This is a genomic window from Caballeronia sp. AZ7_KS35 (assembly GCF_023631045.1).
Classification (GTDB): domain Bacteria; phylum Pseudomonadota; class Gammaproteobacteria; order Burkholderiales; family Burkholderiaceae; genus Caballeronia; species Caballeronia zhejiangensis.
Map to the genome: position 1 here is coordinate 112855 of NZ_JALQDV010000003.1, position 223468 is coordinate 336322.

The 223468-nt window shown below is 63.3% G+C and carries 229 protein-coding genes, 4 tRNA genes and 4 pseudogenes (2 of these 237 running past the window's edge); 149 read left to right on the top strand and 88 right to left on the bottom strand.

Going from position 1 to position 223468, the window contains the following annotated elements; genetic code table 11:
• The 10 genes from NCT05_RS06575 to NCT05_RS06620 all read left to right on the top strand — a co-directional run.
• Positions 1 to 333: the end of a RelA/SpoT family protein gene (locus NCT05_RS06575; RefSeq protein ID WP_034472050.1), read on the top strand. 1890 nt of this gene lie to the left of the window's left edge; 333 of the gene's 2223 nt are visible here — the last part of the coding sequence; the start codon falls outside the window, past its left edge; its stop codon occupies positions 331 to 333.
• Positions 334 to 432: 99 nt separating this feature from the next.
• Positions 433 to 509: transfer RNA gene (locus tag NCT05_RS06580), tRNA-Val, on the top strand.
• A gap of 293 nt (positions 510 to 802) precedes the next feature.
• On the top strand, positions 803 to 2710 hold the full coding sequence (thrS, locus tag NCT05_RS06585) for a threonine--tRNA ligase (protein WP_008350308.1): 1908 nt from the start codon (positions 803 to 805) through the stop codon (positions 2708 to 2710).
• A 47-nt stretch (positions 2711 to 2757) separates the two neighbouring features.
• Positions 2758 to 3285, top strand: coding sequence for a translation initiation factor IF-3 (gene infC, locus NCT05_RS06590; RefSeq protein ID WP_075583511.1), 528 nt, complete (start codon positions 2758 to 2760; stop codon positions 3283 to 3285).
• Between the two features lie 234 nt (positions 3286 to 3519).
• The gene (rpmI, locus tag NCT05_RS06595; protein ID WP_004191477.1) at positions 3520 to 3717 is read left to right on the top strand and encodes a 50S ribosomal protein L35; all 198 of its coding nucleotides are present in this window, start codon (positions 3520 to 3522) and stop codon (positions 3715 to 3717) included.
• Positions 3718 to 3742: 25 nt separating this feature from the next.
• On the top strand, positions 3743 to 4102 hold the full coding sequence (gene rplT / locus NCT05_RS06600; protein ID WP_008350196.1) for a 50S ribosomal protein L20: 360 nt from the start codon (positions 3743 to 3745) through the stop codon (positions 4100 to 4102).
• Positions 4103 to 4305: 203 nt separating this feature from the next.
• Complete coding sequence (gene pheS / locus NCT05_RS06605; RefSeq protein ID WP_034472047.1) at positions 4306 to 5319, top strand: phenylalanine--tRNA ligase subunit alpha; 1014 nt, start codon at positions 4306 to 4308, stop codon at positions 5317 to 5319.
• 77 nt (positions 5320 to 5396) lie between these two features.
• On the top strand, positions 5397 to 7829 hold the full coding sequence (pheT, locus tag NCT05_RS06610; protein WP_250501929.1) for a phenylalanine--tRNA ligase subunit beta: 2433 nt from the start codon (positions 5397 to 5399) through the stop codon (positions 7827 to 7829).
• Positions 7830 to 7894: 65 nt separating this feature from the next.
• Positions 7895 to 8299, top strand: a complete 405-nt coding sequence (locus NCT05_RS06615) for an integration host factor subunit alpha (RefSeq protein WP_008350190.1) — start codon at positions 7895 to 7897, stop codon at positions 8297 to 8299.
• A gap of 89 nt (positions 8300 to 8388) precedes the next feature.
• Complete coding sequence (locus NCT05_RS06620) at positions 8389 to 8769, top strand: MerR family transcriptional regulator (protein ID WP_250501930.1); 381 nt, start codon at positions 8389 to 8391, stop codon at positions 8767 to 8769.
• A 1020-nt stretch (positions 8770 to 9789) separates the two neighbouring features.
• On the opposite strand, the gene NCT05_RS06625 is transcribed toward NCT05_RS06620, so the two are convergent.
• The 15 genes from NCT05_RS06625 to NCT05_RS06695 form a co-directional block, all read right to left on the bottom strand.
• Positions 9790 to 10917, bottom strand: coding sequence for a tyrosine-type recombinase/integrase (locus NCT05_RS06625; protein WP_250501931.1), 1128 nt, complete (start codon positions 10915 to 10917; stop codon positions 9790 to 9792).
• The gene (locus NCT05_RS06630) at positions 10914 to 11144 is read right to left on the bottom strand and encodes a DUF4224 domain-containing protein (protein WP_250502039.1); all 231 of its coding nucleotides are present in this window, start codon (positions 11142 to 11144) and stop codon (positions 10914 to 10916) included. Before NCT05_RS06630 ends, NCT05_RS06625 begins: the two co-directional genes overlap by 4 nt.
• A gap of 309 nt (positions 11145 to 11453) precedes the next feature.
• Positions 11454 to 11843, bottom strand: coding sequence for a hypothetical protein (locus NCT05_RS06635; RefSeq protein ID WP_250501932.1), 390 nt, complete (start codon positions 11841 to 11843; stop codon positions 11454 to 11456).
• On the bottom strand, positions 11837 to 12310 hold the full coding sequence (locus NCT05_RS06640) for a hypothetical protein (protein WP_250501933.1): 474 nt from the start codon (positions 12308 to 12310) through the stop codon (positions 11837 to 11839). The genes NCT05_RS06635 and NCT05_RS06640 overlap by 7 nt, the downstream gene beginning before the upstream one ends.
• The gene (locus tag NCT05_RS06645) at positions 12303 to 12896 is read right to left on the bottom strand and encodes a hypothetical protein (RefSeq protein ID WP_250501934.1); all 594 of its coding nucleotides are present in this window, start codon (positions 12894 to 12896) and stop codon (positions 12303 to 12305) included. Before NCT05_RS06645 ends, NCT05_RS06640 begins: the two co-directional genes overlap by 8 nt.
• On the bottom strand, positions 12889 to 13284 hold the full coding sequence (locus NCT05_RS06650; RefSeq protein ID WP_250501935.1) for a hypothetical protein: 396 nt from the start codon (positions 13282 to 13284) through the stop codon (positions 12889 to 12891). Before NCT05_RS06650 ends, NCT05_RS06645 begins: the two co-directional genes overlap by 8 nt.
• 28 nt (positions 13285 to 13312) lie before the next feature.
• A complete protein-coding gene (locus NCT05_RS06655) occupies positions 13313 to 15814 on the bottom strand; it encodes a DNA methyltransferase (protein ID WP_250501936.1) in 2502 nt (833 codons plus the stop codon).
• 13 nt (positions 15815 to 15827) lie between these two features.
• The gene (locus NCT05_RS06660) at positions 15828 to 16697 is read right to left on the bottom strand and encodes a hypothetical protein (protein ID WP_250501937.1); all 870 of its coding nucleotides are present in this window, start codon (positions 16695 to 16697) and stop codon (positions 15828 to 15830) included.
• A 59-nt stretch (positions 16698 to 16756) separates the two neighbouring features.
• Positions 16757 to 17143 (bottom strand): hypothetical protein, encoded by a 387-nt coding sequence (locus tag NCT05_RS06665; RefSeq protein ID WP_250501938.1) that lies wholly within the window; start codon positions 17141 to 17143, stop codon positions 16757 to 16759.
• Between the two features lie 7 nt (positions 17144 to 17150).
• Positions 17151 to 17585 carry a hypothetical protein gene (locus NCT05_RS06670; protein WP_250501939.1) on the bottom strand — a complete coding sequence of 145 codons (435 nt, stop codon included), beginning with the start codon at positions 17583 to 17585 and terminating at the stop codon, positions 17151 to 17153.
• On the bottom strand, positions 17582 to 18037 hold the full coding sequence (locus NCT05_RS06675) for a hypothetical protein (RefSeq protein ID WP_250501940.1): 456 nt from the start codon (positions 18035 to 18037) through the stop codon (positions 17582 to 17584). Before NCT05_RS06675 ends, NCT05_RS06670 begins: the two co-directional genes overlap by 4 nt.
• A complete protein-coding gene (locus NCT05_RS06680; RefSeq protein ID WP_250501941.1) occupies positions 18034 to 18783 on the bottom strand; it encodes a hypothetical protein in 750 nt (249 codons plus the stop codon). Before NCT05_RS06680 ends, NCT05_RS06675 begins: the two co-directional genes overlap by 4 nt.
• Positions 18784 to 19215: 432 nt before the next feature.
• Positions 19216 to 19380: a hypothetical protein gene (locus NCT05_RS06685; protein ID WP_250501942.1), complete on the bottom strand. Its 165-nt coding sequence runs from the start codon at positions 19378 to 19380 to the stop codon at positions 19216 to 19218.
• A gap of 537 nt (positions 19381 to 19917) precedes the next feature.
• A complete protein-coding gene (locus NCT05_RS06690; protein WP_250501943.1) occupies positions 19918 to 20325 on the bottom strand; it encodes an SHOCT domain-containing protein in 408 nt (135 codons plus the stop codon).
• 53 nt (positions 20326 to 20378) lie between these two features.
• Complete coding sequence (locus tag NCT05_RS06695; protein WP_250501944.1) at positions 20379 to 21113, bottom strand: XRE family transcriptional regulator; 735 nt, start codon at positions 21111 to 21113, stop codon at positions 20379 to 20381.
• A gap of 94 nt (positions 21114 to 21207) precedes the next feature.
• On the opposite strand from NCT05_RS06695, the gene NCT05_RS06700 reads away from it, so the two are divergent.
• The 38 genes and pseudogenes from NCT05_RS06700 to NCT05_RS06880 all read left to right on the top strand — a co-directional run bounded on the left by NCT05_RS06700 (position 21208) and on the right by NCT05_RS06880 (position 50427).
• Complete coding sequence (locus NCT05_RS06700; RefSeq protein WP_250501945.1) at positions 21208 to 21429, top strand: helix-turn-helix domain-containing protein; 222 nt, start codon at positions 21208 to 21210, stop codon at positions 21427 to 21429.
• On the top strand, positions 21429 to 21623 hold the full coding sequence (locus NCT05_RS06705) for a hypothetical protein (protein WP_250501946.1): 195 nt from the start codon (positions 21429 to 21431) through the stop codon (positions 21621 to 21623). The genes NCT05_RS06700 and NCT05_RS06705 overlap by 1 nt, the downstream gene beginning before the upstream one ends.
• Positions 21624 to 21783: 160 nt before the next feature.
• The gene (locus tag NCT05_RS06710) at positions 21784 to 22380 is read left to right on the top strand and encodes a toxin YdaT family protein (RefSeq protein ID WP_250501947.1); all 597 of its coding nucleotides are present in this window, start codon (positions 21784 to 21786) and stop codon (positions 22378 to 22380) included.
• Positions 22380 to 22559, top strand: a complete 180-nt coding sequence (locus NCT05_RS06715) for a hypothetical protein (RefSeq protein WP_250501948.1) — start codon at positions 22380 to 22382, stop codon at positions 22557 to 22559. Before NCT05_RS06710 ends, NCT05_RS06715 begins: the two co-directional genes overlap by 1 nt.
• Positions 22560 to 22567: 8 nt before the next feature.
• The gene (locus NCT05_RS06720) at positions 22568 to 22837 is read left to right on the top strand and encodes a hypothetical protein (RefSeq protein WP_250501949.1); all 270 of its coding nucleotides are present in this window, start codon (positions 22568 to 22570) and stop codon (positions 22835 to 22837) included.
• Position 22838: 1 nt separating this feature from the next.
• Entirely contained in the window at positions 22839 to 24098 is a 1260-nt protein-coding gene (locus NCT05_RS06725) for a replication protein (RefSeq protein ID WP_250501950.1), read from the top strand.
• Entirely contained in the window at positions 24091 to 24666 is a 576-nt protein-coding gene (locus NCT05_RS06730; RefSeq protein WP_250501951.1) for a DUF1064 domain-containing protein, read from the top strand. The genes NCT05_RS06725 and NCT05_RS06730 overlap by 8 nt, the downstream gene beginning before the upstream one ends.
• Complete coding sequence (locus NCT05_RS06735) at positions 24666 to 25136, top strand: hypothetical protein (protein ID WP_250501952.1); 471 nt, start codon at positions 24666 to 24668, stop codon at positions 25134 to 25136. The genes NCT05_RS06730 and NCT05_RS06735 overlap by 1 nt, the downstream gene beginning before the upstream one ends.
• Positions 25136 to 25792 carry a hypothetical protein gene (locus tag NCT05_RS06740; protein WP_250501953.1) on the top strand — a complete coding sequence of 219 codons (657 nt, stop codon included), beginning with the start codon at positions 25136 to 25138 and terminating at the stop codon, positions 25790 to 25792. The genes NCT05_RS06735 and NCT05_RS06740 overlap by 1 nt, the downstream gene beginning before the upstream one ends.
• Positions 25789 to 26256 carry a hypothetical protein gene (locus NCT05_RS06745; protein WP_250501954.1) on the top strand — a complete coding sequence of 156 codons (468 nt, stop codon included), beginning with the start codon at positions 25789 to 25791 and terminating at the stop codon, positions 26254 to 26256. The genes NCT05_RS06740 and NCT05_RS06745 overlap by 4 nt, the downstream gene beginning before the upstream one ends.
• Complete coding sequence (locus NCT05_RS06750; RefSeq protein WP_250501955.1) at positions 26253 to 26516, top strand: hypothetical protein; 264 nt, start codon at positions 26253 to 26255, stop codon at positions 26514 to 26516. Before NCT05_RS06745 ends, NCT05_RS06750 begins: the two co-directional genes overlap by 4 nt.
• Positions 26513 to 26914 (top strand): annotated as a pseudogene (locus NCT05_RS06755) (hypothetical protein); the annotation flags it as partial. The gene NCT05_RS06750 and the pseudogene NCT05_RS06755, both read left to right, overlap by 4 nt.
• A gap of 351 nt (positions 26915 to 27265) precedes the next feature.
• The gene (locus NCT05_RS06760) at positions 27266 to 27523 is read left to right on the top strand and encodes a hypothetical protein (protein WP_250501956.1); all 258 of its coding nucleotides are present in this window, start codon (positions 27266 to 27268) and stop codon (positions 27521 to 27523) included.
• Positions 27524 to 27614: 91 nt separating this feature from the next.
• Positions 27615 to 27848 carry a hypothetical protein gene (locus tag NCT05_RS06765; protein WP_250501957.1) on the top strand — a complete coding sequence of 78 codons (234 nt, stop codon included), beginning with the start codon at positions 27615 to 27617 and terminating at the stop codon, positions 27846 to 27848.
• Complete coding sequence (locus NCT05_RS06770) at positions 27845 to 28471, top strand: DNA-binding protein (protein WP_250501958.1); 627 nt, start codon at positions 27845 to 27847, stop codon at positions 28469 to 28471. The genes NCT05_RS06765 and NCT05_RS06770 overlap by 4 nt, the downstream gene beginning before the upstream one ends.
• Positions 28472 to 28651: 180 nt before the next feature.
• On the top strand, positions 28652 to 28924 hold the full coding sequence (locus tag NCT05_RS06775; protein WP_250501959.1) for a helix-turn-helix domain-containing protein: 273 nt from the start codon (positions 28652 to 28654) through the stop codon (positions 28922 to 28924).
• Between the two features lie 193 nt (positions 28925 to 29117).
• Positions 29118 to 29261, top strand: a complete 144-nt coding sequence (locus tag NCT05_RS06780; protein WP_250501960.1) for a hypothetical protein — start codon at positions 29118 to 29120, stop codon at positions 29259 to 29261.
• A 110-nt stretch (positions 29262 to 29371) separates the two neighbouring features.
• Positions 29372 to 29593 carry an HNH endonuclease gene (locus tag NCT05_RS06785; RefSeq protein WP_250502040.1) on the top strand — a complete coding sequence of 74 codons (222 nt, stop codon included), beginning with the start codon at positions 29372 to 29374 and terminating at the stop codon, positions 29591 to 29593.
• Between the two features lie 128 nt (positions 29594 to 29721).
• On the top strand, positions 29722 to 30264 hold the full coding sequence (locus tag NCT05_RS06790) for a terminase small subunit (protein ID WP_250501961.1): 543 nt from the start codon (positions 29722 to 29724) through the stop codon (positions 30262 to 30264).
• 3 nt (positions 30265 to 30267) lie between these two features.
• On the top strand, positions 30268 to 31926 hold the full coding sequence (locus tag NCT05_RS06795; RefSeq protein WP_250501962.1) for a terminase large subunit: 1659 nt from the start codon (positions 30268 to 30270) through the stop codon (positions 31924 to 31926).
• Positions 31923 to 33272, top strand: a complete 1350-nt coding sequence (locus NCT05_RS06800; protein WP_250501963.1) for a phage portal protein — start codon at positions 31923 to 31925, stop codon at positions 33270 to 33272. The genes NCT05_RS06795 and NCT05_RS06800 overlap by 4 nt, the downstream gene beginning before the upstream one ends.
• A complete protein-coding gene (locus tag NCT05_RS06805; protein WP_250501964.1) occupies positions 33269 to 34015 on the top strand; it encodes a head maturation protease, ClpP-related in 747 nt (248 codons plus the stop codon). The genes NCT05_RS06800 and NCT05_RS06805 overlap by 4 nt, the downstream gene beginning before the upstream one ends.
• 90 nt (positions 34016 to 34105) lie before the next feature.
• Positions 34106 to 35362: a phage major capsid protein gene (locus tag NCT05_RS06810; protein WP_250501965.1), complete on the top strand. Its 1257-nt coding sequence runs from the start codon at positions 34106 to 34108 to the stop codon at positions 35360 to 35362.
• A gap of 63 nt (positions 35363 to 35425) precedes the next feature.
• Positions 35426 to 35698 (top strand): hypothetical protein, encoded by a 273-nt coding sequence (locus NCT05_RS06815; RefSeq protein WP_250501966.1) that lies wholly within the window; start codon positions 35426 to 35428, stop codon positions 35696 to 35698.
• A gap of 3 nt (positions 35699 to 35701) precedes the next feature.
• Positions 35702 to 36382: a head-tail connector protein gene (locus NCT05_RS06820; RefSeq protein WP_250501967.1), complete on the top strand. Its 681-nt coding sequence runs from the start codon at positions 35702 to 35704 to the stop codon at positions 36380 to 36382.
• Positions 36382 to 36702, top strand: a complete 321-nt coding sequence (locus NCT05_RS06825; protein ID WP_250501968.1) for a phage head closure protein — start codon at positions 36382 to 36384, stop codon at positions 36700 to 36702. The genes NCT05_RS06820 and NCT05_RS06825 overlap by 1 nt, the downstream gene beginning before the upstream one ends.
• On the top strand, positions 36699 to 37169 hold the full coding sequence (locus NCT05_RS06830) for an HK97 gp10 family phage protein (protein ID WP_250501969.1): 471 nt from the start codon (positions 36699 to 36701) through the stop codon (positions 37167 to 37169). The genes NCT05_RS06825 and NCT05_RS06830 overlap by 4 nt, the downstream gene beginning before the upstream one ends.
• On the top strand, positions 37166 to 37522 hold the full coding sequence (locus NCT05_RS06835) for a DUF3168 domain-containing protein (RefSeq protein WP_250501970.1): 357 nt from the start codon (positions 37166 to 37168) through the stop codon (positions 37520 to 37522). The genes NCT05_RS06830 and NCT05_RS06835 overlap by 4 nt, the downstream gene beginning before the upstream one ends.
• A gap of 99 nt (positions 37523 to 37621) precedes the next feature.
• Positions 37622 to 38269, top strand: coding sequence for a phage tail tube protein (locus tag NCT05_RS06840; RefSeq protein WP_250501971.1), 648 nt, complete (start codon positions 37622 to 37624; stop codon positions 38267 to 38269).
• Between the two features lie 84 nt (positions 38270 to 38353).
• A complete protein-coding gene (locus tag NCT05_RS06845; protein WP_250501972.1) occupies positions 38354 to 38734 on the top strand; it encodes a phage tail assembly chaperone in 381 nt (126 codons plus the stop codon).
• A gap of 71 nt (positions 38735 to 38805) precedes the next feature.
• The gene (locus NCT05_RS06850) at positions 38806 to 39042 is read left to right on the top strand and encodes a DUF1799 domain-containing protein (protein ID WP_284507486.1); all 237 of its coding nucleotides are present in this window, start codon (positions 38806 to 38808) and stop codon (positions 39040 to 39042) included.
• A gap of 67 nt (positions 39043 to 39109) precedes the next feature.
• The gene (locus NCT05_RS06855; RefSeq protein ID WP_250501974.1) at positions 39110 to 44617 is read left to right on the top strand and encodes a phage tail length tape measure family protein; all 5508 of its coding nucleotides are present in this window, start codon (positions 39110 to 39112) and stop codon (positions 44615 to 44617) included.
• Positions 44614 to 46095, top strand: coding sequence for a hypothetical protein (locus NCT05_RS06860; protein WP_250501975.1), 1482 nt, complete (start codon positions 44614 to 44616; stop codon positions 46093 to 46095). The genes NCT05_RS06855 and NCT05_RS06860 overlap by 4 nt, the downstream gene beginning before the upstream one ends.
• 3 nt (positions 46096 to 46098) lie before the next feature.
• Entirely contained in the window at positions 46099 to 46977 is an 879-nt protein-coding gene (locus NCT05_RS06865) for a hypothetical protein (protein ID WP_250501976.1), read from the top strand.
• Positions 46974 to 49217: a putative phage tail protein gene (locus NCT05_RS06870; protein ID WP_250501977.1), complete on the top strand. Its 2244-nt coding sequence runs from the start codon at positions 46974 to 46976 to the stop codon at positions 49215 to 49217. Before NCT05_RS06865 ends, NCT05_RS06870 begins: the two co-directional genes overlap by 4 nt.
• Positions 49218 to 49277: 60 nt before the next feature.
• Positions 49278 to 49442: a hypothetical protein gene (locus NCT05_RS36960; protein WP_350030075.1), complete on the top strand. Its 165-nt coding sequence runs from the start codon at positions 49278 to 49280 to the stop codon at positions 49440 to 49442.
• Entirely contained in the window at positions 49439 to 49885 is a 447-nt protein-coding gene (locus NCT05_RS06875) for a glycoside hydrolase family protein (RefSeq protein ID WP_250501978.1), read from the top strand. Before NCT05_RS36960 ends, NCT05_RS06875 begins: the two co-directional genes overlap by 4 nt.
• Complete coding sequence (locus NCT05_RS06880; protein WP_250501979.1) at positions 49885 to 50427, top strand: 3TM-type holin; 543 nt, start codon at positions 49885 to 49887, stop codon at positions 50425 to 50427. Before NCT05_RS06875 ends, NCT05_RS06880 begins: the two co-directional genes overlap by 1 nt.
• Here NCT05_RS06880 and NCT05_RS06885 read toward each other — a convergent pair.
• Entirely contained in the window at positions 50424 to 51179 is a 756-nt protein-coding gene (locus NCT05_RS06885; protein WP_250501980.1) for a DUF6270 domain-containing protein, read from the bottom strand. The genes NCT05_RS06880 and NCT05_RS06885 overlap by 4 nt on opposite strands.
• 110 nt (positions 51180 to 51289) lie before the next feature.
• Between NCT05_RS06885 and NCT05_RS06890 the strand changes: the two genes are divergently transcribed.
• Positions 51290 to 51637, top strand: a complete 348-nt coding sequence (locus tag NCT05_RS06890) for a hypothetical protein (RefSeq protein WP_250501981.1) — start codon at positions 51290 to 51292, stop codon at positions 51635 to 51637.
• Between the two features lie 212 nt (positions 51638 to 51849).
• On the opposite strand, the gene NCT05_RS06895 is transcribed toward NCT05_RS06890, so the two are convergent.
• The 4 genes from NCT05_RS06895 to NCT05_RS06910 all read right to left on the bottom strand — a co-directional run bounded on the left by NCT05_RS06895 (position 51850) and on the right by NCT05_RS06910 (position 54230).
• Entirely contained in the window at positions 51850 to 52470 is a 621-nt protein-coding gene (locus NCT05_RS06895; protein WP_250501982.1) for an SEC-C metal-binding domain-containing protein, read from the bottom strand.
• Between the two features lie 151 nt (positions 52471 to 52621).
• Positions 52622 to 52698 (bottom strand) — tRNA-Pro (locus NCT05_RS06900).
• Positions 52699 to 52787: 89 nt separating this feature from the next.
• Positions 52788 to 53198 (bottom strand): hypothetical protein, encoded by a 411-nt coding sequence (locus tag NCT05_RS06905; RefSeq protein ID WP_175979959.1) that lies wholly within the window; start codon positions 53196 to 53198, stop codon positions 52788 to 52790.
• Between the two features lie 141 nt (positions 53199 to 53339).
• Positions 53340 to 54230, bottom strand: coding sequence for a LysR family transcriptional regulator (locus NCT05_RS06910; protein WP_250501983.1), 891 nt, complete (start codon positions 54228 to 54230; stop codon positions 53340 to 53342).
• A 103-nt stretch (positions 54231 to 54333) separates the two neighbouring features.
• Between NCT05_RS06910 and NCT05_RS06915 the strand changes: the two genes are divergently transcribed.
• Complete coding sequence (locus NCT05_RS06915; RefSeq protein WP_034472040.1) at positions 54334 to 54774, top strand: DoxX family protein; 441 nt, start codon at positions 54334 to 54336, stop codon at positions 54772 to 54774.
• Here the strand turns inward: NCT05_RS06915 and NCT05_RS06920 are convergent.
• Both NCT05_RS06920 and NCT05_RS06925 read right to left on the bottom strand, forming a co-directional pair.
• On the bottom strand, positions 54754 to 55677 hold the full coding sequence (locus NCT05_RS06920; RefSeq protein ID WP_250456421.1) for a LysR family transcriptional regulator: 924 nt from the start codon (positions 55675 to 55677) through the stop codon (positions 54754 to 54756). The genes NCT05_RS06915 and NCT05_RS06920 overlap by 21 nt on opposite strands.
• Positions 55678 to 55711: 34 nt before the next feature.
• Positions 55712 to 56530 (bottom strand): IclR family transcriptional regulator, encoded by an 819-nt coding sequence (locus NCT05_RS06925; RefSeq protein WP_008350176.1) that lies wholly within the window; start codon positions 56528 to 56530, stop codon positions 55712 to 55714.
• 211 nt (positions 56531 to 56741) lie between these two features.
• On the opposite strand from NCT05_RS06925, the gene NCT05_RS06930 reads away from it, so the two are divergent.
• From NCT05_RS06930 to pcaC, 6 genes are read left to right on the top strand one after another with little or no spacing between them, the layout of a single operon-like run.
• Entirely contained in the window at positions 56742 to 57434 is a 693-nt protein-coding gene (locus NCT05_RS06930; protein ID WP_008350174.1) for a 3-oxoacid CoA-transferase subunit A, read from the top strand.
• 16 nt (positions 57435 to 57450) lie between these two features.
• Positions 57451 to 58107, top strand: coding sequence for a 3-oxoacid CoA-transferase subunit B (locus NCT05_RS06935; RefSeq protein WP_250501984.1), 657 nt, complete (start codon positions 57451 to 57453; stop codon positions 58105 to 58107).
• Positions 58108 to 58129: 22 nt separating this feature from the next.
• Complete coding sequence (pcaF, locus tag NCT05_RS06940; protein WP_250434536.1) at positions 58130 to 59332, top strand: 3-oxoadipyl-CoA thiolase; 1203 nt, start codon at positions 58130 to 58132, stop codon at positions 59330 to 59332.
• A 4-nt stretch (positions 59333 to 59336) separates the two neighbouring features.
• Entirely contained in the window at positions 59337 to 60692 is a 1356-nt protein-coding gene (locus NCT05_RS06945) for a 3-carboxy-cis,cis-muconate cycloisomerase (RefSeq protein WP_250501985.1), read from the top strand.
• Positions 60693 to 60719: 27 nt separating this feature from the next.
• The gene (pcaD, locus tag NCT05_RS06950; RefSeq protein ID WP_250501986.1) at positions 60720 to 61508 is read left to right on the top strand and encodes a 3-oxoadipate enol-lactonase; all 789 of its coding nucleotides are present in this window, start codon (positions 60720 to 60722) and stop codon (positions 61506 to 61508) included.
• Between the two features lie 2 nt (positions 61509 to 61510).
• Positions 61511 to 61894: a 4-carboxymuconolactone decarboxylase gene (gene pcaC, locus NCT05_RS06955; RefSeq protein ID WP_008350165.1), complete on the top strand. Its 384-nt coding sequence runs from the start codon at positions 61511 to 61513 to the stop codon at positions 61892 to 61894.
• Between the two features lie 64 nt (positions 61895 to 61958).
• Here pcaC and NCT05_RS06960 read toward each other — a convergent pair whose 3' ends face one another.
• Both NCT05_RS06960 and NCT05_RS06965 read right to left on the bottom strand, forming a co-directional pair.
• A complete protein-coding gene (locus tag NCT05_RS06960) occupies positions 61959 to 63245 on the bottom strand; it encodes a DUF3443 domain-containing protein (protein WP_250501987.1) in 1287 nt (428 codons plus the stop codon).
• 10 nt (positions 63246 to 63255) lie between these two features.
• Positions 63256 to 63717: a DUF2844 domain-containing protein gene (locus tag NCT05_RS06965; protein WP_008350161.1), complete on the bottom strand. Its 462-nt coding sequence runs from the start codon at positions 63715 to 63717 to the stop codon at positions 63256 to 63258.
• A gap of 415 nt (positions 63718 to 64132) precedes the next feature.
• Here NCT05_RS06965 and bamC point away from each other — a divergent pair, with 415 nt between their 5' ends.
• A complete protein-coding gene (bamC, locus tag NCT05_RS06970; RefSeq protein WP_034472024.1) occupies positions 64133 to 65341 on the top strand; it encodes an NlpB/DapX family lipoprotein in 1209 nt (402 codons plus the stop codon).
• A gap of 460 nt (positions 65342 to 65801) precedes the next feature.
• A complete protein-coding gene (locus tag NCT05_RS06975; RefSeq protein ID WP_008350158.1) occupies positions 65802 to 66092 on the top strand; it encodes a putative quinol monooxygenase in 291 nt (96 codons plus the stop codon).
• A 17-nt stretch (positions 66093 to 66109) separates the two neighbouring features.
• On the opposite strand, the gene NCT05_RS06980 is transcribed toward NCT05_RS06975, so the two are convergent.
• The 3 genes from NCT05_RS06980 to NCT05_RS06990 form a co-directional block, all read right to left on the bottom strand.
• Positions 66110 to 66370, bottom strand: a complete 261-nt coding sequence (locus tag NCT05_RS06980; RefSeq protein ID WP_008350156.1) for a hypothetical protein — start codon at positions 66368 to 66370, stop codon at positions 66110 to 66112.
• A gap of 153 nt (positions 66371 to 66523) precedes the next feature.
• On the bottom strand, positions 66524 to 68134 hold the full coding sequence (aceB, locus tag NCT05_RS06985) for a malate synthase A (RefSeq protein WP_175979967.1): 1611 nt from the start codon (positions 68132 to 68134) through the stop codon (positions 66524 to 66526).
• An 18-nt stretch (positions 68135 to 68152) separates the two neighbouring features.
• The gene (locus tag NCT05_RS06990) at positions 68153 to 68992 is read right to left on the bottom strand and encodes a haloacid dehalogenase type II (RefSeq protein WP_008350152.1); all 840 of its coding nucleotides are present in this window, start codon (positions 68990 to 68992) and stop codon (positions 68153 to 68155) included.
• 138 nt (positions 68993 to 69130) lie between these two features.
• Between NCT05_RS06990 and NCT05_RS06995 the strand changes: the two genes are divergently transcribed.
• Together NCT05_RS06995 and NCT05_RS07000 are read left to right on the top strand one after the other, a co-directional pair.
• Entirely contained in the window at positions 69131 to 70033 is a 903-nt protein-coding gene (locus NCT05_RS06995; RefSeq protein ID WP_034472020.1) for a LysR family transcriptional regulator, read from the top strand.
• 132 nt (positions 70034 to 70165) lie between these two features.
• Positions 70166 to 70600, top strand: a complete 435-nt coding sequence (locus tag NCT05_RS07000) for a universal stress protein (RefSeq protein ID WP_008350148.1) — start codon at positions 70166 to 70168, stop codon at positions 70598 to 70600.
• 86 nt (positions 70601 to 70686) lie between these two features.
• Here NCT05_RS07000 and aceA read toward each other — a convergent pair whose 3' ends face one another.
• The 3 genes from aceA to NCT05_RS07015 form a co-directional block, all read right to left on the bottom strand.
• The gene (gene aceA / locus NCT05_RS07005; RefSeq protein WP_034472017.1) at positions 70687 to 71994 is read right to left on the bottom strand and encodes an isocitrate lyase; all 1308 of its coding nucleotides are present in this window, start codon (positions 71992 to 71994) and stop codon (positions 70687 to 70689) included.
• A 374-nt stretch (positions 71995 to 72368) separates the two neighbouring features.
• The gene (locus NCT05_RS07010) at positions 72369 to 74015 is read right to left on the bottom strand and encodes a DEAD/DEAH box helicase (protein ID WP_244808013.1); all 1647 of its coding nucleotides are present in this window, start codon (positions 74013 to 74015) and stop codon (positions 72369 to 72371) included.
• 474 nt (positions 74016 to 74489) lie between these two features.
• Positions 74490 to 74759, bottom strand: a complete 270-nt coding sequence (locus tag NCT05_RS07015; RefSeq protein ID WP_008350142.1) for an acyl-CoA-binding protein — start codon at positions 74757 to 74759, stop codon at positions 74490 to 74492.
• 178 nt (positions 74760 to 74937) lie between these two features.
• On the opposite strand from NCT05_RS07015, the gene tsaB reads away from it, so the two are divergent.
• The 4 genes from tsaB to NCT05_RS07035 are packed head-to-tail and all read left to right on the top strand — an operon-like array spanning position 74938 to position 78071.
• A complete protein-coding gene (gene tsaB / locus NCT05_RS07020; protein WP_174447729.1) occupies positions 74938 to 75717 on the top strand; it encodes a tRNA (adenosine(37)-N6)-threonylcarbamoyltransferase complex dimerization subunit type 1 TsaB in 780 nt (259 codons plus the stop codon).
• Positions 75714 to 76208 carry a ribosomal protein S18-alanine N-acetyltransferase gene (rimI, locus tag NCT05_RS07025; RefSeq protein WP_008350138.1) on the top strand — a complete coding sequence of 165 codons (495 nt, stop codon included), beginning with the start codon at positions 75714 to 75716 and terminating at the stop codon, positions 76206 to 76208. The genes tsaB and rimI overlap by 4 nt, the downstream gene beginning before the upstream one ends.
• Positions 76195 to 77088 carry a uracil-DNA glycosylase gene (locus NCT05_RS07030; protein ID WP_008350137.1) on the top strand — a complete coding sequence of 298 codons (894 nt, stop codon included), beginning with the start codon at positions 76195 to 76197 and terminating at the stop codon, positions 77086 to 77088. The genes rimI and NCT05_RS07030 overlap by 14 nt, the downstream gene beginning before the upstream one ends.
• Positions 77088 to 78071, top strand: coding sequence for a DUF1853 family protein (locus NCT05_RS07035; protein WP_250496808.1), 984 nt, complete (start codon positions 77088 to 77090; stop codon positions 78069 to 78071). The genes NCT05_RS07030 and NCT05_RS07035 overlap by 1 nt, the downstream gene beginning before the upstream one ends.
• An 11-nt stretch (positions 78072 to 78082) precedes the next feature.
• Here the strand turns inward: NCT05_RS07035 and thiD are convergent, their stop codons facing one another.
• Genes thiD through lplT form a run of 4 tightly spaced genes read right to left on the bottom strand, consistent with a single transcriptional unit; the run spans position 78083 to position 81685 of the window.
• Positions 78083 to 78889 (bottom strand): bifunctional hydroxymethylpyrimidine kinase/phosphomethylpyrimidine kinase, encoded by an 807-nt coding sequence (gene thiD / locus NCT05_RS07040; RefSeq protein ID WP_309792133.1) that lies wholly within the window; start codon positions 78887 to 78889, stop codon positions 78083 to 78085.
• 10 nt (positions 78890 to 78899) lie between these two features.
• Positions 78900 to 79547, bottom strand: a complete 648-nt coding sequence (gene thiE, locus NCT05_RS07045) for a thiamine phosphate synthase (protein ID WP_250501988.1) — start codon at positions 79545 to 79547, stop codon at positions 78900 to 78902.
• A gap of 1 nt (position 79548) precedes the next feature.
• Positions 79549 to 80364, bottom strand: coding sequence for a hydroxyethylthiazole kinase (gene thiM / locus NCT05_RS07050; RefSeq protein ID WP_034472006.1), 816 nt, complete (start codon positions 80362 to 80364; stop codon positions 79549 to 79551).
• 13 nt (positions 80365 to 80377) lie between these two features.
• Entirely contained in the window at positions 80378 to 81685 is a 1308-nt protein-coding gene (lplT, locus tag NCT05_RS07055; RefSeq protein WP_008350127.1) for a lysophospholipid transporter LplT, read from the bottom strand.
• A 281-nt stretch (positions 81686 to 81966) separates the two neighbouring features.
• Here lplT and alr point away from each other — a divergent pair, with 281 nt between their 5' ends.
• The 3 genes from alr (at position 81967) to NCT05_RS07070 (ending at position 84888) form a co-directional block, all read left to right on the top strand.
• On the top strand, positions 81967 to 83037 hold the full coding sequence (gene alr, locus NCT05_RS07060) for an alanine racemase (protein ID WP_250434561.1): 1071 nt from the start codon (positions 81967 to 81969) through the stop codon (positions 83035 to 83037).
• 39 nt (positions 83038 to 83076) lie between these two features.
• The gene (radA, locus tag NCT05_RS07065) at positions 83077 to 84462 is read left to right on the top strand and encodes a DNA repair protein RadA (RefSeq protein ID WP_175979974.1); all 1386 of its coding nucleotides are present in this window, start codon (positions 83077 to 83079) and stop codon (positions 84460 to 84462) included.
• Positions 84463 to 84624: 162 nt separating this feature from the next.
• Entirely contained in the window at positions 84625 to 84888 is a 264-nt protein-coding gene (locus NCT05_RS07070) for a DUF2866 domain-containing protein (RefSeq protein WP_008350121.1), read from the top strand.
• Here NCT05_RS07070 and NCT05_RS07075 read toward each other — a convergent pair.
• Together NCT05_RS07075 and NCT05_RS07080 are read right to left on the bottom strand one after the other, a co-directional pair.
• Complete coding sequence (locus tag NCT05_RS07075; RefSeq protein WP_034471999.1) at positions 84885 to 85907, bottom strand: CaiB/BaiF CoA transferase family protein; 1023 nt, start codon at positions 85905 to 85907, stop codon at positions 84885 to 84887. The genes NCT05_RS07070 and NCT05_RS07075 overlap by 4 nt on opposite strands.
• A 15-nt stretch (positions 85908 to 85922) precedes the next feature.
• Complete coding sequence (locus NCT05_RS07080; RefSeq protein ID WP_250501989.1) at positions 85923 to 87863, bottom strand: ATP-binding cassette domain-containing protein; 1941 nt, start codon at positions 87861 to 87863, stop codon at positions 85923 to 85925.
• Between the two features lie 155 nt (positions 87864 to 88018).
• Here NCT05_RS07080 and NCT05_RS07085 point away from each other — a divergent pair, with 155 nt between their 5' ends.
• Entirely contained in the window at positions 88019 to 88510 is a 492-nt protein-coding gene (locus tag NCT05_RS07085; RefSeq protein ID WP_008350115.1) for a glutathione peroxidase, read from the top strand.
• Positions 88511 to 88516: 6 nt separating this feature from the next.
• Here the strand turns inward: NCT05_RS07085 and cls are convergent, their stop codons facing one another.
• The 6 genes from cls to dapC all read right to left on the bottom strand — a co-directional run bounded on the left by cls (position 88517) and on the right by dapC (position 94766).
• Complete coding sequence (cls, locus tag NCT05_RS07090) at positions 88517 to 90007, bottom strand: cardiolipin synthase (RefSeq protein WP_033537247.1); 1491 nt, start codon at positions 90005 to 90007, stop codon at positions 88517 to 88519.
• A 129-nt stretch (positions 90008 to 90136) separates the two neighbouring features.
• A complete protein-coding gene (gene prmB, locus NCT05_RS07095; protein ID WP_250501990.1) occupies positions 90137 to 91021 on the bottom strand; it encodes a 50S ribosomal protein L3 N(5)-glutamine methyltransferase in 885 nt (294 codons plus the stop codon).
• Positions 91022 to 91051: 30 nt separating this feature from the next.
• A complete protein-coding gene (dapE, locus tag NCT05_RS07100) occupies positions 91052 to 92188 on the bottom strand; it encodes a succinyl-diaminopimelate desuccinylase (RefSeq protein WP_175979977.1) in 1137 nt (378 codons plus the stop codon).
• 95 nt (positions 92189 to 92283) lie between these two features.
• Positions 92284 to 92655 carry an ArsC family reductase gene (locus NCT05_RS07105; RefSeq protein WP_008350107.1) on the bottom strand — a complete coding sequence of 124 codons (372 nt, stop codon included), beginning with the start codon at positions 92653 to 92655 and terminating at the stop codon, positions 92284 to 92286.
• A gap of 2 nt (positions 92656 to 92657) precedes the next feature.
• Positions 92658 to 93497, bottom strand: a complete 840-nt coding sequence (gene dapD / locus NCT05_RS07110; protein WP_175979978.1) for a 2,3,4,5-tetrahydropyridine-2,6-dicarboxylate N-succinyltransferase — start codon at positions 93495 to 93497, stop codon at positions 92658 to 92660.
• Positions 93498 to 93548: 51 nt separating this feature from the next.
• Positions 93549 to 94766 (bottom strand): succinyldiaminopimelate transaminase, encoded by a 1218-nt coding sequence (gene dapC, locus NCT05_RS07115; RefSeq protein WP_250501991.1) that lies wholly within the window; start codon positions 94764 to 94766, stop codon positions 93549 to 93551.
• 193 nt (positions 94767 to 94959) lie between these two features.
• Between dapC and NCT05_RS07120 the strand changes: the two genes are divergently transcribed.
• The 5 genes from NCT05_RS07120 (at position 94960) to def (ending at position 103810) form a co-directional block, all read left to right on the top strand.
• Positions 94960 to 95934, top strand: coding sequence for a DMT family transporter (locus NCT05_RS07120; RefSeq protein WP_034472151.1), 975 nt, complete (start codon positions 94960 to 94962; stop codon positions 95932 to 95934).
• A 124-nt stretch (positions 95935 to 96058) separates the two neighbouring features.
• Positions 96059 to 99574, top strand: a complete 3516-nt coding sequence (gene smc / locus NCT05_RS07125; RefSeq protein ID WP_250456411.1) for a chromosome segregation protein SMC — start codon at positions 96059 to 96061, stop codon at positions 99572 to 99574.
• 175 nt (positions 99575 to 99749) lie between these two features.
• A complete protein-coding gene (locus NCT05_RS07130) occupies positions 99750 to 101009 on the top strand; it encodes a cell division protein ZipA C-terminal FtsZ-binding domain-containing protein (RefSeq protein WP_008350095.1) in 1260 nt (419 codons plus the stop codon).
• A gap of 192 nt (positions 101010 to 101201) precedes the next feature.
• Positions 101202 to 103280: an NAD-dependent DNA ligase LigA gene (gene ligA, locus NCT05_RS07135; RefSeq protein WP_008350094.1), complete on the top strand. Its 2079-nt coding sequence runs from the start codon at positions 101202 to 101204 to the stop codon at positions 103278 to 103280.
• On the top strand, positions 103277 to 103810 hold the full coding sequence (gene def, locus NCT05_RS07140) for a peptide deformylase (RefSeq protein WP_008350093.1): 534 nt from the start codon (positions 103277 to 103279) through the stop codon (positions 103808 to 103810). Before ligA ends, def begins: the two co-directional genes overlap by 4 nt.
• Before the next feature lie 72 nt (positions 103811 to 103882).
• Here def and NCT05_RS07145 read toward each other — a convergent pair whose 3' ends face one another.
• From NCT05_RS07145 to map, 4 genes are all read right to left on the bottom strand, one after another.
• On the bottom strand, positions 103883 to 104119 hold the full coding sequence (locus tag NCT05_RS07145; protein ID WP_008350092.1) for a hypothetical protein: 237 nt from the start codon (positions 104117 to 104119) through the stop codon (positions 103883 to 103885).
• 216 nt (positions 104120 to 104335) lie between these two features.
• Positions 104336 to 106210, bottom strand: a complete 1875-nt coding sequence (locus tag NCT05_RS07150; RefSeq protein WP_250501992.1) for a pseudouridine synthase — start codon at positions 106208 to 106210, stop codon at positions 104336 to 104338.
• Between the two features lie 6 nt (positions 106211 to 106216).
• Positions 106217 to 108802 carry a [protein-PII] uridylyltransferase gene (locus tag NCT05_RS07155; RefSeq protein ID WP_250434579.1) on the bottom strand — a complete coding sequence of 862 codons (2586 nt, stop codon included), beginning with the start codon at positions 108800 to 108802 and terminating at the stop codon, positions 106217 to 106219.
• Positions 108803 to 108866: 64 nt separating this feature from the next.
• The gene (gene map, locus NCT05_RS07160; protein ID WP_175979985.1) at positions 108867 to 109676 is read right to left on the bottom strand and encodes a type I methionyl aminopeptidase; all 810 of its coding nucleotides are present in this window, start codon (positions 109674 to 109676) and stop codon (positions 108867 to 108869) included.
• A gap of 384 nt (positions 109677 to 110060) precedes the next feature.
• Between map and rpsB the strand changes: the two genes are divergently transcribed.
• The 16 genes from rpsB to NCT05_RS07240 all read left to right on the top strand — a co-directional run bounded on the left by rpsB (position 110061) and on the right by NCT05_RS07240 (position 126011).
• Positions 110061 to 110813: a 30S ribosomal protein S2 gene (rpsB, locus tag NCT05_RS07165; RefSeq protein ID WP_008350088.1), complete on the top strand. Its 753-nt coding sequence runs from the start codon at positions 110061 to 110063 to the stop codon at positions 110811 to 110813.
• A gap of 140 nt (positions 110814 to 110953) precedes the next feature.
• A complete protein-coding gene (gene tsf / locus NCT05_RS07170; RefSeq protein ID WP_008350087.1) occupies positions 110954 to 111835 on the top strand; it encodes a translation elongation factor Ts in 882 nt (293 codons plus the stop codon).
• Positions 111836 to 112086: 251 nt separating this feature from the next.
• A complete protein-coding gene (gene pyrH, locus NCT05_RS07175; RefSeq protein ID WP_008350086.1) occupies positions 112087 to 112800 on the top strand; it encodes a UMP kinase in 714 nt (237 codons plus the stop codon).
• 94 nt (positions 112801 to 112894) lie between these two features.
• On the top strand, positions 112895 to 113455 hold the full coding sequence (gene frr / locus NCT05_RS07180; protein WP_008350085.1) for a ribosome recycling factor: 561 nt from the start codon (positions 112895 to 112897) through the stop codon (positions 113453 to 113455).
• An 83-nt stretch (positions 113456 to 113538) separates the two neighbouring features.
• Positions 113539 to 114321 carry a polyprenyl diphosphate synthase gene (gene uppS, locus NCT05_RS07185; RefSeq protein WP_034471985.1) on the top strand — a complete coding sequence of 261 codons (783 nt, stop codon included), beginning with the start codon at positions 113539 to 113541 and terminating at the stop codon, positions 114319 to 114321.
• On the top strand, positions 114315 to 115127 hold the full coding sequence (locus NCT05_RS07190) for a phosphatidate cytidylyltransferase (protein ID WP_008350082.1): 813 nt from the start codon (positions 114315 to 114317) through the stop codon (positions 115125 to 115127). Before uppS ends, NCT05_RS07190 begins: the two co-directional genes overlap by 7 nt.
• Positions 115128 to 115145: 18 nt before the next feature.
• A complete protein-coding gene (locus tag NCT05_RS07195; protein WP_175979986.1) occupies positions 115146 to 116363 on the top strand; it encodes a 1-deoxy-D-xylulose-5-phosphate reductoisomerase in 1218 nt (405 codons plus the stop codon).
• 7 nt (positions 116364 to 116370) lie between these two features.
• Entirely contained in the window at positions 116371 to 117753 is a 1383-nt protein-coding gene (gene rseP / locus NCT05_RS07200) for an RIP metalloprotease RseP (RefSeq protein WP_008350079.1), read from the top strand.
• Between the two features lie 77 nt (positions 117754 to 117830).
• Entirely contained in the window at positions 117831 to 120143 is a 2313-nt protein-coding gene (gene bamA / locus NCT05_RS07205; protein ID WP_008350077.1) for an outer membrane protein assembly factor BamA, read from the top strand.
• Positions 120144 to 120249: 106 nt separating this feature from the next.
• On the top strand, positions 120250 to 120756 hold the full coding sequence (locus tag NCT05_RS07210; protein WP_008350075.1) for an OmpH/Skp family outer membrane protein: 507 nt from the start codon (positions 120250 to 120252) through the stop codon (positions 120754 to 120756).
• 28 nt (positions 120757 to 120784) lie between these two features.
• Positions 120785 to 121876, top strand: a complete 1092-nt coding sequence (gene lpxD / locus NCT05_RS07215) for a UDP-3-O-(3-hydroxymyristoyl)glucosamine N-acyltransferase (protein WP_250456404.1) — start codon at positions 120785 to 120787, stop codon at positions 121874 to 121876.
• A 147-nt stretch (positions 121877 to 122023) separates the two neighbouring features.
• Positions 122024 to 122482 carry a 3-hydroxyacyl-ACP dehydratase FabZ gene (gene fabZ, locus NCT05_RS07220; RefSeq protein ID WP_250501993.1) on the top strand — a complete coding sequence of 153 codons (459 nt, stop codon included), beginning with the start codon at positions 122024 to 122026 and terminating at the stop codon, positions 122480 to 122482.
• A 64-nt stretch (positions 122483 to 122546) separates the two neighbouring features.
• Complete coding sequence (lpxA, locus tag NCT05_RS07225) at positions 122547 to 123335, top strand: acyl-ACP--UDP-N-acetylglucosamine O-acyltransferase (RefSeq protein ID WP_008350069.1); 789 nt, start codon at positions 122547 to 122549, stop codon at positions 123333 to 123335.
• Between the two features lie 11 nt (positions 123336 to 123346).
• Positions 123347 to 124513, top strand: coding sequence for a lipid-A-disaccharide synthase (gene lpxB, locus NCT05_RS07230; protein ID WP_250501994.1), 1167 nt, complete (start codon positions 123347 to 123349; stop codon positions 124511 to 124513).
• Positions 124513 to 125217, top strand: coding sequence for a ribonuclease HII (rnhB, locus tag NCT05_RS07235; protein ID WP_008350066.1), 705 nt, complete (start codon positions 124513 to 124515; stop codon positions 125215 to 125217). The genes lpxB and rnhB overlap by 1 nt, the downstream gene beginning before the upstream one ends.
• Before the next feature lie 17 nt (positions 125218 to 125234).
• Positions 125235 to 126011, top strand: a complete 777-nt coding sequence (locus tag NCT05_RS07240) for a TrmH family RNA methyltransferase (RefSeq protein WP_008350064.1) — start codon at positions 125235 to 125237, stop codon at positions 126009 to 126011.
• A 6-nt stretch (positions 126012 to 126017) separates the two neighbouring features.
• On the opposite strand, the gene ppsR is transcribed toward NCT05_RS07240, so the two are convergent.
• The gene (ppsR, locus tag NCT05_RS07245; RefSeq protein ID WP_008350062.1) at positions 126018 to 126836 is read right to left on the bottom strand and encodes a posphoenolpyruvate synthetase regulatory kinase/phosphorylase PpsR; all 819 of its coding nucleotides are present in this window, start codon (positions 126834 to 126836) and stop codon (positions 126018 to 126020) included.
• A gap of 504 nt (positions 126837 to 127340) precedes the next feature.
• On the opposite strand from ppsR, the gene ppsA reads away from it, so the two are divergent.
• The 3 genes from ppsA (at position 127341) to NCT05_RS07260 (ending at position 131238) form a co-directional block, all read left to right on the top strand.
• A complete protein-coding gene (gene ppsA / locus NCT05_RS07250; RefSeq protein ID WP_033537249.1) occupies positions 127341 to 129758 on the top strand; it encodes a phosphoenolpyruvate synthase in 2418 nt (805 codons plus the stop codon).
• Positions 129759 to 129854: 96 nt separating this feature from the next.
• Entirely contained in the window at positions 129855 to 130286 is a 432-nt protein-coding gene (locus tag NCT05_RS07255) for an NfeD family protein (protein ID WP_008350058.1), read from the top strand.
• A 25-nt stretch (positions 130287 to 130311) separates the two neighbouring features.
• Entirely contained in the window at positions 130312 to 131238 is a 927-nt protein-coding gene (locus tag NCT05_RS07260; protein WP_008350056.1) for an SPFH domain-containing protein, read from the top strand.
• 44 nt (positions 131239 to 131282) lie between these two features.
• Here NCT05_RS07260 and smpB read toward each other — a convergent pair whose 3' ends face one another.
• Positions 131283 to 131732 carry an SsrA-binding protein SmpB gene (gene smpB, locus NCT05_RS07265; protein ID WP_008350055.1) on the bottom strand — a complete coding sequence of 150 codons (450 nt, stop codon included), beginning with the start codon at positions 131730 to 131732 and terminating at the stop codon, positions 131283 to 131285.
• Positions 131733 to 131851: 119 nt separating this feature from the next.
• On the opposite strand from smpB, the gene NCT05_RS07270 reads away from it, so the two are divergent.
• Both NCT05_RS07270 and NCT05_RS07275 read left to right on the top strand, forming a co-directional pair.
• On the top strand, positions 131852 to 132289 hold the full coding sequence (locus tag NCT05_RS07270) for a type II toxin-antitoxin system RatA family toxin (RefSeq protein ID WP_008350053.1): 438 nt from the start codon (positions 131852 to 131854) through the stop codon (positions 132287 to 132289).
• On the top strand, positions 132286 to 132609 hold the full coding sequence (locus NCT05_RS07275; protein ID WP_008350051.1) for an RnfH family protein: 324 nt from the start codon (positions 132286 to 132288) through the stop codon (positions 132607 to 132609). The genes NCT05_RS07270 and NCT05_RS07275 overlap by 4 nt, the downstream gene beginning before the upstream one ends.
• A 6-nt stretch (positions 132610 to 132615) precedes the next feature.
• On the opposite strand, the gene NCT05_RS07280 is transcribed toward NCT05_RS07275, so the two are convergent.
• The gene (locus tag NCT05_RS07280) at positions 132616 to 133575 is read right to left on the bottom strand and encodes a DMT family transporter (RefSeq protein ID WP_034471975.1); all 960 of its coding nucleotides are present in this window, start codon (positions 133573 to 133575) and stop codon (positions 132616 to 132618) included.
• Positions 133576 to 133787: 212 nt separating this feature from the next.
• Here NCT05_RS07280 and guaB point away from each other — a divergent pair, with 212 nt between their 5' ends.
• The 23 genes from guaB to ltaE all read left to right on the top strand — a co-directional run bounded on the left by guaB (position 133788) and on the right by ltaE (position 158258).
• Positions 133788 to 135248, top strand: coding sequence for an IMP dehydrogenase (guaB, locus tag NCT05_RS07285; RefSeq protein ID WP_008350049.1), 1461 nt, complete (start codon positions 133788 to 133790; stop codon positions 135246 to 135248).
• Positions 135249 to 135263: 15 nt separating this feature from the next.
• A complete protein-coding gene (locus tag NCT05_RS07290; protein WP_250434599.1) occupies positions 135264 to 136064 on the top strand; it encodes a hypothetical protein in 801 nt (266 codons plus the stop codon).
• Positions 136065 to 136229: 165 nt separating this feature from the next.
• Entirely contained in the window at positions 136230 to 137813 is a 1584-nt protein-coding gene (gene guaA, locus NCT05_RS07295; protein WP_250501995.1) for a glutamine-hydrolyzing GMP synthase, read from the top strand.
• 23 nt (positions 137814 to 137836) lie between these two features.
• Positions 137837 to 138397, top strand: coding sequence for an RNA 2',3'-cyclic phosphodiesterase (gene thpR / locus NCT05_RS07300; RefSeq protein ID WP_250434600.1), 561 nt, complete (start codon positions 137837 to 137839; stop codon positions 138395 to 138397).
• A gap of 91 nt (positions 138398 to 138488) precedes the next feature.
• Positions 138489 to 139052 carry a D-alanyl-D-alanine dipeptidase gene (gene ddpX / locus NCT05_RS07305; RefSeq protein WP_034473567.1) on the top strand — a complete coding sequence of 188 codons (564 nt, stop codon included), beginning with the start codon at positions 138489 to 138491 and terminating at the stop codon, positions 139050 to 139052.
• A gap of 13 nt (positions 139053 to 139065) precedes the next feature.
• The gene (locus NCT05_RS07310) at positions 139066 to 140649 is read left to right on the top strand and encodes an ABC transporter substrate-binding protein (protein WP_008350038.1); all 1584 of its coding nucleotides are present in this window, start codon (positions 139066 to 139068) and stop codon (positions 140647 to 140649) included.
• Between the two features lie 71 nt (positions 140650 to 140720).
• Positions 140721 to 141695, top strand: a complete 975-nt coding sequence (locus NCT05_RS07315) for an ABC transporter permease (protein ID WP_250502041.1) — start codon at positions 140721 to 140723, stop codon at positions 141693 to 141695.
• A 19-nt stretch (positions 141696 to 141714) separates the two neighbouring features.
• Positions 141715 to 142626, top strand: a complete 912-nt coding sequence (gene nikC / locus NCT05_RS07320; protein WP_008350036.1) for a nickel transporter permease — start codon at positions 141715 to 141717, stop codon at positions 142624 to 142626.
• Position 142627: 1 nt separating this feature from the next.
• Positions 142628 to 143488: an ABC transporter ATP-binding protein gene (locus NCT05_RS07325; RefSeq protein ID WP_250434602.1), complete on the top strand. Its 861-nt coding sequence runs from the start codon at positions 142628 to 142630 to the stop codon at positions 143486 to 143488.
• Positions 143485 to 144216 (top strand): ABC transporter ATP-binding protein, encoded by a 732-nt coding sequence (locus tag NCT05_RS07330; protein WP_250501996.1) that lies wholly within the window; start codon positions 143485 to 143487, stop codon positions 144214 to 144216. Before NCT05_RS07325 ends, NCT05_RS07330 begins: the two co-directional genes overlap by 4 nt.
• 277 nt (positions 144217 to 144493) lie before the next feature.
• Positions 144494 to 144886 (top strand): DnaJ family domain-containing protein, encoded by a 393-nt coding sequence (locus tag NCT05_RS07335; protein ID WP_033537251.1) that lies wholly within the window; start codon positions 144494 to 144496, stop codon positions 144884 to 144886.
• Positions 144883 to 145479, top strand: a complete 597-nt coding sequence (gene tadA, locus NCT05_RS07340) for a tRNA adenosine(34) deaminase TadA (RefSeq protein WP_502801776.1) — start codon at positions 144883 to 144885, stop codon at positions 145477 to 145479. Before NCT05_RS07335 ends, tadA begins: the two co-directional genes overlap by 4 nt.
• Positions 145473 to 146396 carry a muramoyltetrapeptide carboxypeptidase gene (gene ldcA / locus NCT05_RS07345; RefSeq protein WP_174447754.1) on the top strand — a complete coding sequence of 308 codons (924 nt, stop codon included), beginning with the start codon at positions 145473 to 145475 and terminating at the stop codon, positions 146394 to 146396. Before tadA ends, ldcA begins: the two co-directional genes overlap by 7 nt.
• Before the next feature lie 296 nt (positions 146397 to 146692).
• Positions 146693 to 147439 carry a GntR family transcriptional regulator gene (locus NCT05_RS07350; protein ID WP_244808032.1) on the top strand — a complete coding sequence of 249 codons (747 nt, stop codon included), beginning with the start codon at positions 146693 to 146695 and terminating at the stop codon, positions 147437 to 147439.
• 364 nt (positions 147440 to 147803) lie between these two features.
• Complete coding sequence (locus tag NCT05_RS07355) at positions 147804 to 149291, top strand: NCS1 family nucleobase:cation symporter-1 (RefSeq protein ID WP_175979998.1); 1488 nt, start codon at positions 147804 to 147806, stop codon at positions 149289 to 149291.
• A 50-nt stretch (positions 149292 to 149341) separates the two neighbouring features.
• Positions 149342 to 150079, top strand: a complete 738-nt coding sequence (locus NCT05_RS07360) for an aspartate/glutamate racemase family protein (RefSeq protein WP_008350020.1) — start codon at positions 149342 to 149344, stop codon at positions 150077 to 150079.
• A gap of 131 nt (positions 150080 to 150210) precedes the next feature.
• The gene (gene puuE / locus NCT05_RS07365) at positions 150211 to 151161 is read left to right on the top strand and encodes an allantoinase PuuE (RefSeq protein ID WP_250501997.1); all 951 of its coding nucleotides are present in this window, start codon (positions 150211 to 150213) and stop codon (positions 151159 to 151161) included.
• The gene (uraD, locus tag NCT05_RS07370; RefSeq protein ID WP_250496825.1) at positions 151158 to 151682 is read left to right on the top strand and encodes a 2-oxo-4-hydroxy-4-carboxy-5-ureidoimidazoline decarboxylase; all 525 of its coding nucleotides are present in this window, start codon (positions 151158 to 151160) and stop codon (positions 151680 to 151682) included. Before puuE ends, uraD begins: the two co-directional genes overlap by 4 nt.
• 43 nt (positions 151683 to 151725) lie before the next feature.
• Positions 151726 to 152736 (top strand): allantoicase, encoded by a 1011-nt coding sequence (alc, locus tag NCT05_RS07375; RefSeq protein ID WP_008350015.1) that lies wholly within the window; start codon positions 151726 to 151728, stop codon positions 152734 to 152736.
• The gene (locus tag NCT05_RS07380; RefSeq protein WP_033537260.1) at positions 152736 to 153239 is read left to right on the top strand and encodes an ureidoglycolate lyase; all 504 of its coding nucleotides are present in this window, start codon (positions 152736 to 152738) and stop codon (positions 153237 to 153239) included. Before alc ends, NCT05_RS07380 begins: the two co-directional genes overlap by 1 nt.
• Before the next feature lie 222 nt (positions 153240 to 153461).
• The gene (locus NCT05_RS07385; RefSeq protein WP_250434606.1) at positions 153462 to 155174 is read left to right on the top strand and encodes a GMC family oxidoreductase; all 1713 of its coding nucleotides are present in this window, start codon (positions 153462 to 153464) and stop codon (positions 155172 to 155174) included.
• Positions 155175 to 155192: 18 nt separating this feature from the next.
• On the top strand, positions 155193 to 157127 hold the full coding sequence (locus NCT05_RS07390; protein WP_250501998.1) for an alkyl/aryl-sulfatase: 1935 nt from the start codon (positions 155193 to 155195) through the stop codon (positions 157125 to 157127).
• A 126-nt stretch (positions 157128 to 157253) separates the two neighbouring features.
• Positions 157254 to 158258 (top strand): low-specificity L-threonine aldolase, encoded by a 1005-nt coding sequence (gene ltaE, locus NCT05_RS07395; protein WP_008350005.1) that lies wholly within the window; start codon positions 157254 to 157256, stop codon positions 158256 to 158258.
• Positions 158259 to 158323: 65 nt separating this feature from the next.
• Here the strand turns inward: ltaE and NCT05_RS07400 are convergent, their stop codons facing one another.
• Together NCT05_RS07400 and uraH are read right to left on the bottom strand one after the other, a co-directional pair.
• Positions 158324 to 159517: a urate hydroxylase PuuD gene (locus NCT05_RS07400; protein WP_008350004.1), complete on the bottom strand. Its 1194-nt coding sequence runs from the start codon at positions 159515 to 159517 to the stop codon at positions 158324 to 158326.
• Positions 159518 to 159579: 62 nt separating this feature from the next.
• Positions 159580 to 159933 (bottom strand): hydroxyisourate hydrolase, encoded by a 354-nt coding sequence (gene uraH / locus NCT05_RS07405; protein ID WP_008350002.1) that lies wholly within the window; start codon positions 159931 to 159933, stop codon positions 159580 to 159582.
• A 463-nt stretch (positions 159934 to 160396) separates the two neighbouring features.
• Here uraH and NCT05_RS07410 point away from each other — a divergent pair, with 463 nt between their 5' ends.
• Complete coding sequence (locus NCT05_RS07410; protein WP_033537253.1) at positions 160397 to 161767, top strand: 8-oxoguanine deaminase; 1371 nt, start codon at positions 160397 to 160399, stop codon at positions 161765 to 161767.
• A gap of 110 nt (positions 161768 to 161877) precedes the next feature.
• On the opposite strand, the gene NCT05_RS07415 is transcribed toward NCT05_RS07410, so the two are convergent.
• Complete coding sequence (locus NCT05_RS07415) at positions 161878 to 162810, bottom strand: LysR substrate-binding domain-containing protein (RefSeq protein ID WP_008349998.1); 933 nt, start codon at positions 162808 to 162810, stop codon at positions 161878 to 161880.
• A gap of 271 nt (positions 162811 to 163081) precedes the next feature.
• Here NCT05_RS07415 and NCT05_RS07420 point away from each other — a divergent pair, with 271 nt between their 5' ends.
• From NCT05_RS07420 to NCT05_RS07435, 4 genes are all read left to right on the top strand, one after another.
• Positions 163082 to 164656 (top strand): ABC transporter ATP-binding protein, encoded by a 1575-nt coding sequence (locus NCT05_RS07420; protein ID WP_250501999.1) that lies wholly within the window; start codon positions 163082 to 163084, stop codon positions 164654 to 164656.
• Positions 164657 to 164663: 7 nt separating this feature from the next.
• Entirely contained in the window at positions 164664 to 165770 is a 1107-nt protein-coding gene (locus tag NCT05_RS07425) for an ABC transporter permease (protein ID WP_008349994.1), read from the top strand.
• 16 nt (positions 165771 to 165786) lie between these two features.
• Complete coding sequence (locus tag NCT05_RS07430) at positions 165787 to 166716, top strand: ABC transporter permease (RefSeq protein WP_008349992.1); 930 nt, start codon at positions 165787 to 165789, stop codon at positions 166714 to 166716.
• A 112-nt stretch (positions 166717 to 166828) separates the two neighbouring features.
• Positions 166829 to 167914, top strand: a complete 1086-nt coding sequence (locus NCT05_RS07435) for a BMP family ABC transporter substrate-binding protein (protein WP_008349990.1) — start codon at positions 166829 to 166831, stop codon at positions 167912 to 167914.
• An 85-nt stretch (positions 167915 to 167999) separates the two neighbouring features.
• Here the strand turns inward: NCT05_RS07435 and NCT05_RS07440 are convergent, their stop codons facing one another.
• The 4 genes from NCT05_RS07440 to NCT05_RS07455 form a co-directional block, all read right to left on the bottom strand.
• On the bottom strand, positions 168000 to 168206 hold the full coding sequence (locus NCT05_RS07440) for a dodecin (protein ID WP_008349988.1): 207 nt from the start codon (positions 168204 to 168206) through the stop codon (positions 168000 to 168002).
• Between the two features lie 235 nt (positions 168207 to 168441).
• Positions 168442 to 168933: a hypothetical protein gene (locus NCT05_RS07445; protein ID WP_008349986.1), complete on the bottom strand. Its 492-nt coding sequence runs from the start codon at positions 168931 to 168933 to the stop codon at positions 168442 to 168444.
• A 322-nt stretch (positions 168934 to 169255) separates the two neighbouring features.
• A complete protein-coding gene (gene mscL / locus NCT05_RS07450) occupies positions 169256 to 169699 on the bottom strand; it encodes a large conductance mechanosensitive channel protein MscL (RefSeq protein ID WP_008349984.1) in 444 nt (147 codons plus the stop codon).
• Positions 169700 to 169863: 164 nt separating this feature from the next.
• Positions 169864 to 171249: a DUF2252 domain-containing protein gene (locus NCT05_RS07455; RefSeq protein ID WP_175980003.1), complete on the bottom strand. Its 1386-nt coding sequence runs from the start codon at positions 171247 to 171249 to the stop codon at positions 169864 to 169866.
• 257 nt (positions 171250 to 171506) lie between these two features.
• Between NCT05_RS07455 and glgX the strand changes: the two genes are divergently transcribed.
• A complete protein-coding gene (gene glgX / locus NCT05_RS07460; RefSeq protein WP_175980004.1) occupies positions 171507 to 173705 on the top strand; it encodes a glycogen debranching protein GlgX in 2199 nt (732 codons plus the stop codon).
• Between the two features lie 344 nt (positions 173706 to 174049).
• Here the strand turns inward: glgX and NCT05_RS07465 are convergent, their stop codons facing one another.
• From NCT05_RS07465 to NCT05_RS07475, 3 genes are all read right to left on the bottom strand, one after another.
• On the bottom strand, positions 174050 to 175252 hold the full coding sequence (locus NCT05_RS07465) for a tetratricopeptide repeat protein (RefSeq protein WP_250502000.1): 1203 nt from the start codon (positions 175250 to 175252) through the stop codon (positions 174050 to 174052).
• 124 nt (positions 175253 to 175376) lie between these two features.
• Positions 175377 to 176057 (bottom strand): PspA/IM30 family protein, encoded by a 681-nt coding sequence (locus tag NCT05_RS07470; protein WP_008349976.1) that lies wholly within the window; start codon positions 176055 to 176057, stop codon positions 175377 to 175379.
• A 219-nt stretch (positions 176058 to 176276) separates the two neighbouring features.
• Entirely contained in the window at positions 176277 to 176684 is a 408-nt protein-coding gene (locus NCT05_RS07475) for a plasmid mobilization protein (protein WP_008349975.1), read from the bottom strand.
• Positions 176685 to 177179: 495 nt separating this feature from the next.
• Between NCT05_RS07475 and NCT05_RS07480 the strand changes: the two genes are divergently transcribed.
• On the top strand, positions 177180 to 179729 hold the full coding sequence (locus tag NCT05_RS07480) for a penicillin-binding protein 1A (protein WP_244808038.1): 2550 nt from the start codon (positions 177180 to 177182) through the stop codon (positions 179727 to 179729).
• Between the two features lie 60 nt (positions 179730 to 179789).
• Here NCT05_RS07480 and NCT05_RS07485 read toward each other — a convergent pair whose 3' ends face one another.
• The 3 genes from NCT05_RS07485 to NCT05_RS07495 form a co-directional block, all read right to left on the bottom strand.
• Entirely contained in the window at positions 179790 to 180221 is a 432-nt protein-coding gene (locus tag NCT05_RS07485; RefSeq protein WP_008349971.1) for a copper chaperone PCu(A)C, read from the bottom strand.
• A gap of 7 nt (positions 180222 to 180228) precedes the next feature.
• The gene (locus NCT05_RS07490; protein ID WP_250502001.1) at positions 180229 to 180591 is read right to left on the bottom strand and encodes a copper resistance CopC family protein; all 363 of its coding nucleotides are present in this window, start codon (positions 180589 to 180591) and stop codon (positions 180229 to 180231) included.
• A gap of 71 nt (positions 180592 to 180662) precedes the next feature.
• Positions 180663 to 181043 (bottom strand): DUF2946 domain-containing protein, encoded by a 381-nt coding sequence (locus NCT05_RS07495; protein WP_008349967.1) that lies wholly within the window; start codon positions 181041 to 181043, stop codon positions 180663 to 180665.
• A 147-nt stretch (positions 181044 to 181190) separates the two neighbouring features.
• Here NCT05_RS07495 and NCT05_RS07500 point away from each other — a divergent pair.
• Positions 181191 to 181267: transfer RNA gene (locus tag NCT05_RS07500), tRNA-Met, on the top strand.
• 271 nt (positions 181268 to 181538) lie between these two features.
• On the opposite strand, the gene tssE is transcribed toward NCT05_RS07500, so the two are convergent.
• The 4 genes from tssE to tssC all read right to left on the bottom strand — a co-directional run bounded on the left by tssE (position 181539) and on the right by tssC (position 185468).
• Positions 181539 to 181967 (bottom strand): type VI secretion system baseplate subunit TssE, encoded by a 429-nt coding sequence (gene tssE, locus NCT05_RS07505; RefSeq protein WP_244808114.1) that lies wholly within the window; start codon positions 181965 to 181967, stop codon positions 181539 to 181541.
• A gap of 36 nt (positions 181968 to 182003) precedes the next feature.
• Entirely contained in the window at positions 182004 to 182663 is a 660-nt protein-coding gene (locus NCT05_RS07510; RefSeq protein WP_244808039.1) for a DotU/TssL family secretion system protein, read from the bottom strand.
• A 5-nt stretch (positions 182664 to 182668) separates the two neighbouring features.
• A complete protein-coding gene (gene tssK / locus NCT05_RS07515; protein ID WP_250502002.1) occupies positions 182669 to 184015 on the bottom strand; it encodes a type VI secretion system baseplate subunit TssK in 1347 nt (448 codons plus the stop codon).
• 64 nt (positions 184016 to 184079) lie between these two features.
• Complete coding sequence (tssC, locus tag NCT05_RS07520; protein ID WP_284507482.1) at positions 184080 to 185468, bottom strand: type VI secretion system contractile sheath large subunit; 1389 nt, start codon at positions 185466 to 185468, stop codon at positions 184080 to 184082.
• A 278-nt stretch (positions 185469 to 185746) separates the two neighbouring features.
• Here tssC and NCT05_RS07525 point away from each other — a divergent pair, with 278 nt between their 5' ends.
• Together NCT05_RS07525 and NCT05_RS07530 are read left to right on the top strand one after the other, a co-directional pair.
• A complete protein-coding gene (locus NCT05_RS07525) occupies positions 185747 to 186046 on the top strand; it encodes a phage late control D family protein (protein WP_250502004.1) in 300 nt (99 codons plus the stop codon).
• 1247 nt (positions 186047 to 187293) lie between these two features.
• Positions 187294 to 187512, top strand: a pseudogene (locus tag NCT05_RS07530) (ImcF-related family protein); the annotation flags it as partial.
• 59 nt (positions 187513 to 187571) lie between these two features.
• On the opposite strand, the pseudogene NCT05_RS07535 reads toward NCT05_RS07530, so the two are convergent.
• Both NCT05_RS07535 and NCT05_RS07540 read right to left on the bottom strand, forming a co-directional pair.
• Positions 187572 to 187730 (bottom strand): annotated as a pseudogene (locus NCT05_RS07535) (type VI secretion lipoprotein TssJ); the annotation flags it as partial.
• Positions 187727 to 188755, bottom strand: a pseudogene (locus NCT05_RS07540) (ImcF-related family protein); the annotation flags it as partial. The pseudogenes NCT05_RS07540 and NCT05_RS07535, both read right to left, overlap by 4 nt.
• 899 nt (positions 188756 to 189654) lie before the next feature.
• On the opposite strand from NCT05_RS07540, the gene NCT05_RS07545 reads away from it, so the two are divergent.
• Both NCT05_RS07545 and NCT05_RS07550 read left to right on the top strand, forming a co-directional pair.
• Positions 189655 to 190152 (top strand): heme-degrading domain-containing protein, encoded by a 498-nt coding sequence (locus NCT05_RS07545; RefSeq protein ID WP_034473617.1) that lies wholly within the window; start codon positions 189655 to 189657, stop codon positions 190150 to 190152.
• 18 nt (positions 190153 to 190170) lie between these two features.
• Positions 190171 to 190509, top strand: coding sequence for a DMT family transporter (locus NCT05_RS07550; RefSeq protein ID WP_008349954.1), 339 nt, complete (start codon positions 190171 to 190173; stop codon positions 190507 to 190509).
• 6 nt (positions 190510 to 190515) lie between these two features.
• Here the strand turns inward: NCT05_RS07550 and NCT05_RS07555 are convergent, their stop codons facing one another.
• Complete coding sequence (locus tag NCT05_RS07555; RefSeq protein ID WP_008349952.1) at positions 190516 to 190854, bottom strand: hypothetical protein; 339 nt, start codon at positions 190852 to 190854, stop codon at positions 190516 to 190518.
• A 303-nt stretch (positions 190855 to 191157) separates the two neighbouring features.
• Between NCT05_RS07555 and NCT05_RS07560 the strand changes: the two genes are divergently transcribed.
• The 6 genes from NCT05_RS07560 to NCT05_RS07585 all read left to right on the top strand — a co-directional run bounded on the left by NCT05_RS07560 (position 191158) and on the right by NCT05_RS07585 (position 194459).
• Positions 191158 to 191424 carry a hypothetical protein gene (locus NCT05_RS07560; protein ID WP_033535792.1) on the top strand — a complete coding sequence of 89 codons (267 nt, stop codon included), beginning with the start codon at positions 191158 to 191160 and terminating at the stop codon, positions 191422 to 191424.
• A complete protein-coding gene (locus NCT05_RS07565) occupies positions 191424 to 191777 on the top strand; it encodes a hypothetical protein (protein ID WP_008349948.1) in 354 nt (117 codons plus the stop codon). The genes NCT05_RS07560 and NCT05_RS07565 overlap by 1 nt, the downstream gene beginning before the upstream one ends.
• 152 nt (positions 191778 to 191929) lie before the next feature.
• Positions 191930 to 192214 (top strand): DUF1488 family protein, encoded by a 285-nt coding sequence (locus NCT05_RS07570; RefSeq protein ID WP_008349946.1) that lies wholly within the window; start codon positions 191930 to 191932, stop codon positions 192212 to 192214.
• A gap of 211 nt (positions 192215 to 192425) precedes the next feature.
• Entirely contained in the window at positions 192426 to 192608 is a 183-nt protein-coding gene (locus NCT05_RS07575; protein ID WP_008349944.1) for a hypothetical protein, read from the top strand.
• A 49-nt stretch (positions 192609 to 192657) separates the two neighbouring features.
• Positions 192658 to 193353 carry a TetR/AcrR family transcriptional regulator gene (locus NCT05_RS07580; protein WP_239294967.1) on the top strand — a complete coding sequence of 232 codons (696 nt, stop codon included), beginning with the start codon at positions 192658 to 192660 and terminating at the stop codon, positions 193351 to 193353.
• Positions 193350 to 194459 (top strand): enoyl-CoA hydratase/isomerase family protein, encoded by a 1110-nt coding sequence (locus NCT05_RS07585; RefSeq protein ID WP_034473621.1) that lies wholly within the window; start codon positions 193350 to 193352, stop codon positions 194457 to 194459. Before NCT05_RS07580 ends, NCT05_RS07585 begins: the two co-directional genes overlap by 4 nt.
• A 48-nt stretch (positions 194460 to 194507) precedes the next feature.
• Here the strand turns inward: NCT05_RS07585 and NCT05_RS07590 are convergent, their stop codons facing one another.
• From NCT05_RS07590 to dusA, 4 genes are all read right to left on the bottom strand, one after another.
• The gene (locus NCT05_RS07590; RefSeq protein WP_008349938.1) at positions 194508 to 194933 is read right to left on the bottom strand and encodes a hypothetical protein; all 426 of its coding nucleotides are present in this window, start codon (positions 194931 to 194933) and stop codon (positions 194508 to 194510) included.
• A gap of 109 nt (positions 194934 to 195042) precedes the next feature.
• Entirely contained in the window at positions 195043 to 195288 is a 246-nt protein-coding gene (locus NCT05_RS07595) for a hypothetical protein (RefSeq protein WP_033535750.1), read from the bottom strand.
• A 122-nt stretch (positions 195289 to 195410) separates the two neighbouring features.
• A tRNA-His gene (locus tag NCT05_RS07600) sits at positions 195411 to 195486 on the bottom strand.
• A gap of 118 nt (positions 195487 to 195604) precedes the next feature.
• A complete protein-coding gene (dusA, locus tag NCT05_RS07605) occupies positions 195605 to 196609 on the bottom strand; it encodes a tRNA dihydrouridine(20/20a) synthase DusA (RefSeq protein WP_250434634.1) in 1005 nt (334 codons plus the stop codon).
• A 180-nt stretch (positions 196610 to 196789) separates the two neighbouring features.
• Here dusA and NCT05_RS07610 point away from each other — a divergent pair, with 180 nt between their 5' ends.
• From NCT05_RS07610 to NCT05_RS07620, 3 genes are all read left to right on the top strand, one after another.
• Complete coding sequence (locus NCT05_RS07610; RefSeq protein WP_008349936.1) at positions 196790 to 197092, top strand: hypothetical protein; 303 nt, start codon at positions 196790 to 196792, stop codon at positions 197090 to 197092.
• Positions 197093 to 197132: 40 nt separating this feature from the next.
• The gene (locus NCT05_RS07615) at positions 197133 to 197528 is read left to right on the top strand and encodes a DUF5594 family protein (protein WP_008349935.1); all 396 of its coding nucleotides are present in this window, start codon (positions 197133 to 197135) and stop codon (positions 197526 to 197528) included.
• Positions 197529 to 197639: 111 nt separating this feature from the next.
• Complete coding sequence (locus NCT05_RS07620) at positions 197640 to 197843, top strand: hypothetical protein (RefSeq protein ID WP_008349934.1); 204 nt, start codon at positions 197640 to 197642, stop codon at positions 197841 to 197843.
• A gap of 25 nt (positions 197844 to 197868) precedes the next feature.
• Here the strand turns inward: NCT05_RS07620 and NCT05_RS07625 are convergent, their stop codons facing one another.
• The gene (locus tag NCT05_RS07625) at positions 197869 to 198894 is read right to left on the bottom strand and encodes a methyltransferase (RefSeq protein WP_250502005.1); all 1026 of its coding nucleotides are present in this window, start codon (positions 198892 to 198894) and stop codon (positions 197869 to 197871) included.
• A gap of 201 nt (positions 198895 to 199095) precedes the next feature.
• Between NCT05_RS07625 and NCT05_RS07630 the strand changes: the two genes are divergently transcribed.
• A complete protein-coding gene (locus NCT05_RS07630) occupies positions 199096 to 199833 on the top strand; it encodes an SDR family oxidoreductase (RefSeq protein WP_175980087.1) in 738 nt (245 codons plus the stop codon).
• A 21-nt stretch (positions 199834 to 199854) separates the two neighbouring features.
• Here the strand turns inward: NCT05_RS07630 and NCT05_RS07635 are convergent, their stop codons facing one another.
• The 5 genes from NCT05_RS07635 to NCT05_RS07655 all read right to left on the bottom strand — a co-directional run bounded on the left by NCT05_RS07635 (position 199855) and on the right by NCT05_RS07655 (position 202920).
• Positions 199855 to 200316: a lytic transglycosylase domain-containing protein gene (locus NCT05_RS07635; RefSeq protein WP_250459671.1), complete on the bottom strand. Its 462-nt coding sequence runs from the start codon at positions 200314 to 200316 to the stop codon at positions 199855 to 199857.
• Between the two features lie 18 nt (positions 200317 to 200334).
• Positions 200335 to 200673 (bottom strand): hypothetical protein, encoded by a 339-nt coding sequence (locus NCT05_RS07640; RefSeq protein WP_175980088.1) that lies wholly within the window; start codon positions 200671 to 200673, stop codon positions 200335 to 200337.
• Between the two features lie 4 nt (positions 200674 to 200677).
• Positions 200678 to 201067 (bottom strand): hypothetical protein, encoded by a 390-nt coding sequence (locus NCT05_RS07645; RefSeq protein ID WP_033535749.1) that lies wholly within the window; start codon positions 201065 to 201067, stop codon positions 200678 to 200680.
• 176 nt (positions 201068 to 201243) lie between these two features.
• A complete protein-coding gene (locus tag NCT05_RS07650) occupies positions 201244 to 201441 on the bottom strand; it encodes a hypothetical protein (RefSeq protein ID WP_008349923.1) in 198 nt (65 codons plus the stop codon).
• A gap of 54 nt (positions 201442 to 201495) precedes the next feature.
• Positions 201496 to 202920: an MFS transporter gene (locus NCT05_RS07655; RefSeq protein ID WP_250502006.1), complete on the bottom strand. Its 1425-nt coding sequence runs from the start codon at positions 202918 to 202920 to the stop codon at positions 201496 to 201498.
• Positions 202921 to 203097: 177 nt separating this feature from the next.
• On the opposite strand from NCT05_RS07655, the gene NCT05_RS07660 reads away from it, so the two are divergent.
• The 3 genes from NCT05_RS07660 (at position 203098) to gnd (ending at position 207519) form a co-directional block, all read left to right on the top strand.
• Positions 203098 to 204150 carry an NADP(H)-dependent aldo-keto reductase gene (locus tag NCT05_RS07660; protein ID WP_239294933.1) on the top strand — a complete coding sequence of 351 codons (1053 nt, stop codon included), beginning with the start codon at positions 203098 to 203100 and terminating at the stop codon, positions 204148 to 204150.
• A 289-nt stretch (positions 204151 to 204439) separates the two neighbouring features.
• Positions 204440 to 206533 carry a transketolase gene (tkt, locus tag NCT05_RS07665; protein ID WP_250434644.1) on the top strand — a complete coding sequence of 698 codons (2094 nt, stop codon included), beginning with the start codon at positions 204440 to 204442 and terminating at the stop codon, positions 206531 to 206533.
• Positions 206534 to 206538: 5 nt separating this feature from the next.
• Complete coding sequence (gene gnd, locus NCT05_RS07670) at positions 206539 to 207519, top strand: phosphogluconate dehydrogenase (NAD(+)-dependent, decarboxylating) (RefSeq protein WP_244808049.1); 981 nt, start codon at positions 206539 to 206541, stop codon at positions 207517 to 207519.
• 61 nt (positions 207520 to 207580) lie between these two features.
• Here gnd and NCT05_RS07675 read toward each other — a convergent pair whose 3' ends face one another.
• Positions 207581 to 208426 carry an ABC transporter permease gene (locus tag NCT05_RS07675; RefSeq protein WP_175980093.1) on the bottom strand — a complete coding sequence of 282 codons (846 nt, stop codon included), beginning with the start codon at positions 208424 to 208426 and terminating at the stop codon, positions 207581 to 207583.
• A gap of 4 nt (positions 208427 to 208430) precedes the next feature.
• Entirely contained in the window at positions 208431 to 209393 is a 963-nt protein-coding gene (gene nodI, locus NCT05_RS07680) for a nodulation factor ABC transporter ATP-binding protein NodI (RefSeq protein WP_250459677.1), read from the bottom strand.
• 313 nt (positions 209394 to 209706) lie between these two features.
• Here nodI and NCT05_RS07685 point away from each other — a divergent pair, with 313 nt between their 5' ends.
• Positions 209707 to 210216, top strand: coding sequence for a universal stress protein (locus tag NCT05_RS07685; protein WP_033535751.1), 510 nt, complete (start codon positions 209707 to 209709; stop codon positions 210214 to 210216).
• Positions 210217 to 210251: 35 nt separating this feature from the next.
• Here NCT05_RS07685 and NCT05_RS07690 read toward each other — a convergent pair whose 3' ends face one another.
• The 3 genes from NCT05_RS07690 to lexA all read right to left on the bottom strand — a co-directional run bounded on the left by NCT05_RS07690 (position 210252) and on the right by lexA (position 212152).
• Positions 210252 to 210851 carry a DUF2939 domain-containing protein gene (locus NCT05_RS07690; RefSeq protein WP_175980094.1) on the bottom strand — a complete coding sequence of 200 codons (600 nt, stop codon included), beginning with the start codon at positions 210849 to 210851 and terminating at the stop codon, positions 210252 to 210254.
• A gap of 99 nt (positions 210852 to 210950) precedes the next feature.
• On the bottom strand, positions 210951 to 211277 hold the full coding sequence (locus NCT05_RS07695) for a hypothetical protein (RefSeq protein WP_008349906.1): 327 nt from the start codon (positions 211275 to 211277) through the stop codon (positions 210951 to 210953).
• Positions 211278 to 211474: 197 nt separating this feature from the next.
• Positions 211475 to 212152 (bottom strand): transcriptional repressor LexA, encoded by a 678-nt coding sequence (gene lexA / locus NCT05_RS07700; RefSeq protein ID WP_008349903.1) that lies wholly within the window; start codon positions 212150 to 212152, stop codon positions 211475 to 211477.
• Positions 212153 to 212410: 258 nt separating this feature from the next.
• Between lexA and NCT05_RS07705 the strand changes: the two genes are divergently transcribed.
• The 6 genes from NCT05_RS07705 (at position 212411) to NCT05_RS07730 (ending at position 218351) form a co-directional block, all read left to right on the top strand.
• Positions 212411 to 213433 (top strand): sulfate ABC transporter substrate-binding protein, encoded by a 1023-nt coding sequence (locus tag NCT05_RS07705; RefSeq protein WP_008349902.1) that lies wholly within the window; start codon positions 212411 to 212413, stop codon positions 213431 to 213433.
• Positions 213434 to 213523: 90 nt separating this feature from the next.
• Positions 213524 to 214408 carry a sulfate ABC transporter permease subunit CysT gene (gene cysT / locus NCT05_RS07710; protein WP_008349900.1) on the top strand — a complete coding sequence of 295 codons (885 nt, stop codon included), beginning with the start codon at positions 213524 to 213526 and terminating at the stop codon, positions 214406 to 214408.
• The gene (cysW, locus tag NCT05_RS07715) at positions 214405 to 215301 is read left to right on the top strand and encodes a sulfate ABC transporter permease subunit CysW (RefSeq protein ID WP_250459681.1); all 897 of its coding nucleotides are present in this window, start codon (positions 214405 to 214407) and stop codon (positions 215299 to 215301) included. The genes cysT and cysW overlap by 4 nt, the downstream gene beginning before the upstream one ends.
• A gap of 16 nt (positions 215302 to 215317) precedes the next feature.
• Positions 215318 to 216376 carry a sulfate/molybdate ABC transporter ATP-binding protein gene (locus NCT05_RS07720; RefSeq protein ID WP_008349896.1) on the top strand — a complete coding sequence of 353 codons (1059 nt, stop codon included), beginning with the start codon at positions 215318 to 215320 and terminating at the stop codon, positions 216374 to 216376.
• 25 nt (positions 216377 to 216401) lie between these two features.
• Positions 216402 to 217328, top strand: coding sequence for a CysB family HTH-type transcriptional regulator (locus NCT05_RS07725; RefSeq protein WP_008349894.1), 927 nt, complete (start codon positions 216402 to 216404; stop codon positions 217326 to 217328).
• A gap of 21 nt (positions 217329 to 217349) precedes the next feature.
• Entirely contained in the window at positions 217350 to 218351 is a 1002-nt protein-coding gene (locus tag NCT05_RS07730; RefSeq protein ID WP_350030076.1) for an asparaginase, read from the top strand.
• Positions 218352 to 219118: 767 nt separating this feature from the next.
• On the opposite strand, the gene lysM is transcribed toward NCT05_RS07730, so the two are convergent.
• From lysM to gcl, 4 genes are all read right to left on the bottom strand, one after another.
• The gene (gene lysM, locus NCT05_RS07735) at positions 219119 to 219613 is read right to left on the bottom strand and encodes a peptidoglycan-binding protein LysM (RefSeq protein ID WP_244808052.1); all 495 of its coding nucleotides are present in this window, start codon (positions 219611 to 219613) and stop codon (positions 219119 to 219121) included.
• A gap of 304 nt (positions 219614 to 219917) precedes the next feature.
• Positions 219918 to 220826: a 2-hydroxy-3-oxopropionate reductase gene (locus tag NCT05_RS07740; RefSeq protein WP_175980099.1), complete on the bottom strand. Its 909-nt coding sequence runs from the start codon at positions 220824 to 220826 to the stop codon at positions 219918 to 219920.
• 27 nt (positions 220827 to 220853) lie between these two features.
• Positions 220854 to 221654: a hydroxypyruvate isomerase gene (gene hyi, locus NCT05_RS07745; RefSeq protein ID WP_034473676.1), complete on the bottom strand. Its 801-nt coding sequence runs from the start codon at positions 221652 to 221654 to the stop codon at positions 220854 to 220856.
• Positions 221655 to 221724: 70 nt separating this feature from the next.
• Positions 221725 to 223468 carry the 3' portion of a glyoxylate carboligase gene (gene gcl, locus NCT05_RS07750; protein ID WP_175980101.1) on the bottom strand. Its footprint extends 32 nt past the window's final position, so only the last 1744 of its 1776 coding nucleotides appear in the window; its start codon lies off the right edge, out of view — the gene reads right to left on this strand; it ends in the stop codon at positions 221725 to 221727.

A 223468-nucleotide genomic window follows, 5' to 3' on the forward strand; every position in this document is an offset into this window, starting at 1 on the left:
ACCGATTGCGAGACGTTCAAGCGCATGGCCGAGCGCTCGCCCGAACGCGTGCTGCACACGACTTGGTCCGCCGAGGTGATGAACGGGCGTGGCTCGTCCGTTTATCCGGTGGACCTTTCGGTTGAATCGGCGGATCGCCAGGGCTTGCTGCGCGACATCTCCGAAGTGTTCGCGCGCGAGAAGATCAACGTGATCGGCGTGAAGAGCCAGAGCCGCAGGAATGTCGCGTATATGCAGTTCACCGTGGAAGTGTCGAGTGCAGCGCAGATTCAACGCGCATGCACGCTGCTCGGCGAAGTGCAGGGCGTGATTCGCGCTTCGCGTCGCGCGTAGCATTTAGAAGGGATTGAACGGATTGGCGAATATTTTCGATTTTTCTGAAGATAAGCACTTGCCAACATCTGAAACACTCCATATAATCTCACTTCTTTCAGGCTCGTAGCTCAGCTGGTTAGAGCACCACCTTGACATGGTGGGGGTCGTTGGTTCGAGTCCAATCGAGCCTACCAACGAAAACGAAATCCAGCGGACTTCGGTTCGCGGGGTTTCAAACCGCAAGAAGCGCGCAGCGCAAAAGGCGAAAAAACATGGCACGTCGAACGTTGACCGAAACAACTTCGGAGCGACGCTAGTCGAGGACCATATTCGCCTTCTGCCAAATTGTTTCGCGGTATGTGTGAAAAGTGAATGCGGCCCCTCGATAGCGGGGCCGCATTTTTTTTGTCTTGCGATTTTCAAAACGAAATCGCGTGGCAATGCTTAATCGAATCGCCCGGCATGTGCCGGCGTCTTGGAGAACGATATGGTTTCGGTACGTTTGCCTGATGGGTCGGTCCGACAATACGACCACCCGGTGACCGTCGCGGAAGTTGCGGCATCGATCGGCGCGGGCCTCGCCAAGGCGGCGCTCGCCGGCAAGCTCAACGGCGAACTCGTCGACACCTCGTTTCTGATCGACAAGGATTCGTCGCTCGCGATCGTCACCGACAAAGACCCGGAAGGCGTCGATGTCGTGCGTCACTCGACCGCGCACTTGCTGGCCTATGCCGTGAAGGATCTGTTCCCCGAGGCGCAAGTAACCATCGGGCCGGTCATCGACAACGGCTTCTACTACGATTTCTCGTACAGCCGTCCGTTCACGCCCGAAGATCTCGAAAAGATCGAGAAGCGCATGCAGGAGCTCGCGAAGAAGGACGAGCCGGTGTCGCGCCGCGTCGTCTCGCGCAACGAGGCCGTCGAGTACTTCAAGAGCATCGGCGAGGCGTACAAGGCCGAGATCATCGAATCGATTCCGGAAAGCGACGAGATCCGGCTTTACGCGCACGGCAATTTCATCGACCTGTGCCGAGGCCCGCACGTGCCGTCCACCGGCAAGCTCAAGGTTTTCAAGCTGATGAAAGTCGCGGGCGCGTACTGGCGCGGCGATTCGAAGAACGAGCAACTGCAGCGCATCTACGGCACCGCGTGGACCAAGAAGGAAGACCAGGAGCAGTACCTCCACATGCTGGAAGAAGCCGAGAAGCGCGATCACCGAAAGCTCGGCAAGCAGCTCGACCTGTTCCATCTGCAGGACGAAGCGCCGGGCATGGTGTTCTGGCATCCGAAGGGCTGGTCGCTATGGCAGCAGGTCGAGCAGTACATGCGTCGCCGCGTGAACGAAGCCGGCTATCTCGAAATCAAGACTCCCATGGTGATGGACCGTTCGCTGTGGGAAGCATCGGGGCACTGGCAGAACTATCGTGAAAACATGTTCACGACCGAGTCGGAAAAGCGCGACTACGCGATCAAGCCGATGAACTGCCCGGGCCACGTCCAGGTGTTCAATCACGGCTTGCGCTCGTACCGCGACTTGCCGCTGCGTTACGCGGAGTTCGGTTCGTGCCATCGCAACGAGCCGTCGGGCGCGCTGCACGGTCTGATGCGCGTGCGGGGCTTCGTTCAGGACGATGCACATATCTTCTGTACCGAAGATCAGTTCATCGCGGAATCGATCGCGTTCAACACGCTCGCGATGAGCGTGTATAAGGATTTCGGCTTCGATCACATCGACATCAAGCTGTCGCTGCGTCCGGAACAGCGCGCCGGCACCGATGAAACCTGGGATCGCGCGGAGCAGGGCCTGCGCGAAGCGCTGACCGCGTGCGGCCTGCAGTGGGAAGAGCTCGCGGGCGAGGGCGCGTTTTACGGTCCGAAGATCGAGTATCACATCAAGGATGCGCTCGGCCGCTCGTGGCAATGCGGCACGCTGCAGCTCGACATGGTGCTGCCGGAGCGTCTCGGCGCGGAGTACGTGGCGGAAGACAACAGCCGCCGCCGTCCGGTGATGCTTCATCGCGCAATCGTCGGATCAATGGAGCGTTTCCTCGGCATTCTGATCGAGCATCATGCCGGCGCAATGCCGCCGTGGCTCGCGCCGATCCAGGCCGTTGTGCTGAATATTGCTGAAAGTCAGGCCGAATATGCCGGAAATCTGGCTCAATCGTTGCAAAAACAAGGGCTTAGAGTAGAGTCCGATTTGCGCAATGAGAAGATTAGCTATAAAATACGCGAGCACACGCTGCAAAAGGTGCCGTATTTGCTGGTCGTCGGCGACAAGGAGCGTGATGCACAAACCGTAGCCGTGCGTGCTCGTGGCGGTGTCGATCTGGGCGTGATGCCGGTCGACGCATTCCTCGAACGTCTGCAGCAGGAAGTGCGGGCGTTCAAGTAAGTCACTCGCAGCGCGGCTTGTTTTTTCATTTTTAGAGGAAACGTAACATCGCTACTGATAAGTCGTCACATCGCATCAACGGTGAGATTACCGCGCCGGAAGTGCGTTTGGTCGGAGTGGACAACGAGCCGCTCGGAATCGTGAAACTGGCCGAGGCGTTCCGTCAATCGGAGCAACTCGACGTGGATCTCGTCGAAATCGCGCCGCAGGCTTCGCCGCCTGTCTGCCGTTTGATGGATTACGGCAAGTTCAAGTATTCGGAAGCGAAGAAGCAGCACGAAGCGAAGTTGAAGCAGAAGATCGTGCAGGTGAAGGAAGTCAAATTCCGCCCCGGCACGGATGACGGTGACTACAACGTCAAGCTGCGCAACCTCACGCGCTTCCTCGAAGACGGCGACAAGACGAAAATCACGTTGCGTTTCCGCGGTCGCGAAATGGCGCACCAGGAAATCGGCATGCGTATGCTCGAGCGCCTGAAGTCCGATCTGGACGAATATGGCCAGGTTGAGCAGATGCCGAAGATGGAAGGGCGTCAGATGATCATGGTGCTTGCCCCGAAGAAGAAGGGCAAGTAACCGAACAGCAGTAGGGCGATGGATCGCGCGCCGTCGAAAGGCGGTCGGCGCGGCATTGCCGGCGGTTTCAGGCCGGCGTCATTTCGGTGACGCCGGTCATGAAAAGCGGCGGTTCTTCACCGAACCGTTCGCACACAAGTGGAGCGTGGGTTTCGAAGGGCGGGAAGGGGTTCGCGGGCAGTATCGGCGGATCATCCGCACACCCATGACCATCTAATAAACTGGAGTTGTTTCATGCCGAAGATGAAGACCAAGAAGAGTGCTGCAAAGCGCTTCGTGGTGCGTCCGGGCGGTACCGTTAAGCGCGGTCAGGCCTTTAAGCGCCACATTCTTACCAAGAAAACCACCAAGAACAAACGCCATCTGCGTGGCGCCACGGCCGTTCATGATTCCGATCTGAACTCCGTCCGCGCAATGCTGCCGTTCGCCTAACCTCATCTAACTTAAGGAGAGCAACATGCCTCGAGTAAAACGTGGGGTTACCGCACGGGCCCGTCACAAGAAGATCATCCGTCTGGCCAAGGGTTACCGCGGCCGTCGCAATAACGTCTATCGCATCGCCAAGCAGGCGGTCATGCGCGCAGGCCAGTACGCCTACCGCGATCGCCGCAACAAGAAGCGTGTGTTCCGCGCACTGTGGATCACGCGTATCAACGCGGCGGTGCGTCAGCACGACATGACCTACAGCGTGTTCATCAACGGCCTGAAGAAGGCTTCGATCGAACTCGACCGCAAGGTTCTGGCTGACATGGCTGTGTTCGACAAGGCTGCTTTTGCTGCGATCGTGAAGCAGGTGAAAGCCGCCGTTGCAGCCTAATTGCGAAATTAGTACTGCGTGGTTCGCCTCCTCGTCGCCGCATCGTAGAAATACGTTGACGGCGGCGCGAAGGCAGAAAACGGGGCTCTCACCGAGCCCCGTTTTTGTTGGTCGGACGGTTTTGCGCATCTCATGCCCATCGTGGAGCGTGGATGAGCAAAACCGAACCTCAGATTGAATTTCGACGCTAAAAGATGGGATCAATGGATCTGGACCAGATTGTCGCCGACGCGAAAAGCGCCTTTGAACACGCCGCCGATACCACCACGCTCGAAAACGAGAAGGCACGGTTCCTCGGCAAGTCCGGCGCGCTGACCGAATTGCTGAAGGGATTGGGCAAGCTCGATCCGGAAGCGAAGAAGACAGAAGGCGCGCGCATCAATCAGGCAAAGCAGCAGGTTGAAGCCGCGCTGAACGCGCGCCGTCAGGCGCTGGCGGACGCGCTGCTGAATCAGCGTCTCGCGTCGGAAGCCATCGACGTCACGCTACCGGGACGCGGCGCGGGTGCGGGCACGCTGCATCCGGTGATGCGTACGTGGGAGCGCGTCGAACAAATCTTCCGCACGATCGGTTTCGATGTCGCCGACGGTCCGGAAATCGAGACCGACTGGTACAACTTCACGGCGCTGAACAGCCCGGAGAACCATCCGGCGCGCTCGATGCAGGACACGTTCTACGTCGACGGCAAGGACGCGGATGGCCGTCCGCTTTTGCTTCGCACGCATACGAGCCCGATGCAGGTGCGCTACGCGCGCATGAACAAGCCGCCGATCAAGGTGATCGTGCCGGGCCGCACGTATCGCGTGGACAGCGACGCCACTCATTCGCCGATGTTTAACCAGGTCGAAGGCCTGTGGATCGAAGAGAACATCAGCTTTGCGGATCTGAAGGGCGTCTACACCGATTTTCTGAAGAAGTTCTTCGAGCGCGACGACATTCTCGTGCGCTTCCGTCCGTCGTATTTTCCGTTCACGGAGCCGTCCGCCGAGATCGACATGATGTTCGAACACGGCAAGAACGCGGGCAGATGGCTGGAAATCTCAGGTTCGGGGCAGGTGCATCCGACCGTCATCCGCAACATGGGCCTCGATCCGGAGCGCTATATCGGCTTCGCGTTCGGCAGCGGCCTCGAGCGCCTGACGATGCTGCGCTACGGGGTGCAGGATCTGCGTCTGTTCTTCGAGAACGATCTGCGTTTCCTGCGTCAGTTCGCGTAAAGCACTTAGCGCCCGCGGCGATCGCTTCTCGATAAGCGGCGATCGTGAGACTCCAAACATTTCGAACGTAGACACACATGCAATTCCCAGAATCCTGGCTCCGCAGTTTCGTCGATCCCAAGCTCTCCACCGACGAACTCGCGCACGCGCTGACGATGGCCGGCCTCGAAGTCGAAGACCTGCGCCCGGTCGCGCCGCCGACCACGAAGATCGTCGTGGGCCAAGTGCTCGAAGTCGCCAAGCATCCGAACGCCGACAAGCTCAACGTCTGTCAGGTCGATGCGGGCACGGGCGAGACGCTCAATATCGTGTGCGGCGCGCCGAACGTGTCGCCGGGCATCAAGGTGCCGGTCGCGCTGATCGGCGCCGTGCTGCCGCCGGCCGAAGCGGGCGGCGAGCCCTTCGCGATCAAGCCGACGAAGCTGCGCGGCGTCGACAGTCAAGGCATGCTGTGCTCCGCACGTGAGCTCAAGCTGTCGGACGATCACAGCGGTCTCTTGATCCTGCCGACCGATGCGAAGGTCGGCCAGGACATCCGCGAGGCGCTCAATCTCGGCGACACCGTCTTCGAAATCAAGCTCACGCCGAACAAGGCAGACTGCCTGTCGGTGTTCGGCGTTGCGCGCGAGACGGCAGCGATCACCGGCGCGCCGCTCAAGCAACCGGACATGCCGGCCGTCGAAACGAAGCTCGACGAAAAGCTGCCGGTCAAGGTGCTCGCGCCCGATCTGTGCGGGCGCTTCTCGGGCCGCGTGATTCGCGGCGTGAACGCCCGCGCGAAGACGCCGCAATGGATGGTCGAGCGTCTGGAACGTGCGGGCCAGCGCAGCATCTCCGCGCTCGTCGACATCTCCAATTATGTGATGCTCGAACTCGGCCGTCCGACGCACGTGTTCGATCTCGACAAGATTCACGGCGCGATCGAAGTGCGCTGGGGCAAGAAGGGCGAGTCGCTGAAGCTCCTGAACGGCAACACCGTCGAGCTCGATGAAACCGTCGGCGTGATCGCCGACGATCGTCACGTCGAAAGTCTCGCGGGCATCATGGGCGGCGACAGCACGGCCGTCTCGCTCGACACCACCAACATCTATCTCGAAGCCGCGTTCTGGTGGCCGGACGCGATCCGCGGCCGCGCGCGCAAGTACAACTTCTCGACCGATGCGGCGCATCGCTTCGAGCGCGGCGTCGATTATTCGACGACCGTCGAGCATATCGAACGCATCTCGCGCCTGATCCTCGACATCTGCGGCGGCGAAGCGGGTCCGGTCGACGATCAGATCGTGAACGTGCCGGATCGCAATCCGGTGTCGATGCGCGTGTCGCGCGCGCATCGGATCATCGGCGTAGAGATCGGCGCGGAAGAGATCGCGCAGATCTTCACGCGTCTGAACCTCGCGTTCGAGCGCGACGGCGACACCTTCAAGGTCACGCCGCCGCCGTATCGCTTCGATATCGAGATCGAGGAAGACCTGATCGAGGAAGTCGCGCGCATCTACGGTTTCGAGAAGATTCCGGCGCGCCCGCCGGTCGCGCGCAGCGAGATGCGCATCACGAACGAAACGAAGCGCTCGATCCATACGCTGCGCCACGAAGTCGCCGCGCGCGACTACTCGGAGACGGTGAACTTCAGCTTCGTCGACGCCGAGTGGGAGAAGGACTTCGCCGGCAACGATAATCCGATCAAGCTGCTGAACCCGATCGCGAGCCAGCTCTCGGTCATGCGTTCGACCATGTTCGGCAGCCTGATCGAAGTGCTGCGTCATAACCTGAATCGCCGCGCAGACCGCGTGCGCGTGTTCGAAGCGGGGCGCGTGTTCCATCGCGACGCAACGGTTAAAGCGGGCGAACTGACGGTCGAAGGCTTCGCGCAACCGAAGATGATCGGCGGGCTCGCGTATGGTCCGGTGGTCGAGGAACAGTGGGGCGTGGCCACGCGCAACGTCGACTTCTTCGACGTGAAGGGCGATGTCGAAGCGCTCTTCGCGCCCGTCGTGCCGCGCTTCGTTAAGTCGGAGCATCCGGCGTTGCATCCGGGACGCAGCGCGCGCATCGAGGTGGCGGGGCGCGCGGTCGGCTGGATCGGCGAACTGCATCCGCGCTGGCTGCAAAAGTACGACCTGCCGAACGCGCCGATCGTCTTCGAAATCGACGCCGACGCGTTGATGGATCGCGCATTGCCGGCGCCGTCCGAAGTGTCGAAATTTCCGCCGGTGCGTCGCGATATCGCGATTGTCGCGGATCAAAACGTGGCGGTTCAGGCGCTGCTCGACGAGCTCGAAAGCGCGCGCGCGGAAGCGGCGTGCAGGTACGTCACGAAGGTTGCCCTTTTCGATGAATTTCGTCCAAAATCAAATACTTCCGGTGGCTTGGGAGCGCATGAGAAAAGTCTTGCCTTCCGTGTAACGTTGCAAGATACTGGCGGCACGCTTCAGGACGAAACGGTCGATACGGCTATCAAAACGCTGGTGGATCGCCTGGCTCGAGTACACGGCGCGCGGTTGCGCGGATAGCCTTCAGTTGGCCCTTTCCGTCTTAATCGCCAAGTCTTAAATATGGCAAGCGCCGTTTTACCGATATGAACCAAATGAACTCGAGTGATTTCGAAGCCCTTCTTTCGGCGCAGCGTAGCGCCATGACCCGAGATATTCCGACCTCGAGCGCGCCCGGCGATACGCCGACGCTCACCAAAGCCGAGTTGGCGGAGATGCTGTTCGACCATGTCGGTCTGAACAAGCGCGAAGCCAAGGACATGGTCGAAGCCTTCTTCGAAGTCATCCGCGATGCGCTGGAAAGCGGCGAGAGCGTCAAGCTTTCCGGCTTCGGCAATTTCCAGTTGCGCGACAAGCCTCAGCGTCCCGGCCGCAATCCGAAGACGGGCGAGGCCATTCCTATCGCCGCGCGGCGGGTCGTCACGTTTCATGCAAGTCAGAAGCTGAAGGCGCTGGTCGAAACGGGAGCGGAGACCGATCTCACTCGCTGATTTCCCGGTGGCGCGCGAATGACTCGCGCGTCGCGTTGCTTGGCCACCGCGCTTCAATCGACATCACTTATAACGATGGTTGATCGACGATGGAAAAAGTCGTCTTGCCTCCGATCCCCGCCAAGCGATACTTCACGATTGGCGAAGTCAGCGAGTTGTGCGGCGTCAAGCCTCACGTGCTGCGCTATTGGGAGCAGGAGTTCACGCAGTTGAGGCCGGTCAAGCGGCGTGGCAATCGCCGCTACTATCAGCATCACGAAGTCTTGTTGATTCGGCGCATCCGCGAGTTGCTGTACGAGCAGGGCTTCACGATCAACGGGGCGCGTAACCGGCTCGATTCGCAGGGACGTGCAATCGACGACGATGCGGACATGGCCGAGACGCAAGTGTCGGCGCAGGCTCAACCGGGCGTCGATGTCGAGCAGTTGCGCAAGGATATTCTTCAGGTGATCGATCTTCTCGGCGAATGAACGCCGTCCGATTCAAAGTCCCGATGCCGCGAGTTCTCGCGGCATTTTTTTTGTCCGTCCCACGCTGTAATTACCGGATGCGTCGCAAGGCATCGTGGCCGCCGATGTAGCGAAGATGTACCAGCCGCCGTCGAGGAGTCGATGACCGGACAGACCCTGCCCGCGGTTAAGACTTGACGCCTACGCGGAAGCGTTTTTTCGGGCCGGCTGCTTGCGAGGCCGGCAACTTGGTCTTGACCGACCAATAGACGATACTCGGTCCGACGCCCCATGGCGGATAGATGCGCCAGTCATCGACGCCATGGTGGAAGAAGTAAAGCGCGAAGCATCGGCCTGGTCTCGACGCGCGAACGGAGACATAGCGGCTGCCGCCGGGATAGATGCGCCCGAAGCGCGTGACGCGCGCGCCGCTTCCCGGACCGAACCATCTCGCGACTTCCGCGCGCAGGGCGGAGCAGGTTTGGCCGCATCGGCTGCGCCGCGCTCTGGCGGACGCTGGGACAGACAAAGGCATGGGCGCCGTTCCTTATGTGTCACCTTAAGATTAGGGCTTAAATTACTGACACACAAGTGTTTTTTGGGCTTTTACGTCTGAATATTGGCGGACGGCGCCGCGTTTTTGCGCGCGTGTCGTCCATGACGAATGGCTTCAGACGGTCATGCCCATCGTCGCGGCCGTTTTGGTCAGCGCTTCTTCATCGGCGCCGACTTTAAGCATTGCATCGGCGAGGTGGTAGTCGAGCTGCGCACGCCCTTGGAGAAACGCGGGCGATGCGTCATCGATGACCCGCGAGGGGCCAAGAAAAAAGGCTCTCCGGCAGAAGCCGGAGAGCCTTCAATTTCTGGTCGGGGCGAGAGGATTTGAACCTCCGACCACCTGCACCCCATGCAGCAACGTTCAGACGATTTAAGTCTTTACGCTCAATGGGTTGCAAACCAGCTTTCTAAGGAAATGCTCAAGAAGTGAGCAAGCTCTGGCGCGGCTCTGCGGCCAGTCAGCCACAAAATATTAGAAAAATTTCAGGCGGATTTTAGCGCGGGAAGGGCCAGGCGGATAGTCGAAACGGGCACTTCGCGCTGCTTGATGTAGCCCGCGGTCGTCGATCGATCGGTGTGCGCTGCGGCGGCCTGAAGGGCGTCGATGTCGTACCCGGCCTTCTTCGCATCGGTGAGTGCTTTCGCGCGGATGTCCTTGATCGTGTACGGCGCTTTCGCGAGGCCAACGCGCTCCATTGCGCCTTCCCATGCGTCGCGCACCGACTGATCCGTTTTCGCGTTGCCGCGCTTATCTCGGATGACATACGTCTGCCCGAACGCGGGTTCGAGCAGCTTCGCGCGCTGGAGCACGGTGTCGATTTCTGGCGTGATCGGCCAATCGACCATCTCGCCGCTGGAGTCCTCCGTCTTGGACGGCACGAAGTGAATCACGCCGTTCTCGCGGTCGACGTAGCTGCAGCCCAACGGATTACTCTCGTCGACCGACCAGCGCAGATTGCGGATCTCGGTAGAGCGTTGCGCGGTGAGATAGCAGAGATCGATGAAGCACTGCATCATCGGGCCGGTCGGGACGGCTGCGCGCTTGCCAGTGTTCGGGTGCGGCTTCGAGAGCATCAGCGCGTCGCGGATCGCGAGGAATGCCGCGTCGGGGATGTAGACCTTCCGCGTCTTCGGCTTTTTCACCTCGACCTCGCGGCACGGATTCACCTCGATCTCGCGCTTGCGCACGGCCCAGCCGCAGAACTTCGAAAGCCACGCCTTCATCGCGCGCTGCGTCGGCAGCTTGTCCGGCCAGTTCGTCGTCAAGAACTCTTCGACGGCGGCCGCGTCGAGCTGCTGTACGTCCCAGTCTCGGAAGTAGCTGCGCACGCCTTCGCCGCGGCGCGTCCACTCGTCCCGGAACGTCTCGGCATACTTGCCTGCCGTCTTGTCCATGTACTCTCCGACGAGGCGCGGCATGTTGCCCGAGCCGATGGACGGCTCGAACTTGCGCTTCTCTTCGATGAGTCGCTCCAGCATGCGCCGCTCGCCCTCGTCGGCGCGGCACAGCTTCAGCCACTTGTTGTCCTTCCGCACCCAGTAGAACGAGCCTGCCTTCTGATAGACGCGGTTCGGCAGGCCGTCGATGCGATCGCGGCGGCGCGCCATCATGCGGCAGCCTTACGAAGGGGATAGACACGCGGCTTTGCAGCCGCTGCGGACACATCTCCCGCGAGGCCGGCGCGCTTCGCGCTGAGCGCTTCGAATGTCTGCCACGTCATCACAATCGCGCCGTTGCCGTCGCGCGGCACGTCCACGCCAAACGTCGTCTTGAACCACTCTGCCTGCTTCGAATAGCGCGTCTTCCCGGTGACTCGCTTCAGGTCGGCCAATTCCATCAATCGGCTATGCATATGGGCACTCCAGGTATTCGCGCGAGACGCGCAGGAATTCGTTTATGTGTTGCGTCATGCTAGGATTCGGCCAAAAAATTTCTTACTAGGGGTCAGCATGCGATTCGTTACGCCAGCATGGGCGGCAGTTTTTCTCGCAGCCATCGCTCTTTTCGTCACAGCTTGGATGACGAGATACAGTCCGCTGGCGCAAGTAGGGACAGTCGTATGGGATCGGTGGACACACGACACTTGCTATGTCGAGACAAATCCGAAAGACGGAAGCAATCTTCGCTGTGTCGGCAGGGGTGATTTCTAACCGAGCGAAGGCGGCGCAGCGCCACTCGAATCATCGCGCGAAGCAGCGGCTTCGTTCTTGATTGCGAGACGGATTAGGACCTTCAGGCGGCTCTCTGCAAGCGTCGTGCGATGGCTCTGCTTGTCTCCGTATGCGGCGTCGATGTCGTCACGGACGCATTGCATCAGGTGGCGAATCTGACCTTCCATGCAGCCGGGCTGATTGGCGTCGTGCAAGCTTTCGGCCACCTCGAGCGCCAGTGCGGAAGGCGTTTTCGCTGCCGCAGTTACTGCGCGCTCAACCGCGCGGGCGATGATCAGCGCTTCACTGCGCCAGCGCTCGACGCCTGCTCGGTCAAAGTTGCAGACGGCCGCGATCGTCGACAGAATCTCATCGTCAGTCAGCATCCCTGTTTCTCCTTCCCGTCTGCGCATCTCTGCGCGGCGATGGCGGCGTCGATGGCGTCATCTGCGTCGTCGTCAACAATCGGTGTGTCGTGCCAATTTCCCCAATCGTCCTGTTTATGCACGGCGATATAAGGTTTTTCGTTATCGCAGTTGTCAAATCCGTTATGCCGAAGTTCGCGATACCGCGCCGCGTCCCGCGCATCGCTCGACGCAGCAGGCGATGCTTGCCCCGAACTTGCGGGATAGACAATGCGCGCAAGATCGTCGCGCAATGACTTCGCGCGGTCATACTCGAATCGATCCACGTCACGCCACTGGCCCTGAATGAAGCACGTCTGATAGATCGGCTCCGCCTGCCCCTCACTCGCGCCTGCTGCGCGCGGATGGTGACACTTGCCTTCGCTGCGGCACTGGCCGGGTAGATCGCACTCGCGGAACTGGCAGTTGTTGAACGGTGCGTCAGTCATTGCCGGACTCCTTTGCCAGTTCGCCCGCGAAGTTGAAAAGATCGTCGTCGCAGCGGAACGACCAGCCTTTTTCATCGCTCCAGCCATCGCCGTGCTTCTCGGCCAGCGCCATGACGCGCGTCCAGTCGATGTTCTCGGGCAGTGCCTCACTCGCCCCCGCCGCATCGGCTACCGAAGGCGCGGGAGGGGCGGCGTCCGGCTTTACTTGTCCGCGACTGTCGATAACGCATTCTCTGCGGCAAGCGGGCCACGAGCATTTTTCTTGCGCCACGCACGCCTTCGCCCCCGCTGTGTCGCTCGAAGGCGCGGGAGGGGCGGCGAGAACGAGCGCTCGCACTTCGTAGACGTGCGACCATTTCTCGATAGCCTTGCGTGCGCCTTCTTCGCTGACGTTGATCCATGTATCGCACTCAGGAAGGATCGGTTCGCGCAGTTTTGTTTGCCATTGCGCCACCGGCTTCGCCCCCGCTGTGTCGGCGATGCTCGCGGATAGAAGTGCGCGGGCGAAAGCAATCGCGTCCGCTTCATTGATGTAGTCATTGAGCCCGTGGGAGAGCGCAATTTCTGCAATCTGTTCGTCAGTCATGTTGATCTCCCGCCATGAATTGAACGCGCATAGCGGCCTTGTATTGCTCGCGCAGAACTTGCATGAACTGCATCGGCACCGTCTCGCCACGCGGAACCAGCTTCAGCTCGTATGCCATCTCGCGAAGCATGAACAGCGTCGGTTCCTCATTGACGACTTCTTCCTTTTCTTCCGCCATCGCTTTGCGCAAATTGGCGAGCCGCTCTTGCGGTGTCAGCCATCCCTCACGGAACCCGGCAACCAGCGTCCACTCGTCGCCCTCGATGCTGCGCATCTTCACGCGCGTCAGGAAGCCTTGCGGTTCAGGGGGACCGGCAAATTCAAGGCGCTCATTCGTGTTCGGATCGCGAAGAAGCCATTCGATCAGTTGTTTTTCGTCTTTGGTCATGATGTGTCTCAATATGGCGGGTGGGCGGTCAGGCGGCTTCTTCGATCGTGTCGAACAGGGAAGGCATCGAGAACTCACGCTCCGCTGACTTGAGGTAGTGCACCTGGTCCATGAAGTAGGTCGGGTTGAGCTCCGATCCGCCACCGCGGCGGCCCTTGAGGATCGCTCGGTAAGGCACGGTGCCGAGGCCGCAGAACGGGTCGTACACGAGCTCGTCTCGGTTGCTGTATCGGTCAATCAGTCGGTCGACGATGTCAAATTGCAGCGGGCAGATATGTTTCTCGACCGCGCGCTTCGCCTGTTCGCCGTTGAGCGTGAGCATGCGCGTCACGTCATGCCAAACGTCCGGATGATGCGACCCGGGCGCGAGACTCATGAACGTCGACGGCAGCGCGCCGCGCGCTTCAAGTTCTTCGCCGATCTTCACGTGGAAGTCGTAGTCGTAGACGGTGTCGAGGCTGTATTTCGTGAAGATGCTGGCCAGCTTATCCGGGCCCATCGCGGCGAGCTCTTCGGCAGTGATCTGTCGGTTTCCGCTGCTGCGCCAGAAGGCGTGGGCGTCGACTTGCCAGTGCGCACGGGTGTATTCCTCTTTCGACTTCCGCACCGGCTGATCTGCGTATCCCTTGGAACGATCAGACTGCGGCTTGCGGAACAGCACGACGTACTCCGGCGAGCCGACGCCCATCTTCGTGCCGTCCTTGCATTGCTCCGACCAGCCGAGGCGATACGTCTGATTGTTCTCGCGCACGACATCCGTAACGACCGTAATCAAGCCCATGTAGTCGAAGCCGTGCTTCCGGCCGTGCATGATGGCTTCGCAGTGGAATGGGCTGACGGTTGGCGCGCCGGCGCCAGTGACATTTCCGAACAAAATGCGGTCTTTCACGTGACATGCGTAGATGCGGCCCGGCTTAAGGATCCTGAGCAGCTCCCGCGTCAAATAATCCATCTGCGACCAGAAGTGTGCGTTGTCGTCGGTATGGCCGAAGTCGTTGTAGCTCGGCGAGTACTCGTAATGGTTCGCGAACGGGATCGACGTCACGATCAGGTCGATATGGTTCTCCGGCTGCAGCTTCGCTTCTTCGACGCAGTCATTGTTCGCAACCGTAAATCGGTCGCCGCGGACCTCGATCCGATCGATGCCAATGGACCGCGCGAGCGTGTCTTGCATTGCCAGTTGGTTGAGCCCGTATTTGCGGATGATTTCGGTCATCTTCTGCACCATCTCTTCGTGTTGTGCCCACTTCTGCTGCAGCGTGCGCAGTACTTCGCGCTCCGCTTCGCTGTAGACGATGTCGATTCGCACGCGGTGCGGCTGCTGAAAGCGCTGCACGCGGTGAATCGCCTGGATGAAGTCGTTGAACTTGAAGCCGATGCCGGCGAAGATTTCGCGATGGCAATGGCGCTGAAAATTGCAGCCGCTGCCGGCGATGACCGGTTTCGTGGAAAGGAGTCGATAGGCGCCATTGCCGAAGTCGACGATGCGCTGCTCACGCTGCTCCAGATCCTGACTGCCCCACACGCTGACCGCTTCGGGCAGCGCCTCTTGGATCGCATGCCGCTCGCTTTCGAGGTCGTGCCATATGACGAAGTGATCGTCGGGCGACTCGTTGACGAGCTCCGCCACCTTCTCGACGCGCGCCGGCATGCTCTCGCGCTTCTCAGCGGCTGCCGCGCTGAGTCCCAGCGCCGGATCCTGAAACATCAACGTCTGCCCGTCGCGATCCGCGCCCGCCTTGCTGTAGTCGGTCGGCACTTCGTGGTACCGGACGTCGAGATCCGGCAGGTTGTAGCCTTCGTCGCTGTAGCCGAGGTCGCTCGGGTATTGGATGAAGACCGCCCAACTGGACACCCACAGCCAGAACTCCTGTTCCTTGTGCGGGTAGAGCGTCAGGTTTCCGGCCTTCTCGCTGTCGCGCTGGAAGAACCGTGTGAGCGCTTGGCCAGTGTCCATCACGCCGAGGAAGCCCGCGTAGTGGATCAGTTCCTTAAAGCGATTGGGACTTGGCGTCGCCGTGTTCACCAGCTTGAAACGAACGCCGTCAAATAGTGGCAGGAACTCCTGATACGTCTTGCTGCCGAAGCTGCGCAGCACGCTCGCCTCGTCGAGGCTGACGGCCGTGAAGAGCGCTGGGTCCAGCTTGCCGTCGCGCACCGTCTCGTAGTTCGTCACGTAGAAGGCATGCGCCGAGTCCATCTCGGCCGCGCTTCGGATAAACCGCAAATCGACGCCAAGCATCTTCGCGTCGCGGATCAGCTCCTGTCGAACGCCAAGCGGGCAGACTATTAGCCCGTAGCCGCCTGCTGCGCCGACGATCTGTCGCAACCATTCGCACTGCATTACCGACTTGCCCAGGCCGAACTTCGCGAATATGGCGCGGTTCCCACCGAGCACAGCCCAGCGAACGATGTCGCGCTGATGGTCGAACAGGCACGTATGGAGGTTCGACGGCTCGACGCGGAATCCGTCGAAGTTCGCCATCTTGATTTTCTGCCGGAGGAAATCGGCGTAGTCGGGATTCGTCATTTGCTTTCTCGTTCTATGTCGGCCGCATTTCCGCGACCTGTTTCCTGACTGCCGCAGCGCGCGCCTGCGAGCAGCCAAGGTGTTTTCTGATGTCGTTGACGGTCGCGCGGAGCTTGCCGGCGGCGATCGCTTCGATGACTTGGGCGACCTCGTCGGGCGCTTCGATCACGACCGCGTCGGCAGGCGGCGCGGGTTCGATGACTGGCGACGTGACTGGCTCGGGTAACGCCTCCGGAGGCGCGTGACTCGTGACCGTTACTGGCGTGACTGCCGCGCCGGTATTGGCTTCTGGCGATTCGTCGGGACGCAGCGCGAGCAGCCAGCAGAAGCAGGCGACCGCTTCGAGTACTGCCGCGAAGGCCAGTCCGGCGAGCAGATCGGCGTCCCGTGACGCGCCCGTTACTGGGTCACGTCGCGCCGCGTCGCGCTCGTCGGCCGCTCTATCCGCCGCGGCCTGCTGTCGTCGCGCTGCGTTCAGTTCTGTGTCGAGCGCTTCGAGCCGCGCGGCGAGTGTCGTGCGCTCGATCCGCAGGGCGGGGCAGTCGCCGGCGCATCTGCGCTCGGTCACGCGGGCCAGTCGCGCGACGACTGAGGCGCGGTCACTTGCTATGACTGCCGCGTCACGGCCGGTCGTCACGACTGCCGGTACCGCCGCCGCGCGGATCTCGCCAGCGTGCTGCTGAGCAAGGAGGAAAAAGACCGCGTGCCCGTAGCAGGTGGCGGCCATGCAGCCGATCCAGAGCACGGCGCCGATGAAACGGATGCGCCAGCCATACGGACGACAGAGGGCAGGAAGCAGGTGAGCGGCGACGACGAGTACGACGCCGACCGCAATCCAGAGCACGCGCTCGGCGAGAAATCCGCCTCGCTGCCATCCCGCCATGACTGAGAGACACGCGGCAGTCACGGTCGCCGCGCTCGCGAGTAACGCCGGGGGCGCCCTCATGCGGTGCGGCCTTCCAAGTCCTCCGCGGTGACGGTGTACTCGTGCGCATTCACGACCGTGTAGAACGACGGCTTCGCGTGCTTTTCCATCCAAGCCAGAAGAAGGGCGTCGAGCTCTGCCTTTGCCTCGGGCGTCACGTCGGGATAGTTGTCAGCCCATTCCCCCGCTTCGTCGTATGCGCGCTCGCCCATCATCTCGATAACGTCGTCAGCGTCGCAAAGATGCTTCATTTCGATTGCTTTGACTTCGCCAACGAAGACGACGTCACCAGCTTCGAGATCGTCTTCAAGGTCGATCAGTTCGTGCAGGTCATCGCACGTGTAGTCCTCGCCGTTGCGGCTCCACGCCTGGCGCTTTTCGGGGGCCTGCTGTTGTCCGTTCATGGCTTCCTCAGTGGAGTTCGAAGACGGCGGGGTCGTACTGACCAAGCCTGATGTCGCGAACCAGCTGGTCACGCTCGGCAAAGCCCATGCGCTTCCACATGCAGCAATGCACGGCGTTCTCGACGTCATCGTGGGTTTCGGTGCACATCGGGCAGCGGTTGAATGCGAGCGGGCTCGTCGTCAGGTCGACGTGCGAGGCCTCGCACGAGATGGCCCTATCGATGGTGTCGTAAGCATCGTCACACTCGGGGCAGACGAAGACCTCATCGACGGCGGGCGCGCAGCAACTCTCGGCGAGATACTCGCGCTTGTGCGTGGCCTTGCACGTCGGGCACTCATAGCGGCGATAGACCTCGATTTCTTCGCTCGTAAATCGAGGCTTCTTCGAGAATGCGTGCTGGAGCGGCTTGCCGTCCTGCGCTGCGGTGGTGGATTCGCTCACGCTGCCTCCTTCTGTTGTGATGCCACGAGCTCGCGCGCGGCTGCGAGTACCAGGCGTGTCGTGCTGAGGTCGCGGAGCAGCGTCGGGCCGTTCTCGTCCCAGTCGGTGAAGTGTTCGAGGACGATGCGTTCCAGCGCTTCCCATGCCGTCTGCTCGTCCCATTCGGGCTCGTAGTAGCCGCTCATCTCACCGACCATCGGCGTTCCCTTCAAAGGGTGCACTGGCTCACGCATTGCGACCCACGCCTTGCCGTGCTTCGGCCGATATTTGATCGTTCCGGGGAATGGCTTGTCGTGTACCGACCGCGTGCGCTCCCAGTGCTTCCAATCGTGTCCACCGACGCTCGTGTAGTTCTCATGCTTCTCGGCGGGGAACTGGTCGCGGCAATCGCCGAGAATCGGAAGCAAGGGAGCCGCGCGCTTCGAGAGCTTCTTCAGGATGCGCAGGTTCACTCTTCCTCCTTGCTCGGGACGGGAAGCGCGAGGATCTCGCCGATCCTGCGGATATAAATCTCGACGCCGCGAAGGACGAATCCGCTCTTATCACGGCGGCAGAAGTTTTCGAACTTGACGACGTCGGCGGACGGAAGGCGCTGCGCGAACAGGTCGATGATGGCCTGACGGCTTTTCTCGCTGTCGAGAACTTCCTTCTCGTTATCGTCGCGCACGATCTCGAAGCCTCGCTCCTGAAGGCTTTGCACCCATGTCTTGCGGCTCGCCTTGTCCGAAACGGGCGTATCGGAGAAGGAATATGAGTGGTTCATCAGCAAGCACGAGAACTTCACCTTGCACACGTACTGGCCGAAATCGATCTCGGAGATATGACCGCAACCTTCCAGCTTCCACCACTTCCGAAGCCGGTCGGCCATGTTGTTCAGACATTCCTGCGTTGCCTCGGGCGTCACGGTGCCGCCGAGTTGCGCTTTCAGCTCGTGAATCTCCATGTTCGCGGCACGCAGCTTTGCGTAGCGTTCCTCGCGCTCCTTCGAACTGAACGTCTCGATGCCGAGCGCCTTGCATAGATCGGAGAGATCGAATTCGGCGACCTTGATGGCGTTCGTCGCCAGCTCCGCCGGCAGTGCGCGGCCTTCTTTCATGATCGAGAAGATCGTCCCGATAGCGCCGCTGATACTGCGGATCTTCTGTTGCGCGACTTCTCGCTGATCAGCGGAAAGGGTGAGGGTTGCTTCGGTGGTCATGTCTGCCTCGGGCTTTTTGTCGTGATCTGAATTGATGACGCTGCAGGCCTGTCGCCCTTGGAGGGGCTACCCATCACGGTCAGGTGCAACGCCATCAAGTCAGGGCCGGATATAGCGACGGCCGCGCTTGGTGGTTGGAATTTAGTGCCCGGGCGGCCAGCGGATCAGTTTTTTGCGTCGCTGAATCTCGCGCAGTCGCTTGTTCGCTCGCGCTTCGACCCGTTCAAGTACGACTGCTGCCAGAATCGCAGCGCATCCAATAAGCACTCCTATCTGATAAACGTTCAAGGTGAGCATTTTCGGGACCGCGTTATGCGCAGTGAACGACTGCGCAGCGTTCGAGGCGGGCGGCGCGGTAATCCATCTCTGCGTTCGCAAGAAGCCAGACGGCGCAGACCACGAGGATTACTGCCCAGATCTTCAGAAGAGCCATCATTGCCAGAGAGCCTTTGCCGGGACTGCGACACAGAGGAACCAGACGCACGCGATTCCGATGCCACACAGGCCCGCGATGCCGACTGCCTTGATCATCTTGTTTGCGTCCTGCAAGCGGGGAATGTCGCGGAGCAGGGCGTTGTCATTCATTGCGCGATTCATATCGATCTCCTTGTTTTACCGCTGCGTCAACCTGTGGCGCACTGGTAAAACTGCGGTGCTGGTTACCTCGCCACCAAGCACTGGGCGCCTTTCGGTAGAGGCTCGTCTGGCCTCCATTTCCGGGACTTTTACGTTCTGCCGTCCGGGCCATGGGCAGGGCGATTACACGCCTATTCATCATCTAGAAGGGATAAAGAGCATCAGCGGTCCGGCGTTGCCGGTGCGACGGCACTTGCTCGCTCTGGAAAGCGCCCGAGTGAGGGCACTTGCCGACCGCGTATTCGCTAGTGCAGCGAGTGCATTATGACGAATGCACTAGTAACACGCAAGTGCATTCGCAATATTTTCATCCGGCTGCTTTATTCGGCTTTCGCGCGGAGACGGTGGAACAAATCGTGGACGAAACGATCTGGCGAAAAAGGCGACTTACGTGCCTCTTTTCGACGGGTAATTGTTGCGCCCTGACAACGTAGGTAGGCCGGAAAGGCGTAAAAAAACCCGCCTAGGCGGGTCTTAGTCACGATTCAATCGGCGAATTTATGGCTCGGCACTGTACCGCTGGCGGAACTTGGCTTCCATGCTCTCGCACGCGCCGGCAATGAATCGCTGCGTCGCAGGATCAAAGGACTTCCTTTCCTGTTGTTTCCAGCACTCGGCGATCGCATCGCGGTCACGGCCCTTCTGACGCACTTCTGGGTCTTGCTGAAGAATGAAGCCGAAAATGAGCAGAGCGACGAAGCCGCCAGCAGCGAGACCCACGATCCATAGGATGAACTTTAGACCGGCACCCATCCCAGGCTTTTGGCGAGAGCCAACTTCGCCAGGGCTCGTTACTGCCTCCGGTCGGTCGAGGATCTTGCGCTTTTCTGCGACGAACTCGGCTTCTGTGAGGTGGCCCTGCGCTTTAAGACCGGCTAATCTTTCCAACTCATCTGCGGTTGACATCAGTACCCCGTTGCCTCGACTGGGCGAAGTGCCTTATTTCTTGTTTTGCGCTGTCAGTGCGACGTAAAGCCCGATCCAGACCGGTACACGCACTCGCCGACAATATGGACGTTCTCCATGTCGGCAGGCGTAACCTCGATGTCGGGGTAGGCCGGGTTGAACGAGTGCAGAACGAGCCGCCCGCCGGGCTTCTTGAAGATCTGCTTAACCAGCGGCTCGTCCTCGAAATACACGGCGTAGATCTTGCCATCTCGGAGGGCGGTCTTCGTCTCGTCAATCATGAAGACATCGCGGTCGAACAGAAACGGCTCCATGCTGTCGCCGCGCACGGTCACCAGCTTGCAGTCCTTCGGCTTCGCGCCAATTGCCTTGAAGAACGATTCATTAAAAGGGAGCGCCTTCTTCTCCCTAACTTCCCACTGGATCAAACCGTCGCCCGCCGAAAAGTGATAGTCATAGCGGCCGATCCAGACCCGACTCTCGTCGTCCAGATCGCCCTCATCATTCCAGACGGCCACGTTTCCCTTCTCTTCCGGGATCTTGTATCGATCTTCGGGAGAGGCTTCGACCTTATCGAATCGACTTTTCGGAGCGCGGCCCGAGCTTAGCCATTCGACACGGACCCCCAGCGCCTCTGCGATAGGTACTAAATGCTTACTGCCTTGATTCCGTCCGCTTTCGATATTAGCAACTGTCGACTGGCTGACGCCAGCGCGGCGGGCGAGTTCGGTTTGTGATAGGCCGGCTTCTTCCCGGCATGCCTTGAGGCGTTCAGAGAGGTTTCTCATAGTGCAATCGTAATAGATGAGGTTAACCCTTTGGCCTTTGGAATCATTGCGAAAGCACTTGTCGTGTAAGTGCAAATGCATTAACATGCGCTGCATGGACGCTAAAACTCTCATCGACGAACTGATAGCGGCAGGCCTGACGCAGATGGAAATACAGCGGCGCAGCGGCTTGTCCCAGTCAACCGTGTCTCAGATCACGACGGGGCGGCGCGGAAAGCGCCCGTCAGCTGAGACGTTCATCGCGCTTACGAAGCTGCGCAACTCAGTTCTGCGCGCCGCTCGTCGCCGCAACAAGGAAATGGCGGAGGCAGCGTAATGGCAACTGCAAACGACGACGTCCCGGCGGTCGCGCTCACGGCCGCCGAGCAGAAGGAAGTTCGCGCGCTGCTTCTCGAACTCATCGCGAAAGGATGGCCGGCGTCGGCGCTTGATGAGGCGCGTAACAAAGCGGTCCTGCAGATCCGCCGACTGAAAGCGGACTCAGCAGGACCAGCAAAAGCAGCGAAGTAAGAGCCGCCCGTCCTTCTTCTGCCGGCTGCAACCGGTCTGCTTGAGGACTACTAAGGGCGGCATGGCCTCTCAGGCTCAAGACGTTTTTCATTTTTGTTTTACCCCGCTAGCGCTGTTGTTGTTGTTTGAAACGATGTTACGGGGCCACATCGGAAAAATCATGCGAAACACTTCGCAGAAAACTCGAATCGCAATCATCCGTGACCACGTGGCCGCGTGGCGCAAAGAACTGGATTGGAGCCGTGAGGCGGCAGCCGTGGCGATCGTCGAAGCGCATGAGCGCATCGGCGGCGCGAAAGCGACCGGCATTACCTTCGAGTGCAGCGGCGACGCCTACGTGACGGCCAAGAAGCACGCAGATCGGATCTGGCGTTGGCTCGACGACGAGTCGAAGGACAACAACCTGCTGCCGGTGAACTTCGAGAACTCCATCCTTGCCGCGTTCCCAATCGAGCGGCGCGTGCAGGTGATGAACGAGATCCTCGCGCAAATCGACTGCGTCGCGCGCGCCCGCCACCACGACGCCGCCGTGCATCTCGACGCCCGCGAGTTCATGCAGCTCATCGTCCGCACCAATCACCGCACCGAATCCGATGCGGCCGACTTGCTCGACGGTATCGATCCGGGCGAGCTTCCGCGCCTGCATTGCAGCCTGGCTCAGGACGTTCGCGAGAAGCAGCGAATGATGCGCGTCGTCGAAGCAGAGATTGTCAAGAGTGGCGAAGTCAGCCCCGCAACGTTGTCGAAGGTGGCCTGATGCTTCCGGTCAGTCACATGTTCGCAGCGTTCCCGAACCTCGTCAGCGCCGGCGATCTCCTTGATCGCGAAGAGAGCGCGGAAAACAGCGCGCAAGCCGAGCCCGCGCCGATCTGCATCGCGTGCGGCGTCCGCCAGTCCGACGACGGCTTCCTGCCGTGCGGTCACGACACCATCTGAGGTCATCGATGCAAGCCTCCCAAACCCAGATCGACGCGCTCTTGAGCGTGGATCGCAGCGAAGCGAAGCGCCGCATCCTCGACGTGTTCGCCAACGACCAGACCGTGACGTTCACGCGCCGAGAGATCGCCGCACGCGCGAACGTCGAAGTTCCGACCGTCTGTGGCCGCGTCAACGAGATGGTGAAGGACGAGATCCTTGCCGAGCGCGGCACGACGAAGCGCCCGGGCCGCCGCTGCCGCGAAGGGCTCGTTGGCCTGCCGGTGTCGGTGAACTGATATGGCGCTCGCCGACGTCATCCACATGCCCGAGTACCGTTCCCCTCAACTCGAGGAAGGGTACACGCGCATCGCTAACGAGCTGCTGGAGGCCATCACCTTGGCCCCGTTCAGCCAGAACCAGTACAAGGTCATCCTGACCGTCTGGAGGATGACCTACGGCTTCAACAAGCAGTCGGACCAACTCGCGCTGAGCCAGATCATGGTGCGTACGGGCATGAAGAAGCCGCAAGCGTCGCTGGCAGTTTCGCAACTCATCGAAATGCGAGTTTTGCTTGCAGGCGAGGGCCGCCATGCGCGCGTGCTCTCACTGAACAAGTTCTACACCCGGTGGGCGGATCACGTGCGGGTCGAACTTCCGTCAAGGGGTTCTGAAAACCAGAACCCTACGGTTATGGAATCCGTAACGGAGGGTTCTGAAGTTCAGAACTCTACGGTTCTGAAATCCGGAACCACAAAAGACAACTCCAAAAGACATACCCAAAAGAAAGAAAACCTTTCGCGCTCGCTTCGCGAACGCTTTGAGATTTTCTGGGCGGCATACCCCCGCAAGAAGTCGAAGACCCATGCAGAGAAGGCCTTCGCTAAGTGCAATCCGGACGAGCAGCTCTTCAACGACCTGATGGCAGGTCTGGAGCGGGCCAAGACTTCGGAGCAATGGGCCAATCCGCGCTTCATCCCGCACGCAGCTACATGGCTGAACGCTGGCGGCTGGATGGACGAAGTACAGACCGCATTCACTGACGCCGAACTGGCCGTGATCCGAGCCTTCAACGGGGCGCTGGGGGAGCGTATCGGAAAGGTGGACGAGGCTGTCTTCGTCGAAGCGCGCGCTGGCGCAATCCGCGCATTCCTGACGCATCTGAAGGGCGATGCAGAAGCGGCGGCGCGCTACTTCCCGGCCGTGCGCGACAAGGTCGATCTCCCGCCGCATGCCGGCTTCGATTACCTGATCAGCCCGAAAGGCTTCGGCGACACGACCGGGCGCATGCGCGTTGCGCAAACCGGCGGCGCGTCGGCGCGCGTGCGCAGCGACTGGCACACGACCGGCCCGGGCATCGACGCACGCGGTGTCGAGCTGGGCGTTGAGAAGCGAGAAGGCGAGAACGCCGTTTTCTATCGCCGTCGCGTGTTTAAGGCGGCGGGCCCGGGCGAATGGCGCGATCAGGACCTTACGAGCGAGGCGAAGTACGGCGACGAGGCATACGAGCGTCTCTGGCGCTTCTACAACGACGATCAGGGGGATCAAGCGAATGGCTAAGCGCCAACAGTGGCCAATGGTGGTTCCGGCCGGCACAACGATGGTCGGCACCGCGCGCGTGCGCGACGAAAGCCGTCCGACGATGACGACCGCACAGCGCCGGATCTACGAAAAGACTGGCGTGCCGCCGCAGTCGAGCGCGCTGGATGACGCGAGCGACCCGACTGACCCGTTCGATCCGTCGCTGATCCGCCAGCCGGTTTCGATCGGCGGCGCGCCGAAGAAGGCCCCGAAGTACCGCAACACGAAGTGCGAGCACGACGGCATCAAGTTCGACAGCGAAAAGGAGCGCTCGCGCTGGTTTCACCTGATCCAGTTGAAGGCTGCGGGGCGCATCCGCGATCTGGAGCTTCAGGTGCCGTTCGTCCTGACCGAGCGCAAGAAGCGCGACGACGGGAAATGGGAGCGGGCATCGAAATACGTCGCCGACTTCGTCTATGTCGACGTCGAGACGGGAAACAAGGTCGTCGAGGACGTGAAATCCGTCGCGACGCGGAAGAACCGGACATACGTGCAGAAGCGCAAGCAAATGCTCGCCGTCCACAACATCACGATCAAGGAAGTGTGATGGCAGGCAACAAGAAACCTCGCAAGGCGTACCGCCCACGCGCTATCAACCGCACGATCGGCATCGACGTTCTCGAGCGGCGCACTCCGATGGACAAGGCGCAGACGACCGATCTCGGCATCGCATACCACGTTGCGCTCGACGAGATGCTGAAAGGGCGCGGGACGGAAGAGCATTGGTCGACTGTCGTATGCGCCCTGAACATCTCGCTAGTGTTGGCGGAGCGCGGATACGGCGCCTCGATGCTGCCGACGGTGAGCGCAGCGCTGGCTGGCTCCGTGCGCGCCCGCGATCGTGCCCGCGCATGCGGCCGGTGGGGCTTCGACGGCGACGCCATCAACGACATTCGAGCCGCGATCGCGCTTCACGACGAACAGATGAACGTCGCGACGAAGAAGGTCGTGCTCGACGCGCTTGCCGATGTGCATCGCCGCATCGATGCCGGGCATGCATTCAAGGAGGCAGCGTGATGGGCGGGCGTCTTTGGACGGCAGAAGAGGAATTTGCACTGCGCCGCATCAGCAGAAACCGCCTCCCGCTCGCCGCAAACATGAATCTATTGCCGGGTCGTACGTATGACGCCGCGAAGGCGCACGCAGCGAAGCTTCACATCAGGCTGGCGAGCGTTGACGATTGGTCGGCGAATGAGATCGACACCCTCAAGAGCATCTATCGAAGCAAAAGGTCGATCAAGTGCCAGGTCGCCGAGCTTCTGCCGAAGCGGAACTACAACTCGGCGCGCGCCGAGGCTATCCGACTTGGAATTGCCGGTAAGAAGGCCGGAACAGCAGGGCGTACCGGGTATTCATGGGTTCTCCGGGCCGTGGAAACAACGCTCTCCGACGATGGCTCGCTGACGTCTAAAGCGATCGCGCTGCGAATCGGGACGACGGTGGGAGCGGTCAACTTTGTTATCCGCAACAACCGCAAGCGATTCCATATCGACGGGTGGAGCGGGATAGCTCCTCATATTGCAGCGCGCTGGGCGCTCGGCGACGCGAAGGACGCGCCGAAGCCTGCAAAGCGCACGCATAGCGAGAACGATCGAGTGCGCCGCCTTCGTGAAAGCGTTCGTGCGGGCCGTATCAACCCTTTCGCAACCCTCATTCAACAGGTGGCTGCATGAAGCTCGGCAAATGGATCATCTCGCGCATCACGCGCCGCGCGCCGGACGTCGTAATCGGCGGGCACGACGACCCGTATTTGCTCCGCTGGTGGGTCATCCCGCGCAACCGCTTCTTCAATGTCTATCTGCATCGCTTCATGCGCAGTGACGACGACCGCGCGCTGCACGATCACCCTTGGTCGAATCTGTCGATCCTACTGCTCGGCACGTACACCGAGCACACGATCGCGCCGGGCGGCATCAACGTTCGTACCGAGCGCACCGCGGGCCAGTGGAAGCTGCGCCTGTTCGGCACCTTTGCGCACCGCATTGAGCTGACGCACGGCGAGTGCTGGACGATCTTCGTCACCGGCCCGCGCTATCGGCATTGGGGCTTCCACTGCCCGGAGCAGGGCTGGATCCATTGGCAGCAGTTCACGGCGCCGGGCGATTCGGGCGCGATCGGCAAGGGATGCGACCAATGAGCAAGCGCACTCCGATTCAGCGTTTGCGTGCGGCCGCGACGAAGTTCGAGGAAGAGCCGGATGCCGTCTGCGGATATTGGCGCGGCTATCTGGTTTGGGTCGAGCGCGACGACGCCGACTGCCTTTGGTACATCCGCGTGATTCATCCGGACGGCGGCTATCTGTACGACGGCTATTGGCGCGACAGCCATGGAAGAGATGGCGCGGACGCCGTCGCCGAAGCATTCGCCGGCGCGGAACTGCTGGAGGGCGACCAATGAAGCGCAGCAAGCCGCTCGTGAGCAAGACGCCGATGAAGCGCTCGGCATGGCCGCTCGCCGATCGCGCGACAGCGCTGCGGCGCTCGAAGCTGAAGGCGCGCGTGAAGAAGCCGACAGTCGCCGAAGGCTCGAAGTATCTGGCGGCGTGCGCGGGTGAAGACTGCTATCTCCGCGTGTTCGGTGTGTGCGTCGGACGCGAATCAGTCGTGCCGTGCCATTCGAACCAGTCGCAGCACGGTAAGGGCATGGGCCTCAAGGCGAAGCACGAATTCACAGTGCCGGGCTGCGCGGCGTGCCATGCATGGATAGACCAGGGAAAGGCGGCGCGCGAAGTGAAGTTCTCGACGTGGGACCGCGGATTCGCGCGCTGGGAGCCGGTGCGCGCCGCAAAGATGGGTTTGAAGGAGGAAGAGGGTGCGGTGCTTGATTCGAATACCGTCCGAGACGCGGTGGCGCACGCCACGCGGTCGCAACGGGCGGCGGTATGCCGTGGAGCCATTCAGGCTCACGAGCGCATTGGAGACGGCGGTGTACCGGCTGGCGCTCCCGAAGGTGCAGAACACGATGCAGCCGTTTGTCTGGGTGGATGCATGGATTCCAGAGGATCGGCGCGAGGGCATCCCGATCCGGGATGACGGGTGGATAGAGCCCGGCGTGTATCGCACCAGGGCGCTGATCGCAGACAACCGCAAGACACTGGCGCCGTTCCTCGCGAGCGGCATGGATGAAATGGATGTGAGGGAGATAGCGTGATCAAAGTACACAGCAGCAGAACGGACACGACGACGCATCGAGCAGTGATCGAGGACGGCGAGCTTGAGCGCCTTATCGCCTCGCACGTGGCGAACGCGGCCGGCGTCGACATCGATGCGAAGCACGTACGCGCGCAGTGCCATGTGCGCACTCAGATGGGCAGCACCAACATGAACGTCAGAGCAGAAGTGACGATCACGATCGACCACACGAAGCAACCGGGCTTGAATGAGGATGCGGGAGAGGCAGCATGAACACAATCCCCGCCAATTTCGACCCGTATTTCGCTGTCATGGGCGTGAAGCGCCGTGACTGGACTCAACCGCAACCAGCCCCACAGAAGCAATGAGCGCATTTGCCTACATCGAGGCCTCCGACGTCGATCGGCAGCTGCAGGACACGGCGGCGCGCCGGACGGAAGGATCGGACCGCCTCGTCGCCTTCGTCGGCTGCCCCTTCACCGGCATCGAGCAAGACGACGGCGAAATCCAATTTCCGTTTCCGCGCTCGCCAGACCTGCGCGAGACGCTCATCGCATGGCTCTGTCACTGGGGCTTTTCCTTCCGAGTCGAGCAGTGAAAGCGGCAACCCAGCACAAAAACCACCACGAACAACAAAGGAACAACATGCAGCCGGCCAAACACGACGGGATTTTCAAGAGCGCACAAGAAGCGATGGTCTTCGCGTGCAACTTCAGCGATCAGCAGTACGCGCTGTCGCCGATGGCAAAGATCCTGCAGCGCGGACCGTACGGCAGCGGTCGCGGCCTTTCCGGTCTGGACGGCGCGGCGCAGTCGGGCATGGTGCTGGCCGAGATGGAGAAGTTGGACAACGCCCACATCCTGATGCTGGTGGCGCGCTGCGCGCCGAAGCGCGAGCGCTGCTCATGCACGCACGCATGCTGCAGTGGTTGGAAGATGAACCCTGCCTATCGCGATGCGATCAGCCAGCTCGCGGATGTCGTCCTGAAAGAGGTGAGCGCAGAGATCACCAACCGCCGGTTCCGTGTGGCTGTGATCTCGAAGTTTTTCGGCGAAAAGATCACGATCAAGGAGGCCGCCGCTGACGCTGACCTCTCGCTGCGCACGGCAGAGCGCCACGCGGCTGCGATCAATCGGTATCTGAAGGACGGCGAGAAGGCAGCGCTGACCGCGTTCTACGCGCGCCTCGATGAGGTCGGCATGCTGATGGAGGTCGTCTAACCGGGCGCGCACGAACACGGTCATGTGTTCTACCACGGCCATGTTTGTGCGACTCATGTCGCTTGACTTCTTGACTGGCGGAAAAGACCGCCATATCATGCTATTTCATATACCGTACCAATGGTGCGAACACGAAGCCCGCGAGCCAAAAGCCGCGGGCTTTTTGCATTGGAGTCGAGCATGGCGATCCGCAAGACGAGCACGAACCCGGCGCAGGGAACGTTCGCATGGCGGGTGAAGAATGCGCGCGAGCAGATGGGCATGACACAGACTCAAGTCGCAGAAGCGTCGGGCTTGCCTCGCTGTACGGTCACCGCATGGGAACTGGAGTCGGCGAAGACGCAGCGCTTCGAGGACGTCATCAAGCTGGCGAAGGGTCTCGATGTGTCGCTCGACTACTTGGCAGGCTACTCCGATGGCTTCGGCTGCTTTCCTGTTGGTGCGGAAGTCTGACCCATCGCGATAGGCTCTACGAGCCTAGGTCGCAAACTCCTTTGTTGCAACCTGCGGGGACTGCCATGTTCGATGTCGAAGATGTGTTCGAAGGCATCAGCATCTGGTTCTGCGCCTGTGCGCGCATGACGCACGCATGGACGCTCGCGCTCGACGGTGCGTCAGCGTTCTTCGCTCAGGAGTAGCCATGCAAATGAAATTCGCCGTGACGTTCGCGTGGTGGCTGAGGCCGTACCTGCGTGTGCTCTCCGCCTGCTGTGTGCTCGCCGGCCGTGCGCCCGACGAGGTCAAGCTGGCAGCAAAGATCAAGCGCGCAACGCGCATCACGATCCAATGACGCGCCGGCTGACGACGCTCAAGCCGCGTGTCCAATCGCTGACATCAAACCGAATCCCGGTGCTCGAAGCCAAGGCAGGCACGACTGAGCGCGTGCGCGGCCGTGCATGGATGGCAACCCGGCGGCGCGTGGCGCTGACGCATGGCTATCGGTGCACCAGCTGCGGCCGCGTGTGGGATCCGAGCCGCGACCAGATAGACCACACGGTGCCGCTTGAACAGGGTGGCAGCAACGACGACTCGAACCTGCGTCCGCTGTGCGACACGTGCCACAAGGCGAAGACAGCGGCTGAGGCTGGCACGCGAGCGGGGCGCGGCAGCAGCCCGTTGTAGGCCGTCCTGAGCCGTGTGGAGTAGGTCGTCGAGGCCCCCGGGGGGTGTCGAAAGTCTAGCCGGTCGAGCCGGCGGAAACCGACCGGTTCCGCACGCGCAGAAAATTTCCCCTTTCGAGGACTTTGTTAATGGCCTTTAACAGCAAGAAGCGGGCGTTTGCCGATGCTGTTCTAGCCGGCAAGTCCAATAGGGACGCGGCAATCGCGGCAGGCTACAGTGCGGCGACCGCTTCGCAGGCAGGGTCGCGCCTTGTTAAAGACAAGGACGTCGCCGCGTACCTCGCGAAGCATCGGAAGAAGGCCCCTGCCAAACAGGCGCGCGCGAAACAGGCCCGGGCCAAGGTGCCGCCGCCGCCGCCACCACCGCCGCCGCCTGAAGAGGGCGACGAGGTGAGCGAAAAGGAGGCGATGACTCGGGCCGCCATCGCGGCCGGGTTCGATTTGCTCAAGCTGCTCACCTTTTCGGATCCGAAGCAGTTTCTGATCGCGGCGATGAACGACAAGGACGTCGAGCACCGCGTGCGCGTCACCGCCGCGACGACGCTGATGCCGTTCATGCACCAGAAGCTGGGCGAGGGCGGCAAGAAGGATGCCAAGACGGAGGCGGCGAAGAGGGCCGCGAGCAAGTTCGGCGGGCTGGCGCCGCCGCTGAAACTCGTCAATGGGAAATAGCGCATGGAATGGTCGACTGCTTGCCCAGACTGGGCCGAACGGCTCAAGACGGGGCGCTCGATCATTCCGCCGCCGATCTTTCCCGAGATGGCCGCGCAGGCGCTCGCGGTGTTCAAGGAATTGAAGATCGTCGACGCGCCGGGCAGCCCGACGTTCGGCGAATCTTCGGCGCAGTGGGTCTTCGATCTGGTTGCATCGATCTTCGGTGCGTACGACGCGGACAGCGGCCGCCGGCTTATCACCGAATGGTTCGTGTGTATCCCGAAGAAGAACAGCAAGTCGACGCTTGCTGCCGGGATCATGATGACCGCGATGATCCTCAACTGGCGGATGTCGGCGGAGTACTCGATTCTCGCGCCGACGATCGAGGTTGCGAACAACAGCTTCGCGCCGAGTCGTGACATGGTGAAGCACGAGGAAGAGCTCGACGATCTCTTCCAGGTGCAGACGCACATCAAGACGATCACGCACCGCACGAGCGGCGCGACGTTGAAGGTCGTCGCTGCCGATTCGAACACGGTTTCCGGTAAGAAGAGCGTCGGCACACTCATCGATGAAGTCTGGCTGTTCGGCAAGCAGGCGAATGCCGAAAACATGCTGCGTGAGGCAATCGGCGGTCTGGCTTCGCGGCCCGAAGGCTTCGTCATCTATCTGACGACGCAGTCAGACGATCCTCCTGCTGGCGTCTTCCGCCAGAAGCTCCAGTACGCGCGCGACGTACGGGATGGAAAGATCGTCGATAACCGGTTCGTCCCGATCATCTTCGAGCACCCGACCGACATGGTCGAGCGGAAAGAACACCTGCTCGTCGAGAACCTCGGCATGGTGAACCCGAATCTCGGGTATTCCGTCGATCAGGCGTTCCTCGAGCGCGAGTTCATGAAGGCGAAGACGGAGAGCGAAGAATCGTTCCGTGGCTTCCTCGCGAAGCACGCGAACGTCGAAATCGGTCTCGCGTTGCGATCGGACCGGTGGGCGGGATCTGAATTCTGGGAAGCGTCGGCGCGTATGCCGCAGTTGACGCTGGAGCAGCTCATCGCACGGTCCGAAGTTATCGACGTCGGAATCGACGGCGGCGGCCTTGACGACTTGCTTGGCTTCGCAGTGGTCGGGCGCGAGAAAGCCACTGGGCAGTGGCTGCTTTGGACTCACGCCTGGGCGCATCCCTCGGTGTTCGAACGCCGCAAAGAGGTCGCACCGGCCTTGCGCGACTTCGAGAAAGAGGGCGATTTGACGGTCGTCGATCAGATCGGCGATGACGTGCGCGATGTCGCCGACATCGTCGCCCACATCGAGGCGTCGGGCCTGCTCGACAAGGTCGGCGCTGACCCGGCGGGCATCGGCGGCGTGCTAGACGCGCTGGCCGACGCGGGCGTTCCCGAAGACAAGGTCATCGGTATCTCGCAGGGCTGGAAACTGTCGGGCGCGATCAAGACGGCAGAGCGGAAGCTTGCCGGCGGCGTCCTCGTGCACGGTGGACAGCGCCTGATGGCGTGGTGCGTCGGAAACGCGCGCATCGTGCCAGTTGGAAACGCCGTGAACATCACGAAACAGGCTAGCGGGACGGCAAAAATCGACCCGTTGATGGCGTCTTTCAATGCCATCACGTTGATGAGCCTTAATCCGCAAGCAGCACCACAACCGGGGATCGTTATCCTATGAGCGAAGCATTCAAGGCGGCGCAGGCGAAGGCCCGGATCCCGGGCTCGGCCGTGCTGAACGCCTGGCGCGCCGAGCATGGGCCCGCGACGACCGGGCGCATCAGCAACATCAATCAGACGCAGCAGAGCCTACCCGTGCAGGAACTGGCGAACATTCTCGCCGGCGGCGCGGTGAGTAGCGCCGGGCCGGTCGTGAACGAAGCGACTGCGATGCGCGTCTCGGCAGTGTATGCGTGCGTCGCATTGATCGCGGGCGCGATTTCGACGCTCCCGATGCAGACGTACCAGCGCACGCCGACCGGGCGCGAGCGCGTTGAGCATCCGTACTGGTGGCTGCTGAACGAACAGCCCGAGCCGAATGTGTCGGCGGCGGTGTTCTGGGAATACATGGTCGCGGCGCGGCTCTTCCACGGGGATTGCTTCGCCGAGATCGTACGGCCGTCCTTCCGCAGCAACACGATCACGGGCTTCAAGGCGCACCATCCTCTGCGCGTTGATCCGTTCCTCGATAGTCAAGCGGATCTCTGGTACCGCGTGCAGCCGCTGGTCGGTGCGTCTTATGTCGTGCATCCCGCCGACATGATCCATATCCCGAGCCTAGGATTCGACGGTCTCCGCAGCCCGAGCCCGATCACGTACGCGGCTCGACAGGCTGTGGGCACGGCGATCGCGGCCTCCGAGCACAATGCGCGCTTCTTTTCGAACGGAGCGCGGCCCGATTTCGCGCTGACGACGCCCGGCAACATGACGGAAGAGCAGGCGAAGCTGTTGCGCGCCACATGGGGCGAGCGACACGGCGGCGTCGCAAATTCGCACCTGCCCGCAATCCTCACCGGCGGCCTGCAGATCAAGGAACTGACGATGTCGCCCGTCGATGCGCAGATCCTCGAAACGAGCAAATGGGACCTCGAAGAGATCTGCCGCATCCTAGGCGTGCCGCCGTTCATGGTCGGATCGACCGAGAAGACGACGTCTTGGGGCAGCGGCGTCGAGAACATGAGCCGTGGCTTCGTGAAGTTCACGCTGCTGCGCGATCTGGTGAAGTTCAATCAGGAATTCAACCGGAAGCTCTGGCCGGTGCGGCAGAAGTACTTCGTCGAGTTCGACGTCTCCGGCATGGAGCGCGGAGACCTGAAGAGTGAGAACGAGGCGCTGCGCATCGCGCTTGGCCGCGCGGGCGAGCCCGGCTGGATGTCGCAGAACGAAGTGCGCCACATCAAGATGCTGCCGCCGATTGAAGGCGGCGACGCAATCAACCAGGGCATCACGCAGACCGAAAGCGTGACGCAAACCACCACCGAGACGGCACCGAAGCCGGCCGGCCAACCTGACGAAGGGGCAGCATGAGCAAGCTGATTCAGTTGCTGGCGAGCAATCGCAAGCCGACGCGACCGCGCGCGCTCGAAACCAGCGGCGACGAGACGACGATCTACATCTATGACGCGATCGTCGCTGACGACGAGACCGCAGCATGGTGGGGTGGCGTGTCCGCGCAATCGCTGGTCCCGGAGATCCGCGCAATCAAGAGCGGCACGGTCCATCTGCGCATCAATTCGCCGGGCGGCGATGTATTTGCCGCGCAAGCGATCGTCGCGGCCATCCGCGACACCGGCGCGAAGGTCATCGCGCATATCGACGGGGTCGCAGCGAGTGCGGCGACGGTGATCGCGTCGGCGGCGGAGGAAGTCGTCATGTCGGACGGCGCCATGTACATGATCCACTGCGCGTGGACTGTCGCGATCGGCAACGCGGAAGACCTCACATCGACCGCGGCGCTGCTCGATAAGACGGACGGCGTCATCGCTGGCCAGTATGCGAAGCGCAGCGGCAAGAGTGCCGACGAGATGAAGGCCGCAATGAGCGCGGAGACGTGGTACACGGCGCAGGAAGCCGTCGACGTCGGCCTGGCTGACCGCATCGCAGAAAACGCGCCGAGGGCTCAAGCGTCGTGGGATCTGAGCGCATATGCAAACGCCCCGAAGCCGAAGGCGGCAGCGCCCGCTCCCGAGCCGATCGACGCCATCACCGCCGAACACCGCGAGCGTCAGCAACAGCGCATGCGCATGCTGAACCGCATCAATCATCAGTGACGCGCCTCGCGCAACTGAGAACGGCCGCCTACGGGCGGTTTTTTTTCGTCCACACGACCTGCGCGAGCGGTCAACTCCACGGAGAGTCACATGAAGCTGCAACAACTGCGTGAACTGCGCAACTCGAAGGCGAAGGAAGCCAACGAGATCAACAACCGCTATCCGGCGGACCAGCGCATGCCGGCTGCAGAAGCCGAGCGCATGGATGCCATCCTGGCCGAGATCGAAGCGATCGACGCCGACATCGCGCGCGAGAATCGCCGCGCGCAGCTCGCCGCAGAAGATCCGGCTGCGCAGCATGCCGCTGCGATGAACGCCGCAACGCGCACTCCCGCCGCGCACTCGGACGAATCGCGCTCGCTGCGCGCGTTCATGGCCGGCGGCATCTCGAACATGGACGAAAGCGACCGCGCGCGCATGCTGGCGCGTCAGACGCCGGACATCCGCAACGCCATGTCGACGACGACCACCACGGAAGGCGGCTTCACGGTGGCGACCGAGTATCAGCGTTCGCTCGAAATCGCGATGCGCGCGTTCGGCGGCATGCGCCAAGTCGCGCACGCGATCCGTACGAGCACGGGCGCGGCGATGAACTTCCCGGCGACCGATCCGACGGCGGAAGAGGGCGAAATCGTCGGCCAGAACACGGCCGTGACGGGCCTCGACACGACGTTCAGCAACCTCGCGCTAAACGTGTACAAGTACTCGTCGAAGAAGATCGCGCTGCCGTTCGAGCTCGTGCAGGATTCGTTCATCGACATCGAGGCGTACATCCAGTCGCTTCTCGCGATGCGCCTGGCTCGCGTTCAGAACAAGCACTTTACGATTGGTGACGGTGCGACGCAGCCGAATGGCATCGTGACGGCTGCGGGCTCCGGCAAGGTCGGCACGACCGGCCAGACGCTGACGGTGGTCTACGATGACCTCGTCGATCTCGAACACTCGATCGATCCGGCGTATCGCAGCCAGCCCGGTGTCGGCTACATGATGCACGACTCGTCGCTGCGCGTGATTCGCAAGATCAAGGACGGCCAAGGCCGCCCGATCTTCGTCCCGGGCTACGAAGCGAACGCCATGATCGAAGGCGGCGCGCCTGATCGCCTGATGGGCCGTCCGATCACTATCAACCAGCACATGCCGGTGATGGCTGCGAACGCGAAATCGATCCTCTTCGGCCAGTTCTCGAAGTACGTCATCCGCGACGTGATGGATCTGACGCTGTTCCGCATGACCGACTCGGCGTTCACGTTGAACGGTCAAGTCGGCTTCGTCGGCTTCTTGCGCACCGGTGGCAACCTGATCGACGTCGGCGGCGCGGTCAAGTACTACCAGAACTCGGCGACCTAATCGGTCATCCTCCATCGCGCGGCGGGCTTCTGCTCGCCGCTTTTGCTTCCACAGGAGCGATACATGGCAAAGGCAAAAACCGCGCAGGCGCGCGTGCTGGCCGACAATCCCAGCCTCGGGATCAAGTGCGGCCAGATCGTCGAGGGTCCGGAGAAGGTCATCAAGGCGCTGGGCGATGCGGGCGCTGTCGATGCGCATCCCGACGCGCTGGAATACGCAACGCAACAGGGTGCCGAGGTCGTCGAGTTGGACGATCCGGACGCTGCCGCCGAACTTGCCGCGGCGGTGACCGAGGAAGTGCCGGCCCCCGCGACCGAAACCACGACGACGGAGTAACGCATGGGCCTCCGAATGACGCAGGGGCCGGCCGAGGAACCGGTGTCGCTTCAGGAGGCGAAGCTTCACCTGAATCTCGATCTCGACGACGACACCTGGGATGCCAAGATTCAGAGCCTGATCACCGCCGCGCGCGTGCACGCCGAAAACGTGTGTCGCCGCGTGTTTGTGACGCAAAAGTACGACTTGTATCTGGACTCGTTCCCGACCAATGCGTGCCTGGGCATACCGATCTTCGATTGGCCGGTCGATCATCTGCCGTCTACGTGGATGACCGATCGCAGCTTCTCGATCCGCTTTCGCGGACGCAAAATCGAACTGCCGTTTCCGCGGCTTCAGTCAGTCGACGGCATCACGTATTTCGACGGGAGCGGATCCAGTCAGACGCTCGACCCATCTCTCTATCTCGTCGATGAGGTCAGCGAGCCGGGCATCGTGACGCCCGCACCGGGCGCGGACTGGCCCAAAGCTGAGCATCGTCCGAACGCCGTCAAGATCAGCTTCACCGCAGGCTACGGCACTGCGACGGACGTTCCAGACGGCATCAAGACGTGGATGCTTCTGCGCGTCGGCTCGTTGTTCGAGAACCGCGAAGAGGTGTCTGTCGCATATCGAGTGACGGTGCAGGCGTTGCCGTATGTGGACTCGCTTCTCGACCCGTACCGGGTCATGGGGTATGCCTGATGCGAATCGGAGACTTCAATCGACGCGCGACGATTCAAGCGCGCGCGTCGGGTTTCGATGAAGCGGGGCAGCCGCTCACGGACTGGGCCGATTTCGCGAGCAAGGTCCCCTGCAACGTGAGCACGAAATCCGGCAAGGCTCAGATCGCAAGCGGCGCAGAGGTAAGCGTCGTTCAGGCGGTCGTCCAAATTCGTTGGCGAACGGACATCACCGAAGGCATGCGCGTCCTGTACAACGGCGACGTGTTCAAGATCAACGCGGTGATGCCCGACTATGCCGGGCGGCGCTTCGTAGATCTCGTATGCGAGGTGGCGAAGTGAGTCTCACGATCAAGGCGAACCTCGCGGGCGTTGATGCCTTGTTCGATCAACTCGGCGACGAAGTCGAAGAGGCGGCGCGCCCGGCGGCGCAAGCAGCCGCACAGGTGCTCTACGACGCCGTGATGCTTAACGTCGCGAGCCTTGGGCGCGTGACGGGCAATCTCGCGCAGTCGATCTATCAGGTCTACAGCAAGGACGAATCAGGCCCGGCGAGGGCGACGTATCACGTCAGCTGGAACCATCGCAAAGCGCCGCATGGCTGGCTCGTCGAGAACGGCCACTTCCAGAAGTACGCGGTCTACCTCGGCAAGGACGGCAAGTGGTACACGAACAAGAAGGCTCCGCTGCCGGAACCAAAGCACGTCGCAGCGCGGCCGTTCGTGCGGCCTGCGCAGGCGCTCTTCCCGCAAGCGATGAAGGCTGCCGAGGCTGAATTGCTCGAGCGGATCAACAGGGGCAAAGCATGAGCATCGGAACAAAGATCGTCGCGCTACTGTCTCCGCTCGTCGCAGGGCGTGTCTTTCCGGACCGTGCGCCGTTTGGCACCGCGCGGCCTTACGTCACCTATCAGCAAATCGGCGGCCATGTCGTAATCCCGCTCGCGAAAGAGGTGGCCGACGTCGAGAACGGCTTCATTCAGGTGAATGTGTGGTGCGATCGCCGCACCGATGCGGATGCGCTCGCGAATCAAGTCGAGGCTGCTTTAATCACGGCCGAAGTGTTCAATGCGAAGCCGATGGCCGGACAGATCTCGACGAGCGACGAAGAGCTTGACCGCTACGGAAAACAGCAAGATTTCTCGATCTGGTCCGCTCGATAGGACCGAAACCCAAACGCCCGCACTGCGCGGGCTTTTCTTTGCCCGCAAGGGCGCGACATACCCGCCTTGTGCGGGTTTTTTCATTTGAAGGAGCCCCACATGGGTTACAGCTTCCCCGAAGGTTCGAAGTTCTTTTTCAGTGAGACCTTCGCGTCCGCGAAAGCCATCACCGCGCTGTCGAACGCGAATCCGGCCGTTGCAACGTCGGCTGCGCACGGCTTCGTCGATGGCAATGAAATCCTGCTGTCTTCCGGCTGGGAAGACGCCGGCGACAGCGTCTTCGTGGTCGATCAGTTGACCACGGATTCGTTCGCCATCAAGAGCCTGAACACCTCCGACACGAAGTGGTATTCGCCGGGCGGCGGCGTCGGCAGCGCGCAGCTCATCAGCAACTGGATCGAGATCCCGCAGATCCTGACCATCTCGACGAGCGGTGGTGACCCGAAGTTCACGACCGTCGCGCCGCTCGGTCGCCGCAACGCGGTCAACATCCCGACGGGCTTCAACGCCTCGGGCATCACGCTTTCGCTTGCGCACGACGAGTCGAACGCGAATTTTCAGGAAATGAAAGACATCTCGCGCTCGCTGCGGCCGGTGGCTTTCAAGATGACGCTGTCGGGCGGCGTCGCGAGCTACGGCTACGGCTACCTCGCCGTGTCGGAAATCCCGCAGCTCAACGCGAACCAGGTGAACACGGTCACGGCCTCGTTCTCGCTGCTCGGCAAGGCGATGAGCTACGCATCGTAAGAGTCTCCTCGGGCTTTCAGCCCTTCCTCGCCGGGTTCGCCCGGCGGGGTTCTTTCCATACCAATATTTCGAGGATAAAAAATCATGCCGAAGATCAAACTGGGTCAGCGTCCGCAAAGCTTCAAACGCGTCGTCAAGTTCAAGATGCTGGACGGCGCCGAGGCGTCGATCGAAGTTTCGTACAAGTACCGCACGCGTACGGAGTTCGGCGCATTTATCGACGAGATCGCGGCGGCGGCCAAAGCGGAGCGTCCCGAGGGCGACGATTTCTCGGTCGCCGCGATCTGGGAAAAGATCGGCAGCGGCAACGCCGACTACATCATGCAGGCCGTCGACGGCTGGAATCTCGATGAAGAGTTCACGCGCGAGAACGTGCAGCAGCTCGCCGACGAACTGCCGGCCGCAGTGATCGCGATCATCGACTCCTACCGCGATGCCATCACGCAGGGCCGCCTGGGAAACTGACCGAGGCGGCGGACGTCCTTTACCGCCCGCCGCTCAAGGGCCCGGCAAACCCGTTCGACATCGGCCAACTCCTGCGAAAGGATGAGGCCGACGTCTGGCCCGAGAACTACGCGGCGGTGATGCTGTTCATCCGCCTCGCGACGCAATGGCGGAGCGGCATGGCCGGCCCCACTGGCCTCGATTACTGCGCGGTGCTCGCGGTAATCGATCGCATGGGGCTCGACGCGGCGGCGTCCGACCAGCTTTTCGAGGACGTGCGGCATCTGGAGCGTGCCGCGTTGGACGTTATGCGCGAAAGCGCGGAGTAGCACGAACCCGCTTCGGCGGGTTTTTCTTTTCTGGCCTGCCGATGCAGGTCTTTGCGAGTGAGAAAGCATGGCGACTGACGATCGTAAAATCCAGCTGGGCGTAAGTGTGGATGCGACCGAAGCCCGCCAAGGCTTCGAAGACGTAAAGAACAGTGCGCGCGAGATGGCGCAAGCCGTCGTCACGCAAGGCAATACGGCAGGCAAGGCAGTCGATTCGATCGGCAGCGGCGGCGCGAATTCGGCATCGAAGGTCGAGGCCGCGACGCGCAGCATGATCCAGTCGATCCAGCGCACGACCGCGGCGATGGAGGCCGGGAGCAAGTCGAGCTCCGCCTACTATGAGGCGCTCGCCTCGCAGCGCGGCATCCCGACCGATGCGCTCAGTCCGTATCTCGCGCAACTGGACGCCGCACGCGCGAAGCAAGACGCGGCTGCCGACTCGATGTCGAACGTCGACAAGGCCGCGCAGAAGTTCATGCAGACGCTGCAAAGCGAGGCGCAGGCGCTCAAAGACGAGGCCGCCACCTTCGGAATGACCAAGACCGAAGTGCTCGCGTATCAAGCCGCGAAGCTCGGCATCTCGCAATCGGCTGCGCCGTTCATTGAACAGATCAACCGCGAGCAGGCCGCCCTGCGGGCGCTGCGCGAGTCGACGGTGAGTGCGTCGGCTGCGGTGAACGCATTCGGTGAGACGGAGGCGCAGGCCGCGGCGCGCATCAGCGACATGGTCGCGCGCTCGCGCGAAGTGCAAGCGGCAATGACCGCAACCGCGAGCGCTGCCGCGACGGGCGCGGGTGGCGTTGGCGCGCTCGGCGCGTCGGCGGATCAGGTGCGCTCGAACCTGACGGCGCAGACCGCCGCGATGTCGTCGACGACGCGTGAGCTTGCGGCGGTCAATGAAGCGATGGATCAATTCCGCGCATCGGCCGCGCAGGGCACCACCAGCTTCGACGCGCTTTATCAGCAGTTCCAGCGCCTCGATCTGCTGATGGCGAAGGGCAAGGTGACTGTCGAGCAGTACGACGCCGCGACGGCGCAGCTGTGGAAGGACGAGGACCGTCTTGCGCAGCAATTGAGTTCGCTGACCGGGCGTTACGACCCGATCGACGCCGCCGCGCGCAAGCTGGCGGCCGATCAGGCAATCCTCGAAGACGCATTCAAGAACGGCCAGGTGTCGGCGGAGCAGTATTCGAAGACGCTGGCCGGTATCGAAGCGGACAAGGCATCGGTGCAGCTTCGCAATCTCGCGCAGCAAGAAGCCGCGCTTGAGAAAGCGATGAAGTCTGGTCAGGTGTCGATGGCCGACTACAAGAAGTCGCTCGCCGACATCAATGCCAGTAAGGCAGGCCTCGCCGAAATCGCGAACGGCGCAAACGACGGCGCGAAGGCGATGGACGGCTTTGGTACGCACACGAAAGCGGCGCGCACGGAGATGCTGCGCCTGGCGAACGATCTCGCGACCGGAAACTTCGGTCGATTCGAGCAGAGCGCGATGGTGCTCGCGGAACAGATGGACTTGCTCGGCAAGGTGGCTTCGCCGACCGGCGTCGCAATTCTCGGCGTCGCCGCGGCTGTTGGCGGCTTCGTGGCCGCCACCGTCCATGTGCAATCGCAGCTCGACGAGATGAACCGGGCGCTGGTGATGACCGGCGACTACGCCGGGACGACGGTCGACGGGCTTCGCGACATGGCGCAGCAGGCGACTGCCGGCGGAGCGAGCATCAATGTCGCTACCGAAGCTATCACCAAGCTGGCAGCGACTGGTCGCCTGACTGCGGACGAAATCGGACAGATCGGCCAGGCGACGGCGGACGCCGCGACGTACATGGGCGTATCCGTCGATAAGATGGTCGAGATGTTCGGCCAGCTGGCCAAGGATCCCGCGAAGGCGGCCCAGACGCTCAATGAGCAGTATCACTTCCTGACGGTCTCGACCTACGACCAGATCACGGCCCTCGAAAAGCAGGGTGACGCGACGGGCGCCGCGCAAGTCGCCGTCGAAGCCTTCTCGAAGGCGATGGAAGAGCGCACGCAGGACATCGCCAAGAATGAAGGCATCATCCTGCAGGGCTGGCGCGACATCCGAAACGCGATCTCAGAAGCGATCGAGGCGGTGGGCACGTTCGGCGCGACCGCGACGCCCGGCCAAGTGGTCGCACGCCTGCAGGCGAACAAGGCGGCGCGCCTGCCGATCGGTCAGTGGGACGACAGCGACGAGGCCGAACTGCAGAAGGCCATCGGCAGCTACAACGACGCGCTGGCGAAGGCGCGGGAGAAAGCTGCGGCGGATCGCCACAATCAGGAAGTCATCGACGCGAAGCGTTCGTATGACACGTGGAATTCGCAGTTTGCGACGCCTGCTGAAAAGCGGGCAAAGGAGATCCAGACCTACATCGATACGATCGCGACGCCGCTCGGTCTGAGTGCGGATCAGCAGCTTGCGGACGAAGCGAAGATCGACGACAAGTACAAGGACAAGAAAAGCAGCACGCGTGGCGCTGGCCTTGTCGACCGGACTGCGCTGACCGGCGATGTGCAGGCAATCAAGGATGCGCTCGCGGAGCAGATCGCGGCGGTCACTGCTGCGGAGAAGCAACTCGACACGCTGTTCAAGGGTGGCGGCATCAGCATCGCCTCCTACTATCAGCAGTCGCGGGACCTGATCGCGCAGCGCGCGACCGATGAGATCGACGCCTACAACAAGGAGGCGGCGGTTCTCTCGAAGGGTCTCAACGATCAGAAGCTGAGCGCGCAGCAGCGAGCGCAGATCAATAACCAGATCCGCCAGGATCAGGCGAAGGCATCGAAGGCGACCGAGCAATTCTTCAACGCGATCGCGGAATCGGCTGCGAAGGAAGACGAGCTCTGGCAGAAGTATGGTCAGTCGCAGCTCGATGTGATGCAGAAGCAGATCGACGCCGCTAATCAGCAGGACCAGTCGCTGAAGGATCAGATCGACACCTTCGGTATGGGCAAGGCCGCGATCGATGCCCTAAAGGCGTCGCGCGCGGACGATACGGTGGCCGCGCTGGAGCAGGGCCGCGCGATCGCACTGATGCAGAACGATCTCGCGGACACGCAGCCGTGGGATGACGCGATCACGAAGGCGAAGCAGCTTGCGGCAGCGCTGCACGGCGTCGCCGACGACCAGGCGATTCTCGATCAGAAGGAGGCGGTGAAGAAGGCGGCAGATCAGGCCGTGCAGGACTGGAAGAGCGCCGCAAACTCCATCGAGTCGGGCATCACCAACGCGCTGATGAATGGCTTCAACAGCGGCAAGAGCTTCGGGCAGCAACTGGTCGATTCGCTTAAGGCGATGTTCAAGACGCTCGTACTGCAGCCGATCATTTCGCCGATCGCGGGTGGCGCGGCATCGATGATGTACCCGGGCGGCGCGCAAGCGTACGCGCAGCAGAATCCGAACAGCCCGATGACGAGCCTGCTGCAGAACCCGTACGGCACGTACCAGAAGCTGTCGAAGGCCTACGACACAGTCGTGAACTGGATTCAGGGATACGGCGGCGCGTCGACGGCGCTTGGATCTGCTGCCATCGCTGGCGCTAGTTCTGGCGCGCTGTCGGCCGGCGGGGCGACGCTCGGCGGGTTGAGCGGTGCGATCGGTGGCGACGTGGCGGCGAGCGCTGGCACTTACGGCGCGTCGCTGGGCGCGAATGCTTACGGCTTCACAGCGGGCAGCACCAGCGGAAGTCTCGGACTCGGCGGCACGCTTGGGTCGAGCGCTGGCCTGATGTATGGCGGTGCTGGTCTGCTCGGTGGCCTGGCCGGCGGCGCGCTGTTCGGCAACAAGGGCTATTCCAGCCTTGGCGGCTCGCTCGGCGCGATGGGCGGTCTCGCGCTCGGTGCATCGACTGCTGTGGCAGGCACGACCATCGGCGCGTCGCTCGGCTCGCTTGCTGGACCGATTGGTGCAATCGCAGGCATGGTGCTCGGCTCCGCGCTCGGCTCGCTGATTGGCGGTGGCGAGACGCGCTACGGCGCTTCGTACACGTCGGATGGTACGACAGCGACGAAGTTTGCCGGGCCGTCCGGCGGCGATCCGGGAGCCGATCAGGTCACTCAGCAGATCAACGCTACGTATTCGACGATTCAGTCGATGGCGAGCCAACTCGGCGGCGACATCTCGGGCCTTGGGCAATACAAGGCGAGCTACGAGATCAGCCCAAGCAAGGGAAATTCGTTCGTATCTGCTGGTTTTACGAACGGATCGGACTGGTACCCCGATCGTCAGGATTTGAGTGGCGTCAAGGACTCTGCCACCGTCTTGGACGACTTCAGCTTGCAGCTGCAGCGCTCGATCATCACCTCGCTGAAGAAGGCGAATCTCGATACGCCGTATGCGGATTTGCTGAGCGGTGTCGATGCGTCGACGATGTCGGCGACGGACATCACTGCGCTTGTCAACGAGCTGAGCGCGTTGAAGTCGATGTTCGACTCGTTCAAGAATCTCGGAAGTGATTTCGACAACCTGAAGAATGCGTCGACCAACGCTAAGTACAACATCATCCAGCTCGCGGGCGGTATCGACTCGCTGAATTCGAGCACCTCGTACTTCTATCAGCACTTCACGGATGCGGGTACGCAGGTGGTCGACCAGGCGAAGTCGCTTGCGGACCAGATGAGTGCGCTGGGCTACACGGGCATCAACACCCGCGATCAGTTTAAGGATCTCGTCGAGTCGCTCGATTTGTCGACCGATGCGGGGCAGAAGGCATACGTCTCGCTCCTGAACCTTGCTCCTGCGTTCGATGCTGTTGCGACGGCGGCTGAAACCGCCATCAAGACGGCCTACGACACGCAGTCCCAAGCGCTCACGACGTTCCGCGATCAGCTTGTGTCGTTCCGTGCGTCGCTGGTGTCTGGCGATTTGGCCGATTTGTCTCCGGAGACGCAATACAACAGCGCGAAGGCGACTTATCAGGATCTTCTCGCCAAGGCCAATGCGGGCGATACGACGGCGCAGGGTGGCCTGACGCAGGCGGCGCAAGACTTCCTCAGCGCATCGAAGGCGTACAACGCGAGCTCGTCGCAGTACCAGTCGGATCTGGCGAGCGTGTTGGACTCCATCGACGCCGCAAAGTCAAACGCGGATCAGCAGCTCGACCTGATGAAGCAGCAGGTCGCCGGGATCATCGACATCAACGATTCCGTCATCACGCTGGCGCAGGCGCTCGAAGCGTATAAGACCGGCACGCCGGTGGACGGCTCGCACGCAGGCGGTCTGTATCGGGTGCCGTTCGACGGCTATATCGCCGAGCTTCACCAAGGCGAGCGCGTGCTTACGGCAGCAGAAGCAAAGCAGGCCGATACCGCGCTTAGCGGCGCGTCGGTTTCGGTGCCAGCGGTCGATCTTGCGCGTTATCAGCAGCGCGATACCGACGCATTGCTGACCGAGCTGAAGGCGCAGCGCGAGCAGAACGCGAAGCAGACTGAAGTGATCGCGAAATTGCTTGCGGCGCGGCTGCAGCAGGCCGACACGCAGGCGAAGGACGATGCGCAGCGGATGGATCAGCAAACCGCGCTGCTACAACAGCAAAAGAGGCCAGGGCAAGCATGATCATTGCGATGGAAGCTGATGCGTATCACCTGCCCTCGGGGACAGTGAAAACGCTGTATTTCTCGGAAGCCGGTTTCACAACCCGGCCTGACGATATGCCGCCGAATGTCTATTTCGATCCGGTTATCAAGACGCCGCCGACGCTCGATAGGCTTCTCTTCGACGGCGCGGCCACATCCGGAGCAACGAAAGTGACCGTGGGCAACGTCCTTCTGGTCAATGAGGACGGTCATCTAGACGCCCTCGCGACAGACTACGCGTTCTCCGGTCGACGATTCGTCGTGAAGATGAGCGACGACGTCGAAACGCCCTATGCGGAGTGGACTGTCGTGATGACCGGGACTCTGTCCGATGTGTCGGTGCAAGACTCCGGCGTCTCGATAGTGATCGAAGATCGCCTCGCCGATCTGACGATCGGCAACCGTCCGAAGTATCTCGGCAATAACGTGCTGCCAGACGGTATCGAGGGGACGAAGGACGATCTTAAGGATCGCGTGAAGCCGCGTGTGTATGGCGCCGTACAGAATGTCTCGGCTCTCTGCGTGAACACATCGAAGCTCATCTACCAGGTGAGCGACGCCGCGTGCACGGTGAGCGCCGCATACGACAACGGCGTGGCGCTGACGCGCGCGACGGACTATGCGAGCGTCGCCGATATGCTCGCGACTGCACCGGCAGCGGGTTCGATTCGGTGCTTCGCCGGGTATTTCCGGCTCGGCGCCGCGCCGGTTGGCACGGTGACGTGCGACGCGAGCAGCTCTGCGGTTCGCGCGGCGGACATCTTGCTCGCGATCGCCCACGATGCCGCGGTCCCCGACGCTGATCTTTCGCTGACGGACGCAGCCGCGCTGAATGCGACGAACGGCGCGACGGTGGGCGTTTGGGCCGACTCGGACGCGACGCCGCAAGAGCTTATGGATCTCGTCGCCGGATCGATTGGCGCTTGGTACGGGTTCGACCGGCTCAGTCGTCTTCGGATGGGACGACTAGAGGCGCCAGCCGGAAGCCCGCGCGCGACGTGGGGGCAAGAGACGCAGATGGCGCTGAGCATCCGCTACGCAGGCGTGCCGGCCTGGAGCGTTACGATCAACTACGCGCGCAATTACACCGTCCAGACCGACGTTGCTGGATCGGCTGCGCGTACCGCCGCGTGGCTCGCGCTCGAATACCGGTCGTCGGTGCAGGATGACGCGACGATCAAGGTGCCATGGCCCCACGCAGACGAATTGAGCTTCGATACCGGGCTCAGCAGTGAATCAGACGCCGTTGCGGAATCGCAGCGGCGTCTTGCTTTGTACGGCACGCGACGTCTTACGCTCGACGTCGACATTCCGGTGAGCGAGCTGGGCGCGGTTGATCTCGGTGATGTCGTGGCGCTCGACACGCCGCGATTCGGGCTGCAGGGCAAGTTACTGCGCGTGATCGGCATCAACAGCGGCTTCGCGCACGGGCGCGCAGCGCTCGTTTTATGGGGATAGTGGATGGCGAAAATCATGCTCGGCTTCCCGAACCAGACGGATGTCGCAACGCTGTCCGGTGGTTCGTGGCAGGTGCCGCTTACAAATTTACAGGATGCTCGACTGTCGCGCGTGGCGCGCAGCACGACGGCATTGAAGGTCGATGCGCAATTCGATGTAGACCTCGGCATTCCGCGCAAGCTTTCCATGTTCGCGATGGTCCGGCACAACATGTCTCTGAATGGGCGGTATCGGGTTCGCGTCTCGCGTACTCCGGACTTCGCGACGACCTTGTTCGATTCGAATGTCAGCGATCCGATCTCGGGCTCGGTCTGGCGGCAGGCATGGCCTCGGCTCTACAGTCCGTCGATGCTCGACTGGGAAGATCCGAACTGGTGGGATGGTCGTCTTCCCGAAGATCAGCGGAAGAGCTATCCGGCGCTGATCTTGTGCATCTCGAAGACGCCAGTCTTCGGACGGTATATCCGCTTCGAATTCGACGACGAAGCGAACCTCGATGGGTACCTCGAATTTGGCCGGGTGTTCGTGTCGCAAGCGTGGACGCCAAAAATCAACGCGAGCTACGGCGCGTCGCTCGGCTGGGAGTTCGACACGACGATGGATCGCGCGGTTGACGGCACACCGTATTTCGATCGCAAGACCGGGCGGCGAGTGCAGAAATTCTCCTTCGACGCTCTGTCTGATGACGAAGCGTACGGCCGCATATTCGAGATGCAGCGCGCGGCCGGGGTCGATCAAGAACTGATGTTCGCATTCGACCACGATGACCCGATCAATCTCCTTCGTCATTCCTTTCTCGCGCGTATGCGCCAGATCAATCCCCTGCAGTTGTCTTTCCTAAACAACCACACGAACGCGTACGAGCTCGAGGAAATCCGATGAGTCAAGTTACCTTCCCGCTTACCGGAAATTCGTATTCCGATGACGGCAGCACCGGCCGCGACATGCTCAATGGCGGGCATACCGAATTCTTGCTTCCGATGCTGCAAGAGACCGTCGCCACAGTGCAGATCGCCATTGAGAATGCAGGCGGTTCGAGCGGTTCGAGTGACGCCGCTGCTGCCTCTGCGGCGGCAGCAGCGGCCAGCGCAGCGCAGGCGGCAAGCGACCGCGCGTCCGCCGCCGCTTCGGCTGCCGCCGCGCATGCTGACGCCGCGACCGTCCATATCCCACTGCTGGCGAGCAACGCCCGGAAGGTGCTCCAGGTCGGCACCGACGAGTCGGCTATGGTGTGGGATCACATCGGCTCGTCGGCGCTGCCGGACGGTAGCATCTTCGGTGATCTCATAAAGGCGGGTTTGAGCAGGGTCGTGGATTCGATCGCAACGCTGCGTGCTCTGAATCACACGTATTACCAGCGCGCATTTGTGACCGGCTACTACGGGGCCGGTGATGGAGGCGGCGGCGCGTATCGGTACGACGCGAGCGATACGACGAGTGCGGACAACGGCGGCTCGATCATCGTTGCGACCGATGGCGGGCGGTGGAAGCTGGTGTTCAATGGTTCTCTCGACGTGCGTCAGTTCGGCGCAAAGGGCGATAGCAGCACCGACGATACCGCCGCGGTGAACAAAGCGACCGCCGCGCTCGCGGCAGCCGGCGGGGGCACTCTGTACTTCTCGGCCGCGCCGGCGGGCGTCGCAGGCGGACGTTTCGTGCTGAACGGCGTTGTCGTGAATACGCCGAATGTCACCTGGCAAGGCACGCGCTCGCCGAATGGCGGTCTGCTTGTTCAGCAGGTCACCCTCATCAAACAGTCGGGCTTCACGGCGCGGCATCTTGACTGCCAATTCTCCGGCTCCCTAAATGGCAGTTCGACGGCGTGCTTCATCGTCTACAGCACGACCCTTACGCTCAGGGACTTCCTGTTCGAGTACTGCACGTTCAACGGATTTTTCTATTCGGTCGACTTCCTCGGCATCCTCGATCCGGTGCCGAACGCAGACGCGCAGCACCTGCAGAACCCGATCTACAACACGAAGATCCTTTTCTGTAAATCGACCGCGCCGGTAGGACAGAATTCGGGGCACTTCCAACACCAGTCCGTGTATGGATGTCTCGTCATGGGGTGTGAGACGTACAACGGCCAGAACTGCTCGTCTTATAACTTCACTCGCGACTGCCGTGACATCAGGGTCATCGGCAACTACGACGAAAGCAGCGCGTGGGGTGCGGTCGAGATCGAGAACTGCCCGCTCGCAAATGCGACTGTTTCCGGAAACACATTTGAATCGACGGTGGAGATCTACGCTTCGATCTGGGTTGACGATTCGGCCTCAGTGACTGTGTACGGGAACTCGGTGCGAGGCATCCTGAAGGCTAGTAGCGAGAACGCCGCACCGGCAATGGGCGCTCAGTACGCGACAGAAGTTTGCCCGGTCACCACGGCTTACTTCCAGAACAACACTGCTCGGTCTGCACAAGTGATGACCTTCGGCCCGACGTATGTGAGCGGGTCGATGAATGTGGACTTCAAGGACAATACGTTCACGACATCAGGAACACAGGCAATTCAAACCGATCAGTACTTCACCAAAGGGACGATCTCAGGGAATCGACTGTCGGGTGCGCCCAGCTTCTTCTGCAACTTCTCGCAGTTGCAGGCAAGCTCAAGTGTGAAGTTGCACGATAACGTGACGGGGGGCATTCCTTGTTCGTTGTCGGGAAGCTCTGCAGGGGTCAATGCCTACAACAACGATTTCATCTGGACCGGTGTTCAGACGGAGACGAACCTGCCCGGTATGAATATCGCCCAGGGCGTCATCAAGTTGCCCTCCGTCACGCAAACCAACATTGCCGCAGGCGCGTCAGCCAATTTCGCTTTCACGACGTATCAAGCGTTGACGCAATTCGCGATGACGGCCTTCGCTTTCCGCTGTCTGTGTCGGTCCGGCGATACGCCGGCAAACGATTATGTGAAGTTCGATGTCTTCATCTCGGACGAAAGCGGCACGCCTGTCTGCACGGTCTCGCCACTGAGCAAGCTGGCGACCAATAACGCGAGCAATTTCAGCGTAGCGGCTTCGATCTCAGGTGCCGTGCTTACCGTAACCGTCACTAATAGCAACGCCTCAAAGCTGCTGAGCGTGACGATGTTCTGCGAAAACCTGATGCGAATCTGAGGTTGCACCAGGCTCTTCTTATAACCGCCTTCGGGCGGTTTTTTCATTTCTGGAACCCCAATGAGAGATGCCGCATCCGCTGTCTTGAAGACTGCGCCGCCCGTTTCGATTGTCGGAGCCTACCTCCGCGGCATTCACATCGCTGACGTCGTGATGATCCTGACGTTGATCTACACCACTCTCCAAATTTACGTGCTTGTGCGAGACAAGCTGGTGCGCCAATGAGAGCTGAAAACCTACAGAAGTTGATCGCGGAGCTGCGGCGGGACGAGGGCGTGCGCTATTCAACCTACAACGACACGAAGGGGATCCCGACTGTCGGCGTAGGGCACAACCTGCAGGCGAAGCCGTTGCCGACCGGCTGGAAATGTCCACTAAACGACGTCCAAGTGAACTCGCTGCTCGATGATGATCTGGCGGACGTGTTCTGCGACCTCGATCGCAGCCTGCCGTGGTGGAGCGATCTCAACGACGTGCGTCAGCGCGTCCTCGCTAACATGGCGTTCAATCTGGGCATCACGAAGTTGCTCGGATTCCGCAACACGCTAGCTGCGATGCGCCAAGGAAAATTCGATGCGGCCGCTGACGGGATGTTGAATTCCGCTTGGGCTACTCAAGTGAAAGTCCGGGCAAATCGTCTGGCCGATATGATGCGTAAGGGGGCGTGATGGATTGGAAATCGATACTCGGGGGCGTTGCACCGACGTTGGCGACCGCGCTGTCCGTAGTCGGCGGCCCTGCGGGGATGGTGGCGGGTGCCGCGTTGCGTGCGGTGAGCGGCGCAGTTCTCGGGCATGAGGATGGAACGACCGACCAGGTGACGCAGGCGATTCAGGCGGGCCTGTCGCCCGACGCAATCGCGGCGCTTCAGAAGGCGGACAACGACTTCAAGGTAGCGATGGCGCAGATCAGCGCGGCGACCGCACAGAAGGAGATTGAAGCCGCATCGAGCGCAATCGGGGATGTCAACGAGACGATGCAGGCTGAAGCGAAGGCTGATCACTGGCCGTCATACACGTGGCGTCCGTTCATCGGCTTTATGTTTGGCCTCTACGTGGGCTCGCTGTTCGTGCTGCCGCTCTTTCATGTGCAGCCGGTCACGTTGTCGGCTGATATGACGCTGACGATCGCGGCGGTTCTGGGTGTCGCCTCGTTCTTTCGCGGAAAAGCGCAAGCAGATCCCCGCGTACAATCCGACAGTCGTGGTTAGGCTAGTTGAGCGTGAAGGGTCGCCGCGCGAAGTTTATCGGCGGCCTTAAGGTAGAACGCATCGGAGTAGTGAAACGGAGCAGGTCCCCAGCGATGCGTTGACGCGCACTGCATCAATCCATCCTCGTACTCGAAGAACTGATGCGGCGCGAGGTCGTTCGCCATGATGGCGTACATCGTCGCGAGCGCATCATTCGCCGCGTTGATTTGGTCGTTCGTTTGGTTCGGGAATGTGGCGCCATCCGATGTCTCCTTCTGCCAGAACACCATATTGACGCGGACAGTTTTTAACCTGTCGTGCTGGATAAGCATATTCACGAGCGAATTCCAGCCGCTCTTCCAGCGGCGAAACCACTCGTCAGATCCGGAAGCGATCCTTTTGAAGGAGGGTATTTCCTTCAGCGCACCGCTTTTTAAAAATTCCAAGGACGCGGTGCATAGCTGGCCTGACCCGACTTCGATGAGATCGAACCGCTCATCAATAAGGTCCATCAGGATAAAGTCGGAACCAATTGCCTCGATCTCCCGGCGCGCGGACTTTGTAATATCGAGATTGACCAACCGCCGTTGGAACGGCGATTCGAGGCGCTTGCTGAAAGTGTCGGCAAACGGCTGCTTAGCGAATAAGCTTGCGACTGACGTCCGCGCCAAATATCGAACGAGCTCAAATTCGCCGGCCTCCGTGTAGTTGAGCACATCGCGTGACACGCAACTGCCCAAGACAAGGATTCGAGGTTTCGTTGTGTCGGACATGGCAATGTAATTCCGATTGTGATTCCGAGTGTTTCGCACCCGAATTGTAATGCCTTGTAATTTTTATGGAAGCGCGAAGGCTGCTCAATCTGAAAGGGAGAAAGAGCTTGATGGAAAGACTGATGTCGTGGATAGCCGCGGCGCGCTGGCGAATGTCTCTATCGCATTGCGCTGAGGGGCTTTTTATTCAAGTCCCAGTTGGGCTGTTGTTCGACTTCCGCGTCGGCGCGCTCGCCGTCGTCGTCTGGTACTGGTCGCGCAAGAAATTGGAGGCTGAGATCGATGCGGAGAAGCCAGGGCAAACGCACGTCGACACTTGGACGGTCGGCTGGTTTCCTTGGCAGTGGGACCGCTACATGGTCCTCGATGTCGTCCTCCCGGCCATCTCATCAGCTGCAATTTCAGCCGCCGCGGGCCACTATCAAGGGCCGATTATCGCGGTGCTTTGTGGGTCCTGAAAGATGGGCGGCGCTCGACATTGCTTTTCATCGTCGGAACCCGTCTCCCGTGCCCAGAACGCACAGCCGTTCTCTGGCATGGCGTTACGTGGTCGCCCAGTTCGAAGTCGCGTGAGCGTTGCGCCCAGGAGTTCCCGTTCAGGGCTCTTTGCGATACCGGTAGTTTTTGCACCAGAAGCGCGTTTCGCCTCCCGGCTGATGCTGAAAAAGAGCTACAGAAGCCAGCGCTTTCTGCCGTGACAATGTTTGAATTTCTTGCCGCTTCCACAAGAGCACGGCGAATTCTGTGACTGCGTTTCCTGCGACCGGAGCTTCATTGGGCGAGCGGCCGGGAAAGTGTCTGCGCGCTCTCGTTGAGCAGGCACAGCCTGAAGCAGTCGCTCGTTCACGATGCGCTCGACGTCCGCTTCGCTAACGGAATGTTGAAACAGTGGCGCTACCAGCTGGATGGCAGTCAGTACTACGCCTATCCAGCCTGCGAGCCCACCATGCTTTTCTGTCCACTGCACCAAGCGCTTTCCAACTGGGCCTGCTTCGCTCAGCTGTGCCTCGATCTCGCCCCGAGGCTTCACCTCGGAACTCTTCAAAATCTCCGCAACTCGTTCGAGTTGCTCGCGTCGCGTTCCCGGAGCAGTGAGTAGCTGCACTACCTCGCGTACCGTCTCCACGCTGGCATACGTGCCGCCGACAAAGTGCCCAACGCCGCCGCACTTCGGGCAGCCATCCACAGTCCCACCGATGACTGTGATGTGTTTGGTTCCATCGCTCATTCCAATTCCATGCGGCGCGAAGACGGTGCCGCAGCGCTCGCAAATTGCAGGAATGTTGGCCATAGGAGCTATCGTGTGCGCGTCATCACAAGAGGCCTTTGCGTCGCTTTTGCCTCGAAGAATATTAGAAATCTTCTAATACGGACATGCGAATGCTTAAAATTCAAGCACTTAAAAAAACCCGCGCCAGCCTTAACTGACGCGGGTTTGTGTCTGGTCGGGGCGAGAGGATTTGAACCTCCGACCACCTGCACCCCATGCAGGTACGCTACCAGGCTGCGCTACGCCCCGAAAGAGCGAAAGTATATCAGAGAGAAACGAATAGTAGAACTGCTTCCAACAATTTCGCTGTTGCACTCACAAAATTCACTCGCAATGCGTCAGAGCGTCAGTTCCGACTGCGTGTACGGCGACGTCTGGATCTTCACCGAATCCTCGCGCTCGGCCGACGCCCGCTCAGGCGAGACTTCCAGCGCGAAGCGCTGACGCCTGCGGAACCTCAAAGCCAGAAGCAACGAAATCGCGCATGGAATCAGATAGGTGGCGATGCGCTCCGTCCACGCGATGCGCGATCCGAAAGTGTCGTACGCCGTGCGCTCATCGAAGCCGGCGGACGCAAAGATCATCGTCAACGTGAAGTCCAGCACCATGGCCGCGCCGCACAGACACAGAAAGATCAAGGCGCCGTTCCACTTCAGAGCGCGTTCGCTCGCATTCAACGTGCGGCAGACGAAGAGCGTCACGCCCAGCAAACTCAGGATAAAAATCAAGGGAAGCCACGGAAAATGCATGTCGCGCGCCTCGCGTATGGGTAGAAGGGACGATCCCGGCGGCGCGCAAGATGGATTTATGTTGCGTCTGGAGCGCCCGCTTCCGGAAGCGAGCGCGATGATTACACGCAAGTCTCGACGCAAAAATAAGAGTAATCCTAATCAGATTGGCCGATCGGCCAGCGACTCCGACAGGAAATCGATGAACGTCCGCACCTTCGTCGTCATGAATTTGCGGCTCGTGTACACCGCATACACGGACGGCGCGAACGCCGAATAGCTCGGCAGCACGCGCACGAGCGAGCCCGACGCCAATTCCGGCTCGACGATCCACGCCGGAAAGTATGCGAGCCCGAGTCCGGCGCGCACGAGCTGTAGCGCCATCGACGTATCGTTGGTCTTGAGCACCGCCTGGTTCTTCACGGTAAACGCGCCGTCCGGGCCCGTCAACGTGACGGAATCGATATTCGTGTAGGTCGGCAACACGAAGCGATGACGCGCGACATCATCCGGATGACGCAGCTTGCCGTGCTGTTCGAGATACGCGCGCGAACCCGCGAGCACGAACGGCATCTTGCACAGCGGCCTGACGATCAGCGAGGGCGAAGGCTCCGACGTGGCGCGAATCGCCATGTCGTAGCCTTCCTCGACGAGATCGACGAAGCGATTCTCCAGCCGCAGATCGACGAGCACGCCGGGAAAGCGCGCCTGATACGCGACAAGCAGATCCGCGAAGTTGCGATTGGCGAACCAGCCTGGCGCGGTGACCTTGAGCACGCCTTGCGGCTCCGCCGTCTGCACGCCGACGGCGGCTTGCGCGGCCTGCAGGATGTCGAGCGCCTCGCTGCATTGCTCGTAGTAGACGTTGCCGGCTTCCGTGAGACTCAGGTGACGCGTCGTGCGGTTCAGGAGACGCACGCCGAGCTGGCGCTCCAGATTGGCGACGTGCTTGCTCGTCATCGCGGTCGAAATGTCGAGCCGTTCAGCAGCCTTCACGAAGCTGCCGGCCTCGACGACTTCGCGGAACACGCGCAAGCTGGTGAGAGCATCCATCGATCATTTCCTGCCGGGAAACAAAACGCTAATGTTAGCCGGATTTATCGACCGACGATGTCTGCCTAAACTGCAGGCAACCTACCTTCACTGGAGTTTTGCGATGTCTGCGACACACACTCGACCATCCGCGGCCAACGCGTCGGCGCTCGCCGGCTACGCTCACGCGCTGCTGCGCATCGTCGCTTCGTATCTGCTGCTCACGCATGCGAGCGCGAAGCTGTTCCATGTTCCGCACATCGCGATGTTCGACGGTCTGCCGCTCGTCTCGCTGCTCGGCGTGGCGGGCGTCATCGAATTGATCGGCGGCGTGCTCGTGCTGATCGGCCTGTTCACGCGGGCGGCGGCGTTCGTGTTGTCGGGCGAACTGGCGTTCGCGTACTTCATCGGGCACGCGCCGAAAGGAAACTTCCTGCTGCCGCTATTGAATCAGGGCGAGCCGGCCGTGCTGCTGTCGTTCATCTATTTGTTCATCGCGGCGGCGGGGCCGGGCGCGTGGAGCATCGACCGGCGACGTCGAGCATTACTTCGGCCACTCGTCTAGCTCGTCGTTGAAGAGCGAAGCGACGATGCCGCGCAGCCACATCGTGCGCGCATCGTTGTGAAACTTGCGATGCCAGTGCTGCTTCAGATCGAAGCGGGGCAACGCGAGCGGCGGCTCGGCGAGCGTGATCGACGCATGCTCGGCGACATACGCGAAGCCGATCGCATGCGGCACCGTCGCGATCAGATCGGTGCGCGACAGGATGAACGGCAGGCTCATGAAGTGCGGCGTTTCGAGCACCGCGCGCCGGCGCACGCGTTCCTTGTCGAGATAATTCTCCAGCACTTCCTGGCTGCGGCCTTCCGCGCGCACGACCGCGTGGCCGCATTCCATGAAGCGTTCGAGCGTGAGCGGCTGGTTCGCGAACGGATGATCGCGCCGCATCAGACAGATGAACCGGTGCGAGAAAAGCCGCTGCTGAAAGAAGTTGTTGCCGCGCAAGTCCGGAAAGTAGCCGACCGCCAGATCGATATCGCCGGCTTCAAGCCCGCGCTCCACATCGCCATGCGACGCCGACACCGAGCGCAGATTCGCGTTCGGCGCTTCCTTCGCGAAGGCCTGCAAGAGGCGCGGCAGAAAGACGATCTCGCCGACATCGGAAAGCGCGATCGAAAACGTCTCCGTGCTCGTCGAAGGATCGAAGTGCTGCCGGTCGAGCAGGCCGCGTTCGATGCGCGCCAGCGCCTCGCGCGCCGCGGGCACGAGCGCGATGGTGCGCGGCGTCGGCTCCATGCCGCGCGAGGTGCGCACGAAGAGCGGATCGTTGAAGTACTCGCGCAGACGTGCGAGCGCGGTCGACACGCGCGGCTGACTCACCCCGAGCCGCTCGGCGGCGCGGCTCACGTTGCGCGTCTCCTCGATGGCGACGAGGTACGGAATCAGGTTGAGATCGAGATCGTTCATTTCGGAACCGCCGTCTCCTCGCGTCGATACGGCGTCATCCGCGCCGCGCGACCATGTCCGACACGCGCTGCGCCGCTTCCTGCAGCGGTTCGAGAAACGCCTTCACCATCTGCTTTGCGTTCTTGCGCTGCGCGTTGCCGCTGATGTTCAGCGCCGCGATCACGCGGCCTTGCCGGTCGCGGATCGGCGCGGACATCGAAATCAGTCCTTCCTCCAGTTCCTGATCGACGATTGCCCAGCCCTGGCGGCGCACCGCGGCGATGGCTTCCTTGAGCGCGCCCTTGTCGACGATCGTGCGCGGCGTGCGCGCGACCAGCGAACTCGCATCGAGCGCTTCGTCGAGGCGCGCTTCGTCGAGCGCGGCGAGCAGGACGCGGCCCATCGACGTGCAGAACGCAGGCAGACGGCTGCCGATCGACAAATTCTGCGTGATGATCTTGTGCGTCGGCACGCGCAGCACATAGACGATTTCCGCGCCGTTCAGCACGGCCGCCGAGCAGCTTTCGTGCACTTGCTCGACGAGATCTTCCATTACCGGTTCGGCCAGATTCCAGAAGGGCATCGACGTCAGATAGGCGAAGCCGAGGTCGAGAATCTTCGGCGTCAACTGAAAGAGACGCCCGTCGGCCTCGACATACCCGAGCGCCTGCAGCGTCAGAAGGATGCGGCGCGCGCCGGCGCGCGTAAGGCCGGTGGCCGCCGCGACATCCGTCAGCGTCTGCGCGGGGCGGTTCGCATCGAACGAGCGGATGACAGCGAGCCCGCGCGCGAACGACTGCACGTAGGCATCGCCGGGGCGCGCCTGCGCGTCTTGCGGCTCGGCATCCGGATTGAGCGTGGCTGAATTCTTCATAAGGCCTGTGATGAAAGCGCGAACGGGCGGTCGAGGCGAAGTTCGAGCTCGGTGAAAACCCCCACTTCGCGCATGCTTCGTTGACACGACAACGAATGCGGGACTAACATGCCGATGTTCGCTAAACGAATCCATGTTCGCATGACGAACATTTCAGCGCAAGTGTGCTGACGAGCAGGTAAACCCCAGTTCGAGACAGACAGGAACGGCAATGATCAACAAGATTTTCGATTCGCTCGCCTCGGCCGTCGCCGACGTCCACGACGGCGCGACCATCATGATCGGCGGTTTCGGCACGGCGGGCATGCCGTCCGAGCTGATCGACGCGCTCATCGAGCAGGGCGCGCGCGGGCTCACGATCGTCAACAACAACGCCGGCAACGGCGACACGGGACTGGCCGCGCTGCTGAAGGCGAAGCGCGTGCGCAAGATCATCTGCTCGTTCCCGCGTCAGACGGACTCGCATGTGTTCGACGCGCTCTATCGCGCGGGCGAAATCGAGCTGGAACTCGTGCCGCAGGGCAATCTGGCGGAACGCATCCGCGCGGCGGGCGCGGGCATCGGCGGATTTTTCACGCCGACGGGCTACGGCACGAAGCTCGCCGAAGGCAAGGAAACGCGCGTGATCGACGGCCGGCACTACGTGCTCGAAGCGCCGCTGCACGCGGATTTCGCGCTCGTAAAGGCATATAAGGGCGATCGCTGGGGCAATCTGGTCTATCGTAAAACTGCGCGCAACTTCGGTCCGATCATGGCGAGCGCCGCGAAAACGGCCATCGTGCAGGTCTCGAAGGTCGTCGCGCTCGGCGAGCTGGACCCCGAAAACATCGTGACGCCGGGCATTTTCGTGCAGCGCGTCGTCGAAGTACCGCAAGCCGTGCATCAAGCCGAACTCGCCGCTTAAGGAAGGACGAAAAGCCATGAAGAAACTCACTCGTGACGAAATGGCCAGGCGCGTGGCCGCGGACATTCCCGAAGGCGCATACGTGAACCTGGGCATCGGCGTGCCGACGCTCGTCGCCAATCATCTCGCGGCGGACCGCGAGATCTTCCTGCACAGCGAAAACGGCCTGCTCGGCATGGGCCCGGCGCCCGCCAAAGGCGAGGAAGACGACGAACTCATCAACGCAGGCAAGCAGCACGTCACGTTGCTGACCGGCGGCGCGTTTTTCCATCACGCCGATTCGTTCGCGATGATGCGCGGCGGCCATCTCGACTTCTGCGTGCTCGGCGCCTTCCAGGTTTCCGCGACGGGCGATCTCGCGAACTGGCACACCGGCGCGCCGGACGCGATTCCGGCTGTCGGCGGCGCGATGGATCTCGCGATCGGCGCGAAGCAGGTCTACGTGATGATGGAACTGCTCACCAAGCGGGGCGAGAGCAAGCTGGTCGACGCCTGCACGTATCCGGTGACGGGCGTCGCATGCGTGAATCGCGTGTACACGGATCTCGCCGTGTTCGACGTGACGCCGGAAGGCTTCGTCGTGCGCGAAATCGTCGACGGACTGGCGTTCGAAGAGTTGCAGAAGCTGGCCCAGGTGCCACTGCAATACGCGCCGCTGACCGAAGCAGCCTGAGAGAATTCTGGAGACATTGAAGATGAAACAAGCTTTCGTATGTGATGCCATCCGCACGCCGATCGGCCGTTACGGCGGTTCGCTGTCCTCCGTGCGCGCCGACGATCTCGGCGCCGTGCCGCTGCGCGCGCTGGTCGAGCGCAACAAGGAAGTGGACTGGGAAGCCATCGACGAAGTGATCTACGGCTGCGCGAATCAGGCGGGCGAAGACAACCGCAACGTCGCGCGCATGTCGGCGCTGCTGGCCGGTTTGCCGGTCGGCACGCCGGGCTCGACGATCAATCGCCTGTGCGGCTCGGGCATGGACGCGATCGGCGTCGCGGCCCGCGCGATCAAGGCGGGCGAGACGAGCCTGATGATCGCGGGCGGCGTCGAAAGCATGAGCCGCGCGCCGTTCGTGATGGGCAAGGCGACGAGCGCGTTCTCGCGTTCCGCAGAAATCCACGATACGACCATCGGCTGGCGCTTCATCAATCCGCTGATGAAGAAGCAGTACGGCGTCGATTCGATGCCGGAAACCGCCGAAAACGTCGCGGACGACTACAAGATCAGCCGCGCCGATCAGGACGCGTTCGCGCTGCGCTCGCAGCAGAAGGCGGCGCGCGCGCAAAAGGACGGCACGCTGGCGCAGGAAATCGTCGCGGTGACGATTCCGCAGAAAAAGGGCGATGCGCTCGTCGTCGACAAGGACGAGCATCCGCGCGAAACGAGCCTCGAAGCGCTCGCGAAACTGAAGGGCGTCGTGCGTCCGGACGGCTCGGTGACGGCGGGCAACGCGTCGGGCGTGAACGACGGCGCGGTCGCGATGCTGATAGCCGACGAGGAAAGCGCGAAGCGCAACGGCCTCACGCCGCGCGCGCGCATTCTGGGCTTGGCCACGGCCGGCGTGCCGCCGCGCGTGATGGGCATCGGTCCGGGTCCGGCCTCGCAGAAGCTGCTTGCGCGTCTCGGCATGACCATCGACCAGATGGACGTGATCGAGCTGAACGAAGCGTTCGCGTCCCAAGGCTTGGCGACGCTGCGCATGCTCGGCGTCGCCGATGACGATCCCCGCGTCAATCCGAACGGCGGTGCGATCGCGCTCGGCCATCCGCTGGGCGCGTCCGGCGCGCGGCTCGTCACGACCGCGAGCTACCAGTTGCATCGCACGGGCGGACGTTACGCGCTTTGCACGATGTGCATTGGCGTCGGCCAAGGCATCGCGATGATCATCGAGCGCGTCTGATCACATGTTTTCATCGACCGGACGTTTGACCGATCTCATTTGCGGCAACGCCGCCGCGAACGAGATCTGGTCGCCGCGCGCGACCGTGCAGGCCATGCTCGATGTCGAAGCCGCGCTCGCGCGCGCATCCGCGCGGCATGGCGTGATTCCGTCGGGCGCGGTGGATGCGATCGTCGCCGCCTGCGATGCCGATAACATCGACGCCGATGCGCTGATGACCGGCGCCGCGGCGGGCGGCAATCTCGCGATTCCGCTCGTCAAGCAACTGACGGCCGTCGTGAAGGCGCGCGACGCCGAAGCAGCCAAGTACGTGCATTGGGGCGCGACGAGTCAGGACATCATCGATACGGGCGTCGTGCTGCAATTGCGCGCGTTTCTCGATCTGATCGATGCGGATCTGCGCTCGCTCTCCGATGCGCTCGCCACGCAGGCGCAAGCCCACAAAAACACGCCGATGATCGGCCGCACCTGGCTTCAGCAGGCGCTGCCGATCACGCTCGGCCTGAAGTTCGCGCAATGGCTCGATGCAGTGACGCGTCATCGCGAGCGCCTCGGCGAACTGAGGTCGCGCGCGCTCGTGCTGCAATTCGGCGGCGCGGCGGGCACGCTCGCGAGTCTGCGCGACACGGCCTTGCCGGTCGCGGCATCGCTTGCGCAGGACCTGAAGCTGGCGCTTCCGGCGTTGCCGTGGCACACGCAGCGCGATCGCATCGCGGAAACCGCGTCGTTTCTCGGCATGCTGACGGGCACGCTGGGCAAGATCGCGCGCGATGTCTCGCTGATGATGCAGACCGAGCTCGGAGAAGTCGCCGAACCGGCGGCCGCAGGCAAGGGCGGATCGTCGACGATGCCGCACAAGCGCAATCCAGTCGGCTGCGCGTCCGTTCTGACCGCCGCGACGCGCGCGCCGAATCTCGTCGCGACGATCTTCGCGGGCATGGTCCAGGAGCACGAGCGCGCGCTCGGCGGCTGGCAGGCCGAATGGGAAGCGCTGCCCGATCTCGCGCGTCTGACGGCGGGCGCGTTGTCGAACATCGTGGGCATCGTTCCGTCGATGGAAGTCAATGTCGAACGGCTCGCACGCAATCTCGACGTGACCAACGGACTGATTCTCGGCGAAGCGGTGATGCTCGCGCTCGGCGACGCAATCGGCAGGCTCGACGCGCACAAGCTCGTCGAAGGCGCGTCGAAGGCGTCGGTGGCGAACGGTACGTCGCTCTTCGACGAACTCTGCTCGAACGAAACCGTCACGCGTCATGTTTCGCAGGATCAACTGAAATCGCTGCTCGATCCGGCGAATTACGTCGGACAGGCGCAGGCGTTCGTCGATGCCGCCATCGCGAACGCTCACTCGAAATAAGCAGGAACACACAGGAGCGGTAAAAACATGCCTCTTGCCGAAGTCAACGGAACACGGATTCACTATCGCATCGACGCGACGGCGGGCGACAACGCGCCGTGGCTCGTGCTGTCGAATTCGCTCGGCGCCGATGTCTCGATGTGGACGCCGAACATCGAGGCGTTCGCCGCGCGCTATCGCGTCGTGCGCTACGACACGCGCGGCCACGGTCATTCGGACGTGCCGCCGGGCCCGTACACGATCGATCAGCTGATCGGCGACGTGATCGGCCTGATGGATCATCTGAAAATCGAGCGCGCGAACTACTGCGGCCTGTCGATGGGCGGGCTGACCGGCATCGGGCTGGCGGCGCGTCATCCGGAGCGCTTCTCGCGCGTGGTGTTGTCGAACACCGCCGCGCTGATCGGCTCGGACGCCGTGTGGACGCCGCGCGCCGCGAAAGCGCGCGAGCCGGGCGGCATGCCCGCGCTGACCGACGCCGTGATCGCGCGCTGGTTTACCGCGCCCTTCATCGAGCGTGAGCAGCTCGAACTCGCGAATATCCGCGACGTGTTTCGCCACACCAACGGCGACGGCTACGCGTCGAACTGCGAGGCGATCCGCGACGCCGACCTGCGCGACGAAGCGAAGACCATCGCATTGCCCGTGCTTGTGATTGCGGGCACGCACGATCTGTCGACGACGGCCGATCAGGGCCGCGAGCTCGCGGGTTATATCGGCGGCTCGCGCTACGTCGAACTGGACGCGGCGCATCTGTCGAACATCGAAAAGCGCGACGACTACACGCGCGCCGTCCTCGACTTCCTCGGAGAATAAAGATGACCGACGACGAACGTTACGAAGCCGGGATGAAAGTGCGCCGCGCGGTGCTGTCCGACGCGCACGTCGACCGCTCGCTTGCAAACCGCACCGAGCTGACGACCGAATTCCAGAACTTCATCACGCGCTATGCGTGGGGCGAAATCTGGACGCGCGACGGCCTGCCGCGTCACACGCGCAGCCTCATCACGATCGCGATGATGGTCGCGCTCAACCGCAGCGAAGAACTCGCACTGCACTTGCGCGCCGCGAAGAACAACGGCGTCACGCAAGACGAGATCAAGGAAGTGCTGTTGCAAACGGCGGTCTACTGCGGCGTGCCGGCGGCGAATTCTGCGTTCCACCTCGCGCAGAAAATCTTCGACGAAGAGAGCAAGGCGTAGTCGCGACGCGGAACCGATAAAAACCGTCTCCGGGAAACCGGAGACGGTTTTTTCGTTTGCGGACTCAGAACGCGTAGAACGGTCCCGGTCCTGCGGGCGTCGGGCGTCCTGCGAGCGCCGTGAACACGCGCCGTCCGTAGAAGAAAGGCAAGCCCCAGTCGAAGAAGCCGCTCGCGGATCCGGCGAGATTGTCGAAGGCGAAGTGGCCGGTGCCGAACAAGGCCGTCGATTGCGCGATGGTGAAGCTCACCGCGCTCTGCGCGCCGCTCGACGAACGGATCGTCGCGGCGATCGTCGTCGGCGTCGACGGGCAATACCACGCGCCGCACTTCGCGAGCGTCGCCGACGGGAAGAAGACGCCGTTCGATCCGCTATCGATGAAGCTCGAACCGTACTGGCTGCCGCCGAAATCCGTCGTGACGTAGCCGGACAGCGAACTCGCCTTGAGCACCGTGGCCGAGCCGAGCAGATTGTTCGACTGCGAGCCGATGCCGAAGGTCATCGTCCCCGTGACCGCCGATGCGCCGCTATCCGGCACGTCGGGCAGCTCGATCAGCACACCGTTGTTGTCCGACGCGAAGTTCGCGATCGGATTGGTCACCTGCTGCGCGACCGCCAGCTTGCTCGCGGTGCAGTTGCCCGAGATGCAGCTGTAGTACCAGCGCGGCATCGCCGAGGTCGCGCATCCCGCGCCGCAGTCGGCGGTGAACGGTCCGACGCCGAGGATGCCGTTGCCGCGCAGGCTCGACGCGGAGAGCATCGGCAGGCCGGACTGGCTGCAGTCCTGCGCCGCGTTGCCTGCGGCGGAGTCGGCGATCAGTTGCACGGAAGTCGAGCGCGCGACCTGGCTCGCGAGCCGGATATCGGCCGTGCGGACCGCGCCCCACGTATAGCCTGAGCCGAACACGGCGCATTCCGCGATGAGCGCGCTCTGGCTGCCGCCCGCGACGAGCGGCAACGCGATCGACGGACTGAGTGCGGACGCCAGCACTCTCACGCCGTGCGAGCCGGTATCGACCTGGATGTCGTCGATGGTCTGGCATGTGTCCGTGCCCGGCACGCAGATCGTCACGCTGGTTTGCAGCATGTTGCGCGTGTTGGTCGGCGTGCTGGAAACATGGATGATCTGGACGTTGGGCGTCGTCGATTGCGCGACGGTCGTGCCGGTGGATGGGGACGACGCCGCGCTCGCGGGCGTCGCGGCGCTGGCCGTCTGGGGCGCGCTGGCCTGGTGAGGCGACGCGGCGGCGCTGCCGTTCGAGCCGCCGTCCGAACCTCCGCCGCCGCCGCAGGCGTGAAGCAGAACGCAAGTGCCGAGTGCGGCGATCGAGAGAAGGGCGCGCGGGTTCATGGCGGGCCTCTTACTGAATGTCCGTTGCGCTCACGCCCGGCGGCAGGGCGCTCGCAAGCCATGCGCGGCCGATGAATTCGCGCAGCCGCATGCGATTTTCGACGACGAGATCGCCCGCGGCGACGTGCGCCGCATGCAGGCCCGCATCGCCGACCGACGCGCTCGCGCCTTGCCTGAACGTCTCGAAATGGCTGCCGAGCAGCGTGCGGACGTCCGGCATCGCCGGGCCGCGCCAGGACACCGCGTACACCGTGCCGCTCGAATCGACATACTCACGCACGACGATGCCGTCGGCATCGGTCGTTTCGTGGAATTTGACAAGGCCGCTCTGCGCCTGATGCACGACATCGCCCTGCGATGCGCTCGACGCGCGCCCGGCGGCACCGAGCTGCGCGTGGGCATTAGCCGACGCGCCGATCGCCAGAATGGTCAGGCACGCGGTCGCGTAGTGAGGAATTCTGATTTTTCTCATGACGTTCTCTCCGTTAATTAGGACTCTTCTTATTTTCGAGATGCGATTTTAGGAGGAAGTCAGAAAAAACTGATACACGTCGATGTTTCCGCGCGAAACGGGCGGATGCGCGTAGGAGAAAAAGAAGTCTCTATGAATCAAAAGGTTATGCAGATCGAAAAGCCGAATTGCCGCTTTTCGCGATTGTCATAAATTGTCAATTCGATGCGGAGCGGCTTAAATGGAAATTTGAGGCGCGCCTTTTGGCTGCGCGTAGTCTGTTTTCGTCATTGAAAGGCAACGTTTAATGGGCGCGCTGCGCAGCCTTGCCGGAAGCCGTCGTGACCTCTTTTTTGTCACGGCGCACGGCGGACCGGTAAAATAACGGGTTGATCCACGGAAGAACGCCCGTGGCGTAGCGGAAGGACTTCTCCAAATGACAGATTTTCGTGTAACGAAGCGGATGGCTGCGCTTTTCGCGGTGGCCGGAATCGTGGCGGGATGTGGCTCGTCCAATCCCAACGCGTTCAACTACAAGAGCGATCAGCGTTCGAAACAGGTGTCTCTCGCCGTGCCGCCGAACCTGCTCGACGAAGCGGCCGATCAGCGTTCATTGCCGCCGCAGGGCGGGCAGGCATCGCTGTCCGATCTGCAGCAGATTCAGAAAGTCGCACCGAACGCGCCCACGGTGGTTCCGCCGGTGTCGGGCATGCGCGTTCAGCGCGACGGCACCGAGCGCTGGCTCGTCGTCGATGGCAAGACGCCCGATCAGGTGTGGCCGCAGGTCCGCCGTTTCTGGCAGGAGCAGGGCTTTCTGCTCGTCGTCGATCAGCGCGACAAGGGCGTGATGGAAACGGACTGGAACGAAACCCATCCGCAGATTTCCGACGGCCTGATCCGCGACACGCTCGCCAAGGCAACGGGCAACTCGTATGTCACGGCGGAGCGCAACAAGTACCGCACGCGTCTCGAAGCGGCGCCGAACGGCGGCACGTATGTGTTCATCAGCCAGAAGGGCATGCGCGAGGCGCTGACCGGCGTGAACAATGACACGAGCCAGTGGCAGGCCCGCCCGAACGATCCCGCGCTCGAGAACGAATACCTCAAGCGCCTGATGTCCTCGCTGTCGCTGGCCGACCAGCGGGCGGCTTCCGGCGGCGCAACGCCGCTCGACGCCCCGGCCGCCGGTGCTGCGGGCGCGCAAGCCGCGAAGGGCGGCGATGCGAAGGCGGCGTCGGTCGCGGCGCAGAACGCCGCGTACGCGGGCAATTCGCCGATCCGCAACGAAGTCGTGCCCGAGGCCGCATCGTCGCAACTGACCTTGCCGGAAGCGTACGACCGCGCGTGGTTGCGCGTGGGCATCGCGCTCGATCGCGCCAACTTCACGGTGGACGACCGCGACCGCAGCAAGGGCGTCTATTACGTGCGCTACGTCGATCCGACGGACAAGTCGTCGGCGGAACAAGGCTTCTGGAGCCAGGTGTTCCACGGCCGCAAGGAAATGAAGGCCAAGCAGTATCAAGTCAACGTGCGCGCCGTCACCGAGCAGCAAACGCGCGTGGCGATCGTCGACGACAAGGGCGAAGTCGATTCGTCGCCGCAAGCTCGCCAGATCATGGCGCTGCTCGCCGACCAGATCAGCTGATCGTTTTCCGCGCCGATCCGCAGAAACCGCCTCCTTCGCGAGGCGGTTTTTTTGCGCCGTCGATGCCGCCGCCGGGCGCGCAAACGATTTTTTCAGCGCGCACGGAAATGCGAGCGACGCGTAAATATTGCGCAGACAATTCTTTCTATCGGGAAATGTGCGCAAAAGCTTATAGAAATGAACGCCCGGACAGTACATTGCATCAGTGGCGTAAATCACCCGCCGGAAGTTCCACGAAGCGCGCGTATCACGCACGTTGTACCTGACAAACAGACGATTGGTTCGCCCCGCGCGAACCCCGATGGCCCCGTCGCCTATCCTCGTAGGGCGACGGTTTTTGCCCGCGTTTCTCTTGGAACGCGGGCTTTTTCTTTGGCTTGCAGATCGGGCGTTTTCGGCGACATGCGCGATGCGCGGTTATGCTCGTGCTTCCATCGTTCAAGTAAGAAAGGAGAAGCTCATGTCGGAAGTTGCCGTCGTCGCGATCTTTGTTGCCAAACCGGGCAAGGAAGAGGAACTGAGGGAAGTGCTGGAAGCGAACGTCGAGCCGACGCGCAAGGAGGCGGGTGCGCTGCAATACGACTTGCACCGCGACCTGAAGGAGCCGCGGCGCTTTATCTTCGTCGAGCGCTGGGAGAGCGAGGCCGCGCTCGCGAAGCACGGCGAAACGGCGCACATCCAGACGTTCCGCGCCAAATCGCCGGACTTGTGCGAGCACGGCGAAGTCCGTGTCGCGAGCAAGATTCTCTGACGGACCGGATAGCGCTTTTAATGCGTTTCTTGCGGGACGTCGAGGATCAGGATGATGGTCCAGTCGGCGTCGCCGTCGTGATGATACTGGCGCTCCGCGACGATGAACGGCTGCTGCTTGCCGGACGGTCCGAGGAACAGCACGTCGCCTTCCATCGGCAGGCATTCGACGGGCGGCAGCGCCAGATACGAGTCCTTGTTCGCGTTGCGCGGCATCAGTTTTTCGATCTTGCGCGATGCCGCTTCGGTCCATTCGATATCGAGCTGGATATTGCTCATGCTGTCGTTCGCACGATGAGTGCGCTCCACGGTTGAATCGTTGAAAAGACGATGCGCAATGTAGCACACGCCGTGCGCGATCCATGCGGCGTGCCAGACGAAAAAACGGCCCGAAGGCCGTTTTCCGTTCGTGCGCGAGACGGCACGAAACGCTCAAATTTCCTCGTACAGCGGCAGCGTCAGAAACTCGGTGAAGTGCGCCGAAGTCGACATTTCCTCGAAGATTTTCGCCGCGCGTTCGTAGGGCTTCGTGTCCGCGCCCGACGCGCTGACCGCCTGCTTCACCTTCTCCAGTTCGTCGATGGTGATCTCGCGCACCATCGATGCCGTGACCTTGCGGCCGTCGTCGAGCTTGCCCTTCGGCGAGCGGATCCATTGCCACACCTGCGAGCGCGAGATTTCGGCGGTCGCGGCGTCTTCCATCAGATTGTGGATCGGCACGCAGCCATTGCCCGCGAGCCACGAACCGAGATAGTGGACGCCGACGTTCACGTTGTTGCGCAAGCCCGCTTCGGTGATCGGCTCTTCCGGACGGAAGTCGAGCAGATCGTGCGCCGTCACCTGCACGTCGGTGCGCTGCTTGTCGATCTGGTTGGGCTTGTCGCCGAGCACCTTCACGAACTCTTCCATCGCGACCGGCACGAGGCCCGGATGCGCGACCCAGCCACCGTCGTAGCCGTCGGAGGCGTCGCGCGCCTTGTCGGAGCGCACGCCGCCCATCGCTTTGTCGTTCGCGGCCGGATCGTTCTTGATCGGAATCAGCGCCGACATGCCGCCGATCGCCGGCGCATTGCGTTTGTGGCATGTCTTCAAAAGTTCGAGCGCATAGGCGCGCATGAAGGGCGACGTCATCGTGATCTTCGCGCGGTCGGCGAGGCAGAAGTCCGTGTCGTTCTTGAACTTCTTGATCGCCGAGAAGATGTAATCCCAGCGGCCCGCGTTGAGACCCGAGCTATGCTCGCGCAGCTCGTACAGGATTTCGTCCATCTCGAACGCGGCGAGAATCGTTTCGACGAGCACCGTCGCGCGAATCGTGCCGCGCGGGATGCCGATGGCCTCCTGCGCCGCGACGAAAATGTCGTTCCACAGACGCGCTTCGAGATGGCTTTCCATCTTCGGCAGATAGAAGTACGGACCGCTGCCGCGCGCGATCAACTCCTTCGCGTTGTGAAACAGGAAGAGCGCGAAATCGAAGATGCCGCCCGACACGCGCTCGCCATCGACGGTGACGTGCTTTTCGTCGAGATGCCAGCCGCGCGGACGCACGATCAGCGTCGCGATCTTGTCGTTGAGCTTGTACGACTTGCCGTTCTGTTCGAGCGAAATCGTACGGCGCACCGCTTCCTTCAGATTGACCTGGCCGACGATCTGGTTGTCCCAGTTCGGCGCATTCGAATCCTCGAAGTCGGTCATGTAGGAATCCGCGCCGGAGTTGAGCGCGTTGATGATCATCTTGCGCTCGACCGGACCGGTGATCTCGACGCGACGGCATTGAAGATCTGCCGGCAGCGGCGCGACCTTCCAGTCGCCTTCGCGGATCGATTTCGTTTCTTCGAGGAAGCTCGGGCGCTCGCCCGCATCGAGACGCTTCGTGCGCTCGACGCGCGCCGCGAGCAATTGCTGGCGGCGCGGCTCGAACTGGCGATGCAGCGACGCGACGAACGCGAGCGCTTCGGGCGTCAGGATGGTCTCGTAGCCGGGCTTGATATCGGCTGAGATGGCCATGCCTTTCGGAAGCGAAAGCGGATTCGATGGATGCGTCATGGTTTTCTCCTTGGTCGGTCAGACGGTTTTGCTAGTGGTTGTGCGTGAAGCGTTGCGCTGCCTGCTTTTCGGCTGCGTGATCCGGCGAGAGTTGGCGACGGCGCGCGTCGCGCCGCCTTCGATGAAAGCGATGAGATCGGCCATGCCGCGGCCGCTGCCGTGCGGCGCGACGCCCAGTTCCTCGGGCGGCAGCGCGGCGCGGTTGATCCAGAAAGTCGTGTAGCCGAACCATGTTGCGCCGGCGACATTCCAGCCGTTGCTCGACGCGAATACGATGTCGCGCGCGCTGGCATCGAAGGCTCGGGTGCCGAGCGCGTAGGCGGCGGGCGCGGGCTGGTAGGCGCGCGCTGCATCGACCGACAGAACGTAATCGAAGAGGCCGCTCATGCCGGCGCTTTTCACGGCGATGTCGAGCATCGGCGGATTGCCGTTCGACAAAATCGCGAGCGGAATGGCGAGGCCGTCGCGCAACGATCTGAGCGCGGGCAGCGTGTCGGGGAACGCGGAAAGGCACGCGTATTCGTCCATCAGGCGCTTTTCGGCGGCGCTCGTGAGCGCATCGGCGAGGTTCAGGCGTGCAGCCGCGTGGCGCAGCGCGTCGATCGTGATTGTCCAGAACGGCTCGTAGTGCGCGCCCGACGGATCGGCGAGCGTGCGCAGTTGCGTGTACTCGATCTGCTTGCGGCGCCAGAGCTTCGAGAGTGCGTCGCCGTGGCCGGGAAAGAGCTGCTCGGCCGCCGCGACGACCGAGTGGACGTCGAAAAGCGTGCCGTAAGCGTCGAAGATGACTGCGCGGGGGAGCTTGGACAACTCGCGGGAAAATTCGCTGGACGATGCGTGTGTCGTTATGGCCGACATAGCCTTGCGCTCCGTTTAGAGGTCGGAATCGATTGTATTCGTGATCTAAGTGATGGAAAAAGCACCGCAGCATCACTTGATCTTTTACTTTTACTTACCTAATCTGTGGTTCAACACCGATATTGACGACGAACGCGCATGGATCGATTCAAGCAGATAGAAACCTTCGCTTCGGTCGCGGCGAAGGGCAGCCTGTCGGCGGCGGCACAGGCGGAGGGCATCGCGCCGGCCGTCATCGGACGCAGGCTGGATGCGCTCGAAGAGCGGCTCGGCGTGAAGCTGCTCGTGCGTACGACGCGCCGAATCACGCTGACGTTCGAAGGCTCCGCGTTTCTCGAGGACTGCCAGCGCATCATCAACGACATGCAGAACGCGGAGGCGAGCGTGTCGGCGGGCGGCGTGAAGGCGAGCGGGCATTTGCGCGTCTCGGCGCCGGCGGGCTTCGGACGGCGTCACGTCGCGCCGCTCGTGCCGAAGTTCACGACCTTGCATCCGGACGTTTCCGTGAGTCTCGATCTGACCGACCGCATGGTCGATCTCGTCAACGAAGGCTTCGATTGCGCCGTGCGTCTCGGCGAGTTGCCGGATTCGTCGCTGGTCTCGTTGAAGCTCGGAGAGAACCGGCGCGTGTGCGTCGCGTCGCCGGAGTATCTGGAAAAACGTGGCGAGCCCGCCGATCTCGCCGCGCTCGCGCATCACAATTGCCTGGCACTCGGCGCGTCGGCGAATCAGCAGCGTGGCTGGGTGTTCGAGCAGGACGGCAAGGTTGTCACGATCAAGGTTTCCGGCACGATGGAATGCTCCGACGGCGCCGTGCTGCACGAATGGTGTCTCGAAGGCCGCGGTCTCGCGTGGCGCTCGTGGTGGGAAGTCGGCGATGACATCGACGCTGGCCGCCTCGTCAGCGTGCTCGATGCGTACGCCGCGCCGCCGATCGGCATTCACGCGGTGTTTCCGCAAAGGCGGCATCTGCCGTTGCGCGTGCGATTGTTTCTCGATTTGCTCAAACATACCTATAACGCGACGGGATATTGGGGTTGACTGCGAGCCGGTGAAAGCTTCGGAATCCTATGCGCGGCGTCGCATCGCCGCGCGGGTACATCGAAATTGCTCTGCGCCGGCGCCCGTTACTACAATGGAATCACGCACCATCAACTGACGGGGGAGGACGCCATGTTCAAACACATCCTCGTGCCGACCGACGGCTCGGAGCTATCGCAAAAGGCCATCGACGGCGCGATCGATCTTGCGCAATCCGTCGGTGCGCGCATCACGGCTTACGCGTGCCTGCCTCAGTATCCGTATTCGCCATTCGCCGATGTCGCCGTCGAGCCGCCCGACGATTTTCACGCCCGCGCCGAGAACGAAGCACGCGAACATCTGCGCGCGGTCGAGCGCGCCGCGGAAAGCGCCGGCGTGCCCTGCACGAGCGTGACGAGCATCGATGCCGCGCCGTATATCGGCATCATCGAGGCGGCGGAGCAAAACGGTTGCGACGTGATCCTGATGGCGTCGCACGGACGGCGCGGTCTCGGCAGTCTGCTGATCGGCAGCGAAACGCAGCGCGTCCTGACGCATACGAAGATTCCGGTGATCGTGTATCGCTAGCGAGCGGCGTTCCCCGGCGCGTGGCTGCGCGCGCCGGGACCGCCGCTTCTTTCACCACTCTCCCTGATTCGCCTGCTGAAGCCGTATTACGCGACCTTCTTGTCGAAGAACTGCTCGTCTTCGGTCGAGCCGTGCAGAGCGGTCGTCGATGCTTCCTTCTCGACCGTCTGCGTGACCGCGTCGAAGTAGCCGGTGCCCACTTCGCGCTGGTGCTTGACGGCCGTGAAGCCCTTGTCGGCGGCGGCGAATTCGGCCTGCTGCAATTCGACGAACGCGCTCATCTGCGAACGGGCGTAGCCGTGCGCGAGGTTGAACATCGAATAGTTCAGCGCGTGGAAGCCGGCCAGCGTGATGAACTGGAACTTGTAGCCCATCGCGCCGAGTTCACGCTGAAACTTGGCGATGGTCGCGTCGTCCAGATTCTTCTTCCAGTTGAACGACGGCGAGCAGTTGTACGACAGCATCTTGCCGGGGAATGCCTTGTGGATCGCCTCGGCGAACTTCTTCGCGTATTCGAGATCCGGCTTGCCCGTTTCGCACCAGACGAGATCGGCGTAGGGCGCGTAGGCGAGGCCGCGCGAAACTGCCTGCGCGAGACCCGGCTTCGTGCGGAAGAAGCCTTCCACCGTGCGCTCGCCGGTGAGGAACGGCTTGTCGTTGTCGTCGATGTCGGACGTGACGAGATCGGCGGCTTCGGCGTCCGTGCGGGCGATGAGCACCGTCGGCACGCCGCACACGTCCGCGGCCAGCCGCGCGGCCGACAGTTTCGCCACATTCTCGCGCGTCGGCACGAGCACCTTGCCGCCCATGTGACCGCATTTCTTGACCGACGCCAGTTGGTCCTCGAAGTGCACGCCCGCGGCGCCGGCTTCGATCATCGCCTTCATGAGTTCGAACGCGTTCAGCACGCCGCCGAAACCCGCTTCGGCATCGGCGACGATCGGCGCGAAGTAATCGATATAGCCTTCATCGCCTGGATTCTTGCCTTCCGACCATTGAATCTGATCGGCGCGGGTGAGCGTGTTGTTGATGCGCTTCACGACGAGCGGCACCGAATTCGCCGGATACAGCGACTGGTCGGGATACATTTCACCCGCGACGTTGGCATCTCCCGCCACTTGCCAGCCCGACAGATAGATCGCCTTGAGGCCGGCCTTGACCTGCTGCATCGCCTGATTGCCGGTCAGCGCGCCGAGCGCGTTGACGAACGGCTCGTCGTTGATCGATGCCCACAGCCGTTCGGCGCCGCGTCGCGCGAGCGTGTGCTCCGGCTGCACCGAGCCGCGCAGACGCACGACGTCATCCGCCGAGTAGCCGCGCTTGATGCCCTTCCAGCGCGGATCGGTTTCCCATTGCTGCTGGAGTTGCTGGGCTTGTTGTTGACGTGAGGTCATGGCGAATCTCCCTGAGACTGGACTGATGTTCCTGAAGCGCATGAGCGGCGCCGAATCGGCGTTCTGCGTTTGCTCAAACTCTTATATAAGAGTCTAGGCTAATGCGATTTTCCGAAACACCTCTCTGACAGAGATTTCGGGTTTATTTTCCTTATTAAGAATCAATGAGATACGATCGGAATATCGTATTGCGGAACGGCGTTTTCTATCTTGCAACCGCCGGTTTTGTGCCGCGCAGCACCGCTTTTGCGACGCAAAAGAGCATTGCGCATGGTGAAATATGGCGACGGGGCGAAAAAAAACCGATGCACGAGGCATCGGTTTTTCTTTTCGCAACGGGGAAGCGGTATCAGGAACCGCTTCCCGCAAGCAGCTTAGTTGCCGCGGCGCGGGGCGCGCGGGCCGTCGTTACGGCGTGCGCTGTAGCCGTCGCGCGAGCCGTAGCCGCCTTCGCGATTGCCACCGCGATAGCCGCCGTCGCTGTTGCCGCCACGGTAGCCGCCATCGCTGTTGCCGCCGCGATAACCGCCGCCATCGCGATAACCGCCTTCGCGAGAACCTGCATTCGACTTGTTGCCATAACCGCCGGCGTTGCCCGGACCGTAACCACGGCCACTGCTGCTGCCGCCGCCATTGCCACCGAAGCGACGGCCACCGCCGTTACCGCCCGGACGGCCACGGCCGCCGCCGAAACCACCCTTCGGCGGCGCCTTGCGCGGTTCGAAGCCTGCGACGACGTTCACCGGCAGCGGCGCGCGCACGAAACGCTCGATGCGCTTCAACGCGCCCATTTCGGCGTAGTGCACGAGGCTCACCGCCGTGCCGCTGCGGCCAGCACGGCCGGTACGGCCGATACGGTGCACGTAGTCTTCCGCGAACTTCGGCAGGTCATAGTTGAAGACGTGCGTGATACCCGGAATGTCGATGCCGCGCGCGGCGACGTCGGTCGCGACCAGCACGCGCACGCGGCGCTCGCGCAGCGCGCGGATCGTCCGGTTGCGCGCGCCTTGCGGCAGATCGCCGTGCAGCGCGGCGGACTCGAAGCCCGCGTCGGCGAGACGGTTGGCGATGAGATCCGCGTCGCTCTTCGTCGCCGTGAATACGATCGCCTGATCCAGGCCTTCGCCGCGCAGCAGATGATCGAGCAAGCGGTCCTTGTGATCGCGGTCATCGACGTAATGCACGGTCTGCGCGATGTTGCTCTTCGCTTCGAGCTTCTGGACGATCTCGATGCGCTCCGGATCCTTCAGCAGCCGGCCGGTCAGCGACGTGATCTTGCTGTCGATGGTCGCGGAGAAGAGCAGCGTCTGACGCGAGGCGGGCGTCGCGTCGACGATCGTCTCGATGTCTTCGATGAAGCCCATGTCGAGCATGCGATCGGCTTCGTCGAGCACGAGCATGTTGAGTTCCGACAGGTCGATGCGGCCGCGTTCCAGATGGTCGATCAGGCGGCCCGGCGTCGCGACGAGAATCTCAGGGTTCTTCGCGAGGAGCATGAGCTGCTGGCCATACGCGACACCGCCCAGAATGCTGACGGTGCGCAGGCGGCGCAGATGCTTGCCGTACGTGGTCGCGGCGGTGGAAACCTGCATCGCGAGTTCGCGCGTCGGCGTGAGCACGAGCAGCTTCGGGCGCGCGATCGGCTGCGGACGGCGGCCACGCGCTGCGTTCGGGTCGCGCGGCGCGCGCGGCTGTTGCGCTTCCAGCTTTTGCAATTGCGCGAATTTTTCGATGGCGGGCAGCATGAACGCGGCCGTCTTGCCCGAACCGGTCGGGCTGGAGACGAGCAGATCGCGGCCGGCGAGCGCGGCGGGAATCGCGCGCTGCTGCACGGGCGTCGGGGATTCGTAGCCCGCAGCGGTCAGCGCGGACACGATGTCGGCGGAAAGGCCGAGCGATTCGAAAGTGGGGCCGGCGGGCTTGTCGGCGGGTGCGTCGGTGGCCGGGGTATCGGCCGAGGGGGTGATGCCAATGTTTGCTGCGAGATTGTCCAACGGGCTAGCGGTGAAGCTCGAAGTCATGTCGATCCTTGAAACGAGGAATAAGGCGTCGGCGCCAATCGGCATACCCAGGTCGTTGGATTCAGCGAGCGAAGAAACAGCGAGCAAATCGAAAAACGTAGGCTACTCGCGCGAACGTGCGGCGAGTATCTTTGTTAGAAGCTGTATCGGATACGGCAGGCTCGATCGTTCCGAAGAGAACGACGGGCGCTGACGTCAGCCTGATGCATGACGGGCCGAGAAACGTGCTGCGCGCAAATGCGACGCAAAGGCCTGGCAGGAAGGGGACAGTTTCTAAACTGGATTGGAGCGAAACGCTACGAAGCGCCTTGCTGCGTGGGACTTGCCGGAAGGCTCGCCACCCGCAATCGAGCGCTGACCGCTAGTATATCGGAATTTGCTGCACTGCGCCACATTTTGACGCATCGCCGCGCCATCTTCGGGCATCGGACGGCGCGGCCGGTCCGCTGGAACTGGCCGACGCCGGCCGGAACCTCAGGCCGCCTCGCCCCGCTTGAGCGATTCGACGAGTTCGACGTAGCGTGCCTTGGCGTCGTCGGCGGGCGTGCCTTGCAGCGCGGCCCACGCTTCGTATTTGTATTTGCCGGCGATATCCGTGAAGCCCGGCTTTTCGCCTTGCACGTCGCCGATGCTCGCCTGCTTGAAAAGCGCATAAAGGCGCAACAGCGTGAGATTGCCGGGACGCTCGGGCAGTTGAGTCACGTCGGACTGCGCTTGGGCGAATTGCTGATCGATGTCGGTCATGCGTTCTCCGTTGTTATCGAGATGGACCGGACGATCTTAGCAAGCGAGACGCGCGAGCCCGGTCGAGGCTTTCCTCCAACCGAGGACGCCTTCCAGACGCCTTGCGGACGCGAATTGGGTCGACCGCGTATCGCCGATCACGCGAATCCGGCGCATGTCCCGCATTACAATACCGGCTATGACACGCACCGTTTTGCTCGCCCTCGACACCTCGACGGAATTTTGCTCCGTCGCGCTCCTGCTCGCCGACAGCGCTTTCGCCGCCACTCCGAACTCCGCCGCGCCTCAATACGTGAACGGCGACACGCGCGTGTGGTTTCGCCACGAGGCGACCGGCGCCGTGTCGAGCACGCGCCTTTTGCCGGCCGTGCGCGAGCTTTTCGCCGACGCCGGGCTCGCGCTCGCCGACTGCGCGGCGATCGCATTCGGCGCGGGCCCGGGCTCGTTCACCGGCTTGCGCACGGCGACAGGCGTGGCGCAAGGCCTGGCGTTCGGTTTGAACGTGCCGGTCGTGCCGGTGAGCACGCTGCTCGCCTGCGCGGAGCACGCGCGCCTGAACGATCCGTCGATCCCAGCGCGCGTGCTAGCGGCGCTGGACGCCCGCATGGATGAAGCGTACTGGGCCGATTTCGAATTCGATGCCGCCGCCGGCGACTGGCGCACGCTGCATCCGGCCGCGCTCGATGCGCCCGGCGCGCTGCCTCTGCCCGACGTGCCGTTCGCGCTCGCGGGCAACGCCGCGTCCGCATTCGGCGATCGTCTGCCGGCGCTCGCCGCCGCCGCGCGTGTCGATCGCGAAGCGCTGCCGCACGCGTTGCCGGTCGCGCTCATCGGCTTGCGGGACTGGCGGGCTGGGCGCGCGGTCGCACCCGAACACGCCGCGCCCGAATATGTGCGCGACAAGGTCGCCCAGACGACGGCCGAACGCATGCAGGCTCGCGAGGAGGCGCTTCGGTGAGCGGCGTGCTGCTGGCCGATCGGTATCTCACACCGATGACGGAAGCGGACCTCGACGAAGTCGCCGCGGTCGAAAAGCTCGCCTACGAGTTTCCGTGGAGCCGCGGCAATTTTCAGGATTCGCTGCGCAATGGCTATTTCGGCGTGTGTCTGCGCCATGTGACCGGCACGCTGATCGGCTATTGCGTGCTGATGCCCGTCGTCGACGAGATGCATCTGCTCAATCTGTGCGTCGCACCGTCTGCGCAGCGGGCGGGGGCGGGTCTGACGCTTCTGCGCGAAGCGGTCCGCATCACGCGCGCGGAGAAGCTCGAAGGCGTGCTGCTCGAAGTGCGGCCGTCCAATCCGCGCGCGATCCAGCTCTACGAGCGTTTCGGCTTCGCGGCCATCGGACGCCGCAAGAACTATTACCCCGCGCGGCATCGCTCGCGCGAGGACGCAATCGTCATGCGTCTGTCGTTTACGGAGGAGACTGCGCATGGCGCTCGATGAAATGCTGATCGAAGAGTTGGGAATCGGGCCGGTCTGGGTACGGCGTGGGCTTGCGCCCGCGCCGAAGGTCGAGGAAGAGCGCACGCCTGAAGCGATCGCCTCGATGGCGGAAGCACCCGCGCCCGTCGTCGTCGACATGCGGCCGGAGCCGAAGCCGCTCCAGTCCGCACAGCCCGAATCCGACGCGCCGCCGCTCGACGCCTACGACGATCTCCCCTGGACCGACGAAACGCCGCTCCATGTCGAGCCCGCCACCGCGGAAGCCCCGAGCGACATCCACACGCTCGGGTGGGATGCGCTCGCCGAACGCGTCGCGAACTGCGAGCGCTGCCGTTTGTGCGAGCGCCGCACGAACACGGTCTTCGGCGTCGGCGATCGCGAAGCCGACTGGATGCTGATCGGCGAAGCGCCGGGCGAGAACGAGGACAAGCAAGGCGAGCCGTTCGTCGGCCAGGCGGGCAAGCTGCTCGACAACATGCTGCGCGCGCTCACGCTGTCGCGGCAGACGAACGTCTATATCGCGAATGTCATCAAGTGCCGGCCGCCCGGCAACCGCAATCCCGAGCTCGACGAAGTCGCGCGCTGCGAGCCGTATCTGCAACGGCAGGTCGAACTCGTGAAGCCGAAGGTCATCGTCGCGATGGGACGCTTCGCCGCGCAGAGTCTGCTGAAGAACGAGGCGAGCATCGCATCGATGCGCGGACGCGTGCACGAGTATCGTGGCGTGCCGGTGGTCGTCACGTATCACCCGGCTTATCTGCTGCGCAGCCTGCAGGACAAGTCGAAGGCGTGGGCCGATCTCTGCCTCGCGCGCAATACGTATCGCGAGGCGCTCGCCGCGCTCGGCGTCGAGCAAGGAGCAGAGAAGGGCGGCGTCTGATGACGGCCCGGGCGAGCGATCTCACGCGTCTCGTCGATCGTTTCGGCGACGTCACGGTTCGCGATCTCGCCTGGCTTCTGTTCGCTCCCGATCTGCTGCGCGAAGGCGACGCCGCGCTCGCGCATCCGTTCGCGTCGACAGCGGAGCGCGACGCGACGCTCGTGTGGCTGAAGGCGCTCGATGCCGCGCCGCAGCCGCTGCACGATCACGCGCGCGATCCGAAGTTCACGCGCCTCGGCATCTACGCCGAGAGCCTCATCCGCTTTTTTCTCGCGCACGGTCCGGCGGCGCGCCTCATCGCGGCGAACGTGCCGTTGCGGCAACAGCGGCGCACCATCGGCGAATGCGATTTCCTGCTCGAATCGGCGGATGGCGCGCGGCTGCACTGGGAGCTGGCGGTGAAGTTCTACCTGCATATCGACGATAGCGACGGCGATGCGGCGCGCGCGGCGCGTCTGTCGAACTACGTCGGGCCGAATCTGCAGGATCGCTTCGATATCAAGCACGAGCGGCTTCTCACGCATCAACTGGCGCTGACGCGGCGCGCCGAGTTCGCGTTGCTCGGCTTCGACGGTCCGTGGCAGGCGCAGTTGTTCATCAAAGGCCGGCTTTTCTATCACGGGCTCGGCGGCGACGAGGTCGTGCCCGCGCGCGAAATAGGGGAGCACCATCTGCGCGGATGGTGGCTGACGGCGTCGGAATGGCGCGACGCGCGCTCGAATGCGTCGGACGATGAGCGCGCGTGGGTCGTGCAGCCGCGCATGGCGTGGCTCGCGTCGCGGCGGCTCGATGCGGATTCCGCCGAAACGCTGATCGCGGAATCGGATGCGATTCGCGCGCGTCTCGAAGGCACGATCGCGCCGACGATGGTCGCCGCCTACGCGCGCGACGAAGCGGGAAATTTCGTGGAGGAATCGCGCGGCTTCATCGTGCCGGACGACTGGCCGGAGCGCGCGCGGGCGTTCGCCGCGTCGGCGGACTGATCACCGGCTGATCACCACCAGCGGAAAAAATGATGCACCGGACCGACGCCATGACCGACGTCGAGCCGCACGCTCGCTTCGATCGCGCCGGTCAGATAGCGCTTCGCCTCGGCGGTCGCGCTCGCAAGATCGTCGGTTTGCGGAATCAGCGCCGCGATCGCCGACGACAGCGTGCAGCCCGTGCCGTGCGTGTTCTTGAGCGGCACGCGCGCGCCGCCGAGCCTGAGTGCGCCCGCCGCCTCGATCAGCCAGTCGGGACTGTCGTTCGATGCAAGGTGGCCGCCTTTCATCAGCACGGCCCGCGCGCCGAGCGCGCGCAAGGCTTCGCCCTGACGGACCATCGCGTCTTCGTCGGCGGCGCTTTCGTCGCCTAACAGCGCCGCCGCTTCCGGCAGATTCGGCGTGACGAGCGTCGCGAGCGGCAGCAATTCGTCGCGCAACGCGGCAACGGCTTCCGGCGCGAGCAGCGCGTGATTGCTCTTCGAGATCATCACGGTGTCGAGCACAACATGTTTCGGCCGATGGCGCTTGAGCGCCTCGGCGACCGCGCGCACGATGCCCGCGTTCGCCAGCATGCCGATCTTCACGGCATCGATGCGGATGTCGTCGAACACGGCGTCGAGCTGCGCCGCGATGAACGCGGGCTCCGGCGCGTGAACGGCTGTCACGCCGCGCGTGTTTTGCGCGGTGAGCGCCGTGATGACGCTCGCGCCGTACGCGCCGAGCGCGGAGAACGCCTTCAGATCGGCCTGAATGCCCGCGCCGCCGCCCGAGTCGGAGCCGGCGATCGTGAGGACGTTCGGAATGGTTTTCGTGATTGCCATGAGCTTAGATGCGTGACTGTGCGATGGTCGCGGCAAGCGCCGAGGCCGCCGTGCGCGGATCGGCCGCCTTGCAGATCGCCGACACCACCGCGAGACCGGCCGGCTTCGCGCGCATGACGTCTGCGGCGTTATGCGCCTGAATGCCGCCGATCGCGACGGTCGGCACATGCGCGGCCGCGCAGATTTCAGCGAGACCCTCGATGCCGCAGGGCGTGGAGGCGTCGGTCTTGGTCGGCGTCGCGTACACCGGACCCGCGCCGAGATAATCGACGACGCCCGCGCGTTTCGCCGCGTCGGCGGTTTCATCGAGATTCGATACCGACAGGCCGATCAGCGCGTCCGGCCCGAGCAGTCGGCGCGCGACATCGGCGGGCAGATCGCGCTGGCCGATATGCACGCCATCCGCGCCGACAGCCAGCGCGACATCGACATGATCGTTGACGACGAACGGCACGCCGTGCGCGCGCGTGATCGGCAGCAGATCGCGCGCGAGATCGAACCACGCGCGCTTGTGCCACTCGGGCGCGCGCAGTTGCACGATGGTCGCGCCGCCTTCGAGCGCGGCGCGCGCGACACGAACCGCCGCGTCATGACCGCCGCACTGCACGGGATCGAGCACGAGATAGAGCGAGAGATCGAACGAAGCGCGCATGTCAGCCGGCAACGATGTCGCGCTGCACGAGCGTCTTGCCGAACGCGGCTTCATCGAGCGATGCGAGCCGGTCCAGATACGCGACGGCGAAGCTGCCGGGCAGCGCGGCGTCGCGCGCGGCGAGTTCCCCCGCGATGGTCGAATAGGCGATGGCGGCGACGGTCGCGGACCAGAACGCGTCGCGATCCGGCGCCGCGCCGACGAACGCGGCCACCGTCGCGGACAACGCGCAGCCGACGCCCGTCACGCGCGTCATCAAGGGCGAGCCGTTCGACATCGCGATGACACGGCGGCCATCGGTCACGTAATCGGTCTCGCCCGTGACCGCGACGACGGCCTGCGTCTTCAGCGCGAGCACCTGCGCGGCGTCGAGCGCGGCATCGGTGGCGGCGGTGCTGTCGACGCCGCGTCCGCTCGCTGCGCCCCCCGACAAGCTGATGATCTCCGACGCGTTGCCGCGGATCACCGCGGGCTTCGCATCGAGCAGATCGAACGCAAATTCCGTGCGAAACGCGAGCGGCCCGACCGCGACCGGATCGAGCACCCACGGCGTGCCCGCGCTGTTGGCGGCCTCGACGGCGGCGCGGATCGCGCGGCTCTGCGGCACGTCGAGCGTGCCGAGATTGACCGACAGCGCATTGGCGACGGCCGCGAATTCGCCGACTTCCTCGCGCGCGACGACCATCGCGGGCGCGGCGCCGATCGCGAGCAGCACGTTCGCGGTGAAGTTGGTGACGACGAGATTCGTGAGGCAATGCACGAGCGGCGCGCGTTCGCGCACGCGGGTGACGAAGGAAAAGAGATCGGCGGCAAGCATGATGCGAAGAGGGTCAGTGCCGCGCTTCGCCGATCAGCGCGACCGAATCGAACGCGCGCTGATTGGCCTGATGCCGTCGCATCACGAAGTACATCATGAGACACACGAACGAGCCGAACAGCACGATGACGAACTGGATCGGCACGTCGAGCCACACGAGCACGGCGTAGAGGCACAGCATGACGAGCACCGACAGGTTTTCGTTGAAATTCTGCACGGCGATGGAATGCCCGGCGGAAAGCAGAACGTGCCCGCGATGCTGGAGCAGCGCGTTCATCGGCACGACGAAGAAGCCCGACAGTCCGCCGACGATCATCAGGAACACATATGCGATCAGCAGATAGCCGGGGAAGTGCATCTTGCCGAAGTAGATGCCCCAGTGCGCGGGAAAGAGATGGCGCGTGTAGAAGGCCATCAGCATGACGGCGAGTCCCATGACGATGCCTACCGGCAGCACGCTGAGCGAGCGCTTGAGCGGCACGCGCGCGGCCGCGAGCACCGCGCCCGCCGCGACGCCGACCGCGATCACCGCCTGCAGGATCGCTGCCTGCGAGAGCGTCATGCCGAGCGACACTTCGGCCCATTTCAGCACGATGAACTGCAGCGTCGCGCCTGCGCCCCAGAAGAGCGTCGTGACGGCGAGCGAGATCTGGCCGAGCTTGTCGCGCCAGAGCACGAGAAAGCAGTCGGCGAAATCGGTGATGAGCTTGAGCGGCCGCGTCTCCTGCTTCGGATAGCGCGCGCCGGTGTCGGGAATGCGCAGATTGAAGATCGCGGCGATCACGTACATCAGCATGATGACGAGCATTGCGGCTTCGGCGGGCGTGTTGATGCGCGGAATGTGCAGCGACAGCAGATGACTGGCGATATGCGGACTGATGAGCGCGCCGCCCATGACCGTGCCGAGGATGATCGAGCCGACCGTCGTGCCTTCGATCCAGCCGTTCGCGGCGACGAGCCGATCGGCTGGCAAGAGCTCGGTCAGAATGCCGTATTTCGCGGGCGAATAGGCCGCCGCGCCGAACCCGACGATGCCATACGCGAGCAACGGATGCGCGCCGAAGAGCATCGTCACGCAGCCCACGACCTTGATCGAATTGGTCACGAACATGACGTGGCCCTTGGGCCGGGAATCCGCGAAAGCGCCGACGAAAGCCGCGAGAATCACATACGACAGGACGAAGAACAGCTTGAGCAGCGGCGTCATCCAGTTCGGGGCGTGAAGGTCTTTCAGCAGTGCAATGGCAGCGATCAGTAGAGCGTTATCGGCCAGCGATGAGAAAAACTGCGCGGCCATGATGGTGTAAAAACCTTTTTTCATCTGATCCGAAGCTTTCCTCACTGCGGGTGATCCGCCCCGGGCACCGGTCGTGCACTCGGGCTTATGCCTTTCGAAATGGGTTGTGTGCACGGCTTTATAACACGAAAATAGGCGCATTCTGACTAGCAGTAATCTCGATCGCGCCAGAAATGACGCGCCTGTGTTCGTGATTCCTCATAACATACTGATTCGCAAGGCGTCCCGGTCGGCGCAGCAGGACGCGTCCCGCTCGCGTATGCTGGCCTTTTAGACCGCACTCGTTGCAATTCCACCAAACGCTCATGCCGCGCCCCCTTTCAGCAACAATTCACACCGCCGCGCTCGCCAACAACCTGGCCGTTGCACGCAAGTACGCCCCGAAATCCAAGATCTGGGCCGTCGTCAAGGCCAATGCATATGGCCACGGTCTCGCCCGGGCGTTCCCCGGTTTGCGCGCAACGGACGGCTTTGGCCTTCTCGACCTCGAAGAAGCCGCGAAGTTGCGTGAATTGGGGTGGGCCGGGCCAATTCTTTTGCTCGAGGGCTTTTTCCGGCCGACCGACATCGACGTGATCGACCGCTATAGCCTCACCACGGCCGTGCACTGCGACGAGCAGTTGCGGATGCTGGAAATGGCGCGGCTGTCGAAACCGGTCAACATTCAGTTGAAGATGAACAGCGGCATGAACCGGCTCGGCTATACGCCCGAGAAGTTCCGCGCCGCGTGGGAGCGCGCGCGCGCCGTGCAGGGCGTCGGCCAGATCACGCTCATGACCCATTTTTCCGATGCCGATGGCCCGCGCGGCATCGCGCATCAACTGGAAGCGTTCGAACGCGGCGCGGAAGGCATCGCGGGCGCGCGCAGTCTCGCGAACTCGGCGGCGCTCTTGTGGCACCCGGGCGCGCACTTCGACTGGGTGCGGCCCGGCATCATGCTGTACGGCGCATCGCCGTCGGGCGTGACCGCGGATATCGCCGATACCGGCCTCAAGCCCGCGATGACGCTCCAGTCCGAGCTGATCGCCGTGCAGACGGTCGACGCGGGGAGCAGCATCGGTTATGGCTCGACGTATACAGCGGGAACGCCGATGCGCATCGGCGTGGTCGCGTGCGGCTACGCGGACGGCTATCCGCGCGTGGCGCCCGAAGGCACGCCCGTGATCGTCGACGGCGTGAGAACGCGGCTCGTCGGCCGCGTGTCGATGGATATGCTGACCGTCGATCTGACGCCGTGCCCGAACGCCGGCATCGGTTCGCGCGTGGAACTGTGGGGCGCGAATCTGCCGATCGACGATGTCGCGAGCTCGGCCGGCACGATCGGCTACGAACTCATGTGCGCGATCGCGCAACGCGTGCCGGTGCGCGCGGAATAAAACACGAAATCAACAACAAGAAATCAGGCAAGGCTTCGAGTGGCAAAAGTAGCGAAGGCAAAAACGCTGTATGTGTGCAGCGAATGCGGCGGGGAATCGCCGAAGTGGACCGGCCAGTGCGCCGCATGCAACGCGTGGAACACGCTGACCGAATCGGTGGCGCAGACGGCGTCGAACCATCGCTTCCAGGCGCTCGCGAAGAGCTCGCCGGTGCGCAAGCTCGCGGAAATCGAGGCGTCAGACGTGCCGCGCTTCACGACGGGCGTCGGCGAATTCGATCGCGTGCTGGGCGGCGGGCTCGTGCCGGGCGGCGTCGTGCTGATCGGCGGCGATCCGGGCATCGGCAAATCGACATTGCTACTGCAATCGCTCGCCGAAATCGCGCGCGAGCGGCCGGCGCTCTACGTGAGCGGTGAGGAATCCGGCGCGCAGATCGCGCTGCGCGCGCAGCGGCTCGGACTGATCGGCGGCGCGAGCGCCGCGGGCGATCTCGCGCTGCTCGCGGAAATCCAGCTCGAAAAGATCCAGGCGACCATCGATGAGCAACGGCCTGAAGTCGCCGTCATCGACTCGATTCAGACGATCTACTCGGAAGCGCTGACGTCCGCGCCCGGCTCCGTCGCGCAAGTGCGCGAGTGCGCGGCGCAACTCACGCGCATCGCGAAGCAGACGGGCACGTCGATCATCATGGTCGGCCACGTGACGAAAGAGGGCAGCCTCGCGGGACCGCGCGTGCTGGAGCACATCGTCGATACCGTGCTGTATTTCGAGGGCGACACGCACTCGTCGTTCAGGCTCGTGCGCGCGTTCAAGAATCGCTTCGGCGCCGTCAACGAGCTCGGCGTCTTCGCCATGACGGAAAAGGGCTTGCGCGGCGTCGCCAATCCGTCGGCGCTATTTTTGTCGCAGCACGAGCAGAGCGTCGCGGGTTCGTGCGTGCTCGTGACGCAGGAAGGTTCGCGGCCGCTACTCGTCGAAGTGCAGGCGCTCGTCGATACCGCGCACGTGCCCAATCCGCGCCGGCTCGCGGTCGGGCTGGAACAAAACCGGCTGGCGCTGTTGCTGGCGGTGCTGCATCGGCACGCGGGAATTGCGTGTTTCGATCAGGACGTGTTCCTGAACGCGGTCGGCGGCGTGAAGATCACCGAGCCCGCCGCCGATCTCGCCGTGCTGCTCGCGATCCACTCGTCGATGCGCAACAAGCCGCTGCCGAAGGGTCTCATTACGTTCGGTGAGGTGGGCTTGGCGGGTGAAATCCGGCCGTCTCCGCGCGGGCAGGATCGCCTGAAGGAAGCGGCGAAGCTAGGCTTTTCCGTCGCGCTGATTCCGAAGGCGAACGCGCCCAAGCAGGCCATCGACGGTCTGAAGGTGATCGCCGTGGACCGCATCGAGGAAGCGATCGACCGCGTTCGCGACCTCGAATGATTTCGCGATCGGACCCTTCGTAACGGCGTGTAAAAATCCCGTTGCGCAATGTAACCCAACGGACGCGCGGTTTTCCTATCCTTACAGGGCTACGGACCCGGCCAACTTCGCCAAGGGCATTTCAACACGCGAAGTGACCGGAAGGATCGAGAGGACCACGCATTGAAACACGCTAATTCAGCCCGGCCGAAGCCCGCTTTCCACCTGCGCGGATGCCGCGTCTCCGCGCCGCTTCAGCAGCCTTGGGGCAGCGGCTGCCGGATCGTCGAATGGATCGACGAGCAAGGCCAGATCTCGCGTCGCGTCGTCGCGGCCGATGTCACCGAGGATCAAGTCGTCGCGACCATTCGCGAGCATGTGACGGGCCGCAAGCATGTGCTCGTCGACGACGAACGTCAGCCGCGTCAGGTCTTGCCGCGGCGTTAGGCGCTTCTGAAAAGCGGGTGTGCCGCCGCTTCGGCAGGCGTCAGCACGGGCGCGACGCAGCAATCGAGCGGCTCCAGCAACGTCATCCATTCGTCGCGCGTGCGTTCGCGGAAAATCGCGGCAAGCTGCGCGGACAAGTCTGCCGCGTCCGCACCGCCGATCGCCTGTCCGAGGCTCCAGTGCCGCGTCGCCCAATCGGGACGGCCGAGCGCTTCGCACAAGGTCTGCCAAAACTTCAGCTCCAGCGCGCCGACCGCGACGAAACGGTCATCGCGCGTGCGATACACGTCATAGCAGGGCGCGCCGCCGTTCAGCAGGCCAGCGCCCGCGCGCGTCGTGGCTTCGTCGGCATTGGCGAGCGCGATATGCGCCATCACGTTGTGCGCGTGCGCCGCGTGCGTCATCGACACATTCAGGCAACGTCCTTCGCCGCCGCGCGCGACGTGCCACGCCGCCGCCAGTATTTCCATGACCGCCGAAAGCGCGCCGCCGAGCAGATCCGCCAACTGGAAATTCGGCGCGATGGGGGTGCCGTCGCGCGCCGCGAGCTGATCCAGCACGCCCGCATACGCGATGTAGTTCAGATCGTGTCCGGCCTTCTGCGCGAACGGTCCCTCGCTGCCGAAACCGGTGATCGCGCAATAGACGAGCTTCGGATTTGCCTCGCGCAGCACGTCGTAGCCGACGCCCAGCCGCGCCATCACCGAAGGTCGAAAGCTCTCGACGAGCACGTCTGCATCGCGCGCAAGTTCGATCAATTTCGCGCGGCCTTCGTCCGTTTTGAGATCGAGCGTGAGCTGCCGCTTTCCGCGATTGACGATGCGATAAAACGCGCTCGGCGTGCCGCTTTGCCGATCGGCTTCGCTTTGCAGCATCGTGCGGGTGTAGTCGCCTTCGCCCGGCGGCTCGATCTTGAGCACATCGGCGCCGAGTTCCGCGAGCCGTAGCGTGGCGATGGGGCCGGGTAGAAGCCGCGTCAGATCCAGCACGCGCAGGCCGGTGAGGGAAGGCGTCGTCAAGTTGTCGATCTCCGGTTATGAGCCGATCTGCTCCAGTTCCTCGTGCGCTTCGAGCCACTCCATTTCGAGCGTTTCGAGGCGCGCATTCACGTCGCCCTGGCGTCGGATCGTCTCAGTGAGTTTCGCTTTCATCGGCGCTTCGTAGCTCGCCGGATCGGCGACGAACGCATCGAGTGCCGATTTTTCCGCGTTGAGCTTTTCCATCTCTTTCTCGATCTTGGCGATGCGCGACTTGAGCGGCTTCGTCAGATGCGCAAGCTTTTGCCGTTCCTGAGCTTCCTGCCGGCGCTGTTCCTTGCGATTCAGCGCGCTTTCGGACGCCTCGCCCGAGGCCGCGGCGCTCGCTTCCTTCGCCGCCGCGCGCGTTTCGGCGGCGTGCTGCAGAAGCCAGTCGCGGTAGTCGTCGAGATCGCCGTCGAACGGACTCAGGCGATGCTTCGCGACGAGCATGAACGTGTCGGTCGTCGCGCGCAGCAAGTGCCGGTCGTGCGACACGAGCATGAGCGTGCCTTCGAACTGCGCGAGCGCCATGGTCAGCGCGTGGCGCGTTTCGAGGTCGAGGTGGTTGGTCGGCTCGTCGAGCAGCAGCAGATTCGGCTTTTGCCAGATGATGAGCGCCAGCGCGAGCCGCGCCTTCTCGCCGCCGGAAAAGGGCGCGATCTTCGCGGTCGCCATGTCGCCGGAGAAGTTGAAGCTGCCGAGAAAGTCGCGCAGTTCCTGCTCGCGCGTGTCGGGTGCGAGGCGCGCGAGATGCTGGAGCGGGGAATCGTCCGGGCGCAGCGTTTCCAGTTGGTGCTGCGCGAAATAGCCGATCTGCAAGCCTTTGCCCTGCCGGACGTCGCCGGAAAGCGGTTCGAGCGTCTGCGCGAGCGTCTTGATGAGCGTCGATTTCCCCTGACCGTTCGCGCCGAGCAAGCCGATGCGCTGGCCGTTCTGGATCGACAGCGTCACGCCTTCGACGATTGGAATCTCGCCGCCCGCGTCGTTGAGATAGCCGCAACGCACGCTCTCCATGACCATCATCGGATTCGGCGCGGCGTCGGGCTCGCGGAATTCGAACGTGAAGGGCGAGGTTGCGTGCGCGGGCGCGATCAGCTCCATCTTCTCCAGCGCCTTCACGCGGCTTTGCGCCTGCTTGGCTTTGGTCGCCTTGGCCTTGAATCGGTCGATGAAACTCTGCAGATGCGCGACTGTCCTTTGCTGCTTCTCGTACGCGCTTTGTTGCAGCGCGATCTGCTGCGCGCGCAGCACTTCGAACTGGCTGTAGTTGCCGCCGTAGCGCTTCACCTGACGATTTTCCAGATGCAGCGTGACGTTGCAGACCGAATCGAGGAACTCACGGTCGTGCGAGATCACGACGAGCGTGCCCGGATAGCGCCCGAGCCAGTCTTCCAGCCAGACGATGGCGTCGAGGTCCAGGTGGTTGGTCGGTTCGTCGAGCAGCAGCAGATCGGACGGACACATCAGCGCCTGCGCGAGATTCAGGCGCATGCGCCAGCCGCCCGAGAAGCTCGACACCGGCTCGCGCGTCTGCTCGAGCGTGAAGCCGAGACCGAGCAGCAGCGTTTCGGCGCGCGCGGGCGCCGTGTAGCCGTCGGCATCGGCGAAGGCGGCGTGGGCTTCCGCTTCGGCCGCGCCGTCATGCGCGGCGGACGCGGCCACGATGCGCGCCTCGATCGCACGCAGATGCGTGTCGCCGTCGAGCGTGTAGTCGAGTGCGCTGCGATCCACGGCGGGCGTTTCCTGCGCGACGTGCGCGATGCGCCACGACGGCGGCATCGAAAAATCGCCGCCGTCCGCGTGCAATTCGCCGCGCAGCACGGAAAAGAGCGTCGACTTGCCCGCGCCGTTTGCGCCGACGAGACCGGCCTTCTCGCCCGGATTGAGCGTGAAGCTCGTGTCTTCGAAAAGCGGCTTGGTGCCGCGGGACAGGCTGAACTGGTTGAAGCGGATCACGTCGGAATGGCGGCGAAAAGGGCGCGGCTTTGAGGGAAAGCGCTATTTTAGACCGGACCGATTGCGCGGCAGGGGTCGGCCGTTCGGCTAATGGCGGGCGAACGCGCGACGGGTTAGCATCGCGTGACTTTCATCGAATTTTTCCGGAGCACGCCATGAGCACAGCCAGCGAAGGCATCTACGGCTTCTCGGCCGAAACACTCGACGGCGCGACCGTCAGCCTCGACAAGTACCGCGGCAAGGTTCTGCTCATCGTGAATACGGCGAGCGAATGCGGATTCACACCGCAGTACAAGGGTTTGCAGGAGGTTTATCGACAGTACGCGGCGCGCGGTTTCGAGGTGCTCGGCTTTCCGTGCAACCAGTTCGGCAAGCAGGAACCGGGCGATGCCGGGCAAATCGGCGCTTTCTGCGAGCAAAACTACGGCGTCACGTTTCCGATGTTCGCGAAGATCGAGGTGAACGGCTCCAACGCGCATCCGCTCTACAAGTATCTGAAGGACAAGGAACCGGGCCTGCTCGGCATCGAAGCGATCAAGTGGAATTTCACGAAGTTTCTCGTCGATCGCAGTGGCAAGGTCATCAAGCGCTATGCGCCGCAGACCAAGCCGGAATCGATCACCGACGACATCGAAAAGCTGCTCTGACGCCGCTCAGAGAATCGGCGAGAAAAGCCGCGCGACGTGCATCGCCATGCGACGCCAGAAGGCCTTGCCGCGATAGTCATTGGCGTCGATCTCGAACGAATGCGCGAAGTCGGCGAGCAGCATGGTTTCCACTTCGCTAGCGAACGCGCGATCGACGGTCAGCACCGTGATCTCGAAGTTCAGGCGAAACGAGCGATTGTCGAGATTCGCGCTGCCGATCGACGCGGCGATGCCGTCGACGAGCACGACCTTCTGATGCAGAAATCCCGGCTTGTAGCGGAAGATGCGAACGCCCGCCTGCACGAGGTCGTACGCATAAAGCCGTGACGCCGCGAACACCACGCGATGATCGCGCCGGCTCGGAATCAGGATGCGTACGTCGACGCCACGCATCACGGCGAGCCGCAGCGCCGAGAACACGGCTTCGTCGGGAATCAGATAGGGCGATGTGATCCAGATGCGCTCGCGCGCCGCGTTGATCGCCTCGACAAAGAAAAGCGAACAGGTTTCCTGTTTGTCCGCCGGGCCGCTCGACAGCACCATGCAGTGCATGTTCTCGCCGGAATGCGGCGCGGGGCCGAGTTCCGGCAGGCGTTGCGTCGCCCAGTACCAGTCTTCGGTGAACACGAACTGAATGCTCGCGACCGCCGGGCCGCGCACTTCGATATGCGTGTCGCGCCACGGCGAAAGCCGCGGATTGCCGCCGAGATATTCGACGCCCACGTTGTGCCCGCCGACGAACGCGCATTTGCCGTCCACCACGACGATCTTCCGATGATTGCGGAAGTTGATCTGGAAACGGTGCACGAACTTGCGGGTGGCCGCGAACGGATGCGCCTCGACGCCGCCCGCCCGCAGCGCATTGACGTAGCGATGCGGCAGGTCGAAGCTGCCGATGCTGTCATAGAGGAAGTACACGCGCACGCCGGCCTGAGCTTTCTTGATGAGCGCGTCCTTGAGCATTTCGCCGAGCGCATCGGCGCGCACGATGAAGAACTGCACGACCACATAGCGTTCGGCGCCGGCGATCGCTTCGAGAATCGCGGCGAACGTCGCGTCGCCGTTGATGAGCACGCGGGCCGAGTTGCCGCGCAAGAACGGCATGCCGGACAGGCGCTGCAGCGTGCGGATCGTCGGATTGCCGAGATAAGCGGCAGGCCCCGGCGCGATTTCGCCGCGCGCGCCGGTGGAATCGACGAGCGGAGCGGCTTCGGGCGCATCGCTGCGGGCGCCGGAATCCCATTCGGCAGGCTTCGAACGGCTGCGCAGGATCTCGATTTCCAGCCGCCGTTCGTCGATATAGCCGGCGAACTTGCTGCGGCCGAGGAAGAGATACGGGATCAGCGTGAAGTAGGGCATCGCGACGAGCGACACGGCCCACGCGACCGCGCCTTGCGACGTGCGTGTGTTGATGACGGCATGGATCGCGGCGATCACGCCGAGCACATGCGCGGCCATCACGAGCGTGCCGAGGTGAAGCCAGTCGGATGCTTGCATAGACGCGGGAAGGAGCTAAGGGCTTGGCTAATGGCGATTTGCCATATTACCCAACCCTTCCACGCGAAGTGTCAGCGATCGTTGCAGCGCTTGCGCCGCCGCAACGACCGCTCACGGAGAAGCGGACGCTCAGGCCGGAAGGTCGGCGGCCTGGATGAGGAACACGTTGTCGTCGCCGGCGCTCGTCGAGAGCCAGACGAGATCGAGGCCGCCGAGCGCGGCTTCGACATTCGGGCGCTCATTGCCGATCTCGACGACGAGCACGCCGTCCTCGGTCAGCCACTTGCCCGCGTCGCGCACGATGCGCCGTACCACGTCCATGCCGTCCGCGCCGCCCGCGAGCGCGAGCTCGGGTTCGTGGCGGTACTCTGCCGGCAGCGCCTGCATCGCGTCCGCGTTGACGTACGGCGGATTCGTGATGATGACCTCGTAGCGCGCCTCGGGAAGCGGCGCGTACAGGTCGCCTTCGTAGAGGCTCACGCGCTCTTCCAGACCGTAATCGTCCACATTGCGGCGCGCGACCGCGAGCGCATCGGCGGAAATGTCGACGGCATCGACATCGGCGTTTTCGAAGGCCTGCGCCGCGAGAATCGCGAGGCAGCCCGAGCCGGTGCACAGTTCGAGCACGCGCGGGACCTGATCCGGATCGGCCACATACGGCTGCAAGCCGTCCTGCAGCAACTCGCCGATGAACGAGCGCGGCACGATCACGCGTTCATCGACGTAAAAGCGGCGGCCGTGCATCCACGCTTCCTGCGTGATGTACGCGGCGGGAATGCGTTCCTTCGCGCGGCGCTCGATGACTTTCATGACCGCGTCGATCTCGTGGTCGAGCAGGCGCGCGTCGAGGAACGGATCGAGCGTGTCGAGCGGCAGATGCAGCGTATGCAGGATCAGATACGCGGCTTCGTCGTAGGCATTGGACGAGCCGTGGCCGAAGGACAAGCCCGCTTCGGTGAAACGCGAGACGCCGAAGCGCAGCAGGTCGCGCACGGTGGTGAAGGGCAGCGCCATCGAAGGCTCCTTTTTATTGTCGGATTTGAATTAGGCGATCAGTGCTTCGAGCACGCGGCGGTACACGTTCTTCAACGGTTCGATGAAGCGCACTTCGACATGCTCGTCGATCTTGTGGATCGTGCCGTTCGGCGGGCCGAATTCGACGACCTGATCGCAGATTTGCGCGATGAAGCGTCCGTCGGACGTGCCGCCCGTGGTAGACAGCTCGGTGCGCACGCCGGTTTCATCGGCGATGGCTTTTTCGAGCGCGTCGGACAGCGCACCGCGCGGGGTGAGAAACGGCAGGCCGCTCACGATCCACTGCAGGTCGTATTCGAGGCCGTGCTTGTCAAGGATCGCGTGGACGCGGCTTTGCAGGCTCTCGACCGTGCTCGCGGTCGAGAAGCGGAAGTTGAACATCAGGTCGGCATGACCGGGAATGATGTTGGTCGCGCCGGTGCCCGAATGCAGGTTCGACACTTGCCAGGTTGTCGGCGGGAAATATTCGTTGCCGTCGTCCCATTTTTCGGCGACGAGCTCGGCGAGCGCGGGCGCGAGCAGATGCACCGGATTCTTCGCGAGATGCGGATACGCGATATGCCCCTGCACGCCCTTGACGACGAGCTTGCCCGTCATCGAGCCGCGCCGGCCGTTCTTGACCATGTCGCCGAGCGTGGCGTTCGAAGTCGGCTCGCCGACGATGCAGTAATCGAGCCGCGTGCCGCGCGCCTTCAGCGCTTGAACGACCTTGATCGTGCCGTCGGTCGCGGGGCCTTCTTCATCGCTCGTGATGAGAAACGCGAGCGTGCCGCGATGTTCCGGATGCTGCGCGACGAATTCCTCGCTCGACACGACGAACGCCGCGAGCGACGCCTTCATGTCCGCCGCGCCGCGACCGTAGAGTTTGCCGTCGCGATGCGTCGGGGTGAAGGGCGGCGAGCTCCACTGTTCGAGCGGGCCGGTCGGCACGACGTCGGTATGGCCGGCGAAGGCGAGCAGCTTGCCGCTTGCGTCCGTGCCGCGCCTGACGGCCCACAGGTTCGTGACGCCGCCCGATTCGATCGTTTCGCATTCGAAGCCGATCGCCGCGAGCCGCTCGATCATGAGCGCCTGGCAAGCCTTGTCGTCGGGCGTGACGGATGCGCGTTCGATCAGCGCTTCGGTAAGGGAAAGGGTGCCGGACATGGTTCTTTTTCCACAGCGATAAAAAATGCCGGCGCGCGGGCCGGCACTCGTAGCAAGCTCGCGATGACCGTCGGATTCACAGTCATCGCGTCGGCTCAGGCAAAGAGCGTTTCGTACTGCTCGGCGGAAAATCCGAGCGTCTTCACGCGTCCGTTCACCACCACGACCGGCCGCTTGATGATCGACGGCTTGTGGATCATCAGCGCGATCGCGCCGTTGGTCGTGTCGGCTTCGGCCTTGTGCACGTCCGACAGGCCGCGCCACGTCGTGCCGCGCTTGTTGATGAGCTGATCGAGCGATACGTCCTTCAGCCAGTCCTGAACCAGCTTCTCGTTCACGCCGGCTTTCTTGAAGTCGTGAAACTCGAACGGCACGCCGTGCTCTTCCAGCCACACGCGCGCCTTCTTCACCGTGTCGCAGTTCGGAATGCCGTAGACGACAGTCGTCGGGGTGGATCCGCGTGCCAAAATCAGTCGCCTCGCAGCAGTTCGTTTAGGCCGACTTTCGCGCGCGTCTTGGCGTCGACCTTCTTCACGATGACCGCGCAGTACAGGCTGTGCGAGCCGTCCTTCGACGGCAGGTTGCCCGCGACGACGACCGAGCCCGCCGGAATGCGGCCGTACGTGACTTCGCCGGTTTCGCGATCGTAGATCTTCGTCGACTGGCCGAGATACACGCCCATCGAGATGACGGAATTCTCTTCGACGATCACGCCTTCCACGACCTCCGAACGCGCGCCGATGAAGCAGTTGTCCTCGATGATGACCGGGTTCGCCTGCAGCGGCTCCAGCACGCCGCCGATGCCCACGCCGCCCGACAGGTGCACGTTCTTGCCGATCTGCGCGCACGAGCCGACGGTCGCCCACGTATCGACCATCGTGCCTTCGTCGACATATGCGCCGATGTTGGTGTAAGACGGCATCAGCACGACGTTCTTCGCGATGAACGAGCCGCGGCGCGCGATGGCCGGCGGCACGACGCGGAAACCGCCCGCCGCGAAGTCTTCGGCCGTGTAGTTCGCGAACTTCGAGGGCACCTTGTCGTAGAACTGCGTGTAGTTGTAAGACCCGCCACCGGCAGGCATCGGCGCGTTGTCTTCCAGTCGGAACGACAGCAGCACGGCCTTCTTGAGCCACTGATTCACGACCCAGTCGCCATCGCGCTTTTCGGCGACGCGCATCTGGCCTTTGTCGAGCTGCTCGATCGCATGCGCGACGGCTTCGCGGACTTCGGCGGGCGCGGCCTTGGGCGACAGCTCGGCGCGGTTTTCCCAGGCGGTATCGATGATGCTCTGAAGTTGTTGCGACATAGTTGGTATCAAGGATGGGTAGTTGGGCCGGCTACGTTTCAGAACCGTTTGTCAGGAACTGAGCGTGCGGCAGAATTCGACGATGCGGCGAGCGCCTTCGACACATTCCCCGGTTTCAGCGACGAGCGCGATGCGCACGAAACCTTCGCCGGGATTCGTGCCGTGCGCCGTGCGAGCGAGAAAGGAGCCCGGCAGAACCGTCACATTATAGTCGGCGTAAAGGCGTGCAGCGAACTGGGTATCGGTGAGCCCGGTGCCCGAAACGTTCGCCCAGAGGTAGAACGCGGCGTCGGGCAAACGCACGTCGAGGACGTCCGCGAGCATCGGCGTGACCGTCTGGAATTTTTTCAGATACTGCGCGCGGTTGTCGCGCACGTGCGTTTCATCCTGCCACGCGACGATGCTCGCGCGCTGAAACACCGTCGACAGCGCCGCGCCGTGATACGTGCGATAGAGCAGGAAGTCCTTCAGGATCGACGCATCGCCCGCGACGAAGCCCGAACGCATGCCCGGCACGTTCGAGCGCTTGGACAGGCTCGACAGCATCACGAGACGGTCGAAGTTGCGATCGAGCAGCCGCGCGGCTTCGAGGCCGCCGAGCGGCGGATTGCTTTCGTCGAAATAGATCTCCGAATAACACTCGTCCGATGCGATCACGAAGCCGTGCCTGTCCGACAGCGCGAAGAGTTCGCGCCAGTTTTCGAGCGTGAGCACGGCGCCCGTCGGGTTGCCCGGCGAGCAGACGTAGAGCAGTTGCGTGCGCGCCCAGATCTCTTCGGGCACCGCCGAGTAATCGCACGCGAAGTTGCGCGCCGGATCGCTGTTGACGAAGTACGGCTCGGCGCCCGCGAGCAGGGCCGCGCCTTCGTAGATTTGATAGAACGGGTTCGGACAGAGTACGATGGGCGGTTCTGCGGCCTTGTCCGTGCGGCTGTCGATCACGGTCTGCGCGAGCGCGAAAAGCGCCTCGCGCGAGCCGGAGACAGGCAGCACTTCGGTTGCCGGATCGATCGATTCGAGGCCGTAACGCTGCATCACCCATGCCGCGATCGCGCGGCGCAACGGCTCGCTGCCGAGCGTCGCCGGGTAGCTCGCGAGGCCGTCGAGCGAATCGATCACCGCATCGCGGATCAGCGCGGGCGTCGGATGCTTCGGCTCGCCGATGCCGAAGCTGATCGGCGTGAATCCCGCGCGCGGCTCGATGCCCTTGAAGAGCAGACGAAGCTTTTCGAATGGATAAGACTGAAGTTTCTCGAGAAGTGGATTCACGGCGTGACCGGTAAGCAGTGAGCGATGCGCGCGAGGCGAGAAGCGCCTGCGAGCGCGGCAATCGGAAGAATCGAACGGACGTGAAACGAACTCACGATTATAGCGCGTGGCGTCGCGCCGGAAACGGCGGGCGGCGCGCGCCACGAAGGACGAAAACACGAGCGATGCCGGACGCAATGCAAGGACCATCTCGATGACGAGCAGTGTGCGCAACGCATGGCCGACGCTCGCAATCATGCTCGGCGCGTCGGTGTGGGGCCTCGTCTGGTATCCAATGCGGATGCTTGCCGCCATGGGCCTCTCCGGCACGGCCGCGAGCGCGACGACGAGCGCCGCCGCGTGCGTCTTCGTGCTCGTCGCGAAACGCCGCTCGATCAGTACGCTGTCGTGGCACTGGCTGCTCGTCGGGCTCGGCGTGGCCGCGGGCGTGACCAATATCGGTTTCGTGTGGGGCGCGATCCACGGTCAGGTGATGCGCGTGCTGCTGCTCTTCTATCTGACGCCCGCGTGGACCGCGATCTTCGCGCACTTCATCCTGAAAGAGCGTCTCACGCGCGCCGACGCCGCGCTCTCGCTCCTCTCGCTCGCGGGCGCGGTCACCATGCTCTGGTCGCCCGAACTCGGCATGCCGCTGCCGGCCGATCTCGCCGAATGGTCGGGTCTGATGGGCGGCATGGGCTTCGCGATGAGCAACGTGCTCGTCGTGAAAGTCACCCGTACGCTGCCCGCGATGAAGCCCGAGATGCGCACGGCGGTGATCTTCGGCGGCGCGGCGCTCATCGCGTCCATCGTCACGCTGTTCGAGCCGATGCCCGCGCCGCCCGCAGCCGCTCTCTTGCCGACCGTGAGCCTGATCGTGATCGGGCTGGGCGTCGTGCTCGCCGGCAACAACATGATCGTGCAACTCGGCCTCGCGCGCGTGCCGGCCAATCGTGCGTCGATCATCATGCTGTTCGAACTCGTCGTCACGGCGCTGTCGGCGTGGCTCTTCGCAGGCGAAGTCCCCGGCGCGCGAGAATGGGCGGGCGGCGCGTGCATCGTCGTTGCATGCGTGCTGTCGGCGTGGGTGCATCGGCCGCGGGCAGCGCGCTCGCCTTCGTCCGCAGCGTCCGACATCGCGATAGAAGTGCCGGAAAGCAAAAAGAAATCGACTCGCGCGATGGTATGATGGAGTCCGCTTTCGCCGGGCCAGTTGATGGTGCTTCACTGCCGCGCGGCCGGGAAACGACGGGCCGCGCTGCGGCCTGTCCGCCATATATCCTCCGTCACTCATTCAAAACAGCGATATCGCCGTGCGTCTGACCTCGATAAAACTCGCTGGCTTCAAGTCCTTCGTCGATCCCACGCATTTCCAGGTCCCCGGCCAACTGGTCGGCGTCGTCGGGCCGAACGGCTGTGGCAAGTCCAATATCATCGATGCCGTGCGCTGGGTGCTCGGCGAATCGCGCGCCTCCGAGTTGCGCGGCGAATCGATGCAGGACGTGATCTTCAACGGATCGACGGCGCGCAAACCCGGCAGCCGGGCTAGCGTCGAACTCATTTTCGATAACGGCGACGGCCGCGCCGCCGGTCAATGGAGCGCCTACGGCGAAATCGCCGTGAAGCGCGTGCTCACGCGCGACGGCACTTCCAGCTACTACATCAACAATCTGCCCGCGCGCCGTCGCGACATACAGGACATCTTCCTCGGCACGGGTCTCGGCCCGCGCGCCTACGCGATCATCGGGCAGGGCATGATCGCGCGCATCATCGAGGCGAAGCCCGAAGAGCTGCGCGTGTTCCTCGAAGAAGCCGCGGGCGTGTCGAAGTACAAGGAGCGCCGCCGCGAGACGGAGAACCGTCTGCATGACACGCGCGAGAACCTGACGCGCGTCGAAGACATCATCCGCGAGCTGTCGACGAACCTCGAAAAGCTCGAAGCGCAGGCGGTCGTCGCGACGAAGTACAAGGAACTGCAGGCCGAAGGCGAAGAGAAGCAACGCCTTCTGTGGCTCTTGCGCAAGAAGGAAGCGGGCAACGAAGCCGAGCGTCAGCAGCGCGCCATTCGCGAGGCCCAGGTCGAGCTCGAAGCGCAGACGGCGCGTCTGCGTGAAGTCGAAGCGCAACTGGAAACGCTGCGCGTCGCGCACTACAGCGCGAGCGACGCGATGCAAGGCGCGCAAGGCTCGCTCTACGAAGCCAATGCCGAAGTGAGCAGGCTCGAAGCGGAGATCCGCTTTATCGTCGAGTCGCGCAATCGCGTGCAGGCGCAGATCGCCGCGCTCACCGCGCAGCGCGAGCAATGGCAGGTGCAGGCGCAAAAGGCGCGCGACGAAATCGATACCGCGACCGAAGCGCTCGCCGAAGGCGAAGAAAAGGCCGCGATCGCGCAGGAAAATGCCGCCGCGAAACACGACGCGCTCCCCGCGCTCGAAGCGCGCTGGCGCGACGCGCAAGCGCAATTGAACGAAGAGCGCGCGGGCATCGCGCGCGCCGAACAGGCGCTCAAGCTCGAAGCGGCGCATCAGCGCAACGCGGATCAGCAGCTTCAGCAATTGCAGCAGCGTCAGGAGCGTCTGAAGAGCGAGGCGAGCGGTCTGGATGCGCCCGACGAAGCGCATCTCGAAGAGTTGCGCATGCAGCTCGCGGAAAACGAAGAGATTCTCGCCGAAGCACAAGCGCGTCTCGCCGATGCGCAGGAAACCGTGCCGCGTCTGGACGCCGAGCGCCGCGCCGCGCAGGAACGCGTGCAGAAGGAAAGCGCGCAGATCCATCAGCTCGAAGCGCGCCTCGCCGCGTTGAAGCAGCTTCAGGAAAGCGTGCAGACGGAAGGCAAGGTCCAGCCGTGGCTCGACAAGCACGAGCTCGGCGCGCTGCCGCGTCTGTGGAAGAAGCTGCACGTCGAGACCGGCTGGGAAGCGGCGCTCGAATCCGTGCTGCGGGAGCGTCTCGCCGCGCTGGAAGTATCGAATCTGGATTGGGTCAAGGCGTTCGCCACGGATGCGCCGCCCGCCAAGCTCGCGTTCTACTCGCCGCCCGTCGCGGGCAAGCCGGTCGACGCGCCGCAAGGCTTGCGCTCGCTGCTGTCGCTCGTGCGCATCGACGATCCGGGCCTGCGCGCCGTGCTCAACGAATGGCTCGCCACGACTTTCGTCGCCGACGATCTCGCGCAGGCGCTCGCTTCGCGCAATCAGTTGCCGGATGGCGCCGCGTTCGTCGTGAAGGCGGGGCATATCGTGACGCGCGTGGGCGTGCAGCTTTACGCGTCGGATTCCGAGCAGTCGGGCATGCTCGCGCGTGCGCAGGAAATCGAGAATCTGACGAAGCAGGTGCGCGCGCAGGCTTTGCTGTCCGATGAAGCCAAGGCCAACGCCGTGCGTGCCGATGCCGCCCACACGCAAGGCTCGCAGACGCTCGCGGAAGCGCGCGCCGCCGCTGAACGCGCGACGCAGCGCGTGCACGCGTTGCAGATGGACGTGCTCAAGCTCGCGCAGGCGCACGAACGCTATACGCAGCGCAACACGCAGATCGGCGAGGAGCTCGAAGAGATCGCCGCGCAGGTCGACGAGCAGCGTGCCTTGCGCGCCGAATCGGAAGCCGCGTTCGAACGTCACGATGGCGAAATCGCGCAATTGCAGGCGCGTTTCGAAGACAACCAGCTTGCGTTCGAGTCGCTCGACGAGGAACTCACGAACGCGCGCCACGAACTGCGCGAACTGGAACGCGCCGCGAGCGATGCCAGCTTCGCCGTGCGCGGCCTCGCCGCGAAGATCGACGAATACAAGCGCAATATCGAGACGGCGCACGATCAGAGCGAGCGCATCGCGGGCACGCTGGAAGACGCGCGCGCCGAACTCGAAACCATCAACGAACAGACCGCGCAGACCGGCCTGCAGGACGCGCTCGAAGTGCGCGCGGCGCGCGAGGAAGCGCTGCATGCGGCGCGCGTCGAACTTGACGATCTGACCGCGCGTCTGCGTCAGGCCGACGAGCAGCGCCTCATGGCCGAACGTTCGCTGCAGCCGCTGCGCGACAAGATCAACGAGTTGCAACTGAAGGAGCAGGCGGCGCGCATCAGCGGCGAGCAGTTCGTCGAGCAGTTGCAGGCAGCCGGCGTCGATGAAGCCGAGCTCGCCGAAAAGCTCACGCCGGACATGAAGCCGTCGTATCTGCAGGGCGAAGTCACGCGGCTGAACAACGCGATCAACGCGCTCGGCCCGGTCAACATGGCCGCGCTCGAGGAACTCGCGGCAGCGACCGAGCGCAAGCATTTCCTCGACGCGCAGTCCGCGGATCTGAACGACGCCATCGGCACGCTGGAAGACGCGATCCAGAAGATCGATCAGGAAACGCGCGCGCTGCTGCAAGGCACCTTCGACGAAGTGAACCGTCACTTCGGCGAACTGTTCCCGCGCCTTTTCGGCGGCGGTCAGGCGAAGCTCATCATGACCGGCGATGAAATCCTCGACGCCGGCGTGCAGGTCATGGCGCAGCCGCCCGGCAAGAAGAATTCGACGATTCACCTGCTTTCGGGCGGCGAAAAGGCGCTGACCGCGACCGCGCTCGTGTTCGCGATGTTCCAGTTGAACCCTGCGCCGTTCTGTCTGCTCGACGAAGTCGACGCGCCGCTCGACGACGCCAACACCGAGCGCTTCGCGAACCTCGTGCGCGCGATGTCGGCCAAGACGCAGTTCCTGTTCATCTCGCACAACAAGATCGCGATGGAAATGGCGCAGCAACTAATCGGCGTGACGATGCAGGAGCAGGGCGTGTCGCGCATCGTCGCGGTGGACATGGAGGCGGCGGCGGGCTTCGCGCAGAACGGCTGAAGCATCGCGCTCGCGAGAGTTTGATTGAGTGAAAGGGCCGGACGAGGTTTCCGGCAGCGTGCGTCAAGGCGCGGAGTGGCGCGCATCGGCCAGGCGGCGGCGAGAAGCCGGAACGCGGCGATGCGCGCGACAGATCGCGCGGCGCTTCGTAACTTAAAAGAATGATGGAGCCTGCATGGACGAGTTGACACTCGGTTTGATTGGAGCCGGAGCCGTGGTGGTGGGCGGCGTGGTCGTGTACAACGCGTGGCAGAGCGCGAAGGTGCGTCGCAAGATGCCGCGTCCGATGCCGGACGAAGCGGCGGATGCGCTTGCGCGCCAGGAAGCGGACGACGAGCAGCCGTTCATCGAGCCCGTGCGTCAGTCGCGGCGCGAGCCCGTAGCGGGCGGCGCCGATGGCGCCGATGCCGAACCGCGCGATACGCGTGTCGAGCCGAGCTTCGGCACGGCGAACGAGTCGACGGCGGCGGCTCCCGTCGCGCCTGCCGATACCGCCGTCGATCTCCAGGCCGAGGCGACGTCCGCCAATGGCGCGTCCGAGGAAGCGCCAAGTGCCACCGAAGACGAGCGCACCGAACCGGTGATGCCCGCCGCGACGACGATTTCGCAGGCGCCGCCGGCGGTCGTCGATCGCCGCATCGATTGTGTCGTGCCGATTCGCCTCGCCGCGCCGGTTGCGGGCGATCGCGTGATTCCGCTTGCGCAGCGCCTGCGCCGCGCGGGCACGAAGCCCGTGACGATCGAAGGCAAGGCCGAAGGCGACAGCGCGTGGGAGTTGCCGCGAAACGGCGTGCGCTACGAGGAGTTGCGCGCGGCCGCCCAGCTCGCGAACCGCAGCGGCCCGCTCAACGAACTCGAATTCTCGGAGTTCGTGACCGGCGTGCAGCGGCTTGCCGACGCCATCGACGGCGCGCCCGAATTCCCCGACATGATGGAAACCGTCGGCATGGCGCGCGAGCTGGACGCGTTTGCCGCGCAATGCGACGCGCAGCTCTCGATCAACATCCTCTCCGACGGCGCGCCGTGGTCCGCGAACTACGTGCAGGCGGTGGCGTCGCAAGACGGCCTTTTGCTCTCGCGCGACGGCACGCGCTTCGTCAAACTCGACGCGAAGCAGAATCCGGTCTTCATGCTCCAGTTCGGCGACACGAACTTCCTGCGCGACGACCTCACCTACAAGGGCGGCCAGATGATCACGCTGGTGCTCGACGTGCCCGTCGCCGACGAAGACATCCTGCCGTTCCGCCTGATGTGCGATTACGCGAAGTCGCTGTCGGAGCGTATCGGCGCGCGTGTCGTCGACGACCAGCGCCGGCCCTTGCCGGAGTCCGCGCTGCTCGCCATCGAGAAGCAGTTGATGACGCTCTACGCGAAGCTGGAGCAGGCGGGCATTCCGGCCGGCTCGCCCGCGACGCGGCGTCTTTTCAGCCAGTAACTTTTTGCTGCGCGCAGTCGGCAAGGCGCTTGCTTGCCAGGAGAATCGCGCCCCAGCCGGGGCGCTTTTCTTTGCGTGCGCGCCGCCGCACCGACGCCCGCACTTAGGCCGTTTGGCCGAGGCCACGATTTACCGATCTTCTGAGACAATCGAACGGTCGGTTGACTGACTTACCTACTTTCTCGAAGCCGCATGTCCGCAAAATCAAAAGCCGAATCCGCCGCGACCGCGAAGTCGGGCGCCGCCGTGCCCAGCGCCGCTCGTCCGGCCGAGCGCGCGGCGTGGCTGCGTTCGGAACTGGAACGCGCGAACTACGCGTATTACGTACTGGATCAGCCGGATCTGCCCGACGCCGAGTACGACACGCTCTTCAAGGAACTTCAGGGCATCGAGACCGAGCATCCGGATCTGATCACGCCGGATTCGCCGACGCAGCGCGTGGGCGGCGAAGTCGCCGAAGGATTCACGCCGGTCGTCCATGACGTGCCGATGCTTTCGCTCAACAACGGCTTCGCGGACGAGGACATCGCCGCATTCGACAAGCGCGTGTCCGACGCGCTGGGCCACGCGAGCGTCGAATATGCGTGCGAGCTCAAGTTCGATGGCCTCGCCATTTCCCTGCGTTACGAGGACGGCCATTTCGTGCAGGCCGCGACGCGCGGCGACGGCGCGACGGGCGAGGACGTGACGGCGAACGTACGCACCATCCGCTCGGTTCCGCTCACGCTGAAGGGCAAGAACGTGCCGAAACGGCTCGACGTGCGCGGCGAAGTGCTGATGTTCAAGCGCGATTTCGAGCGCCTGAATGCGCGTCAGCGCGAAGCGGGCCAGCGCGAGTTCGCGAATCCGCGCAACGCGGCGGCGGGCGGCTTGCGTCAGCTCGATCCGAAGATGACCGCGCAGCGTTCGCTGTCGTTCTTCGCTTATGGCATTGGCGTGCTCGAAGGCGCGGAGATGCCCGCGACGCACGCCGCGTTGCTCGACTGGTACAAGGAAATGGGCTTGCCGGTGAATGCGGAGCGCGCCGTGGTCGAAGGCGCCGACGGTTTGCTCGCCTTCTTCCACCGGATCGGCGAGAAGCGCGAGAAGCTGCCGTACGACATCGACGGCGTCGTCTACAAGGTCGACCGCCGCGACGAGCAGGATAAGCTCGGCTTCGTGTCGCGCGCGCCGCGTTTCGCGCTCGCGCACAAATTCCCGGCGCAGGAAGCGCTGACGCAACTGCTCGCCATCGACGTGCAGGTCGGTCGAACGGGCGCGATCACGCCGGTCGCGCGTCTCGCGCCGGTGTTCGTCGGCGGTGCGACGGTCACGAACGCGACGTTGCACAACGAGGACGAAGTGCGGCGCAAGGACATCCGCATCGGCGATACGGTCACGGTGCGCCGCGCGGGCGACGTGATCCCCGAAGTCGTCGGCGCCATTCTTGAGCGCCGTCCCGCCGACGCGCGCGAATTCGTCATGCCGACGGAGTGCCCCGTCTGCGGCTCGAAGATCGAGCGCCTGCCGGACGAGGCGATCGCGCGCTGCACGGGCGGGTTGTTCTGTCCCGCTCAGCGCAAGCAGGCACTGTGGCACTTCGCGCAGCGCCGCGCGCTCGATATCGACGGGCTAGGTGAGAAGATCATCGATCAACTCGTCGAGCAGAATCTCGTGCGTACGCCCGCGGATCTGTTTAATCTCGGCTTTTCGACGCTCGCGGCACTCGACCGTTTCGCCGACAAATCCGCGCAGAACCTGATCGATTCGCTCGAAAAAGCGAGGAAGACGACGCTCGCGCGCTTCATCTATGCGCTCGGCATCCGGCACGTGGGCGAATCGACGGCGAAGGATCTCGCGAAGCATTTCGGCTCGCTCGATCCGATCATGGCTGCTTCGGTCGAAGAGCTGCTCGAAGTCAACGATGTCGGGCCGATCGTCGCCGAGGCCATCCACAATTTCTTCAGCGAAGAACACAACAAGCATGTGATCGAGCAGTTGCGCGTCAAGGTGTCGTGGCCGGAAGGGCCGCCCGCGCCGAAAGCGCCGCAGGGCGTGCTGGCCGGCAAGACCGTCGTGCTGACGGGCACGCTGCCCACGCTATCGCGCGAGGAAGCGAAGGAAATGCTGGAGTCGGCGGGTGCGAAGGTTGCCGGTTCCGTATCGAAAAAGACCGACTACGTCGTGGCGGGCGCGGAAGCGGGCAGCAAGCTCGCCAAGGCGGAGGAACTCGGGGTTCCTGTTCTCGACGAAGAGGCCATGCGTAAGCTTTTGGAAGGAGTCACTCCATGATTCGCGAAATCCTGAAGATGGGCGATCCGCGGCTTTTGCGTATCGCGCAGCCGGTCGAGCATTTCGACACGCCCGAACTGCACGCGCTCGTGCAGGATATGTTCGATACGATGCGCGACGCCAACGGCGCGGGGCTGGCCGCGCCGCAGATCGGCGTCGATCTGCAGGTGGTGATCTTCGGCTTCGGGCAGAACGAGCGTTATCCGGACGCGCCGTCGGTGCCGGAGACGGTCCTCATCAATCCGATCATCACGCCGAACGGACACGACATGGAGGAGGGTTGGGAAGGCTGTCTGTCCGTGCCGGGTTTGCGCGGCGCGGTGCAGCGTTTCTCGATGATCCGCTATCAGGGTTTCGATCAGTACGGCAAAGCCATCGAACGGCTCGCGGAGGGCTTTCACGCGCGCGTCGTGCAGCACGAGTGCGACCATCTGATCGGCAAGCTCTATCCGATGCGTATCACCGACTTTTCGAAGTTCGGCTTCACCGAAGTGCTGTTTCCGGGTCTCGATCCCGCGCGCGACGACTGACGCCGCGCGGTTGGAATCGCAACGAATCAGCCTGAATACGGAGAGCCGCTTTCGCCAGAAGCGGCTTTTTCTTTACGCCAACGTTTTCGGATTGCCGCTGACGTCGGGTTGACGAAACAGCGCGACATGCTCCGGATTCGCGGATGCCTGCAGGCGTCCGTCGGGCAGACGGGCGATCACCATTTCACCCACGCCGGGGCTCGTCACGACGACTTCGTCGCGCAGGGCGAGGAGGGCTTCGAGCCGCCGCCGGCCACTCACGATCTCCAGACCGGTTCCCGTCTCACGAACGATGATCTCAACTGACATGGCGATTCTCCATCAATGCCGTTCAATGCTGCTGATCCTGCTGTCTGGTTTATCGGATCGATGACTTATTTTCTTTAGCCAAAAAGCCGCCAAAAATGAAACGGCACGACCGGAATTGCGTCGTGCCGTTTTTTCTGCTGGAACGTCGCATTTTTGCGACGCAATACGGCGCCGCGCGAACGTTCGATCGACGTGCGCGCGAACTGCTCGGTTTGCTCAGAAAGTCTCGTTCGGGCCGAGATAGCGCCACTGGCCGGGGGGCAGCGCGCCGAGCGTCACGTGGCCCATGCGAATGCGCTTCAGACCGACCACTTCCAGTCCGACGAGCTCGCACATGCGGCGGATCTGCCGCTTCTTGCCTTCGCGGAGTACGAAGCGCAGTTGTTCGCCGTTTTGCCAGCTCACCTGCGCGGTCTTGAGCGGCACGCCGTCGAGTTCGAGGCCGTGACGCAGGAGCGCGAGTTTTTCGGCGGGGAAATGCTGATCGACGTCGACCGTATGCTCGCCGAAGCGCACGCGCACGAGGTATTCCTTGTCGACTTCCGAGTGGCCGCCGATCAGTTGTTTCGCGATGCGGCCGTCCTGCGTGAGCACGAGAAGTCCCGTCGAGTCGATGTCCAGGCGGCCCGCCGGCGCGAGCGTGCGCAGATGGCTCGGCGCGAAGCGCACACCCGAGTGGTCCTCGTTCCAGTGATTGGCCGGGTTGATGAGCGTGACCGCGGGCTCGTAGCCGTCTTCCGCCTGACCCGAGACGTAGCCGACCGGCTTGTGCAGCAGGATCGTGACGAGGCGCGCTTGCGCGGAATGCGCCGCGGGCAGGATTTCGATGTTCTGCGTCGGACGGATGCGCGTGCCGAGCGTGTCGATGACTTCGCCGTCGACGAGCACCCAGCCTTTCTCGATCCATTCGTCGGCTTCACGGCGCGAGCAGAGGCCGAGCTCCGACATCACTTTCGACAGGCGCACGAGGCCGTCGTGGTGATCGCGATGCTTCGGCGCGGACTCCGCGACGGGCGCGGCGGGCTTCGTCGCAGGTTTCGCCGCTGGCTTGCGCGTATCGCCGCGATCGTCGCGTCTGGCGTACGGACGGTCGTTCTCATCGCGGCGTGCGGGACGCGCTCCGGGCGCGCGATCGTCGCGTGACTTGCGCGGATCGCGTTCGTTGAAAGCGGGACGCGAATCGTCGCCGCGCGGTTTGAAGGGACGACGTTCATCGGCGCCCGATGCGCGTTCGCCACGCGCAGGCGGACGTCCCTCGAACGACTTGCGCGGACTGCGCTCGCCAAACGCCGGACGCGAATCGTCACCACGCGGTTTGAACGGACGGCGTTCATCGCCGCCCGATGCGCGTTCGCGACGCGGCGGCCTGTCGTCGAACGACTTGCGCGGACCGCGTTCACCGAAAGCGGGGCGCGAATCGTCACCACGCGGTTTGAACGGGCGACGTTCATCGCTACCCGATGTGCGTTCGCCACGCGGCGGCCTGTCGTCGAACGACTTGCGCGGACCACGCTCGCCAAACGCCGGACGCGAATCATCGCCACGCGGTTTGAACGGACGACGTTCATCGCCGCCCGACGTGCGTTCGCCACGCGGCGGCCTGTCGTCGAACGACTTGCGCGGACCACGTTCACCGAAGGCGGGACGCGAATCGTCACCACGCGGTTTGAACGGACGACGTTCATCGCCACCCGACGGACGCTCGCCACGGGCAGGCGGACGACCCTCGAACGACTTGCGCGGACCACGTTCACCGAACGCGGGACGCGAATCATCGCCACGCGGTTTGAACGGACGACGTTCATCGCCACCCGACGGACGCTCGCCACGCGCAGGCGGACGACCCTCGAACGACTTGCGCGGACCGCGTTCACCGAACGCCGGACGCGAATCGTCACCACGCGGCTTGAAAGCACGCGGCTCACGCGGCGCATCGCTGCGCTTGTCGGCCGGTTGGCCCGAGCGCTTCGGACGCGCCTCGTCCGGCGACGGTGCGCGAACGGGCTTGCGCCCGGTGGTCGTGCCGGCTCGAACCGGCGAACGCGTTGCCGAGGTCGGACGCGGATGTTTGGCTGTCAGTTTGACGCGCATAAAGTCTCAGGCTGCGATCGCGCGCAGCAGTTCGGTTTCCACCTGGATCTGGGTGCGGTTGTTCGACAGGCTCTTGCCGTCGAGCAGAAACACGTCTTCGACGCGTTCGCCGAGCGTGTTGATCCGTGCCGCCTGCACGCCGATCCGGTGTTGCGCCAGAACGCGCGCGATCGAATAAAGAAGGCCCTGCCGGTCGTTCGCCGACACGGACAGGATGTAGTACTGGCCGCGATCGTCGGGACGCAAGTCCACGCGCGGCGTGATCGGAAACGTACGCACGAGCCGCGACACGCGGCCCTTCGACGGTTCCGGGAGAATACGCTCGTCCGTGAGCAGCGTGGCCAGTTGCTGCTCGACGAGATTGGCGATGTCGCGATAACTGCCGTCGTGGTCCGGATGGGCCACGAGGAAGTTGTCGAGCGCATAGCCGTGGCGGGTCGTCGTCACGCGCGCATCGAGCACGGAAAGCCCGTTCTTGTCGAAATACGCGCAGATGCCGGCGAAAAGATCCGGCCGATCCTTCAGATAGACGAGCACCTGCAGCGCGGCGCCGATGGGCGAGGGCCGCGCCCGCACGATCGGCTCCTCGCTCGCGACGTGCCGATAGAGCACGCGCGTCTGCCACGCGATGTCGGCCGGATCGTGACGCAGGAAATAGCCGACGTCGAGCTGATCCCAAAGCCGCTTCTGCGCGCCTTCGGGAACCGTTTCGAGCCGCAGCAGCGCGAGCGCCGCTTCCTGCCGCGATTTGAGTTCCGAATGCGCGTCGGTCTGCGCGCCGCCGAGCACGGCTTGCGTCGCGCGGAAGAGATCTTCCAGCAGCTTGCCCTTCCAGTTGTTCCAGACTTTCGGACTCGTGCCGCGGATATCGGCGACGGTCAGCAGATACAGCGCCGTGAGCCGGCGTTCCGTCTTCACGACGGAGGCGAACTGCTTGATGACGTCCGGATCGCTCGTGTCCTGCTTCTGCGCGACCTGACTCATCGTCAGATGCTGCTGCACGAGCCACACGACGAGCTCAGTGTCTTCCTCGCCGATGTCGTGTTCGCGGCAGAAGCGCCGGGCATCGGCCATGCCGAGCGTCGAATGATCGCCGCCGCGGCCTTTCGCGATATCGTGAAAGAGCGCCGCGACGTACAGCACCCACGGGCGCTCGAAATTGCCCATCAGCTGGCTGCAGAACGGATATTCGTGCGCGTGCTCGGCGATCGCGAAGCGCCGCAGATTGCGCAGCACCATCAGGATGTGCTGATCGACCGTGTAGACGTGATAGAGATCGTGCTGCATCTGTCCGACGATGCGCCGGAAGTTCAGCAGATAGCGCCCGAGCACGCTCGTCTGGTTCATCAGGCGAAACGCGTGCGTGATGCCTTCGGGCTGCTTGAGAATCTCCATGAACAGCCGGCGGTTTTCCGGGTCGCGCCGCCAGTCGCGGTTCATCAGATCGCGCGCGTTGTAGATCGCCCGCAGCGTGCGCGCCGAAAATCCCTTGATGCCGCGCGTTTGTTCGTACAGCAGAAACGCTTCGAGAATGGCGTGCGGCTCGCGCTCGAAGACATCGTCGCGGGCGATTTCCAGCATGCCTTGCTTCTCGACGAAACGCCCGTTGACGACGCGCGTGATGCCGCTCGTCGACGGAAAAAGCTGCGCTTCGACGTTCTGGATCAGGATGGTCGCGAGCTGCGTGACGGCTTTCGCCGCCCAGTAATAACGGCGCATCAACTGCTCGCTCGCGCGCTTGGCGGCGGTCGCCTTGAAGCCGAAGCTTTCCGCGAGCGGCGTCTGCAAGTCGAAGACGAGAATGTCCTGACGGCGCTTCGCGATGACGTGCAACCGCGCGCGCAGCGCCTTCAGGAAGCCTTCGTTGCGGCGCAGTTCGCGCGCTTCGCGTTCGGTGATGAGCCCGCGCGTGTCGAGTTCGCGCCAGCTGCTGCCGAAACCCGCTCCGCGCGCAATCCAGAGAATCAGTTGCAGATCGCGCAGGCCGCCGGGACTTTCCTTGATGTTCGGCTCGAGGCTGTAGGGCGTGTCCTGAAACTTCGCGTGCCGCTGGCGCATTTCCAGCACCTTCGCCTGGAAGAACGCGCGCGGATCGAGCGTCTCGTGGTAGCGCGCCGAAAAGCGCTGAAAAAGTTGCGTATCGCCGCAGATGCGCCGCGCTTCGAGCAACGACGTCTGCACGGTGATGTCGTTGCCCGCCTCGGCGATGCATTGCTCCACCGAGCGCACGCTGCTGCCGATATCGAGCCCGAGATCCCACGCCATGCCGATGAAGCGCTCGACGCGGCCGTTGAGCTCCGCGTCGCTGCCGTGCGGCGATGCGTCGGGCAGCAGGACGAGAATGTCGACGTCGGAGTAGGGCGCGAGCTCGCCGCGTCCGTAGCCGCCGACCGCAACGAGCGCCGCGCTGTCCGGCATGTCGCAGGCGGACCACGCGCCTTTGAGGGCGTCGTCGGTGGCGCGGGCGAGCGCGCGCATCAGCGGTTCGACGTTCGAGCCGGACTGAAAGCGTTCGATGAGCGCCGCCTTCGCCACCTTGTAGGCGGCGCGCAACGATTCACAGGGCGTGGCGACAGCGGCGGTGACGCTCATGGATCGACCAAAAAGGAGGTGGGGGCGCGCCGGCGGGAAAGCGGGCGCGCGGGGAGACGGAGAATCAGGCCGTTGCCGCGATCAACTGCGACGGCGCCTGCGTGCCCGCCGAGACGGTCAGCACTTCGTAGCCCGTCGGCGTGACGAGCACCGTGTGCTCCCATTGCGCCGAGAGGCTGCGGTCGCGCGTCTTGACGGTCCACTGATCCGGCATGGTGCGGATTTCGCGGCGGCCGGCGTTGATCATCGGTTCGACGGTGAAGATCATGCCCGCCTGCAGTTCGATGCCCGTGCCCGCGCGGCCGTAATGCAGCACCTGCGGCTCCTCGTGGAACACCTGGCCGATGCCGTGGCCGCAATATTCGCGCACGACGCTGTAGCCTTGCGACTCCGCGTGCTTCTGGATCGCCGCGCCGATATCGCCGAGATGCGCGCCAGGGCGCACCTGATCGATGCCGAGCCACATGCAGTCGAACGTGGTCTGCACGAGGCGCTTCGCCAGAATCGAGCCCTCGCCGACGATGAACATGCGGCTCGTGTCGCCGAAATATCCGTTCTTGATGACGGTGATGTCGATATTGAGCGCGTCGCCGTTCTTCAGCACTTTCTCGCCGGGGATACCGTGACAGATCACGTCGTTCACGGAAATGCACGTGGCCTTCGGGTACGGCGGATAGCCGGGCGGCTGATAATTGAGCGGTGCGGGAACGGTGCCTTGTTCCTTCACCATATATTCGTGGCAAAGGCGATCGAGTTCTTCGGTGGTCACGCCGGGAACGATATGCGGCGTGATGAAATCGAGCACTTCGCTGGCGAGCCGGCAGGCGACGCGCATCTGTGCGATATCGTGTTCGTTTTTCAGCGTAATGGACATGACTTGGCCCGGAATGCGTCAATGCGGCAGTGAGCCGCGAAAGCGGCATTATCGCACCTTAGGAAATGCGCCGCACCCGGATAGTTCGAGGCGGGCGGCCGCGAAACACGAAACGCGCGCGCAATTCGGATCGGTCGTGCTGCTTGAGCCGACCAATCCTCACATGCTATACTCGCAGGCTAAGTCGTAATCCATATTGTCGTCACGATTTCATAAGACAATCGTGTCTGCAGGTGTGAAACGCGACTTAGTGTTAGTTGTTCCAGTCTGTTCAAGTCGATACGCAAGCCGGCGCACCCAGGGTGTCCGGCGTCCGGAAAGCAAAGATAACCGGGCGCGGGATGCGGCAGCCGGCTTAAGACCCAACCCTCGCGGAGAATTTTCATGGCAGTCACGATGCGTCAAATGCTGGAAGCCGGTGTCCACTTCGGTCACCAAACCCGCTTCTGGAATCCGAAGATGGCCCCGTACATCTTCGGTCATCGCAACAAGATTCACATCATCAACCTCGAAAAGACCCTGCCGCTCTACAACGACGCGCTGAAGTACGTGCGCCAGTTGGCAGCGAATCGCGGCACGATCCTTTTCGTCGGCACGAAGCGTCAGTCGCGCGACACGATCGCGCAGGAAGCAGCGCGCGCCGGCATGCCTTTCGTCAACGCCCGCTGGCTCGGCGGCATGATGACCAACTTCAAGACGCTGAAGGTTTCGATCAAGCGCCTGAAGGACATGGAAGCAGCGCTGGAATCGGGTGAAACCGAGCGCATGAGCAAGAAGGAAGCGCTTCTGTTCGAGCGCGAAATGGTCAAGCTGCAGAAGTCGATCGGCGGCGTCAAGGACATGGGCGGCATTCCGGACGCGATGTTCGTCATCGACGTCGGCTACCACAAGATTGCTGTCACCGAAGCGAAGAAGCTCGGCATTCCGGTCATCGCCGTGGTCGACACGAACCACTCGCCGGAAGGCATCGACTACGTGATCCCGGGTAACGACGACGCATCCAAGGCCGTCGCGCTGTACGCTCAGGGCGTCGCTGACGCGATCCTCGAAGGCCGCGCGAACGCGGTGAACGACGTTGTGCAAGCTGTCCGTAACGGCGAAGGCGACGAGTTCGTCGAGGTCAACGCAGAGGCGTAATCGAGCCCTGTGGCCGACAAAAAAGGGGGCTTTGCGAAAGGCCCCTTTTTTTTAGTCGGCGCGATAGAAATGCCAATTTTCCTGCCGTGGGCGGGCTGTAAAGCCGGCGGCACGTATCAAACAGACTCAAGGAGCGAATGATGGCGGCAATTACCGCAAGCATGGTGGCAGAACTGCGCGCGAAGACCGATGCGCCGATGATGGAATGCAAGAAGGCGCTGACGGAAGCCGACGGCGACATGGCGCGCGCGGAAGAGTTGCTGCGCGTGAAGCTCGGCAACAAGGCGAGCAAGGCGGCATCGCGCGTGACGGCTGAAGGCATCGTGACGGCGCACGTCGAAGGCGGCGTGGGCGCGCTCGTCGAGCTGAACTGCGAAACCGACTTTGTCGCGAAGAACGACGACTTCCTGGCTTTCGGCAAGACGATTGCTGAACTGGTCGCGAAGAACAACCCGGCCGACGTGGCCGCGCTGTCGGCGCTGCCGCTCGAAAGCTCGACGGTCGACGCAGTGCGTCTGGCGCTCGTCGGCAAGATCGGCGAGAACCTGTCGATCCGCCGCTTCGTGCGCTTCGACTCCGCGAACAAGGTTGCGTCGTACCTGCACGGCACGCGCATCGGCGTTCTGGTCGAATTCACGGGCGCTGACGAGCAAGTCGGCAAGGACGTCGCGATGCACGTCGCCGCGATGAAGCCGGTTTCGCTGTCGTCGGACGAAGTGCCGGCCGATCTGATCGCCAAGGAGCGCAGCATCGCCGAGCAGAAGGCTGCCGAGTCGGGCAAGCCGGCCGAGATCGTCGCGAAGATGGTCGACGGCTCGATTCAGAAGTACCTGAAGGAAGTGTCGCTGCTGAACCAGCCGTTCGTGAAGAACGACAAGCAGACGATCGAGCAGTACCTGAAGGCGGCCGGCGCATCGGTGCAGAAGTTCGCGCTGTTCGTGGTTGGCGAGGGCATCGAGAAGCGTCAGGACGACTTCGCGGCCGAAGTGGCGGCGCAAGTCGCGGCGGCCAAGCAGTCCTAAGGCACGCTAAGGCTCGTTTAAGACGCGTGTGCTGTCATGGCGCGGCCGCGCGTCGGGCCCGCAGTACCGCGGCGGATCGTCCCGCCGCAACAATTCAGCGATCCGGTTCGCACGAAGAGCGGGCGCGGCAGATCAGGGAAAACCCTGACCTGCCGCGCCCGCCGCCCGATCCGGTCCGCTTGCGGTAAGTAATGTTTCACCCCTACAGTTCTACGTTGTTGCAACCCTCCTCGGCGCGATCGGAACCTCATATGCCCACAGCCTACAAACGCGTACTCCTCAAGCTCTCCGGCGAAGCCCTGATGGGCGACGATGCTTTCGGCATCAATCGCGCAACAATCGAAAGGATGGTGGCGGATGTCGCGGAGGTGGTGCGGATCGGGACGCAACTGGCCGTCGTGATCGGCGGCGGCAACATCTTCCGCGGTGTCGCGGGCGGCGCGGCCGGCATGGACCGGGCGACGGCCGACTACATGGGGATGCTCGCCACGATGATGAACGCGCTCGCGCTGCAAGACGCGATGCGCCACGCGGGCATCGAAGCGCGCGTGCAATCCGCGTTGCGCATGGATCAGGTGGTCGAGCCGTACATCCGCCCCCGCGCGATCCGTCAACTGGAAGAGGGCAAGGTCGTGATCTTCGCGGCCGGCACGGGCAACCCGTTCTTCACGACGGATACGGCCGCCGCGCTGCGCGGCTCGGAAATCGGCGCCGAAGTGGTGTTGAAGGCGACGAAGGTCGATGGCGTATACTCCGCCGACCCGAAGAAGGACCCGCATGCGACGCGTTACAGCACGATCAGCTTCGACGAGGCGATCGGCAAGAATCTTCAGGTGATGGACGCCACCGCGTTCGCACTGTGCCGCGACCAGAAGCTGCCGATTCGCGTGTTCTCGATCACGAAGCCGGGCGCATTGAAGCGCATCGTGCAGGGCGACGACGAAGGGACGCTCGTCCACGTGTAAACTCTCGCGGTATCAGGCGCCGCGCAGCGGGGCGGCAAGCCTCGCGCGACAGAGCGCCGCTATCGCCGGTAAAACTTAGGTTTGGAGGTTCAAAATGAGTGTGGCTGACATCAAGAAGAGCGTCGACCAGAAGATGCAGCGGTCGATCGAAGCGTTCAAGGCCGATCTCGCCAAGATCCGTACGGGCCGCGCCCACACCGGGCTGCTCGACCACATCCAGGTCGACTACTACGGTTCGAACGTGCCCATCTCGCAAGTCGCGAACATGACGCTCGTCGATGCCCGTACGATCGGCGTGCAGCCGTGGGAAAAGAAGATGGTCGCCGTGATCGAGAAGGCGATCCGCGAATCGGATCTCGGCCTGAACCCTGCCACGCAGGGCGACCTGATCCGCGTGCCGATGCCCGCGCTGACCGAAGAGCGCCGTCGCGAACTCACGAAGGTCGTGAAGAGCGAAGGCGAGACCGCCAAGGTCGCCGTGCGCAATCTGCGCCGCGATGCGAACGATCAACTGAAGAAACTCGTGAAGGACAAGGAGATTTCGGAAGACGACGAGCGCCGTGCGAGCGACGAAGTGCAGAAGTTCACCGACAAGTTCGTCGCCGAAATCGACAAGCTCGTTCAGACCAAAGAATCCGAAATCATGACGGTGTGAGGCCGTAGAGACGGTCCTGCCAAGCCCGGACGTGCAAGCTCCGGGCTGGCTCTCACTTCTTCAGATTCCCAGATTCAGCGGCCATGACCTATACCAGCTCCACCGTTGCCGTGCCCGATGTCGCGGCTGTCCCGCGTCACGTCGCGATCATCATGGACGGCAATGGCCGATGGGCGACCGAGCGGCGTCTGCCGCGCGTCGCCGGTCATACGCGCGGCGTCGATGCGGTCCGCGCGACCGTCGAAAGCTGCGCGCGGCGCGGCGTCGAATTCGTCACGCTCTTCGCGTTCAGTTCCGAAAACTGGCGCCGTCCGACCGACGAAGTGTCCTTCCTGATGCGCCTGTTCGTGACCGCGCTCGAACGCGAGATCGGCAAGCTGCATGCGAACGGCATTCGTCTGCGCGTCGTCGGCGACATTTCCATGTTCGACGACCGCATCCGCGCGCTCATCCAACGCGCCGAAACCAAGACAGCCCGCAATACGCGACTCACGCTGACCATCGCTGCCAATTACGGCGGGCGCTGGGACATCATGCAGGCGACGAAGAAGCTCATCGCGGAGTCTCTCGAGTCGGGCGTGCCCGCGCGCGTGGACGACGAATCGTTCGCCGAACATCTCGCGATGGCCTACGCGCCGGAGCCGGATCTGTTCATCCGCACGGGCGGCGAGCAGCGCATCAGCAACTTCCTGCTGTGGCAGCTCGCTTACACCGAGTTCTACTTCACCGACACCTACTGGCCCGACTTCGACGCCGACGCCCTGGACCGCGCGATCGCGTCCTACGGCGACCGCGAACGCCGCTTCGGGCGCACCAGCGCGCAACTCGCTTCCCAATCGCAGAAGGCCGACACCCTTTCATGCTAAGAACCCGTGTCATCACGGCAATCGTCCTGCTCGCCGTACTCGTGCCGATCACGCTGTTTGCGCCGATCGGCGCATTCGGAGCGTTGATCGGGTTCGTCGTCGTGTTCGCGGCGTGGGAATGGGGACGGCTCCTCAAGCTGAACGGGGCGGGGCCGGTCGCTTACGCGCTCGTCGCGGGCATCGCGCTCGTTCTGAGCACGTTCCTCGGGATCAAAGCCACGCCGCTCTACCAGATGGCCGGTATTTTCTGGGTGCTGGCGGGGCCTTACGCATTGCTTCGCAAGCCCGCGCTGGCCGCGCACGCCTGGCGCGCGTTCCTGCTTTTCGCCGGAATCGTCGTGTTTCTGGCCTGCTGGCACGCGGTCGTCGACGCGCGCACGCGAGGCGTATCCTTCGTGCTATCGCTTCTGCTAGTAGTCTGGCTGGCTGATATAGGCGCATACTTCGCCGGAAAAGCGCTCGGCCGCCATAAGCTCGCCCCGTCGATCAGCCCGGGCAAGACCTGGGAGGGCGCCATCGGCGGGTGGCTCGCCGTTATCGTCATCGGCGCGCTCGCCGCCGCCACCGGCTTTTACGCGCCCACCGTATTCACCGCCTTCGTCGGACAGCTCGGCTGGGATCGCGCGTTCGTCGCGCTTTCCGTGCTGGTCGCGTTCAGCGTCGTCGGCGATCTGTTCGAGTCGCTGCTCAAGCGCCAGGCGGGTGTCAAGGACTCGAGCGGCCTTCTGCCGGGTCACGGCGGCGTCCTCGACCGCATCGACGCATTGTTGCCTGTATTGCCGATCGCATTGCTCATGCTTGGCTGATCGGCTAGAGAAGAATTTATGCAAACACGTCTCACACTGCTCGGCTCCACGGGCTCGATCGGCGATAGCACGCTCGACGTCGTGGCGCGGCATGCGGACCGTTTCTCGGTCTACGCGCTCACCGCTCACCGCAACGGCGACAAACTCGTCGCGCAATGTCTGAAGTTTCAGCCCGAAGTGGCGGTCGTCGGCGACGCCGAAACCGCCGTACGCGTCGCGGCTGCGTTGCGCGCGCAGGGTTGCAAGACCGAAGTGACGCACGGGCCGGAGGCGCTCGTCGAAGTCGCGCGCGCGGCGCAGTGCGATACGGTCGTCGCGGCCATCGTCGGCGCGGCGGGCCTGGCGCCCACGCTCGCCGCCGCACGCGCCGGCAAGCGCATCCTTCTCGCGAACAAGGAAGCGCTCGTGATGTCCGGCCAGATTTTCATGGATGCGGTGCGCGACAACGGCGCGATCCTGCTGCCGGTCGACAGCGAGCACAACGCGGTGTTCCAGTGCCTGCCGCCTTGCGCAGACAAGGAAGCGAAGCTGCACGGCGGCGTCTCGAAGATCATCCTTACGGCGTCCGGCGGTCCTTTCCGCACGCGCGATCCCGCGACGCTCGTGAACGTCACGCCCGAAGAGGCCGTGAAGCATCCGAACTGGGCGATGGGCCGCAAGATCTCGGTCGATTCCGCGACGATGATGAACAAGGGCCTCGAAGTCATCGAGGCGCACTGGCTCTTCAATCTGCCCGGCTCGCGCATCGAGGTGCTGATCCATCCGCAGAGCGTGATTCATTCGATGGTGTCCTATGCCGACGGCTCGGTGCTCGCGCAACTCGGCAATCCGGACATGCGTACGCCGATCGCGCATGCACTGGCGTATCCTGAGCGTGTCGATTCGGGCGTCGCGCCGCTCGATCTCGCGCAGATCGCGACGCTCACATTCGAAAAACCCGACTTCGCGCGCTTCCCGTGTCTCGCGCTGGCGATTGCCGCGCTGGAAGCAGGCGGCATCGCGAGCGCGGCGTTGAACGCGGCCAATGAAATCGCCGTCGAGGCGTTCCTCGATCGCCGCATCGGCTTCATGGCGATCGGCGACGTGGTGGATCGCGTGCTGAACGCGCTGCCGAATACGAGCGCCGCGACCTTGGCCGACGTTCTCGCCGCGGATGCCGACGCGCGCCGTCTGGCGTCCCGTTTCGTCGCAGAGCTCACCGCGAGCGCGCCGGGCGCCGAACCCATCGCCCATTGAGGCCGTCATGAACTTTCTGACCGAAATCGTCGCCTTCGTTGTCGCGATAGGCGTACTCGTCGTCGTCCACGAATTCGGTCACTACAGCGTCGCGCGACTGTGCGGCGTGAAAGTGCTGCGGTTCTCGGTCGGCTTCGGCAAGCCGCTCGTGCGATGGGTCAGCAAGAAGACGGGCGTCGAATGGACGATCGCCGCGCTGCCGCTCGGCGGCTACGTGAAGATGCTCGACGAACGCGAGGTCGATCCCGAGAGCGGCACGACCATTCCCGCTGAAGACCTGCCGCGCGCGTTCAACCGTCAGAACGTGGGCAAGCGCATCGCGATCGTCGCGGCGGGGCCGATCGCCAATTTCCTGCTCGCAATCGTGCTGTTTTCCGCCGTGTTCGCGGGCGGCGTGACCGAGCCGGCGGCGATCGTTTCGCAGCCCGCTTCCGATACGGCGGCGGCGCAAGCGGGCTTCGAAGGCGGCGAAACGATTCTCTCGATGCGTGACGCGGAAGGCGGCGAGACGCATCCGATCCGCTCATGGTCCGACCTGCGCTGGAAGATGCTCGACGCATCGTTCGATCATCGGCGCATCGTGCTGACGGCGAAGACGCACGACGGCACCTTCGACTTTCCGGTGACGGTCACGGGCATCACCGATTCCGAAGCCGATCAGGATTTCATGGACAAGCTCGGCTTCACGCCGGGCGGCGGCACGCTGACGGTCGCGGGCGTCGAGGCGGGCAGCGCGGCGCAGAAGAGCGGGCTGAAGGCGGGCGACATGCTGCGCGCGATCGACGGCCGCAGCGTCGACAACGCGACGAGCTTCATCGACTACGTGAAGGCGCACGGCGGCAAGCCGGTGACGCTCGTGGTCGAGCGCAACGGCCAGCGCGATTCCGTGCAGATCGTGCCGGACGTGAAGCGCGATGCGTCGACGGGCAAGGACATCGGGCGTATCGGCGCCGCGCTCGCGAATCAACTGCCGACGGTGGATGTGCGCTACGGGCCGCTCGAAAGTCTGCGCCTCGGCGTGAACCGCACGTGGGATATCAGCGTGTACTCGCTGCGCATGTTCGGGCGGATGATCACCGGCGAGGCGTCGCTCAAGAATCTGTCAGGGCCGGTCACGATTGCCGACTACGCGGGCAAGAGCGCAAGGCTCGGCGCGACGGCCTTCATTTCGTTTCTGGCACTCGTGAGCATCAGCCTCGGAGTGTTGAACTTGTTACCGATTCCGGTATTGGACGGTGGGCATCTGTTATATTATTTGGTTGAGGCTGTTACCGGCAAGGCAGTATCCGATCGCTGGCAGCTTGTTCTGCAAAGGGCGGGCCTGGTCTGCATCGTCGCTCTGTCGATGATCGCGCTGTTCAATGACCTCGCGCGTCTGATTCGTTTTTGATCCACTTTGACAATTTCTGGCGGCGTCTTTCGAGCGACCGCCGGAACGAATGCAGCTTTAAATACTGGGGAAGCACGTTGTTCAAACCTCATCGCTTTGTTCCTAAGACGGCTGTGGCCGCGGCGCTCGCCGCAACGGGCATGGCGGCGCACGCCACCACGCCGTTCGTCGTGCAGGATATTCGGATCGACGGTCTCCAACGCATCGAGCCTGGCTCCGTGTTCGCTTATCTGCCGATCAAGCAAGGCGACACCTTCACCGACGACAAGGCCTCCGAAGCGATTCGCGCACTCTACGCAACGGGTTTCTTCAACGACGTTCAGATTGCCACCGAAGGCAACGTGGTGATCGTTCAGGTGCAGGAACGCCCGGCGATTTCGGCCATCGATTTCGCGGGCCTGCACGAGTTCGACAAGGACAACCTCACGAAGGCGCTGCGTTCCGTCGGCCTGTCGCAAGGCCGCTCGTACGACAAGGCGCTCGTCGACAAGGCGGAGCAGGAGCTCAAGCGCCAATACCTGACGCGCGGCTACTACGCCGCGGAAGTCACGACCACCGTGACGCCGGTCGACCGCAATCGCGTGCAGATCCTGTTCTCCGTCGCGGAAGGTCCGAGCGCGAAGATTCGCCAGATCAACTTCGTCGGCAACAAGGCGTTCAGTTCCAGTACGCTGCTCGGCGAAATGCAGCTTTCCACGCCGAACTGGTTCTCGTGGTACACGAAGAGCGATCTCTACGCGAAGGAAAAGCTCACGGGCGACCTCGAGAACGTGCGCTCGTACTATCTGAACCGCGGCTACCTCGAGTTCGCGATCGACTCCACGCAGGTGTCGATCTCGCCGGACAAGAAGGACATGTATCTGACGATCGCCGTGCACGAAGGCGAGCCGTACAAGATCAGCAGCATCACGCTTTCGGGCAATCTGCTCGACCGTCAGGCCGAGCTCAACAAGCTCATCAAGATCAAACCGGGCGAGCGCTTCTCGGCCGAAAAGCTGCAGTCGACCACCAAGGCGATCGTCGACAAGCTCGGCGAATACGGCTACGCGTTCGCGCAGGTCAACGCGCAGCCGCAGATCGATCAGGCGAACCACACCGTGGCGCTCACGCTGCAAGTGGATCCGAGCCGTCGCGTGTATGTGCGGCGCGTGAACATCGTCGGCAATACGCGCACGCGCGACGAAGTGGTGCGCCGCGAAATGCGCCAGCTCGAAAGCTCGTGGTTCGATTCGAGCCGCCTCGCGCTGTCGAAGGACCGTATCAACCGTCTCGGCTACTTCACCGACGTGGACGTCACTACGACGCCCGTGGAAGGCACGAACGACCAGGTCGACGTCGACGTGAAGGTGGCCGAAAAGCCGACCGGCGCGATCACGCTGGGCGCGGGCTTCTCGTCGACGGACAAGGTGGTGCTCTCGGCGGGCGTGTCGCAGGACAACGTGTTCGGCTCGGGCACGAGTCTCGCGGTCAACGTGAACACCGCGAAAACCTATCGCACGCTGACCGTGACGCAGGTCGATCCGTACTTCACGATCGACGGCATCAAGCGCATCACCGACGCTTACTACCGCACGTATCAGCCGCTGTATTACTCGACGGATTCGAGCTTCAAGATCATCACGATGGGTGCGGACACGAAGTTCGGCATCCCGTTCTCGGAGCAGGACACGGTGTTCTTCGGCGTCGGAGCCGAACAGAACACGATGGACGTGGACAGCAACACGCCGCAGTCCTACAAGAACTACGTGAACGAGTTCGGCCGTGTCGTGAACAACTATCCGCTGACCGCGGGCTGGTCGCGAGACAATCGCGACAGCGCGCTCGTCCCGAGCCGCGGCTACTACATCCAGTCGAACGCAGAATACGGCACGCCGCTCGGCAACACGACGTACGCGAAGTTCGACGCGCAGTTCCAGTATTACTACTCGTTCGCGCGCGGTTTCGTGCTCGGCTTCAATCTGCAGGGCGGCTACGGCAAGGGCCTGCAAGGGCAGACGTACCCGATCTTCAAGAACTACTACGCGGGTGGTATCGGTTCGGTGCGCGGTTACTCGCCGAGCTCGCTGGGTCCGCGCGACGCGAAAACCAACGACCCGATCGGCGGCTCGCGCATGGCGGTCGGCAATATCGAGCTGACGTTCCCGCTGCCGGGAACGGGCTACGATCGTACGCTGCGCGTGTTCACCTTCCTCGATGCCGGTAACGTCTGGGGCGATCCGGGTCAAGGCGGTACGAGCGGCGGTGCAAACGGCTTGCGCTACGGTTACGGTCTGGGTCTCGCGTGGATCTCGCCGATCGGCCCGCTCAAGCTGAGCCTCGGCTTCCCGCTGCAGAAGCATGAGGGCGACCAGTATCAGAAGTTCCAGTTCCAGATCGGTACGGCGTTCTAAGCAGCCCGCCGATGAACGCGAACTTCATTTTTTTCGACGTAACGTGAGGAACACTTTGGGAACCGGTAAGCATTCGAAACATAGGGCGCTGGCGCTTGCGTTGTCGATGGTTCTCGGCCTGGGCACGGCGATGTCCGCCAGTGCTCAGGAAGCGCGCATCGCGGCGGTCAATTCGGACCGCATCTTGCGCGAATCGTCCGCGGCGAAGGCCGCCCAGTCGAAGCTCGAGCAGGAATTCTCCAAACGCGACAAGGCGCTGCAGGACATGGCGCAGCGCCTGAAGGCGATGTCGGACAACATCGACAAGAACGGTGCCTCGATGTCGCCGACCGACCGCGCGGCCCGTCAGCGCGATCTGGCGCAGCTCGACGCGGACTTCCAGCGCAAGCAGCGCGAGTTCCGCGAGGACCTGAACCAGCGCCGTAACGAGGAACTCGCGGCGGTGCTGGACCGCGCGAACAAGGTGATCAAGCAGATCGCCGAGCAGCAGCACTACGACCTGATCGTGCAGGAAGCGGTGTACGTGAGCCCGCGCATCGACATTACGGATCAGGTGCTGAAGGCGCTGGCGGCGGGCGCGACCGGCACGGGTTCGCTCACGAACCCGAACTGACGAGGACTGAGACGAGATGGCATCAGGCATGACGATCACCCTCGGCGAGCTGGTGAAACGCTTCGGCGGCGAGGTGGTCGGCGACGGCGCGCACGCGGTCGGCAGTCTCGCGCCGCTCGACAAGGCGGGCCCCGCGCAGCTCGCGTTTCTCGCGAATCAGAAGTATCTGCCGCAAGTCGAGACGACGCGCGCCGGCGCCGTGCTGATTTCCCCGGCCGACCTCGACAAGGTGACGAATCGCGCGGGCAGTAATTTCATCGTCACGCCGAATCCTTACGCTTATTTCGCTCGCGTGGCTCAGGCGTTCATCGACTTGGCGACGCCCAAGGCCAAGCCTGGCGTGCATCCGAGCGCCTACATCGATCCGGACGCGAAGGTTGCGGCGAGCGCCGTGATCGGCCCTCACGTGACGGTTGAGGCGGGCGCGGTCGTCGGCGAGCGCGTGAAGCTGGATGCGGGCGTAGTCGTCGGGCGCGGCGTTACGCTAGGCGACGACGTTCATCTGTATCCGAACGTCACCGTTTATCACGGCTGCAAGCTCGGCGCGCGCGTGATCGTGCACGCGGGCGCGGTGATCGGTGCAGACGGTTTCGGCTTCGCTCCGGATTTCGTCGGCGAGGGCGATGCGCGCACCGGAAGCTGGGTGAAGATTCCGCAGGTTGGCGCGGTGGATATCGCCGACGACGTGGAAATCGGCGCCAACACGACGATCGATCGCGGCGCGATGGCGGACACCGTCATCGAGGAATGCGTGAAGATCGATAATCTCGTGCAGATCGGCCACAACTGCCGCATCGGCGCGTACACGGTCATCGCCGGCTGCGCGGGCATCGCGGGCAGCACGAGCATCGGCAAGCATTGCATGATCGGCGGCGCGGTGGGCATCGCGGGGCACGTGACGCTCGCGGACTACGTGATCGTCACCGCGCAATCCGGCGTGTCGAAGTCGCTCCTGAAGCCCGGCATGTACACGAGCGCGTTTCCGGCCGTGCCGCATGCAGACTGGAACAAGAGCGCGGCGATCATGCGCAATCTGGACAAGATGCGCGAGCGCATCAAGGCGCTCGAGACCGCGCTCGCCGATTCAGGCAAGCGCGACGAGACGAGCGGCGGCGCATAAGCGCCGGGCTCGTTCGAACGAAGAACGAACCACAAGCAAGAGCGGGCCGGTTCAAGCCGCCGAAGCGAGCTGGCAATCCCGGGCGGGCGTCCGATACGGCCCGCCATCCAAATTTCCGCGCCCGACGCGCGCGTGAGCAGAACGACCATGAGCACAGAAAAAACCAATCTCGACATCCACAAGATTCTCACGCTGCTGCCGCATCGCTATCCGATCCTGCTCGTGGACCGCGTGCTCGAACTCGAGCCGCACAAGAGCATCAAAGCGATCAAGAACGTGACGATCAACGAGCCGTATTTCCAGGGCCACTTCCCGACGCGCCCGGTGATGCCCGGCGTGCTGATTCTCGAAGCGCTCGCGCAGACGGCCGCGCTTCTGACGTTCGCGGAAGAGCCGCACGATCCGTCCAACACGCTCTATTACTTCGTCGGCATCGACGGCGCGCGCTTCAAGCGCGTGGTGGAGCCGGGCGATCAGCTCGTTCTCAACGTCACGTTCGAGCGGTACATGCGGGGCATCTGGAAGTTCAAGGCGCGCGCCGAAGTGGACGGCGTGACCGCCGCCGAAGCCGAGCTCATGTGTACCGTCAAGAGCACGGACGCCTGAGCGCCTTCGCGTTCACACCGCGTTCAACGTAACAAGCAGCACGAACAGCATAGGCGAAAAGCGCATGAGCAAGATTCACCCAACCGCGATCATCGAGCCGGGCGCTCAGCTCGACGAGTCCGTCGAAGTCGGGCCGTACGCGATCGTCGGTTCGCACGTCGTGATCGGCGCGGGCACGACCATTGGCTCGCACAGCGTGATCGAGGGCCACACCACGATCGGCCGCGATAACCGCATCGGCCATTACGCGTCGATCGGCGGCCGTCCGCAGGACATGAAGTACAAGGGCGAGCCGACGCGCCTCGAAATCGGCGACCGCAACACCATCCGCGAATTCACGACGCTGCACACGGGCACGGCGCAGGATCAGGGCCTCACGTCGATCGGCAGCGACTGCTGGATCATGGCGTACGTGCACGTCGGTCACGACTGCCGGCTCGGCGACAACGTCATCATGTCGAGCAACGCGCAACTGGCGGGACATGTCATCGTCGGAGACCACGCGATCGTCGGCGGCATGTCGGGCGTGCATCAGTTCGTGCGCATCGGCGCGCATTCCATGCTGGGCGGCGCATCGGCGCTCGTGCAGGACGTGCCGCCGTTCGTCATCGCGGCAGGCAACAAGGCGGAGCCGCACGGCATCAACGTCGAGGGTCTCCGCCGCCGCGGCTTCACGCCCGACGCCATTTCGGCGCTGCGCTCCGCGTATCGCATCGTCTACAAGAGCGGCCTGTCGCTCGAAGAGGCGAAAGCGCAGCTGAAGGAGCTGAGCACGGCAGGCGGCGAGGGCGATGCGCCCGTCAAGGCATTCTCCGATTTCATCGCGGCGTCGCAGCGCGGCATCATCCGCTGACACGCTGTCCGATGACCCTGATCACCAACCCGCCACGCATCGCGATGGTCGCGGGCGAGCCGTCCGGCGACCTGCTCGCGGCATCGCTGCTCAAAGGCCTGCGGCGCACGCTGCCCGAAGGCACGCGCTATAGCGGCATCGGCGGTCCGCGCATGACGGCCGAGGGCTTCGAAGCGCATTGGCCGATGGACAAGCTGACCGTGCGCGGCTATGTCGAAGCGCTGAAGCACATTCCCGAGATTCTCGGCATCCGCAACGAGATCAAGCGTCAGTTGCTTGCCGAGCCGCCGTCGGTTTTCATCGGTGTGGACGCGCCCGATTTCAACTTCGGCCTCGAGCAGCCGCTGCGCGAAGCGGGCATTCCGACCGTGCATTTCGTCTGTCCGTCGATCTGGGCGTGGCGCGGCGGCCGCATCAAGAAGATCGTGAAAGCGGTCGATCACATGCTGTGCGTGTTTCCGTTCGAAACGGCGCTGATGGAAAAGGCGGGCGTCGCCGCGAGCTACGTCGGCCATCCGCTCGCCGATGACATTCCGCTCGAGCCGGACGTCGCGGGCGCGCGCCGCGAACTCGGCATCGCGGAAGGCGGTCCGGTGATCGCGGTCCTGCCGGGCAGCCGTCGCTCGGAGATTTCGCTGATCGGCCCGACCTTCTTCGACGCGATGGAACTGATGCAGCTTCACGAGCCCAACGTGCGCTTCCTGATGCCTGCGGCGAATCCGGCGTTGCGCGAACTGCTGCGGCCGCTCGTGGACGCGCATCCGCATCTGTCGCTGACGATCACGGACGGCAACGCCCAGCGCGCGATGACCGCCGCCGATGCGATCCTCGTGAAAAGCGGCACGGTGACGCTCGAAGCGGCGCTGCTCAAGAAGCCGATGGTCATCTCGTACAAGGTGCCTTGGCTGACGGGTCAGATCATGAAGCGTCAGGGTTATCTGCCGTATGTCGGCTTGCCGAACATTCTGGCGGGCCGCTTCGTCGTGCCGGAAATCCTGCAGCACTTCGCGACGCCCGAAGCGCTCGCCGACGCCACGCTGAAACAGTTGAACGACGACGCCAACCGCCGTACCCTGACGGAAATATTCACCGACATGCACATCGCGCTGCGCCAGAACACGTCGCAGAAAGCGGCCGAGGCCGTCGCGCGGGTGCTCGACACGCGGAGGCCGCGGTAATGGCCGCTAGACGATCGGCGCAAGCCGGACTCGATTTCAGCTCACCGTTCGACGTCGTTTGTGGCGTCGACGAGGCCGGGCGCGGTCCGCTGGCCGGTCCGGTCGTGGCGGCGGCGGTCATCTTCGATCCGGCGAAGCCGCGCATCAACGGCCTCGACGATTCGAAGGCGCTCTCTGCCAAAAGGCGCGAAGAGCTGTACGAGAAGATCGTCGATCGCGCGCTCGCGTACTGCATCGCGTCGGCGAGCGTCGAGGAAATCGACACCATCAACATCCTGCACGCGAGCATGCTGGCGATGAAGCGCGCGGTGGAAGGCCTCTCGGTCGCGCCGACGCTCGTGAAAGTCGATGGCAATCGCTGCCCGACCTTGTCCATCCGCAGCGAAGCCGTGATCGGCGGCGATGCGCTCGTCAAGCAGATCTCGGCGGCGTCGATTCTCGCAAAGGTCACGCGTGATCGCATGCTGGTCGATCTGCACGAACTTTTTCCGATGTACGGCTTCGCCACGCATTCCGGCTACGGCACGCCGCAGCATCTGAAGGCGCTGCGCGAACATGGGCCGTGCGAGCATCATCGGCGGTCGTTCGCGCCGGTGCGCGAGGCGCACGCGCTCGTGTTCGGTTCGGTGTTGCCCGAGATCGCTCCCGAAGTGCTTCAGGTCGCATCGACGATCGAAGACGATCCCGACGCGCTCGCCTTCTGAGCGTCAACCGAATCAACGTGAAATCCATCACTTCGCGGGACAACCCGCTCTACAAGCGCATGAAGGCGCTCGCCGGGTCGACGGCGCAGCAGCGCAGAAGCGGCCACGCGCTGCTCGAAGGCCTGCATCTGGCGTCAGCGTATCTCGACGCGGCGGGCCAGCCGGAAACGTGCGTCGTCACCGAAGGCGCGCTCACGCACGAGGAAGCGCGCGAGATCGTCGCGCGCATCGAAGAGAAGCGCGTCGTCGTGTTGCCGGATGCGCTTTTCGGGCAGTTGTCGAGCGTCGTTCACGGCGTGGGCATGCTGTTGCTCGTCGAAAAGATCGATGCAGAATTGCCCGCGCGCGTCGCACAAACCTGCGTGATTCTCGATGGCGTTCAGGACGCCGGCAATGTCGGCTCGATTCTGCGCAGCGCGGCGGCGGCGGGCATCACGCGCGTATTCTGCGCGCCGGGCACGGCATACGCGTGGTCATCGAAAGTGCTGCGCTCGGGCATGGGCGCGCATTTTCTGCTGGATATTTTCGAGGACGTCGAACCGGCCGATCTCATCGCGCGACTCGACGCACCCGTGACGATCACCGATTCGCACGGTGCCGTCGCGCTCTACGATTGCGACCTGTCGGGCGCGCTCGCCTGGGTGTTCGGCAACGAAGGCGCGGGCGTGTCGCAAATCTGGCGTGATGCGGTGACGCATCGCGTGACGATTCCGCAGCCGGGCGGCATGGAATCGCTGAACGTGGCGGCCGCGGCGGCGATCTGTCTCTTCGAGCAGTGCCGCCAGCAGCGCTGACAGCCGTCAATAGTAGGAAGGCCGCTCCGGCTTGACCTCCTGCAGGATCGTCGTGGCGATTTCCTCGATCGACTTGTGCGTCGACGAAAGCCACTTGATGCCTTCGCGCTTCATCATCATTTCCGCCTCGTTGATCTCGTAGCGGCAGTTTTCGAGTGCGGCGTACTTGCTGCCCGGACGGCGTTCGTTACGGATCTCGGCCAGCCGCTGCGGATCGATGGACAAACCGAACATCTTCGTCCGATGCTCGAGCAGCGGCGTCGGCAGCTTGCCGCGCTCGAAATCTTCGGGAATCAGCGGATAGTTCGCCGCCTTCACGCCGTACTGCATCGCGAGATAAAGGCTCGTCGGCGTTTTGCCGCTGCGCGATACGCCGACGAGAATGACGTCCGCGTCGGCGAGATTGCGGTTCGACTGGCCGTCGTCGTGGGCGAGCGAGAAATTGATCGCCTCGATGCGATTCTTGTATTCCTCCGTGTCGGCGTTCTGGTGCACGCGGCCCATCGCGTGCGTCGATTTCATTTCCAGTTCGTGCTCGAGCGGCTCGATGAAGGTCTGGAACATGTCGAGCACGAGCGCGTTGCAGCCCTTGACCACTTCATTCGATGCGCTGTCGACGAGCGTCGTGAACACGATCGGCCGGCGGCCATCGAGCGCGACGACTTCGTTGATCTTCTCGACGGTCGCATAGGCCTTGTCGATCGAGTCGACGAACGGCACGCGCACGAGCCGGAATTTTTGATCGAACTGGGCGAGGATCGAATGCGCGAAGGTTTCGGCAGTGATCCCGGTCCCGTCGGAAACGATGAATACGGAAGGCGGCATCGGCGAAAGAGGGAACGAGTTGGGGCGACGATGCTCAAACGCTGAACCGTGGCTAGCGCGAAAGCACGGACGCCGTAAAAACCTGTGTTAAGGTAGCTGACCGCTGGCAGGCAGTGAACCGGGCGTGAGCGCCGGGGTGTGGGTGAGCCCACGATCAGGCGTTAAAGACCTCGATTTTGCCGTGGAACGACTGCCCGGCCGAAACAATTTTGAAATACGGCAAGGTAGAATAGCGGCAACCTGTTCGATAAGCAATTGCGGAGAAATTGAATCGGATTTTCGTCAAATCGCGGTCGTTTCGTGGCATTTCGTTACGTCAGTCCACGTTTTCGAGCAGATTTCAGACGTACCCCGCTTCTTTTTGACGTGCCCCGGTTCTCGCGGGCGCGTGTCCCCGAAGGTTTATCAAACAGGTTGTACGAGATGCGTGCGCGCTTCCAATGAGCGCGCTCGCATATGAGCCCACTCGTGCGATCGTGAATTCCATCCACCTTAGGGGCTTGTATGACTAACGCAGTCAATGTTGCGAAAGATGTCGCAAAGGATCAGGCGTATGTAGTTCCATTCGAGCAGTTGCGAATGACCGACGTGGAAATCGTCGGCGGCAAGAATGCGTCGCTCGGCGAAATGATCAGCCAGCTTTCCGAAGCCGGCGTTCGCGTGCCGACGGGCTTCGCCACGACTGCGCTCGCATTCCGCGACTTCCTCCATCACAACAATCTGACGGACCGCATCGCCAATCGTCTCGAGACGCTCGATGTCGACGACGTCAAGGCGCTCGCCGAAGCCGGCAAGGAAATCCGTCAGTGGATCGTCGACGCGCCGATGCAGCCGCGCCTCGAAGACGAAATCCGCCGCGGTTTCGAAGTCCTTCAAGCCAGCTCGCCCGAAGAGCTTTCGTTTGCCGTGCGCTCGTCGGCGACGGCCGAGGACTTGCCGGACGCATCCTTCGCGGGCCAGCAGGAAAGCTATCTGAACGTGGTCGGCATCGAGGACGTGCTCGATCGCATGAAGCACGTGTTTGCGTCGCTTTATAACGACCGCGCCATTTCCTATCGCGTCCACAAGGGCTTCACGCATGCGGAAGTCGCTTTGTCGGCGGGCGTGCAGCGCATGGTGCGCTCCGACGTCGGCGCGGCCGGCGTGATGTTCACCATCGACACGGAATCGGGCTTCAAGGAAACCGTCTTCATCACGTCGAGCTACGGCCTGGGCGAAACCGTCGTGCAAGGCGCGGTGAATCCGGACGAGTTCCACGTCTTCAAAACGACGCTCGAACAGGGCAAATACCCGATCATCCGGCGCTCGATCGGCTCGAAGCTCATCAAGATGGAATTCACGAAGCCGGGCGAGCCGGGCCGCGTGAAGACCGTCGACGTGCCGCACGAACAGCGCAACCGCTTCTCGATCACCGACGAAGACGTGATCGAGCTCGCGAAGTACGCGGTCATCATCGAGAAGCACTATCAGCGTCCGATGGACATCGAGTGGGGCAAGGACGGCCGCGACGGCAAGCTGTTCATCCTCCAGGCGCGCCCGGAGACGGTGAAGAGCCAGGCATCGGGCAAGGCCGAAATGCGCTTCAAGCTGAAGGGGCAGTCGAACGTGCTGGCGACCGGCCGCGCGATCGGCCAGAAGATCGGCGCGGGCCCCGTGCGCGTGATTCACGATCCGTCGGAAATGGAACGCGTGCAGCCGGGCGACGTGCTCGTCGCCGACATGACGGACCCTAACTGGGAACCGGTGATGAAGCGCGCATCGGCCATCGTGACCAATCGCGGCGGCCGTACGTGCCACGCGGCGATCATCGCGCGTGAGCTGGGCGTGCCGGCGGTCGTCGGCTGCGGCGACGCAACGGACATCCTGAAGGACGGCGCGCTCGTCACGGTGTCGTGCGCGGAAGGCGACGAAGGCAAGATCTACGACGGCCTGCTCGAAACGGAAGTGACCGAAGTGCAGCGCGGCGAACTGCCGAAGATTCCGGTCAAGATCATGATGAACGTCGGCAATCCGCAACTCGCGTTCGACTTCGCGCAGTTGCCCAACGCGGGCGTCGGCCTGGCGCGACTCGAGTTCATCATCAACAACAACATCGGCGTGCATCCGAAGGCGATTCTGGAGTACCCGAACGTCGATGCCGATCTGAAGAAGGCGGTTGAAAGCGTCGCGCGCGGCCATGCATCGCCGAAAGCGTTCTACGTCGACAAGCTGACCGAAGGCATCGCCACGATTGCAGCGGCGTTCTATCCGAAGCCCGTCATCGTGCGTCTGTCGGACTTCAAGTCGAACGAGTACAAGAAGCTGATCGGCGGTTCGCGCTACGAGCCGGATGAAGAAAATCCGATGCTCGGTTTCCGTGGCGCGTCGCGCTATATCGCGGAAGACTTCGCCGAGGCGTTCCACATGGAATGCATCGCGCTGAAGAAGGTCCGCGAGGAAATGGGCCTGGACAACGTGCAGATCATGGTGCCGTTCGTGCGTACGCTGAAGCAGGCGGATCGCGTGGTCGAGCTGCTGAAGAAGTTCGGTCTCGAACGCGGCAAGAACGACCTGAAGCTCGTGATGATGTGCGAAGTGCCGTCCAACGCGATTCTCGCCGAGCAGTTCCTGGAGCGCTTCGACGGCTTCTCGATCGGTTCGAACGACCTGACGCAGTTGACGCTGGGCCTCGATCGCGACTCGGGCATGGAGTTGCTCGCGGCGGACTTCGACGAGCGCGACGAAGCGGTGCAGTTCATGCTGAAGCGCGCGATCGAGACGTGCCTGAAGCTGAACAAGTACGTCGGCATTTGCGGTCAGGGCCCGTCCGACCACCCTGATCTCGCCGAGTGGCTCGCGAAGCAGGGCATCGAGTCGATGTCGCTTAATCCGGACACGATCATCGATACGTGGCAGCAGCTCGCGAAGACCTTGTCAAAATAAGTCGATGTCACACCTTTCCACTTGCTTTCGGATTGGTGCAGCGTGATATAAAAACACCCCGGACTTTTCCGGGGTGTTTTCGTTTGGAGACCGATGATGGAAACGGGCGGGTTGATCTGGTGGGTCGCTGCGGGCGCGCTGATCGTCGCGGAATTGTTTACCGGAACGTTCTATCTGCTCATGATCGCGCTCGGGATGATCGCGGGCGGCGTCGCTCATGTGCTCGGCGCGTTGCCGCACGTACAGATGGGCGCGGCCGCGGTCATCGCGCTGATCGCGGTGGCGGTGCTGCGGCGCTCGCGCTTCGTCAGCTGGAAGCGGCGTGACGACGCCTCGCGCGATGCGGCCGTGAATCTCGATATCGGCGCGACCCTGGAAGTCGATCAATGGCATCACGGCCACGCGCGCGCAATGTATCGCGGCGCGCAGTGGGATGTCGAGCTCGCACCGGGCGAAACGGAGGGCGCACGGCTTTATCGCATCACGGCGCTCGACGGCAATCGCCTGATCGTCGCGGCCAAGCGGTAGTCCTATAAGGAGAAAAATAATGTCAATGTACTTTGCGCTCATCGTGCTCGTCATCGCGATCGTGATCGTGTCGAAAACGGTCAAGATCGTCCCTCAGCAACACGCATGGATCATGGAACGCCTCGGCCGCTATCATGCAACGCTCACGCCGGGCCTCAACATCGTGCTGCCGTTCATCGATCGCATCGCCTACAAGCACATGCTGAAGGAGATTCCGCTCGAAGTGCCGAGCCAAGTCTGTATCACGCGCGACAACACGCAGCTTCAAGTCGATGGCGTGCTGTACTTCCAGGTCACGGATGCGATGAAGGCTTCGTACGGATCGAGCAACTTCGTGTTCGCGATCACGCAACTGTCGCAGACGACGTTGCGTTCGGTCATCGGCAAGCTGGAGCTCGACAAGACGTTCGAGGAGCGCGACTTCATCAACCAGAGCATCGTGAATGCGCTCGACGAAGCCGCGTCGAACTGGGGCGTGAAAGTGCTGCGCTATGAAATCAAGGATCTCACGCCGCCGAAGGAAATCCTTCACGCGATGCAGGCGCAGATCACCGCCGAGCGCGAGAAGCGCGCGCTGATCGCCGCGTCCGAAGGGCGCAAGCAGGAGCAGATCAATCTGGCATCGGGCGCGCGCGAGGCCGCGATCCAGAAGTCGGAAGGCGAACGGCAGGCGGCGATCAATCAGGCGCAGGGCGAAGCCGCCGCGATTCTCGCGGTGGCGGAAGCGAACGCGCAAGCCATCGAGAAGATCGGCACTGCAATTCAGACAGCGGGCGGCATGGAAGCGGTGAATCTGAAGGTTGCGGAGCAGTATGTCGGCGCGTTCGGCAATCTCGCGAAGCAGGGCAACACGCTGATCGTGCCGGGCAACATGTCCGACATGAGCACGATGATCGCGTCCGCGTTGTCGATCGTGAAAGGCGAGGGCAGCGGCATAATCAGGAAGAGCTGAAGCAATCGGGGGCGCTAAAAAGCGCCCCCGATTCGTTTCACGGTTTAACGCGAGGCGGTTCGCATCAGACGCCCGCGTTCGCGTTCCCAGTCGCGCTTCTTTTCGGTCTCGCGTTTGTCGTGCAACTTCTTGCCCTTCGCGAGGCCGATTTCACATTTCACGCGGCCATCCTTGTAGTGGAAGTTGAGCGGCACGAGCGTGTGCCCGCGCTGCTCGACCTTGCCGATGAGCTTGTCGATCTGTTCGCGGTGGAGGAGCAGCTTGCGCGTGCGCACCGGATCGAGGTTAGCGAATTTCGATGCTTCGGGCAGCGGGCTGATATGCGTGCCGATCAGAAAGAGCTCGCCGTTCTTGATCACGACGTAGCCTTCCTTGATCTGCGCGCGCCCGGCGCGAAGCGCCTTGACTTCCCAGCCCTCGAGCACGAGACCGGCCTCGTAGCGCTCTTCGACGAAGTAATCGAAGAAGGCTTTTCTGTTGTCGATGATGCTCATGAATGGAAAGTGCCCAACTCGTTTAAAATCCTGATTTTAGCAGCGCGCCGGCATGCGTTCGATCCGATGCCTCGTTCTCTTGCGCGTTGCCGCCCAATTCAGCCACCGCTGCGCCCTATATGGCAGACGTCCAGAAAACCGTATTGATCCGCCATTCAGCGGAAGAAATGTTCGACCTCGTCACCGATGTCGCCGACTACCCCAATTTCCTGCCTTGGTGCGGCGGCGTCGAAATCGGCCGCCACGACGAGAACGGCATGGAAGCGAAGATCGACATCAGCTTCAAGGGCATCAAGCAGCATTTCGCGACGCGCAATGTGCAAAAGCGTCCGACCAATATCGATATGGAGTTCCTGAGCGGCCCTTTCAAGAAATTCACCGGATATTGGCACTTTACGCCGCTGCGCGCGGACGCCTGCAAGATCGAATTCGCGCTGCATTACGAATTCTCGAACGTGATTCTGGAGAAGATCATCGGGCCGGTGTTCAGCCATATCGCCAACACGTTCGTCGATTCCTTCGTGAAGCGCGCGGACCAGCGCTACGGCAAGCCATGATGCATATCGATGTCTGCTACGGCCTGCCCGATGGCGCGTTCCTGAAGCGCGTCGATCTGCCCGAGGGCGCGACGGTGCGCGATGCGATCGACGCAAGCGGCGTGCTGCTCGCGCATCGCGACATCGATCTGACGACGCAGAAGGTCGGCGTGTTCGGCAAGCCGAAGCCGCTCGACGCGGCGCTCGCCGATTTCGACCGCGTCGAGATTTATCGGCCGCTGAAGGTGGATCCGAAGGCCGCGCGCCAGCGCCGCGTGGACAAGGCGCGCAAGGCGGGTTCGATCGAAGGGCGCAAGTGGCAGTCGAAGGATTCGCGCTGAGCGAATTCAATGCGCGGGCGCTTCTTTCGCCGCGGCGGGCGCCGGCTCCAGCGTGTGCTGCCTGACCGACCAGATTACGCCGGCGAGCAGCAGCACGATCGCGAGCACTTCGGGCGAGCGCGGCCAGCGGCCGTCGTAGACGAAGGCGTAGAGCAGGGCGAAGAGCGTCTCGAACACGATCATCTGCCCTGACAGCGTGAGCGGCAGGCGCTTCGCTGCCGCGTTCCACAGCATGTTGCCGAGCCACGAGCCGCCGGTGGCCAGCGCAAAAGAAACGATCCAGAACAGATGCCAGCGCGACGCGGGGACGCTCGCCTGCACCGTGCCCGCGGGCAGCATCCAGACGATCGCGCCGAGCGCGACGCCGAGCAGACCCGTCACGATGCCCCACAGGATGGACCACTCGTTGCCGTCGAAATGGCGATTCGATTGCAGATACCGCGCGTTGACGACCGCGTACCACGTCCAAGAAGCGAGCGCCCCGAGCGCGCATCCGAGTCCGGCGAGGCGCGTGAGCACACTCGTCGCGTGATCGGCGTCGCTGAATACATCGAGATTGATGCACGCGATGCCCGCCAGCACGAGCAGGAGCGGCCCGATGAGCCTTTTCAGGTCGACCGCGCCGCGATCCCGCCGTCCGGCGAGCGTGACGGTCACGGGGAGAATGCCGACGATCAGCGACGAAGGCGCGACGCCCACGAGCTGCACCGCGCTCGCGAGCAGCATGTAGTACAGCAGGTTGCCGACCAGCGCGAGCTTCGCGAGCGCGATGAAATCGGCGCGCGTGAGCTTGGCCGCGAGGCGCCGGGCGAACGGCAGCGCCACCGCAAGCGAAACCGCGCCGTACATCAGATAGCGCCCGACGGAGAGCGTCAGCGGCGAAAAATCCGGCAAGAGCCGTGGCGCGAGAAAGATGAAACCCCAGATCGCTCCCGCCGCCATTCCGTACATCACACCGCGCTGCATCGTCCGACTCCTGCTGAAATTTCAACTGACGGCGCGAAGCGTAGCATGTGGCCCCGGGCGGCCGTCTTGTCTAAAACTGCAACAACGCGGACGCCCGGCAGACGGGCGAAAGCGGTCCGGAATTTGCGTCCGAATGGGCTAAGCTGCTGTTCGGGCAGTGAAAATGCAGGGAACTATCGGTATAATCTGCTTTTGCGCCCATAGGATTTGCCATGCGTCTGATCCAGAAAGCACTCACGTTCGATGACGTGCTCCTCGTGCCCGCCTTCTCCAGCGTTCTCCCGCGCGACACCAGCCTGAAATCCCAGCTGACTCGCAATATTTCCCTGAACATGCCTCTCGTGTCCGCCGCCATGGACACGGTCACCGAAGGCCGGCTCGCCATCGCGATGGCGCAGATGGGCGGCATCGGCATCGTCCACAAGAATCTCACCGCCAAGGAACAGGCCCGCGAAGTCGCGAAAGTGAAGCGCTTCGAATCGGGCGTCGTGCGCGATCCGATCACGATTCCGCCGCAAATGCGCGTGCGCGACGTCATCGCGCTGACGCAGCAGCACGGCATTTCGGGTTTCCCGGTGGTCGAAGGCGCGCAACTGATCGGCATCGTCACCAATCGCGACCTGCGCTTCGAAGAACGGCTCGATGAGCCGGTGCGCAACATCATGACGCCGCGCGAACGCCTCGTGACGGTCAAGGAAGGCACGTCGCTCGCCGAGGCGAAGGCGCTGATGCACAGCCATCGCCTGGAGCGCGTGCTCGTGGTGAACGACGCGTTCGAGCTGCGCGGCCTGATGACGGTGAAGGACATCACCAAGCAGACCGAAAACCCGGACGCCTGCAAGGACGAAGACGGCAAGCTGCGTGTGGGCGCGGCCGTGGGCGTCGGTCCGGACAATGAAGAGCGCGTCGAGCTGCTCGCGCAGGCGGGCGTCGACGTGATCGTCGTCGATACCGCGCACGGCCATAGCCAGGGCGTGCTGGAGCGCGTGCGCTGGGTCAAGCAGAATTATCCGCACGTGCAGGTCATCGGCGGCAATATCGCGACGGCGGCGGCAGCCAAGTCGCTCGTCGAGTACGGCGCGGACGCGGTGAAGGTCGGTATCGGCCCGGGCTCGATCTGCACGACGCGGATCGTGGCGGGCGTCGGCGTGCCGCAGATCACGGCGATCGCGAATGTTTCCGAAGCACTGCGCGGCACCGGCGTGCCGGTCATCGCGGACGGCGGCGTGCGCTTCTCGGGCGACGTGTCGAAGGCGCTCGCGGCGGGCGCGAACGTCGTCATGATGGGCAGCATGCTCGCGGGCACCGAAGAATCGCCGGGCGACGTGTTCCTGTATCAGGGCCGCCAGTACAAGTCGTACCGCGGCATGGGTTCGGTCGGCGCGATGAAGGACGGCGCGGCGGACCGCTACTTCCAGGACAACTCGGCGAACATCGACAAGCTCGTGCCGGAAGGTATCGAAGGCCGTGTGGCCTACAAGGGCTCGGTCAACGCGATCCTGTTCCAGATCGTCGGCGGCGTGCGCGCGAGCATGGGCTACTGCGGTTGCCGCACGATTTCCGAGCTGCACGAGAAGGCGGAATTCGTTCAGATCACGGCGGCCGGCATGCGCGAATCGCATGTGCATGACGTGCAGATCACGAAGGAAGCGCCCAACTATCACGTCGACTAATCGAGCGGACTGATCATGAAACCGTTGCTGCGGGTCGTGCTCGTCATCAATGCCCTGATTTTTCTGGCGTTCGGCCTGTTGTTTCTGCTGACGCCGTGGGCGGGCCTGTACGGCGCGCTGCAACTGGATTCGATCCGCGTTCAGCCGGCGTTCGCCGGGCAGTTGCTCGGTATCGCGCTCATCGGGCTGTCGTGGCTTGCGTTTCACGCAGCCGTCGATGGCGCGTTGACGGCTCGCGCCGCGCGCGTGTCGGGACACGTGCAGTGGCTGTCGGGGGTGGTGGTGCTGGTCTGGCTGCTCGGACTGCATACGCCTGAGATCGATGGCTTCGGGCAGATCAGCGCGGCCGTCGTGGGCGCCGTGCTGCTGGTGCTCGGTCTGGGCAGCGTGAGACTGTCGTCGGCGGTGCGTCGGCGCGAGCGCGCGGCGGCGGCCGGCGCGGTATCAGCGCAGCGCGCGGAAAAGAAGGCGGCGCAAAAGCGTGACGAGTTTTCCGCGAGCAACGCGGCATCGTCGGCGCGCGCCGAATCGGTCGATCTCGCGGCGCGTCCCGCAGCGCGCGCACCGGGCGCGACGGCCATCGATCCGGTATCGGGCCGCACGCTCGATCCCGTCTCGCCGGCCGGCGCGGTTCGCGCGCACCCGGACGGCGCGGTCGATCCCGTCACCGGCGGCACGCTCGATCCGCTGACGGGCCGCGCGGTCGATCCGGTCACCGGCAAGCGCATCGAGCCCGTCATCAGCGGCGAGATCGATCCGGCGACGGGTCGAAGAGCCGATCCGCTCGCGCCCGACGCGGGCCGCGCGCCTCGCTGAAGGCGTGAAGCGCATGCTACGAGCCACGCACGCGCAGCAACGGAAATACGCAGGACAAGCACGGTCGGCCTTTGCGCCGGCCGTCGATTTATTTGCAGACCGGGGCGCGAGGCCGCGCTCCGGCAGCACCGACATCATTCGTTCACTTAGCCTTTGGCCGCAGCCATGCACGACAAAATCCTGATTCTCGATTTCGGCTCCCAAGTCACCCAGCTGATCGCGCGGCGCATCCGCGAGTCGCACGTCTACTCGGAAATCCATCCGTACGACGTCGACGAGACGTTCATCCGCGAATTCGCGCCGAAGGGCATCATCCTGTCCGGCGGCCCGAACTCCGTCACCGAGGCGAAGTCGCCGCGCGCCCCGCAGATCGTCTTCGATCTCGGCGTGCCGGTGCTCGGCATCTGCTACGGCATGCAGACGATGGCCGATCAGCTCGGCGGCAAGGTCGAACTCGGCAACGTGCGCGAATTCGGCTATGCGGAAGTTCAGGCGCTGAATCACACGGGCTTTCTGGAAGGCATTCAGGATTTCGCCAGCGACAAGGGCGAGTCGATGCTCAAGGTTTGGATGAGCCACGGCGACAAGGTCGTCGATCTGCCGGCGGGTTTCAAGCTGATGGCCTCGACGCCGTCGTGCCCGATCGCCGCGATGGCCGACGACGACCGGCGCTTCTACGGCCTGCAATGGCATCCGGAAGTCACGCATACGGTGCAGGGCCGCGCGATGCTCGACCGTTTCGTGCTGGAGCTGTGCGGCGCGAAGGCCGATTGGGAGATGGGCCATTACATCGACGAGGCGGTCGAGAGCATCCGCGCGCAGGTCGGCAATGAGCACGTGATTCTCGGCTTGTCGGGCGGCGTGGATTCGTCGGTGGCGGCGGCGCTTTTGCATCGCGCGATCGGCGACCAGCTGACGTGCGTGTTCGTCGATCACGGCTTGCTGCGTCAGAACGAGGCGGAGCAGGTCATGTCGACGTTCGCGGATCACCTGGGCGTGAAGGTGATTCACGTCGATGCCAGCGAGGAATTCCTGCAGAAGCTTGCGGGCGTGACCGATCCGGAGGCGAAGCGCAAGATCATCGGCGCGGAGTTCGTCGAAGTGTTTCACAACGAATCGGACAAGCTCACCGATGCCAAGTGGCTCGCGCAGGGCACGATTTATCCGGACGTGATCGAATCGGCGGGCAAGGGCAAGAAGGGCGCGCATACGATCAAGAGCCATCACAACGTCGGCGGTTTGCCGGAGACGCTGAATTTGAAGCTGCTCGAACCGCTGCGCGAGCTTTTCAAGGACGAAGTGCGCGAACTCGGCGTGAAGCTCGGTCTGCCGCCCGCGATGGTGTATCGGCATCCGTTCCCCGGTCCGGGTCTCGGCGTGCGGATTCTTGGCGAAGTGAAGCGCGAATTCGCGGACCTGCTGCGCCGCGCCGATGCGATTTTTATCGAGACGCTGCGCAACACCATCGACAAGGAAACGGGCAAGTCGTGGTACGACCTGACGAGCCAGGCGTTCGCGGTGTTCCTGCCGGTCAAGAGCGTCGGCGTGATGGGCGACGGGCGCACCTATGAATACGTCGTCGCGCTGCGAGCCGTGCAGACGCTCGACTTCATGACCGCGCATTGGGCGCATCTGCCGCATGATCTGCTCGGGCATGTTTCCAATCGCATCATCAACGAAGTGCGCGGGATCAATCGGGTGGTGTATGACATCTCCGGCAAGCCGCCCGCGACAATTGAGTGGGAGTGAGCCGCGTCTGATTGCGAGGGGGCATGACTGATTCCGCGTCCGATCGCCCCACCGACTCGCTCTTCTTCGCGATCTATCCGGACGCAGTCGCCGCCGCGCGCATCGCCGAACTGGCGGCGCGGCTGCGTATCGAGCACACGCTGAAGGCGAGGGCGATTCCCGCCGATCGCCTTCACGTCACCCTGCATTATCTCGGCGCCTTCGCAGGCGTTCCCGCCGATGTGGCCGCGCACGCTTGCGCCGCAGCATCCCGAATCGCGTTGCCGCCCGTCGATGTGACGCTCGACCGTATCGAAAGCTTTTCCGGCCGTCGCGCGAGACGCCCGCTCGTCGTTTCCGGCGATGTCACCGAGCCGCTCGACGCGCTCGAGCGAACGCTCGGCGCGGCGCTGGAGGCGGCAGGCATCGCACTGAAGCGGCATCCCCGTTTCACGCCTCATGTGACCTTGCTCTACGACGAACACCGCGTCGCGCGTGAGCGCATCGAACCCATCGCATGGACCGTGCGTGAGTTCGCGCTCGTGCGCAGCCGGCTCGGCAAATCGCAACACGAAGTCCTCGCGCGCTGGCCGCTCGTGCCGTGAATCGGCGGAACCACGCGCAATAAAAGGTTTCGCGGATTTTTCTAACGCGTTAAGGTGCGTGTATCGGAATGAATCGAGACGAAGCGCTTACATGACCCGATCCCGCCTGCTGCACATCACGCCCGACACCCACCACGTCCAGATCGATCTCGTCTACGCGACCGATCGCAATTTCACCGGCAAGCCCATCTACAAGGCGCAGCACTGCCTGCTGCTCGAGCCCGCCGAAGCGGCATTGCGTAAAGCCGTCGATATCGCGAAGAGCATCGGCATGACGCTCAGGATCTTCGACGCCTATCGTCCGCCGCAAGCGCAGAAAGTGCTGTGGGATTTCCTGCCCGATCCGACCTTCATCGCCGAACTCGGACGCGGCTCGAACCATAGCCGCGGCACGGCGGTGGACCTGACGCTCGTCGATCGCGACGGCAACGAGCTCGACATGGGCACCGGTTTCGATGCGATGGTCGCCGAATCCGAGCACTTTCACTTCGGCTTGCCGGAGCATGTGCAGCGCAACCGCACGCTGCTGCTGGGCGTCATGCACGGCGCGGGCTTCACGCACATCAAAAGCGAGTGGTGGCATTACGAATTGCCCGGCTCGCGCGAACTTGCTCTGATCGACAACGAAGAATGCGGCCCGCTGCGGCTCATGTAATCGGGGATTCGACATGAAACTGACTGCACTGATCACGGCGCTGATGCTCACGTTGATGAGCGCGCCGCCGGCAAGCGCCGCGACGCCGAAAGACATGTTCGTCATGGCCACGTTGCTCGATGAATTCACGTCGCTCGATCCCGGCGAAATCTACGAACTGGTGCCGGAGGAATACGTCGCGAACACGTATGACCGTCTGGTGCGCGTCGATCTGAAGGATCCGTCGAAATTCAATGGCGATGTCGCCGAATCGTGGACGGTGAGTCAGGACGGCCTCACGTTCACGTTCAAGATCCGGCCGGGACTCAAGTTCCATTCCGGCAATACGCTCACCGCCGATGACGTCGCGTGGTCGATTCAGCGCACCGCGCTGCTCGACAAGGGCGCGGCGGCGGTGCTTGCGGGCATCGGGCTGACGAAGGCGAACGCGTTGCAGAACGTGAAGAAGATCGACGATACGACCGTCTCGATCACGACGGATCAGCGCTATGCGCCGACCTTCGTGCTCAACGTGCTCGGTTCGTGGCCGGCGTCGGTGGTGGATCGCAAGCTCGTCGAATCGCACGCGAAGGGCAACGACTACGGCAACGAGTGGCTGAAGACCAACGAAGCGGGTTCGGGCGCGTACAAGCTCGTGAAATGGACCGCCAACGACAGCATCGTGCTGCAACGCTTCGACGGCTATCGCATTCCGCTCGCGATGAAGCGCATCGTGCTGCGTCACGTCACGGAAGCGGCGAGCCAGCGTCTGATGATCCAGAACGGCGACATCGACGTCGCGCGCGACCTCTCGCCCGACGATCTCGACACGCTCTCGAAGAACGGCGTCATCAAGGCGACGGCCGTGCCGCAAGCGACACTCATGTATCTCGGCCTCAACAACAAGAATCCGAATCTCGCGAAGCCGGAAGTCTGGGAAGCGATGAAGTGGCTCATCGACTATCAGGGCATTCAGAAGAACGTGATCCGCACGACCTACAAGGTTCACGAAGCGTTTCTCCCCGAAGGCTTTCTCGGCGCGCTGAACGAAAACCCGTATCACCAGGATGTCGCGAAGGCGAAGGCGCTGCTCGCGAAAGCGGGCTTGTCCAACGGCTTCACGGTGAAGATGGACGTGCGCAACGATTATCCGTACAGCGAGATCGCGCAAGCCGTGCAGGCGAATCTCGCGCTCGCCAACATCAAGGTGCAACTCGTGCCGAGCGACAACAAGCAGACGCTCGGACGATATCGCGCGCGGGCCCACGATATCTACATCGGCGAGTGGTCGGCGGATTACATCGATCCGCACAGTAACGCGCAGGGCTTCGTGTGGAATCCGGACAACTCGGATGCATCGAGCTACAAGATGCTCGCGTGGCGCAACGCGTGGGACATTCCACAACTGACGAAGGAAACCAACGCGGCGCTCGCCGAAAGCGATACGAAAAAGCGCGCGCAGCTGTACGAGAAGATGCAGCGTGAAGTGCTCGCGAAATCGCCGTTCGTCATCATGTTCCAAAAGGTGTCGCAGGTGGCGGCGCGGCCCGGCGTGACCGGTCTCGAAGTCGGGCCGATCAACGATCTCGTGTCGTATCGCAACATCAAGAAGCAGTGAACACGGTCACGCTCATCGGCTCGCGGCGCGGCGGCGCGCGCATCGCATTGGCGCTCGCGCGCTGGATCGCGATGCTCGCCATCACGTTCACGGGCTTGCTCGCGATCACGTTTTTCATCGGCCGCAAGATTCCGATCGATCCGGTGCTCGCGATTCTCGGCGATCGCGCGTCCGCGACGGCTTATGCCGCCGCGCGTCTGCGGCTCGGTCTCGACAAGCCGCTCATCGAGCAATTCCTGATCTACGCGCGCGACGTGCTGCACGGCAATCTCGGCATTTCGCTGTTGACGGCAAATCCGGTCATCGACGACATCAAGCGCGTCTTTCCCGCGACGCTCGAACTCGCGACGCTCTCGACCTTCATCGGCATCGCGATCGGCGTGCCGCTCGGCGTCGCGGCGGCGGTGAAGCACAATCGCATCGTCGATCACATCGCGCGCGTGATCGGGCTCGCCGGAAGCTCCGTGCCGGTGTTCTGGCTCGCGCTGATGGGCCTGCTGCTCTTTTACGCGCGGCTGCATTGGGTGTCCGGGCCGGGACGCATCGATCCGCTTTACGACGGCATGGTCGATACCCGCACGGGCAGTTTGCTCATCGATTCGCTCATCGCCGGCGAAGGGGATGTCTTCGAGAACGCGTTCTCGCATATCGCGCTGCCGGCGAGCGTGCTCGCGTTCTATTCGATCGCGTATCTGTCGCGGATGACGCGCTCGTTCATGCTCGAACAACTGAGCCAGGAATACGTGACGACCGCGCGCGCGAAAGGGCTGCCCGAGCGCCGCGTGATCTGGCGGCACGCGTTCGGCAATATCGCGGTGCCGCTGCTGACGGTGATCGCGCTCGCATACAGCTATCTGCTCGAAGGCTCGGTGCTGACGGAGATCGTGTTCGCGTGGCCGGGCATCGGCTCGTATCTGACGGGCGCGCTGTTGAACGCCGACATGAACGCCGTGCTCGGCAGCACGCTCGTGATCGGCGCGACGTTCATCGCGCTCAATCTGTTGACCGACGCGCTGTATCGCGTGTTCGATCCGCGTGCGCGCTGACATGGAGGATCTTGCGCAGATGAAACAGCCGCGAACGGGCTCGCGCGCGTGGCTCCTGACCGATACGCCCGCGTCGCCGCGTCAAGCCGCGCTCGGGCGCGCGTATCGGCGCTGGCGGCGGTTCTCGTCGAATCCGTTGAGCATGCTCGGACTCGCGATCCTGCTGCTGCTGATCGTAGTCGCGGCGTTCGGGCCGATGCTCGTCACGCAGGATCCGTTGCAGCAGGTGCTCGCCGAACGTCTGACGCCGCCCGGCGCGGCGCACTGGTTCGGCACCGATCAACTCGGCCGCGACATCCTTTCGCGGCTCGTGCACGGCTCGCGCCTGACGCTCGCGATCGCGATGCTCGTCGTCGTGCTCGTGGTGCCGGTCGGGCTTTTGATGGGCACGGTGGCGGGTTATTGCGGCGGCATCGTCGATACGGTGCTGATGCGCTTGACCGACGTCGCGCTCGCATTTCCGAAGATCGTGCTCGCGCTCGCGTTCGCCGCCGCGCTCGGGCCGGGCGTGCTCAATGCGGTGATCGCGCTGTCGATCACCGCGTGGCCGCCGTATGCGCGTCTCGCGCGCGCGGAGTCGCTGCGGCTCGCGCAGGCCGATTACATCCATGTGGCGCGTCTGCAAGGCGCTTCGCATCTGCGCATTCTGCTGCGGTATATCGTGCCGCTGTGCTCGTCGTCGGTGATCGTGCGCGCGACGCTCGACATGGCCGGCATCATTCTCGCCGTCGCCGGTCTCGGCTTTCTCGGACTGGGCGCGCAGCCGCCGAGCCCGGAATGGGGTTACATGGTCGCGGCGGGCCGCAACGTGCTGCTCGACGCGTGGTGGGTCGCGACGATTCCCGGCCTCGCGATCCTCGCGGTGAGCCTCGCCTTCAACCTGCTCGGCGACGGTCTGCGCGACGTCTTCGATCCGCGTCACGGAGGCTGACATGCCCGATGCGCTGGCTGAAATCGACGGACTGGACGTGGCCTTCGCGAGCCATGACGGCGTGCTCATGCCCGCCGTGCGCGGCGTATCGCTGACGGTGCGGCGCGGCGAGCGGCTCGGCATCGTCGGCGAATCGGGATCGGGAAAATCGCTGACGGGGCGCGCGCTGCTCGGACTGCTGCCGCCCGAGGCGAAATGGTCGGCTAAGGCGCTGCGTTTCGAAGGGCAGGACCTGCTCGCGATGCGCCCGAAAGCGCGCCGCCGCCTGTGCGGCACGCGCATGAGCATGATCCTGCAGGATCCGAAGTTCTCGCTGAACCCGGTGATGACCGTCGCGCAGCAGATGCGCGAAACCTTTGTGCGGCAGGGCGTGAAAGAAGGCCGGCGCGCGTTGCGCGAGCGCATCGTCGCAGCGCTGGAAGCGGTGCATATCCGCGATCCGCAGCGTGTCGCGGATGCGTATCCGCACGAACTGTCCGGCGGCATGGGCCAGCGCGTGATGATCGCGATGATGGTCTCGGCCGGCCCGCGCCTTCTGATCGCCGACGAACCCACGAGCGCGCTCGATGTCCTCGTATCGATGCAGGTGCTTGCCGTGCTCGACGAGATGATCGCGCGCCACGATACCGGCCTCGTGTTCATCAGTCACGATTTGCCGCTCGTGATGTCGTTCTGCGACCGCGTCGCGGTGATGTACGGCGGTCGCGTCGTCGAGACGTGCGCGGCGCGCGATCTCGTTCACGCGACGCATCCGTACACGCGCGGGCTGCTCGAAGCGAATCCGCCGCTCGTGAATCCGCCCGACGAGTTGCCGACGCTGCGCCGCGACCCCGCGTGGCTCGATGAAGGCATCGCGCGATGATCGAAATCGAGCGCGCGCTCATCCGCTTCAAGACGAAGAGCGGTCATGTCGACGCCGTGCGCGACGTTTCGCTGCGCGTGGAAGAGGGCGAGGTTTTCGGACTCGTCGGCGAATCGGGCAGCGGCAAGTCGACGTTGTTGCGCGCGCTCGCCGGGCTGACGCCGCTGTCGGGCGGCAGGATAAGCATCGGATCGCGCCCTGGAAGCCGCGACGTGCAGATGGTGTTCCAGGACCCCTACGGCGCGCTGCATCCGCGCTTCACCGTCGACAAGACCTTGCGCGAGCCGCTCGCGATCAACGGCATCGGCGACGAAGACACGCGCATTCTCGCCGCGCTCGCCGAAGTCGGGCTCGGTCCGGCGTATCGATTCCGCTATCCGCATCAGTTGTCGGGCGGGCAGCGCCAGCGCGTGTCGATCGCGCGCGCGTTGATCGTCGAGCCGCGCATGCTGCTGCTCGACGAGCCGACCTCCGCGCTCGATGTCTCCGTCCAGGCGGAAATCCTGAACCTGCTGCGCCGCCTGCATCGCGAACGCAAGCTGACGATGATCCTCGTGAGCCACAATCTCGCCGTGATCGGCTTTCTTTGCCAGCGCGTCGCGGTCATGCGCAACGGCGAAATCGTCGAGCAACTGGGCGTCGATGCCGTGCGTTCGCGCGACGTTACGCACGAGTACACGCGCCGGCTTCTGCTCGCGACTGAAGGCTACACACGACAGAACGCGTAGTCGTCGTACAAGCACAATCGTCATGACGCGGTCAATGGATGTTGCGCGAACGACGCATAAGCACGGCGATAAGCCCGGTATACGACGACGCGCGGCGGGCCGGCTTGTCTTCGACGAAACCGGTGCCGCCGCCGCTGATAGAATGTGCGCTGGATTGTCGAGACGTGCCGAACAACGCGCGAGCGTGGTTTTCCGGCTGCCTTCCGACTTCGAGCTAACCAACGGAAATCGTGACAGACCGCGCCCGTTCGCGGGTGAAAACCGGTCGTAATCCCCGATGAAATTGCTAGATGCTTTGGTCGAACAGCGGATCAACGAAGCCGCTGCGCGTGGCGAGTTCAACAACCTGCCGGGCGCGGGCGCACCGCTTCACTTCGACGACGACACCCTCGTGCCCGAGGAAGTGCGCGTCGCCAATCGAATCCTCAAGAATGCGGGCTTCGTCCCGCCGGCAGTCGAACAGCTTCGCGCGCTGCGCGGGCTTCAGGAAGAGTTCGACAAGGTGACGGACCCCGCGGCCCGTTGCCAGCTGCAAGCCAAGATGCTCGCGCTCGACATGGCGCTCGAGTCGCTGCGCGGCGGCGGCTGCGTGCCGCATGAATATCGCCGGCGCATCGCGGAGCGTTTGTCCGAGCGCGCGCAGTCGCGCGTGGCGGTGGACGTCAAGTGACCGGCCTGCCGGATGCGGCCGATCCCGCGCCCAACGCTCAAATCGCCGATCCTGCCAGCGAACGCGATCGCCGCTTCATGGCGCTCGCGCAACGCGCCGCCGACGAAGCCCGTCGCGCCGGCGAAGTGCCCGTCGGCGCGGTCATCGTGCTCGGCGACGATGTCATCGCCACCGGCTTCAATCATCCGATTCGCGGACACGATCCGTCCGCGCATGCCGAGATGGCCGCGCTGCGCGCCGCCGCCCAATCGCTCCAGAACTACCGCTTGCCGGGCTGCGAGCTCTACGTGACGCTCGAACCTTGCCTGATGTGCGCGGGCGCGATCATGCACGCGCGCATCTCGCGCGTCGTCTACGGCGCCACGGACCCGAAAACGGGCGCGTGCGGCAGTGTCGTCGACATGTTCGCGAATGCGCAGCTCAATCACCACACCACCGTGACGGGCGGCGTGCTCGCGGATGAATGCGGGCATGCGCTCAAGAATTTCTTCGCCGAGCGCCGCCGCCTCGCGCGCGACGAACGCGATGCGCGCCGCGCGCGCGAAGCCGGGCAACCCGCCGCCGATTCATCTGATCGACTAACAACATCGTGAAATCACGCACCATCGACCTCGTTGCGCCCTCTGGCTATCCACACGATCCGGCGGCCGTCGAGCGCGGCATCGGACGGTTGCGCAGGGAAGGGCATCGGCTCGAAAACGTCGACGCGACGCGCCGACGCTTCCAGCGCTTCGGCGGCACCGATGCGGAACGCGCCGCCGATCTCAATCGTCTTGCGGATGCATCGCGCCCGTTACCTGACATCGTACTTGCCGTGCGGGGCGGATACGGCGCGTCGCGCATCCTGCACGGCCTCGACTACACCGGGCTGCGCAGGCTCGCGGATCAGCCGGTGGCGATCGTCGGCCACAGCGATTTCACCGCGATTCAATGCGCGCTGTTCGCGCACGCCGGTGTGAAAAGCTTCGGCGGACCGATGTTCGCGGGCGATTTCGGCGCCGAGCAGGTCAGTTCGTTCACGATGCAGCACTTCTGGAACGCGATCTCGCGACCGAGTTTCACCATCACGAGCCATACGCCGCAGCAACAGACCGTCGACGCGACCGGCATGCTGTGGGGCGGCAATCTCGCGATTCTGGCGTCGCTCGTCGGCACGCCGTATCTGCCGCCGGTCGAGGGCGGAATCCTGTACATCGAGGATGTCAACGAGCATCCGTTTCGCATCGAGCGGATGATTTATCAGCTGTATCAGGCGGGCGTGCTCGGTCGGCAGCAGGCGATCGTGATGGGGGAGTTCTCCGGCGGCCGTCTGTCGGACTACGACAACGGCTATTCGCTCGACGCGATGATCGAGCAGGTGAGGTCGGTGACGGGCATTCCGGTGGTGACAGGATTGCAGTTCGGACACGTCGAAAATCTGCTGACGCTGCCTTTCGGTGCGGCGGCGCACCTTATCGCGAGCGAGCGGGGCTTCACGCTGAAACTTTCCGATTACCCTCATCTGGCTTGAGTCCGCGTGGCAAGGCGCTCAAGCGAGCGCCTTATTTTTAGCTCGTCCCTGCAACTAACGGTCGGTTCATGCACCGTCCGCGACAACTGCGTGCACCACGTCGGCGCTAGAATTGTCGACAAAAAAGAGGCGACAATGCTGACAAAAACTTGTGGAATCTGCTGTGGGGACCGCCGATAATGGGCCTCAGCAAAACGCGGTATTCGAAAAACGCGCGGTAACCGATAATTCTAAAAATGAATTGTTGACAATCCTTATGTCGATTCTAAGATGCTTAACATGCAAGCGAGCACATCATGTCCGACACCAAGCGTAGTGCTGCACCGAACGCTGCAGATTCCGCTCCCAACGGGGCGAACGCCGAGTCGATCGCCGAGAACATCCGCGCCGCGATCCTCGAGCATCGGCTGGCGCCGGGCGCGAAGCTGACCGAAGCGCAGTTATGCGAGGTGTTCGCCGTGAAGCGCGGCACCGTCCGCCAGGCGCTCGCGCAACTGTCGAACGAACGGCTCGTCGATCTGGAGCCGAATCGCGGGGCGTTCGTCGCGAGTCCATCGTTGCAGGAAGTGCATGAAGTGTTCGAAATGCGCCGCATCATCGAATTGGCCGTGGTGGACCGAATTGCGCAAGGGCACGGCCTGCGTCGGCTGAAGTCGATCAGCGCGACGATCGGAAAAGAGCGCCGCGCTTTCGAAAGCCACGATTTTTCGTCGTGGATCCGGCTCTCCGGCGAGTTTCACACCGAACTCGCGGCGCTCACCGGCAACACGGTGCTGTGCGAATGCCTGTCGGGACTCGTCGCGCGTTCGACGCTGATCTCGGCGCTGTATGAATCGCTCGGCAAGAGTTCGTGCTCGTTCGAAGATCACGAAGCGATTCTCGCCGCGCTCGATGCAGGCGATGCAGCGAAAGCCGGCGTGTTGATGGCGCAACATCTGCGCGACGTCGAACTGAAGATGCTGGAGCGGCCGGCACGCGGCGCGGTCGATCTGAAGGAAGTGTTCATGAAGCCCGCCGAGCGCGAACGAGCGCTCGATATGTAAGGCAGACAGACGGCAGATCGGACTATCTGCCATCGGCTGAATCAAGCAGGACTAAATAACTGGAGACCGTGCCTCGCGCTTCGCGCGAAGGCGCGTGGAGAGTCGCACGCTTTGAAAATCCGTAGCGTGTATCGCACCGAACAGGACGCTCGTGTGAGCGTGAAATGAAAGCCGCCGCAGGGCGGGCGTGCCGGGCCGACGCCTCGCGCGCTCTCGGCCTCATGCCCGAAGGCGAAAACGCAAATCCGAAGAATGCCGCGCGGGATGGAGACATCCGACACGTCAGCGAAGGCATCCGATCGAAGCTTGAACCCCGAGCATTTGCAGTTTTCTCATCACGCAAGCATCCAATGAAGGAGACGTCATGGCCCAGTTCAGTGCATCCGGCAGCTCAACCCTGCCGCCGCTCGACAACGAGTACGAAGAGCAACATCTGCCCGCCGGTTACAGCGACCGGCTTTACAACGAGGACCTCGCCCCGCTCAAGAATCAGACCTGGGGCGCGTACAACATCTTCGCGTTCTGGATGTCGGACGTGCACAGCGTCGGCGGTTATGTGTTCGCCGGAAGTCTCTTCGCGCTCGGCCTGACGAGCTGGCAGGTGCTGGTGTCGCTGCTAATCGGCATTGGGCTCGTGAACGTGCTGTGCAATCTGATCGCCAAACCGAGCCAGGTGGCGGGCGTGCCGTATCCCGTCGCGTGCCGCGCCACGTTCGGCGTGCTCGGCGCGAACATTCCGGCCGTGATCCGCGGGCTCATTGCGGTGGCGTGGTACGGCATTCAGACATATCTGGCGTCGAGCGCGCTCGTCATCGTCGTGCTGAAGTTCGTGCCGTCGCTGATGCCTTATGCCGACGTCCACAAGTACGGCTTCGTCGGGCTTTCGGCGCTCGGCTGGGCGGGCTTCATGCTGCTTTGGGTGCTGCAGGCCGTCGTGTTCTGGCGCGGCATGGAGATGATCAAGAAGTTCATCGACTTCGCCGGTCCCGCCGTCTACGTCGTGATGTTCATTCTCGCCGGCTATATGGTGTGGCGCGCGGGCATCGACAATATCGGCCTGAACCTCGGCGGGGTGAAGTATCACGGCACGGAAGTGATTCCCGTGATGATCACCGCGATCGCGCTCGTCGTTTCGTACTTCTCCGGCCCGATGCTCAACTTCGGCGACTTCTCGCGCTACGGCAAGAGCTTTCGCAGCGTGAAGCGCGGCAATTTCTGGGGCCTGCCGGTCAACTTCCTGGCGTTCTCGGTCGTGACCGTCATCACGACTGCGGCGACGCTGCCGGTCTTCGGCCAGCTCATCACGGATCCGGTGGAAACCGTCGGCCGCATCGACCATCCGTCTGCTGTGATTCTCGGCGCGCTGACCTTCACGATCGCGACCATCGGCATCAACATCGTCGCGAACTTCGTGTCGCCGGCCTTCGACTTCTCGAACGTCGCGCCGAAGCTCATCAGCTGGCGCATGGGCGGCATGATGGCGGCGGTCGCGTCGATCTTCATCACGCCGTGGAACCTGTTCAACAACCCGGCCGTGATCCACTACACGCTGGATATTCTCGGCAGCTTCATCGGACCGCTGTATGGCGTGCTGATCCTCGACTTCTATCTCGTGAAACGCGGCAAGCTGGTGGTCGACGATCTCTACACGGTGTCGGAACAGGGCAAGTACTGGTACACGAAGGGCGTGAACCGCCGCGCGGTGATGGCGCTCGTGCCGGCCGCCGTGCTCGCGACGCTCTGCGTGATGGTGCCGGCGCTCGAAGCCGCTGCGAACTTCTCGTGGTTCATCGGTGCGGGACTCGGCGCGGTGTTCTATTACTTCCTCGCGGATCGCAAGCGCGGAGTCTAAAACGATAGCTGGAACCTGAGAGAATTTCCAAAGGCAGTGTGGAGACAGCAATGCGCATCAAACTGATCAACCCCAACACGACGCAGCGCATGACCGACTCGATGGGCCGCTGCGCCCGCGAGGTCGCCGCGCCCGGCACGGAGATCGTCGCCGTCAGCCCGACGATGGGCCCGCCGTCCATCGAAGGCTATTACGACGAGGCGGTCGCGTCGCTCGGTCTGCTCGCCGAAGTGGAAGCGGGCGAAAAGCAGGGCTTCGACGGCTATGTGATCGCGTGCTTCGGCGATCCGGCCCTTTACGCCGCGCGCGAACTGGCGCGCGGCCCGGTGATCGGCATCGCGGAGGCGGCGATGCATGCGGCGAGCGTCATCGCGCCGGGATTTTCCGTCGTCACGACGTTGCAGCGTACCGTCGGCATGGCTTGGCATCTGGCGGAGCGCTACGGCATGGAGCGCTTCTGCAAGAACGTCCGCGCGACAGACGTCCCCGTGCTCGAACTGGATGTGCCGGGGTCGCCGGCGCGTCGGACGATCATCGACGAATGCCGGCGCGCGCTCGACGAAGACGGCTCGGACGCCATCGTGCTCGGCTGCGCGGGCATGGCGGAGTTCTGCCGCGAAGTGGAGGACGCGATCGGCGCGCCGGTGGTTGAGGGCGTGACGGCCGCGGTGAAATGGGCGGAGGCGCTCATCGCGCTGAAGCTGCACACAGCGAAACGCGGCGACTACGCGCGCCCGCTCGCGAAACGGTACGACGGCGTGCTGTCGGATTTCAGCCCGCGCCGATAGCCTTTTCGCCGGACACATACCGATGACGTGACCCGGATTATGCGCCCTGATGTATGGGCGCGTCCGGGTCTTTTAGCTACACTGAATCGTCGACAATCCCGTTTTTTCAACGCTTGAGCAGAACGCCAGCCATGTCACTCGATCCGAACTACCCACGCGATTTGATCGGCTACGGCCGCCACCCGGTGCAGGCGAACTGGCCGGGACGGGCGCGCGTCGCCGTGCAATTCGTGCTCAATTACGAAGAAGGCGGCGAGAATTGCGTGCTGCACGGCGATCCGGGCTCCGAGCAGTTCCTGTCGGAGATCGTGGGCGCGGCGGCGTATCCGTCGCGTCACATGAGCATGGAGTCGATCTACGAATACGGTTCGCGCGCGGGCGTGTGGCGCATCCTGCGCGAGTTCGAGAAGCGCGGCATGCCGCTGACGATCTTCGGCGTCGGCATGGCGATCGAGCGGCATCCCGAAGTGGCGAAGGCGTTCGTCGAACTGGGGCATGAAATCGCGTGTCACGGCTATCGGTGGATTCACTATCAGGACATGTCGCCGGAGAGGGAAGCCGAACACATGCGCCTCGGCATGGAAGCGATCGAGCGCGTGACGGGCGTGCGGCCGCTCGGCTGGTATACCGGGCGCGATAGCCCGAATACGCATCGGCTGGTCGCGGAATACGGCGGTTTCCTCTACGACTCGGACTATTACGGCGACGACCTGCCGTTCTGGACCGAAGTCGAAGTGACGGGCGGCGAGAAGAAGCCGCACCTCATCGTGCCGTACACGCTCGACACCAACGACATGCGCTTCGCGACGCCGCAAGGCTTCAACACGGGCGATCACTTCTTCACGTACCTGAAAGACGCGTTCGACGTGCTCTACGAAGAAGGCGACGAAGCGCCGAAGATGCTGTCCATCGGCATGCACTGCCGCTTGCTCGGCCGGCCGGGGCGCTTCCGTGGCCTGCAGAAATTCCTCGATCACATCGAGAAGCATGATCGCGTGTGGGTTACGCGGCGTGTCGACATCGCGCGTCAATGGCGCGAGCAACATCCTTTCGAAAAAGCTAACAACGGGACGGCGGCATGAAGGCGATGCACTACACACTCGACCAACTCAACACCATGCCCGCCGACACGTTCGTGACGGTGCTCGCGGGCATTTTCGAGCACTCGCCGTGGGTGCCGGAAAGAGCGGCGCAACAGCGCCCGTTCAAGGACATCGACGCGCTGCATCGCGCGATGTCGCAGATCGTCGAAGAGGCCGGCGAAGACAGGCAGCTCGCGCTCATCAACGCGCACCCGGAGCTCGCGGGCAAAGCGGCGGTGCGCGGCGAGCTGACCGCCGAATCGACGCGCGAACAAAGCGGCGCGGGCCTGAATCTGTGCACGCAGGAAGAGTTCGACAGGCTTCAGTCGCTGAACGCGCAGTATCGCGAGAAATTCGGGTTTCCGTTCATTCTCGCGGTGCGCGGCTATGACCGTCACGGCATCATCGCGAACTTCGAAGCGCGCGTGAATCACGACCGCGCCGAAGAATTGCGCACGAGTCTCGACCAGATTTACCGGATCGCGGGCTTCAGGTTGAACGACCTGATTCAAACGGCGTAATCCGCAAACAACCGTAAACGAACGAAAAGAAGGACAGAAACAAATGGCAATCCCGACTCTCGATCCCAATGCGCCCGACTTCACGCGCCGCTATGTGAACCTGGCGGACCCGCGTCTGGGCGCGCAGGCACTCGAGGCGAGCGACGATTTCTTCGCGCCGAAGGAACGCATGCTGAATCCCGAGCCGGCGGTGTTCATTCCCGGCAAGTACGACGATCACGGCAAGTGGATGGACGGCTGGGAAACGCGCCGCAAGCGCACGACGGGCTATGACTGGTGCATCGTCAAGCTCGCGCGTCCGGGCGTCATCAAGGGCATCGATGTCGACACGAGCCACTTCACCGGCAACTTCCCGCCGGCGGCGTCGATCGAAGGGGCGCATGTCGCCGACGGCGCACCGAATCAGTCGACGCAATGGACGGAAATCGTCCCGTCGACGACGCTGCAGGGCAACAGCCATCACTATCTCGAAGTCGAGGTCCAGCAGCCGTTCACGCATCTGCGCGTGAACATCTATCCGGATGGCGGCATCGCGCGTCTGCGGGTCTATGGCCAGCCGCAACTCGACTGGAGCAACGCGGACAAGCATGCGCTCGTCGATCTCGCCGCGATGGAAAACGGCGCGTACATGGTCGGCACGAACAATCAGCACTTCGGTCTCGCATCGACCTTGCTGATGCCGGGCCGCGGCGTGAACATGGGCGACGGCTGGGAAACGCGCCGGCGTCGCGAGCCGGGCAACGACTGGTGTATCGTCGCGCTGGCGCAGCCGGGCGTCATCAAGAAGGTCGAAGTGGATACCGCGCACTTCAAGGGCAATTTCCCCGACCGCTGCTCGCTTCAGGCGGCATACGTAAAGGGCGGCACGGACAGCTCGCTCGTCACGCAGGCGATGTTCTGGCCGGTGCTGCTCGGCGAACAGAAACTGCAGATGGACAAGCAGCATTTTTTCGAGTCCGAACTCGCCGCGCTCGGCCCGGTGACGCACGTGCGCTTCAATATTTATCCTGACGGCGGCGTGTCGCGTCTTCGTCTCCTCGGAACCCTTGCATGATGAAGAAACTCGCTATCGAACCGTTGACGCGCGCAGCGTTCAAGCCTTATGGCGATGTCATCGAACTCGATGGCGCCAAGCAGATTCCAATCAACCTCGGCACCACGATCCGCTTCCACGATCTGTGCAACGTCGACGTGACGGACGGCGGCGGCCACGCGATCGTCAATCTGTTTCGCGGCCAGCCGCGCACGCTGCCGTTCGAATGCAAGATGATGGAGCGTCATCCGCTCGGCAGCCAGGCGTTCATTCCGCTCGATGACCGGCCGTATCTCGTCGTCGTCGCGCCCGCGGGCGATCTCGACGAATCGAAGATCCGCGCCTTCGTCACGCGCGGCTGGCAGGGTGTGAACTATGCGAAAGGCGTGTGGCATCACCCGCTGCTCGCGCTGGGGAAGGTGAGCGATTACATCGTCGTCGATCGCGGCGGCGGCGAAGGGCACAACCTCAACGAGCAGGATCTGAAGGAATCGCTCTGGCTGACCGAAGACGCGCTGCGATAGGCGCATCGAAAGCAGCACCCGCGCAGTGACGAAAGACCGGAACGCACCTCCGGTCTTTTTTTTCGTCACAGCGCCGCCCACACCACCCGATATCGCCGCCTTCCCACCCGAAATCTCCGTTGAACGGGACAGACCCGCCCCTTACCCTTGACGGACGGCTTGCATCCGGCCAGCGTCCGCCTCGGGACCGTCCGGTGCCGCACTAATAAATACGGAGACAGCATGAGCGATTCGGCCAGGAGGCGCGCGAGCGTAAGCGGTAACGATCAGTATGACTACATAGTGGTCGGGGCAGGATCGGCGGGATGCGCGGTCGCGAGCCGCCTTGCCGACCAGCAAGGGGTCACGGTCGCATTGCTGGAGACCGGCCCGGACGATCATCACTACACGGTGTGGGCGCCCGTCGGCGTGGCGAAGCTGGCGGTGAAGGAAAATGTGCGCAACTACGGTTATCACACGCTGCCGCAACCGTCGCTGAACAACCGGGTGTCGTTTCAGCCGCGCGGCCGCGGACTCGGCGGCAGCTCGTCGATCAACGGCATGCTGTATGTCCGCGGTCATCGCAACGATTACGATCGATGGGCGCAACTCGGATGCCGCGGCTGGAGCTACGAAGAAGTCCTTCCGTACTTCCGCAAGGCCGAGTCGAACGGCCGGATCCGCAATGGTCTCGACGACGCCTTCCACGGCGCGCAAGGCCCGCTGCACGTCTGCGATCAGCGCACGCTCAATCCGTTCAGCCAGCGCTTCATCGACGCCGCGTTGCAGGCGGGCATGCGGCTCAATCACGATTTCAACGGGCAGCATCAGGAAGGCGTCGGGCTATATCAGGTCACGCAGTACAACGGCGAGCGCTGGAACACCGCGCGCGCGTATCTGCATCGCGGCGACGCAGCCGATGCATCGCTCTGCGGCGGCCGCGACTCGCTCTCGGTGATGACCGGCACGATCGCGCTGCGCATCGAGTTCGACGGCAAGCGGGCGACCGGCGTGCGCGTCGTGCGCGATGGCGTCGAGCGCAGCCTGCGTGCGCGTCGCGAGGTCATCGTGTGCGCGGGCGCGTTCAATTCGCCGCAACTGCTTCTGGCATCGGGAATCGGCCCGGCCGCGCATCTGCGCGAGATGGGTATCGATGTCGTGCACGATCTGCCGGGCGTCGGCGAGAACCTGCAGGATCACATCGACATCACGATCAAGAAGGCCGTGCCGACCGCCGATCTCTACGGCTACTCGTGGCGCAACATCGCGCGCATGATTCCGGAGCTGATGCGCTACAGGCGCGACCGCACGGGCATGTTCGCATCGAACATCATCGAGGCGGGCGGCTTCACGCGCAGCCGCGAAGGGCTCGCGGAACCCGATCTGCAGTTCGCGTTCATTCTCGCGCTCGTGGGCAGCCGTGGCGACGGCGCGGGCAGGAAAGCGCCGCCGGGATACAGCTGTCACGCGACCAACCTGCGCCCGAAAAGCCGTGGCGTGCTTCGCCTCAAGTCGCGCGACATGCGCGATGCGCCGCTCATCGATCCGCGCTATCTGAGCGTGGAATCCGACATGGACAACCTCGTGACCGGCGTGCGGCTCATTCGCCGGATTTTCTCGCAGCCCGCGCTTGCGCAAGCGGGCGGGCGCGAGCTCATGACCGACGATTTCGGCCCCGGCGAGGGCGATGAGCGCGCCATTCGCGCTTACATCCGCGAGCATGCGGACACGCTCTTTCATCCGGTCGGGACATGCAAGATGGGCGTCGATGAACTCGCGGTCGTCGACCCCGACCTGCGCGTGCGCGGCATCGATGGTCTGCGCGTGGCCGACGCCTCGGTCATGCCGACGATCATCGGCGGCAACACGAACGCGCCGACCATCATGATCGCGGAGAAGGCCGCGGATCTCATTCGTGCCGCCGTCTCCACCGAGACGCGCGTCGAGGCAATCTAATTCAGCGGGGAACATCGCATGCAAAACGGTGACACACAGGCGCTGCCGAAACCTTATCCGCCGTCGCTGCCGGCGACCGCGGCGACGCGCGCGGCGCACGAGCGCGCGCTGCACGAACTGCCTCCCGACGATCCCGACGAGGAAGCGGACGCGCGGCGCGGATTCATCGGCACGGTGCCGGACGCCGAGGTGCGCGGCGCATATGGCCAGCTCGTCTGGAGCCTCGCGGACTACGCGTTTCTGAACGAGCCCGAGGCGCCCGACACCGCGCATCCGTCGCTGTGGCGTCACGCCCGCATCAATTCGCTGCACGGCCTTTTCAAGGTGACGGAGCGCATCTATCAGGTGCGGGGTTTCGACGTCTCGAACGTCACGTTCATCGAGGGCGACAGCGGGCTCATCGTCATCGATCCGCTGACATGCAAGGAAACCGCCGAGGCCGCGCTCGCGCTCTATTGCGCGCATCGGCCGAAGCGTCCGGTCGTGGCCGTCATCTACAGCCATAGCCACGCGGATCATTTCGGCGGCGTGCGCGGCGTCACGAATGACGCGGATGTGCAGGCCGGGCGCACGGCGATCATCGCGCCGGCCGGGTTCATGGAAGAGGCGGTTTCGGAAAACGTGATGGCCGGCCCGGCGATGGCGCGCCGCGCGCAGTTCCAGTTCGGCCACACGCTCGCGCGCAACGCGTGCTGCCAGATCGATGCCGGCATGGGCAAGACCATGCCGCGCGGCACGATCACGCTGATTCCGCCGACGCAGCTCATTCGCGAGCCGCTGGAGACGCATGTCATCGACGGCGTCGAGATCGTTTTCCAGCTGACGCTGGAAAGCGAAGCGCCCGCCGAAATGCATTTTTACTTCCCGCAGGAGCGCGCGCTCAATCTCGCGGAGAACGGCACGCGCTCGCTGCACAATCTGTGTCCGCTGCGCGGCGCGAACGTGCGCAATGCGCAACGCTGGGCGCGCTATCTGGGCGAGTCGCTGGAGCGCTTCGGACGCCACGCGGATGTCGTGTTCGCGCAGCACAACTGGCCGACTTGGGGCCGCGAGCGTATCGCCGGATATCTCGAAGCACAGCGCGATCTATACAAGTATCTGCACGATCAGACCGTACGCATGATGAATCGCGGCATGAACGCGGCCGAGATCGCGGAGGTCATGCGCCTTCCCGATTCGCTTCACGCGCTGTGGCACGCGCGCGGCTATTACGGCACGGTGTCGCACAACGTGAAGGCCATCTATCAGCAGTATCTGAGCTGGTACGACGGCAATCCGTCGAATCTGCACGCGCTGCCGCCGGAACTGGCGGCGCCGCGCTACGTCGAGTACATGGGCGGCGCGGATGCCGTGCTCGAACGCGCGCGCCGGGATTTCGGCAAGGGCGAATATCGCTGGGTCGCTCAGGTGATGAATCATCTCGTGTTCGCGCAGCCGCAGTTGCTCGAAGCGCGCGCACTGGGCGCGGCGGCGCTGGAGCAGATGGGCTATCAGGCCGAATCGGCGACGTGGCGCAATGCGTTCCTTCTGGGTGCGCGCGAGTTGCGGGAAGGGCATCGCGCGGCGACGCAGTTCGCGAGCCGCAGCCGCGACATGGTGTGCGCGATCACCGAAGACATGTTCTTCGACTATCTGGCGGTGCGTATCGACGGGCTGAAGGCACAGAATCTGACTGCGCGCTTCGACTGGCGTTTCAGCGATGTCGACAAGCGCTTCTCCGTGAATCTGCAGCACGGCGCGCTGACGTGGTCTGCGCTGCCGTCTGCGTTGCCGCCGCACGCGCAGATCGACATGACGCGCGAGACGCTGAATCTGATCCTCTGCGGCGAAACCGGCTTCGCGGGCGCACTGCGCGAAGGTCAGATCCGCGTCACGGGCGATCTCGACGCGTTCAAGTCGCTGCTCGGCGCGCTCGAACAGGTCGACAACGACTTCAACGTCGTGGAACCGTAAGCGGCGCGTCGTTATCGCGTATCGAAAGGCCGGTGCGGGCGCGCCGGCCTTTCGCGTTTCGGGGCGCGCTCTTTATCGAACGGCTAAGATAGTCGGCCCAGACGAGCCTGAAACAAGGAACCACGCATGATCGATCTTCGCAGCGACACCGTCACCCGTCCCAGTCAGCCGATGCTCGCCGCGATGACCGCGGCCAAAGTCGGCGACGATGTCTGGGGCGACGATCCGACCGTCATCGAATTGCAAGGCAGGCTCGCGGAGCGCACGGGCAAGGAAGCGGGCCTGTTCTTTCCGAGCGGCACGCAGAGCAACCTCGCGGCGTTGATGGCGCATTGCGCGCGCGGCGACGAATACATCGTCGGCCAGCAGGCGCACACGTACAAGTACGAAGGCGGCGGCGCGGCGGTGCTCGGCAGCATCCAGCCGCAGCCGATCGAAAACGCGCCCGACGGCGCCTTGCCGCTCGACAAGATCGCGGCGGCGATCAAGCCGATCGACAATCACTTCGCGCGCACGCGTCTGCTCGCGCTCGAAAACACCATCGGCGGGAAGGTGCTGCCGGCGTCTTATGTCGCGGAGGCGACGCAACTCGCGCGCAGTCGCGGTCTGTCGACGCATCTCGACGGCGCGCGCGTATTCAATGCGGCGGTGGCATCGGACAAACCAGTTGGCGAACTGTGCGCGCCGTTCGACTCGGTTTCCGTCTGCTTCTCGAAGGGGCTGGGCGCGCCGGTCGGTTCGGTGCTGGTCGGATCGAAGGCATTGATCGATGTCGCGAGCCGCTGGCGCAAGGTGCTCGGCGGCGGCATGCGCCAGTCGGGCGTGCTGGCGGCGGCGTGTCTGTATGCGCTCGATCATCACGTCGATGGCCTCGCGCAAGACCACGACAACGCCGCGCATCTCGCCGCCGGCCTCGCACAGATCGATGGCATCAAGATTCAGTCGCACGCGACGAACATGGTCTTCGCGCAGATTCCCGAGGCGCATTGCGCGCGGCTCGAAGCCTTTCTGAAGGAGCGCGGCATCCTCACGCAGATGCTCTATGCGTCGCGCTTCGTCACGCATCGCGATGTGTCGCGCGCCGATATCGACACGGTCGTTCGCGCGGTGAAGGATTACTTCGCACGTTGAAGGTCGAATGAAAAATGCCCCGCTTCTGAACGAAGCGGGGCATTTCATTGCGCGCAGCGGCAAGCTTATTCGACAGCGCCGCCTGCAAACCACGCCGCCACCTTCTGACGCTCCGCATCCGTCATTTGCGTGACGTTGCCGAGCGGCATCGCCTTCAGCGTCACGGCCTGCTGATGCACGCGCTGCGCATTCTGCTTGATTTCCGCGGGCGTATCGAGCAGGACGCCGGCGGGTGCGCTGCCCATCATCGTCGGATGCGCGGAGTGGCACGTCGCGCAACGCTGCTGGATGATCGGCTGAATGTCGGAGACCTTGATCGTCGGCGCGCCTGCGGCCTGGGCGACGGGCACCGAAGGTGCGGGCATCGTCCATGCGAACGCGCCGAGCACCAGCACGAGACCCGCGACCGGCATGTACCACAGCACCTGGCCGCGATGGCGCATCACGAAGAACTGGCGAATCAGCGCGCCCGCCAGCATGATGAGCACGAGGATCAGCCAGTTGTACTTGTGCGTGTAGGTCATCGCGTAGTGGTTCGACAGCATCGCGAACACCACCGGCAACGTGAAGTACGTGTTGTGCACGGAGCGCTGCTTGCCGCGCTTGCCGTAGATCGCGTTCGGCGTTTCGCCCTTGAGCATCGCGGCGACCATCTTGCGCTGGCCCGGAATGATGACGAAGAACACGTTCGCCGACATGATCGTCGCGATCATCGCGCCGGTGATCAGATACGCCGCGCGGCCCGCGAACACATGGCACGCGATGAACGCAGCGATCAGCACATAGATGCCGACGCAGATGCCGAGCAGCTTGTCGTTGGTGCCGAGCACGCGGCACAGCGTGTCGTACACGATCCAGCCGGCCATCAGAAAGCCGAGCGCGGCCGATACGGCGACCACCGGACCCATGTCGAGCACGCTCTTGTCGATGAGATACGTGCTCGGCGCCATCAGATACAGCACGAAGAAGAGGCCGAAGCCCGACATCCACGTCGTGTACGACGGCCAGAACGACCAGTGCAGGTTTTCCGGCATGTCCTGCGGCGCGACGGAATACTTCTGCATGTGATAGAAACCGCCGCCGTGAACGTGCCAGAAATCGCCGAACACGCCGCGCCGGCGCGCGTTCGGGTCGGTTGGCGGTTTCAAACTGTTGTCCAGCGCGACGAAATAGAACGATTCGCCGATCCACGCGATCGCGACGATGACGTGCAGACAGCGCAATACGAGATTGAGCCAGTCGGTGACAAAGCCTTCCATGTACTCCTCCACTACCGATTCGTTATGTGCTTGTGGGGTTCAAGCGATGTTTTGGCTGCCGCTCAGCTTCCGCGATAGGTGCTGTACGCCCACGGCGACACGAGCAGCGGAACGTGATAGTGCGACGAAGCATCCGCGATGCCGAAGCGCAGCACGACGCGATCGACGAAGCGCGGCTCGGGCACTTTCACGCCGAGCGCGGCGAAGTAGTCGCCTGCGTGGAACACGAGTTCGTATTCGCCGGTTTCGAAGTCGGCGCCTTCGAGCAGCGGCGCATCGGCGCGGCCGTCGTCGTTCGTGTGGATGGTCTTGATCGCGCGGCGGGCGTCGCCGTTGAGCGCGAACAGCTCGACTTTGAGGTTCGCGCCCGGGCGGCCGTGCGCGGTGTCGAGGACGTGGGTAGTGAGCTTGCCCATTCGCAGTTTCCTTGAGTTGTGCGAGATCCGGCTTTGCGCATCGATCCGAAATTCGGCACCTGATTACTCGAGGTGCGTCTGCGGCGGATCGAGGCTCCACGTCAGTGGCTACATACCCGTCGGCGTTTCAGATGCGCGCCGTGTACAGCATTGTAGGAATTCGAGACGCGCTGTGCGGCCGCGATAGGAAAGATAATGCCTGACGCATGACAGCGTCGCGTAAGCAAGACGCACGCGCTCGGAATCGCTTTTTGCCGATGCTACCCGCGCCAATAATCGGGAATATATTGCCGCCGTGAAGATGACTATGACTGCCGCTTGATTGCGTCCGATTTTTTGGCTGCGGACAGTAGCGGTGCGCGCAATATCCATGGATATTTGCCGCGTCCCGAAGACGGCGGCAGACGCTGGGTAACCGGGGCTTTTCACTGGTTTCCCAACTGTCTCTGGAGAGAGTTAGCTTATGCCACGCAGTCTTCTGGTCAAGAACGCCCACATGCTCGTCACGATGGACGAAGCGCGCCGCGAAATCGCCGATGGCGGCATGTATATCGAGGGCAATCGCATCGTGCAGGTCGGGCCGACGAGCGAACTTCCGCAATCCGCCGACGACGTACTCGACATGCGCGGTCATCTCGTGATTCCGGGCCTCGTCAACACGCACCATCACATGTATCAGAGCCTCACGCGCGCGATTCCCGCCGCGCAGAACGCCGAGCTTTTCGGCTGGCTCACGAATCTCTACAGGATCTGGGCGCATCTGACGCCCGAAATGATCCATGTCTCGACCCAGACCGCGATGGCCGAACTGCTGCTGTCCGGTTGCACGACGTCGAGCGATCACTTGTATATCTATCCGAACGGCAGCCGGCTCGACGACAGCATCGCGGCGGCGCGCGAGATCGGCATGCGGTTTCACGCGGCGCGCGGGAGCATGAGCGTCGGACAAAAGGATGGCGGCTTGCCGCCCGATTCGGTCGTCGAAAAGGAGGATGCGATTCTGAAGGATTCGCAACGCCTGATCGAGACGTATCACGACGAAGGCCGTTACGCGATGCTGCGCGTGGTGGTCGCGCCTTGTTCGCCGTTTTCGGTGAGCCGCGAATTGATGCGCGATGCGGCGCTGCTCGCTCGCGAATACGGCGTGTCGCTGCACACGCATCTGGCCGAGAACGTGAACGACGTCGCGTATAGCCGCGAGAAATTCGGCATGACGCCGGCGGAATATGCGGAGGATCTCGGCTGGGTCGGGCATGACGTGTGGCACGCGCACTGCGTGCAGCTCGACAAGGCGGGCATCGAGCTTTTTGCGCGCACAGGGACGGGTGTCGCGCATTGCCCGTGCTCGAACATGCGGCTCGCGTCCGGGATCGCGCCGATTCGCGCGATGCGCGATGCGGGCGTGCCGGTGGGTATCGGCGTGGATGGGTCGGCGTCGAACGATGGCGCGCAGATGGTCGCGGAAGTGCGGCAGGCTTTGCTCCTGCAACGCGTTGGGTTCGGGCCGGATGCGATGACTGCGCGTGAGGCGCTGGAAATTGCGACGCTCGGGGGCGCGAGGGTGCTCAATCGCGATGATATCGGGGCGCTTGCGCCGGGGATGGCGGCGGATTTTGTGTCCTTCGACCTCTCGCAGGTCGCGTTTGCCGGGGGGCTTTCTGATCCTGTCGCTGCGTTGGTGTTCTGTGCTCCGTCGCAGGTGTCGACCAGTGTTATCGACGGGAAGATCGTGGTGAAGGATGGGGTGCTTGCGACGGTGGATCTAGGCGCGGTCGTGGAGCGCCACAATCGTCTGGCGCGGGACTTGGTTCAGGCTGCTTCTTCGGGCTCTTGATCTTTCTTGGGGGCGTTGCGTGAAACCTGTGTTCGCGTCGGTCTTTTCGCACCGGGGCAACGCGAATAGACCGACGCGAACACAGGTTTCACGAACGAGCAAGGAAAGCGTTACGGCTGATCGATCAACGACCGCGTCGCCTCGGCGACGAGCCCCCGCAACCATCGCACTTCATCCGAATAATGACACCGCTCATGCCACAACTGGTAATACTGCATCGGCGGAAAATCGAGCGGCGCGGGCACGACTGCCAGCGGCAAGAACCGCGCGTAATGGTCCGCGAACAGCCGCGTCGTCGTAAACACGAGATCCGACTTGATCAACACGTAAGGCGCGAGATTGAAGTACGGCAACGTAACGACGACATGACGCTTCAACCGTTCCCGCGCGAGATGCACGTCGATCGCGCCGCGCTGCCCGACGGAATAGGGCGTCGGCGCGAGATGCGGCGCGTTCAGGTACTGATCGAGCGTAAGCCCGCCGCGCTTCGCGAAAGGATGCGTATTGCTGACGAGACACACGATCTTGTCGACGAACAGATTGGAAAGATGCAACTGCTCGGGCGGCTCCGGCCAGTTGCCGACGACGATATCGAGTTTGCCGTCCTCCAGCGCGAGTTCGTAATCGAACGCCGGACCGAGCGAATGAAATTCGAGCGTGGCGTTGGGCGCGGCCTGCCTGAAGCGCTCGACGACAGTCGGCACGAACAGCACGTTCAGATAATCCGGACAGCCGATCCGATAGCACCGCACCGAAGTGGACGGGTCGAAATTATGCTGCTGAACCTTGATGCGCTCGATTTCACGCAGCGCGTTCTGCGTCGGTTCGAGCAGGCGCAGGCCATATTCGGTCGGCACCATGCCGGACTTGCCGCGCACGAGAAGCGGGTCGCCGGTGATGTCGCGCAAGCGCCGCAAGGCAGCGCTGATGGCGGGTTGCGACTGATTGAGCTTGACGGCCGCACGCGTCACGCTGCGTTCCATCAGGAGGGTATGCAAGACGCGCAATAAGTAAGTATCGATCGCCTCGCGTTGCTGACTCATGTTATCTCCACTATATGTTCTGGCTGATCGACGCAGGGGTGCGACATATCGTTTTTAATATGTTGCAAAAAATTCGTCAAGATGTGAGTTACCCGCGATGACTGGGTTTGCGGGGCGCAACACATAATTTTGAGTTATCGACTTAGCGTCTCGATTTCTGTAAATTCTGCCCGCGATATGAGTTCGTGCGACATCACGCTGTCTTGCGCTCTCGAGCGGTAATTTTTTCCAGCCCGGCCTGCTCGGTGGCCGGGCGCATCTCTGGATCTCAATGGGCGACGCCATCTCCACGTCGACGACGCCACCGCGCCTGGCGTTGTCCGGTATCAGCAAGCAGTATCCGTCGGTCAAGGCGAACGACGGCGTGAATCTCGTCGTCATGCCGGGCGAAATCCACGCCGTGCTCGGCGAGAACGGCGCGGGCAAATCCACGCTGATGAAAATCATCTACGGCGCGGTGCGCCCGGATGAAGGCGAGATCTGCTGGCAGGGCGAGGCGGTCGAGATCGGCAGCCCGGCCGCCGCGCGCAAGCTCGGCATCGGCATGGTCTTTCAGCACTTTTCGCTGTTCGAGACGCTGACCGTCGCCGAAAACATCGCGCTCGCGCTCGACGAAAAGTTCGACATGAAGGCGCTCGGCAAGCGCATCCGCGATGTGTCGAAGGACTATGGCCTCGATGTCGATCCGCAGCGCCACGTCCACAGCCTGACCGTCGGCGAACGGCAGCGCGTCGAGATCGTGCGATGCCTGCTGCAGAATCCGCGGCTGCTCATCATGGACGAGCCGACGTCCGTCCTTACGCCGCAAGCCGTGCAGAAGCTTTTCAAGGTGCTGCGCCGCCTCGCGTCCGAGGGCTGCAGCATTCTCTACATCAGCCACAAGCTCGACGAAATACAGTCGCTGTGCGAAAACGCCACCGTGATGCGCGGCGGTCGCGTGACCGGCAACGTCGATCCGCGCAAGGAGACGCATGCGTCGCTCGCGCAACTGATGGTGGGCCATTCGCTGCCCGACTACACGCGCCGCGAACACAATCCCGGCGACGTGCGCCTTGCGGTGAAAAATCTGTCGGTCGCGAGTCCGGACCCGTTCGGCACGTCGCTCGACAACGTCTCGTTCGGGGTGCACGCGGGCGAGATTTTCGGGATCGCGGGCGTGTCGGGGAACGGACAGGCGGAGTTGCTCGCGGCGCTATCGGGCGAAATCCGCGATAAACACGTCGCCGCCGATGCCGTGTCGATCTGCGGCAAGCCCGCCGCGCGTCTCACCGCGGGCGGCCGCCGGCGGCTCGGCTTCGCGTTCGTGCCGGAGGAGCGGCTCGGCCGCGGCGCGGTCCCGGCGATGTCGCTCGCCGATAACGGCCTGCTCACCGCGCATCGCGAAAACATGGTGCGCGGCGGCTGGATCAAGGCGGGCACGGTCAAGGCATTCGCGGAACGCTGCATCAAGTCGTTCGACGTGCGTTGCGGCGGCAGCGATGCGCTCGCGCAAAGTCTCTCCGGCGGCAACTTGCAGAAATTCATCGTCGGACGCGAGATTCTTCAGGAGCCGAAAGTGCTCGTAGTCGCGCAGCCGACTTGGGGCGTCGATGTCGGCGCGGCGGGTTTCATCCGCCAGCAACTGCTCGATCTGTCCGCGCGCGGCGTCGCGATTCTCGTGATTTCGGAAGAACTGGAAGAACTCTTCGATATCTGCGACCGGCTCGCCGTCATCGCGCGCGGCAAGCTCTCGCCGGTGCGCAAGACGAGCGAAACCAATGCGGAGGAGATCGGCCTCTTCATGGCCGGCCTCTTCGAAGGCAAGCCCGCGCCCGCCGTCGAATCCGACTCTCTTCAGAAGCACTAAAAGAACGATGATCTTCCCTTATCGACTCGAAGCGCGTCCGGCGCCCTCGCGCGTCATGCAGCTCGCGGTGCCGGTGGTCGCCGCCGTGGCGACGCTCGTCATCGGCTTTCTGATTTTCAGCCTCGTCGGACAGGATCCGCTGCGCGCGATGCATGCGTTCTTCATCGAGCCGCTCTCCAGCATCAACGGCTGGTCGGAGCTCGTGCTCAAGGCGTCGCCGCTGTGCCTGATCGGGCTCGGGCTCGCGGTCGGCTATCGCGCGAACGTGTGGAACATCGGCGCGGAAGGGCAGATGCTGCTCGGCGGCATCGTCGCGGGCGGCATCGCCGTCCATGTCGGCGATGCTTCCGGCTGGTGGACGCTGCCGCTGATGATGGTGGGCGGCATCGTCGGCGGAATGGTGTGGGCGGGCATTCCCGCGCTGCTCAAGAGCCGCTTCAACACGAACGAAATCCTGACGAGCCTGATGCTCACCTACGTCGCGACGCAATTGCTCATCTATCTCGTGAGCGGTCCGTGGCGCGATCCGGAAGGCATGAACTTCCCGATCTCGGCGATGTTCGGCGACGACGCGCTCTTCCCGCGTCTCTACGGCGACTGGCACTGGACATGGCTGAAGGGCACGCGCATCAACGCGTCGGTGTTTCTGACGGCGATCGCGATTCCCTGCGTGTGGCTCTTCATGCGCAAGAGCTTCGCGGGCTTCCGGATGAACGTCGGCGGTCTCGCGCCGCTCGCCGCGCGCTACGCCGGGTTCTCCGACAAGAAGACGATCTGGACCTCGCTCCTGCTTTCCGGCGGCCTCGCGGGTCTCGCGGGCATGGGCGAAGTGGCCGGTCCGATCGGCCAGCTTCAGGCGGGCTGGTCGCCGGGCTACGGCTTCACGGCGATCATCGTCGTGTTCGTGGGGCGTCTGCATCCGGTCGGCATCGTGCTCGCCAGTCTGCTGATGGCGCTGCTTTATCTCGGCGGCGAAGCGGTGCAGACGTCGCTGCAATTGCCGCAAGCGCTCGCGGGCGTGTTTCAGGGCTTGCTGCTGTTCTGCCTGCTCGGTTGCGATCTGTTCGTGAATTTCCGCATCAAGCGCAGGACGCCTGCACATCACGCCGCTTAACCAGGTCGAGAAAAACATGGACATCAATCAAGCCAGCAATCTCGCTTCGAGCGCCGTGATCGCCGCCATCCCGCTGATGTACGCGGGCGCGGGCGAACTCGTCGCGGAAAAATCCGGCGTACTGAATCTCGGCGTCGAAGGCATGATGCTGATGGGCGCCGTCACCGGCTACGCCGTCACCGCGATCACGGGCAGCCCGTGGCTCGGCATCGTCGCGTCGGTGTTCGCCGGGCTCGCGATGGCGCTGCTCTTCGGCTTTCTCACCATCACGATGCTCGCGAATCAGGTCGCGACGGGCCTCTCGCTGACCATCTTCGGCATCGGCTTTTCGGCGTATGTCGGCAAGCCCTATACGTCGGCGGCGGTGCGCTCGACCATCGACGTGATGCCGATTCCCGGGCTGTCGAGCATTCCGGTGCTCGGCCCGGCGATCTTCTCGCTCACGCCGCTCGGCTATCTCGCGTTCATCATGTTCGCGGTGATCGGCTGGTTCCTCTACAAGACGCGGGCGGGGCTCGTGCTGCGCTCGGTCGGCGAATCGCCGGCGGTCGCGCATTCGGTCGGCTTTCCGGTCGTCGGCGTGCGCTACGGCGCGACGCTCTTCGGCGGCGCGATGGCCGGCATCGCGGGCGGCTATTACTCGATCGTCTATCTGCACGTCTGGCAGGAGCAACTGACGTCGGGGCGCGGCTGGATCGCGCTCGCGCTCGTCGTGTTCGCGACGTGGCGCCCGGGCCGGCTGCTCATCGGCGCGTTGCTCTTCGGCGCGGTGATGGCGCTGCAGTTCTACGCGCAGGCGATCGGCGTCCCGGTGCCGACGCAATTTCTCGCGATGCTGCCGTATATCGCGACGATCGTCGTGCTCGTGCTCATCTCGCGTAACCCGAACACGATCAGGCTCAACGCGCCCGCATCGCTCGGCAAGCCGTTCTTCGCGGCGAGCTGATGCCGCTGTTGTTCGCGTGCAGCATCGCGGTTCCGTTCTCATTTTTGACCGACCACACTGATGCGGGCCAAAGCAATTCGTTTGACACACAACATCGACCAGGAGAATCACAATGAATAAACCATGGCTGAAGGCGATCACCGCTACGGTCGCACTGTCCGCCACCGTCGCGGCCTTGAGCGCGCAGGCGGCGGATGCGCCGGGCGTCGCCTTCGTCTATCTCGGCAATCCGGGCGATGCAGGCTGGACCTTCGCGCACGACGCCGGCAGCAAGGAGGCCGAAGCGAAGTACGGCAGCAAGATCAAGATCACGCGCGTCGAGAACGTGCCGGAATCGGCGGACTCGGAACGCGTGTTCCGCGATCTCGCGAACAAGGGCAACAAGGTCATCTTCGCGACGAGCTTCGGCTATCAGGATTTCGCGCTGAAGGTCGCGAAGGATTTTCCGGACACCATCTTCCTGACGGCCACCGGCTTCAAGAAGGCGAAGAACTTCGGCACGTATGACGTGCGCATGTATCAGGGCGCGTATCTCGCGGGCGTCGCCGCGGGCTACGTGACGAAGACGAACACGCTCGGCTTCGTCGCGTCGGTGCCGATCCCGGAAGTGGTGCGCAACATCAACGCGTACACAATGGGCGCGCGCTCCGTGAACCCGAAGGTCCACACGAAGGTCATCTGGATCAATAGCTGGTTCGATCCGGGCAAGGAAAAGCAGGCAGCCGAAACGCTGATCGGCCAGGGCGCCGACGTCCTGCTGCAGAACACCGATTCGAACGCGACGCTCAACACCGCCGCCGAGAAGAAAGTCTTCGCGTTCGGCTGGGATTCGAACATGAAGAAGTTCGGCCCGAGCGCGCATTTGGGCTCGGTCGTCGCGCATTGGGGCGTGTATTACAACGACGTGATCCAGAAGGTGATCGACGGCAAGTGGAAGAACGATCCGGTATGGCTCGGCATTCCGCAGAAGGCCGTGGATCTCGAAGACCTGAATACCGGCGCGATTCCCGCGAAGGCAGTGCAGGCGATCTCCGCGAAGCGTGACGAGTTGCACGCAGGCAAGTGGGATGTGTTCAGCGGTCCGATCAAGGATCAGTCGGGCGCGGAGAAGGTGCCGGCCGGCAAGACGCTGACCGACCCGGAACTGCAGCGCATCAACTGGTACGTCGAAGGCGTGGACGGCTCGCTGCCGAAGTAAGCGCGCATCGTTCGCTCGCCGCAATGTAAAACCGCGCTTCGTTGCAAAACGAAGCGCGGTTTTTTCATGCGATGAGCCACGCGCATCAATCGATACGCAGTCCCACCTTGATCGTCACCTGCCAGTGCAGGATCTTGCCGTCCTCGATGTGCCCGCGCGTTTCCACCACTTCGAACCAGTGCATGTTGCGCAGCGTTTTCGACGCCTTCTCGAGCGCGACGCGCACGGCGTCATCGCTCGACTGCGGCGACGAGCCGGTCAGTTCGATCTGCTTGTAGACGTGTTCCGACATGGTGTTCTCCTTGTAGTGTGGTGGATCGGTCAGAGCGATGCGACGCGTGGCGTCGCAAGATGCTTCGAATTCCGATGCAGCAAGGCACGCGCCATCACGCTTTCGCGCGTGGCTTCCATTAAAGGACAGGAACGCGTGCGGGAGTAGTCGGGGTTTGCGCGAAGCGCGCTCGGCGCACGAGCCTCGTCAGCGAGGCCCGCGTGCATCGGCAGAAACCAGGGAGGTCCGCGCAGGATCAGCGCAGCGGTCGCGAAGCGGCGTCGCCTGCGTCCTGACGGCGCGTGCCGCGACGCCGGCGCGCCGAAACCGTCGCGCCGAATTCGCTCAGGATCTGGGCGCGGGCGCGGCTCGCGAATACAAGGAAACCGAAACCGTTCCCCTCGTACCAGTAACCGCCGTTCTCGAGTCCGTCGAGCGGCTGTTCGAGCGCGTTGGTGATGGATTCGACACAACGCCTGTGCAGCTCGTCGATCGCCGGGTAGGGCGGCTGGGCGCCTCGCACGCTGCACAGAAGGACATCGAGTCCCGGCAACACATGTGCGTACAGCACCGGTTCATCCTGGGCGCGAGCCCTGGCGATCTTGGTGTCTAGCTGACCAAATGGCTTGAAATGCCGAAGCACGGCGAGAAAAGACTCGTCGCCATCAGCCTTCACGCGCTTACGCTTTTTCGGGAAGGACATAAAAACTCGCCTGAAAAAGAATTGCAAGAAACGCAGCGTCCTCATGCGGCCACTCCCGTCTTGCGCGCCGCACGTCGATCTTTTATAGCGCATCGATGTGATTAGGTCACGGTGAATCGGGCCATTCGTTTTTAGCAACGGCAAGAGCCGCTGCTCCTTCCTGGCGCACGATTCGTGCCGACGACCGTTTGGCGGCCCGCTTGGCTTCCCTCAGAGCATCTATCTCAATAATAGTCCTGCTGCACCCCACGCGAACAGCTTTCATGAAGAAAAAAGCGGGTGGGCGCACCAAGGGGATAGGATGGCCAATCAGGCAGACCCGCCCGCGCCGCGCGGGTTCCGCTGCGATGCGAGCGGGTTTGCCCGGCTAGACGCGCGGTGCGTTCTTGAGTTCGTCGCGAATCTCGCGCAGCAGCAGCACGTCTTCGGGCGTCGCGGGCGGCGGCGCGGCTTCGGCCGGCTTGCGCAGATTGTTGATGAACTTGACCATCAGAAAGATGATGAACGCGAGAATGATGAAGTTGATCAGCGTGGTGATGAACGAGCCATAGCCGAATACGGCGACGCCCGCGGTCTGCAAGTCCTTGTACGAATCGGGATTGCCTTTGAACGTTGGCGGTATCGGCCCGAGCCGGACGAACAGGTTCGAAAAGTCCAGGCCGCCGGTGGCGAGGCCGACCACCGGCATGATCAGATCTTTGACGACGGAATTGACGATCGTCGAGAATGCGCCGCCGATGATGACGCCGACCGCGAGGTCCATGACGTTGCCCTTCAGGGCGAAGTTCTTGAATTCTTCGATCATGCTCATGCGCGGCTTCCTCCAGTGTGCGTTAGACGGTTGTGCGGGCCAAGGCGGCAGCAAGGGCTATGCCGTTGGAACCCGCGCGAAACGCCGGGCGCGGCGCGTTTCGTTGCGGGCACCGACAATGATAGTCAATTCGATTGCGGCTCGCGCGGGGCGCCGGAATTCGCTCAGGCCGACGGCACGCGCCCCACGCTGATCGCCGCGCAAAAAGCCGCGTGATCCGCGACCGTCTGCGCGCCATAGCGCTCGGCCCACATCGCGTAGGCGGCGTCGAGCCGGTCGGAGTTGCCGCAATACCCGGCGATGAGCGCGGCATCGCCGGTGCGCGCGTGGGCGCGGGCGAGCAGGAGGCCGAGGCACCACGCGTAAAAGTCGAAGGTCGCGCCGTGCAGCCAGTCGACGGGAATCGAGCCGCGGATCTGCTTCATCTGGCGCACGTAGAAGTCGCGGCCGGAAATGGTCGTCCAGCCGAGCAGCGCATCCGATGAACTCTGCATCAGACGCTGACCGTGCACGACCCGCCGTCCCTGATGGCGATACGGCTCCGGGAGCGGCGGCACGAACGGCGCGGCGGCCGGCACGATGCCTTCCTTCACCTGAATGAAGAGCGGATCGCCGAGCGCGCGGCCGAGCATCAGCACGAGATACGCGCGCGTGCCGACGCTGCCCACGCCGACGACGCGATGCGCGACATCCACGACGTCGTAGCGTTCGAGCATCATGCGCCATTCGCCGGCGAGCGTTTCCAGATAAGCCTTCAGGCCATCGATCACATGATTTTTCTCGGCGGCGTCGAGCGCTGTCAGGATCGGCGGATCGGCCTTGAAGCGATAGCTTTTGCCGACGGGCTCCGCGACTTTCGCGAGCATCGTCGCGTGCGAGCGCTTCATCGCGCGTTCAACGGTTTTCTCTATGGTCGCCTTCTCGTCGGAATCGAGCTTCGTGGGCGCGTCCATGTGCAGCGCGCTCGCGTAGGAGCGCATCTGCCAGAGATCGTAGGGGCTTACTTGCCAGAGTCCGGCCATCGTCGTGCGATACGCGGCGCACGCCGAACGCACGGCGCTTTCGCGCCCGGCGGCATCGACGCCATTTTCGCGCGCCGCGACGTTGATGCTCGCGGTCAGACGCTTCAAGTCCCATTCCCACGGGCCGACGAGCGTTTCGTCGAAATCGTTCAGATCGAACACGACGTCCTGGCGCGGCGTGCGAAAAAGGCCGAAATTATTGACGTGCGCGTCGCCGTCGATGATGACGTTGTGGCCGATCGAAGGCGACTTCGCCAGATCCCACGCCATCACCGTCGCGGAGCCGCGCAGGAACGCGAACGGCGACTCGGCCATGCGCTGCATCCGCAGCGGAATGAGCCGCTCCTGCCGGCCCGCGTTGCCCGCGAGCACGCGTTCGACGGGATCGGGCCGGTCCGGCTCGGGCGACCAGGCGCCGTGCGCGTCGAACGGAACCGCGTCGCGCAGTGAACGGCCCATGGCGCGGCTTTGCTCGGCCGCGCCGTTGATGGGTGTATTCGTCGAAGCGGAACCAGGGCGGGTGGACAAGGCGCGTTCTCCTTCGGCGATAAAAGGGCGTGTCGAGCGTTCGTCGAACGCAGAGCATTCGGCGCTCCCGGCGGGAAGGTTTTACACGCGCAGCGCATGACGCGGGTGCGTCTCGATGGCGCGAACCGCATGAAGCAAGCTGCACGCCGGGCCGGGCCACGGGCACGGGATATGCTCTTTACGATCGGCTTGAAGCCGCGCAATGCCAACGCACGATCCCGACGCACTTCGCGTCAATCTTTCGAACACATCATCTCATGCCCAACGAAATCCGCATTGCCGAAGGCTCCCCGTTTCCGCTCGGCGCAACCTGGGACGGACAGGGCGTGAATTTCGCGCTGTTTTCCGCGAACGCGACCAAAGTCGAGCTGTGTCTCTTCGATGAGAAGGGCGAAAAGGAAACGCAGCGCATCGAACTGCCCGAATACACCGATGAAGTCTGGCACGTCTACGTTCACGGCCTGCAACCCGGCGCGGTCTATGGCTATCGCGTGCATGGACCGTACGAGCCCGAAGCCGGACATCGCTTCAATCCCAACAAGCTGCTGCTCGATCCGTACGCGAAGGCGCACGTCGGCGAACTGAAGTGGGACCCGGCCGTGTTCGGCTATACGCTCAACGCCGAAGGCGACGATCTCACCTTCGACGAACGCGACAGCGCGCCCTTCATGCAGAAGTGCCAGGTCGTCGATCAGGACTTCTCGTGGACGCATGCGACGCGCGTGCGCGTGCCGTGGGAGCACACGATCTTCTACGAGACGCACGTGCGCGGCTACACGAAGCTGCATCCGGCGATTCCGGAGCACATGCGCGGCACTTTCGAGGGGCTCGGACAGAAGGAAGTGGTCGATTACATCAAGAGCCTGGGCGTGACGTCGGTCGAGCTTTTGCCGATCCACGCGTTCGTCAACGACAGTTATCTGCTCGACAAGGGCCTCACGAATTACTGGGGTTACAACACGATCGGCTTCTTCGCCGCCGATCCGCGCTACTTCGCGCGCGGGCCGGGCGTCGTCGCCGAGTTCAAGGAAATGGTCGACCGGCTGCACGAGGCCGGCCTCGAAGTCATCCTCGACGTCGTGTACAACCACACCGCCGAAGGCAACGAACGCGGGCCGACGCTGTCGTTTCGCGGCATCGACAATGCGTCGTACTACCGGCTGATGCCCGAGGAATCGCGCTATTACATCAACGATACCGGCACCGGCAATACGCTCAACCTGTCGCATCCGCGCGTCCTGCAGATGGTCACCGACAGCCTGCGCTACTGGGTGACGGAGATGAACGTCGATGGCTTTCGCTTCGATCTCGCGACGATTCTCGGCCGCGAGCCCTACGGCTTCGACGAGGGCGGCGGCTTCCTCGACAGTTGCCGGCAAGACCCGATTCTCTCGAGCGTGAAGCTCATCGCGGAACCGTGGGATTGCGGTCCGGGCGGCTATCAGGTGGGCGGCTTTCCGCCGGGCTGGGCGGAATGGAACGATCGTTACCGGGACACTGTGCGCGAATTCTGGAAGGGCGACGAAGGCGTGTCGCCTGAGCTCGGCAAGCGCATCACCGCATCGGGCGACAAGTTCAACAAGCGCGGGCGCCGTCCGTGGGCGAGCGTGAACTTCATCACCGCGCACGACGGCTTCACGCTGAACGATCTCGTCTCGTACAACGAGAAGCACAACGAGGCGAACGGCGAGGACAACAAGGACGGCCATTCGGACAACAAATCGTGGAACTGCGGCGTCGAAGGTCCGACCGACGACCCCGAGATCCGCGCGCTGCGCGAGCGCCAGAAGCGCAACATGCTCGCGACGCTGCTGTTTTCGCAAGGCACGCCGATGCTGCTCGCCGGCGACGAATTCGGCCGCACGCAGAAGGGCAACAACAACGCGTATTGCCAGGACAACGACATCAGCTGGGTGAACTGGGACATCGACGACGATGGCCGCGCGCTCACGGAATTCGTGCGCAAGCTGACGACGCTGCGTCACACGCTGCCGGTGCTCAGGCGCCAGCGCTTCCTGACCGGCGAATACAACGAGGACCTGCAGGTCGCCGACGTCCGGTGGCTCGGCACGACCGGCGACGAACTCACGCAGGAGCAATGGGACGATCCGAACATGCGCTGCTTCGGCGTGGTGATGGACGGGCGCGCGCAGGCGACGGGCATCCGCAAGCCGGCATCGGATGCGACGCTGCTGCTCATCGTCAACGCGTATCACGACGTGGTCGATTTCACGCTGCCCGACATTCCGGGCCCCGACGAGTGGATCTGTCTCATCGACACCAACGCGCCGATTCGCGAGGAATTGCCGGAGTTCGGCGCGGACGATGTGTATCAGGTGACGGGCCGCTCGCTGCTCCTGTTTGCGCTTCAGCCGCGCGGCGCGACCAAGCGCATTTTCAAGCGGCTTGAAGAAGCGCTGACGGACGAAGTCCCGCCTGAAGGCGAGCCGAGTTGAGGCTCGTGTCGGCGGGGTCCGGCGCGCGAGCGGTTATCATCTGGTTTTTGCGATAGCGACAGAAGGCGGCGGGAGCCGCCTTCTTTTTTCCACGATGGCCGTATCTTTCACGCATGAACGCGCGCCTCTTCAAGGCCGCGTGGCGCCGACGGCATGATCCTGCATGCCATCCTGCGCGTCGCGAGCTGGGATCAGCTCGAGCGCATCTGGGAATTCATCGTCGGCTTCTTCAAGTTTCTCTGGGGCCTGCTGCGCTTTCTCGGCGGCGGTTGATGCGCTGATCTTCACGACGAAACGAAAAGGGCTCCGCGAAACGGAGCCCTTGTTTTTCGTACGCGAGCAGATCAGGAATCGCGCCAACTGTCGTCGTTGCTGCCGAGGTCGAGGTTTCCGCCCCCGCCGCCATCGTTCCAGTCGTTGGAGCCGTTGCCGAAATCGAGGCCGCCGCCGTTGTCGTTGCCGAAGTCGAGACCGCCGTTATCGTTCTGCGGCGGACGATCGACGGGGACTTCGCGCTCGATCACGCGATCGCGCCCATGCGAGAGCGCCTCGCCCAGCAGCACGCCGGTAAGCAATCCGCCCATGCCGCCGCCGAACCCGCCGCCGCCTTGCTGGATGATGACGGGCGGCTGCTGCCCTTGCTGCGGCGGATACGGCCCTTGCTGCGGATACTGCGGCTGGCCGCGTCCGAAACGCTCGGCTTCCTGCGCATATGGCGAGCCGTTCGGTGCGCCGGCTTGCGCATAGTTGTTCGCGTTCGGATCGGGCCGGCCTTCGGCGCGCGCCTTCAGGCTTGCAACCTGATTCTCCAGATCTTCGATCGCATACGGCGGTACCGGATTCTTCGAGTTCGACAGCGATTCGACCATCTCGCGCAACTGCGTTTCCGCGCCTTCCACGTCCTTCAGCAGCGCTTCATGGCCCGGCGCGGTGGAGAGCCGCACGTCTAGTTTGAGCGTGCGCACTTCGTTGAGCAGTTCGGTTGCGCGCTTGATCTGCGAACGGCGATCGTTCTCGGCCTGACCGTCGTCGCGTGAGCGCGCACGGCGCAAGCCCCAGCGCAGCACGAGCGCGATCGCCGCGATCAGGATCGCCAAACCGATCCACGCGCCCATGCCGATGCCGTGCGTCTGCGGCGCGGGCGCGGCTTGTTGCTGATTGAAGGGATTCTGTGCGCTCGACGTAGTCGCGCCGTTGTCCGATCGCGGCGAGATGCTCGCGCGCGTCGCATCGGCCTGAATGCGGGCCTGCGTGGCCGCGAAGCGCGAAGGATCGGTGAAGCTCAATGCGGGATCGAGCGATTTCGCTTGTTGCAGATGCGAAAGGGCGTCGCTGTAACGGCCTTCGCGGTCGAGAACCTGCGCGTAGAGATAATGCGCGTGCGCGTTCTTCGGATGCGCCTCAAGCACTTCGCTCAGTTGCGAGTCGGCCTTTTGCCAGTGGCCCTGCGTCATCGACTGCTCGACCTGCTGCGCGGTCGGCAACGCGAACGCGAGCGGGGATGCGAGCAACAGCGACAACGCCAGAGCCGTCAAGAACTTTTTCATGATGCGGGCCGGACGCGATGAACGTCCGTCTCCTGTCGATGCAATCGTGTACTGCTCAAGGTAACGCATATTCGTGCGACGCGTGGCTTGCCCGGCGGCTCGCCACGCATGCACTCGCCAGCACTTATTGCGCCGGCGGATTCAACTGCTTCTTCAGCGCTTCGAGACGGTCTTCGACGGAAGGCCCGCGATTGAGCGCGGCGAGCTTGTCGTCGAGCGCCTTGCCGGACTTCTGGTCCGCCGAATTCAGGCGCGCATCCGAGCGGGCGTTGGCGAGCTGAACCTTGTCTTCGAGCTTCTGAAAGTCCTCCGAAAGATTCTTTCCGCCAATGCCGCCCAGCGCCGTGGCCGCGGTGTCCTTCGCCTGCGCGATCTGCTGCTTCGCCTGAAGGATGTTCGAGCGCGCGTTAAGATCGTTGCGGCGCTGACGCATGTCCGTGATCTGCTGCTTCAGATGATCGACCGAAGGCACCAGCGTCTGCAGTTCCGCGGCGAGCGCGTCGCGTTCGGTTTCGGCGTTCGCCTGCGCCGCGAGGGCTTCGCGCGCGAGGCCTTCATCGCCGGACTGCAGCGCGCGCTTCGCGCCGTCTTCGTACTTCTTCGCCTTGTCGGCGGCGGCGTCGCGCTTGCTTTGCTGCGTCGCGACCTGCGCTTCGATCTCGATGAGCGAGTTTTCCGCCTTCGCGATGCTGTCGTCGAGTTCGCGCACGATCTGGCGAGCGTCGCGCGAAGGGTCCTGCATGGTGTCGGCGGCGTCGTTCAAGAGGCCTTTGACCGTGCGCGTGATGGAATCGAAAAGCGACATGTATTTCTCCTGGAGGAAGACGGCGGCGTTCACTCGATCCACGCGCCGCGCGGCTCGAATGTGAGGCGCAATGCGCGGGATTGCAAGCGCACGCGAGCTTCGCGTGCACGCCGGGTTTACCCGCTCATTAGATCATGCCGCGGCTTAACCGGGACTTAACGGAAGGTTAAGGAGTGTAACGGCGCGCCTTGCCGGAAAAGGCAGGCAGGGCGCCGGTGGCTAGCGCTCGGTGTGCGTGTCGTCGGTCAGCGAGGCGTCGTCGCCCTCATCGGCGTCATGCTCGAGTGCGTCTTCGGATGCGGGGGGCTCGGGATGCGCCTGCGCAAGCGTGCGCGCCTGCGCTGCGCGTTTGGTCGCGCTTGCGGCGGCATCGCGGGCTTCGCGTGCGGCGGCTTTCGCAGCGACGCTCTTCAGCGCGGCGTTGAGCGCATCGGGCGCTTTGGGCGCGCGCAGCCGATCGACGATGCCCGCGACCTTGATCTGCTCGCTCGTCGCGTTGAAGTTCAGCACGGCGCGCCGCATGAGCTCGCTCACGCTGATGCCGAGGGAGTCCGCTGTATTGCTGATGGCCAGCTTCTGCGCGGGAGTCACGAAAACAACGATGCGTTCGCTGGGTTTGGTCGTCATGGGCGGCTCACAAACAGTAAGGCGATCGTAACCGGACTAAGGGGACGACCGCGGCTTCGGTTCATCAAACTGCACGACATCGTTATTGCAGGCTCGCGAGAGCCGTTTCGGGAACCCGCGATCCATTCATCCATCATATCGGTTTGCGCGCGGCCGTGCGTGTGAATGGCCTCGCATCACACGCGATGAGCGTTGCGCAAAAACGGCGCGCGATCAACGACTTGTGCATTTTCTCATACGGTTGTCCACAAGGCTCTCAACACTTTCTGTGGGTAACACAACATTGGCGCGCATCTGGCGGGCTCGCGGCAATTTACTTACAAAAAAATCCTGCGCATTTTGTGGTGGCCCGCGCGAATTCTTTAAAATGCGCTGTTACCTCCGGCCGGATCCGGCCTGCACATTCGCTCGTCCCGTCTTGGCAGTCGCGTCGTTTTTCGGCGCATCGCAGCGCGGCAGCGGGCGCGCTTCATGGCGCGCCGAACGAACCCAGTCATGCCTATCATCAAACGACCCGACTCATCGAATTCCTCGCGCTACGATCGCGAACCGCGCTGGAACGACTCTCGCAACGACTCACGCAATGACTCGGGCGGCCGCGACGGCGGCGGGCGCAACGGCGGTGGCGGCCGCAATGACCGCAACGATCGCAATGACCGCGGCGGCCGGGGCCGCTCTCCGCTCGCACGCATCGCGCTCTGGTTCGCGGGACTCGCGGCCATCGGCGTGGTGATCGGCGCGCTCATCGTCGGTTATGCGCTCGTCGTCATGGGGCCGAATCTGCCGTCGCTCAATGCGCTCATCGACTATCGTCCGAAGGTGCCGCTGCGCGTCTATACGGCCGATCACGTGCTGATCGGCGAGTTCGGCGAGGAGCGCCGCAGCCTCGTGCGCTTCCAGGACATTCCCGATCAGATGAAGAAGGCGGTGCTCGCAATCGAGGATTACCGCTTCTACGATCACGGCGGCGTCGACTTCGTCGGCATCCTGCGCGCGGGCGTGACCGATCTGATGCACGGCGGCGCATCGCAAGGCGCGAGCACGATCACGATGCAGGTCGCGCGCAACTTCTTCCTGTCGAGCGAGAAAACCTATACGCGCAAGATCTACGAGATGCTGCTCGCGTACAAGATCGAGAGCGCGCTCACGAAGGATCAGATTCTCGAGCTGTACATGAACCAGATCTATCTGGGCGAGCGCGCGTACGGTTTTTCGGCTGCTGCGCGCGTGTACTTCGGCAAGGACCTGAAGGACATCACGCTTGCCGAAGCGGCGATGCTCGCGGGCCTGCCGAAAGCGCCGTCGGCGTATAACCCGGTCGTCAATCCGAAGCGCGCGAAGGTGCGTCAGCAGTACATCCTGAAGCGCATGCTCGATCTGAACTTCATCACGCGCGAACAGTTCGCTCAGGCGAGCGCCGAGGAAATTCACACGAAGTCCTCGGGCACCGAATACGGCGTACATGCGGAATACGTCGCGGAAATGGTCCGGCAGATGATGTACGCCCAATACAAGGAAGAGACCTACACGCGCGGCCTCACGGTGACGACGACCATCGATTCCGCCGATCAGGACGCCGCGTATAAAGCCGTGCGCAAGGGCGTGATGGACTATGAGCGCCGGCATGGATATCGCGGGCCGGAGGGCAATGTCAATCTGCCGTCGAACGCGGATGACCGCGCCGAGGCGATCGAAGACGCGCTCGTCGATCATCCGGACAACGGCGAGCTCGTCGCGGCGGTGGTCACGGCCGCGAGCCCGAAGCAGGTGAGCGCACAGTTCGTCGGCGGCGATACTGCGACGATCGCGGGCGACGGCCTGCGCTTCGTGGCGGCGGCGCTGCGCAACAACGCATCGAAGGCGCTAGCGATCAAGCCGGGCTCGATCGTGCGTCTCACGAAGGACGGCAAGGGCAACTGGCAGATCACGCAGTTGCCGCAGGTCGAAGGCGCACTGGTTTCGATGACGCCGCAGGACGGCGCGATCCGCGCGCTCGTCGGCGGCTTCGACTTCAACAAGAACAAGTTCAATCACGTTACGCAGGCATGGCGTCAGCCGGGTTCAAGCTTCAAGCCGTTCATCTATTCGGCGGCGCTCGACAAGGGTCTCGGACCGGCGACCATCATCAACGACGCGCCGCTGTATTTCCCCGCGGCGGGCGGCGGCGATGCGTGGGAGCCGAAGGACGATGACCAGCCCGACGGCCCGATGTCGATGCGCGTCGGCCTGCAGAAGTCGAAGAACCTCGTGTCGATCCGCATCCTCTCGTATATCGGCACGGGCTACGCGCAGGACTTCGTCACGCAGAAGTTCGGCTTCGACAAGGACAAGACGCCGCCTTATCTGCCGCTCGCGCTCGGCGCGGGTCTCGTCACGCCGTTGCAGTTGAGCGGTGCGTACTCGGTGTTCGCGAACGGCGGCTATCGCATTAATCCGTATCTGATCGCCGAGGTCGCCGATGCGCGCGGCACCGTGATCTCGCGCGCCAATCCGCTGATCGCGGGGAGCAACGCGCCGCAGACGCTCGAGCCGCGCAACGCGTACATCATGAACAGCCTGCTGCATACCGTCGCGACGCAGGGCACGGGCTCGGGCACCAACGTGTTGAAGCGCAACGATCTGCAAGGCAAGACCGGCACGACCAACGACGCAAAGGATGGCTGGTTCGCGGGCTATCAGAAGCAGCTCGTCGCGGTCGCGTGGATGGGCTACGACCAGCCGAAGACGCTCGGCAGCCGCGAGTTCGGCGCGCAGCTCGCGTTGCCGATCTGGGTCGAGTACATGGGACGCGCGCTGCGTGGCATTCCGCAGGAGCAGATGGAGCGGCCGGACGGCATCACCACGGTCGATGGCGAACTCTTTTACGCCGACCGGACGCCGGGCGCGGGATTCGTCGCGAGCATCGGGCTGGATAACGCCAATCCGATGGCGGGCGATGCCACCACGATGGGCGGCGTGGGTCCGGCGGGCATGCAGGCGCCGCCCGCGCCGCAGGTTACGACCGACGAGCGCAAGCAGATCATGGATCTGTTCAGCAAGCACTAGCGATAAAAAAACGCGCCGGACTTCACAATCCGGCGCGCTTTTCTTTGGGGGGCGCGAAACTCAGTGGCCGACCGTCGCTGCCGACTTCACGTCACAGTTCACCTTGAGCGTCGACTTGTCCGCGAACGATAGCGTGAGCGGAATCGTCGAGCCGACCTTGAGCGGCTTGCCGGGCTCTTCGAGCATCAGGTGATAGCCCTTCGGCGCGAAGTTCAAGGTGCCGTGCGCGGGGACATCGACGGAATCGACGGCCGACATCGTCGCCGTGCCGTTCTTGCTTTCCGACTTGTGCATCATCGTCATGCCGAACGCGGGCGTTTCCGCGGCCGTGAGGGTCGCGGGTTTGTCGCCGTTGTTGGCGACGGTGAAGTAGCCCGATGACGGCAGGTTCGGCGGCATCGCACGAACCCAGCAATCGCGGGCCTCGAGCGTCGCGGCCTGAGCGAACGATGCGCAGACGAGCGCGCTCGCGAGTACAGCGATTTTTTTCATTGTGTCCTCACTTGACGGTGAAGTTGTAGTGGCCTTGCGTGCGATGCCCGTCGGCCGCGAACGCGCTCCATTGGACCTTGTAGACGCCCGGCGCGAGATCGGGGAGCGCGACGCTCATGTGCTTTTTGTCGCGTGCATCGACTGTGGATTTCTCGGTGTTGACTTGCCTGCCCTGCGCATTGGTGACGATGAGCTTGCTGAAGGTCGGTTCGAGCGCTTCGCCGAAGTCGATCGCAACTTCGTGCGGGGCGCTGACGGTCGCGGCGGGGCCGGGTTGTTGCAGCTTCGGCAATGCATGCGCGAATGCGAGTTGCGCGGAGCCGATCAACGCGAGCGCGAGTGCGCTGCGCATCAACGATGATGAAAGCATGATGTGTCCTTGCGTGCCCGAAACCGTTGGGGTTTGAGGCGATGAACGAAGTCTGTGTTTGCCGATGCGAATCAGGCGAAGGCGGGCGGGGCGCGCGGTTGTGCGGCGGTGAGCGATGCTCGGCGAGGCGCGTCGGTGCGATGATTTGCGACGAAGGTTTCGCGCGGCGGGAGAAGGGCGGCCGCGCGATGCGGCGATACGGTCGGCGTGGGCGCGTGCGCGATGAGATCGCAATAAGCGCAGGCCTGCAGATGATCGACGGTGTCATGCTTTTGCGGATGCGTGTCGCGCGATGCCTGGGCATCGGTTGCGCACACGGACGCGAGCAACGATTCGATGCGCGCATGTTCGAGCGTTTGCGATGCGACGGGCGCGAGCGAGAGCAGCAGGATCGCGCATATCGCAGCGAACCCGCCGATCTTCCCGATGATGCCCCGACGCAAGTGATGCATGCCGATACATGGACGATGATGAACGAGCGATTATGCCATGCGCGTTTGGAGGCGCTTCGCGAGGGATGGGACGCATCGATTGATTGTTTTAGAAAATAGGGTGTTGCGGCAAAGTAAGCGATGACGTATAATCTTTTCTTCGACGGACGCGGGGTGGAGCAGTCTGGCAGCTCGTCGGGCTCATAACCCGAAGGTCGTAGGTTCAAATCCTACCCCCGCAACCAATATCGGCAAGCCGTCACACCATCAAACCCGCCTTTGAGCGGGTTTTTTGTTGTCTGTCTTTTCAATGCAAATACGCCTTGTCAATCGCGCGGCCAGAACCGCGCTCGTGCGCGCCCGAGTCGCATCAAGGATCAGCGAAAGGCCTGCGGCTTCTACCACCCGTTCGCCAACTAAAGGCCTGATGCGTGCAGCGCTCGGACGCGCGATCAGAAATGAATCGCTCCTTGCGGAAGCCACGACATCGATTCGAGGGGAACCTCAGTCGAACGCTCACTCATCGAGGGCCTGCTGAAGCATCCTCAACCGCGTCCTGCCATCCGGCATGAAGTCCGTGCCGAAGCGCACAAGCCCCTCGCGTCGTAGGTGACACGCCATCGTGAAGCTCAATAGCATGCCCGGCTCGGGCTTGTTGATCTCGATGTCGATCGCCCTCAGGCGTGGCTCGTACTCGAGCAACGTCGACTCGATCTCGGTTTTCAACTTATGCGCAGAAGCCGGCAAGTGCCGGTATATCTCGGACAGATCGTCGAGCCCATACCCGGGCAAATGCGCGAGCGCCTTGCGACGGCTGTTGAGAATCCGCTGGATGTTGTCCCGCACCGAATAGAAAGTCTGCTCTTCGGGCGAGTGATCGATGATCGCCGTTCCGTCCGCGAAGTGTCCGGTGATCCGCTCGAAGAGGCCGGGTCCCGCGCGCATCATCGTTTGACCTCGTGTTTCATGCCTGCGCTCCTTTCATTGCGTCATGCGGGCAACGGACGCATCCAGCCACGCATTGATTCCAAACCAGATCAGCCCGACCACTACGCAAGCGACTGCGATGCCGGCGAGCGGAGAGATTCGCTGCGTCCACGCACGCATAATTGGCGCTTTGACGATGACGGAGCCATCATCCTTCTGCTGCCTCTGCTCGACACGAAGCTGAGCATCGATGGCCCGTCGGAGGCGAATTTTCGCGTCGTCGCCTTCGAGGGCGAGTCTCCCCGTGAAACCGAGATCCAGCACCGCGCCGAAGATCGCGAGCAGCGCAAGCACCGGCCTGGGGTCTCGCAGCCGCTCTCGGATTCGCCGCACGAGTTCTTCGCCGGCATCGTTGGTCTCGAACTTCTCCAGCTGCAACGGTCGGCGTTCCCAGTCCTCGCGTTCATCGCCTCTTAGACTGTTCAAGGCCGCTTCGTCGAGCAGCGCGCACTGGGCGTATCGGGCGTCCTCGATCACGTCTTGCGGATACCCTCGTGCTTTGAGTTCGGCAGTCAGGGCATCGATTTGAGCTTTGCACGTCGTTTTCAAATCGTCCGCAGACTTCTCTATGCTTTCGTCGGCAAAATCCGCGACCGTGAGCGCCGTGTCGCGCAGCGCCACCGGCAGCAGATCGATGTCGACATTCAATGTCATGCTGTTCACGTCGGTAGCACCGCATAAAGTTCGAGCGAAACATCGGGAATTGAGGCAGGCACGTAGAACCGACACGCGCGCGCATCGATCATGCGTTTGAAAGCCGGGTGCGATGCATCGAGCGCGAAGTACTGGTTCTCGATGCGTACCGGAATCGCCGCGGGCAGACGCGCCATGGGTTTGATCGGAATGCCGGAGAGCGCCGAATTGACGATCTGTTCGACTTCATCGGGCGCGCCCGCCTTGCAGAGTCTCGGGAACTGCTCGATGAGTGCATGAGCGGGCAGCGCGGCCTGCACCGAGAGGTAGTAATCCGCATCCTCGACGAGCCGCTCGTCTTCGATCTGGCCGGTCCAGACCGTGCCGCGCACGCGCTCTAGTGCGATCGGCACCACGCGCGATGGGATGACCGTATCGAGCAAATCGCGAATGAGCGACTCCAGCTCCGCGAACACGGGCTCCGGTGCGCGATGGTCGTAGGCGGGGAGCGCCTGCAACGTCTCCGTCGTGGAGAAAGTCAGAAGCGAACCCGCCAGCCGCGAAAGCAGCGCATAGAGCCGCTCCGGATGCTGATTCGGTGCCTGCACCAGCCGCGCGAGTTCCGGCCAGGACGAGTTCACGCTGTGCAGCAGCCAGAAGAGCGAGACGTCTGCGACCGCGTAGTCGGCGATCTGGTCCGAACGTTCGCGCCGGCGTACCGCCAGGCTCGCGCTCTTCGCGCTGAGGATTTCCGACAGGCGCTTCACGCGTGTCGTCAACATCGTATTGGCCGACAAGAACAGGCACGGCGGCACGAAGGCCGCATCGAGTTCGAAGCGTCCCTGCGCATTGCGGATAAAGCGCGCAACCGGGCACGTCACGTAATCGCCGCCCGCCTCGAAATCGAACAGCAACGAGACGGCGTGGCGTTCGACGCTGATTTCTTCCTTACCTTCGCCGTACAAATCAGCGACGTGCAGATACTCCCGCACGAACCGGCGTGGCCGGGCGGGTTTCGCCCCAGGCTCGATGCAGTTGCCGCCTTGCGCATCGACGAGCGCCACACCCGCGAGCACCGTTATCGCATCGTATTGCGAGCCGACGTCATCGAGACTGCGCGCGGCCGGGAGCCAGTCGGACGTGTCGCTGTCGATGAGCGTCCCATCGGGCAAGCGCAGTACCAGCTTGGTGAACTGCACACGATCGATGCCCAGCGCCTGTTTGTCGACTGCCACGTCGATCACGCCCCAAGGATCGGGGCTCGCCATCTCGGCGATGCGCGCGTTCGCGAACTGCTCCCACAACGCTTGTTGCTGGAAGTGCTGCGGCGTCATAAAGACGCCTTGTGCCCATAGGGGTCTCGTTATTTTCATAAGGTTGAAGGTCTTGTTGTCGCCGGGAGCGCGTTTCGACACACTTCCGCCGGATTGAACGGGTTCAATTCTTCGCCCTGGGCATCTGCGAAGTGAGCGAGAGACCGATGTCCATGCCCTCGATCTGGAAATGCGGCACGATAAAGAGCTTCATGCGAAAGAACCCCGGGTTGTCCTCGATGTCTTCCACCTCCACGCGCGCCTCGCGCAGCGGGTGCGAGGCCTGCAAGTCGTCGCCAGGCGCGGTCATTTCGGTGACGAGCGTCTTGACCCAGGTGTTGAGCTCGAGCTCCAGCAGCCGCCGGTCCTTGGTCGTACCGATGTTCTCGCGCTGGATCATCTTCAGATGATGCGCGATTCGCGAGAGCAGAAAGATGTAAGGCAAGCGGGCATTGACGCGGCTGTTGGCGCTCGCTTCCTTGGTGTCGAAGTCCTCGGGCTTCTGAACGGAGTGCGCGGAGTAGAAGCACGCATCATCGTGATTTTGGAAATGCGACAGCGCGATCAGACCGATATGAGCGAACTCGAACTCACGCGTCTCGGGCACGAGTGCATCGGTGCGAATCTTGGCGAGATTGCCGGCGCCGAGCGCGTACAGTTGCGTGGGCAGGTTCTCGACGATCCCGCCCGCGCGCGGCCCGCGGATCTGGATGCACCAGCCGTTGCGCACGAAGCTTCGCACGAGATTGGTGGCGAAAGCGAACGACGCGTTTGCCCAGAGATATCCGGCGCCATTCGAATGGTTCACCGCCTCGGTGTAGTTGAATGAGCGCACCGGAGTCGTATCAGCACCGTACGGAAGACGCGCCAGAAAGCGCGGCAGCGTCAGACCCAGATAACGCGCATCGTCCGTCTTGCGCAGACTGTTCCATCGAAAATATTCGGCGCGTTCGAAATGGCCGCGCAGGTCGCGAATTGCGACGACATCTTCCATTGATGCCTTGCCGAAGAATTCAGGCGACACCGCGCCGATGAACGGCATGTGTGCGGCGGCGGACACTTTCGAAATGTCGCGCAACAGCGCCATATCCTGCGGGCTGCGATCGAATGCGTAGTTTGAGATCAGAGCAGCGATCGGCTGGCCCCCCGGTGTGTCGTATTCCTCGGTGTAGGTGTGTCGGAACAGGCCGCTCTGAACGACGTCGGGTGCGTCTTCGAAATCCCGCCGCAGCGTTTCCTTGTCGACGTCGAGCACTTCGATGTGCACATTCTTGCGAAAGTCTGTGTGGTCGACCAGAAACTTCAAGCCCCGCCAGGCCGCTTCGAGCCGCTGGAAGTCAGGGTGATGCAGGATCGCATCGAGTTGATCGCCGAGCCGTTGATCGACACTCGCGATCTCCATGTCGATGTGCAATTCGGATGATCGCTGCGGCGCGGAGGCAGATCGATCGGACGCGTCAATGACCGCGTGCGAAGTGAGGTGTCGAGAATCGGACGGAATATGCACCAACATGCTTGAATATGCTTTAAGCGCGGTAACGAGAGCAATCGCCTAGAGACGAGACCGCGTGCCGTTAATTCGATGAGGCGGCAACGTATATCACGTCCGAACGTGAGATGCTATCGCGCTTTGAGAAAGATCAGGAATACGGATAACTAAGACATTTCCCCCTTACAGATCGATTGCCAATGAGCTATGGTCCGATGCCAATGGCGCATCCATGCGAAGACTGATCACCGCTTGCTTTCTGGCAAGCATCGATAGCATTGCAGAGAAAGGAGTGTATGACCATGTCCAGCTTATTGGACGCAGCAGAGCGGATCACGAGCCTGGTGACGGGGCGTCAGTCGCAGCACCTCGAAGTGCCGAGCGCAGACAGTGCGGCGCTCCTGTCAGTGACGGCGCATCATATCTCGGAGAAGATGGGCGAGCCAGTGGTCTTGACGGTCCTCGTCTCCCACCCCCGTGCCATTTCCCGTCGCGACTATCTGAACCAGGAGGCGAGCTTTTCGCTGACCGCCGATGACGGTACCACGCGTAAGTGGTCTGGGTTCATCTCGTCATTCTCAAGAATCAAGACGACAATCTAAAAAGCCTGTTAAGAACAATGAAAAAGCTGCAGATTGACCTGCTTGTTGTACTCGTTCTCGCTTTGCTTGTCACCGGTGCGGTCCTGATCTGGGGGGAGGCTTTAGGACTTACGACCCCGGATGCGAGAGGTGTTGCGTTGATCGGTGTGGCCGTTGGCGCGCTTTTCATTGCGCTCGTCGTTTCGTTTGATGGACTAACGCGTTGGTCGGGCGCTGCGCGCAGATTGAAAAAATGCCTGCACTTAAACCAAGCTGCAATGCAGGGAACGACGCAGGCAAGTGTGTCGGCCGTTCCTGAGAAACGAAACGCTGCAGGTACGTTAAATCCGCTTCATCGTGTTCTGCGGGAGCGCAATGGCCTTCGTTGGCGCTTTCGCCAGTCTTGGCTATTGCTTGTCGGACAGGAGGCGGTAGTCACCCGTCTGCTGCCGGAGCTGACGAAGTCTGAATGGTCGATCAAAGATGGAGTTGTTTTGTTGTGGGGCGAAGTCTCGTCCGACGGACAGATCGACGAACAAAGGCTACGTGAGATTCGACGGATGCGGCGCGGGCGTCCCGTCGACGCAATCGTACTTGCAATCGACGGTGCGGTGCCGCTACCGACTGCATCAGGAGGCGGAACGGGTTGGGGGACGACGCTTGCTGGAATCGCTCGGAAATCGCGCTGGTCGGCGCCGATTTACCTGCTTGATCTCGATGGCAGCGATAGCGCAAGAGCCGTCACGCCCGTGATGGGCTGCGAGTTCGTGGATTCGGGCGATCAGGCCGCGATCGAAGCCGCTTTGCTGACTCTGCGCAATCGGCTCGCGGATCTCGGCGCGAAGCGGATCGGACAAAACCGCCGAGACCGCTTCGCATCCGAACTTTCGAAGCGTCTTGGTACGCGCGCCTCAGCGTTGGCGCAGTGGATCGCCGATCTTTCGACTTGGCAGCGCCACCCGCTGCCGGTGGTAGGCGCGTTCTTCGCGCCGTGGCCGGTTACCGATGCAAAAGAAGATGGTGCGGCGCACGGCATCAACCTTTTGCTGTGGCGACATTTTGCGGAAGCCACTCGACAACGCAAGGGCCGTCGAACGGGCCTGCATCCGGTGACGGTATTCTCCGTCGCGGCGCTTGGCGCGCTCGGCCTCTGGAGTGCGGGCATGGTGCTCTCGGGCATCTCCAACGCCCACCAGATCGTGCAGACCAGCGAGGCGCTCGCAGCGTTGAAGCAAGCGCCCGACACCGCCGCACGCCTGCGCGCGCTGATGGCGCTGCAGCAGCGCATCGGCTTTTACGAATACCGCACGCAGCATCACGCACCGCTCTTCTCCCGCTTCGGCCTGAGCCACGACCGCGAAGCGCTCGCAGCGCTCTGGACGCCCTACGCCCGCGAAAGCCGTGCGCTGCTTGCCGCCCCGATACAACAGGACCTCGAGGCGCGGTTGGTCGATCTCGGCCAGATGCCGACCACGCAGGTCGACGATCAACTCACGCACGTAGCACAGGACGGTCAAGGGGCGCTCAAAACATATCTGATGATGTCCTTCCACTGCTTCTTCGGAATCAACAGCTTCCACACGCCGTTGCTGCTCGGCGAGCGGAAGAACGCCACTACGCCAACGTACTCGGCGTCCTTCTGCATCGGCTCGGCAACGCTCGCGCTCGCGCCCGGGCGCAGCACGACGTCCTTGGTGGCGACGAGATGCCCGGGGTCGGCACTGGCTTCAGTTCGAACCGGTACGACGGCTCGCCCTGAGCGAGCAGATGGGCCGCGATGCGTTGCAGCGTATTGATCGCCTTCAGGAACGCCGGATCGACGGCGCGTGCGGCGCTGCTTGTACCGGTGGCGGCTGGCACCGGCACCCATTGGTCGCCCTGTAACTGGATCACGCCCGCGAGTTGCGTGGCGAGGAACGTGTCGATGAGCCCGCCTTGCGGACGCAGAAAACGCGCGAGTTCCGGCAGCGAGGCGTCGTTGACGGTACTCGCGAACGGATAGCGTCCCGCGAACGAGCGGTTCCAGTTTGCGACGATGGTGTCGTTCCACGCATCGTTCAGACTGGCCTGTGCCGGTTCGAGCACGGTTTGCGTCGCTTGCGACACGGGGCGCACGAATAACTCCGCGCCCATGCCAGCCCATTGCTCGCCGAGACTCGCGGCGATCAGTTGCGCGTAGGCGAGCGTGTCGGCCAGATCCGAACCCTTGCCGAGAAGGAGCGACTGCGCCACCTGTCGCGCCTGCTCGTCGGAGTCGGGGCTGTCGCTGATCTGTTGCAGCTTCAGGCGCAGGCTCGTGATGCGTTCGGTGAAGCGTTCCAGGCTCAGGTCGCTACGGGCACTTGCGCTAACGTTTGCGTTCGATTGCGCAACGAGGCGCAGCACCGGACCGAACGTTGAGCCCAAGGGTCCCGCCGGATCGGGTTTGGCGGCTTGCGGGGCGTCGTCCTTCTTGCCGAGGATGTTCTGCGCCTTGTTCACCAGCGTATCCGAGAGCGAGTCGCGCTGTGCGCCTGCCCCGCCCTGATAGTCGAGCGCCTTCATCAACGCGATCAGGGGCGACTGACGGGCATCGGCGATCAGCTTCAGTTGGCTGATGGCTGCGGGCAACGTCGTCGCCGAATCACAGCGCAGGCTGTTCATGAACGACTGCCAGTGCTCGGCGTAGTCGGCGAAATAACGGGCGCGCAAGGCGGTGCGCAGCGCTTCGGGCGTTTGCGCCGATGATGTCTTGTTGCCCTGGCTGACATTGCCCAACACCGATCCGGTGAGAATCAGTGTGCAGAGCAATCTGCTCGTGCTCGAAGGTGCGGATCCGAAAGCCGTGAAACGCGATGCGCCGCAGCAGTCCGTATCGAACGCCGGGGCGGCTGCCGCGTCGGCGGCGTCGAGTGTCTCGGGAGCCGCCGCCGCGAGCAAAGCGGCGGCGCAGAGCGTCAACACGGCGACCGACGCGCTCACAAGCGCCAAAGCGAGCGCAAGTTCGCTCTCGACGAGCGCCGGCGGGTTGCTTTCCAAATGACAATTTTCGCAGCGCCCCTCGGAAGAGTGATCCTTAACTCGTCAACTGCATGCTCAGGCAGACGAATTCGGCTGGCCCGCTGTAGCCCGCTACGCGCGAGCATTGCAACTTCATGAAGTGAGCGATGCCGGCGCTGATTTTGAGCGATGTCGAGCCGCTGTCGAAACGTGAGCCTGATCGCATTACCGTATAACCTGATTTCGTTGCCTTGCCTGGTGAGTTTGGGCCAACCGAAACTGAGAAATGGCTTCCAACCGAGATATGGAAGTCATGAAGCAGAGCCGATTCACGGAAGAACTGATGGTCACGATGCTGCGCGAGACAAACAAGGCGTCGGTCGTAGGTGGCTGAGAAACCCGCTGTGTCCGCAATGCTCGCAGACGACACATTCGCTGTCGCGCAGGCAGCGTCCGTCGCGTTCGGTTTCTGGGGTCGCAATCAGCCTGGTCAGTCAGGCTTTTCGCATCAACGTCGTCCTCGACTTCCAAATCCCAAGTCGCATTTCCACTCCTTCACGACCAACGCAGACATCGCGCCTTCCCCCACGCGTGCGAAAATCTCCTCCACACCCACCATCTTCGCTTCAAGCACGCCAAAGGACCCGTCCATGGACATTCCCCACGTTCTGCAAGCCATCGCGCATCAGGAGCACACGCTCGTGTTCCCGCAATTTCACTCGGAACACGCGTGGCAAATCGGTTCGCAATTGCGCGAGATGGCGCTGGCGCGCGATGCGGCCATCGTCATCGATGTGCGTACCTTCGGGCGCCAGCTTTTCTACGCAGCGCTCGACAACACCACACCCGACAACGCGCGCTGGGTCGAGCGCAAGTCGCGCACCGTCGAGCATTTCCGCCGCAGTTCGTATGCGATCGGCCTCACGCTGCAACAGGCCGGCACGACGCTCGCGGACAAGTACACGCTCGATCCCAAAGCGTTCGCGACGCACGGCGGCGCATTCCCGCTGCGCGTGCAGGGCGCGGGCGTGATCGGTTCCGTCGCGGTGTCGGGACTTCCGCAGCGCGATGACCATCAGCTTGTGGTCGAAGCACTATGCGCCGTGCTCGGCCAGAACTTCGGCGACCTGTCTCTCGGACGCGACTAAAAGAGAGCCCCGACGCCGATGCGCTCAACCGCTTATGTGCTTCTCGCCATCGCGATCGTCGCCGAAGTCATCGCGACTTCCGCGCTGCGCGCCTCCGATGGCTTCACGCGCGCGCTGCCCGCTGCGATCGTCGTGGCCGGATACGGGTTGTCGTTCTATCTGCTGTCGCTGACGCTGCGCGCGTTGCCGGTCGGCATCGTGTATGCGGTGTGGTCGGGCGCGGGCATCGTGCTCATCACGCTCGTCGCAGCGCTGCTCTTCAAACAGACGCCCGATCTGCCCGCGATGCTCGGCATGGGTCTCATCGTCGCCGGCGTGGTCGTGCTCAACGCCTTCTCGAAGATGAGCGCGCATTGATGCGCTTTACTTGCAACGCACGATCATCGAACGGTTCTTGACGTTCGCGGAGACCACGTTGCTGATGCCGCCGCCGGTCGGGCCGCCTTCCTCGTTGTCCTTCGACACGATGTCGTAACCGGTCGCGCCGCATTTCTTGCCGGCGAGCACGTAGCAGCTCGCCCAGCTCGATCCGGCGTCGGCGCCGCTGCAGTTGACCGCGTAGCCGGTCTGTCCATCGGGCAGATTGATGAGCGATGCTTCGTTCGACGACGCGCACGCGCCGAGAGCCGAGATCGCGACGACAGCGCCGAGCGTCGCGACGCGTGCGGAGATACGGCGCAAGCGCCGACCGGATTCCTTCATCTTTACCTCGTGAGAGCGAATTGCGATGCGCGCCGCAGTGCCTCGAGCTTCGCGGCGAGGGCGCGTTTTTTGAGAGACGCATTGTCCCATACGCGCCTTACGCGACACGTAAGCGGTTGTTAGCGCAACCCGCGCGGGCGCGATGCTTGCGATCAAACCGTGAGAGCGCCCGTATGCGCGTCAAGCCGCCCGATGAACTATTTTCCGGATCGCGCGCCTTATTCATCTGGCGTTTCGGTTGAAATTGCCGCCGATATCGGCGAAAACCGGCGCATGCGCGGCCAATTGAACGGAGGCAAAACCATGGCAGAACGAGTCACGGGGCCATATCGTGGGTATTACATCAGCGCTTCGGCGCGGCTCGTGCAGTCGCACGGCGAAAACGACGGTGAAGCGCCGATCTATGTCGGCTCGGTGAGCCTCGCGCGCGGCGGCCCGGACGATGTCCATCGTTTCGAAGCGCTCGTCGATCTCGGTCCCGAGCGGCGCTTCGCAACCGAAGACGAGGCGCTCGCACACGTCGAGCAGGCCGCGCGCGAATACATCGACCGCTTGCTGCAATCGACGTAATGCGCCCCGTTCATCTTCGACATACCGTGCTGTACGACGTCGCGAACAGCCTGATCGATCTGTTTCCGAGCGGCGCGGACGTCGCGGAAATCGGCGCGGAGCCGACGCCGGCGCTTTTCGTGAGCTGGCGCACGGGCGGCGTCGCGAATCATCCGGGCAATGTCGCGTGGGGCGTGCATTACCGATTCGACGCGCAAGTGTTGCGCGACTATCCGCATCTGTCGCTGGATGCGCGTCAACGCGTGTGCGACCGCGTGCGCGAAATGAGCCGGCTGCTCGACTTCAACTATGCCGATCCGCTTGCAAGCTCGCTGCTCGTCGTCGATGTCGACGAATCCGTGCTCGCGGCATGAGCGGCGCGGCGCTGGACCGCCCGGCGCGAGCGCGAGTACCATAGTCGCCGAATCGATTCGTGCGATCGTTCGCGGCGCCGCGAGCGGACCCGCATCGAACGCAGCGATAGAAGTGATTTCAGCGCTTGAACGTCTTCAGCAACGAGACAATCATGAATATCCGATTCCTTCCGGACGCGCCCGATTACCGCGATTCCAACCTGACCGTCGAGTTCGCCGCGATCGTAGATGGCCGGCGCGTGCCGTGCGCCATTTCGGTCGAAGCGCTCGAAGATCACTTCGGCGCGCAGACCTATGACAGCGCCGGCTGGATCGACGCATTCGATGCGGGCCGCACGCGCATCGAAGCGGTCGCGCGGGAGCATCTGCGCGTGACCAACGGCATGCCCGTGCTCCTGAAAAGCGGACACTTTCCGCCGGGGCGCGTCACCGTCTGACGCACCTTCGTTCATCTCTTACACGGCGCGATGTAAGACCTGCATCGCGCCGCCTCTTTATTCGCGCGGGACACGCCGCGCCTCCTTCCGCGTGATCGCGCAACGGAGTACCATCCATCTATTCGCCGCACGCGATGCGATTCGCTCGGCACATTACTTGCTCAACGCCATGCGCTTGGGCGGTCAAATATAAAAATCGCGCGGGGTCGTCATGCTTCAATCCTTTCTTCACTCACTTGTCGAGTCCAATGCGCTATGGCTCATCTGGGCAGCCGTTGGTGTGCTGATTCTTGCGCTGTGCATCGTGTTCGCGTCGGTCGTGCTGCGCGACTCGGACGAGCCGCTTTATCGCGCGGCTTCGCGACGGGACGACGACGGCAAGATGACCGTCTGAGCGCGCGCCCGCGCGTCGCAATTTGACTTCGAAAGAGGCGGTGCCGACAATGCCTCGCATGGGTTCGCAAGAGCGCCGCACGGAGCAAAGACGCGAGCAGCGCGAGGCGCTGCGCGAGCGCATACTCGAGGTCTCGCGCGAGATCGTGAAGCGCGAAGGCTTTGCATCGCTATCGATGAGAAAGCTGGCCGAGGCGATCGATTATTCGCCCGCCGCGCTCTATCTTCACTTCAAGAGCCGTGGCGATATCGCGCGGGCGTTGCGCGTGGAAGGGCACGCGAGTCTGCGCGACGCGTTCCTCGCCCATACATCGATTGCAGATCCGGCCGCGCGCCTGAACGCGATGGGCCGCGCGTATGTCGAATTCGGGCTGGCCGAGCCCGAGACGTATCGGCTGATGTTCATGGAGCACACGGATTCCGCGCAGGCAGTCGCCGAGGCCCAGCGTAAAGGCGACGATCACGCGGCGGAGCAAGGCGCGGCGACGCTTTCGCTGATCGCGGACGCGTTCGCCGAATTGCGTGCCGCCGACCGGCTGCCCGCGCACGCCGCGCCGCTCGCGTGCGCGGAAGGCCTGTGGGCGAATCTGCATGGCATCGTCGCGCTGAAGCTGACCGGCGCGGCGCTGCCCGAGACGCCGGCCACGACGCTCGTCGAGTTGTCGCTCGACGCGTGGTTCGCGCCGGCCAACCGAACCGAACCTCGATTCATCTCAGCGAATCGACCCGACACTTCAACACGATGACCACCGAAGACATCCGTATCGACACCGCCAACGGCATCGGCTTCATTGCGCTCGATCGTCCGAAGGCACTCAACGCGTTGACCCCGCCGATGCTGCGCGCGATCAGCGAGGCTTTGCGCGCCTGGCGCCACGATCAGGCGATCCGCGCCGTCATCGTCTATAGCCCGCACGTGCGCGCGTTTTGCGCGGGCGGCGATATCCGCTTTCTGTACGAGTCCGCGCAGGCGGGCGACCGGGCGGCGATCGACGCGTTCTTCACCGACGAATACAAGCTCAATCACGCGATCTTCACGTTCCCGAAGCCGTATGTCGCGGTCGTGAACGGCGTCGTGATGGGCGGCGGCATGGGCATCTCGCAGGGCGCGCATCACACGGGCGGCCTGCGCGTCGTCACGCAATCGACGAAGATGGCGATGCCCGAGACGCGCATCGGTCTCTTTCCCGATGTCGGCGTGAGCTGGTTCCTCGCGCGCACGCCCGGGGCGATCGGCCGTTATCTCGCGGCGACGGGCGCGAGCCTTTCCGCCGCGGACGCGCTGTACGCCCGCATGGCGGACGCTTACCTCGACGACGGCGCGCTGCCGGGCCTCATCGAATCGCTCAGGCATCAGCGCTTTCTCGATGGCGTCGAGATCGTGCGCTTCGTGCAGAACGAAACGACGAAGTACAAGGTCGCGCCGATTCCCGAGAAGGGCGAACTGGCCGCCGCGCGCACGATGATCGACAAGCACTTCGCGGCGGGCAACGGCGCGTCGATCCTCGCGTCGCTCGAACGCGAGGCGGACATCGGCAACGACTGGGCGAAACGCACGGCCGCCGAGCTGCGCGAGCGCTCGCCGCTGTCCGTCGATGTAGCGTTGCAGCAGGTCGATCGCGCGAAATTCTCGACGATGGCCGAGACGCTGCGCCGCGATCTCGATCTGACGCGCACGATGTTCGAGCGCGGCGATGTGCTGGAAGGCATCCGCGCGCGCATCGTGGACAAGGACAACGAGCCGCGCTGGAAGATCGCGCGCGCCGAGGATGTGAACGCCGCCGATGTCGATCGCATGTTCGAAAGCGCGTGGACGCCCGCGGCGCATCCGCTGCGGCTGTTGAAGGACTGACGCTGTGAAAAGCGGCCCGCGCGGGCCGCTTTCGTTTCCGGCGGCGGGTCAGTGCGGCTCGTGACCCGCCATGAACGCGCGCATGAAGACGAGCGCGCCCCAGCCCCAGATCGCATTGGCGATGAAGTTCGGCGCGAGACGCGGCAGCATGTTGCCGCTCGGCCAGATGCCGCGGGCCGGATCGATGACGAATACGCCGACGGCCGTCAGCACGATGCCGCCGAACACGAGCGCGCCGATCCAGGGCGCGCTGCGCTCGGGCGCGACCCGCAGCAGCCACGCCATCAGCACGCCGAAGATCGAACTCCACAGCGCATTCGCGATGAATTCCGGGATGCCGAGCGGAACAAACGGTGCGGTGGAAAAGCCGGCCGGATCGACGAGACCCGCTGCGTGCAACAGCGCCAGGGTCGATTCGCGAAAAAAGAGTGCGGCGAGAAAACCGGAAACGAACGGCAGAATGACTTTTTGCATTGGCTAGACCGCTTGGAGCATGAGCACGCGGTAGGCTCCGATTATCGTGACGAGCGCCATTATAGTGGCGTCGCGCGTGCTTCCAGCGCGGGTTCGGGGCCGTTGCGGGTTATTTCGCGATCGCGTCGCTCGCGGGGCTGTGATGCAGCATGCGATCGCTGTTCTGCGGCGGATTCGGGCGCTTCACCGGCATGTTGTCGGGATTGTCGGGGCGGGTGGCGCTCGCGGACGGCGCGCCGGGTGCGCCCGGCGGCTTGACCATTGAGGCACTCTCGTCGGGGCGCGCGGTCTGGGCTTGGGTCGCGAAGGTCGTGGCGAGGAGAAGGGCGGCTGTTGCGAGGTGATGTCGGGACATGATGAGTCTCCGCCAAGGGGAGACTTTCGATGTGCACGGCGCGTGCCCGAGGGGCGTCCGAATCAGAAGCCGCAAAGCAAAAAGCCCAGTCATTCGACTGGGCTTTTTGCATGAATTCTCGGTGGGGTGGCTGATGGGACTCGAACCCACGACGACAGGAATCACAATCCTGGACTCTACCAACTGAGCTACAGCCACCACTGTTACCGCGATCTCGACTGCTTCAAAACCGCTGCAGCAATCAAGAAGCGAGATTATACGAACAATGATTGCGCTTGCCTAGTCCCTTTTAGCATCTTTTTCCGACGGCCACGCATCATGCATCGAGCGCTTCCACCGCCTCGCGTAGGTGAGCCCGCGCTTCATCGAAAATCGTCAGATCGCCCTTCGCGAGACGGCGATTGTCGGACAGTACGCGACGCCATCCGCGCGCGCCGGCCACGCCGCGATACAGCCCGAGCGCATGCCGCGTCACCGCGCCGAGATACGTGCCGCGCGTCAGTTCGCCGCGTGCATAGTCGATGAGTCCCGCCTCGATTTCTTCGCGCGACGGAACCGGCGTATCCGCGCCGTAAAAGCGCGTGTCGACGCCGGCGAGCACGTACGGATTGTGATAAGCCTCGCGCCCGAGCATCACGCCGTCGACGTGCTTGAGATGCTCCTCGACTTCATCGAGCGTCTTGATGCCGCCGTTGATCGAAATCTCAAGTTGCGGAAAGTCGCGCTTCAACCGATACGCATATTCGTACTTGAGCGGCGGAATCTCGCGATTCTCCTTCGGGCTCAAGCCTTTGAGGATCGCGTTGCGCGCGTGCACGATGAACACTTCGCAGCCGGCATCGGCGATCGTGCCGACGAAATCGCGCACGAACTCATATTCCTCGACGGTGTCGACGCCGATGCGATGCTTGACCGTTACCGGAATCGACACCGCGTCGCGCATCGCTTTCACGCAATCCGCGACGAGCTGCGGCTCCTTCATCAGACAAGCGCCGAACGCGCCGCGCTGCACGCGCTCGGAAGGGCAGCCGCAATTCAGGTTGATCTCGTCGTAGCCCCATTGCTCGCCGAGCTTCGCGCTTTTCGCGAGATCGGCCGGCTCGCTGCCGCCGAGCTGCAGCGCAACGGGCGCTTCGGCGGGTGTGAACGCGAGATGCCGCGCGACATCGCCGTAGAGCAGCGCGCCCGTCGTCACCATCTCCGTGTAGAGCCACGTATGACGCGATACCAGCCGATGCAGGGACCGGCAATGGCGGTCGGTCCAATCCATCATAGGTGCGACGGAGACGCGGCGGGGACTGATCTTCGATACGGCTGACATGGGCGACGGCGGCCGCACCTTCATGCGAACCGCTTGAATTTCAAGGGGAATCCGCGATTTTACCGCAGCGCGGCAGTTTGTTCGCGCCGGCTGACCGTTTCGCCCGCGCAAACGTCAGCCGCCTTCGTCCAACAATGCTAGGATTTCGAGATCACCCCAACGACGGCATCGGAGGCAGACATGGCTACTTTGGCGATCGACGGTGTGCGCTGGGTCAACGACCGCGTGACCAGCGTGCGCTGGGGCAGTTTCGATCCGGCCACGAACGACTGGGCCGCGCCCACCACCATCGTGGATGTCCAGCAGGTCGTGGACGCCATCAAGAGCGGCAAGGAAGTCCGCACGCTCTTCAAGCTCGGCGGCCGCGCCTTCCTCGGCCCGAAAGTCAGCGCGCTGCCTTACACGAACGGACACATCGGCATCGAAGCGCGCGTGCAGGACGGTCAGATCGAGAAATCGCTCGAAGACTTGCCCGCCGTCTGACGATGCCGTTGATGCAGTCGAGCGCTCGCGGAGAAGCCCGTTGAACCGGCAACAGGCGCTCCGGTTCGAAACCGAATTCATGCCGCGCATCGTGGAACGTGTGACGCGCGTCGTCGATCACGGCGTGCGCGTCGACATCCTCGGCTACGAAAGCCCGGCCGTGCCGACGCGTCTGCATGTCAGCGCCGAACGTGCACCGCGACAGGGCGATGAACATCGGCGCGTTTATCCGTATCCGCTGAACGTATTTCTGACCTGGGACGACGACGAGATCGAACGGCTGATGGGCGCGGGCGGCGAGGCTCGATTCCTGCGTTATCTCGACGCCATCGGCGCGAAGCTCGACGCGTGGCAGGGCGCGCGCGAGGTCGATCTCGCGACGCGCTCGCAGGCGGAACCGTCGGTGCTCTTCGGCGGTCTCGATTTCGAAGCCTGAAGGCGGCCGGCTGCCGCCCGTTAGCGCCCGTTCAGCCGACGCATCGCATCGCCGGTCGATACGCGTCTCGCGCGGCCGGCAGGGCGCATCAACTTGAACGAGGAGGTCGGTATGGCATCGTCGAATGAAGGCGATCTGCGCGCATTCGTGCAGACCGCGGAGCAGGCGGGCGGTTTCGTCTGGGTCATCACGCTCGTCGATTTCGCGGCGCGCGAGGTCAAGCGCGCGCTGGTTTCCGAAGAGAATTTCTCCACCGCCGACGCCGCCCGCGACGCCGGCAACGATCGCCTGAAAGGCATGTCGAACGACCGCTGACGAAGCGTTCAGGCGCGCGGCCCGCTCACTTCGTCGCGATCACCATCGACTCCGCGCCGACGAGCGGTTCGACGCGCGCCGTCGCGAATCCCGCTTGCCGCATCCACGCGCAGCATTGCGCGCCGGTGTAGTCGAAGCCGCCGGGCGTTTCGATCAGCATGTTGAGGCTCATCAGAAGCCCGAAGGCATTCTGACGGCGCTCATCGTCGATGATCGCGTCGTACACGATCAACGCGCCGCCCGCCGGCAACGCCGCATGACACTTCGCGAGCAGTTCGAGCTTCTGCGGCAGATCCCAGTCGTGCAGGATGTGCCCCATCACGAGCACATCCGCCGCCGGGCACGGCTCCTTGAAGAAATCGCCGGGATAAAAGCGCAGCCGGTCTTGGAGTCCGTGCGCGGCGACGTACGCGTCGAAGACCGGACCCACCACCGGCAGATCGAAGCCGCCGCCCGTCAGATGCGGATGCGCAAGCGCCACCTGCACCGGCAACGCGCCCTGCGCCGCGCCGATATCGATGAACGTGCGGTACTCGCTCCACGGGAACTGTCGCGCGATCGCGTGCGCCGCGCCCATGCTGACGCCGCTCATCGCCTGAAGAAAGCCGCGCAGACGTGCCGGGTCGCTATAGAGCGTCTCGAAGACGTTGCCGCCGTGCTTCGATTCATTCTGCGGCAGGCCGGTGCGCAGCGCCTCCGTGAGCGAACCCCAGAACGGATAGAGGCGCGCGTTCGCCATTTCCAGCAATCCGCCGACATATGAAGGCTTGTTGCGATCGAGGAAGAAATCGGCGTCGTCGGCGTTCGCGTAGAAGCCGCCCTCGCGCGAGAGCAGGTTGAGCGCGACGAGCGTATCGAGGAAATCCAGCGCGCCGCGCGGATGCAGTGCCAGCGCCTGCACGAGATCGTCGGCCGTTCGCGGGCCGGTCGCCAGTTGCGTGAACACGCCGAGTTCGACCGCCGAAAGCAGCGTCTTCGACGCCCAGAACGCCATCCCCATTTGCAGCAGCCGCTCGGGATTGGGCTGTGCGCCGCGTTGCGCGTCTTGCATGATGCGCCTCCTGTCGGGAACGAACTGCGTAACTCTAGGAGGCGATCGCGTTCGCTTCAAGGCGCATCTGTGGGGCGCCTCACTCAGACAAAAAAACTCGTTCGACGATATCGAACGAGTGCGCCGACCGCGTCGTACGGAAAAGGGCGCACGCCCGACCATAATGCCTTCACACCCTGCAACGTTCACAAGGAGAACGTCATGAAACGCTTCGAAGGCAAGACAGTTCTGATCACTGGCGGCAACAGCGGCATCGGTCTCGCGGCAGCGCAGGCGTTTGCTGCGGAAGGCGCGCGCGTCGTCATCACCGGCCGCGATGAAAGCGCGCTCGCGACGGCACGCGAGTCGCTCGGCGCGAACGCCATCGCGATCCGCAACGTGGCGGGCACGGTAAGCGCTGCGCGCGAACTGGCGCAAGCATTGACCGATGCGAACATCCGGCTCGATGCGATCTTCGTGAACGCGGGCGTCGCCACCTTCGGGCCGTTCACGGACATCGACGAAAAAGCGTGGGACGAAACCTTCGCGATCAACGTGAAAGGACCGTACTTCCAGATCCAGTCGCTCGTGCCCTTGCTGAACGAAGGCGCGTCGATCGTGCTGAACGGTTCGATCAACGCGCATATCGGCATGCCGATGTCATCGGTCTATGCGTCGAGCAAGGCGGCGCTCGTGTCGCTCGCAAAGACGCTGTCGGCGGAATTGCTGCCGCGCGGCGCGCGCGTGAACGTCGTGAGTCCCGGTCCGGTCTCGACGCCGCTCCACGACAAGCTCGGCCTCATCGATGAAGCCGCCGCGCAGCTTCAAAGCCAAATTCCGCTCGGCCGCTTCGGCAAGTCGAGCGAAGTGGCGGCGACGGTGCTGCATTTGGCGTCGCCGGAATCGGGTTTCATCGTCGGCACGGAGATCATCATCGACGGCGGCATGAGCCAGCTTTGAGCCGATGGCCGAGTTGCACCCTCAACGCATCTGGGGCTGCAACTCGCCCCAGTTGACGAGAATCTGCTGGATGCTGCGCGCGTAGGCGTCGCGATGTTTCGGCGATTCGGAGTGATACGCGCCGATCGCGCGCCATGTGTTGCCGTGCTTCACCATCTTCTGCTTGAGCAGCCAGGCGGCGACGAACACGTTGACGCACGGATCGGCGAGCGCGCGATGCGGAATGCCCTGACGCGCGAGATCGGGAAAATGGATCGAGTTGATCTGCAGTTGGCCGATATCGATCGAGCCGTTGGCGTTGCGGTTGAGCGCGGCGGCGTCGCCTTTCGATTCGCGCCAGGCGACCGCGCGCAGCACAAGCGGATTGACGCCCTGATAGGCGCCGGCCTGTTCGAAGCAATCGTCGGCGTGAGCGGCGCGCGGCGCGAGCGACGCGGCGAGCAGCGCGCAGGCGGCCAGCGCCGCGCAAAACGGACGGAACATGGAACGTGGCTCCTTCGATTACGGCGCGAGCGCGATGTCGATGCGGCGCTCGACGTCTTTCATATACGTGCGCGACTCGTCCGACACCACGAGACGCGGCTCGGGTCCGTTGCATTTGCAATCGGCGACGCGGCGCGTTTTCTTCGCTTTCTTGCTCGCGGATTTGGCAGGCGCATCGTCTTCTTCGCCGCTGGAAGGCGGAAGCATTGCGAGCGTCGGCAGCGGCGGATAGACCTTCTGCGCGGCAGGTCCGAGCGCCGCGAGCGTTTGCACGGACGCGGGCGCGCTCACGTCGAACGGACCGGCGGCGGCGTGCATCGAAAACAGCGCAGTCGCGAGGATGAGAAATGGGCGCATCGCGTCAGCCTCCCTGCGTCGGCTTGATGGACACGCTGTACGGCTGGCGCGCGCCGGCGGTCAGGTTTTCGAGACTGAGCTTGACCGCATGTCGCGCGGGAATGCCTTTCCAGATCGCCTGATTGAGATAGGGAAAGTCCTGCGCGAGCGCGGTGACGAGAATGGTCGTCGGCTGCTTTTGGGCGGCTGCGAGCGCGCCCGCTTTGGCGAGGATCGCGGTGAGTTGCGGGTCGCGGGCGCCGAGCGCGTCAGCGGGAATCTCGAAGCGGATGATCTCGGCGGAAGCCGCCGGTTTTTCGATCTGAGCCGTATTGGCGGCCGGCATCGGCGCGCAGCCGGTCACGGCGAGCGCGACGGCGATGGCAAAAAGTGACGCTGCCCACTTCACTGGCATCTCCTGATTGGGTCATGGCGATATGCGAGTTGTCGGCGCGCACGGGCGCGACTTGATAGCCGCGCGCAAACGTTTCGCCAAATAGGAAGACTTGACTCAGAATTTGCCGATTCGGGGAATCGGATCGCGCGGACGTCGGTAATAGATGCCGCGACCTTGCCGTTGTGACGCTTCGATCAGATGCGCCACCACGCGCCGATGCTCGGCTCGGCATCGAGGGCGCGGAGAAAATCTTCGGCGAAGGCGTCGGCGGTGAGTTGCCGCTCGGGCGTGCCGTCGGGGAAATCGTGCGGATTCTTCAGGCCGCGCGCGTGGCGGAGGACGGCAACCGTTTCGGTCAGGGCGGAGAGGGCGTCGAGCGTGTGCGAGTTCATACCGCGGATTACGGCAGGCGCGGCGAAGCCTTGAGCCTTTCCGTCATAAAACCTTCACGCCTTCGGCTTGCGATGCCCGGAAACGAGCGCGCCGGCGTCCTTCGCGAGCCCGAACAGATCGACGACGCCGACGAGCCCCACGAACCCGACGATCAGAAACGCGACGCTGAAATCCTCCGGTCCGATGGAATGGGCATCGTGGCCGTGGATCCATTCGCCGATGCGCAGCGCGATTGCGCCGGCCGCCACGCCGATGCCCATCGTCATCTGGAAGAGCGTGCTCGATAGCGCCGACGCGCCGCTCATCTGCGCTTTCGGCACGTCGGCGAAGGAAAGCGTGTTGAGCGCCGTAAACTGCAGCGAACGCGACAGGCCGCTCGCGAACAGCACGGCGACGATCACGAACGTGGGCGTCGAGGGCGTCAGCAGGCTCATCGCGGCAAGCGAGAGCGCGGCGAGCACGCCGTTTACGATCAGCACCGGCCGGAAGCCGAACCGACGCATCACGGGCGTCGTGACGAGCTTCATCGACAGATTGCCCGCGAACACCGCGAGCGTGAGCAGGCCCGAATCGAACGCGTTCATGCCGAAGCCGACCTGGAACATCAGCGGCAGCAGGAACGGCGCGGCGCTGATCGCGATCCGAAAGAGCGAGCCGCCGCCCATCGCCACGGCAAAGGTCTTCACCTTCAGCGCCGACAGATCCACGACCGGATGCGCCGCGCGCCGCAGATGCCGCCACGACGCGATGCCCGCGACGACGCCTACCGCCACCAGCGCGCCGACGAAGCGCCAGTCCACGTCGCTGCGTCCGATCAGTTCCATCGCGTAGAGCAGCGTCGTGCACGCGATGCCGCACAGCGCGAAGCCCGGCAAGTCGAAGCGCCGCGTCGCGTCCTCGTGTTCGTTGCCGATGTAGCGCAGCGTCAGCAGCAAGCCGATCAGCCCGAGGGGCACGTTGAGATAGAAGATCCAGCGCCACGAAGAATACGTCGTGATGAAGCCGCCGAGCGGCGGGCCGATCACCGGCGCGACGAGACCCGGCCACGTGATGATCGCGATGGCGCGCATCAGGCCCTCCTTGGGCGTCGCGCGCAAGACGGCCAGGCGCCCGACGGGCACCATCATCGCGCCGCCGATGCCCTGCAACACGCGCGCGGCGGCGAACGCGGGCAAGGTCGAGGTCGTCGCGCACAGCACGGACGCGGCCGTGAACACCGCGATCGCGCTCGCGAACACGGTGCGCAGGCCGAAGCGGTCGGCGGCCCAGCCGGAAATCGGGATGAACACGGCGAGCGTCAGCAGATACGCCGTGATGCCGAGGCTCATGTCGGCGGGATGCACGTTGAACGAGCGCGCCATCTGCGGCAAGGCGGTGGCGATGATCGTGCCGTCGAGGTTCTCCATGAAGAAGGTCGCCGCGACGAGCATGACGATGAGCGACGAGCCTTTTGTCTCGCGATCGCGTGCTAACGGCATCGGTTGCGTGCTCCTGCCTGACGGGTTGGAAGCTTGCCATTCTAGCCGCGAGAGCAGAGCTTTCGCGCCTATGGTAGGTTTTGCGATTGCCGGAAAATCAGCCAGGCAGCCTGTCCGACAAAGCGCCTACGGTCTCCCCACAGCGCGCAAACAACTCGTCAACAAGAGGAATGAGCAATGAAGTTTCGGAAACTCGGCGATTCGGGTATCGACGTCAGCCTGATCGGGCTCGGCACCATGACCTGGGGCGAGCAGAACACCGAAAGCGAAGCGCACGAGCAGATCGATTACGCGCTCGCCCAAGGCGTGAATCTCATCGACGCCGCCGAGATGTATCCGGTGCCGCCGCGCCCCGAGACGCAGGGCCGCACGGAGGAATACATCGGTACGTGGCTCGCGAAGCATCCGGCGAAGCGCGCCGATATCGTCCTTGCGACGAAAATCGCCGGGCCCGCGCGCCAGCCGCACAATCCGCGGCATATCCGCGGCGCGGGCAACCAGTTCGATCGCAAGAACCTGAACGAAGCCATCGACGGCAGCCTGAAGCGCCTGCAAACGGATTACGTCGATCTGTATCAGCTGCATTGGCCCGACCGCAGCACGATGACGTTCGGCCGATCCAGCTATCCCTATATCGACGATGAATACACGGTGCCGATCGAGGAAACGCTCGCGGCGCTCGCCGATCTCGTGAAGGCGGGCAAGATCCGTCATGTGGGCGTGTCGAACGAAACGCCGTGGGGTGTCGCGCAATTCCTGCGCGCGGCCGAAAAGGCGGGGCTGCCGAAAATCGTCAGCATTCAGAATCCGTACAGCCTCGTGAATCGCACTTACGAGCTCGGACTGTCGGAGTTCACGCACAAGGAAGGCGTCGGGCTGCTCGCGTATTCGCCGCTCGCGTTCGGCTGGCTGTCGGGCAAGTACGAGGGCGGGGCGCGTCCGGCGGGCGCGCGCATCACGCTGTTCGAGCGTTTCCAGCGCTACAGCAAGCCGCAGGCGATCGCCGCGATCACGTCGTACGTCGAACTGGCGAAACGCCACGGACTCACGCCGACGCAACTCGCGCTCGCGTTCGTCAACACGCGCCCGTTCACGACGAGCACGCTGATCGGCGCGACGTCGATGCCGCAGTTGAAGGAGAACATCGGTAGCGTGAACATCGAACTGTCGGACGAAATCCTGGCCGAAATCGACGCGCTGCACGAGCGTCAGCCGAATCCGGCGCCCTGATTTCCTTCGCCGGCTCAAGCATTTGGCGAAGAATTGCATGTCTTTGCCGCGAATGTGTCAGCATTGACGTTCGCGTGACCGTCGTTTATCGCTCTGTAATACCGGCCTAATTTTTGGCCCGTACTCTGCCGTAACGCCGCCCGAATCCCGCACCCGAGGATTCGCGGCGCGCTCCCGTGTCATTCGCGGTGCGGTGCTTTTCGTAAGGCACTGCACTTGCTCGATGGTCCTGGTTGCCCGCTGCGGCGCCCCTCGCCACAGCGCGCTCTTCGCAAAGGAGTCGTCGCTCATGTCTCAAGCAACACCTCAGGCCAAAGATCTCGATCGCCTCACGATCGACACCATCCGCACGCTCTCGATGGACGCCGTGCAGAAGGCCAATTCCGGCCACCCCGGCACGCCGATGGCGCTCGCGCCGGTCGCGTTCCATCTGTGGCAGAACCATCTTCGTTACGATCCCGACGCGCCGCTATGGCCGAATCGCGACCGCTTCGTGCTGTCGGTCGGGCATGCGTCGATGCTGCTGTACTCGCTGTTGCATCTTGCCGGCGTGAAGGAGTTCGACGGCGACGGCAAGCCGACCGGCAAGCCCGCCGTCTCGATCGACGATATCAAGCAGTTCCGCCAGCTCGACAGCAAGACGCCGGGCCATCCGGAATACCGCATGACAACGGGCGTCGAGACGACGACCGGACCGCTCGGCCAGGGCCTCGGCAACAGCGTGGGCATGGCGATGGCCGCGCGCTGGAAGGAGAGCCGCTTCAACAAGGGCGACGACAAGCTCTTCGATTACCGCGTCTACGCACTGTGCGGCGACGGCGACATGATGGAAGGCGTGTCGCACGAAGCGGCGTCGCTCGCGGGGCATCTGCGGCTGTCGAATCTCATCTGGATCTACGACAGCAACACCATCACCATCGAAGGCCATACGGAGCTCGCCTACAGCGACGACGTGGAAGCGCGCTTTCACGGCTACAACTGGCACACGCTGCACGTCGACGACGCCAACGACGCGGACGCGCTCGAAGCGGCCATCAACAAGGCGAAGTCGCACACCGACAAGCCGACGCTGATCGTCGTGAAAAGCATCATCGGCTGGGGCGCGCCGAACAAGCAGAACACCGCGAGCGCCCACGGCGAGGCGCTCGGGGAGGAAGAGGTCAAGCTCGCGAAGAAGTTCTACGGCTGGCCGGAGGACAAGCAGTTCTACGTGCCCGACGGCGTCATGCAGCACTTCGCCGACGGCATGGGCGCGCGCGGCAAGAAGCTGCACGCCGAGTGGAAGCAGCGCTTCGACGCCTACGAGAAGGCCAATCCGGAACTCGCGAAAGAAGCGTGGCAGATGCTCGAAGGCGAGCTTCCCGACAACTGGGACGCGGACATCCCGACCTTCGAGGCGGACGCCAAGGGCCTCGCGACGCGCGATTCGTCCGGCAAGGTGCTGAATGCGATTGCGCCGCGCGTGCCTTGGCTGATCGGCGGCGCGGCAGACCTGTCACCATCGACGAAGACGAATCTGAAGTTCGAAGGCGCGGGCAGCTTCGAGCACGACAGCTACGGCGGACGCAATCTGCACTTCGGCATTCGCGAGCACGGCATGGGCGCGGTCTGCAACGGCCTCGCGCTGTCGGGCTTGCGTCCCTACGGATCGACGTTCCTGATTTTCAGCGACTACATGAAGCCGCCGATCCGCCTGTCCGCGATCATGGAAGTGCCGGTGATCTACGTGTTCACGCACGATTCGATCGGCGTCGGCGAAGACGGTCCGACGCATCAGCCGATCGAGCAGCTCGCCTCGCTGCGCGGCGTGCCGGGCCTGTGCACGCTGCGTCCCGCCGACGCGAACGAAGTCGCAGAAGCGTGGCGCGTCGCGCTGACGCATCCGAAGGAGCCGTCGTGCATCGTGCTGACGCGCCAGCCGCTGCCGACGTTCGACCGCAAGAAATACGCGTCCGCCGAAGGTGTGAAGCGCGGCGCCTACGTGCTCGCCGATACCGAAGGCGGCAAGAAGCCCGAGGTGCTGCTGCTCGCGACGGGCAGCGAAGTGTCGCTTTGCGTCGAGGCGTACGAGAAGCTGACAAGCGAAGGCGTCGCGGCGCGCGTCGTGTCGATGCCGTCTTGGGACATCTTCGAGAAGCAGGATCTCGCGTACAAGGAATCGGTGCTGCCGCCGGACGTGCATGCGCGCGTGTGCGTCGAGCAGGCGGCGACGCTCGGCTGGGACCGCTACGTCGGCCGCCTCGGATCGCAGATCGTCATGCACACGTTCGGCGCATCCGCGCCATTGAAGGCGCTGAAGACGAAGTTCGGCTTCACGCCCGAAGCGGTCTACGACGCCGCGAAGAAGCAGATCGAACGCGTGAAATCCAACGGGAAGGAGTGACCATCATGCAGATCGGCATCGTGGGACTGGGGCGCATGGGCGGCAACATCGGGCGGCGGCTCATGCGCGGCGGACATACGTGCGTCGTGTACGACCACAATCCGGAGGCCACCGAAGCGCTCGCGAGCGAAGGCGCGACGGGCGCGAAGGATCTCGGCGATCTCGTCGCGAAACTGACCGCGCCGCGCGTCGTCTGGCTGATGCTGCCGGCGGGGAAAATCACCGAAGACACGCTCAACGATCTGCACAAGATCCTCGGCGCGGACGACGTGATCATCGACGGCGGCAACAGCTTCTACAAGGACGATATCCGCCGCGCCGCGCAGTTGCGCGAGCAGGGCATCCATTACGTCGATGTCGGCACGTCGGGCGGCGTGTGGGGCCTGACGCGCGGCTACTGCATGATGATCGGCGGCGACGAGCCGGTCGTGCGCCGCATCGATCCGATTCTCGCGACGCTCGCGCCGGGACGCGGCGACATTCCCGCGACGCCGGGCCGCGAAGGACGCGATGCGCGCGTCGAGAACGGCTACATGCACTGCGGGCCGGTCGGGTCGGGGCATTTCGTCAAGATGGTGCACAACGGCATCGAATACGGACTGATGCAGGCCTATGCCGAAGGCTTTCACGTGCTCGAGCGCAAGGACTCGACGGAACTGCCGGAGAACGAGCGTTACTCGCTCGATCTCGCCGATATCGCGGAAGTGTGGCGTCGCGGCAGCGTGGTGTCGTCGTGGCTGCTCGATCTGACCGCGGGCGCGCTCGCGGGCGACGGCTCGCTCGACCGCTATTCCACCGAAGTCGCGGACAGCGGCGAAGGACGATGGACGATCGAAGCGGCAATCGAGGAAGCGGTGCCGGCGCAAGTGCTGTCGGCGGCGCTGTACACGCGGTTCCGTTCGCGCGATGCCGAATCGTTCCCGGAACGCATGTTGTCCGCGATGCGCTTCGGCTTCGGCGGGCATCACGAGTTTCCGGTGAAGTAGCGCGCTTTCCTTTTCGGCGATGTCAAAACGGCGATCGGCTTTCGAAGTCCATCGCCGTTTTTCATTTCATCATGCGCCGCCTGAAAAGCCACGCGCACAGGAAGAACGGCACGACCGCATACGCGCAGAGCACGAGCGCATGCAGCGCGAAGCCGTCGAACGGGCGGCCGAGCATCGCCGGACGGATCAGCTCCACCGCGTGATACAGCGGCAAGACCTGCGTGACGTGTTGCGCGATCGCGGGCAGTTGCGCGATGGGAAAGAAGACGCCGGAGAGCAGGAGCATCGGCGTGAGCGCGAGCGTCTGATAGAACATGAAGAAGTCGTAGCTCGGCGCGAGTGCGGTGACGACCATCGCCGTGCTGGCGAACGCGAGTCCTGTCAGCACGATGACCGGCAACGCGATCAGCATCGACGGAAAGCTCGCATAGCCGAGCGCGCCCGCGACGATCATGATCGCCACGCCCGACAGCACCGACTTGCTCGCGGCCCAGACGATCTCGCCAAGCACGATATCGCCGAGCGTGAGCGGCGTGTGCATGATCGCTTCCCAGGTGCGCTGAACGTGCATGCGCGAGAAGCCGGAGTACATCGATTCGAAGCTCGCGGACATCATCACGCTCGACGCCGCCGTGCCCGCCGCGAGGAACGCGATATACGACACGCCGTCGACGTGCCCGACCATCAGGCCCAGACCGAGGCCGAGGCCGAAGAGGTAGATCATCGGATCGGCGAGATTGCCGATCATCGAGGCGATCGCGAGTTTCTTCCAGACGAGATAGTTGCGCCGCCACACGGACATCCAGTGCGTGGCGTTCGCGGGCAACGCGCTGGAAAGCGGCGTGAGGTTTTGTGCGCGCTTCGGCTCGCGCTGTTTGTCGATGCGGGATCGTTCGAGCGTATCCATTGGCTCAGTCCACCATCTCACGTCCGGTGAGACGCAGGAAAACATCTTCGAGATTCGCCGGACGATGCAGATAGCGCACGTCCGCGCGGCCCTTCACGCGCGCATGCACGGGCTGCGGATCGTCGACGTAGCAAAAGAGCGTCTCGCCGCTCACTTCCATGCGCGCGACGAGCGGCGCAAGCTCGGCGGCGAGCGCTTGCGGATCGGGTCCGTAGATTTCGATCACGTCCGAGCCGATCACCGATTCGATCAGCTCGCGCGGCCGTCCTTCGGCGATCTTGCGGCCCTCCTCGATCACGCACAGGCGATCGCAGAGACGCTCGGCTTCTTCCATGAAATGCGTCGTCAGCAGGATGGTCTTGCCGCGCGCAAGCAGCGAGCGCAGACGCTCCCAGATCAGATGCCGCGCTTGCGGATCGAGCCCGGTGGTCGGTTCGTCCATCACGAGCACATCGGGATCGTTGACGAGCGCGCGCGCGAGCGTGAGACGCCGCTTCATGCCGCCCGACAACTCGCCGACGCGCGCATCGGCCTTGCTCTCCAGCCGCGCGAACTCCAGGAGCGACGGTACGAGCGCATCCATGCGCGCGCCCGTCAGGCCGAAGTAGCGGCCGAACACCGTCAGATTTTCGCGGACAGTGAAATCGGGATCGAGATTGTCGAACTGCGGCACGACGCCCACGCGCTCGCGGGCGAATCGGGCGCGCGCGGGCACCGGCTCGCCGACGAGACGGATCGCGCCGCTATCGGGCGAAGTGATGCCGAGCAGCATCTTGAGCGTCGTCGTCTTGCCCGCGCCGTTCGGTCCGAGCAGTCCGAAGCATTCGCCGGGCCGCACATCGAACGACAGGCCGTCGACGACCGTGCGCTCGCCGTAGTGCTTCCTTACTTCGCTGAATTCGATGGCGGGTGCGCGGTTTCCATCGGCGTCGCGTGTAGCGCTTTGTTGCAAAGTTTGATCAGTCATGCATCTGTGCGCAGGGAAAGCCGGATGAGGGAAATCCAGCGGGCTAGTGTAATCCATTGCACCAAGGCGGCGCTTGGCGTGCAACCGCATGCTGCGCGCGCGTGTCAAACCCGTGCGGGGCGCGTCGAACCGGTTCCGGCCGAAAGTGCCAGAGGCTTGTCCGTCGACGTTTTTGTGGTTCTGGCACGGTGCGAGCTAGCGTGTTCGCGCCGGTAAGCGTTTTCCAGCGTTGTCTCCCATGGGACGACCCACGATGATGAATCAACGCCGCGGGCAAGTCGCGCTCAACGGCACGTTGGCCAGGGAGGTCAAGATGGAGAGCTACCGAAAAATCCTGCTGTGCTACGACGGCTCCAGAGAAGGCCGCAAGGCACTGCGTCAGGGCGCCAATCTCGCGCTCGACCTGAATGCGGAGACGCATGTGCTCGCGGTGGTGGATATGCGCTCGAGCATCGCGCAGAGCGCCGGACTGCTAACCGACATGGCCTGCGGACGCTTCGAAGAGGCCGCGCGCGACATCCTGCAAGAGGGCGTCGAATGGCTGCGCGAGCGTGGCCTTCAGGCACAGGGACATTTCGCGTTCGGCCATCCGATCGACGAAATCGCGGCGCTCGCCGACAGCCTTCAGGTCGATCTCGTCGTCGTCGGGCATCGCTGCCGCAGCGGCCTCGCGCGCTGGTGGATGGGCGCGGGCAACACGCCGCTGCTGGATCGCGTGAAGTGCAGCATCCTGGTTGCCGTCTGTCAGGCCGGTGAATCGGCCGAAGCGGAAGACGAAGCGGCGTACGCGGCGAAGCCCGTCAAGGCCGAAGCCGGGGCGTGATGCGGTGCGAAGCGTGAACCGCGACGCTTGACGCGTCAACCGTTGAGATCGACCGCGACGAGCTTCCACGACACGAGCCCGTTGCGGTGGAAGATCGCGGAGTATCGCGCATCGCCGGCGCCGTGTTGATACGTGACGACGAACGTGTTCAGGCTTCGATAACCCGCCGTCGTCTGCGGTGGCTCTTTCGGCGGCTGCCGTGCGGTCGTGACGCCGGACGCGGGCCCATTCCCCGCATTCGCTGGTGCGCCGTCGCCAGCTTGCGGCGGACGCTCGCCCGGATCGCCGCGCGGCGGGATGCCGTTCAGAATCGCCGCGACGCCGTCCGGTGTGGCATACGAATCCACCAGCGGACCGACGAGCGCCGCGCCGATCATCGCACCGATGATCGCAAGCGGATTCCCGCTCTTTTGAATATCCACGCGACGCGTGAGCAGCGCCGCGATCTGGTCCTTGAGGCTCGCGCGCAACGCCGGAAAATCGACGTATTCGTTGACGGTTTGCGCATCGCGGGCATCGGCCGCGCGCTTCACGCGATCGAGTGCGATGTAAGGCGATGCGTAAACGAAACCGAGCGCCGCGACGATAACCAGGACGACGAGCGTAACGACAATAGAACGGGTAGTGCGGGACATGCTTGGGCCGAGCCTCTTGCAAAACGTGAATTACGGATTGACCGCGCGGGCGTCGGTTAAATCCCGTGAATTCACGTCGTGCGTGCGATGGCGTTCCATTCAGGCGAGGATTCCGCCGGCCAGCCCGGCATTTTCCTCGGCGATGCAGCGGTCGATCATGCGCGAAACCTCGTCGATCTTGCCCACCAGAATCACGCGCGATTGCCCGCGATACACGCGCACTGGCGCGCGCTGCTCGGCCTCGGCGTGCACCGTGCTGTTGAGGGAAACGCGAGCGAAGGCCGGCTGACGGGACGGCAACGCGGGCATTTCGTTGAAGAGATCGGGCGTGGCTTCGGCGCGCGGCATGCCGCAGGCGATCAGCGTGCGCAGATGGCGCAGGCGGCCGAATTGACGGAAGGGCAGCAGACGGGCAAAACGTTCCATGATGACTCTCCAGACGATAGGACGCACCGCGGCGCACCGCGCGCGGTGGCCGTCATGCTTGTTGTGTTGTGAGACGCCTGAATCAGGTGTCGAAAGCGGTTGGTGAGGCTATCTTGCGATGTCAATGAGACATTTCGTGTCTCGGTGCGAAAGTAATGTGCTTCGACTTTCGTGCCTTGCCCGTTCGCGGGCCAACATCAGAACTCGCCGGAGCGGATCAGCCCGACGGCAATGCCTTCAAGCGCGAAATCGCCGCTGCCGGCGCGCACGAAGATGTTTTCATACTCGGGGTTTTCGGCGATGAGTTCGACGCCGTCCGCGCGCCGTTTCCAGCGCTTGACCGTGACGTCGTCGCCAAGACGCGCGACGACGATCTGTCCGTCTTTCGCTTCGTTGCGCTTTTGCACGGCGAGAAGATCGCCGTCGAGAATGCCTGCGTCGCGCATCGAGAGGCCGCGCACCTTCAACAGATAGTCCGGCTTGCTGGAGAAGAGCGCGGGGTCGCACGCATAGTGCTGCGAGATGTGCTCCTGCGCGAGGATAGGACTCCCCGCCGCGACCCGGCCGACGAGCGGCAGAGACAATTGCATGATGCTCTGATGCGGCAGCGTGAACTGATGCGGCAGCTCCTCGGACCGATCGATGCGAGATGCATCGCCGAGCAGCCGGATGCCGCGCGACGAACCCGCCGCCAGCTCGATGACGCCCTTGCGGGCCAGCGCCCTGAGGTGCTCCTCGGCGGAATTGGCCGAACTGAAGCCGAGCTCCGCCGCGATCTCGGCGCGCGTGGGCGGAAAGCCCGTGCGGTCGATCGCGCGCTGGATGAGTTCGAACACCTGCTGCTGCCGCGCGGTAAGTTTTGATGTTTTGGTCACTGGCTCGAGCCCCTGATGCACTGTATGAATGGACAGGTGACTGTATTTTTATACAGTATTTGGCGCTTTTCAAGCTTTACTTTAAGTTCGCGGCCACGAAGCCTCCGCACCGTCGGATCGCGCCCGCCGGCGCTTCTTCCATCCAGGAATATCGTTCTTAGCAGTTTTACGTATAAAAAAGTGAATAACGATTATTTTCAATCATATAGAGGCCTCGTTAGACTGATTCCGTCAATTCGATAAGACGGAGAACGGGGAATGCAAAGCATCAACACGGGATTGCGACGGCTTCTTGCTGCGGCGACGCTTGGCGCGGCGGGTTTGATCGTGACGGCGCCGGCGCAGGCGGATACGTCGTTTCTGAACGTTTCCTACGACCCGACCCGCGAGCTGTATCAGGACTTCAATCAGGCTTTCGCGAAAAAATGGAAGGCGGAGACGGGCGAGACCGTAACCTTCAAGCAGTCGCATGGCGGCTCGGGCGGCCAGGCGCGCGCGGTCATCGACGGACTGCAGGCGGACGTCGTTACGCTCGCGCTCGCTTATGACATCGACGCGCTCGCGGGCAAGGGACTCGTCGGCGCGGACTGGCAGAAGCGCCTGCCGGACAACGCATCGCCGTACACGTCGACGATCGTGTTTCTCGTGCGCAAGGGCAATCCGAAGCACATCAAGGACTGGGACGATCTGACGAAGCCGGGCGTGTCGATCGTCACGCCGAATCCGAAGACATCGGGCGGCGCGCGCTGGAACTACCTCGCGGCGTGGGCGTACGCGCAGCACAAGCCGGGCGGCAACGAGCAGACCGCCAAGGAGTTCGTGACGAAGCTCTACAAGAACGCCGGCGTGCTGGATTCCGGCGCCCGCGGCGCGACGACGAGCTTCGTGCAGCGCGGTCAGGGCGACGTGCTCATCGCGTGGGAAAACGAGGCGTTCCTGTCCCTGAAGGAATTCGGTCCGGACAAGTTCGAGATCGTCGTGCCGTCGGTGAGCATTCTGGCGGAGCCGCCGGTCGCGGTGGTCGACAAGGTCGTCGACAAACACGGCACGCGCAAGCTCGCCGAAGCGTATCTCAAGTATCTCTATAGCGACGAAGGGCAGCAGATCGCCGCGCGCAATTTCTATCGGCCGCGTTCGGACAAGGTGCCCGCCGATCTGACGAAGCAGTTTCCGAAGCTGAAGCTCTATACCATCGACGACACCTTCGGCGGCTGGACCAAGGCGCAGAAGACGCATTTCGCGGATGGCGGCGTGTTCGATTCGATCTATCAGCCGCAATAAGCGTCAACCGGCGACGCGGCGCGTTCAAGACGCCGCGCGCCCGAAGCAGCAACGCGCGCCCACCCCGCGCGCAAAAAGGATGATTCAAGGATGACGACTCTCACATTCAGGAAACCGAGCGCGCTACCCGGTTTCGGCCTGACACTCGGCATCACGGTGGCTTATCTGAGCCTCGTGGTGCTGATTCCGCTTGCCGCCACCTTCGCTAAGACGGCGACGCTCGACTGGGCGCAGTTCGTGCGCGCGGTGACGTCGCCGCGCGTGCTCGCATCGTATCGGCTGACGTTCGGCGCGGCGCTCGGCGGCGCGCTCATCAACGCGGTGTTCGGTTTTCTCGTCGCGTGGGTGCTCGTGCGCTACACGTTCCCGTTCAAGCGCATCGTCGATGCGATGGTCGACCTGCCGTTCGCGCTGCCGACGTCGGTCGCCGGCATTTCGCTCGCCGCGGTCTACGCGGGCAATGGCTGGATCGGGCAATATCTCGCGCCGCTCGGCATCAAGGTCGCGTTCACGCCGCTCGGCGTGCTCGTCGCGCTGACGTTCATCGGCCTGCCGTTCGTCGTGCGTACCGTGCAGCCCGTGCTCGAAGACTTCGAGCGCGAGCAGGAAGAAGCCGCCGCGTGCCTCGGCGCGACGCGCTGGCTCACGTTCCGGCGCGTCGTGCTGCCGTCGCTCTTTCCGGCGCTGCTGACGGGCTTCGCACTCGCGTTCGCGCGCGCGTTGGGCGAATACGGCTCGGTGATTTTCATCGCGGGCAACGTGCCGATGAAGTCGGAGATCACGTCGCTGCTCATCATCACGAAGCTCGAACAGTACGACTATGCCGGCGCGACCGCGCTCGCCGTCGTGATGCTGTGCGTGTCGTTCCTGATGCTTCTGTTGATCAACACGCTGCAATGGTGGCTGCAGCGCCGCACGAGCAAGACGGGCGCGGCGCCGGTCAACGTCTCCCTGGCAGCGGGAGAAACGGCATGAGCAAGGTGCTTCCATTGCAGACGACGACACAGCGCGACGCGCACGGCCTCAATCCCGTCACCGAGCCGCGCGCCGTGCGATGGCTCCTGACCGGTATCGCACTCGCGTTTCTCGCGTTCTTTCTCGTCGTGCCGCTCGTCGCGGTGTTCGTGCAGGCGTTCGCCAAGGGCATCGACTATTACTTCGAGTCGCTGAAGGATCCCGACGCGTGGTCCGCGATCAAGCTCACGCTGATCACCGCCGCGATCGCCGTGCCGCTGAATGTCGTCTTCGGACTGGCGGCGTCGTGGGCGATCGCGAAGTTCGAGTTTCGCGGCAAGGCGCTCCTGACGACGCTCATCGACTTGCCGTTCTCGGTGTCGCCGGTCATCTCGGGTCTCGTCTACGTGCTGATGTTCGGCGCGCAAGGATGGTTCGGCCCGTGGCTCGCCGCGCACGACGTGCAGATCATCTTCGCGGTGCCCGGCATCGTGCTCGCGACGATCTTCGTCACGTTTCCGTTCGTCGCGCGCGAACTGATTCCGCTGATGCAGGCGCAAGGCAACGACGAAGAGGAAGCGGCGCACGTGCTCGGCGCCTCGGGATGGCAGATCTTCCGGCGCGTGACGTTGCCCAACGTGAAGTGGGGCCTGCTCTACGGCGTGATTCTCTGCAACGCGCGCGCGATGGGCGAGTTCGGCGCGGTGTCGGTGGTGTCCGGGCACATCCGCGGGCAGACGGACACGATGCCGCTGCACGTCGAAATTCTCTACAACGAATACAACTTCTCGGCTGCGTTCGCGGTGGCGTCGCTGCTGGCGCTGCTCGCGCTCGTGACGCTCGCGCTGAAACTTCTCGCGGAGCGCCGCATGACGCAAGCATTGACCGCCGCAAAAGCCACCGCACAGAATTGAGAGGCCGATAAACATCATGAGCATCATCGTTCGCAATCTGCAAAAACGCTTCGGCGATTTCACCGCGCTCGACAACGTGTCGCTCGACTTTCCGGCGGGCGAACTCGTCGCGCTGCTCGGGCCTTCGGGCTGCGGCAAGACCACGCTCTTGCGCGTGATCGCGGGCCTCGAATTCGCCGATGCGGGACAGGTCGTGCTGCACGGCGAAGACGTCGCGGCGGTCGGCGCGCGCGAGCGTCAGGTCGGCTTCGTGTTCCAGCATTACGCGCTGTTCCGGCACATGACCGTGTTCGAGAACGTCGCGTTCGGCTTGCGCGTGAAGCCGCGCCGCGAGCGTCCGAGCGAAGCGAAGATTCGCGAGAAAGTGCATGAGCTGCTGAAGCTCGTGCAACTCGACTGGCTCGCGGAGCGTTTTCCGTCGGAACTGTCAGGCGGACAGCGGCAGCGTATTGCGCTGGCGCGGGCGCTTGCCGTCGAGCCGAAAGTGCTGCTGCTCGACGAGCCGTTCGGCGCGCTCGACGCCAAAGTGCGCAAGGAACTGCGCAGCTGGCTGCGCCGGCTGCACGACGATCTGCATATCTCGACGCTCTTCGTCACGCACGACCAGGAAGAGGCGCTCGAAGTGGCGGATCGCATCGTCGTGATGAATCATGGCCGCGTGGAGCAGGTGGGCAGTCCGCAAGACGTGTACGATCATCCGCAGACTTCCTTCGTCTACGAGTTTCTCGGCGCCGCGAACCGGCTGCAGGGCGAAGTGAACGCGAACGGCTTCATCGCCGATGGCGCCGCGAGCCCGATCGCGGCTCAGGCGCATTTCAGCGGGCGGGCGCTCGCGTACGTGCGTCCGCATGATCTCGCGCTGTATCCCGCCGACGGCACGCATCGCGACGGCATCGTGGTGGGCGTGCGGCGCGTCGTGACGCTGGGCGGCTCGGTGCGCGTCGAGCTCGAAGGCAACGCGGGCGGCGTGATCGAGGCAGAACTGGATCGCGAGGCGTGGCGCGCGCTCAGGCTCGATATCGGCGATGGCGTGACCGCCGTTCCACGCGCGTTGCGAGTGTTTCCCGCGCAGTGACATCATAAAAATCAAAGAGGCTGACATGAACTTCCAGCAGTTGCGCTTCGTGCGCGAGGCCGTGCGTCAGAACATGAATCTGACGGAGGTCGCCAACGTCCTTTACACGTCGCAGTCGGGCGTGTCGAAGCAGATCAAGGATCTCGAGGACGAACTCGGCGTCGATATCTTCATCCGCCGCGGCAAGCGTCTGACGGGACTGACCGAGCCGGGCAAGGAAGTGCATCAGCTGATCGAGCGCATGCTGCTCGATGCCGAGAATCTGCGGCGCGTCGCGCGCCAGTTCGCGGATCAGGACAACGGCCATCTCGTCGTCGCGACGACGCACACGCAGGCGCGTTACGCGTTGCCGAAGGTCATCCGCCAGTTCACCGAGGTGTTTCCGAAGGTGCATCTCGCGCTGCGTCAGGGCAGCCCGCAGCAGATCGCGCAGATGATCATCAACGGCGAAGCGGATATCGGCATCTCGACCGAAGCGCTCGACCGTTATCCGGACATCGTCACGTTTGCCTGCTATTCGTGGCATCACACGGTCGTTGTGCCGAAGGATCATCCGCTCGTCGGGCGCGAGAACATCACGCTCGAGCAGATCGCCGAATATCCGATCGTCACGTACGACAACGATTTCACCGGGCGTTCGCACGTCGATCAGGCGTTCGCGAGCGCGGGCGCGATGCCCGATATCGTGCTGACCGCAATCGATGCCGACGTCATCAAGACGTATGTCGAACTGGGCATGGGCATTGGCATCGTCGCGGCGATGGCGTATGACGCGAAGCGCGACACCGAGCTCGTCGCGCTCGATACGCAGCATCTGTTCGAGGCGAGCACGACGCGTGTCGGCTTGCGAAAGGGCGCGTTCTTGCGCGCGTATGCGTATCGGCTGATCGAAATGTTCGCGCCGCAACTCGATGAAGCGCAGATCGCCGCGCAGCTTCGCGAAGCCGCTTAGAGTCGTGCCGGCTGTTTTACAATCGCCGGCATGAATACTTCCTCGCTTCCTCGTGTCGCCGTGCTTGCCACGGGCGGCACGATTGCCGGTCAGGCCGGCGATTCCTCCAAGACCGCGGGCTACAAGGCGGGCGTCGTCGGCGTCGACAAGCTGCTCGATGCCGTGCCCGCGCTCGGCTCGGTTGCGCGAATCCGCGCGGAACAGATCGCGAGCATCGACAGCAAGGACATGAGCGCCGCGCTGTGGACGCAACTCGCGCGGCGTATCGATGAGCTGCTTGCGCAGGACGATATCCATGGCGTCGTCGTCACGCACGGCACCGATACGCTCGAAGAAACCGCGTATCTGCTGCATCTCACGGTGAAGAGCGCGAAGCCCGTCGTGCTGACGGCGGCGATGCGCCCATCGACCGCGCTTTCCGCCGATGGCCCGTTGAATTTGCTCAATGCGGTGACGGTCGCGGCGTCGAAGGATGCCGCGGGCAAGGGCGTGCTCGTCGCTTTCAACAATCAGATTCACAGCGCGCGCGATGTCACCAAGACGAGCACTTATGCCGTCGATGCGTTTCGCTCGCCTGAGACCGGTGTGCTCGGGTTCGTGCAGGACGGACGCGTCGAGTTTCAGCGGACGGTCGCGCGGGCGCATACCGTCGCGAGCGAGTTCGCTGTCGCCGATCGATGGCCGATGGTCGAGATCGTCGCGAGCTACGCGGATGTGTCTCGTGTGACGGTCGATGCGCTTGTTGCTGCGGGCGTGAGGGGTATCGTCGTCGCGGGCACGGGCAACGGCTCGATGCATGCGGTGCTCACGCAGGCGCTCGCTGATGCGGTGAAGCAGGGCGTTGCCGTGGTGCGCGCTTCGCGCGTGGGTTCGGGACATGTGATGCGCAACGGCGCCGCTAACGATGATGCGCTCGGGACGGTCAGCGCGGGGACGCTGAATCCTTATAAGGCGCGGGTGCTGCTTATGCTTGCAGTGGCTTCGAATGTGCAGGACGTGCAGCGCGTTTTTGATGTTTATTGAGGTGTTTGGGGTGTTGGGCGGGCGGGCCGCCGGTTGGTCGGGCGGTCGGTCGTGGAATCCTGTATTCGTGTCGGTCTATTAGCGTTGCCCCTGTGCGGGGCGGCACCTACTTTCTTTGCTGCTGCAAAGAAAGTAGGCAAAGAAAGCAGCTTTTCAGGCCCGCGGTCACACGCAATTTGGGTAGTTCTCTCGTCCTCGATGGCACTCGCCTAAAGAGTGCCCTCATAGGCCCAACCGAGCTTGGATCGCGCACGGTCCGCCGCCCGAAAACGCTGAGGACACTGGTTCAGCACGAAACAGCTTCGGCACAGCGCTACGCGCTGCCGCCGGGTATGCAAGGGAAACCAAAGGGCGGCGATTGCAGTGAGATGGAGACGTTAGTAGAGAAGCACGCGCATTCCCGATTGACCGGTCGGCCGCGAAGCGGGCTGGAGCTATTTGGTGCTGAACCAGTTTGGTGTGCGGTGCGATGTGGCAGACCGTGCGCGAGCCAAGCCCGATTAGGTGTTTGAGGGCACTCTTTAGGCAGCCCACGATGGACGAGAGGACTACCCAAATTGCGTGTGACCGCGGGCGTATCAGGAGCTGCTTTCTTTGCTTACTTTCTTTGCAGCAGCAAAGAAAGTGAGTGCCGCCCCGCACAGGGGCAACGCTAATAGACCGACACGATCACAGGATTGCCGAGAAGCGCAGGCAAACCAAGATCCACCTCAGCAGAAAGCAAAAACGCGAACCGAAGTCCGCGTTCTCGAGTAGAGCAGAGACAATCAGTTAACAGCAGGAATCCGCAACACTTGCCCCGGATAGATCTTATCCGGACTCTTCAACATCGGCTTATTCGCTTCGAAGATCACATCGTTCTTGGACCCATTGCCGTAATACTTCTCGGCGATCTTCCAGAGATTGTCCCCCGACACGACGGTGTAATACTGCGATTCAGGCTCGCTACTCGGCACGGTCAGCTTATCGTCGACCTTATCGACATGCTGCACATTGCCCGCGGCCACGAGAATCTTTTCCTTCGTGGCCTGATCCGGCGCCTGACCCGAAACGGTCACCGTATGCGAAGCGCCGTCGTATTTCACATCGAGATTGTCCGCATTGAGACCCTGCGAACGAATGTACGTCGCGATGGCTTCGCCTGCCTTCTGATTTAGCGCGGCGACATCCACGGGTGCCGCAGCGGGCGCCGCCTGCGCGCTCGGCGTGGCTGCGCCGAAGAGTTTCTCGCCTGCTTCCTTGATAAAGCTGAGGATTCCCATTGTTCACTCCTTGGTTGACGGTGGTGTTACGGCCCGCGAAGTCTAGGCAGATTAGTCGCGATGACCACCGGATAGTTCTGAGTTTCAACAAAAGGATTTGTAGCACCGCCTATGCATCGGCGTTAGGACGCAGTTTGCAACAATCCGACGCGGACACCCGACGACAAACCGTCTGACCGACCAAGGCTTACCCGGCGCACCGCCGGGTGCCGCTTCTCGGACCCCACTTTGCCGCCCTCAGCCCAGAGCGGCATTTGTCCCGCGTGCCCATACGCGGGACGCCCCACGGTTCAGGTGACGCGAATCACGCAGCGGCTTTGGCCTGCTGCGGCTCGTCGGCCACCTGGAAGTTCGACATGATTTCGAGCGCACGCACAAGCGCCGAGTGATCCCACGCCTTGCCGCCGTTCGCCGCGCATACGCTGAAAAGCTGCTGCGCACTCGCGGTGTGGGGCAGGGCGAGGCCCATCTTGCGCGCGCCGTCGAGCGCAAGATTTAGGTCCTTCTGATGCAGTTCGATACGGAAGCCCGGATTGAACGTGCGCTTCGTCATGCGCTCGCCGTGCACTTCGAGAATGCGCGACGACGCGAAGCCGCCCATCAGCGCTTTACGCACGCGCTCCGGGTCGGCGCCCGAGCGTGCCGCGAAGAGCAGCGCCTCGCCGACCGCCTCGATGTTCAGCGCGACGATGATCTGATTCGCGACCTTGCAAGTCTGACCCGCGCCGTTGTCGCCAATGAGCGAAATGTTCTTGCCCATCAGTTCGAACAGCGGCTTCGCGATATTGAACGACTTCTCCGGGCCGCCGACCATGATCGTGAGCGTCGCTTCGCGTGCGCCGACTTCGCCGCCGGACACCGGCGCGTCGAGATAGTCGCAGCCGAGCGCGTTGATCTTCTTCGCGAACTCCTGCGTTTCGAGCGGGGCGATCGAGCTCATGTCGATCACGAGCTTGCCCTTCGTGAGACCCTTCGCGACGCCGTCATCGGCGAACAGCACGGCGGCGACATCGGGCGTGTCGGGCACCATCGTGATGACGATTTCGCTCGCCTGTGCGACTTCGGTCGAGTCCGCGACGACCTGCGTCTGCGCGCGGATATCGTCCGGCACCGGAAACTTGCCGTTCACGACGAGCTTGTGGCCGCCCTTGATGAGATTGCGCGCCATGTGCGCGCCCATGATGCCGAGGCCGATGAAACCGATCGTTGCCATACTTCTAGCTCCTCCTATGTGTCTGGTTTAAGCGGTCGCGTGCTGCTTCACGCCGCCGATGTTCTGCAGCCAGCCGAGGCCCGCTTCCGTGCCGTTGAGCGGCTTGTACTCGCAGCCGATCCAGCCTTGATAGCCGATCTCGTCGAGCAGCCCGAACAGGAACGGGTAGTTGATCTCGCCCGTGCCGGGTTCGTTGCGGCCGGGGTTATCGGCGAGCTGGATATGCGCGATCTTCGGCAGGTTCTTCCTGATCGTCGCGGCGAGTTCGCCTTCCATCCGCTGCATGTGATAAATGTCGTACTGCAAGAACAGATTGTCCGAGCCGACGGCCTGGATCACGTCCAGTCCTTCCTTCGAGCGATTCAGCGCGAAGCCCGGAATGTCGTACGCGTTGCACGGCTCGACGAGCAAGCGGATGCCTTCCTTCTTCAGCGCTTCCGCTGCGAAGCGCAAGTTTTCGACGATGGTCGCGCGCGCCTGATCCGCCGATACGCCCGCCGTCGGAATCCCGACGAGACAGTTCAGTTGCGGCACGTTCAGCGCCTTCGCGTATTCGATCGCGCGCGGCACGCCGTCGCGGAATTCCGCGACACGATCCGGCAGACACGCGATGCCGCGCTCGCCCGCTTCCCAGTTGCCGGCAGGCAGGTTGTGCAGCACGATCTGCAGGTCGTTGTCCTTCAGGCGCGTCTGGATGTCGCTGATCGAGAAGGCATAGGGGAACAGGAACTCGACCGCCTTGAAACCCGCGTTCGCGGCCGCGGCGAAGCGGTCGAGAAACGGGACTTCGTTGAACAGCATGGTCAAATTCGCGGCAAATTTCGGCATTGTTCTTTCCTGATGGTCGGTCAGTGGATGCACGCCGCGCGTTCCTGCATGAACGCGCGGCGGCGATGCTTTAGTCGAGCGGCGTAACGGCGGTCGGTGCATCTGCCTTCGTTTCGGCGAGCTCTTCGAACTCGTTGATCGCGTCGATCTCGGTGCCCATCGCGATGTTGGTCACGCGTTCGAGAATCATCTCGACGACGACCGGCACCTGATGCTCCACCGCCAACGCTTGCGCCTGCTTCAGCGCGCCCGCGATGTCTTCCGGCTTGAACACGCGCAGCGCCTTGCAGCCGAGACCCTCGGCGACCGCGACGTGATCGACCCCATAGCCTTCGAGCTCAGGTGCGTTGATGTTGTCGAACGCGAGCTGCACGCAGTAGTCCATGTCGAAGCCGCGCTGCGCCTGACGGATCAGGCCGAGATACGAGTTGTTCACGACGACGTGCACGTACGGCAGCTTGAATTGCGCGCCGACGGCGAGCTCTTCGATCATGAACTGGAAATCGTAGTCGCCCGAGAGCGCGACGATCTTGCGTTGCGGGTCCGCGGCACGCACGCCGAGCGCGGCCGGGATCGTCCAGCCGAGCGGGCCGGCCTGGCCGCAGTTGATCCAGTTGCGCGCCTTGAACACGTGCAGGAACTGCGCGCCGGCGATCTGCGACAGACCGATCGTCGTGACGAAGCAGGTGTCGCGGTCGAACGCGAGGTTCATCTCTTCGTAGACGCGCTGCGGCTTCATCGGCACATTGTCGAAGTGCGTCTTGCGCTGCATCGTGCGCTTGCGCTGCTGGCAGTCCGCGACCCACGCGCCGCGGTCCTTCAGCTTGCCCGCGGCCTTCCATTCCTTCGCCACTTCGACGAACAGTTCGAGCGCCGCCTTCGCATCCGAGACGATGCCGAGATCCGGTCCGAACACGCGGCCGATCTGCGTCGGCTCGATATCCACGTGCACGAACTTACGGCCCTTGGTGTAAACCTCGACGCTGCCCGTGTGGCGGTTCGCCCAGCGATTGCCGATGCCGAGCACGAAATCGGAGGCGAGCATCGTCGCGTTGCCGTAGCGGTGCGACGTCTGCAAGCCGACCATGCCGGCCATCAGCGGATGATCGTCGGGAATCGCGCCCCACGACATGAGCGTCGGAATGACCGGCACGCCGAGCGTTTCCGCGAACTGCACGAGCAGATCTTCCGCCGCCGCGTTCAGCACGCCGCCGCCCGAGACGATCAACGGCTTTTCGGCGTCGTTGAGCATCGTCAGCGCTTTTTCGATCTGCGCGCGCGTCGCTTTCGGCTTGTAGACCGGCAGCGGCTCGTACGTGTCGATGTCGAATTCGATTTCGGCGAGCTGCACGTCGATCGGCAAATCGACGAGCACCGGACCCGGACGGCCCGAGCGCATCAGATGGAAAGCCTGCTGGAACACGCGCGGCACGAGCGCCGGCTCGCGCACGGTGACAGCCCACTTCGTGACGGGCTTGGCGATCGATTCGATATCGACGGCCTGGAAATCTTCCTTGTACAAACGCGCGCGCGGCGCCTGGCCGGTGATCGCGAGAATCGGAATCGAATCGGCCTGGGCGGAGTAGAGGCCGGTGATCATGTCCGTGCCCGCCGGGCCCGACGTGCCGATGCACACGCCGATGTTGCCCGGCGCCGCGCGGGTATAACCTTCGGCCATGTGCGATGCGCCTTCGACGTGACGCGCCAGCACGTGGCTGATGCCGCCCGACTTTTTCATCGCGGAGTAAAACGGGTTGATGGCCGCGCCCGGCACACCGAACGCGGTATCGATTCCTTCCTTTTCCAGCACGAGG

Coding starts and splice junctions, on each gene's coding strand:
- NCT05_RS06845 (WP_250501972.1), top strand. CDS start 38,354: ATGCCGAAGATCAAACTGGGTCAGCGTCCGCAAAGCTTCAAACGCGTC.
- NCT05_RS07410 (WP_033537253.1), top strand. CDS start 160,397: ATGCCACGCAGTCTTCTGGTCAAGAACGCCCACATGCTCGTCACGATG.
- NCT05_RS06805 (WP_250501964.1), top strand. CDS start 33,269: ATGAGCAAGCTGATTCAGTTGCTGGCGAGCAATCGCAAGCCGACGCGA.
- NCT05_RS07415 (WP_008349998.1), bottom strand. CDS start 162,810: ATGAGTCAGCAACGCGAGGCGATCGATACTTACTTATTGCGCGTCTTG.
- NCT05_RS07660 (WP_239294933.1), top strand. CDS start 203,098: ATGAAGTTTCGGAAACTCGGCGATTCGGGTATCGACGTCAGCCTGATC.
- guaB (WP_008350049.1), top strand. CDS start 133,788: ATGCGTCTGATCCAGAAAGCACTCACGTTCGATGACGTGCTCCTCGTG.
- lplT (WP_008350127.1), bottom strand. CDS start 81,685: ATGAAAAAAGGTTTTTACACCATCATGGCCGCGCAGTTTTTCTCATCG.
- NCT05_RS06725 (WP_250501950.1), top strand. CDS start 22,839: ATGGCGCTCGCCGACGTCATCCACATGCCCGAGTACCGTTCCCCTCAA.
- NCT05_RS06650 (WP_250501935.1), bottom strand. CDS start 13,284: ATGACCAAAGACGAAAAACAACTGATCGAATGGCTTCTTCGCGATCCG.
- NCT05_RS07585 (WP_034473621.1), top strand. CDS start 193,350: ATGACCACCGAAGACATCCGTATCGACACCGCCAACGGCATCGGCTTC.
- NCT05_RS06645 (WP_250501934.1), bottom strand. CDS start 12,896: ATGACTGACGAACAGATTGCAGAAATTGCGCTCTCCCACGGGCTCAAT.
- NCT05_RS06705 (WP_250501946.1), top strand. CDS start 21,429: ATGGCAACTGCAAACGACGACGTCCCGGCGGTCGCGCTCACGGCCGCC.
- NCT05_RS06835 (WP_250501970.1), top strand. CDS start 37,166: ATGAGCATCGGAACAAAGATCGTCGCGCTACTGTCTCCGCTCGTCGCA.
- NCT05_RS07580 (WP_239294967.1), top strand. CDS start 192,658: ATGCCTCGCATGGGTTCGCAAGAGCGCCGCACGGAGCAAAGACGCGAG.
- NCT05_RS06640 (WP_250501933.1), bottom strand. CDS start 12,310: ATGACTGACGCACCGTTCAACAACTGCCAGTTCCGCGAGTGCGATCTA.
- NCT05_RS06915 (WP_034472040.1), top strand. CDS start 54,334: ATGTCTGCGACACACACTCGACCATCCGCGGCCAACGCGTCGGCGCTC.
- pheT (WP_250501929.1), top strand. CDS start 5,397: ATGCAATTCCCAGAATCCTGGCTCCGCAGTTTCGTCGATCCCAAGCTC.
- fabZ (WP_250501993.1), top strand. CDS start 122,024: ATGAGCACAGAAAAAACCAATCTCGACATCCACAAGATTCTCACGCTG.
- lpxD (WP_250456404.1), top strand. CDS start 120,785: ATGACGATCACCCTCGGCGAGCTGGTGAAACGCTTCGGCGGCGAGGTG.
- NCT05_RS07575 (WP_008349944.1), top strand. CDS start 192,426: ATGCTTCAATCCTTTCTTCACTCACTTGTCGAGTCCAATGCGCTATGG.
- NCT05_RS07430 (WP_008349992.1), top strand. CDS start 165,787: ATGGACATCAATCAAGCCAGCAATCTCGCTTCGAGCGCCGTGATCGCC.
- thpR (WP_250434600.1), top strand. CDS start 137,837: ATGACTGATTCCGCGTCCGATCGCCCCACCGACTCGCTCTTCTTCGCG.
- NCT05_RS07255 (WP_008350058.1), top strand. CDS start 129,855: ATGGAAACGGGCGGGTTGATCTGGTGGGTCGCTGCGGGCGCGCTGATC.
- NCT05_RS06945 (WP_250501985.1), top strand. CDS start 59,337: ATGTTTTCATCGACCGGACGTTTGACCGATCTCATTTGCGGCAACGCC.
- NCT05_RS06960 (WP_250501987.1), bottom strand. CDS start 63,245: ATGAACCCGCGCGCCCTTCTCTCGATCGCCGCACTCGGCACTTGCGTT.
- NCT05_RS06665 (WP_250501938.1), bottom strand. CDS start 17,143: ATGAACGGACAACAGCAGGCCCCCGAAAAGCGCCAGGCGTGGAGCCGC.
- ligA (WP_008350094.1), top strand. CDS start 101,202: ATGTCCGCAAAATCAAAAGCCGAATCCGCCGCGACCGCGAAGTCGGGC.
- NCT05_RS06920 (WP_250456421.1), bottom strand. CDS start 55,677: ATGAACGATCTCGATCTCAACCTGATTCCGTACCTCGTCGCCATCGAG.
- NCT05_RS06980 (WP_008350156.1), bottom strand. CDS start 66,370: ATGAGCAATATCCAGCTCGATATCGAATGGACCGAAGCGGCATCGCGC.
- NCT05_RS06855 (WP_250501974.1), top strand. CDS start 39,110: ATGGCGACTGACGATCGTAAAATCCAGCTGGGCGTAAGTGTGGATGCG.
- guaA (WP_250501995.1), top strand. CDS start 136,230: ATGCACGACAAAATCCTGATTCTCGATTTCGGCTCCCAAGTCACCCAG.
- NCT05_RS07565 (WP_008349948.1), top strand. CDS start 191,424: ATGCGCCCCGTTCATCTTCGACATACCGTGCTGTACGACGTCGCGAAC.
- frr (WP_008350085.1), top strand. CDS start 112,895: ATGAGTGTGGCTGACATCAAGAAGAGCGTCGACCAGAAGATGCAGCGG.
- NCT05_RS07190 (WP_008350082.1), top strand. CDS start 114,315: ATGCTAAGAACCCGTGTCATCACGGCAATCGTCCTGCTCGCCGTACTC.
- NCT05_RS07270 (WP_008350053.1), top strand. CDS start 131,852: ATGGCAGACGTCCAGAAAACCGTATTGATCCGCCATTCAGCGGAAGAA.
- NCT05_RS07685 (WP_033535751.1), top strand. CDS start 209,707: ATGGAGAGCTACCGAAAAATCCTGCTGTGCTACGACGGCTCCAGAGAA.
- NCT05_RS07385 (WP_250434606.1), top strand. CDS start 153,462: ATGAGCGATTCGGCCAGGAGGCGCGCGAGCGTAAGCGGTAACGATCAG.
- ddpX (WP_034473567.1), top strand. CDS start 138,489: ATGACCCGATCCCGCCTGCTGCACATCACGCCCGACACCCACCACGTC.
- NCT05_RS07655 (WP_250502006.1), bottom strand. CDS start 202,920: ATGCCGTTAGCACGCGATCGCGAGACAAAAGGCTCGTCGCTCATCGTC.
- rseP (WP_008350079.1), top strand. CDS start 116,371: ATGAACTTTCTGACCGAAATCGTCGCCTTCGTTGTCGCGATAGGCGTA.
- NCT05_RS06930 (WP_008350174.1), top strand. CDS start 56,742: ATGATCAACAAGATTTTCGATTCGCTCGCCTCGGCCGTCGCCGACGTC.
- NCT05_RS06700 (WP_250501945.1), top strand. CDS start 21,208: ATGGACGCTAAAACTCTCATCGACGAACTGATAGCGGCAGGCCTGACG.
- NCT05_RS07015 (WP_008350142.1), bottom strand. CDS start 74,759: ATGACCGACATCGATCAGCAATTCGCCCAAGCGCAGTCCGACGTGACT.
- NCT05_RS06910 (WP_250501983.1), bottom strand. CDS start 54,230: ATGGATGCTCTCACCAGCTTGCGCGTGTTCCGCGAAGTCGTCGAGGCC.
- NCT05_RS06780 (WP_250501960.1), top strand. CDS start 29,118: ATGAAATTCGCCGTGACGTTCGCGTGGTGGCTGAGGCCGTACCTGCGT.
- NCT05_RS07620 (WP_008349934.1), top strand. CDS start 197,640: ATGGCATCGTCGAATGAAGGCGATCTGCGCGCATTCGTGCAGACCGCG.
- NCT05_RS06890 (WP_250501981.1), top strand. CDS start 51,290: ATGGAAAGACTGATGTCGTGGATAGCCGCGGCGCGCTGGCGAATGTCT.
- NCT05_RS06785 (WP_250502040.1), top strand. CDS start 29,372: ATGGCAACCCGGCGGCGCGTGGCGCTGACGCATGGCTATCGGTGCACC.
- NCT05_RS06630 (WP_250502039.1), bottom strand. CDS start 11,144: ATGGAATTGGCCGACCTGAAGCGAGTCACCGGGAAGACGCGCTATTCG.
- NCT05_RS06720 (WP_250501949.1), top strand. CDS start 22,568: ATGCAAGCCTCCCAAACCCAGATCGACGCGCTCTTGAGCGTGGATCGC.
- NCT05_RS07085 (WP_008350115.1), top strand. CDS start 88,019: ATGAGCACAGCCAGCGAAGGCATCTACGGCTTCTCGGCCGAAACACTC.
- NCT05_RS06660 (WP_250501937.1), bottom strand. CDS start 16,697: ATGGCGGGATGGCAGCGAGGCGGATTTCTCGCCGAGCGCGTGCTCTGG.
- NCT05_RS07335 (WP_033537251.1), top strand. CDS start 144,494: ATGAAATTGCTAGATGCTTTGGTCGAACAGCGGATCAACGAAGCCGCT.
- NCT05_RS07635 (WP_250459671.1), bottom strand. CDS start 200,316: ATGTTCCGTCCGTTTTGCGCGGCGCTGGCCGCCTGCGCGCTGCTCGCC.
- NCT05_RS06685 (WP_250501942.1), bottom strand. CDS start 19,380: ATGAATCGCGCAATGAATGACAACGCCCTGCTCCGCGACATTCCCCGC.
- NCT05_RS07000 (WP_008350148.1), top strand. CDS start 70,166: ATGTTCAAACACATCCTCGTGCCGACCGACGGCTCGGAGCTATCGCAA.
- NCT05_RS07130 (WP_008350095.1), top strand. CDS start 99,750: ATGGACGAGTTGACACTCGGTTTGATTGGAGCCGGAGCCGTGGTGGTG.
- NCT05_RS06775 (WP_250501959.1), top strand. CDS start 28,652: ATGGCGATCCGCAAGACGAGCACGAACCCGGCGCAGGGAACGTTCGCA.
- NCT05_RS07495 (WP_008349967.1), bottom strand. CDS start 181,043: ATGCATCACTTGCGTCGGGGCATCATCGGGAAGATCGGCGGGTTCGCT.
- NCT05_RS07325 (WP_250434602.1), top strand. CDS start 142,628: ATGCCCGATGCGCTGGCTGAAATCGACGGACTGGACGTGGCCTTCGCG.
- def (WP_008350093.1), top strand. CDS start 103,277: ATGATTCGCGAAATCCTGAAGATGGGCGATCCGCGGCTTTTGCGTATC.
- NCT05_RS06840 (WP_250501971.1), top strand. CDS start 37,622: ATGGGTTACAGCTTCCCCGAAGGTTCGAAGTTCTTTTTCAGTGAGACC.
- NCT05_RS07645 (WP_033535749.1), bottom strand. CDS start 201,067: ATGCCAGTGAAGTGGGCAGCGTCACTTTTTGCCATCGCCGTCGCGCTC.
- NCT05_RS06695 (WP_250501944.1), bottom strand. CDS start 21,113: ATGAGAAACCTCTCTGAACGCCTCAAGGCATGCCGGGAAGAAGCCGGC.
- NCT05_RS07720 (WP_008349896.1), top strand. CDS start 215,318: ATGAGCATCATCGTTCGCAATCTGCAAAAACGCTTCGGCGATTTCACC.
- NCT05_RS07275 (WP_008350051.1), top strand. CDS start 132,286: ATGATGCATATCGATGTCTGCTACGGCCTGCCCGATGGCGCGTTCCTG.
- rnhB (WP_008350066.1), top strand. CDS start 124,513: ATGGCCGCTAGACGATCGGCGCAAGCCGGACTCGATTTCAGCTCACCG.
- NCT05_RS07675 (WP_175980093.1), bottom strand. CDS start 208,426: ATGGATACGCTCGAACGATCCCGCATCGACAAACAGCGCGAGCCGAAG.
- NCT05_RS07475 (WP_008349975.1), bottom strand. CDS start 176,684: ATGACGACCAAACCCAGCGAACGCATCGTTGTTTTCGTGACTCCCGCG.
- NCT05_RS07350 (WP_244808032.1), top strand. CDS start 146,693: ATGTCCGACACCAAGCGTAGTGCTGCACCGAACGCTGCAGATTCCGCT.
- NCT05_RS06735 (WP_250501952.1), top strand. CDS start 24,666: ATGGCAGGCAACAAGAAACCTCGCAAGGCGTACCGCCCACGCGCTATC.
- NCT05_RS07290 (WP_250434599.1), top strand. CDS start 135,264: ATGAAACCGTTGCTGCGGGTCGTGCTCGTCATCAATGCCCTGATTTTT.
- tssE (WP_244808114.1), bottom strand. CDS start 181,967: ATGCGCGCGGGACCCGGCCTCTTCGAGCGGATCACCGGACACTTCGCG.
- NCT05_RS06810 (WP_250501965.1), top strand. CDS start 34,106: ATGAAGCTGCAACAACTGCGTGAACTGCGCAACTCGAAGGCGAAGGAA.
- NCT05_RS07010 (WP_244808013.1), bottom strand. CDS start 74,015: ATGACTTCGAGCTTCACCGCTAGCCCGTTGGACAATCTCGCAGCAAAC.
- NCT05_RS06620 (WP_250501930.1), top strand. CDS start 8,389: ATGGAAAAAGTCGTCTTGCCTCCGATCCCCGCCAAGCGATACTTCACG.
- thrS (WP_008350308.1), top strand. CDS start 803: ATGGTTTCGGTACGTTTGCCTGATGGGTCGGTCCGACAATACGACCAC.
- alr (WP_250434561.1), top strand. CDS start 81,967: ATGCCGCGCCCCCTTTCAGCAACAATTCACACCGCCGCGCTCGCCAAC.
- NCT05_RS07360 (WP_008350020.1), top strand. CDS start 149,342: ATGCGCATCAAACTGATCAACCCCAACACGACGCAGCGCATGACCGAC.
- map (WP_175979985.1), bottom strand. CDS start 109,676: ATGTCCATTACGCTGAAAAACGAACACGATATCGCACAGATGCGCGTC.
- ppsR (WP_008350062.1), bottom strand. CDS start 126,836: ATGCCGCCTTCCGTATTCATCGTTTCCGACGGGACCGGGATCACTGCC.
- NCT05_RS06800 (WP_250501963.1), top strand. CDS start 31,923: ATGAGCGAAGCATTCAAGGCGGCGCAGGCGAAGGCCCGGATCCCGGGC.
- aceA (WP_034472017.1), bottom strand. CDS start 71,994: ATGACCTCACGTCAACAACAAGCCCAGCAACTCCAGCAGCAATGGGAA.
- rpsB (WP_008350088.1), top strand. CDS start 110,061: ATGGCAGTCACGATGCGTCAAATGCTGGAAGCCGGTGTCCACTTCGGT.
- ltaE (WP_008350005.1), top strand. CDS start 157,254: ATGATCGATCTTCGCAGCGACACCGTCACCCGTCCCAGTCAGCCGATG.
- NCT05_RS07195 (WP_175979986.1), top strand. CDS start 115,146: ATGCAAACACGTCTCACACTGCTCGGCTCCACGGGCTCGATCGGCGAT.
- uraD (WP_250496825.1), top strand. CDS start 151,158: ATGAAGGCGATGCACTACACACTCGACCAACTCAACACCATGCCCGCC.
- NCT05_RS06965 (WP_008350161.1), bottom strand. CDS start 63,717: ATGAGAAAAATCAGAATTCCTCACTACGCGACCGCGTGCCTGACCATT.
- hyi (WP_034473676.1), bottom strand. CDS start 221,654: ATGCCGAAATTTGCCGCGAATTTGACCATGCTGTTCAACGAAGTCCCG.
- NCT05_RS07315 (WP_250502041.1), top strand. CDS start 140,721: ATGCTCGCCATCACGTTCACGGGCTTGCTCGCGATCACGTTTTTCATC.
- NCT05_RS06710 (WP_250501947.1), top strand. CDS start 21,784: ATGCGAAACACTTCGCAGAAAACTCGAATCGCAATCATCCGTGACCAC.
- NCT05_RS06680 (WP_250501941.1), bottom strand. CDS start 18,783: ATGACCACCGAAGCAACCCTCACCCTTTCCGCTGATCAGCGAGAAGTC.
- NCT05_RS06885 (WP_250501980.1), bottom strand. CDS start 51,179: ATGTCCGACACAACGAAACCTCGAATCCTTGTCTTGGGCAGTTGCGTG.
- NCT05_RS06825 (WP_250501968.1), top strand. CDS start 36,382: ATGCGAATCGGAGACTTCAATCGACGCGCGACGATTCAAGCGCGCGCG.
- NCT05_RS07690 (WP_175980094.1), bottom strand. CDS start 210,851: ATGTCCCGCACTACCCGTTCTATTGTCGTTACGCTCGTCGTCCTGGTT.
- thiM (WP_034472006.1), bottom strand. CDS start 80,364: ATGCTTGCCGCCGATCTCTTTTCCTTCGTCACCCGCGTGCGCGAACGC.
- lpxA (WP_008350069.1), top strand. CDS start 122,547: ATGAGCAAGATTCACCCAACCGCGATCATCGAGCCGGGCGCTCAGCTC.
- NCT05_RS07560 (WP_033535792.1), top strand. CDS start 191,158: ATGGCAGAACGAGTCACGGGGCCATATCGTGGGTATTACATCAGCGCT.
- cls (WP_033537247.1), bottom strand. CDS start 90,007: ATGCAAGCATCCGACTGGCTTCACCTCGGCACGCTCGTGATGGCCGCG.
- NCT05_RS06795 (WP_250501962.1), top strand. CDS start 30,268: ATGGAATGGTCGACTGCTTGCCCAGACTGGGCCGAACGGCTCAAGACG.
- NCT05_RS07440 (WP_008349988.1), bottom strand. CDS start 168,206: ATGTCGGAACACGTCTACAAGCAGATCGAACTGACCGGCTCGTCGCCG.
- NCT05_RS06860 (WP_250501975.1), top strand. CDS start 44,614: ATGATCATTGCGATGGAAGCTGATGCGTATCACCTGCCCTCGGGGACA.
- NCT05_RS06880 (WP_250501979.1), top strand. CDS start 49,885: ATGGATTGGAAATCGATACTCGGGGGCGTTGCACCGACGTTGGCGACC.
- NCT05_RS06730 (WP_250501951.1), top strand. CDS start 24,091: ATGGCTAAGCGCCAACAGTGGCCAATGGTGGTTCCGGCCGGCACAACG.
- dapE (WP_175979977.1), bottom strand. CDS start 92,188: ATGTCCGGCACCCTTTCCCTTACCGAAGCGCTGATCGAACGCGCATCC.
- smpB (WP_008350055.1), bottom strand. CDS start 131,732: ATGAGCATCATCGACAACAGAAAAGCCTTCTTCGATTACTTCGTCGAA.
- aceB (WP_175979967.1), bottom strand. CDS start 68,134: ATGACGCATCCATCGAATCCGCTTTCGCTTCCGAAAGGCATGGCCATC.
- rplT (WP_008350196.1), top strand. CDS start 3,743: ATGCCTCGAGTAAAACGTGGGGTTACCGCACGGGCCCGTCACAAGAAG.
- lysM (WP_244808052.1), bottom strand. CDS start 219,613: ATGGGAATCCTCAGCTTTATCAAGGAAGCAGGCGAGAAACTCTTCGGC.
- pcaC (WP_008350165.1), top strand. CDS start 61,511: ATGACCGACGACGAACGTTACGAAGCCGGGATGAAAGTGCGCCGCGCG.
- NCT05_RS07470 (WP_008349976.1), bottom strand. CDS start 176,057: ATGTCGCTTTTCGATTCCATCACGCGCACGGTCAAAGGCCTCTTGAAC.
- NCT05_RS07705 (WP_008349902.1), top strand. CDS start 212,411: ATGCAAAGCATCAACACGGGATTGCGACGGCTTCTTGCTGCGGCGACG.
- rpmI (WP_004191477.1), top strand. CDS start 3,520: ATGCCGAAGATGAAGACCAAGAAGAGTGCTGCAAAGCGCTTCGTGGTG.
- NCT05_RS06895 (WP_250501982.1), bottom strand. CDS start 52,470: ATGGCCAACATTCCTGCAATTTGCGAGCGCTGCGGCACCGTCTTCGCG.
- pyrH (WP_008350086.1), top strand. CDS start 112,087: ATGCCCACAGCCTACAAACGCGTACTCCTCAAGCTCTCCGGCGAAGCC.
- NCT05_RS06690 (WP_250501943.1), bottom strand. CDS start 20,325: ATGTCAACCGCAGATGAGTTGGAAAGATTAGCCGGTCTTAAAGCGCAG.
- NCT05_RS07425 (WP_008349994.1), top strand. CDS start 164,664: ATGATCTTCCCTTATCGACTCGAAGCGCGTCCGGCGCCCTCGCGCGTC.
- NCT05_RS07435 (WP_008349990.1), top strand. CDS start 166,829: ATGAATAAACCATGGCTGAAGGCGATCACCGCTACGGTCGCACTGTCC.
- NCT05_RS07445 (WP_008349986.1), bottom strand. CDS start 168,933: ATGAGGACGCTGCGTTTCTTGCAATTCTTTTTCAGGCGAGTTTTTATG.
- NCT05_RS07280 (WP_034471975.1), bottom strand. CDS start 133,575: ATGCAGCGCGGTGTGATGTACGGAATGGCGGCGGGAGCGATCTGGGGT.
- prmB (WP_250501990.1), bottom strand. CDS start 91,021: ATGGCGCTGCCCTTCACCACCGTGCGCGACCTGCTGCGCTTCGGCGTC.
- NCT05_RS07380 (WP_033537260.1), top strand. CDS start 152,736: ATGAAGAAACTCGCTATCGAACCGTTGACGCGCGCAGCGTTCAAGCCT.
- NCT05_RS07480 (WP_244808038.1), top strand. CDS start 177,180: ATGCCTATCATCAAACGACCCGACTCATCGAATTCCTCGCGCTACGAT.
- pheS (WP_034472047.1), top strand. CDS start 4,306: ATGGATCTGGACCAGATTGTCGCCGACGCGAAAAGCGCCTTTGAACAC.
- dusA (WP_250434634.1), bottom strand. CDS start 196,609: ATGTCAGCCGTATCGAAGATCAGTCCCCGCCGCGTCTCCGTCGCACCT.
- NCT05_RS07420 (WP_250501999.1), top strand. CDS start 163,082: ATGGGCGACGCCATCTCCACGTCGACGACGCCACCGCGCCTGGCGTTG.
- NCT05_RS07570 (WP_008349946.1), top strand. CDS start 191,930: ATGAATATCCGATTCCTTCCGGACGCGCCCGATTACCGCGATTCCAAC.
- NCT05_RS07510 (WP_244808039.1), bottom strand. CDS start 182,663: ATGACATTGAATGTCGACATCGATCTGCTGCCGGTGGCGCTGCGCGAC.
- NCT05_RS06790 (WP_250501961.1), top strand. CDS start 29,722: ATGGCCTTTAACAGCAAGAAGCGGGCGTTTGCCGATGCTGTTCTAGCC.
- cysW (WP_250459681.1), top strand. CDS start 214,405: ATGAGCAAGGTGCTTCCATTGCAGACGACGACACAGCGCGACGCGCAC.
- NCT05_RS07355 (WP_175979998.1), top strand. CDS start 147,804: ATGGCCCAGTTCAGTGCATCCGGCAGCTCAACCCTGCCGCCGCTCGAC.
- nodI (WP_250459677.1), bottom strand. CDS start 209,393: ATGACTGATCAAACTTTGCAACAAAGCGCTACACGCGACGCCGATGGA.
- NCT05_RS06615 (WP_008350190.1), top strand. CDS start 7,895: ATGAACCAAATGAACTCGAGTGATTTCGAAGCCCTTCTTTCGGCGCAG.
- tkt (WP_250434644.1), top strand. CDS start 204,440: ATGTCTCAAGCAACACCTCAGGCCAAAGATCTCGATCGCCTCACGATC.
- NCT05_RS07030 (WP_008350137.1), top strand. CDS start 76,195: ATGGCGCTCGATGAAATGCTGATCGAAGAGTTGGGAATCGGGCCGGTC.
- NCT05_RS06820 (WP_250501967.1), top strand. CDS start 35,702: ATGGGCCTCCGAATGACGCAGGGGCCGGCCGAGGAACCGGTGTCGCTT.
- NCT05_RS06870 (WP_250501977.1), top strand. CDS start 46,974: ATGAGTCAAGTTACCTTCCCGCTTACCGGAAATTCGTATTCCGATGAC.
- tsf (WP_008350087.1), top strand. CDS start 110,954: ATGGCGGCAATTACCGCAAGCATGGTGGCAGAACTGCGCGCGAAGACC.
- gnd (WP_244808049.1), top strand. CDS start 206,539: ATGCAGATCGGCATCGTGGGACTGGGGCGCATGGGCGGCAACATCGGG.
- NCT05_RS07485 (WP_008349971.1), bottom strand. CDS start 180,221: ATGAAAAAAATCGCTGTACTCGCGAGCGCGCTCGTCTGCGCATCGTTC.
- NCT05_RS07525 (WP_250502004.1), top strand. CDS start 185,747: ATGTCCAGCTTATTGGACGCAGCAGAGCGGATCACGAGCCTGGTGACG.
- tssC (WP_284507482.1), bottom strand. CDS start 185,468: ATGTTGGTGCATATTCCGTCCGATTCTCGACACCTCACTTCGCACGCG.
- NCT05_RS07035 (WP_250496808.1), top strand. CDS start 77,088: ATGACGGCCCGGGCGAGCGATCTCACGCGTCTCGTCGATCGTTTCGGC.
- NCT05_RS07390 (WP_250501998.1), top strand. CDS start 155,193: ATGCAAAACGGTGACACACAGGCGCTGCCGAAACCTTATCCGCCGTCG.
- NCT05_RS07145 (WP_008350092.1), bottom strand. CDS start 104,119: ATGTCAGTTGAGATCATCGTTCGTGAGACGGGAACCGGTCTGGAGATC.
- pcaF (WP_250434536.1), top strand. CDS start 58,130: ATGAAACAAGCTTTCGTATGTGATGCCATCCGCACGCCGATCGGCCGT.
- NCT05_RS07695 (WP_008349906.1), bottom strand. CDS start 211,277: ATGGAACGTTTTGCCCGTCTGCTGCCCTTCCGTCAATTCGGCCGCCTG.
- NCT05_RS07740 (WP_175980099.1), bottom strand. CDS start 220,826: ATGGCAACGATCGGTTTCATCGGCCTCGGCATCATGGGCGCGCACATG.
- NCT05_RS06875 (WP_250501978.1), top strand. CDS start 49,439: ATGAGAGCTGAAAACCTACAGAAGTTGATCGCGGAGCTGCGGCGGGAC.
- NCT05_RS07725 (WP_008349894.1), top strand. CDS start 216,402: ATGAACTTCCAGCAGTTGCGCTTCGTGCGCGAGGCCGTGCGTCAGAAC.
- NCT05_RS07555 (WP_008349952.1), bottom strand. CDS start 190,854: ATGAAGGAATCCGGTCGGCGCTTGCGCCGTATCTCCGCACGCGTCGCG.
- NCT05_RS06865 (WP_250501976.1), top strand. CDS start 46,099: ATGGCGAAAATCATGCTCGGCTTCCCGAACCAGACGGATGTCGCAACG.
- NCT05_RS06990 (WP_008350152.1), bottom strand. CDS start 68,992: ATGTCGGCCATAACGACACACGCATCGTCCAGCGAATTTTCCCGCGAG.
- NCT05_RS07155 (WP_250434579.1), bottom strand. CDS start 108,802: ATGAGCGTCACCGCCGCTGTCGCCACGCCCTGTGAATCGTTGCGCGCC.
- NCT05_RS06905 (WP_175979959.1), bottom strand. CDS start 53,198: ATGCATTTTCCGTGGCTTCCCTTGATTTTTATCCTGAGTTTGCTGGGC.
- NCT05_RS07590 (WP_008349938.1), bottom strand. CDS start 194,933: ATGCAAAAAGTCATTCTGCCGTTCGTTTCCGGTTTTCTCGCCGCACTC.
- NCT05_RS07310 (WP_008350038.1), top strand. CDS start 139,066: ATGAAACTGACTGCACTGATCACGGCGCTGATGCTCACGTTGATGAGC.
- nikC (WP_008350036.1), top strand. CDS start 141,715: ATGAAACAGCCGCGAACGGGCTCGCGCGCGTGGCTCCTGACCGATACG.
- NCT05_RS07150 (WP_250501992.1), bottom strand. CDS start 106,210: ATGCGCGTCAAACTGACAGCCAAACATCCGCGTCCGACCTCGGCAACG.
- NCT05_RS06625 (WP_250501931.1), bottom strand. CDS start 10,917: ATGATGGCGCGCCGCCGCGATCGCATCGACGGCCTGCCGAACCGCGTC.
- puuE (WP_250501997.1), top strand. CDS start 150,211: ATGTCACTCGATCCGAACTACCCACGCGATTTGATCGGCTACGGCCGC.
- uppS (WP_034471985.1), top strand. CDS start 113,539: ATGACCTATACCAGCTCCACCGTTGCCGTGCCCGATGTCGCGGCTGTC.
- cysT (WP_008349900.1), top strand. CDS start 213,524: ATGACGACTCTCACATTCAGGAAACCGAGCGCGCTACCCGGTTTCGGC.
- NCT05_RS07550 (WP_008349954.1), top strand. CDS start 190,171: ATGCGCTCAACCGCTTATGTGCTTCTCGCCATCGCGATCGTCGCCGAA.
- ppsA (WP_033537249.1), top strand. CDS start 127,341: ATGACTAACGCAGTCAATGTTGCGAAAGATGTCGCAAAGGATCAGGCG.
- dapD (WP_175979978.1), bottom strand. CDS start 93,497: ATGTCGCAACAACTTCAGAGCATCATCGATACCGCCTGGGAAAACCGC.
- NCT05_RS07490 (WP_250502001.1), bottom strand. CDS start 180,591: ATGCTTTCATCATCGTTGATGCGCAGCGCACTCGCGCTCGCGTTGATC.
- NCT05_RS36960 (WP_350030075.1), top strand. CDS start 49,278: ATGAGAGATGCCGCATCCGCTGTCTTGAAGACTGCGCCGCCCGTTTCG.
- NCT05_RS06925 (WP_008350176.1), bottom strand. CDS start 56,530: ATGAAGAATTCAGCCACGCTCAATCCGGATGCCGAGCCGCAAGACGCG.
- NCT05_RS07260 (WP_008350056.1), top strand. CDS start 130,312: ATGTACTTTGCGCTCATCGTGCTCGTCATCGCGATCGTGATCGTGTCG.
- glgX (WP_175980004.1), top strand. CDS start 171,507: ATGCCCAACGAAATCCGCATTGCCGAAGGCTCCCCGTTTCCGCTCGGC.
- NCT05_RS07210 (WP_008350075.1), top strand. CDS start 120,250: ATGGTTCTCGGCCTGGGCACGGCGATGTCCGCCAGTGCTCAGGAAGCG.
- NCT05_RS07120 (WP_034472151.1), top strand. CDS start 94,960: ATGACGAGCAGTGTGCGCAACGCATGGCCGACGCTCGCAATCATGCTC.
- NCT05_RS07465 (WP_250502000.1), bottom strand. CDS start 175,252: ATGAAAAAGTTCTTGACGGCTCTGGCGTTGTCGCTGTTGCTCGCATCC.
- NCT05_RS07595 (WP_033535750.1), bottom strand. CDS start 195,288: ATGTCCCGACATCACCTCGCAACAGCCGCCCTTCTCCTCGCCACGACC.
- NCT05_RS07330 (WP_250501996.1), top strand. CDS start 143,485: ATGATCGAAATCGAGCGCGCGCTCATCCGCTTCAAGACGAAGAGCGGT.
- uraH (WP_008350002.1), bottom strand. CDS start 159,933: ATGGGCAAGCTCACTACCCACGTCCTCGACACCGCGCACGGCCGCCCG.
- thiE (WP_250501988.1), bottom strand. CDS start 79,547: ATGCGCGCTTCGTTCGATCTCTCGCTCTATCTCGTGCTCGATCCCGTG.
- lpxB (WP_250501994.1), top strand. CDS start 123,347: ATGACCCTGATCACCAACCCGCCACGCATCGCGATGGTCGCGGGCGAG.
- NCT05_RS06995 (WP_034472020.1), top strand. CDS start 69,131: ATGGATCGATTCAAGCAGATAGAAACCTTCGCTTCGGTCGCGGCGAAG.
- tsaB (WP_174447729.1), top strand. CDS start 74,938: ATGACACGCACCGTTTTGCTCGCCCTCGACACCTCGACGGAATTTTGC.
- NCT05_RS06715 (WP_250501948.1), top strand. CDS start 22,380: ATGCTTCCGGTCAGTCACATGTTCGCAGCGTTCCCGAACCTCGTCAGC.
- NCT05_RS06750 (WP_250501955.1), top strand. CDS start 26,253: ATGAGCAAGCGCACTCCGATTCAGCGTTTGCGTGCGGCCGCGACGAAG.
- NCT05_RS06975 (WP_008350158.1), top strand. CDS start 65,802: ATGTCGGAAGTTGCCGTCGTCGCGATCTTTGTTGCCAAACCGGGCAAG.
- NCT05_RS07545 (WP_034473617.1), top strand. CDS start 189,655: ATGGACATTCCCCACGTTCTGCAAGCCATCGCGCATCAGGAGCACACG.
- NCT05_RS07625 (WP_250502005.1), bottom strand. CDS start 198,894: ATGCAAGACGCGCAACGCGGCGCACAGCCCAATCCCGAGCGGCTGCTG.
- NCT05_RS06745 (WP_250501954.1), top strand. CDS start 25,789: ATGAAGCTCGGCAAATGGATCATCTCGCGCATCACGCGCCGCGCGCCG.
- NCT05_RS07610 (WP_008349936.1), top strand. CDS start 196,790: ATGGCTACTTTGGCGATCGACGGTGTGCGCTGGGTCAACGACCGCGTG.
- NCT05_RS07400 (WP_008350004.1), bottom strand. CDS start 159,517: ATGGAAGGCTTTGTCACCGACTGGCTCAATCTCGTATTGCGCTGTCTG.
- alc (WP_008350015.1), top strand. CDS start 151,726: ATGGCAATCCCGACTCTCGATCCCAATGCGCCCGACTTCACGCGCCGC.
- mscL (WP_008349984.1), bottom strand. CDS start 169,699: ATGAGCATGATCGAAGAATTCAAGAACTTCGCCCTGAAGGGCAACGTC.
- NCT05_RS06635 (WP_250501932.1), bottom strand. CDS start 11,843: ATGCTGACTGACGATGAGATTCTGTCGACGATCGCGGCCGTCTGCAAC.
- NCT05_RS06765 (WP_250501957.1), top strand. CDS start 27,615: ATGAGCGCATTTGCCTACATCGAGGCCTCCGACGTCGATCGGCAGCTG.
- NCT05_RS06740 (WP_250501953.1), top strand. CDS start 25,136: ATGGGCGGGCGTCTTTGGACGGCAGAAGAGGAATTTGCACTGCGCCGC.
- NCT05_RS06815 (WP_250501966.1), top strand. CDS start 35,426: ATGGCAAAGGCAAAAACCGCGCAGGCGCGCGTGCTGGCCGACAATCCC.
- pcaD (WP_250501986.1), top strand. CDS start 60,720: ATGCCTCTTGCCGAAGTCAACGGAACACGGATTCACTATCGCATCGAC.
- NCT05_RS07640 (WP_175980088.1), bottom strand. CDS start 200,673: ATGCGCCCATTTCTCATCCTCGCGACTGCGCTGTTTTCGATGCACGCC.
- NCT05_RS07630 (WP_175980087.1), top strand. CDS start 199,096: ATGAAACGCTTCGAAGGCAAGACAGTTCTGATCACTGGCGGCAACAGC.
- bamC (WP_034472024.1), top strand. CDS start 64,133: ATGACAGATTTTCGTGTAACGAAGCGGATGGCTGCGCTTTTCGCGGTG.
- NCT05_RS07650 (WP_008349923.1), bottom strand. CDS start 201,441: ATGAACTCGCACACGCTCGACGCCCTCTCCGCCCTGACCGAAACGGTT.
- tssK (WP_250502002.1), bottom strand. CDS start 184,015: ATGAAAATAACGAGACCCCTATGGGCACAAGGCGTCTTTATGACGCCG.
- NCT05_RS06935 (WP_250501984.1), top strand. CDS start 57,451: ATGAAGAAACTCACTCGTGACGAAATGGCCAGGCGCGTGGCCGCGGAC.
- NCT05_RS06655 (WP_250501936.1), bottom strand. CDS start 15,814: ATGACGAATCCCGACTACGCCGATTTCCTCCGGCAGAAAATCAAGATG.